Here is a 222948-nt window from a genome sequence, read left to right on the forward strand (position 1 = left end):
CGCATCGTCGAGCTCGGCGAGGGCGTCGAGATCGACCACGAGGCCGGGGAGGTGCGGATCGTCGCCGGGACGTCTCTCGCACCGCTGCGCGGGTAACGCCGGGGAGTACGTGGACATCCGACGTGAGCGAGAAGGAGGAGTCATGCCTGGCAAGAAGCACGGCCCCGGCATCAAGAACCCGGACGCCTACGAGGAGATCCGCAAGGACGGCGCCAGCAAGGAGAAGGCCGCCCGGATCTCGAACGCCATGGCCTCCGAGGGTGCCAGCAAGGTCGGCCGCCGCGGCGGCAAGGCCGGCGACTACGAGGACTGGACCGTCGACGACCTGCGCAAGCGGGCGCGCGAGCTCGACATCGACGGCCGCTCGTCGATGAAGAAGGACGAGCTGATCGACGCCCTCCGCCACCACTAGCGCGACCCGGCGCGAAGTGGCTCCTGATTCGCGCTGACCCGGCACAAAGTGGTCCGAGTTTCGCGACGACCCGGCGGATAGTGGCTCGACCCGGCGCACTTTCTGCCGGGTCGGCGGGTTTGTGCGGGCCACTTTCTGCCGGGTCGGCGGGCCCTCAGACCCAGCGCGAGAACCAGATCCGGTCCAGCCACTCGCTGTGGGTCAGCATCTGGTTGGTCCAGATCGGCCAGAACCAGGCGAAGTTCACCAGCGTCAGCACCACGAAGGCCCCACCGACCACGACCCCCACGGTCCGCCGCGCGGAGGGCGCCCGCGAGGGCCCGATCAGCGCCCCGATCGCGAGGGTGATCGCCATGACCGTGAACGGCAGGATGGCGATCGCGTAGAAGAGGAAGATCGGCCGGTCGTCGTACAGCATCCAGGGCAGCCACGTGGACAGCGCACCGACGACGGCCAGCCCGTAGCGCCAGTCCCGGGCGCCGATCCACATCACGACGGCGAACATCAGCGCCAGTACGCCGCCCCACCACAGCACCGGCGTCGGCAGCAGCAGCACCTGCTTGATGCAGTTGCTGTCCGCGGGCGCGTCGCAGCCGGGGGCGTCGGGGGAGATGTCGTTGGTGACGGCCACCCCGACCGGGCGGTTGATGAGCAGCCAGCTCGACGGCTTCGACTCGTAGAAGTGCGTCGAGCAGTTCAGGAAGTGCGTGTGGAAGGTGTAGACGTCCTGGTGGTAGTACCAGAGCGAGCGCAGGGACTGCCACGCCTCACCCAGCCCGGTCGCGTCCTTCTCGGTCGCGGTCGGCCACTTCTTCGACGTGTCGAGGTCGTCGGCGACGTAGTGCTCGTCCTTGGAGTCGCTGTCCTTCTCGCAGTGCCCCTGGCCGGTGTACTGCCGGTACTGGGTGGAGCTGAGGTGCTCCTCGTACTCCTTGGCGTGCATCAGCCAGCCGCCCCACGTGGCGATGTAGACCAGCAGCGCCACCACGACCAGCGAGAGGAAGGCGGGGATGCCGTCGGCGACCGCCCCCTTCGCCAGCGCCCACCGGATGCCGAGCGAGCGGCGGGCGCCGGCGCTCCAGATCCAGCACAGCACGCCGAGCGCCGCGAGAGGGTACGCCGCGGTCCACTTGGTGCCGGCGGCGAGCCCGAAGCAGACGCCGGCGGCCAGCAGCCACGGGCGGAACAGGACCCGCGGACCCCACCCCGTCAACGCGACCCCGTCGTCGGTACGACGTGCCCGCCTCGCCAACCGCGCGCGGTGCCAGTCGCGGTCGGCCACCAAGCAGGACACGGCGCACAGCAGGAACAGCGCCAGGAAGATGTCGAGCAGCGCCAGCCGCGAGAGCACGAAGTGCAGGCCGTCGAGCATGAGCAGGGTCCCGGCGACGCAGCCGAGCATGGTCGAGCCGGTCATCCGGCGCACCAGCCGGCACATGACGAGCACCATCAGCGCACCCGCGACGGCCGACGCGATCCGCCAGCCGAACGGGTCCATCCCGAACGCCTTCTCACCCAGCGCGATCAGCCATTTGCCGACGTCGGGGTGCACCGCGAGCGACGGGTCGCCCGTCCAGACCTTGTCGGTGTGACCGGCCAGGATGTCGGCGTTGATGTCGGTCTTGGCGTTGCCGTCCGCGTCGGTCAGGTACGTCTCGATGTAGCCGTTGTTGAGCAGCGACCAGGCGTCCTTGGCGTAGTACGTCTCGTCGAACGCGAACCGGTGGGGGTTGCCGAGGCCCACGAGCCGCAGCCCGAACGCCAGCACGGTGAGCCCGATCGGGCCCAGCCAGCCGACCAGCCGCTGGCGCGCGGACAGGCGCCGGATCGGGCTGATCGCGCGCTCCACCGCCAGCGGGACCCGGCGGCCGAGCGCGGTGCGGGAGAGGCCGACGACGGTCACGGTGGGCAACCCTACGTGGCGCATCTGCAAGGATCGTGACGTGAGTGGAGTCCTGGTGCTGGCCGGTACGCCGATCGGCCGGGTCGGCGACGCGCCGCCGCGGTTGGCCGACGAGCTGGCCGCCGCCGACGTCGTCGCCGCCGAGGACACCCGCCGGCTGCGACGGCTGGTCACCGACCTCGGCATCGAGCTGTCCGGGCGGGTCGTGTCCTACTTCGAGGGCAACGAGGCGGCCCGGACCCCGACCCTGGTCGAGGCGCTCGAGGACGGCGAGCGCGTGGTGCTCGTGACCGACGCCGGCATGCCCAGCGTGTCCGACCCGGGCTACCGGCTGGTGGCCGCCGCGGTCGAGGCCGGGATCCGGGTGACCGCCGTACCCGGGCCGTCGGCGGTGCTCACCGCCCTCGCCGTCTCCGGCCTGCCGGTCGACCGGTTCTGCTTCGAGGGCTTCTTGCCGCGCAAGGCGGGAGAGCGCGCGCGCCGGCTCGCCGACCTCGCGACCGAGCAGCGCACGATGGTGTTCTTCGAGGCGCCGCACCGCACCGCGGCCGCGCTGGAGGCGATGCGCGACGCGTTCGGCGCCGACCGGGCGGCGGCCGTGTGCCGCGAGCTGACCAAGACCCATGAAGAGGTGCGACGCGACGGCCTCGCCGCTCTCGTCGACTGGGCTGCCGAGGGGGTGCGCGGGGAGGTCACCATCGTGGTCACCGGCGCGACCCCGGGCGCCGGCATCGCGACCGATCCCGACAGCCTGCGGGCCGCGGTCGCCGGGCTCGAGGAGTCCGGCATGCGACGCAAGGAGGCCATCGCCGTGGTGGCCGGGCAGGCTGGACTACCCAAACGCGACGTCTACCAGGTGGTGCACATCGATGGCTGAACGGATCACGTCGGTCGAGCGGGACGGTCTGCAGCTCGACGTCCTCGACCAGGGGCCGCTGGAGGGCGAGGCGATCCTGCTGTTCCACGGCTTCCCCGAGACCGCCTCGTGCTGGCGGCTCGTGGTACCCATCCTGAACGAGGCGGGCTTCCGCACCCTGGCGATGACCCAGCGCGGCTACGCACCCCGCGCCCGGCCGCGCCGGCGTCGCGACTACGTGATGGCCGAGCTCCTCGGTGACGCGCGCGCGCTCGCCGAGAAGGTCGATGGCAAGGTCCACGTCGTGGGCCACGACTGGGGCGCGATCCCCTCGTGGCTGCTTGCCATGCACCACCCCGAGCTGGTCGCCAGCCTGACCGCGGTGTCCGTGCCGCACCCGCAGGCGTTCCTCACCTCGATGGTGCGCTCCACCCAGGGCCTGAAGTCCTGGTACATGCTCGCCTTCCAGGTCCCGTGGCTGCCCGAGCGCATCCTCGGCAGCAGGCGCGAGGCCGGCGCACGGCAGCTGCGGGCTGCCGGTCTCACCGCCGACGACGTCGCCCGGTTCCGTGAGGAGATCGTCGACGCCGGCGCGCTCACGACGGCTCTCAACTGGTACCGGGCCATGCCCCTCGGGGACCCGCGGCTGACCCGGGGCCGGGTCAGGGTGCCCACGACCATGGTGTGGAGCGACGAGGACATCGCGCTGGGCCGCTGGGGAGTGGAGCACACGGCGCGACTCGTCGACGCGCCGTACCGGTTCGTCGAGCTGAACGGGGTCTCGCACTGGATCCCGACCCAGGCGCCCGAGGCGCTCGCCGAGGCCATCCTCGACCGGGTCGGTGTCAGCACGTCGTGAGTGACGAGCGCCCACCCGTCCCGGAGCCGCTGCCGCACCCGGTCGTCGACAACCACTGTCACCTCGACATCGGCCGCGGCGAGGCCGCCTGGGACGCAAGGGAGGCGATCGACGCGGCGGTGGCGGTCGGCGTACGACGGATCGTTCAGATCGGCTGCGACCTGCCCGGTGCCCGATGGGCGGTTGCCGCGGCGGCGGAGCACCCGGAGCTGGTCGCCGGCGTCGCGCTGCACCCCAACGAGGCGCCCCGGATCCTCGCCGACGGCGGACGGGCCGCCCTGGAGGCGGCGTGGGACGAGATCGAGCAGCTCGCCGGCGCCCACCCGAAGGTGCGTGCGGTGGGGGAGACCGGTCTCGACGCGTTCCGGACCGGCGACGACGGGCGGGCCGTGCAGGTCGAGTCCTTCCGTCGGCACGTCGACATCGTCAAGCGGCTCGGCAGGACGCTGGTGATCCACGACCGCGAGACCCACGACGAGGTGCTCGAGGTGATCGACAGCGAGGGCGCGCCCGAGCGCTGGGTGATGCACTGCTTCTCCGGCGACGCCGCCTTCGCCCGCGCCTGCCTCGATCGCGGCGCCCACCTCTCCTTCGCCGGCACCGTCACGTTCAAGAACGCCGAGCCGCTGCGCGAGGCGTTGCGGATCACGCCCCGCGACCGGGTGCTGGTGGAGACCGACGCGCCCTACCTGACGCCGTCCCCCTACCGCGGGCGCACCAACGCGTCGTACCTCGTGCCGCTCACGGTGCGGGCCATGGCCGCCGAGCGCGGCGACGACCTCGCGGAGCTCTGCGCGGCGATCGACGCCAACACCGAGGCGGCCTTCGGGGGCGCCTGGTAGCCGCTCAGAGCCCCAGCGCGGCCTGGAGCTGCAGGACGTCCGAGCGGATGGCCATCAGCCGCGCCGGCGCCTGCGCCTCGCTCATCACGCCGTCCGACACACGGTCCAGCGCGACCCTGCGATGGTGCGGGTACAGCAGCCGGGCGGTCATCTCGTACGACGTGCGCAGCAGGGCCCCGTCGGCGCCGGAGTGCACGGCCCGCAGTGCGTCGACCATGCCGGCCGGGAAGTGCCACTGTGTCAGCGCCTCGGCGGTCAGCTGCGGTGAGCAGATCCCGTAGCGGTCGGCTTCGGCCCGGAACCGCTCGACGCCGAGCCCGGTCGTGGCGAGCAGGTCGGCGTACCCGTCCGCGTCCGCCTGGTGGAGCAGCGCGGCGCCGAGCTGGGCGAGCAGGCCGAGGGAGAGCGCATCCGCGGTGGTCACCTGGAACCGGGGCCCCAGCGCACCGGCGGCCGCGGCCAGGTGCACCGACGTGGTCCAGAAGTCGTCGGGGAGGTGCTGCCCGTCGTCGATGCCGGCCAGCGCCACGGTCGCGACCGAGCGCACGGTGTTGAACCCGACCACGGTGACGGCGAGCTGCAGACTGGTCACCCGGCCGGACAGGCCGAAGTAGGCGGAGTTGGCCAGCTTCATCACCCGGGCCGCGAGCGCCATGTCGGCGCCGAGGATCGCAGCCAGCTCGGCGGCGCCGGCGCTGTCGCTGTTGCTGGTGCTCACGACCTGGGCGGCGACCGGTCGTTGCGAGGACAGCTGGTCCAGCCCGTCGAGGACCGCGTCGACGTCGAGGACGGTGTGGTTCACAGCAGTGCTCCCCGGCCCGCGGGGAAGGAGCTCCGGCACCACTCCACGAACGAGGGCTCGGGCAGCGGCGGGCTGATCGCGAAGCCCTGCATCACCGAGCACTCCATGTCGGTGAGCATCGCTTGCTGGACCGAGGTCTCCACGCCCTCGGCGACGACTCCGATCCCGAGATTGTGGGCCAGGCTGATGACGGCCTGCGCCACGGCGGTGTGCCCGTCCTCCAGCTCGGCGACGAACGAGCGGTCCACCTTGAGATAGCTCACGGGCAACCGGCGCAGGTACGCCAGCGAGGAGTAGCCGGTGCCGAAGTCGTCGATCGCGACCTGCACCCCGTGCTCGCGCATCTGGCGCAGGATCGTGGAGGCGGTGTCCGGGTCCTTCATCAGGGCGGACTCGGTGATCTCCACGCACAGCTGCTCGGGCCGAAGCCCGCAGCGCCGTAGGGTCTGCTGGACCGTGTGGACCAGCAGGTTGTCGCTCATCTGCAGCGCCGACAGGTTGACGTTGACCCGCGCCGGCGCGAGCGCGCCCAGCTGCACCCGCCACGCCGTCAGGGCCCGGCACGCGGTCTCCAGCACCAGCTCGCCGAGCTCGCGCACCAGGCCGTGCTCCTCGGCGAGCCGCACGAAGGTGTCCGCCGGGACGTAGCCGCGGCGCGGGTGCTGCCAGCGCGCCAGGGCCTCGGCCGCGACGAGCTGGGGCCGGCTGCCGCCGTACGCGACGATCGGCTGGTAGTGCAGGGTGATCTGGCGTTCCTCGATCGCCTGGCGCAGGTCCGCGACCAGGGTGAGGGTGTCGTGGGCGGCGCTGCGGGCGCTCTCGTCGAGCACCATGATCCGGCCCTTGCCGCGCGACTTGGCCTGGTACATCGCAATGTCGCAGTCCCGGATGAGGTCGTCCGCGCTGTGGTGGTCGGGGCCGCGCATCACGACGCCGATCGAGCCCCGGGGCCGGATCTCCACGCCGTTGAGCATCACCGGCTCGCAGAGCACCCGCAGGATCCGGTCGGCGACGTCGAGCGCCCCGTCCAGGCTGGAGGTCGCGCAGGCGACCACGAACTCGTCGCCGCCGAAGCGCGCCACCAGGTCGCCCGGACGCACGGCACTCGTGAGGCGCTCGGCAACCTCGACGAGGAGCGCGTCGCCCGCGGTGTGGCCGAGGCTGTCGTTGACGACCTTGAAGTTGTCGAGGTCGAGGAACATGCACGCGAGGCCCGCGTCGGGCGTGGCCATCGTCGCGTTCACGTGGTCCCACAGCCGGGACCGGCGGGGGAGGCCGGTCAGCGAGTCATGCGTGGCCTGGTGGTTGAGCTGGTCCTCGAAGGCCCGCCGCTCGGTGATGTCCTCCAGGGTCGCGACGAAGCCGTCGCCCACGCCGGGCGTGCGCAGCGGCGTGAACCTCATGTCGGTGTGGCGGACCTCGCGCCTGTTGTCCAGGAAGCGGGCCTGCAGCTCCCGCTCCTCTCCGTCGAGTACGGCGACGACGGTGGCCGCGATCAGGTCCAGGTCCTCGTGGTGCACGTAGGACATCCACCCGGTCCCGACCAGCTTGTCGGCGGTGACGCCGAGCAGCGCGCAGAGGGCGTCGTTGACGTGCCCGAGACGCATGCCCTGCTCCGACATCAGGGTCGGCACCGGCGACCGCTCCGCCAGCACCTTGAACCGCTGCTCGTGAGCGTCGGCCGACGCCCGCAGTGCGACCTCCAGCTCGGACTGCGCCGGATCGATCCGCAGGGCCCACAGCCGCCCACCCGGTGCCGGCGTCGACCGGACCCGGCACGCCACGCTCTCGCCGACCGCGGTGCGCAGGGTCACGACGGTGGTCGTGGGTCGTTCCCGGCGGAACATCGTGACGAGCGTCTCGCCGTCGGGTGCCGACATGTGGTCGTGCAGCGGCATGCCCTGCAGGTCCGACCCGGCGAGCCCCAGCAGCTGGGTGGCACCCGTGTTGCTCCATCTCACCGCGAGCTCTCCGAGCGTGCCCAGCTCGACCACCAGCAGCGCCGTACCGGAGTCCGCGGCGGCGGCGTGCAGCACGGCGGCGACGACGTCGCCCCTGGCGCTGGTAGTCATGGGGTCCTCGCTTCGGGTGGTCCGGTCGCCTGCTCCATCGGCGGACGAGGCCCGAACCTGACCCGACGCGTCGCCGGGTGCGCCGGGCCCGGCCACCGGTGATGTGACGGGTGGGGCGGATGGGGCATTCACGGGGTGACACCGCTCACCGCGACCCGCTGGGAGAGCCCTCGCCAAGTTGCGCTTCGCGGTGGACCCCTGTTCTCGTGGATGACTGACGGCCGGGATCGGGAAGCAGTTCCTCGACCAGCTCACCACCGATCCGACCGCCACCGCAGCCGCCTCGCGCGGGTGCAACGGGGGGTTGGATCCGAGCTGGTCGCTCGAGGCCCGGGCAGTACGACGTTCGGAGAATCGTGCGACTTGCGCACCCCACCCTCGCCCAGCTCACGCGTGGCCAGGCGCTGAAGGAGACCCTCCTTCGCGTGGCCCACAGCCGCAAGGCGCTCACGGTCACCATCGCCGCCGTCCTCCTGGCGGTCTCCGCGGTGACCTGGGGCTACTCCTCGATGTCCACCGAGGTCCGGCTGTCGATCGACGGCAAGGAGCGCACCGTCTCCACGATGGGTGACACCGTCGGCGACGTGCTGCGCGACGAGGGCATCAAGGTGTCCGGCCGCGACGTCGTCCAGCCCAGCGTCGACTCGTCCGTGGAGGCGGGGGACCGGATCGCCGTGCTGTACAGCCGGCCCGTCGAGCTGACCGTCGACGGCGTCACCAGCACCCACTGGGTGACCGCGACCGACGTCGAGGGCGCGTTGCGAGAAATCGGCGCAGCGATCGGTCCTGGTTTCGATGCGGTGTACGCCGACAGCCGGCTCTCCACCAGCCGTGGCGCGGAGATCGACCGCGGTGGCGCCGAGATCGACGTCGTCACGCCCAAGCAGCTCACCTTCGTGCTTGCCGGCCAGGCCCCGGTCACCCGCGAGGTGCCCGCCCTCACCGTCGAGGACGCGCTGGCCGAGGTCGGCGTCGAGCTCGACGAGCATGACGTGGTGAAGCCCGCCCGCGGCACCGAGCTCGCCGACGGCGACAAGGTCGTGTTCACCGACATCGAGAAGCGTGAGCGCTCGGTGACCGGCGAGGCCGTGGCCGCGCCGGTGCAGAAGGTCTCCGACGACTCGATGTACCAGGGCCAGACCAAGGTCGTCACCAAGGGCGTGCCCGGCACCCGCGACGTCACCTACAAGGTGACCGTGCGCAACGGCAAGGTCGTGCGCCGCGTCGTCCTCACCGCCACCGTCACCGCCGAGGCGACCCCCGAGGTGGTCAAGGTCGGCACCAAGCCGGTCATCGAGTCCGGCAACACCGTGTGGGACCGCCTCGCCCAGTGCGAGGCCGGCGGCAACTGGCACATCAACACCGGCAACGGCTACTACGGCGGCCTGCAGTTCAACCTCGGCACCTGGCGCGCCAACGGCGGCTCCGGCTACCCGCACCAGGCCTCCCGGGAGGAGCAGATCCGGGTCGCCACCCGGGTCCGCGACGCCTCGGGCGGGTACGGCGCCTGGCCGGCCTGCGCCGCGAAGCTCGGACTCCCTCGGTAGACCGATAGCCTGACCCCATGCCTGAAACCTCCGCGCCGCGGCTGCTGGGCCCGGCGGAGGTTCGGGAGCTCGCAGCGCGGCTGGGCGTACGTCCCACCAAGCAGCGTGGCCAGAACTTCGTCATCGACGCCAACACGGTGCGCCGGATCGTCCGCGAGTCCGGCGTCACCGACGGCGAGGTGGTGCTCGAGGTCGGGCCGGGGCTGGGGTCGCTGACCCTGGCGCTGCTCGAGGTGGGCGCCGAGGTGACCGCGGTCGAGATCGACCCGCTGCTGGCCGAGGAGCTGCCGGCGACGGTCCGCACTTTCGCGCCGGACCAGGCCGAGCGGTTCCGGGTGGTGCTCGCCGACGCGCTGGGCGTCACCGAGGTCCCCGGTCCGCCGCCGCAGGCACTGGTCGCCAACCTGCCCTACAACGTGTCCGTGCCGGTGCTGCTGCACCTGATGGCGCTGCTGCCCTCCCTGCAGCACGGCCTGGTCATGGTGCAGTCCGAGGTCGCCGACCGCCTGGCCGCGCCGCCGGGGTCGAAGACCTACGGCATCCCCTCGGCGAAGGCGGCCTGGTTCGCCGACGTACGACGCGCCGGGGCGATCGGGCGCAACGTCTTCTGGCCCGCACCCAACGTCGACTCCGGCCTGGTCGCCTGGACGCACCACGCGCCGCCGACCGACGAGGTCACGCGGGACCAGGTGTTCGCCGTGATCGACGCGGCGTTCGCGCAGCGACGCAAGGCGCTCCGCGGCGCACTGCGCACCCTCGCCGGTGGCGCCGAGCAGGCGGAAGCCGCGCTGCGGACGGCGGGCGTCGACCCGCTGACCCGCGGCGAGGCACTCGGGATCGACGAGTTCGTGGCGATCACGGTCGCCCTCCACGCGACGGCCGACGGCCCGAAGGACGATCAATGACGCAAGTGACGGTCCGGGCACCCGCCAAGATCAACCTCCACCTCGGAGTCGGCGGGCTGCGACCGGACGGCAAGCACGCCCTCGCGACGGTCTACCAGGCCGTCGGGCTGTACGACGACGTCACCGTCGTCGAGGCCGAGGACTGGGCCGTCGGGCTGACCGAGCCGGTCGACGGCGTACCCCTCGACGGGGACAACATCGCCATCCGCGCCGGTCGCGCCCTCACCGCGCACCACGGCATCGACCGAGCCGCCCGGATCACCATCGCCAAGGGCATCCCGGTCATGGGCGGGATGGCCGGCGGGTCCGCCGACGCCGCGGCGACGCTGCTGGCGCTGGACCGGCTGTGGGACCTGCAGACCACCGACGAGGACCTGCTCCGCATCGCCGGGACCCTCGGGTCCGACGTACCGTTCGCGCTGCTCGGTGGCACCGCCCTCGGCACCGGCCACGGCGAGATCGTCACCCCCGTCCCGGACACCAGCTCGGTGTGGTGGGTCGTCGTGCTCTCCGACGAGGGCCTCTCGACCCCCGCCGTCTACGGCCACTTCGACGAGCTCTCGCCCGACGCCCCCGTCGAACCCCCGACCCCGGAGGCGTTGATCGAGGCGCTCGCCGGCGGCTGCCCCCAGGAGATCGGCGACCTGCTCGCCAACGACCTCTGGCCTGCCGCCCGCGACCTTCGCCCCGACCTGGTCGACGTCGAGGTCCAGCTGCGCAGCATGGCCCCCGACGGCGTCCTGCTCTCCGGCTCCGGACCGACGCTGCTGATGCTGCACGAGGACGTCGAGGAGGCGCGGACAACCGTCGCCGAGCTCACCGGCCTCGGACACCGCTGCACCCTCGCGCCCGGACCCGTCGCCGGTGCCCACGTGGTGACCTATGCCTGAGCCGCGGTCGCTGCTCAACCTCGAGCGGGTCTCCAAGTCCTACGGCATCCGCCCGCTCCTCACGGACGTCTCCCTCGGCATCGGGGCCGGGGAGCGGATCGGCATCGTCGGCCGCAACGGCGACGGCAAGACCACGCTGCTGCGGATCATGACCGGCACCGAGGAGCCCGACGAGGGCCGGGTCTCGCGGCAGCGCGGCCTGCTGGTCGGGGTCCTCGCGCAGCAGGACGACTTCGACGACACCCACACCGTGCGCGAGGTCGTGCTCCAGGGCATGGCCGACCACGAGTGGGCCGCCGACGCCCGGCTGCGCGAGATCGTCGACGTACTCCTCGCCGGGGTCGACCTCGACCGCGCCGTCCACGGCCTGTCCGGCGGCGAGCGGCGCCGCTGCGCGCTGGCCGGCCTGCTGCTCGGCGACCACGACCTGATCGTGCTCGACGAGCCCACCAACCACCTCGACGTCGAGGCCGTCGCCTGGCTCGCCGCGCACCTCGCCTCCCGCTCGTCCGCGCTCGTCGTCGTCACCCACGACCGGTGGTTCCTCGACGCCGTGTGCCAGCAGACGTGGGAGGTCCACGACGGCGTGGTCGACCTCTACGAGGGCGGGTACGCCGCGTTCGTCCTCGCCAAGGCCGAGCGTCAGCGCCAGGCCGCCGCCTCTGAGCAGCGTCGCCAGAACCTGGTCCGCAAGGAGCTCGCCTGGCTGCGCCGCGGCGCCCCCGCCCGGACCTCGAAGCCGAAGTTCCGCATCGATGCCGCGAACGCCCTCATCGAGGACGTCCCCCCGCCGCGCGACCGGCTCGAGCTGCAGCGGTTCGCGACCCAGCGGCTCGGCAAGGACGTCATCGACGTCGAGGACGTCGACTTCTCCCGCGGCACCCGCCAGCTGCTCTCGCACGCCACCTGGCGCCTGGGCCCCGGCGACCGGGTCGGCCTGGTCGGCGTCAACGGCGCCGGCAAGACCTCGGTCCTCTCACTGCTCGCCGGCGAGGCCTCGCCCTCGGTCGGCAAGGTCCGCCACGGCCGTACCGTCGCTCTCCAGCACCTGTCCCAGAACGTCGAGTTCGACGACCCCGAGGCCCGCGTGCTGGCCACCGTCGAGTCGATCCGCCGCGTCACGAAGACGGTCGACGGCGAGATCTCCGCGACCTCGATGCTCGAGCGCTTCGGGTTCACCGGCGACCGGCTCACCGCCCGCATCGGCGACCTCTCCGGTGGCGAGCGCCGCCGCTTCCAGCTGCTCCGGCTGCTGCTCACCGAGCCGAACGTGCTGCTGCTCGACGAGCCAACCAACGACCTCGACATCGAGACCCTCAACGTCCTCGAGGACTTCCTCGACGGCTGGCCCGGCACCCTGGTCGTCGTCTCCCACGACCGGTACTTCCTCGAGCGGGTCACCGACTCCGTGTGGGCCCTGCTCGGCGACGGCCAGATCTCGATGCTGCCGCGCGGGGTGGATGAGTACCTCGAGCGGCGGGCTCGGGCGATGCATCTCGCCCCGCCCTCAGATCGTTCGATCGAACGATCCGGGGGAGTTGGAGGCACGTCCACCCCCTCAGATCGTTCGATCGAACGACTCGAGGGACCGGCAGTCAAGGCCAAGGCCGGCTCGGCCGAGGAGCGGGCTGCACGCAAGACCGTCGCCCGGCTCGACAAGGTCCTCGAGCGTCTCTCCGCCCGCGAGGCCGAGCTCACCGCCGACCTCGCCGAGAACGCCACCGATCCCGAGCGGCTGACCGCGATCGGGATCGAGCTCACCGCGCTCCAGGAGGAGAAGGAGGCGGCCGAGCTGGAGTGGCTCGAGGCCGCCGACGTGCTCGAGTGAGCCGCCTCGGCCGGCAGGCGTGCCGGCGGCCGGCTGTCGAGGTCGCCGCGGATTGAACGGGCGTCAGCCCGAGAACGGCACGAGCAGCCGCCGCAACAACCCGGCGAGGTCTGCCTGGTCGTCGACCGAGAGCCCGGTCAGCAGCTCCCGCTCGGCGTCGAGCAGGGCGGCGAACGCGCCGTCGACGGCGTCCTTGCCGTCCGGGGTGAGCCGGACCAGCACCCCGCGGCGATCGGTCGGGTCGGGGTGCCGCTCGACCAGCCCGCGGGTCGTGAGCCGGTCGACCCGGTTGGTCATCGTCCCGCTCGTCACCAGCGTCTCGCGCAGCAGCCGGCCGGGGGAGAGCTCGTAGGGCTCGCCCGCGCGTCGCAGCGCCGCCAGCACGTCGAACTCCCAGGACTCGATGTCGTGCGTCGTGAACGCGTGCCGCCGGGCCCGGTCGACGTGGTGGGCCAGCCGGGAGATCCGGCTGAACACGGACACCGGGCCGAGGTCGAGGTCGCTGCGCTCGCGCGCCCACGCCTCGATCAGCTCGTCCACCTCGTCCCGCATGCGCTCACCATATCCGACGTGTCGAGAATCTTGATATCAAGATAAATCGAGCGTAGGGTCGGCCCCGTGGAATCCCGCACCGCTGACCTCGGCCCGGTCACCCTCACCAGTCTGGTCTGGGGCGACCTCGACGACCGCGGCCGGCCGCTGGCCGTCCTCCTCCACGGCTTCCCGGACACCGCCCACACCTGGCGGCACCTCGGCCCGGCGCTCGCCCGCGCCGGCTACCGCGTCCTCGCACCCTTCACCCGCGGCTACGCCCCCAGCGGCATTCCCGCCGACGGCAGCTACCACGTCCCTGCCCTCATGCACGACGCCCTCGCGCTGCACCGGCTCCACGGCGGCGACGACCGCGCCGTTCTCGTCGGCCACGACTGGGGCGCCATCACCGCCAACGGGGTCGCGGCCTCGCCGGCCAACCCGTTCGGCGCGATCGTGTCGCTGTCCGTGCCTCCTCTCTCGGTGATGAGCCCGCGCCGCGACGACCTCGGCCGCTGGCTGCGCATCCTGCCGCGCCAGGCCGGGTTGAGCTGGTACACGCTGTTCAACCAGCTGCCCCGGCTGCCCGAGGAGCGCTTCGACGCCCTCGTCGCCCACCTGTGGCGGCGCTGGTCGCCCGGCTACGACGCGACGGCCGACCTCGCGCACCTCGCGGCCGCCGTACCGGACGACGCGCACAAGGCGGCCGCGATCGGCTACTACCGCGCCCAGCGGCGGCTGCGCCAGACCCCGGCGCGGTACCAGTCGCTGGCGCACGACTGGACCCGCGAACCCCGGGTGCCGCTGCTGTACCTGCACGGAGCCGACGACGGCTGCCTCGACGTGCGCTGGGCCGGACGGATCGGCGACCGCCTGCCGGCCGGCAGTCGTGTGGCCGTCGTCGAAGGCGCCGGGCACTTCCTCCAGCTCGAGCGTCCGGACGTCGTCAACGCCCGCATCCTCGACCATCTGCGCGAAGGAGCACGCCCATGAGCCTGACCTGGAACCCCGACCGCTACCTGACCTACGCGGACGAGCGCGGGCGCCCGTTCCTCGACCTCGTCGGTCGGGTCGCAGCCGACGATCCCCACGTCGTGGTGGACCTCGGTTGTGGACCTGGCAATCTCACCTCCCTCCTCGCTGATCGCTGGCCGGCGGCGGCGATCACCGGTGTCGACTCCAGTGACGCCATGATCCGCGCGGCCTCCGACAGTTCGGCTTCGGAACGGGTGTCTTTCCACAGGGCCGACCTGCGCGACTGGTTGGCGGTCGCGGAGCCCGGGGGAGCCGACGTCCTCGTCTCCAACGCGACGCTGCAGTGGCTGCCCGAGCACCTCGACCTGATGGGGGCTCTCGTGGGGGCCGTGCGGCCCGGCGGCTGGCTCGCCTTCCAGGTTCCCGGCAACCACGACGAGCCCAGCCACACCCTGCGCGCAGAGCTGGCCGCCGAGCCGCCGTACGCCGCCCACACGGCCGGCGTCGCCGCCCCGCACGCCCATCGCGCGGAGGCCTACCTGCGCGCGCTCCAGGTGCTCGGGTGCGAGGTGGACGCGTGGGAGACGACCTACCTCCACGTGCTCCACGGCGAGGACCCGGTCTTCACCTGGGTGTCCGGGACCGGCGCCCGTCCGACGCTGCAGGCGCTGCCCGCCGAGCTGCGCGGCCGGTTCGAGGACGAGTTCAAGGCGCGTCTGCGCGCGGCGTACCCGGACGAGGGCCACGGTGTCGTGCTGCCGTTCCGCCGGATCTTCGTGGTCGCCCGCACCCCTGTCTGACCCGCACCCCTGCCTGACCCGACCCGGCCGGAGCAGCAGAAAAGGCAGCCGCCGGGATTCCCCTCCCTCCGGGGAACCCCGGCGACTGTTGCTCCCCACCGTGGTTGTGGCTGGTGCGCCGAGGCGACCGCAGTCCCTGTGTCAGGGCATCGAGCCCGCAGCACCCCCCAGATGCTTCGGACCCTCGCCGTCCCTCCCGCCCCCCAGCCGGATCGGATCGACGCTGCAGCCGCCTCGGCAGCTCAAGGGGCGGCGCGGCCGCCCGGGTATCGGTGGCGCCGGGTCGCGGGATGCGTCCGCGGCCGGGCGGCTCCGAGGTGCTGGTCGCGGCACATCTCGACGATGGTCGTGACGACTGCGGTGGCGTGCGTCGTACCGACCTGGCGAGCGAGGTCGATGATCCGGCCCGGGTACGCCGACCACGGGTCCGCGATGATCATCGCGACGTGGTGGCGCCACTCGTTGATGGTTCCGTGCGCGACGATGTCGACGAGCTCCTCGACGGAGTCGAGCATCGGCACGGTCCAGGCCCGGTCGACGCCCTGGACGAGCAACGCGTGCGCGGCACGCAGTCGCGTGTCGTCGAACGCGTCGAGGGCCGTCGTCCGCGCGTGCCTGTGGTGTCGTCGGCCGACCCCGGGCACGAGCATCCGGCGCATGGCGGCGGTGGTCACCGGGAGCCGGGAGTCGGTCTCCAGCGCGGTGCCGTAGCGGTGCTGGAGCCGGGCGAGCCGGACGTGCCCCAGCTCGTCGGCGAGCGCGGTGAGCGCGGTGTGGTCCTCGATCCCGTCGAACAGGGCGAGGCCGACCAGGTTGGCCGTGGCGGCGCACGCGGGGAGCGTGTGCGAGATGTCCTCGTGCTCCTCGACCAGTGCGATCAGGCGGGCCCATACGTCGTGGTCCTCGCTCGCGACGCCACGAGTGCGGGCCAGGGCGTCGTCGATGACGTCGAGGAACAGCTCCTCGTGGGGGACGCCGACCGCGCGTCGTACCCGCATGTGGTCCTGCAGTACGGCGGCCCGGCGGGCGAGCGAGCGCGGGCGCAGCGGGACGACCGGCGGCAGCGGACGGCTGCCGCGCGCGGCGGTCGAGCGCGTCGTGCTCATCTCTCTCCGATCGGTCGGTGCGAGTCCCTGCCGGGGCTGTCACTGAACTGGACGGAGGTCGGAGCCGAACATCACGCGGTTTTCGCGCCGAGTTAGAAAGTTTTCGGATTCGGTTGCATCATCGGAGGCGCTCGATCGTTGGACACAGGACGAGCGCGAGACAAGGCAGCGCAATGATGGCGGAGGATCGGATGGGCGAGGACGCGTCCCGCACCCCTGAGGAGGAGCTCCTCGAGCGGGTGCGCTCCGGCGACACCGGTGCGTTCGAGGAGCTGTACCGCGACCACGTCGACGGTGCCCGGCACCTCGCCCGGATCCTGGTCGGTCCCGATGCCGCCGAGGAGCTCGTCGCCGAGTCGTTCTCGCGGGTCCTGGGGCAGCTGAGCGCGGGCGGCGGCCCGACGTCGAGCTTCCGCTCCTACCTCCACGTCACCATCCGCAACGGCTACCGCGACGGCCTGCGCTCGCAGCGCGAGTCGGTCGCGTCCGACCAGCCGTGGCTCTTCGAGCAGGCCGAGACCGCCGAGGTCACCCCTGAGGAGGCCGTCGAGGGCCTCGACGAGACCGTCGCCGTCGACGCGCTCGCCACGCTGCCGGAGAGCTGGCGCAAGGTCCTGTGGCACGTCGAGGTCGAGGGCCGCAAGCCCGCCGAGGTCGCGACCCTGATGGACCTCAAGCCGCGTGCCGTCTCCTCACTCGCCCACCGCGCCCGCGAGGGCCTCAAGCGCGCCTACCTCGACCTGCACGCCGGTCCCGAGCCGGCCCGTGAGCAGTGCAGGTGGGTCCACCACCGGATGAGCCAGTACGCCCGGGGCGACCTCGGCGCCCGCGCCGAGCAGAAGTTCGGAGCCCACCTCGACGGCTGCGCCTCCTGCCAGAGTGCCTTCCTCGTCGTCGACGAGGTCAACCAGAAGCTCGCCGTCCACGTGCTGCCGATCGTGCTGCTCGCCGTGCCTGCGGGGGGCAAGGGCCTTCTCTGGCTCGCCGGCGGTACGGCGGCCGGTGGCGCCGCCGCGGGCGCCGCCTCGAGCGGCGGTGCCACCGGTGGCGCGTCGGGTGGCGCATCGGGTGGCGCGTCGGGGGGCGCGTCCGGAGTGGGCGGTCCGGCCGTGGCCGTGGCTGCTGCCGTCGCCGTGGCCGCCGTGGCGGCCGCCGCCTTCGCCGCGTTCGGTGGCGACCAGCCCGACCGCGCCCCGGCGGCCTCGCGCCCCGCGGCGGCGGTCACGCCGGAGGAGACCCCGGCCGACGCCCCGGCCGACCGGCCGGTGGCCGAGCCCGCCTCGAGCGACCCGACCCCGGCCGCACCCGCGCCCACGACCTCGTCCCCCGCCCCGGCGCCCGGGACGGCGAAGCAGGCGCCGAGCGACGACCCGAAGCCGGCGGACCCACCGGCCACGAGCGACAGCCCGTCGGCCGCACCCGCCAGCGCTCCCGGCGCCCCGCCGCCCCCGCCGGCGTCTCCCGCCACCTCGCCCACCGACACGCCGCCGACCACCAAGCCGAACCCGACCGACTGCGGCGACCGCCGGATCTGCGCCGGTCCGGTGACGATCACGCTGCCGGGCGACGGCGAGCGCGGCGTGACGGTCGAGGTCGACCTGCCTGGACTGCCGATCAAGGTCGGCGTCGGACCCGACGGTGTGATCGTGGGCACGAACCACTGACGAGGCTCGCCCCGGAGGTTACCGGCGAGTAATCTGGGTTCCATGACCCAGGTCCACAGCCTCTGGAAGACCACGACGAACCTCCCCGTGGTCGGCGGCACCCTCGGCAAGCGCGTCTTCTCGATCGCGTTCAGCCAGAAGGCGCCGTACTTCGCCACGATCCACCCGCGGGTGACCGAGCTGCGTCCCAACTACGCCTCGGTGGTCATCCCGAAGCGCCGCAGCGTGCAGAACCACATCGGCACGGTCCACGCGATCGCGCTGTGCAACGGCCTCGAGATGGCGATGGGCGGCCTCGCCGAGGCCACCATCCCCAGCACCAAGCGCTGGATCCCCAAGGGCATGACCGTGAGCTACACGGCCAAGGCCACCGGTGACGTCACGTGCATCGCCGAGACCGACCAGGAGCAGTGGGACACCGCCGAGGGCGACCTGCCCGTGCGCGTCCGAGGCGAGCTCGCCGACGGCACCGTCGTCATCGACGGCACCATCAACCTGTGGGTCACCAGCAAGAAGAAGTGACGCCCGGCGCGGTCAGGGGACCGTGCTCGCCTGGGTGGTGAGCGCGGTCATCCCGACCTCGAGCGGCTTGTGCTCGCCGACGAACTTCTTCTGGACCCACGTCGCCACGACGGTCAGCACGAGGTTGACCGAGATGTAGAGGAACGCGAGCACGACCGCGGTCTGGAAGTGGGTCCCGGGGAACTCCGTCCACATCGCCTTGCCGATGTAGGTGAGGCCCGGCGCCACGATGTAGTAGCCGAGGCTGGTGTCCTTGAGCGCCACCACGCACTGGCTGATGATCGCGGGCAGCATGATCTTCACCGCCTGCGGCAGCAGGATCAGCGTCATCACCTGGGTCTTGCGCATGCCGATGGCGTACGCCGCCTCGGCCTGCCCCTTCGGCACGGCCAGGACGCCGGCGCGGAACACCTCGGCGAGCACGGCGCCGTTGTAGAGCGTCAGGGCGAGCACCACGCTCCAGTACGGGCCGAAGCCGTCGCCGATGCCCCAGGTGTAGAAGATGAAGATCATCAGCAGCAGGACCGGCACGGCGCGGAAGAACTCCACGACGAGTGCGCAGGCCCAGCGCACCGGCCGGTGGTCGGAGAGCTTGCCGATGCCGAACACGACGCCGAAGAGCACGGCACCGATGATCGAGGAGAACGCCATCTGCAAGGTCTTCAGCAGGCCGTCGACGAGCAGTGCGCGGACGTACTTCGGCGTGACGAACTGCTCCCACTTGCTGTAGGCCAGCTGTCCCTTCGAGTCCAGGAACAGGGCCAGGCCGACGATCCCCGCGACCACGGCGACGGCGGTGAGCGCGGTGTAGAGGCGGTGCCGGGCGATCGTGCGGGGGCCGGGGGCGTCGTACAGCACGGATCCTGACATCAGCGGGCCGCCTTCCAACGCCGCTCGAGGCCGACGGCGCCGAGCGAGATCAGCTCGACGAGCACGATGTAGCCGATCGCGAAGAGCACGAAGATGAGCATGGTGTCGTCGGCGTTGCGGTTGACGAAGTAGCGCATGCGCGCGGTCGCCTCAAGCAGGCCGAACACGGCGACGACGGAGGTGTTCTTGGTCATCGCGATCAGGGTGCTCGCCAGCGGCGGGACCGAGGCCCGGAACGCCTGGGGCAGCACGACGTGGCGCATGTTCTGCCCGAAGGTCATCCCGATCGCGCGAGCCGCCTCGGCCTGTCCCAGGGGCACGGCGTTGACCCCGGAGCGCAGGGACTCGGCGACGAAGGGTGCGGTGTAGAGGCTGACCGCGATGGTGCCCTTGAGGAGGTAGGGGGTGCCGTTCAGCAGGCCGACGTTGGGGGCGGCGAAGAAGATGAAGACGCACATCAGGAGAAGCGGTGTGTTGCGGACCAGGGTCACGTACGTCGCCGCGACCCACCGCAGCACCGCGATCGGCCCGACCCGCATGGCGGCCAGCGCTGTGCCCAGGACCAGCGCCGCGACCCCGGAGAGGAAGGCGAGCTGCACGGTGAGCCAGAACGCCTTCAGCACCAGGTCGAAGTGGGAGAACACGTCCTCCACGTCGGCGACCCTCCTTCTCGTTCGAATCAGACCCGCCGTGGGCCCGGCACCGGGTGCCGGGCCCACGGGCGGACGGTGATCAGGCGCAGGGGTCCATCGCCGGCGGCTCCGGCGTGTCGACACCCGACTTGCCGAGCGTGACCTCGAACGCCTTGGCCCAGTCGCCGTCGTCCTGAGCGGCCTTGATGGTGTCCTCGATCCACTGGCACATCTCCGGGTGGTCCAGGGAGTAGCCGACGCCGTACCGCTCCTCGGAGAACGGGTCGACCACGACCTTGAGCTCGTCCGGGTGCTCCGCGGCGTAGCCGAGCAGGATCGCGCCGTCGGTCGTCATCGCGTCGACGGATCCGTTGAGGACCTGGTCGACGCACTCCGAGTAGGTGTCGAAGCCGCGCGGCGTGGCCCCCGCCTTCTCGATGTTGTCCAACGACGTGGAGCCGGTGACCGAGCACACCTCAGTGCCCTTCACGTCGTCGAGCGAGGCGATCTTGCTGTCCGACTTCACCAGCAGCTGCTGGCCGGTGACGTAGTAGGGGCCAGCCTGGCCGACGACCTGCTTGCGCTCGTCGGTGATGGAGTACGACGCGATGACCAGGTCGACCTCGCCCTTCTGCAGGAAGGACTCCCGGTTGGCCGAGATCGTCTCGACCCAGGTGATGTCCTCCGGGGCGATGCCGAGGCTCGCGGCGAGGACCTTGCCCATCTCGGGGTCGAAGCCGGCGGGGGCGTCGTCGGTGGCGCCCTTGAAGCCGATGCCGGGCTGGTCGTACTTGACGCCGATCTTGATGTTCCCGTCGTCGGCCAGCTCCCGCATCCGGGTGCCCTCGTCGAACTGCGAGGCGGCGTCGGTCTTGACGTCGACCTCGATGCCCTTGTCGTCGTCGTTGCCGGCGTCGCCGCATGCGGCGAGCGTCGACGCCACGAGAACGGCTGCCGCGGCAACCTTCAGTCTGTTCAGTCGCATGCGCTACTCCTTCTAGTGTTTGAGGATCTTGCCGAGGAAGTCCTTGGCCCGGTCGCTCTCCGGGTTCGTGAAGAAGGTCTCGGGGTCGCCCGTCTCGAGGATGCGGCCGTCCGCCATGAACACCACGTGGTTGGCGGCGGTGCGCGCGAAGCCCATCTCGTGGGTCACCACGATCATCGTCATCCCCCGCTCGGCGAGGTCGACCATGACGTCGAGGACCTCCTTGATCATCTCCGGGTCGAGGGCCGAGGTGGGCTCGTCGAAGAGCATGACCTTCGGCTCCATCGCCAGCGCCCGGGCGATCGCGACGCGCTGTTGCTGCCCACCGGACAGCTGGGCGGGGTACTTGTCGGCCTGGTGGCCCACCCCGACCCGGTCGAGGAGCTCGCGCGCGCGCTTCTCGGCCTCCGCCTTCGACTGCTTGCGCACCTTGATCGGGCCCAGCGCGACGTTCTGCAGGATCGTCTTGTGGGCGAACAGGTTGAAGCTCTGGAACACCATCCCCACGTCCGCGCGGTGCCGGGCGAGGGCCTTGCCCTCCTGCGGCAGCGGCGATCCGTCGATCAGGATCTGACCCGAGTCGATCGGCTCCAGGCGGTTGATCGCGCGGCACAGGGTCGACTTCCCGGAGCCCGAGGGGCCGATCACCACGACGACCTCGCCGCGGCCCACGCTCAGGTTGATGTCCTGGAGCACGTGCAGCCCGCCGTACCACTTCTGCACGTCGACGAGCTCGACCAGGGATTCGCCGGAGCGGGGCGCGTTGTCGCCCACGGGAACGTCGTCGGTGACGGTCATACGCGTGGACGCTAGTCCCGATGGGCCATGCTCGGCTAGTACCTCCGGCCCGGACGTCCGACAATGTTGCCGGACTGTGTCCGAACTAGAAGATGTCAGGCAGCACGCTCAGCGCCAGTCCCACGAGCAGCGCGAGCACGGCCAGCAAAGCCGCGCGGCGATGGGCCTTCGCCGAGGCTGCCCGGTCGGCGTCCGTGAGCGGGTCGAGGCCACGCTCGGCTCGCCAGGCCGTCTCCTCGGCCTCCCACTGGTCCGTCGGCGTGGCACCGCGCAGCACCGTCCCCACCCCGAGCAGCAGCAGCGTGAACGCACCACCAGCCACCGTCAGCACGGTGAGGATCGCCGAGACGCCACGGGTGCCGGTGCCGAACATCAGCCCGGCGCCCATGCCGACCGAGACCAGCAGCGCGAGGATGCTGAGGATGCTGCCGATGACCTCGTTGTTGCGGGCGACGAAGCCTGGGGGAGCGGTGTCAGCCATGCCCTGACCCTAACCAGACGCCGGCAAGACAGCGGTGAGGGATTCGGGTCGTCACCGCCGTGCGCCGTACCCTTGAGCGGTCATGAGCGCCACCGCAGAACAGCCGAGGACCTACGAGGTCCGCACCTACGGGTGCCAGATGAACGTCCACGACTCCGAGCGCCTCTCGGGACTCCTCGAGGACGCCGGCTACCGGGCTGCGCCCGATGGTGAGCAGGCCGACGTGGTCGTGTTCAACACCTGCGCGGTGCGCGAGAACGCCGACAACCGGCTCTACGGCAACCTCGGTCACCTCGCGCCGGTCAAGGCGAAGCGCCCCGGCATGCAGATCGCCGTGGGCGGCTGCATGGCGCAGAAGGACCGCGACACGGTCGTGAAGCGGGCGCCGTGGGTCGACGTCGTGTTCGGCACCCACAACATCGGCTCCCTGCCGGCGCTGCTCGACCGGGCGCGCAGCCAGCAGGAGGCGCAGGTCGAGATCCTCGAGTCGCTCGACGTCTTCCCGTCGACCCTGCCGACCAAGCGCGAGTCGGCGTACGCCGCGTGGGTGTCGGTGAGCGTCGGCTGCAACAACACCTGCACGTTCTGCATCGTGCCGAGCCTGCGCGGCAAGGAGAAGGACCGCCGCCCGGGCGAGATCCTGGCCGAGATCGAGGCTCTGGTCGCCGAGGGCGTCTCCGAGATCACGCTGCTGGGCCAGAACGTCAACGCGTACGGCGTGGAGTTCGGCGACCGGCAGGCGTTCTCCAAGCTGCTGCGCGCGTGCGGCGACATCGAGGGCCTCGAGCGGGTCCGGTTCACCAGCCCGCACCCGGCCGAGTTCACCGACGACGTCATCGAGGCGATGGCCCAGACGCCGAACGTGATGCCGAGCCTGCACATGCCGCTGCAGTCCGGCTCCTCGAAGGTCCTCAAGGACATGCGCCGCTCCTACCGCCAGGAGAGGTTCCTCGGGATCATCGAGCGGGTGCGCGCTGCGCTCCCCGACGCCGCGATCACCACCGACATCATCGTCGGCTTCCCCGGCGAGACCGAGGAGGACTTCCAGGAGACCCTCAAGGTCGTCCGGGAGGCCAGGTTCGCCGGGGCGTTCACGTTCCAATACTCCAAGCGCCCCGGCACCCCGGCCGCCACCCTGCCCGACCAGGTGGACCAGGCCGAGGTCACCGACCGCTACAACCGCCTCGTCGAGGTGGTCAACGAGATCACCTGGGACGAGAACAAGCGTCTCGTCGGCCGCGAGCTCGAGCTGATGGTCGCCGAGGGCGAGGGCCGCAAGGACGCCGAGACCCACCGGCTCTCCGGCCGCGCGCCCGACAACCGCCTGGTCCACTTCGAGGCCGACTTCTCGCAGGTCGACGGAGAGCCACGGCCCGGTGACATGGTCACCGTCGAGGTCACGTACGCCGCCCCGCACCACCTCGTCGCTGACGGCCCGGTCCGCGCGCTGCGTCGTACCCGCTCGGGTGACGCGTGGGAGCGGCGGACCGCCGCTCCTGCCGCACCCACCGGTGTCGGCCTCGGCATGCCCTCGATCGGCGTGCCGGCACCGCTGCCCGACGCGCCCGTGTGCGGGTGAGCCGTGGCTGCGGACGCTCCCACCATCGTCGCGACCTCGGGCGGGGTCGTGCCCGGCGCACGAACCAGGTGGTCGGTCGGCCCGCTGACGACGTACGCCGTCGACCTGGCCGGCGTCGAGGGCCGCGCGCCGCGCGTGTGCTTCCTCGCCACGGCCTGCGGTGACCAGCCCGCCGTGGTCCGCGACTTCTATGACATGGCGCAGGAGGCGGGCTTCCACGGCAACCACCTGTCGCTATTCACCATGCCCAACGTGGACGACGTCCGAGAGCACCTGCTCTCGCAGGACGTGATCTGGGTCTGGGGCGGCAGCGTGGCCGGACTGCTGGCGATGTGGGACCTGCACGGTGTCGGCGACGCGATGCGCGAGGCATGGGAGGCCGGCGTCGTGCTCACCGGCGTGTCCGCCGGGTCGATCTGCTGGCACAGCGGCGGCACCACCGACTCGTTCGGCCCCGACCTGCGCCCGATCACCAACGGGCTCGGGCTGGTGCCGTGGTCCAACGGCGTCCACTACGACTCCGAGGAGCAGCGCCGCCCGCTGTTCCAGCAGCTCATCGCCGACGGCACGCTGCCGTCCGGCTACGCCACCGACGACGGTGTCGGGCTGCACTACCGCGGCACCGAGCTGGTCGAGGCGCTGACCGAGAAGGCCGACAAGGCGGCGTACCTCGTCGAGCGGGGTCCCGACGGCACGGCCGTCGAGACCCGGCTCGACACCCGGCTGCTACGCGGGTGACTCGGACTCCGGCGGCACCTCGGGGTTGCCCTTGGTGGCCTCGGTGTCGGTGTCCTCGGGCGTGACGGTGTCCGCGGGCAGCTCGTCGTCGGTGGCAGGGTTGCGCCATGGGCTCGGGTCGCGTGACTCGGTGCTGTAGGCGCCGTCCCCACCGACTCCCTCGATCCGGTGCGGACCGCCCGGCGGCGGCGCCGGCGGCTCCGCCACGGGCTCGGGCCGGGGCGGCAGTTCCTGGTTCATCGCTCTCCTCTCGCTCGGGGAGCACCTGGACAGGTGGTAACCGTTGGCGAGCGGCGCAGACCTCTCAGAAGCCGTGGTTGCTCAGCGGCGGCAGGTCGCCGGTGCGCAGCCCGGCGAGGACGACCGCCTCGTGGGGCACGACGGGGTCCGGCAGGGCGGACAGCGGGAACCAGCGCAGGTCCGCGCACTTGGCGGGCTCGACGATGCGCGGCTCGCCGCTCCAGGCGCGGGCGGTGAAGAAGAAGTCGATGCGCTCGTCGATCGGCAGGTCGTGGGCCGTGCGCTGCATCGCCGTCACGAAGCTGAGGTCGAGGTCGTCGACGGCGATCTCCTCGCGCGCCTCGCGGCGGGCGGCGACCTCGGCGGTCTCGCCGCGCTCGACGTGGCCGGCCGCGGCGGCAGCCCAGAAACCGTCCATGTAGCCGGTGTTCTGCCGCAATTGCAGGAGCACCTCGGTGTCCGTGCCGCCACCGGTCCCCCGGAGGAGGAAGACGTAGGAGGCGGGGACGACGGCGAACCGGCTCTTCCCGGTCGCGGGGTCCGTCACGGTCACCGAGGCGCTCGCTTCTGCCGGTGGTCGCCGGTCAGCTGATGTCGTCGTTCTGGCCGTCGAGCGAGTCGAGGGCGTCCTTGGCCTTGTCGGCGCCCAGGTCGATCTTGTCGTCGAACTTGCCGCCGGTCTTGTCGGAGGCGAAGTCCGCGGCCTTGTCCACCGCGTCGCCGATCTTGTCGCCCTGGCTGTCGACCGCGTCGCTCAGCTTGTCCTTGGCGTCATCGAGAAAGCCCACGAGAAACCCCCATCGGTGTCAGTACGACGGCCCGACCTGGGCCACCGCCGGTCACCCTAGACGATCAGGGCGACGGCGGAGTGTCGCTGCCAGGCGGCTCGGCGTCCGGGCCGTCGCCCTCCAACTTGCCGAGCGCGTCCTTGGCCTTGCCGGTCGCGCCCTCGATCTTGTCGTGGTACTTGCCGCCGGTCTTGTCGTCCACGAAGTCCGCCGCCTTGTCGAGGCCGGACTCGATCTTGTCGCCGTGCTTGTCGACCGCCTCGCCGACCTTCTCGGTGACCGTGTCCTTGGCGCCCTTCAGCCTGTCCATGAATCCCATGCTCTGCTCCTCGCGGTCCCGGCCCGAGTGGGCCGCCGGATCTGGGTCATTGCCACACTAATCCCATGCCGGGAACGTCCACCACGCCTCCGATCGTCGCGATCGTCGGCCCGACGGCCAGCGGCAAGACCTCGCTCTCCCTCGACCTGGCCGAGGTGCTGGGCGGCGAGGTGGTGAACACCGACGCGATGCAGGTCTACCGCGGCATGGACATCGGCACGGCGAAGCTGCCGCTCGCCGAGCGCCGCGGGATCCCCCACCACCTGCTCGACACCCTCGACGTCCGCGACCCCGCCACCGTCGCGGAGTTCCAGGGCTGGGCGCGCGCGGCCATCGCCGACCTCAGGAGCCGGGGCGCCACGCCGGTCCTGGTCGGCGGGTCCGCGCTCTACACGCGGGCGATCCTCGACCGGTTCGAGTTCCCCGGCACCGATCCCGCCGTCAGGACGCGGCTCGAGGCCGAGCTCGCCGAGGTCGGCAGCCCGGTGCTCCACGCCCGGCTGCGCGGGCTCGACCCGGTCGCCGCCGAGCGGATCGAGGTCGAGAACGGCCGTCGTGTCGTGCGCGCCCTCGAGGTCATCGAGATCACCGGCGCCCCGTTCAGCGCGAACCTCCCCGTCCAGGAGTACGTCGACCCGCACACCGTCCAGCTCGGCGTCTCCATCGACCGCGAGGTCCTCGACGAGCGGATCGCCGCCCGCGTGCGGCAGATGTTCGACGACGGCCTGCTCGACGAGGTCGCCCGGCTGCTCGACGAGGGCCTCGCCGAGGGACGCACCGCCGCGCTCGCCATCGGCTACCGCCAGGCGATCGCGGTCCTCGCCGGCGAGATGTCGGTCGAGGACGCGATCGAGCGGACCGCCGTCGCCACTCGGCAGTTCGCCCGCCGCCAGCTCGCGTGGTGGCGCAACGACCCGCGGATCACCTGGCTGCCGTACGACGACCCGGAGCGGGTGGCGAAGGCGCTCGCCGTCGTACGTGCCGTCTGATCTGCCGCACCCCGTACGTATTGGTCGCGGTTCGTTGGAAATCACGACCGATACGTAGGGGGTGCGGTGGGCAGCCGCCTCAGAACAGCCCGGCGTCCAGCCCGCCGTCGAGCACCAGCCCGCTGCCACTGCAGAAGCTCGCCTCGTCGCTGGCCAGGAAGGCGACCGCGTTCGCGACCTCCTCGACCGTGCCGAACCGGCCCTGCTTCTGGGCGATGAGGCCGGCGAACCCGCCCTCGGGCAGCCCGAGGATCGACTCGAAGGACGCCACCTGGCCGGTGACCAGCGGGGTCTCGACGAAGCCGGGCAGCACGGCGTTGACGCGGACGCCGTGGTCGCGCAGCTCGGTGGCCGCGGTCTTGGTCAGGTTGACGACGCCGGCCTTGGCGGCGGCGTACGCACCGACGAGCGGGGTGCCGGCGGTGGCGGTGACCGAGGCGACGGTGACGATGCTGCCGCCGCCGCTGGCGATGATCGCGGGGGCGGCGTACCGGATCGAGAGGAAGACGCCGTCGAGGTTCACCGACGTCACGCGGCGCCACTCGGCCAGGTCCATCGCGATGATCGGCGCGACGCCCGCGACGCCGGCGTTGGGCACCATGAGGTGCAGTCCGCCGTACGTCGCCACGGCCGTGGCGACCAGCGCCTGGACCTGGTCCTCGTCGCGGACGTCGCAGGCCACGGCGGTCGCCCGGGGCAGGATGTCGGCGGCGGACTTGGCGGCCGCCTCGTCGAGGTCGGCGACGACGACGTTCGCGCCGCCCGCGGCGAGGGTGCGGGCGATGGCCAGGCCGATGCCGCCGGCGGCTCCGGTGACGATCGCGGTGCGGTCGGTGAAGCGCTGGTTCATGGGTCTTCCTCTCGGGTCGGGGTGGGTCAGGAGTGCGATTGGCGACGGTCGCCGAGGCGGCGCATCACGCCGAGCACGGGCAGGCCGGCGGCGGGTGCGGCGTCGATGCCGCGGACCAGCGCGCCGCGCCAGCGCGGGACGACGCGAAACACCTGGCGGCTGTCGAGCAGGGCGAGGCCGGCGCGGGCGACCGCGTCCGCCTCGAGCGGGCGGGGCCCGGAGAACAGCATCGCGGCGCCCGGGTCCAACGCGTGGTCGGTCACCATCGCGGTGCCGACGACGTCGGGGCACAGCGCGCGGGCGCGGATCGGGAGGCCGGCGTGCCGCAGGTCGCCCTGCAGCGAGGTCGTGTACGACAGCACTGCGGCCTTGGTGGCGGCGTACAGCGCGAGGCCGGGCACCGGCGTGAGCGCCGAGATGGAGGCGATGTTGAGGATGCCGCCGCCGGCAGGTCCCATGGTCCGTACGGCGGCGGCCGAGCCGGCCATCACGCCGCGCACGTTGACGTCGAGGATCGTGGTCAGCTCGTCGTCCGACTGCTCCCACGCGGGTCCAGCGAACAGCACGCCCGCGTTGTTGACCCAGACCGAGAGCGGGCCGAGCCCGGCCGCGGTCTTCGCGACGGCCGTGTGGGAGGCGACGTCGCGCACGTCCTGGGCGATCCCGACGGCTCCGCGCCCCACCTCCTCCGCGGCGCGTGAGGCGGCCGCGCCGTCCAGGTCGGTGAGCACCACCTGGTGTCCCGCTCGGGCGAGGTGGTGGGCGAGCGCGAGGCCGATGCCGCGCCCGGCTCCGGTGACGACTGCGGTGGTCCGGGTCATGACCTCAACCTAGGTTGAGAGTCATGTCACCCTCTTGTGGCGAGGGCCCAAAGTCCGGCGGGCCCCTTGGTGCGGTGGGGATCAGCGCAGTCGCGCGAGCGCCGCCTCGGCCGCGTGGAATCCGCCCATCCCGTGCACCCCGGCGCCGGGAGGTGTGGCCGAGGAGCACAGGTAGACCCCGGGAACCCCCAGGGCGTAGGGATCCAGCGCCGGACGCGGCCGGAACGCGATCTGCCGTGCGGTGTTCGCGCCGGCGGAGATGTCGCCCCCGACGTAGTTGGCGTCGTAGGCCTCCCACTCGGCGGGCCCGCGGGTCGCGACCGCCAGCACCCGCTCGCGGAAGCCGGGGGCGAACCGCTCGATCTGTCCGAGCACCGCCTCGGTCGCGTCGCCGGAGTAGCCGTGAGGGACGTGCGCGTAGGCGTAGACCGGGTTCGCCGAGCCCGACGAGCGCGACGGGTCGACGAGGTACTGCTGGCCGAGCAGCACGAACGGCTGGTCGGCCATCCGCCCGCGCACGGTGCCCTTCTCGATCGCGGCGACCTGCTCCGCGGTGCCGCCGAGGTGGAGGGTCCCGGCGCGACGGCAGGCCTCGTTGGTCCACGGGATGTCGCCCTCGACCGCGAGGTCGACCTTGAACGCCGCCGGCCCGTAGGAGTAGCGGGCCAGCGCGCGCCGCACCCGGGCGGGCAACCGGTCACCCACGATCTCGAGTACGCCGGCCGGTGCCGTGTCGAGCATGACCACGTCCGGCGGGGAGCCCAGGAGCTCGCGCAGCTGGTCGAGGGAGGTGACCCGGACGCAGGTCACCACGCGCCCGCCGTACGACGCCAGCTCGGCCAGCAGCGCCCGCGTGATCGACTCCGTGCCGCCCTCGGCGACCGGCCACCCGACGGCATGGGCGGTGCCGGTCAGCATCAGCCCGACTGACCCGCTCAGCGGGGTGTCGAGCCGCCCGAAGGCGTGCGCGGCGACGCCCATGAACAGCGCCCGGGCCGGGTCGTCGCGGAACCGGGCCGTGGTCCAGGTGGCCGGCAGCAGCGCCTTCGCCCCGAACCGGCCGAGGGTGACGGGGTGCCGGGGGAGGTGGACGACCGGCTGGAAGACCTCGGCGATCAGGTCGTCGAAGTGCCGCACGATGGGGCCGAAGACCCGCCGCCACCGGTCACCGTCCCCGCCCAGCGACTCCACCGACAAGGACATGTCCCGCGCCGCGATCCCGGCCCGGCCGTCGTCCAGCGGGTGGGCGAGGTCGACCTCGGGCCAGAGCCAGCGCAGGCCGTGCCGCTCCAGGCCGAGCGAGGCGAAGAACGGGGACGCGACGCCGGTGGGGTGGAAGGCGGCGCAGTCGTCGTGGAGCAGGCCCGGCAGCGTCAGCTCGCTGGTCCGGGTCCCGCCGCCCGGCCGGTCGTGCGCCTCCACCACCGTGACGGCGAGACCGGCCTGGGCCAGGCGGATCGCGGCAGCGAGCCCGTTGGGTCCGCTGCCCACGACGACGGCGGTGCTCATCGGGTGCTCATCGGCTGCTCACGACACCGCATCCTTGCGGCGATAGCCCGGGGCGGTCCAGCCGACCTGCAACGGAACCGGTCCGTTGGGCAGCCACGGCTGCTCCTTCACGCAGTCGCGCACGTCCCAGGTACCGCGCTCGACGACACCGAGGGCGGCGTCGATGACTCGGTACTCCTGCGGACGCGACGCGCGCCACGGCGTCGCCTGCGACTCGCAGTAGGCGACGACGAGGTCGCCGGGCTCCAGCCCCAGTCGCTTCTGCACGGCGGCGACCAGCCGCTCGTCGTGCAGGTGGCCGTCGCCGAAGTTCCAGCCGACCAGGATGTTGCACATGAACTCGCCCTCGCGCACGTCGCGGGTCTCGAGGTCGTCGAGGTTCTCGATCAGCACCGAGAACAGGCCGCGTCCTTGGCTGTGCATCGAGCGCCAGGCCAGAGCCTTCTGCACCGTCATCTCGGCCTCGTCGGCGGTGTAGGTCATGCCGGGCATCCGCTGCAGCTGGTCGTTCTGGGTCTCCACGAGCAGCAGCTCGTTGAGCCGCTGCTCGACTCCGGGCCTCATCGCCCAGACCGCGGAGGCCCAGTTGCCGGCGTACTGCCGCATCGACGGCAGGAAGGACACCAGGTCGGGCCGCAGGTTGCCGAGGATCGGGCCGAACAGCAGCAGCGCGAAGATCGGGAGCAGGAGCAGGGGCTCGGAGAAGTCCCAGATGTTGTACGTCGACGCGGCGAAGCCGTCGCCGAAGCCGCCCCAGAGCACGATCGCGATGTAGCCGAAGTAGACGTTCCACTCCAGCGGTACGGCGAGCGGGAACGTCGAGGTGATGAAGATGTGGAACACCAGCATGGCCACCGCACCCAGCATCGCGACCGTGTCGTTGGTGGTGAGGAGCAGGACCACCGGGATGATGATCTCGACCGTGGTGCCGCCCACGTGGGCCATGAACCACGCGAGCCGCGAGGGCCGAAGGTCGTCGGGTGCGTTGCGGTAGTGCAGCCTCTTGACGAGGTTCAGCTGTCCCGGGCTGTTGGACACCATCGGTGGGACGACGTTGATGAAGTGCTCGCCGATCTTGGAGACGCCGGCGCCGATCCACACGATGCAGATGATGATCTTGAAGGCGACGACCAGGTTGACGAAGTCGGCGCCGCTCGCGCCGTCGCGCAGCGCCAGCGCGCCGAGCGTGGCGGAGAACAGCATGATCGGCAGGTACTGCTCGGAGCGTGCGGCCAGGAACACGACCTTGTCGCGCAGGCCCATCAGCGGCATCGTCACCAGGATCGGCAGGAACGCCAGGGGCGGGACCAGCTCCTGCGGCCCGGTCCCCGCCGGCACGAACGGCACCGCGTCGGCGTGCACGACGAGCGGGTAGACGAGGCTGGCCAGCACGGCGACGTACAGGACGACGTCGAGGACAGTGCGCTCGTCACCGCCCGTGCCGGGCACGTGCCGGCCCCACGGGGCCATCCGGATCGTGCCGGGGCGCAGCCAGTAGCGGATGTTGCCGAGCATCGGCACGAAGTGGCCGCACAGCGGGCCGAACGCGCCGCCGAGGCCGATCACCTCGAGCAGCATCAGCCAGACCGCGAGCTTCTGGTAGACCACGACGTTGTCGAACCAGGTGCCCGGGTCGGAGAACGCCACGTGGTCGGTGGTCCATGACGTGATGGCAAGGCCGACGGCGAAGTAGAGGCCGAGCATCTTGAGGATGTAGACGACATGCAGCATCCGCGGGGTGTTGAAGCCCTCGGTCACCCAGTTGGTGCTGAGCACCCGGATCCGCTCCTGGAACGGCAGCGCGAGGAAGTCGGCCGGGGGCATCGGCTCCGGTGCGGGCTTGAGGAATCCCATGGTCAGGCTCCGCTCAGTCGGGACCGCAGCGCGGGCTTGTCGATCTTTCCGACGGGGTTCTTGGGAAGAGCATCCAGCACGTGGAGCGCCACCGGAACCTTGATCTTCGCCAGCTCGGACCGGCAGCGGGTGAGCAGCGCGTCCACGTCGACGGTCCGGTCGGGCTGCGCGGACACGAAGGCGACCACCACCTCGCCGTACACCGGGTCGGGGCCGCCGACCGCCGCCGCCTCGAGGACCTCGGGCGCCGCGTGGAGGACGTTCTCGATCTCCTTCGGGTAGATGTTCTCCCCGCCCCGGATGATCATGTCCTTGATCCGGTCCACGATCCGCAGGTAGCCGTCCTCGTCGAGGATCCCGACGTCGCCGGTGTGCAGCCAGCCGTCGCCGAGCGTCTCGGCCGTGGCCTCGGGCCGGTTGAGGTAGCCGCGCATCACGTTCGCGCCCTTGATCACGACCTCGCCGCGCTCGCCGTTGGGGACCAGGGTGCCGTCCGGCGCCATGATCGCGACCAGCTGACCGGGCAGCGCCGGGCCGACGGTGCCGGGCTTGCGCAGGCCGTCGACCGGGTTGCAGGTCGAGGCGCAGGTGCCCTCGGAGAGGCCGTAGCCCTCGACCAGCGGGAACCCGAACCTCTGCTCCACGGCCGCGAACAGCTCCGGCGGCGCGGGCGCCGCACCGCAGATCGCGAACCGGACCGAGCTCGTGTCGGGCTGGACCTCGGCCGGCAGGGCGACCAGGTGGGAGTAGATCGTCGGCACCGCGGAGAAGTACGTCGGCCGCAGGGTCTCGATCGCCTGGAGGAACTCGACCGGGTGGAACCGCTGTAGCACCGAGAGCTGCGCGCCCGCCGACATCGGGGTCAGGAAGCTGACGCAGATCGCGTTCACGTGGAACAGCGGCAGCACCAGCAGGCAGTGGTCCTCGGCGCCGATGCCGATCGCCTCGCCCATGCCGGTGATCATCGCCTCGACGTTGCCGTGGTCGAGCATCACGCCCTTGGGGCGCCCGGTCGAGCCGCTCGTGTAGACGAGCAGCGCCAGGTCGCCGGGTCGCGTCTCCGCGGGTGGCAGGGCACCGGTGGGCGTGGCGGGCAGGTCCGCGACGAAGTCGTCGTCGACCACCACGACGGCGCCCGAGTCGCTGACCTGGTGGTCCGCCTCGGTCGCGGTGAACGTCGGGTTGACCGGCGTCGCGGCGGCGCCGAGCCGCCAGGCGGCCATGATCGTCACCAGCAGCTCGACGCGGTTGGGGAGCATGACGGCGACGACCGAGCCACGGCCCACGCCCCGCGCGGCGAGGTGCTCGGCGGCGGCGTCCACCCGCTCGGCGAAGGCGCGGTAGGTGAGCTCGGTCCGCTCGTCGCGGACGCAGGGGCGGTCGTCGTACGCCGCCGGGCAGTGCCAGGGCAGGTGGTCCAGGGTCATGCCGGAACGCTAGGTCCGTCGTACGCCCGGGCTCTTGGTCTCCGGAACCAAACTCCGCGCACGGATTCGGGGCTGCGCGGCCAAGGCGGGCAGGCATCCCGCTCTGGCACGATGGCGTGACCGCCGTCACCGTTGGTGCGGGGGACCGAACGGGAGGCGCCATGTCGGATCCGGAGACCGAGCTCCAGGGCATCGCCGTGGTGATGGCCGGACGGCACGCCGAGCTCACCGACGAGCTCGTCAGGGCATTCGGGGAGCGCATCCCCGAGCTCCCGAAGGACCCGGCGCTCGTCGAGCTGCTGCACGGCAGCTCGGGATCCAACCTCGAGACCCTGGCCCACCTGCTGCGCGGACACATGCCCGTCAGCGAGATCCAGGCGCCGGCCGCAGCCGTGGAGTACGCCCGCAGACTGGCGCAGCGGGGCACCTCCCCGAGCGCCCTGCTGCGGGCCTACCGGCTCGGCCAGCAGCTCGTGCTCGCCTGGGCCACGGAGGAGATCGAGGCCCGCGTCGGCGACCCGCTGCTGGCCCTGCAGACCAGCAGCCTGCTGACCCAGACCTCCTTCGAGTACGTCGACGCGGTCTCCGAGAACGTCGTCGAGGCCTACCAGGAGGAGCGCGAGCGCTGGCTCGCCAACCGCAGTGCCGTCCAGCGGGAGACGCTGGAGGCGTTGCTGCGCGACGAGCGCCTCGACCTCGCCGCCGCGGAGTCCTCGCTCGGCTACCGGCTGCGCCAGCACCACCTCGCCCTCGTGCTGTGGACGGCCCCGGGGGCGGGCGACCTCGCCGCCGCCGAGCGGACCGTCGTGGCGATCGCCGAGCGCCTCGGCGCCGGTCACCCGCTGTTCGTGCCCCGCGACCGCGAGACGGCCTGGGCGTGGGTGCCGATCGGCCGCGCCGGCGAGGCCGACCTCGCCGCGGTCGACGAGCTCGTCGCGGCCAAGGGCGGCGGGGTGTCGGTCGCCGTCGGGCCGATCGGTGCGGGGGAGCCCGGCTTCAGGAGCAGCCACCTGGGTGCGGCGGCCGCCCAGGAGGTCGCCCAGCTCGGGCAGCACCCGGCCGGCCGGGTGATCCGTCACGACGACCCGACCGTGCGCGCCGCCGCCCTCCTCGCCCGCGACCTGCCCGCCACCCGCGCCCTGGTCCGCCGCGCCCTCGGCGACCTCGCCGAGGACACCGACGGCGCCGCCCGGCTGCGCGAGACGCTGCTGGCGTTCGTCGAGGAGCGGGAGAGCTACGTCGCCACGGCTGCCCGCGTGCACCTGCACAAGAACACGGTGAAGTACCGCGTCGACCGCGCGATCGAGGCCCGCGGGAAACCGCTCGGCGAGGAGCGGCTCGACCTCGAGCTGGCGCTGATCGCGTGCAAGTGGCTGGCGCCCGAGGTGCTGGTGCGGCCCGGCGGCTGACCCTTGTAACTACGTGTTACGTGCGAAATTCCATTGCAGCAACGCCCGGGTAGTGGCCGCAGCGCCCGGGTAGCTGAGACGCGACGCGTCGACGGTCGGCTCGTCGGCAGTGGCGAGTACGCGCTGCGATTCCCCCCGGGTGGTGCATCCACCCGGGTGCTGGGGCTGCTACCCGGGCGCTGTTGCACCGGTTCTCGCGACGTAACACGTAGTTACAAGGCCGCACGTTGAGCAAGAACGGTCAAGCACCACCACCCCGCGGCGCAGCACACTGGACCCATGACCGGCCGTGACCGCCTCCGCGAGCTCCTCGACGCGGTCCTCGACGAGGACCACCGCACGCTGGGTGACATGGCGGACGGGGCGTTCGCGTCGCCGTACCACTTCACCCGGGTGCTCACCCGCGACGCCGGTGAGGCGCCGGTGGCGATGCGGCGCCGGGTGATGCTCGAGCGCGCCGCGTGGCGCATCCGTCAGGGCGGAAACGTCACGGATGCCGCGTGGGAGGCGGGCTACGAGTCGCTGGAGGGGTTCAGCCGGGCGTTCGCCCGGGCCTACGGGCACCCGCCGAGCGAGGCCGGCGACGACGGCGGCAGCGTCTGGCTGCCCGCGGTCAACGGCATCCACTTCCACCCGCCCACGAGCCTGTGGGTCCACGCAGGGGAGCAGACGATGAGTCCCGTCACCGACCAGCTGGTCCGCCACGACCTCGACGACACGCGCGAGCTGATCGACCTCGCGAAGCGCCTTGCCGACGCCGACTGGCGCGCGGTCCGCGGCCCCGGGCACCAGGTGGCGGCCTGGGAGGGGCCGGAGGAGTCGATCGCGGCCGTGCTGGAGCGCACGGTGTTCGCGAAGGAGGTCTGGCTGGCGGCGGTCGAGGGCGCCGACTTCCCCGACGTCGACAGGACCCCGAGCCCCGGCGGGCTGCTGGAGCGGCACGATGCCGCGGCTGCCCGCTGGCTGGCCGCGATCCGCGACATCGACCGGCGCAACGCCTGGGACGACCGGATCGTCGACGCGCTCTGCGAGCCGCCGGAGTCGTTCGTGCTGAGCAGCATCGTGGCGCACGTGCTGACGTTCTCGGCGTACCGCCGCCAGCTCACCCGGGTCTGGCTGCGCGCCGCCGGTGTCGACGCCGACGACGGCGACCCGATCAACTGGCTGCGCCGCGAGCTCGGGGAGGACCGATGAGCACCGTCTACTACACCGCGACCACCCTGGACGGCTTCCTCGCCGACCCCGACGACTCGCTCGCCTGGCTGATGCGCCAGGACCTCGACGAGCAGGGACCCCAGAACTACGGGGAGTTCATCGCCACCGTCGGCGCGCTGGTGATGGGCTCGACGACCTACGAATGGGTGCTCGCGCACCTCGCCGAGTCCGGTGAGGCCTGGTTCTACTCCCAGCCGACGTGGGTGATGACCACGCGCGAGCTGCCCGTCCTCGACGGCGCCGACGTGCGGTTCGCGAAGGGCGACGTCACCACCGTGTACGACGACCTACGGGCCGCCGCGGGGGAGCGGGACGTGTGGGTGGTCGGCGGCGGCGACCTCGCCGGCCAGTTCGCCGACGCCGGCCTGCTCGACAGCGTCGTCGTGTCGATCGCCCCGGTGGTGCTCGGCGCCGGCCGCCCGCTGCTGCCGCGCCGCCTCGACCTGCGACTCGAGGAGACCGCCCGCAACGGGGCGTTCGTGACCGCGCGCTACACCCTCGACGGACCCCTGAAGGAGGACCGCACGGGTTGACAGCGGGGGCATGGTGGAGGGTGGAGTCCACTTGTCTCGGGAGGACATCGTGCGCCGTACCCTCGCCGTCCTGGTCGCCTCGACCGCCACCCTGCTGGCCGCCGCCCTCGGCACCGTCGTGCCGGACGCCCCGGCCGCGGCGAAGCCGGGGCCGCAGCCGCCCCCCAAGGTGCCGACCGCCACCGGGTACGGCGGCGCGGTCAGCTCGGTCGACCCCGACGCCACAGCGGTCGGGCTGGAGGTCCTGCGCAACGGCGGCAACGCGGTCGACGCCGCGGTCGCCACGGCCGCGGCGCTGGGCGTGACCGAGCCCTACAGCGCCGGGATCGGAGGCGGCGGGTACCTGGTCCACTACGACGCCGCGACCGGGCGGGTGGAGACGATCGACGGGCGCGAGACGGCGCCCGCGGCGATCCGGCCGGACGCCTTCATCGACCCGGTCACCGGGAAGCCCTACCCGTTCACGCCGGACCTGGTCACCAGCGGCGTCTCCGTCGGGGTGCCCGGCACGCCCGCGACCTGGCAGACCGCGCTCGACCGGTGGGGCACCGTGTCGCTCGCCGAGGCGTTGCGCCCGGCGGCGCGGCTGGCCCGCGACGGCTTCGTCGTCGACGACACCTTCGCGCTGCAGACGCGCGAGAACGCCGAGCGCTTCCGCACCTTCACCAGCACCGCCGACCTCTTCCTCGCCGACGGCGTGCCCGAGCCCGGCACCACCTTCCGCAACCCCGACCTCGCGCGCACCTACCGGCTCCTCGGTGCGAAGGGGACCCGCTGGCTGTACGACGGGTCCCTCGGTCGTGAGGTCGCCGCCGCCGTCCAGAGCCCGCCGGTCACCGGCGCCACGGACCTGCCCGTGCCCCCGGGCACGATGACCGCCGAGGACCTCTCCTCGTACCGCGCCCTCCTCCAGGCTCCGACCTCGGTCGGCTTCCGCGGCCACGACGTGTACGGCATGGCGCCGTCGTCGTCCGGCGGCACCACGGTGGGGGAGTCGCTCAACATCCTCGAGCAGTCCCCGCCGCAGGCGACGGTCCCGACGCTCCATCGCTACCTGGAGGCCTCCGCCCTGGCCTTCGCCGACCGCGGCCGCTACGTCGGCGACCCGGCGTTCGTCGACGTACCGACCAGTGCCCTGCTCGACGACACCTTCGCCCAGGAGCGCGCCTGCCGGCTCGACCCGGACGCGGCGGCGCCCAAGCCGGTCCCGGCCGGCGACGTCACGTCGTACGACGGTGTGTGCGACCCCGCCTCGGCGAACGGCGTCACCGACACCGACACGGAGAACCTGTCCACGACCCACCTGACCACGGCCGACCGCTGGGGCAACGTGGTCGCCTACACGCTGACCATCGAGCAGACCGGGGGCTCCGGCATCGTGGTGCCGGGCCGTGGGTTCCTGCTCAACAACGAGCTCACCGACTTCTCGACGGTCTACGACCCCGCCGACCCCAACCGGATCCAGCCGGGCAAGCGGCCACGCAGCTCGATGTCGCCGACGATCGTGCTGCGCGAGGGCCGTCCGGTGCTGGCCGTCGGCTCGCCCGGCGGCTCGACGATCATCACCACGGTGCTCCAGGTGCTGGTCAACCGGCTCGACCTCGGCATGACCCTGCCGCAGGCGGTGGCCGCGCCGCGGGCATCACAGCGCAACACCGTGAGCGTCACCGCGGAGCAGGCGTTCATCGACGCGTACTGCGACGCGCTGGCCGCGTACGGACACACCTTCGCCCTGGCCGGGCCGCCCGGGTCGAGCGCGGCCGAGATCGGTGCCGTGGCAGCCGTCGAGCTCGGGCCCGACGGGACGATGACCGCTGTGGCCGAGCCCACCCGCCGCGGGGGCGGGGCGGCGGGGGTGGTGAGACCTACGCTGGGACCGTGACCGCAGAGGACTGGACCGAGATCACCGACGACGCCGCCCTCACCGCCCTGCTCGGCGTACCCACCGACGCGGCCCGCGACAAGGAGCGGTCCGCGCTCAGCGACGTCGACCGCGACTGGCTGGCGTCCTCGCCGTTCTGCATGGTCGCGACCGCCGATGCGCAGGGGCGCTGCGACGTCTCGCCGAAGGGCGACCCGGCCGGCCGGCTGGTGCACGTCCTCGACGACACGACCGTGGCGATCGCGGAGCGGCCGGGCAACCGGCGGGCCGACGGCTACCGCAACATCCTCGCCAACCCCCAGGTCGGCCTGAACTTCCTGATCCCCGGTCGCGGCGACACGCTCCGGATCAACGGCCGGGCCCGGCTGGTCGGCGAGGCGCCGTTCTTCGACGAGATGGTGGTCAAGGGCCACCGCCCGCTGCTGGCGATCGTCGTCGACATCGAGACCGTCTTCTTCCACTGCGCCAAGGCCTTCCTGCGCTCTGGGCTGTGGCAGCCCGAGACCTGGGACCCGGAGGCGCGGGTGCCGCGCCGGGCCGTCCTCGCGCAACGGCTGGAGCGTCCCGGCGATAGCATCGAGGAGCTCGACGCCTACTACGGTCCGAGCTATGCCGAGCGCCTCTACGGCTGAGCGCCCGTCCACGAAATCTCGGAGGTTCCCATGCGTCGTACGTCGATCGCCGGCCTGGTCGCGGCCCTGGTCGCGGCCCTGGTCCTGACCATGACACCCGCAGCCGTCCAGCCCGCGACCGCTGCCAGCAGCGCCCGGCACGGCTGGAGCACGGTGCACAAGCGGGTGGGCGCGAAGATCCAGGTCTGCCAGCACAAGATCGGCCACAACTGGGGCCTCGAGATGCGCCTCGACGCCCGCAAGGCCAAGCACCGGGTGAGGGCACGCGTCCGCATCCAGTTCCTGGTGCAGGGGACGTGGCAGTCCTTCCCCGGGGCGTCGTCACCCTGGCGTCGTGACGGCATCGTCCGCCTCACCAACTTCTTCGGCAGCAAGACGCAGGTGCTGATCAGGGCCCGGATCCGGACGAAGTCCGACAAGCCGCCGCTCACCGGCTGGATCGACGTCAGCAACGTCAAGCACTGCCCCTGAGCAGGCTGAGCCTCACCCCCGCAGGAACCCCACCAGCGCGGGCTCCGGGTCCGCGACCGTCGTGACGTTGGCCAGGGCGACCACGCCGAGCAGCACGGCGGCCCCGGCGGCGGCACCCGCGGCCGCCCGGCGCCCACGGTGTCCGGCCCGCAGGGCGAGCCAGGCCAGGGCGAGGGTGGCGCCTCCGGCGAGCACGACCATCGCGAGGTGGTAGATCGCGAAGTCGCGCACCAGCGCGGAGAACGCCGGTGTTCCCGCCGATGCCAGCGCGGCGTCGGCAGCGCCCGACGACAGCATCGAGAGCAGCGACGACAGGGGAGCGACGGCGCCCTGGACGTTGGCGATGAGCACGACCGCGGCGAGGGCGGCCAGGGCCAGCAGCGGGACCCGGCCCCGCCGTACGCGACCGAGCGCGACGACCAGGGCGCCGAGCAATGCGCCGGCCAGGAGGGCCTTCACGACGTGGAAGGTAGCCCAGTAGCGGACCGCGTCGGCGAGCTCGCCGGTGACGGCCCCGTCGCCGGCGCGCCAGTGCTGCGCGAAGGCGGCCGGGAGCGCGTCGCGGAGGGCGCCGACGCCGGCGTAGTCGCCGACGAGCAGCGAGGCGAGCAGCTCGGGAGCCAGCACCACGGACGCCGTCAACGCGGCGGTGGTCAGGGTGAGGGTACGGGTCATGGCGCCGACGCTAGGCGGGTGCCGCGCCCTCCGCGTCGCCCCGTGGTCTGATCCCGCGGAGGGCGGGATCCACCCGTGGTCCCCCTATCCTTGGGGCGTGTACCCCTTCCTCAAGGGCCACGGCACCGAGAACGACTTCGTCCTGCTGCCGGACCCCGACGGCGCCGTCCACGGCGAGCTGTACGCCGCGCGCGTCCGCGCGCTCTGTGACCGCCGCGCCGGCATCGGCGGTGACGGTGTCCTCCGCGTCATCCGCACCAGGGCCGTCGGCGAGGCCGGGGCCGGCCAGGACGCGGAGTGGTTCATGGACTACCGCAACTCCGACGGCTCGATCTCGGAGATGTGCGGCAACGGCGTGCGCGTCTTCGGCCGCCACCTCGCCCAGCAGGGCCTGGTCGACCCGACCCGGCGGGTGCCCGTCGCGACCCGGGCCGGGGTCAAGGTGCTGACCTTCGCCGGCGGTGCGGCCGACGGTGAGATCACCGTCGACATGGGCATCCCGAAGGTGCTGGAGGAGACCTCGGTCGCTGTCCGAGTCGACGGTCGGGTCCGCTCCTGGCACGCCCTCCACGTCGACATGGGCAACCCGCACGCCGTCGCCTTCGTCGACGACCTCGACGACATCGGCCCGCTGCTCGAGGCACCGGCCCACGACGCCTCGGTCTACCCGGCCGGGGTCAACGTCGAGTTCGTCGTACGACGCGCGCCCGGTCACGTCGCGATGCGGGTCCACGAGCGCGGCTCCGGCGAGACCCGCTCCTGCGGCACCGGCGCCTGCGCGGTCATGGTCGCCACGGCCCTGGCCGACGGCGCGGCCCGCGACACGGCGTACCGCATCGACCTGCCGGGCGGCACCCTGCGGATCACCTGGACCGCCGACGACCGGATCCTGATGAGCGGGCCCGCCGTCGTGGTCGCCGAGGGCGTCACCGACCTCTGAGTCCTCTGAGTCTCTGACGGTGACACCGACGGTGTCACGGTCCCGGCGGGGTCCTATGCTCCCGACCATGGAACTCACCGGATCCTCCGCCATCGTCACCGGCGGCGCCTCGGGCATCGGCGCGGCCGCCGCCCGCGCGCTCGCCGCCCAGGGCGCCACCGTCGTCGTCGCCGACCTGCAGGCCGACAAGGGCGAGGCCCTTGCTGCCGAGATCAACGGCGTCTTCGCCCAGGTCGACGTCACCGACACCGAGCAGATCGCCGGCGCCGTCAAGGCCGCCGCCGAGATCGCCCCGCTGCGTGCGGTCGTCAACTCGGCCGGCATCGGCTGGGCCCAGCGCACCATCGGCCGCGACGGCCAGCTCGAGTCGGCCCACTCGCTCGAGGCCTTCACCAAGGTCGTCGCGATCAACCTGATCGGCACCTTCGACATGGTCCGCCAGGCCGCCACCGTGATGAGCCAGAACGAGGCCGACGAGGACGGCTGCCGCGGCGCGATCGTCAACCTCGCCAGCGTGGCGGCGTTCGACGGCCAGATCGGCCAGGCGTCGTACTCCGCCTCCAAGGGCGGCGTCGTCGGCATGACCCTCCCGGTCGCCCGCGACCTCGCGGCCTCGGGCATCCGCCTCAACACCGTCGCACCCGGCCTGATCGACACCCCGATCTACGGCGAGGGCGAGGCCGCGGAGGCGTTCAAGGCGAACCTCGGCCAGAACGTGCTCTTCCCCAAGCGCCTCGGCACCGGTGCCGAGCTGGCCAGCATGGTCATCGAGTGCCTGACCAACTCGTACATGAACGGCGAGGTCATCCGCGTCGACGGCGGCATCCGGATGCCCCCGAAGTAGTCCCCGAGCGGTGGGTGCGGGGGCTGTGCTCAGCCCTCGCACCACATCGCGCTGTAGGCCCCCTTGGTCGAGCGCCGCTCGGTGACCCGGCCGTCGACCGTGATCACGCAGGTCGTCGGCTGGTCGACCCGCCCCTGCTGGGCGAACACCACCGCGTAGTCCGGGTTGCCGTAGACCGTGGTGGTCAGCGACCAGGTGCTGTCGAGCACCTTCACCGCGCCGCGCTCGTTCTCCACGCTCGTCGGGACGATCCACGCCACCGTGCCCAGCTGCCCGGCCGTCGAGACCCGCACGGTCAGCGTGTGCTTCGGCAGCTGGGTGTAGTCGCCGTTGCCCTGCATCCCCGGCGGTACGCCGAGGTTGCCGGTGTGCCCGCCGAACAGGTCCGCCGCCTCGGTGGTGCCGCCGGCCGCCGCGGTCCCGGTCGGTGACGCGCTCGGCTCCGGTGGTGTCGGCACTGCCGATGACTCGTCCGGGGACCCCGCGTCGGGGTCGATCGCGCTCTCCGGCGACCCCGGGCGCAGGAACAGGAAGCTGCCGACGATGACGAGGATGATGACGGAGGCGAAGAGAACGAAGGTCCTGCTCTCGCCCCCCGGCCGTAGAGCACGCACACCACGCCAACGACGCACCCCTGCGGATCGCTATGGCCGGTTTGCCGTGTTCCGTCCCACGATGTCCTCCCGTGTTCACCGACGCGCAGCGTCCCGCTCAGGACCAGGTCGTCGCGAGGCGGTTGCCTGACGCAACGTGACGCTGCTCTGGGACGACCAGACCCGCCTGACCGACCGCCTGGGAGAGCTCCGGGTCGGGCGCCGTACGACGATCGTGGCGGGCCTGTCCGGCGCCTCGGTGCCCGCTCTCGGGCTGCTCGGCCGCTCACCCGCCTTCGTCGAGCGGCGCCGCGACCTGACCTCCGGCGTCCGCAGCGGCGAGGTCACCACGAGCTCCGCGGTCGTCTGGTCGCGGGCCGTGGTGCCGAGCCGGCTGATGGTCCGGCTGCGCAGCGACGGCCGGCAGCGGCGGCTGGTGCGCGGGCCGTGGACCGACGAGCGGGCGGACTTCACCGCCCGGGTGCACCTCACCGGGCTGGCGCCCGGCCGTCCGTACGACGCCGAGGTCTGGTTCGAGAGCCCCGACGGCGAGCGCAGCGCCCCGCAGCACCTCACCTTCGCGACCGCGCCGATCCACGCCGCCGCACAGTCGATCGTGTGGTCGGGCGACACCTGTGGCCAGGGGTGGGGGATCGACCGCGCCCGCGGCGGGCTGACGACGTACCGCACCATGCTCGGGCTGCGCCCCGACCTGTTCGTCCACGTCGGCGACACGATCTACGCCGACGAGCCGATGGACGAGACCGTGCTGCTGCCCGACGGCACCACCTGGACCAACGAGCTCACCGAGGACGTCATGGTCGTCTCCGAGACGCTCGACCAGCTCCGCGGCCGGCACCGGTACGCGCTGCGCGACGACAACGTCCGGGCCTTCCACGCCTCCGTCCCGACCGTCTCGATGTGGGACGACCACGAGACCTGCAACAACTGGTGGCCCGGCGAGACCATCGACGACGAGCGGTACGGCGAGCGCCGGGCCGACGTGCTGGCCCTGCGGGGGCGGCGAGCCTGGCAGGAGTACCAGCCGGTCCCGGTCAAGCGCCTGGTCCCCGCCGGCGGGGACGGGTTCGTCGGGCGGCGGCTCTACCGCCGGGTCCCGCGCGGCCAGCACCTCGACCTGTTCTGCCTCGACATGCGCAGCTGGCGCGGTCCCAACCCCGACACCGACCCGGCCGTCGCCGCCGACCGCCCGCAGGCCGGGCTGCTCGGCCCGCAGCAGGAGGAGTGGCTGATCCACAGCCTGCGCTCCTCGACCGCGACCTGGAAGGCGATCTGCGCGGACATGCCCCTCTCGGCGCCCACGAACCGGGTCACCGACCTCGACGGCTACGCCAACAAGGACGGCGGCCCGCCCCTGGGCCGCGAGCCCGAGCTGGCCCGCATCCTGTCGGCGATCAAGCGCCACGGCGTCCGCAACGTCATCTGGCTCACCGGCGACGTCCACTACACCGCCGCCTACCGCTACACCCCCGAGAAGGCCGCCTTCACCGACTTCGAGCCGTTCTGGGAGTTCATCTCCGGCCCGATCGCTTCCTCGCCGTTCTGGCACAAGGACGACGAGCTCGACCGGACCTTCGGCCCCGAGGTCGTCTTCTCGAAGGGTGAGTCCGAGGTCGGCAGGCTCGACGTCGCGCCGCAGCCCACCAACCAGTACTTCGGCCAGCTCGACCTCGCCGCCTCCGGCCTGCTCACCGTGCGGTTGTACGACGGCGCGGGCAGCGTGCTGTGGGAGCGGGCGCTCGAGCCGGAGCGGTAATCGGGAAGCATCTCGGCACTCTCGTCGTTACGCTGGATACGCCTATGACGAACCGTGCTGAAGACTTCTCCCTCGCCGCCGCGCTGCGCGCCACCGAGGGCTGGGACGACCCCGACACCGAATTCGACGACTTCGAGTCCGGGTACGCCGACGAGCCCGACCCCGAGGACCTGACCACCGGCGCCCTCGACCTGGTCGAGCGCCATGAGCTGCGCCGCGTCGCCGGTCTGCGCACCGAGCTCGAGGACATCACCGAGGTCGAGTACCGCCAGCTCCGGCTGGAGCGCGTGGTCCTCGTCGGCGTCTGGACCGGCGGTGCCATCTCCGAGATCGAGAACGCGATGGCCGAGCTGGCGCTGCTCGCCGAGACCGCGGGCTCGGAGGTGCTCGACGCGATCTACCAGCGCCGCACCTCGCCCGACCCGGCGACGTACATCGGACGCGGCAAGGTCGAGGCGCTGCGCGAGATCGTGCAGGCCACCGGCGCCGACACCGTCATCTGCGACGGCGAGCTCGCGCCCTCCCAGCTGCGCAACCTGGAGGACCGGGTCAAGGTCAAGGTGGTCGACCGGACCGCGCTGATCCTCGACATCTTCGCGCAGCACGCGAAGTCGAAGGAGGGCCAGGCGCAGGTCGAGCTCGCGCAGCTCAACTACATGAAGCAGCGTCTGCGCGGGTGGGGCGGCAATCTCTCCCGCCAGGCCGGTGGCCGGGTCGGCGCCGACGGTGGCGGCATCGGTGGTCGTGGTCCCGGTGAGACCAAGATCGAGACCGACCGCCGCCGGATCAACGACAAGATCGCCAAGCTGCGCCGCGAGCTCAAGGCGATGAAGGGGACGCGCGACACCAAGCGCCAGGAGCGCCGCCGCAACGAGATCCCCTCCGTCGCGATCGCCGGCTACACCAACGCCGGCAAGTCCTCGCTGCTCAACCGCCTCACAGGCGCCGGCGTGCTCGTCGAGGACGCCCTGTTCGCCACGCTCGACCCGACGACTCGTCGTACGGCGACCGCGGACGGCCGGGTCTACACGATGAGCGACACCGTCGGCTTCGTCCGGCACCTGCCGCACCAGCTGGTCGAGGCGTTCCGCTCGACCCTGGAGGAGGTCGCCGACGCCGACCTGATCGTCCACGTCGTCGACGGCTCGCACCCCGACCCCGAGGGCCAGCTGGCCGCGGTGCGCGAGGTGCTCGCCGAGATCGGCGCGACCGAGGTCCCCGAGCTGGTCGTGGTCAACAAGGTCGACGCGGCCGACCCGGTCGTGGTCGACCGGGTACTGCGTCGCGAGCCCCACTCGGTCGCGGTCTCCGCCCGCACCGGCGAGGGCATCGCGGCCGCGATCGCCGCCGTGGAGGCCGAGCTCCCGCGCCCGCGCGTCGAGTTCACCGCGCTGGTGCCCTACGCCCGCGGCGACCTGATCGACCGGATCCACAAGGACGGCGAGATCGGCACCCTCGAGCACACCGCCGACGGCACCCGGGTCACCGGCCGCGCCACCGAGGCGCTCGCGGGCGACCTGGCGGCCTACGCCGTCTGAGTCTCCTCGTCGCACCCGGCAATTCGGTTCCGATTTCCCGAATTCGGCAACCTGATCGCCGGGTACGACGGATGATCCCGGCGTGACTCGGCACCGACTCCTGCTCGGCCTGCTCGCGCTCGTCCTCGCCACGGTGGCGAGCCCGACGCTGCTGGCCCGTGCCGGCGCGCGCCCGGACCCGTGCGCGACGAAGGGGGAGCGGGCCGGGGAGAGGGGAGCGCTGGTGACCGGATCGGGCGCCCGGGTGCTGGTGATCGGCGACTCCTACTCGGTCGGCGCCGGCGTGCGCCCCGACCAGTCGTGGCCGGTGCGGCTGCCGGGCCGGGTCCGGGTCGACGGCTTCTCCGGAAGCGGGTTCAGCGTCGGTGCGAGTCCGTGCGGCGACGTCTCCTACGCCACCCGCGCCGCGCACCGCAGGCTCGCCGGCGTCGACCTGGTCGTGATCGAGGGCGGGCTCAACGACGCCGACCAGTCGCCGGCCGACCTGTCGGCCGGGTACGCCCGCCTCGTGGAGGCGCTCGGCGACCGCCCGGTGCTGGTGGTCGGACCGCCGCCCGCACCCCTGCTGCCGTACGACGCCGTCGCGGCCGTCGACGCCCGCCTGGCCGCGCTGGCGGCGAGCCGCGGGACGCCGTACCTGTCGATGCTGGACGCGGAGCTGACCTACCAGCCCGACCGGCTGCATCCCGACCCCGCCGGGCACCGCGTGTTCGGCGATCGCGTCGCCGAGCGGGTCGAGACGCTGCTCACCCAGCGCACCCGCCCGCGTCCCTGACCTCCTGCGCGATCCGGGTCGCGAGGGCGATCACCTCGGCGGCCAGCGGCGAGAGGCTGCCGCGAGTGAGCGCGTAGACCCGGCGTGGCGGTAGTGCGGGTGCGAGCGGGTGCAGCGCGACGCCGCGCGGCCGCTCCGGCCAGCCGAGGGAGAGCACCGGCATCACCGCGCAGCCCAGGCCGGCGCGGACCATGGAGGTGACCGCCTGGTTGTCGGCGGTGCGGAACACGACGTGCGGTGCGATGCCGCGCCCGGCCAGGTGGTCCTCGACCTCGCGCTGGTCGCAGATCGACGGGAGCGCGACCATGGGCGCCTCGTGCAGCAGGTCCAGCGCCACCGGACCGCCGGGGAAGGCGTCCGGCGGTGCGACGAGGACGTGCTCGTCCTCGAGCAGCAGCGTGCTGTCGACGTCGTCGGGTCCGGGCCGGTCGAAGAACAGGACGTCGAGATCGCCGAGGTCGGGCACGGCCGCCTCGTCCTCGACCAGCCGGATGTCGCAGCCGGGGTGGGCCGCCCGCAGCCGCTGCACGAGCGGCGGGAGCAGCACGTTGGTGACCGCCTGGAAGGTGCCGATGTCGACCCGGCCGTCGCCGGCATGGAAGCGGCTGACCGACTCCTCGGCCTCGCCCACGACCCCGAGCACCTCGCGTGCCGAGGCGAGCACCACCCGCCCGAGCGGGGTCAGCCGCACGGGCCGCGGGCCGCCGGGCCGGTCGAACACCGCGCCGCCGACCGACCGCTCGAGCGCCGCGACCTGCTGGCTCAGGGTGGACTGGGTGTAGCCGAGCCGCTGGGCGGCGCGGGCGAAGGTCACCTCGACCGCGATCGCGTCGAGGGCCCGCAGGTGCCGTAGCTCGTACACGCGATCATCGTAAGCAACGATCATCTCGATCGAAAAGCATCGCTTTTCGCGATGATGTGGCGCGCCTAGCGTCACTGTCATGACCGAGACCACGCACCACTGCAACGGCATCACTCTCGTCGCCGAGACCTTCGGCGACCCGGCCGACCCGGCCGTCCTGCTCGTCCACGGCGCCTGCGCCTCGATGCTGTGGTGGGAGGACGCGCTGTGCCGGCGGATCGCCGCCGCGGGCCGCTACGTCATCCGCTACGACCAGCGAGACACCGGCCGCTCCACCAGCTTCCCCGCCGGCGAGCCCGGCTACGGCCTGCGCGACCTGGCCGCCGACGCCGTCGCCCTCCTCGACGCCCTCGGCATCGAGCAGGCCCATGTCGTCGGACGCTCGATGTCCGGCGGGGTGGTCCTCGTCCTCGGCGTCGACCACCCGGACCGGGTCCGCTCGCTGACCCTGGTCAGCACCACCACCGGCGAGCTGCCGATGGGCTCCGCGGACTTCCCGCCGGACCCCGACCCTGGCGACCCCGCCGCCGTCGTGGCCTACCTCGTCGAGGCGTTCCGCGCGTACGCCGGCGGCTCACCGCACTTCGACGCCGATGCGACCCGGGCCCTCGCCACCGCCGACGTCGCCCGCACCCGGGACCTGCGCGCCACCCTGGTCAACCACTTCGCGATGGACTTCGCCGGACCGCGTGGCGGCGGGTGGAGCGACCTGCGGGTCCCGACCCTCGTCGTCCAGGGCGAGCTCGACCCGGTCTTCCCACCCGCCCACGGCGAGGCCCTGCGCGACGAGATCCCCGGCGCCCGGCTGGTCGTGCTGCCCGGCTCCGGGCACGACGTCCTCGAGCCCACCTGGGACCGGTTCGTCGCCGAGCTGGTGGAGCACACGTCGTGACCGCGCTGCGCTCGGCGGTGTGGCTGCCGCTCTTCGACGACCTCGCGGACCCGGCGGCCGTCGTACGGCTGGCGGTGGCGGCCGAGGAGCACGGCTGGGACGGCTTCTTCGTCTGGGACCACGTGCGCTGGCAGGAGCCGGTGCAAGCGGTCGCCGACCCGTGGACGACGCTGGCCGCCGTCGCCGCGGCGACCACCAGGCTGCGGCTCGGCCCGATGGTCACCCCGCTCTCGCGACGCCGGCCGCAGGTCGTGGCGCGGCAGACCGCCACCCTCGACCGGCTCAGCGGCGGCCGGCTGGTCCTCGGCGCCGGCCTCGGGAGCGACCGGTTCGGCGAGGAGTTCTCGCGCTTCGGGGAGGAGGCCGACGACCGCCGCCGCGCCGTCCTGCTCGACGACGCGCTCGGCGTCCTGCGGCAGGCGTGGAGCGGGGAGGAGGTCCACCACCACGGCCCGGGCGGCACCATCGACGGTGTCCGGTTCCTCCCGCGGCCGGTCCACGGCACGGTCCCGGTCTGGACGGCCGGCTTCCCCGGCAACAGGCGCCCGCTGGTCCGCGCCGCGCGCCACGACGGGTTCGTCCCGGTCAACCTCGAGCACCCCGACCAGCTCGCTGGTGCCGTCGACCGGATCCGGGAGCTGCGGACCGAGGCCGGCACCGTCGCGGCGCCGTACGACGTCGCGGTGGCGCTGCCCGCCTCGGCCGACCTGGCCGCCTTCGAGGCGGCCGGCGCGACCTGGTGGCTGGCCGACGCCGACCCGCACGGCAACACCGTCGACGCGGTCCTCGGGGTGATCCGCGACGGACCGTTCCGATGACCGCGGGCGAGCTGTGGAGGGGCGCGCGGGAACGTCGGCCCCACCCTCTAGGGTTCTCCGGTGACCACCACCGCTGCCGACCGGACCTCGCCGGTCCGCGACCTGCTCGCGACGGCGGTGGCCGCGCTCGGCGGCCAGGAGCGTGAGGGCCAGGTCGCCATGGCCGAGGCCGTCGCCGACGCGTTCGCCGACAGGGAGCACCTCCTCGTCCAGGCCGGCACCGGCACCGGCAAGTCCCTCGGCTACCTCGTCCCCGCTCTTCTCCACGACCAGCGGGTCGTGATCGCGACCGCCACCCTCGCGCTGCAGCACCAGCTCGTCGAGCGCGACCTGCCGCGCCTGGTGAAGGCCGTCGGCACGGTTCCGGGCGTCGACGCGTCGTACGCCGTGCTCAAGGGGCGCTCCAACTACGCCTGCCTGCACCGCGTGCGCGAGGGCGCGCCCGACGACCAGGGCCAGCTGATCCAGGCCGAGGACGCCATGGGCGCGATGGGCCGCAAGGTCCTCGAGCTGCGCGAGTGGGCCGAGAAGGCCGCCGAGGACCGCAAGACCGGGGAGCGCGACGACGCGCCGCGCCACACGGACAAGGAGTGGCGCCAGGTCAGCGTCTCCGCGCGTGAGTGCGTCGGCGCCGCCAAGTGCCCGTTCGGCGAGGAGTGCTTCGCCGAGCGCGCCAAGGAGAAGGCGCAGAAGTCGCACCTCATCGTCACCAACCACTCGCTGCTCGCCATCGACGCCGTCGAGGGGATCCCGATGATCCCGGACTACGACGCCGTCGTGATCGACGAGGCCCACGAGCTCGCCGCGCGGGTCACCCAGGCCGCCACCGACGAGCTGTGGGCCGCCGAGGTCGAGCGGGCGGCGCGGCGCAGCATCCGCCACGTCGAGGGGGAGGAGGCCGAGGACCTCGCCGACGCCGCCGATGCGCTGCGCGCCGCGGTCACCGACGCCCCTGCCGGTCGCTTCGAGCAGGTCCCCGAGGCGCTCGCCGACGCGCTGGTGCTGGTCCGCGACGCCGCCCGCGCCTGCGTGGGCGCCTTCCCGAAGGCGGAGTCCGGCAGTGAGCCCGACGCCGCGATGACCCAGGCCAAGGGCATGGTCCAGGAAGTCCTCACGACCGCCGAGCGGATGGCCGCCAACTCCGAGGCCGACGTGCTGTGGCGCACCGAGGGCACCGACCGGATCCCGCCGATCCTCTGCATCGCGCCGCTCCAGGTCTGGGCCCAGATGCGCGACAAGCTGCTCTCCGACAACACCGTCGTGCTCACCTCGGCGACCCTCATGCTCGGCGGCGACTTCGCGACGGTCGCCGGCTCGGTCGGCCTCAAGCCGTCCGAGCGGGTCGCGCCCGAGGCGCCGCGCCAGGAGTGGCCCGACGACGCCCAGCCGTGGCGCGGCCTCGACGTCGGCAGCCCGTTCGACTACGCCAAGCAGGGCATCCTGTACGTCGCCCGCCACCTGCCCCCGCCCGGCCGCGACGGCCTCGGGCCGGCCCAGCTCGACGAGATCACCGAGCTCGTCGACCAGGCCGACGGCCGCACCCTCGGGCTGTTCTCCAGCCGCCGGGCCGCGGAGGCCGCTGCCGAGCACGTCCGCAAGGCGCTCCCGCACCTGACCACCCTCGCCCAGGGAGAGGCACAGCTGCCCGAGCTGGCCCGCCAGTTCCTGGAGGACCCGCACACCTGCCTGTTCGGCACCCTCGGCCTGTGGCAGGGCCTCGACGTCCCCGGCGACACCTGCCAGCTGGTGATCATCGACCGGATCCCGTTCCCGCGGCCCGACGACCCGCTGATGAGCGCGCGGCAGAAGGCCGCCGACCAGGCGGGCGGCAACGGCTTCATGCAGGTCGCCGCGACCCACGCCGCGCTGCTGCTCGCGCAGGGCGCCGGGCGCCTGATCCGCACGACGAGCGACCGTGGCGTGGTCGCCGTACTCGATCCGCGGCTGGCGACCGCCCGCTACGGCTCGTTCCTCAAGGCCAGCCTGCCCCCGATGTGGCCCACGAACGACCCGAAGGTCGTGCGCCAGGCCCTGGGCCGCCTCAGCGGCCGGGCCTGACCCACAACCTTCGTGGTGTCAGCGGGGCGTCAGCGCGCGGTGGCGCTGACCTTCGCCGTCGCGTCCTTCTTGCCGGCGTTGGCGAAGGTGATCTCGATCCACTGCACCTTCTTGCCGAACTCGTAGCGCTTGGTCTTGTCGCCCTTGCGGTTGATCTTGACCATCTTGGTGAGCGGCGCCTGGCCCTTCTTCTTGATCGTGACCAGGACGTAGCCGCCCTTCTTGCGCTTGGGGCCGTCCACGTGGACGCGCAGGTGGGCCTTGCCGCGGAACTTCGACTTGAAGCGGATGGTCCGCGAGGCGAGGTGCCGCAGCTCGACCGAGTCGGAGACCGAGCGCCGCGAGCCGGACAGCTTCACGCCGCGCCACAGCCTGGCCCGCGGGTAGGCCCCACCCTCGGCGTAGTTCAGCGCCGGGCGGCGGTTGGCCGCCGTGAACCAGCCGAACTGGGTGCGCAGGTCGGTGCCGCGCGCCGCTAGTGCGGCGTTGATCGCCTGCCGCGAGTTGGCCGGGCCGGCCGCCAGGTCCCAGATGTCGCGCACGATGGTCGGCATGCCGCCGGGGCCGTTGACGGCCGGGAAGTGCTCGCTGAGGTACTTGAAGAAGATCCACGCGCCGTAGGGAGCCAGGCCCTTGCGGTGGTCCAGCGGCTGTGCCGGCTGACCCAGGGGACCGCCCTTGAGGTACTGCAGGTTGTCGTTGATCGCCGGGTAGACCTCGTCCTCGGCCCAGGTCGCGGTCGCCTCGAGCAGCCAGGTGTCCTCGTTGACGTCATAGGCGAACTGGACGGCGTGGAAGTACTCGTGCGCCGCGGTCACCTGCAGGTTGCCGAGGGGGCCGGGCACCGGGCCGAACTCGGCGTAGTCGTTGTCGAGGACGCAGTACGCGGCCGCCGTCACGTGGCCCCCGACCCGCTGGTCGGTCGTGCAGTAGCCGTAGAGGCCGCGCTTGCCGAGGTCGGCGAGGTAGACGTCGAACTCGTTGCCGTCGCTGACCGGCGTGCGGTAGCCCGAGGCGACGTAGCGGCTCGCGACGTTCTTCATCACGTTGAGCACGGCCGCGGGGTAGTTGGGCGCGGGGGCGTCCGAGCCCGTGCTCGGCGAGTAGGCGCCCTGGACGTAGTGGACGCAGATGCCGCTGCCGCAGGTCGGCGCCGCCTCGGGCGCGGTGTAGCAGGGCAGCCCCGAGCCGTTGGTGCACTCGATGCCGCCGGAGCCCGGCGGCGGCCGGTAGCCGGTGCCGGGGCGGGCGAGCAGCCGCGCGGCGTCGTCCTGCAGGCTCGTCGGCAGGTCGTCGCGGGTGAGCGCGAGGTCGCGCAGCGCCATGGTCAGGTCGGCGCCGGTCGTGGCGTCGGTCGGCGCGGCGTTCGGGGCGGCCTCGACGATGTCCTGCACCGTCTCGAGCGCCTGCTCCGCGGTCGCTTGGGCGACGTCGTCGTCGATGTCGACCGGGACGGCGGCGCCCGGCGCAGCCGGATCAGCGGCCGGATCGGTGTCGTCCGCCCGTGCGGTGCCGCCGAGGACGGACACGGTGAGCAGGGCTGCGAGCAGCGCGGACAGCAGCCCGAGGAAGGGGAAGTGGCTGCGACGAGACATCAGGACCGGCCTTCGGAGATGGCGACAGGACATGCAGACCCTATGTCACCGCCCGGTCAGGCAAACCTCACACCCGCCGGAGAACCGCCGTCACCTTGCCGAGGATGGTCGCGTTGGTGCCGTCGATCGGCTCGAACGCGGGGTTGTGGGGGAGCAGCCAGACCTGGCCGCCCTTGCGCTGGAACGTCTTGACCGTGGCCTCGCCGTCGATCATGGCCGCCACGATCTCGCCGTTCTCAGCGGTGGGCTGCTGGCGGATCACGACGTAGTCGCCGTCGCAGATCGCGGCCTCGATCATCGACTCGCCGCTGACCTCGAGCAGGAACAGCTGTCCGTCGCCGACGAGCTGACGAGGCAGCGGGAAGACGTCCTCGACCCGCTCCTCGGCGAGGATCGGGCCACCGGCCGCGATCCGGCCCACGACCGGGACGTTGGCCGGCACCGGCGCGGCGTCGCCGATCCCGGTCTCGTCGTACGTCGTCTCCTCGGCGGTGCCCATCGCGCGTCGCGCCGCCATCACCTCGGGCAGGAACACCTCGAGGGCGCGGGGCCGGTTGGGGTCGCGCTTCAGGAAGCCCTTCTCCTCCAGGGTGCGCAGCTGGTGGGCGACGCTGGAGGTGCTGGTGAGGCCGACCGCCTGGCCGATCTCGCGCATGCTCGGCGGGTAGCCGCGCTTCTCGATGCTGTCCTTGATGTGGGCCAGGACCCGCTGCTGGCGCGGGGTCAGCCCGGTCGCGTCGGCCGGTCCGTCGGGCAGCTCGGTGACGCTGCTCGCCTTGCCGTCGCCCTTGCGCTGGGTGCCCTTGCGCTCAGCCATGGTCGCCCTCCAGATCAGATCGCGTGGTGTGGTCCGGATCGACCGGGCCCGTGTGACGACGCTAACCGAATCCGGCCCCCGGTTTCAAACATCTGTTCGAACCGCGTGTCGCGACACGCCGGTCGAACGAACTTTCGAACGGTGCTGGAAATCTTCGAACACCTGATCTAATCTCGTACACATGTTCGATCGAACGCCTGATCGAACACCTTCCGTCGGACCCCCTCGATACAACTGGGGCCGTCCACTTCCCCCGGAGGTCAATCCCATGAGCACCATCACCCTTGCGCCGCGTGTCGCCCCGGCTCGCGCCACCACGCGTCCCGCCCCCCGTCCGGCCACCCGTCCGGCCACCCGTCCGGCCACCCGTCCGGCCGCCCGCGGCCAGGTCCGGTTGACCCGACGCGGCCGCGCGGTCGTCTTCCTGCTTGCCCTGACCGCCGTCGTCCTCGCGGCGGTCTGGCTGGCCGCCGGCTCGGCCGCAACCCGCCAGGACGGCGGCGCGCCGCAGGTCGAGCTCGTGACCGTCGGCCCCGGCGACACCCTGTGGGACATCGCCAGCGACGCCGCCGCGACCTCGGGCGACGACGTGCGCGACATGATGGAGACCATCCAGCAGCTCAACACGCTCGACGGCAGCATGGTCTACGTCGGCCAGGAGCTGCGCGTGCCGACGCACTAGTCGCACCACCAGACTTCTTCGCTGCCTCGACCCCAGCGGAGATGGGGCCTGTATTGGCCTGGGGAATGAGAAGGGCGGGATCCGACCGAACCGGATCCCGCCCTTCGCGCGTGCGTGGGTCGCGCGCTCAGCGAGCCGCGCGCTTGCCGCCCTTGGGCGTGGCGGGGTCGCGCTTGGGGCGCGGCTCGTGGTGGTGCGAGCTCATGCCGAGGGCGCGCGAGAGGCGGATGGCCAGCATGAAGGTGAGGAACAGGCAGAGCATGGCGCCCAGCGAGGCCACGGCCATGAACGCCCACGCGCTGGCCTTGCCGTCGTGGCGCGCGGTGGCGCCGAAGTCGATGGCGGCGACCACGAGGTACCCCCAGGCCACGATCGAGACGGTGCCGCCGGCAGCGATCAGCAGCAGGGCGGGACGGAACTTCGCCTTCGCCCGATCGCCAGCCCGCTTGCCACCCGTCACGGCGGTCATTCTTGCTGATGGGTGGGTGGAATGCTCAGCCAACGCGCCCTCCACCGCTTCCGGGAGGTCCCGGCGGGCGGTCGGGCGGCCGCGAAACGCCGGTCCGGAGGTCCTCGTCCGGAGGCCTTTGTGGGCGGTGACCTGCGCAAACGTCGTCCGGGTCGACCCGCTCGCGAACTCGCGGCGACCCGCGCTTGCATCGCTGGTGGCCGAGGCGTACGGTTACCACTACATCTAGTAGTTACAACGATGTAGTTCTCCACATCTAGTCCACAGGGCGACCCATCGTCACCCACAGGACCGGAGCGGAAACGCACAGTTCGCCCCACCTTTTCCACAGGCGGGGGAGTTGTCCACAGCTCGTAGCCTCGGGAGGAGGGGGACCCATGCACTGTCCGTATTGCAAGCACCACGACACCAAGGTCCTCGACTCCCGCGTCTCCGACGACGGCTGCTCGATCCGGCGCCGCCGGGTCTGCCAGTCGCCGAGCTGTGAGAAGCGGTTCACGACCGTCGAGGCCATGCAGCTGACCGTGCTCAAGCGCTCCGGCGCGACCGAGCCGTTCACCCGCCAGAAGGCCGTCGCCGGCGTCCGCAAGGCCTGCAAGGGTCGCCCGGTGGACGAGGACGACCTGGCCCGGCTGGGCCAGGAGGTCGAGGACCAGCTCCGGCTGGCCGGCAGTCCGGAGATCGCGGCCCACGAGGTGGGCCTGGCGATCCTCCCGCCGCTGCGTCGTCTCGACGAGGTCGCCTATCTCCGCTTCGCCTCCGTCTACCGCGGCTTCGACTCGGCCGCCGACTTCGAGAACGAGATCTCCCTGATGCGGGCCGAGCGCCAGCTGCAGTCCGAGGGAGCCCGGCCCGTCGCGACGGGCTGACCACAGACGCCCGGCAGGTAGTGGGGAAGCTGCCTGCCGGGCCACCCCCTCCCCTTTCCCCTTCGCACGTCCCGTTGTCCGCAGGAGCCCGCCGCTCCTGCCGCATTGCCGACGCCCCCGCTTGACACCCGCACCGCACGCCGACAGAGGAGACCAGGAGAGCCATGACCGAGACGGCCCGCAGCCAGACGCCCAGTGAGACGGCCCGCTACGCCAAGAACGGACTCAAGATCCAGCGGATCTTCAGCACCGAGGGCGTGCACCCGTACGACGAGATCACCTGGGAGCGGCGCGACGTCGTCCAGACCAACTGGAAGACCGGCGAGACCGTCTTCGAGCAGCTCGGTGTCGAGTTCCCCGACTTCTGGTCGCTCAACGCCTCCACCATCGTCACCACCAAGTACTTCCGCGGCGCCGTCGGCACGCCTGAGCGGGAGCGCGGCCTCAAGCAGCTCATCGACCGGGTCGTGTCGACGTACGTCAAGGCGGGGCGGGAGCACGGCTACTTCGCGAGCGCGGCGGACGCGGAGGTCTTCGAGCACGAGCTGACCTGGCTGCTGGCCAACCAGTACTTCTCCTTCAACTCCCCGGTCTGGTTCAACGTCGGCACGACCGCTCCCCAGCAGGTCTCGGCCTGCTTCATCCTCTCGGTCGACGACTCGATGGACTCGATCCTCAACTGGTACAAGGAGGAGGGCTTCATCTTCAAGGGCGGCTCCGGCGCCGGCCTGAACCTTTCCCGGATCCGCTCCTCCAAGGAGCTCCTCAGCAGCGGCGGCACCGCGTCCGGCCCGGTCTCCTTCATGCGCGGCGCCGACGCCTCGGCCGGCACCATCAAGTCGGGCGGCGCCACGCGCCGTGCGGCCAAGATGGTCGTGCTCGACGTCGACCACCCCGACATCGAGGAGTTCGTCGAGACCAAGTGGCGCGAGGAGGACAAGATCCGCGCCCTGCGCGACGCCGGCTACGACATGGACCTCGGCGGCAAGGACATCACCTCGGTCCAGTACCAGAACGCCAACAACTCGGTGCGCGTCAACGACGAGTTCATGCGTGCGGTCGAGAACGGTGGCGAGTTCGGCCTGCGCTCGCGGATGACCGGCGAGGTCATCGAGACCGTCGACGCGCGCAGCCTGTTCCGCAAGATCAGCGAGGCCGCCTGGGCCTGCGCCGACCCGGGCCTGCAGTACGACGACACGATCAACGACTGGCACACCAACCCCGAGACCGGCCGGATCACCGCGTCCAACCCGTGCTCGGAGTACATGTCGCTCGACAACTCCTCGTGCAACCTGGCCTCGCTCAACCTGCTCAAGTTCCTGCGCGAGGACGACACCTTCGACGCGGCGCTGTTCGCCCAGGCCGTCGAGCTGATCATCACCGCGATGGACATCTCGATCTGCTTCGCGGACTTCCCGACCGAGCCGATCGGCGAGACCACCCGCAACTACCGCCAGCTCGGCATCGGCTACGCCAACCTCGGCGCGCTGCTCATGGCGATGGGCCTCGGCTACGACTCCGAGGGCGGTCGCGCGATGGCGGCCACCGTCACCTCGCTGATGACCGGTACGTCGTACCGCCGCTCGGCCGAGCTCGCCGCGATCGTCGGCCCCTACAACGGCTACGCCCGCAACGCCGAGGCCCACCAGCGCGTGATGCGCAAGCACCAGGCCGCCAACGACGACGTGCGCACCCTGCACATCGCCGACGCCGAGGTCCACAAGCTGGCCACCGAGGAGTGGGCCAAGGTCGTCGAGCTCGGCAAGTCCAACGGCTTCCGCAACGCGCAGGCCTCGGTCCTCGCGCCCACCGGCACCATCGGCTTCATGATGGACTGCGACACCACCGGCATCGAGCCCGACTTCTCCCTGGTGAAGTTCAAGAAGCTCGTCGGCGGCGGCTCGCTGCAGATCGTCAACCAGACCATCCCGCGGGCGCTGAAGAAGCTCGGCTACGACGAGGAGAAGATCGAGGCGATCGTCGCCTACATCGGCGAGCACGGCCACGTCGTCGACGCCCCCGGCCTCAAGCCGGAGCACTACGAGGTCTTCGACACCGCCATGGGCGAGCGCGCGCTCAAGCCCATGGGCCACGTCCTGATGATGGCCGCCTGCCAGCCGTTCCTCTCGGGCGCCATCTCGAAGACGGTCAACCTGCCCGAGTCGGCCTCCATCGAGGACATCGAGCAGATCTACCTGGAGTCGTGGAAGCTCGGCCTCAAGGCCACCGCGATCTACCGCGACAACTGCAAGGTCGGCCAGCCCCTGGCCGACGGTGGCGGCAAGGCCAAGAAGGACGCCGCCGAGGCTGCCGAGGCCGACGCCAAGGTCGTGGAGAAGGTCGTCGAGAAGGTCGTCTACGCCCCGACCCGCAAGCGCCTCCCGAAGTCGCGCCAGGCCCGGACCACCTCCTTCACCGTCGCCGGCGCCGAGGGCTACATGACCTCGGGCGCCCACGACGACAACAGCCTCGGTGAGATCTTCCTCAAGCTCGGCAAGCAGGGCTCGACGCTCGCCGGCGTGATGGACGCCTTCTCGATCGCCGTCTCGATCGGCCTGCAGTACGGCGTCCCGCTCGAGACCTACGTCTCGAAGTTCACCAACCTGCGCTTCGAGCCCGCCGGCCTCACCGACGACCCCGACGTCCGCATGGCCCAGTCGATCATGGACTACGTCTTCCGCCGCCTGGCGCTGGACTACCTGTCCTTCGACGAGCGCTCCGCCCTCGGCATCTACTCCGCCGACGAGCGCCAGCGCCACCTCGAGACCGGCTCCTACGAGCCCGTCGAGGAGACCGGCAACGCCTCCGAGCTCGTCGAGACCGCCCCCGCCGCCAGGGGTGCCTCGGTCGTCGAGGCCGAGGTCGTCGAGGTCGAGGACCCCCTCGCCGGCGCCCCCGAGGTCAAGGTCGCCAAGACCACCGCCGAGCTCCTCGAGCAGATCACCGGCCACGCCGTCGACTCGCCGCTGTGCATGACGTGCGGCACGAAGATGCGTCCGGCTGGCTCCTGCTACGTGTGTGAGGGCTGCGGCAGCACCTCCGGCTGCAGCTGACGGCGAACGCCGGGTGAGCCTTCGGCTCCTCGGTTGACCTGCAGAAGGGCCCTCCCCGTCGGGGAGGGCCCTTCTGCGTGCAGTGCGCGCGTGGCAGAGTGCGGCGCATGGACACCTCCACGGACGGCGCCGTCGGGTCGGAGTCCGGTCTGTCAGACGACGCGTTCGCTCCCCGATGGGCGGACGACGACCGGCCGCGCATCCCGCGTGTGGCCGGAGAGCGCGAGGCGCTCGCGGCCTACCTGGACTACTACCGGGCGACGGTGGAGATGAAGTGTCGCGGCCTGGCGGCCGATCAGGCGCGGGCGAGGTCCATGCCGCCGTCGACGCTCTCGCTCCACGGTCTGGTCCGCCACCTCGCGGGATGCGAACGGTGGTGGTTCCAGCAGAACTTCGAGCGACGCGACGTACCGTTCCTGTTCTTCGCCGACGACAATCCCGACCTCGACTTCGACCTGCCCGCCGACGCTGACTTCGTCGCCGACCTGGCGACCTGGCGAGCCGAGTGCGCCGTCTCCCGCGAGATCGTCGCCGCTCACGATCTCGACGAGACCGCCCGACCGCTGGACTGGTACGAAGATGTCGATCTGCGCTGGGTGGTGCTCCGCATGATCACCGAGTACGCCCAGCACTGCGGACACGCCGACCTGCTCCGCGAGGGGATCGACGGGAGGACGGGCGTCTAGCGTCAGTGCGCGACCGTGATCCCGCGGGCGGCGAACGCGTCCTCGATGACCGCCGCGGCGTCGGCACCGTCGCGGGTCAGCGCCTTGTCGTAGATCGCCGTCGCCGCCGCGTCGAAGGACGTGTCGGGGGCGAAGTCGAACTGGGCGTCGATGACGGTGGTGTCGAATTCGCGCGAGGTCAGGCCGAGCGCCTCGTAGCCCGAGCGGGCGTCCCACAGCGCGCCGCTCCAGATCTGGCCGTCGAAGTGCACCTCGCCCTCGCGGTCGGCGACGGTCAGGTCGGTGTCGAGGCGGCGCAGGCAGTGCACCGGCCCGGCGGTGTACGACGTCGAGTCCCAGTCCATCACGCACGCCTCGGGCGCCGCCACCGGCCAGCCGTACTGCTGCGCGGCGTCCAGGCCGACCGACACGGCGAGGTAGTCGCCCCACGCCTCGCCGATCGAGCCGGCGTCGAGCGACGCGCCGTAGCCGGGCACCTGCGAGGCGTGCACGGCGTGGCCGTACTCGTGCACGATCACCTCGGCGTCCTCGGCGTCGTCCACTCCGCCCTTGCCCAGGCGGATCCGGTACGGCTTGTCGGTCTGGTAGCTGTTGTCGCCGCCGTACTGGTCGATCTTCACGCTGAACGCCTGCTTGACGACCGGGCGCAGCGTGGAGCCGAAGCCGAGCGACTGGATGTACTCCTGTGCCTGGTTCACCCAGAAGTACGCCATCACCTGCTCGAACTGGTCGTCCTTGCGGTTGTAGTCGAAGACGCCGTTGGCCGAGTACGCCGGCGTACCGGTCGCCGACTCGACGGTGACCCATCGGCCGCGCAGGTAGCCGGAGCCGTCCAGGTTGCGCAGCGGGACGCTCGCGTACTCGCTCGCCGGGACGGCCGTGGCCGAGTCCTTGGCGTCGACGAGCGACTCGTCGCCGCTGGACTGCACCGGGTTGACCTTGAAGACCAGTCCGCTGCCGGTCGTGATGCCCGGTGCGGGCTTCGCGCCGGCCGGCGCGGCGATGGCTGCGAACGGAAGGACGACGGCGAGAGCGGCGATGGCCGGGCGAAGTTTCACGTTCGGGACACTAATGCCGGAGGAAGCACGTGTGAAGAGGCTTGACCTCGGCTCGAACAAGTGTTCTAATAGGGGGTAGGTCGGAGCAATACTCCTCGTGTGGCTGATGGTTCCGTCCCGGCTCGCTTCTGTGGCGGGTCGCCTCCCTCACAGGTGCCTGCCCACGAGACGTGAGGACCCGTTGTCACGATGCCGGGTCCGCGCGCCCGGGGAGGTTTCTCGGATGTCTGTCGCCACGCTTGCTCCGCCGCACCCGGTGGTGGCTTGTGCCGCGCGGGTGGGCGCTGCGTTGGCAGCGGTCGCGGACGTGCAGCCGGTGTTCATGTCGGTGGCGGAGAAGGAGGCTGCGCTGGTCGAGCTGGCCCGGACGGAGGCCGGGCTCGCCGAGCTGAAGGCGCGGATCCTGGCCGCCGGCGACGACATCGCCGCCGAGCATGGTGCGCGGGACGTGGCGGCGTGGTTTGCGCATGCGACGCAGGCCGATCCTCGTGCTGCGCGGGCGGAGCTGCATCTCGCGATGGCGTTGGAGCGGCGCGCGGTGGTGGCCAGAGGGATGCGGTCCGGGGCGGTGTCGGCGGCCCAGGCGCGGGTGATCGTGGAGGCGGTCGAGGAGCTGCCGGCTGAGCTCGGACCGGTGCTGGCGGCGGAGGCCGAGCAGACGCTGGTCGGCTACGCCGCACACCATCCGCCGCGGGAGCTGAAGCGGCTGGGGCGGCGGATCTTGGAGGTCGTGGCGCCGGAGGTCGCGGAGGCCGAGGAGGGGCGGCGGCTGGAGGAGGAGGAGCGGCGGGCGCGGGAGAAGGCGTCGTTGCGGTTCCGCGACCTGGGGGAGGGGCGGACTCGGATCACGGGGGTGTTGCCGACCTCGGTGGCGGAGCGGTGGAAGCACTACCTGCAGGCCTTCACCTCGCCGCGACAGCGCGGGGGTGACGCGGCGCGCGAGGAGAGGGTGCCGCAGCATCGGGCGTACGCGCAGGCGTTCGCTGCTCTGCTGGAGCTGCTTGATCCCGCGCGGCTGCCGGAGCACGGTGGGGATGCGACCACGGTGATCGTGACGATCGGAGTTGCCCAGCTGTGCAGTGATCTGGGGGCCGCAGGAGTGATCGCGGGGGACGGGGAGGAGGCGATCTCGGCGAGCGAGGCGCGGCGGCTGGCGTGTCAGGCGCAGATCATCCCGGCCGTGCTGGGTGGGAAGGGTGAGGTGCTCGACCTCGGGCGGCGGATGAGGTTGTTCTCGAAGGCGCAGCGGCGGGCGTTGCGTCTGCGGGACAGGCGCTGCCGGGCGGAGGGGTGCACGATCCCGGCAGCCTGGACCGAGGCGCATCATCTACGGCCGTGGTCGGCAGGCGGGCCCACCGACCTGGCGAATGCCGTCAGCCTGTGTTCGCACCACCACCATCGCGTCCACGAGCGCGCCTACCGCCCCGAGTTGCTGGCCGACGGTGACGTCCGCTTCGCCCGGCGGACGTGAGCGGTCGTGGCCGACCTGTCTCCGCCTGGGCGCTGGAGCAGGGCTATGGTGCCTCGCCCAGGGGACGGATCCCTGCGGAGATCCGCACTGCCTGGGCTGCGACCAGCTCGACAGCAGGTACGTCGGCCGGAGCCCAGGCGAGCTCGACGAGCCGATCTGCCGGCAGCCACCGGATCGCTGCGTGCTCGGTGGGCACGGGAACGCCCGACACCACCCGGCACCAGTACGTCGACAGGACGACGACGACCGAAGCCCCGACGTGGCGCGTGGTGGTGACCGGGGCGCCGACCTCGACGACGCAGCCGATCTCCTCGTGGATCTCCCGCGCCAACGCATCGGCCGGGGACTCGCCCGGCTCGACCTTGCCGCCGGGGAACTCCCACATCCCGCCGGCCTCGCCGCCGGGGCCGCGCTGGGCGCACAGGACGAGGCCGCCGTGCACGATGACGGCGCCGACGACCTCGATCTCCACGGGCCGATCGTGGCAGGTCGGTGGTAGCAATGGGCGCATGGTCTCCCTGAAGTACGCGGTGGTGGAGCGTGAGCGGCGGTTCCTCGTGGCTGCGGTGCCGGACGGCGTACGCGAGGTGTGGGAGATCGAGGACCGGTACGTCGACGGGGCGCGGCTTCGGCTGCGGGAGGTGCGCAAGCCGGACGGGTCGGTGCAGCGCAAGCTCGGGCACAAGGTCCGCCTGCATGACGACCCGAGCGAGGTCGCGTGCACGTCGCTCTACCTCGACGACGCGGAGTGGGCGCTCCTCACCGACCGACTCCCCGCGAGGACGCTGCGCAAGAAGAGGCACCACGTGCACCGCGACGGAGTGCACGTGGTGGTCGACGAGCTCGAGGATGGCACGTTGCTGGCCGAGATCGACGACGGCGAGGCGCCAGCAGGCCCGGTCCCGGCCTGGCTCGACGTCGTCGCGGAGGTCAGCGGCGACGAGACCTGGACCGGGGCCGCGCTGGCCGCGAAGCACGCATGAGCGCGCAGCAACGCGCCGATGTCGTACGACGCGCGCGGGCCCTTCTCGACCGGACGATCGTCGGCCACGGGGTGACCGTGCGGATCACCGAGGTGGAGGCGTACGGCGGCCGCGAGGACCCGGCGTCGCACGCGTTCACGCGCACGCCGCGCTCGGAGATCATGTACGGGCCTGCGTACCGGCTCTATGTCTACCGCTCCTACGGGATCCATCTCTGCGCGAACGTCGTGACGGGGCCGACCGAGATCGGGGCGGCGGTGCTGCTGCGGGCCGGTGAGGTGGTCGAGGGGCACGAGCTGGCGCGGTTCCGGCGCGGTGAGACGCCGCCCGAGCGCGACCACAACCTCGCGCGCGGGCCGGGCAACCTCGCGCAGGCCCTCGGCATCACGCTCGACGACCTCGGCACCGACCTGTTGGCCGAGCGCGGTGAGCACGACACGAGCGTGCACCTCGGCCCCGAGACCCGCACCCGCAAGCCGACGAGCGCCGGCCCGCGGGTCGGCGTCTCCAAGGCCGCCGACGTCCCCTGGAGGTTCTGGCTGACGGGCGACCCGACCGTGTCGGCGTACAAGCGAAGCCCGAGGGCCCCGGAAGCACCGGGGATCCCGGAGGATTGAGGGACCCGACCGGCCACGCACACGGGACGTGACCGGCCGGGCCGATCGTGGGGGAGGGCTCAGCGCACGGCGGCGAGGAACTCCCGGGTGCGCGGGTGCTGCGGATCGGTGATCACCTGGGCGGCGGGCCCGACCTCGACGATCCGGCCGCCGTCGAAGAAGGCCACCCGGTCCGCGACGTCGCGGGCGAAGCCGATCTCGTGGGTGACCACGATCATCGTCATGCCGGTCTCCGCGAGGTTGCGCATGACGGCGAGCACGTCGCCGACGAGCTCGGGGTCCAGCGCCGAGGTGGGCTCGTCGAACAGCATCAGGCTCGGCTGCATGCACAGCGCCCGGGCGATGGCGACCCGCTGCTGCTGGCCGCCGGACAGGCTGCGCGGGTAGGACATCGCCTTCTCGGCGAGGCCGACCTGCTCCAGCAGTCGCAGCGCTCGCTCGCGCCCCTCGCGCTTGGGCTGGCGTAGCACCCGGACCGGCGCCTCCATCAGGTTCTCCAGCACGGTCATGTGCGGGAACAGGTTAAAGTGCTGGAACACCATGCCGACCTCGGTGCGCTGCCGGCAGATCTCCTTGTCGCTGAGCTCGTACAGCCTGGTGCCACGCTGCTCGTAGCCGACGGTCGTGTCGCCGACCCAGAGCCGGCCGCCGTCGATCGCCTCGAGGTGGTTCACGCAGCGCAGGAAGGTCGACTTGCCCGAGCCCGACGGCCCGATCAGGCAGAGCACCTCGCCCTGCTCGACGGTGAGGTCGATGCCCTTGAGCACCTCGAGGTTGCCGTACGACTTTCGCACGCCGCGCGCTCGGACCTTCGGCGTACCCACTGCGGTCGCAGTCATCGGGCGCTCCTCTCGACGGGTGCGTGTGTGCGGAGGAACTTCCTCAGCTGCTGCAGCGGGGTGGGCGGCAGGTTGCGGTTGCCCCGGGCGTAGCGGCGCTCCAGGTAGTACTGGCCGATGCCGAGGACCGTGGTGACCGCGATATACCAGATGCTCGCGACGATGAGCAGCGGGATGGTCTCGAAGTTCTTCGCATAGATGATCTGCGCCGAGAACAGCAGCTCGTGCACCGCGAGGACCGACACCAGCGAGGTGGTCTTGAGCATGCCGATCACCTCGTTCCCGGTCGGCGGCACGATCACCCGCATCGCCTGGGGCAGCACGATCCGGCGCAGGGTCTGGCCACGGGTCAGGCCGAGGGCGGAGGCGGCCTCGTTCTGCCCGTGGTCGACCGACAGGATGCCGGCGCGCACGATCTCGGACATGTACGCCGCCTCGTTCAGCCCGAGCCCGAGCACGGCCGCGATGAACGGCGTGATCAGGGTGTTCGCGTCGAGGTGGACGCCGGGGATCCCGAAGCTGATGACCGGGTACAGCGCCGCCAGGTTGAACCAGAACAGCAGCTGCACCAGGACCGGAGTGCCGCGGAAGAACGAGACGTAGCTGAACGCGAAGGTCCGAACGACCGGGTTCGGGCTGAGCCGCATCACCGCGAGCAGGACGGCCAGCGCGATGCCGATCGCCATGCAGACCACGGTGAGGACCAGCGTGGTCACCAGACCGTGGAAGATCGAGACGTCGCGCAGGTAGAGGTTGACGACGTCCCACCCGAACCGCGGGTTGGTGAACACGTCGGCCAGCAGGTAGGCGCCCAGGCCGACGAGCACGACCGCGCTGACCCAGCGCATGGGGTGGCGGCGCGGGACCGTCGTGAGCTCGACGTACTCCTCGGTCGCCGGAGGCACGGACAGGGTGGTCATCTCAGGCCCCGGGGGTGGGGGAGAGGTTGGAGTCCGGGATGTCCCACTTGGCGGTGAGCTTGTTGACCGTGCCGTCGTCGTAGAGCGACTTCACGGCGGCGCTGACCGCGGCCCTCAGGGGCGAGCCCTTGGGCAGCGCGATGCCGGTGGGCCGGGCCTCGTAGATCTCGCCGGGGGCGAGCTCGAACTTCCCGCCGGACAGCGCTCCCTGGTAAGAGACGGCGGTGCTGTCGGCCATCATGCCGTCGACCCTGCCGCTGTTGAGGGCGAGGATCGCGTCGTTCTGCGACGGGAAGAGCTCAGGCTGGACGGCGGGCTTGCCGGCGTCGGTGCACAGCTTCGCGATGGCGGGCAGCTGCTCGATCGCCTGGGTGGTGCCCTTCTGGGCGGCGATCTTGTGGCCGCACAGGACCATCGGGTCCATCGACAGGTCCTTCGGGTTGCCCGGCGTGACCGCGATGCCCGCGCCACCTTGCAGGTAGTCGACGAAGTCGACGCTCTGCTGCCGCTCGGGGGTGACCGAGAAGCTGGACTCGGCCATGTCGTAGCGGCCGGCGGACAGACCGGGGAGGATCGAGTCGAAGCCGGCGTTGACCAGCTCGACATCGAGGCCGAGGCGCTCGCCGACGGCGGTCGCGAACTCGGCGTCGAAGCCGATGATCGTCTTGTTGTCCTCGGCGAACATCTGGAACGGCGGGTACGACGCGTCCATCGCGACCGAGATCGTGCCCTTGTCGGCGATGTCGGCCGGGACCAGGGCCGCGGCGGCCTGGTCGGTCTCGACCGCGACCTTCTCCGACGCGTCGGGGACGTCGACCTTGCTCGTGGCGCCGCTGTCGGTGGAGGCGTTGGTGCACGCGCTGAGGCCGAGGGCCAGGACGGCGGCAGCAGCCGCGCCCGTGACGAGGTTCTTCATGGTGGTTCTCCAGTGGTGAGGGTGGTGCGGTGAGGGTGAGGGTGGGTGCTGCTCAGGCCGCCACGAGCTGGCCGTCGCGGGCGACGACCCGGCCGTTCTTGATGACGAGTGATCGGGTGGGACGGGACACGACGGCCTCGGCCGGCGTACGGGAGGGGACGACGACGAGGTCGGCCGGGGCACCGGGGACCAGGCCGTAGGACTCGAGGCCCAGGAGCCGGGCGGCGCCGTGGGTCGCGCAGTCGAGGGCGAGCTCGATGTCCTCGTCGCGTCGTACGCCGTTGCGGTAGGCGATGTGCATCGCCCGCTCGATCATGTCGCCGTTGCCGTAGGGGCCCCACAGGTCGCGGATGCCGTCGCTGCCGGCGGCGAGGGTCACGCCGCGCTCGGCGAGCTCGAGCACCGAGGGGACCGGCACGTCGTAGACGGCGGCGGTGACCAGCGCGACGCCGGACTCGGCGAGCAGGTCGATCAGGCGCAGCCGCTCGGCGTCGGGCACGGTGCCGAGGGCGTCGGCGTGGCTGAGCGCGACCTTGCCCTGCAGGCCGTAGGCGATGGTGCGCTGGGTGACCAGGCCGAACTGCCAGGCGCCGAGGCTGCCCGTGTCGTGCAGGTGGATGTCGATCGAGGCGCCGCGGCGGGCGGCGATCTCGAAGAGCGCGTCGAGCTGGCCCAGCGGGTCGTCGTCGACGCCGGCCGGGTCGATGCCGCCGAGGGTGGTGGCACCCGCGTCGAGCGCGGCCTCGAGCAGCTCGACGGTGCCGGGGCGGCGGATCACGCCGTCCTGGGGGAAGGCGACCTGCTCGACGTCGATCAGGCCCTCGACCGACGCGGCAGCCTTGGCGACGGCCTCGATGCCGGCCACGCCGAGGCCGGGGTCGACGTCGGTGTGGGTCCGGACCCGCGTGGTGCCGAGGGTGGCAATGTGGCGCAGCAGCGCGGCGGAGTACTCCGGCGACGGCAGCCCCAGGTCGGTACGACGGCCGCGCTCGTTGGCGATCCGGTCGACCAGACGTGGGCCGGCGCTGTGCGGGACCCAGGGGCCGCTCCACAGCGTCTTGTCGACATGGCAGTGGGCGTCGATCAGGCCGGGGAGCACCAGCCGGCCCTCGACGTCGACCACCTCGTCGCTGCCGGCGGCGGGCTCGGGCAGGTGGGTGCCCGTGGCGGCGAGGGCGGCGATCCGTCCGTCGCGGATCACCACGTCCTGGAGTTCGGCGCGGCCGGGGACCCGGGCCTTGCGGACGAGGAGGTCAGTCATGATGCTCCCTGGTTGATGGTATGTGGTATACCAACGATGGTAGACCGTAGGATGTTTCGCGCACCACACTGGCCCAGGCGGAGTCGATCCGAAAGGGCCGTCCAGATAGGTTGCGTCTCGCATCCGAGACTGTGGAGAAGGCTCGACAGGAGTGACGATGAGTCCAGCAACAGGAGGCGACACCCTCGGCGCCCGGCATCGCTCGCTGCGCGACCTCGTGACCGACGAGCTGCGCGACCGGATCATCGAGCGCGATCTCGCCCCCGGGGAACGCCTCGTCGAGCGCGACCTCGCCGACGTCCTCGATGTCTCCCGGATCGTGGTGCGCGAGGCGATCCAGCAGCTCGCGGCCGAGGGGATGGTGACGATCGTGCCGCGCCGGGGTGCACAGGTCGCGCCGCTCGACCCCACCTCGGTGCTCAACCTGTTCGAGGTCCGGATCGGGCTCGAGTCGCTGGCGGCCGGTGCGGCCGCGACCCGTCGTACCGACGCGGACCTGGTCCGCTTCGACCGGCTGATGGAGCAGGCCCAGGCCGCGACCGCCGCCGGTGACGGCAAGCTCGCCGCCCGCCTCAACATGGACTTCCACCAGGCCGTCGTCGACGCCGCGGGCAACCCGTTGCTCGGCTCGATCTTCCGCTCGATCTACGGGCGCGCGCTCCAGCTGTTCCGGATCGGCCAGGAGGTCGACGCCCACGGACTGCACCACGAGCACGTCGACCTGGTCACCGCGCTGCGCGAGCAGGACGCCGAGCGGGCCAGGGAGCTGATGGCCGGCCACATCGCGAGCACGCAGGACAGCACGCTGGAGCGGGTGCGCGCGCTGGAGGCCGAGGCGGACTGAGCACCCGCGGGTTTGTGTCGCACCCCGCTCCTAGCCTCGGCGAGGTCCGGAAGGGAGGGACATGGACTTCTACGAGACCACCACCTGGTCGGCGGTCCTGCTGACGCTCCTGCTCGCCCTGCTCGTGTTCGGCGTTGCCGGCGTGGTTCGCGCGTGGACCGTCCAGGGTTCGGTTGCACGCTACCGATGGGCGAGCATCGAACGGGCGACGATGTACCCGGGGCTGGTGGGACTGCTCCTCCGAAGCACCGAGGCGCTCGCTCGACACGACTACGTCGGCCTCGGCTTATGGGGGTCCCTCGCGGGCGTCACCGCCTGGAACATCTCGCGGATCCGGAACGATGACGATGACCACTGGTTCAAGGACCTGGGTCGTCGTCTGGGGAGGCTCGCGCACTACGCTGCCCCTCCGTGACCAGTGAGCACCCGACGTACGAGAACGTCACCCTCGACCCGCAGGCCAACGTCTACTTCGACGGCGCCTGCGTCAGCCACACCTTCTTCCTCGCCGACGGCACCCGGAAGTCCGCCGGTGTGATCTTCCCGGCCAGCCTGAACTTCGGCACCGCCGCGCCCGAGGTCATGGAGCTCAATGCCGGGCGGTGCCGGATCCGGCTGGCCGGCGCGCAGGAGTGGCAGGAGTACGGCGCGGGCGAGTCGTTCAGCGTGCCGGGCGACTCGTCGTTCGACATCGAGGTCACCGAGACGCTCGGGTACGTCTGCCACTACGGCTGATCGGGGAGCATGCAACCCGGGGACGTCCACCGCACGTGTAGGGAGCATGAGACCGAAGGCCCGCGACGCCGAGTTCGAGGATTTCGTACGACGCCGCCGCTCGCACCTGCTCGGCACCGCCGTGGTGCTCACCGCCGGTGACCACCACCTCGCCGAGGACCTGGTCCAGGGCGTGCTGGTGCGGCTGTACCTCGCCTGGGGACGCGCCACCCGCCGTGGCGGCGTCGACGCGTACGCCCGCCGGGCGCTCGTCAACGCCTTCATCGACCACCGCCGCCGTCCGTCGGTGGCCCGGGAGACGGTGACCGACACGGTCCCGGACCGGGCCGCCGCGACGTCGTACCTGGCCGCGGAGCCGGTCGACGCCGAGCTGCTCGCGGCGCTGAGGGCGCTGCCCGAGCGGATGCGGGCGGCGGTCGTGCTGCGGCACGTCGCCGACCTCAGCGTCGAGGACGCCGCGGACGCGCTCGGGTGCAGCCCGGGCACGGTCAAGAGCCAGACGGCTCGCGGTCTCGCCAAGCTGCGGGAGCTCCTCCCGCAGGCCGCACCGATCCCGGCCGCCCCCTACGAAGGAGACCCGTCATGACCGACCTCCCCGAGCTCCCCGACCTCACCGCCCGGCTGCACCGCCTCGTCGGCGACGGCCCCGCCCCCACCGACGAGACCGTCCGCCGCGACCTGGCCCGCGGCCGCGGCGCCTCGAGGCGCCGTGCGTTCCGCGCCGGCACCGCAGGACTGACGCTGGTCGCCGTCGCCGGCATCGGCACGGCGATCGCGGTCAACGCCGAGCGCACCCCGCCCGCGTCCCCCTCGATCGCGGCGCCGAGCAGCCCGAGCAGCCCGAGTGACGTGAGCGAGCCGGGTGGCGTCCAGCTGGTCGCCTACACCGGCGAGCAGCAGCCCGGCTTCGTCGTCGCCAAGGTCCCGGCCGGCTTCGTGCTGGAGGGTGCGACGCCGTTCAACCTGAACGTCGCCCGCGCCGACGACCACAGCGGCCTCGACGTGTTCGAGGACAAGCTCGTCGTGATGCTCGAGTCGCAGTCGGTCACCGGCAAGCCCGAGGGCGCCCCGGTGAAGGTCGGCGACCTCGACGGCTGGATGCGCACCGTCGAGGACGGCACCCAGGTCCTGACGTACGACGACGGCGAGCACCGCGTCGTCGTCCAGGCGTGGAAGTCGCTGGGACTCAGCGACCAGCAGGTCATCGAGTTCGCGGAGGGCGTCACCGTCACCGCCGAGGCGCAGGCGGGCGTCGGCTGATCGCCAGGCCTTGACGTGGATAGTGTTTGTCCGAGTAATCTCGGACAAACACTATCCACGTTTGGAGGCATGCCATGAGGATCGTCATCTTCGGAGCCGGGCTGATCGGTGGTCAGCTGTGGGACCGGCTGCAGGAGCAGGGTCACGACGTCGTCGCGCTCGGCCGCGAGGCCGGCATCGACACCACCACGGGCGAGGGCGTCGCGGCGGCCGTCGCCGGCGCCGATGTCGTCGTCGACCTGACCAACTCGCCGTCGTGGGCCGACGACGACGTGCTCGCGTTCTTCCGCGACTCGACCCGCCACCTGGTCGAGGCCGGCGCCGAGGCGGGTGTCGGGCACCACGTCATCTTGTCCATCGTCGGCGCCGACCGGCTCACCGACGCCGGCTACATGCGGGCCAAGCTCGCCCAGGAGCAGGGCGTCGTCGACGGTGCGGTGCCGTTCACGATCGTGCGCTCCACGCAGTTCTTCGAGTTCGTGCCCGGCATCGCCGACGCCGGGACCGACGGCGACACCGTGCGCGCCACGCCCGCCCGCCTGCAGCCGATCGCCTCGGCCGACGTCGTGCGGCACCTGGCCGAGGTCGTGACCGCGCCGCCGGTCAAGGGCACCATCGAGATCGCCGGTCCCGAGCCGCTGGGCATCGACGAGCTGGTCCGGCGGTGGTTCGCGGCGACCGGCGATCGTCGTACCGTCGTCCCGGACCCGACGGCCGGCTACTTCGGCGCGATCCTCGACGACGCCGCGCTGACGCCGACGCCCGGCGCGGGCGCCTGGCTCGCGCCCACGACGTACGACGAGTGGCTGGCCGCGCGCGGCTGAGGTCGGGGGCCGGCGCCGACACTAGGGTGGGCGCGTGAAGCTGTCGGCCGGTGTGGAGTGGGCGATCCACTGCTGCGTGGTGCTGAGCCTGGCCGACCGGCCGCTGCCCGGAGCCCGGCTCGCCGAGCTGCACGGGGTGTCGAAGACCTACCTGGCCAAGCACCTCCAGGCGCTCGCGCGGGCCGGGATCGTCCAGCCGAGCGAGGGGCGCGACGGCGGGTACGCGCTGACCCGCGATCCGGCCGGCATCACCGTGCTCGACGTGGTGCGCGCCATCGACGGCCCGGAGCCCGCCTTCCGCTGCACCGAGATCCGCCAGCAGGGCGAGCTCGCGGCGCCGCCGGAGCAGTGCCGGCAGATGTGCGGGGTCGCCCAGGTGATGGCCGAAGCGGAGCAGGCCTGGCGCACCTCGCTGTCCGGCCGGACGATCGCCGACCTCGCCTCGACGGTCGACGGCGCCACGGTCCGCGCGACGATCTGAGGGCGGGGCGACGGCTCGCGCCACTCACGGACGGATGGCGCGCTCCTCGCTGGCGTGCCCGGGCTCGAGACCCGCGGCGTCGGAGACCCGCAGCGGACGGAAGGATCCGTCGGTCCAGCTGTCCAGGACGAGCGAGGTGAGGCACACGTGGTCGCTGCCGTCGTCGAGCAGGGTGATCCGTTCGACGAGCATCCGGTTCGGGCAGGAGCGGAGGAGTGGGATGTCGTCGTGGAGGTCGACCTCGAGGCCGGCGAACTTGTCGACGTCCTCGCCGCTGCGGGTCCCGAACCGCTCGGCGAGGGCCAGGTCGTCGCTCGTGAGGAAGTGCACGCCGAACCGGTGGGCGCGCAGCGCGACCCGGTAGGTGTGGTTCGCCTTCGAGAGCCACACGCAGTAGTGCTCCGGCGTGATGCTGGACTGACTGTGGAAGCCGACCAGGCAGCCGGCCCGGTGGTTCTGCGCCGAGGTGGTGACCACCACCAGCGCCGGGTCGGCCGATGCCATCAGCAGGCTGAAGGGGTCCTCACTCATGGTGGCCTCCGGCGCGCTCGTAGCGCAGGAACAGCGCGTCGTCCTCGACCATGGCGTGTCCGAGTCGGAACCGACGCAGCTCGGCGCCGGGCGGGTTGACGCAGACCGGTAGCGGGTCACCGCCGATCACCGGTGACACCGACAGCAGCAGCTCGTCGAGGCGGTCGGCCGCGACCATCTCTCCGAGCCACTGCGGGCCGCCCTCGCAGAGCACCACCCGGTGCCCGAGTGCGGCCAGCGCGCGCAGGGCGCAGGCAGGGTCGACCCGCTCCTCGCCGGCGACCACGACGCTCGCCACCTGCCCGGCCGCCGCCACCCGCTCGGGATCGGCGGCGGAGCAGGTGATGACGTAGGTGCGGGAGTCGGCCTCGGCGAACACGCGAGCGTCCCAGTCCAGGTCGAGGGACCGGCTGACCACCGCGACCGGAGGGACCGGCTGCTGCCCGAGGAGGACCCGGGCCGCCTGGGCCTCCTCGGCCAGCCGGACCGGGCCGTAGCCCTCGCGGCGTACCGTCTGCGCCCCGACCAGGACCACGTCGGCGATCTGGCGCATCCGGCGGAACAGGACCTGGTCCGCGTCGGTCGACATCGCGCCCACCCGCCCCGCCCGCGCCGCGGTGCCGTCGAGGCCGGCCACCATGTGGCCGGTCACCCAGCACTCGTGGCGGGGGCGGGACCGGTCGACCGCGAGGTACGGCGTCAGGGGGTCGTCGGTCTCGGGGCCGCTCTCGAGGATGCGCACCCTGTGACGGTAGCCGTCAGGCCGCGCCCGCGAGCTCGGCGTCGACCTCGGTGACCGGCTCGTCGGCCAGGGAACGACGGCCGGAACGCCGCTCGAGCACCAGTCCGCCGACCGCGACGAGCGCGCCCGCGGCACTGACCGCGGTGGCGAACACCAGGCCCGGCCGGAACCCGTCGAGCACCGCGGCCGGCGACGTCGTACCGCTCGCGTTGGAGGCGATGATCGCGGTCGTGACGGCGAGGACGATGGCCGCGCCGACCTGCATCGAGGTCTGCAGCACGCCGGCGGCCAGGCCCTGCTCGTCGTCGTCGATCCCGCTCGTGGCCAAGATGTTGATGGCCGGGAAGCCGACCCAGCCGATGCCGATCAGGATCAGCGTGGGCAGCAGCATGCCGAGGTACGACGGCGTGGTGTCGAGACCGAGCGTGAAGAGCAGGTAGCCCACCGCCATCACGGTCATGGTCACCGCGATGATCGGCCCGGTGCCGAACCGGTCGACGAGCTTGTCGGAGAAGACCGCCGACAGGGTGACCATCAGGCCGATCGGCAGCAGGGCGAGCGCCAGCCGCAGAGGCGACCAGCCGAGGCCGTCCTGCAGGAACAGCGTGACGATGAACTGCCAGCTGAAGTACGAGCCGCCGACCGCGACGATCGCCAGGCTGGCGCGGACCAGGGTGGCCTTGCGCAGGATGCCGAGCCGCACCAGCGGGTGGGCGATCCGGCGCTCGATCGTCAGGAAGGCGGCGAACAGGGCGGCCACCCCGATGAACGAGAGCACGGTGCGGGCCGAGCCCCAGCCGACCTCGGGTGCGGAGACCACGGTGTAGACGAGCAGCAGCATCGCGGCGCCGGAGGTCAGGGCGCCGAGCAGGTCGTGCCCGCCCTCCTCGACCGGCTCGTCGCGGGGCACCAGCACCCAGGCGGCGGCCAGCGCGAGCAGCGCGATCGGCACGGGCAGCAGGAAGGTCCAGCGCCAGCCGACGCCGGTCATCAGGCCACCGAAGAGCAGGCCGGAGGAGTAGCCGCCGGCGCCGAAGACGGTGTAGATCGACAGCGCCTTGTTGCGGGCGGGGCCCTCGGCGAAGTTCGTCGTGATGATGGACAGGCCGGTCGGGGCCGTGAACGCGGCGGCCAGGCCCTTGATGAACCGGGTCGCGATGAGCAGCGGGCCGGAGCTGACGAGCCCGCCGAGCAGGGACGCCGCGGCGAAGACCGCCAGCGCGATCAGGAAGACCCGGCGCCGGCCGAGCAGGTCGGCGGTGCGGCCACCGACGAGCAGCAGGCCGCCGTACCCGAGGACGTAGCCGCTGATCAGCCACTGCAGCGACGAGGTCGACAGGTCGAGCTCGGCGCCGATGGAGGGCAGGGCCACGCCGATCATGGAGACGTCGAGGCCGTCGAGGAACAGGACCACGCACAGGGTCATGAGCAGGCCCCAGGTACGCCGGGTCCAGCGGATCGCGCCGGTCGCGGGTGAGTGGAGGGAGGGGGACGTCGAGGACATGGGGATCACACTTCCATGCACGTGCATTCAATGCAAGCGCAAATAATGCGTTTGCATGAAGTTCATCCGATGGCTAGGATGCAGGCGTGCCGAAGGCCCCTGTCGCGAGTCCGCTGGTCGCCGAGTGGCGCCAGCTGCTGGACCGCCACGCGGCGGTGAGCTGTGCGCTCGAGAAGGCGCTGCAGGACCAGCACGGCATCGGTCTGAGCGAGTTCGAGACCCTCGACCGGGTCGTCGACGCCAATTGCGGCAAGTACCGCATGGCCGATCTCGCCGGCGACATCCACCTCAGCCAGAGCGCCCTCTCGCGCGCGATCACCCGCCTCGAGAAGGACGGTCTCGTCGAGCGCTCGGCCTGCGAGCAGGACCGGCGCAGCGTCTTCGTCTGCCTCACCGACGCCGGCCGGAGGCTCTACGACGAGGCGCTGCCCACGCACCGCGCGGTGCTCGAGGGCAGCTGGGACTGCTAGTCCAGCCCGCTCAGGTCGTCCGGTACGTCGACCGCGTGCTCGCGCAGCGCCTCGATCGGGATCAGGCGCAGCGCCCGGGCGTTCGTCGAGGCGAGCACGACGGGGGCGGCGACCCCGTCGGCGTACGCCTGGAGCCAGCGCCCCGCCACCACGCACCACCGGTCGCCGGGGTGCAGGCCGGGGAAGTGCCACTCGGGCCGCGGCGTCGAGAGGTCGTTGCCGACCGCCTGCTGGTGGGCCAGGAACTCCTCGGTCATCACCGCGCACACGGCGTGCACGCCGACGTCCTGTGGGCCGCACGAGCAGGTCCCGTCGCGGTAGAAGCCGGTCATCGGGTCGGTGCCGCAGGGCTGGAGCGCCTCGCCCAGCACGTTGCGCTCGGGCAGTCCGCCGGGCTCGCTCACGTGGTCAATCCTCGCCCCGCGCCAGCCGGTGTGTCGACCGGGTGCGGTTGGCCGCGGTGTTGGTGACCAGGATGACGAGCAGGCCCAGGCCGGCGTAGATGCCGAGGACCACGAAGGCCGGGACCGTCGATGCGTCGGGGAAGTACATCGCGTCACGGGCGAGTGTCGCGCCGGCGCCCGGCGGGAGCAGCTGGCCGATGGCGTTGCCGGCGCGCGGCAGCATCTCGGGCGCGATCGAGGAGCCGGAGATGATCAGGCCGAGCGTGAAGTAGAGGCCGCCGACCAGCGAGCCGGCCGGACCGAAGAGCGCCACGAAGGCAGCGGTCGAGGCGGTCACGGCCAGCGAGATGAGGGCCAGGCCGCCGAACAGGGTGAGGTGGTGGGCGTCCTTGCCGACCCCGAACAGCGACATGGCGATCAGTGCGACGCCCGCCGAGGCGAGCGCGTAGACGACGAGCAGGGCCGCGTGCCCCAGGCCGCGCGCGGTCGAGCGCTGGGTCAGCCCGCGCAGCCGGCCGAGCGCGAGGGACGCGATCGAGCCGCCGAGGCACAGAGCCTGGATGACGAAGCCGAGGGAGCTGCCGGCGCTGTCCGCCTTCGGCAGCGGTACGACGTCGGTCACCGGCGGCGCCGAGGCGAGCAGCGCGACGGTCTCGGCCGGCACCGGCCGGCCGGCGGCGACGAGCTGGTCCACCTGCGTCTGGACCTGGTCCTGGTGGGCCTTCGAGAACGAGGACCTGAACAGGTTGGCCACCGACGGCGAGGCGGCCGTGGCGACGTACAGCGTCGGCTGCTGGCCGGCGAACGCGACGCCGCCGTACGCCCTGCGCTCGCGGATCGCCTGCTGCAGGCCGGCCGCGTCGTCGTACTCCTCGACCTTGAAGTCGCCGCCCTCCTCGAGCGCGGTGGTGAGCTGGGCGCGCTGCTGGGCGGTCCCGACGATGCCGACCGGCAGGTCGTCGGGCGCGGGGGAGTGCGCCATGGCGAGGTAGTAGACGCCGAGCACGAGCTGGATCAGCGCGCCGACGACGGCGATCGCGAGGCCCAGCTTCGACAGCTTGCGGAGTCCGACCGGAGCAGGTGCGTCGCTCATGGTCAGAGCATCGCGGAATTCCCTAGCCGCAGTTGTCGCACACGCCCGTGGCGGGCAGTGCCATGAAACACGTGGGGCACACGGCGATCACCGGCTCGGGCCTGGCCGGCTTGGCGGGCGCCTTCGGCTTGCTCGCGCGCGGGGCGCGGGCGGCCTTCTCGGTCGCGGCCGGGACCCGGCTCTCGCGGACCGCCGGCACCGGCGGCGCCTCGACGACGGGCGGGATCCAGCCCGGGGGCGGCGGCTCGGTGATGCCGAACCGGCCGAGCACCTCCCGCGCCGCCTCGGTGGGCTGGTGCTTGGGGCGGGTGACGATGTCGAACGGCGACGACGCGCCCTCGAGGAAGGTCTGCGCGTCGGGGCGCAGGGTGGCCGGCGGGCGGCGGTGCCGCCAGCGCTGCGGGGTCGCGCCCTTCTGGGTGATGGTCACCAGCTCGGGGCGGTCCCAGGCGACCAGGGCCCAGTCGTCGTGGTGGCTGGTCGCCCACACGGCGAGCGGGACGTCGCCCGCGTCGGCCGCAGCGCGCAGCGCGATCCGCTCGGGGTTCGAGAACCGGCCCTTGACGTGGAGGACGCCGGGCAACGGCTCGGAGACGTCGTACTCCTCGCCCTGCAGGTGGGTGATCAGCTTCGCGAGGTCAGGCGTGGTCTCCATCGCCTCCGAGGATAGTCGAGGACGCCGGGTCCGACACGACCGCGTCGGTCGCCTCCGAGATGATCGTCTCCATCGCTGCCCGGGCCGCGACGGCGTCGCCGGCCCGGACCGCCCGGGCGACCTCGACATGCAGGTCGATCGCCTCGTCCTTGGGCTTGGCCGGCATCAGGTGGTGGTGGGTGCGACCGGCGAGAACCTCGGCGACCACCTCGTCGAGCGCGGCCAGCATCTCGTTGCCGGAGGCCTCCAGCAGCACCCGGTGGAAGACGATGTCGGCGGCCAGGAACGCCTCGAGGTCGCCGGCGCGCCCGTGCACCACCATGTCGCCGACCGCGGTGGTCAGCGCGCCGCACTGCTCCGGCGTGGCCCGTACGGCGGCCAGCGCGGCCGCGACCGGCTCGAACCCGCTGCGCAGCTCGCCCAACGAGCGCAGTTGCGCGGCCCGGTCCTCGGAGTCGAGGCGCCAGCGGATCAGCCGCGGGTCGAAGACCTGCCAGCCGGTGCGCGGCTGCACGGTCAGCCCGACCCGGCGGCGCGAGGCGACCATGCCCATCGAGGCCAGCACCCGGACCGCCTCGCGCGACACCGAGCGGCTCACGTCGTACTCGGTGTCGATGTCGTCGAGCGTCAGCACCGTGCCCGGGGCCAGGTCGCCGCTGACGATGCGGCGGCCGAGGGCGTCGAGGACGTCGTCGTGCAGCGCGGCCACGGGCTCACCTCCAGAAAAGATCAGATTTATTTTGGGACGGATCTTGTTAAAAGCAGATTAATCGCTGCACACTGTGACGGCCAGCACATCACCGGGAGGTTCCCATGAGCAGCACCCGCACCGACGGTAGGCCGACCGCACTCCTCGTCGTCATGGGGGTCTCCGGCTCGGGCAAGTCGACCGTGGGCGCGGCCATCGCGCAACGGCTCGGCGTCCCGTTCGGCGACGCCGACGACTTCCACCCGCCCGCCAACATCGCCAAGATGACCGCCGGCGTCCCGCTCGACGACGACGACCGGATCCCGTGGCTCGAGGCCATCGGCCGGTGGCTCGACGAGCACGACGACCGGGGCGGCGTGATCAGCTGCTCGGCACTCAAGGTGGCCTACCGCGACCGGCTGCGCGCCCACGCCCCGCGGGTCACCTTCGTCCACCTGCACGGCACCCGCGAGGTCATCGCGCGGCGCCAGGCCAGTCGTCCTGGCCACTTCATGCCGGCCTCGTTGCTGGACTCGCAGTTCGACACGCTCGAGCCGCTGGGTCCCGACGAGGCCGGCCTCGTCATCGACGTCGACCAGTCGGTCGACGCCATCGTCCACGAGTACGTCGTCCGGTCCGGCCGGGCCGACGGCACCCCCGACAGCACGTCCGGCAGCACGCCCGACAGCACGCCCGACAGCCAGGCCTGAGGAGTCCCGCATGTCCGTCCCGCTCATCGCCGCCGCCGGCACCGACCTCGTCGAACCGGTCGCCTCCGAGGGCCGCCTGGTCCTCGCCGCCCTGCTCGGCATCGGCGTCATCGTCGTCCTCATCATCGCCGCGAAGGTGCACCCGTTCCTCGCCCTCACCGGCGGTGCGCTGACCGTCGGCGTGGTCGCCGGCGTCGACGTCGAGACCGCGATCGCCAGCTACACCACGGGATTCGGTGCGACGGCCGCCGGTGTCGGCATCCTGATCGCGCTCGGCGCGATGTTCGGGAAGCTGCTCGCCGACAGCGGCGGCGCCGACCAGATCGTCGACACGATCATCGGCCGCTCCTCGCCGCGCGCACTGCCGTGGGCGATGGCCGTGGTCGGCGCGATCATCGGCCTGCCGATGTTCTTCGAGATCGGCCTGGTGCTGCTGATGCCGGTCATCTACCTCGTCGCGCGCCGCTCCGGGCAGTCCCTGGTCACCATCGGCATCCCGGCGCTCGCCGGCCTCTCCGCCATGCACGGACTGGTGCCGCCGCACCCCGGCCCGCTCACCGCCATCGACTACCTGCACGCCGACCTCGGCACCACCCTCGCCCTCGGCGTCGCGGTCGCGATCCCGACGGTGATCATCGCCGGGCCGGTCTTCGGCCTCGTCGGCCGCTACGTCGACGTACCGGTCCCGCACCGCTTCGAGGGGAAGGCCGACGAGGAGTACGCCACCCGGCCGTCCTTCGCCATCACCATCGCCTCGGTGCTGCTGCCCGTCGTGCTGATGATGGGCAAGGCGCTGGCGGACATCTTCATCGACGACGCGACCGACCCGCTGCGCCGCACCCTCGACGTGCTGGGCACCCCGCTCATCGCGCTGGGCATCGCCGTGGTCGTCGCGATGTTCACGCTCGGCGGCCGAATGGGCCGCGACGGCGTCTCGAAGTCGCTCGAGTCCTCGCTGCCCGGCGTGGCCGGCATCCTGCTCATCGTCGCCGCCGGCGGCGGCTTCAAGCAGTCCCTGGTCGACACCGGCATCGGCACGATCGTCGCCGAGCGGGTCGCCGACTCCAACATCTCCGTGCTCGTGCTCGCCTGGTTCGTCGCGGTCCTGATCCGCCTCGCCACCGGCTCCGCCACCGTCGCCACGGTCACCGCGTCCGGCCTGCTCGCCCCGCTGACCGCCCAGCTCTCCAACGGCGAGGTGTCGCTGATGGTGCTCGCGATCGGCGCCGGCTCGGTGTTCTTCTCTCACGTCAACGACGCCGGGTTCTGGCTGGTCAAGGAGTACTTCGGGATGAGCGTCGGGCAGACCCTCAAGACCTGGTCGGCCATGGAGACGCTGCTCTCGGTCTGCGGCCTGGTGTTCGTGATGGCCCTCAACCTGGTGATCTGACCTGCTGGGTCAGCAGTGGCCGAGCATGTCCTCCAGTGCCGCCACTTCGCTCGGGTCGACGGTGAGGCCCCACCGGGCCTTCACCGCGATCCAGCGCCGGGCGTAGGCGCACTGGAAGCCCTTGCGCGGGCGCCAGGCCGCCGGGTCGTCGGCACCCTTGGCCGCATTGGCCGGGCCGTCGACCGCGAGCAGCCCGTCGAGGTCGTTGGCGTACGCCGCCCGCCGCTCGTCGTCCCAACCGGCAGCCCCCGACACCCAGGCCTCGGCGAGCGGGACGACGTGGTCGATCTGGACCGCCTGCGCCTGGTGGAGGTCCTTGAGGTCGTCGAGGACCAGCGCCTTGCCGGTGTAGGGATCGCGCCAGGTGCCGGCCAGCACGTCGTGGTCGCACCTGCCCTGCCGGGCGGTGCGCACCGTCCCGGGCTCGGCGTCGCGGAGCAGCACGTCGTCGCGCTGGTTGCAGCCGTTGTGGTCGACGTCGGACCACGGGCTGCCGAAGGCGTCGCGGTGGTAGTCCTTCGGCGGGCGCGGCCGGTCGGTGACGGCCAGGGCGGCGAGGGCGAGTGCGGCGTCGGCCGGCACCGCGCCCGGTCCCGGGGCGCGGGACGCCGGCGTCGGCGCGGGGGCCGCGGTCGTCGTCGCGCAGGCAGCGAGCAGCAGGCCCGCCACCAGCACCCACCACCGCGTCACGGCGCCACCGTAGGGCCGAGGTCCGGCAGAAGTGGGTCGATCCACGAGGTCTGCGCTGTCAGACTCGTGCTCGTGAACGCACCGGCCCCCGAGCCCGCCGCCTCGCCCGTCATCCTGCTGGTCTCCGGCGACCACCTCGACGTCCTGTCCGAGCAGTTCCACCGCTACGAGCGTGAGTACGACGTCCGTCCCGTCACCAGCGCCGCCGCGGCGAACGCCGTGCTCAAGGAGGCCCGCCGCTCCGGGCAGCCGGTCGCGCTCATCGTCACCGAGTCGCGGCTGCCCGACGAGCAGATGCTGATGGCGATGCACGACTGGCGCGCGCTCGTGCCGACCGCGCGGCGCCTGGTCGTGATCCCGATCAGCAGGTTCGCCGAGGAGACCACGGCGCTGCGGCCCTACCTGCAGAAGGGCAAGTTCGACACCTACCTCGTGCTGCCCCAGGGCCGGCGCGACGAGGAGTTCCACTACGCGGTCACCGAGATGCTCAGCGACTGGGGCGCGACCGTCGCCACCTCCGAGGTCGACTCGGTCCGGATCATCACGCCCGAGGGACTCCCGCTGGCTCTGGCGATCCGCGACTTCCTCGACCGGCAGGGCATGCCGCACCGCAGCTACCTCCCCGACAGCCCGCAGGGACAGGAGGCGCTCGCGCGGCTCGACGCGGCGCCGGCGTACCCGCTCGTGCACATGACCTCCGGCGTCTTCGCCGACCGCCCGGTGCTGATGCCGACCTCGACCCGCGAGCTCGGCGCGATGATCTACGGCCGTCCCTCCGACATCGAGGTCGACACGGTGGTCGACCTCGCCGTCGTCGGCGCCGGCCCGGCCGGTCTCGCCGCCGCGGTGTACGGCGCCTCCGAGGGCCTGTCGACCGTCGTGATCGAGTCCGAGGTGATCGGCGGCCAGGCCGGCACCAGCTCGATGATCCGCAACTACCTGGGCTTCCCGCGCGGGATCTCCGGGCAGCGCCTCGGCCAGCGGGCCCGGACCCAGGCGATCCGCTTCGGCGCCCGCTTCTTCACCGGCTGGCCGGTCCTCGACCTGGTGCCCGGCGTCGACGGCGAGCCGCACACACTGGTCACCGACGGCGGCGACGTCCGCGCCCGCTCGGTGCTGGTCGCGGCCGGCGTCGCCTACCGCCGCCTCGGCATCGCCCCGCTCGAGGACCTCGTCGGTGCCGGCGTCAACTACGGCGCCGCGATGACCGCGGCCCGCGAGATGGAGGACCGCGACGTGTACGTCGTCGGCGGCGGCAACTCCGCCGGCCAGGCGGCCGTCCACCTCTCCCGGTTCGCGCGGTCGGTGACCATCCTGATCCGGCGCGAGGACCTGGCCGCGACGATGTCGAAGTACCTCATCGACGAGATCGCGTGGAACCCGCGCATCGACGTACGTCCCTGCACCGAGATCATCGACGGTGGCGCCGACGACAGCGGTCAGCTCGGTTGGCTGCAGCTGTGCGATGTCCGCACCCGCGAGGAGGAGCGCGTCACCGCCGGCGGACTGTTCCTCCTCATCGGTGCCGCGCCCCACTGCGACTGGCTGCCGGCCGACGTGCAGCGCGACCAGCACGGCTTCGTGCTGACCGGCCGCGACGTCCCCACCGAGTGCTGGATCGACGGCCTGCCGCCCGAGAACCTCGGCACCTGCGTGCCCGGCATCTTCGCCGCCGGTGACATCCGCTCGGGCTCGATGAAGCGGGTCGCCTCGGCGAGCGGCGAGGGTGCGTCGGCGGTGTCGCTGGTGCACGGATACCTCGAGGGGCTGCGGGTACCGCCCGCGCCATGACCTCCGGAATCGACCTGGGCCGCCCCGCGTCGGGCGACGTCATCGACCTGATCAGCGACGACCACCGACGCTTCGAGCAGCTGCTCTCGCAGATGCGCCTCGGCACCGTCGACCGCGACGCCGTCCGGCGCGCCTTCGCCGACGTCCTCGTCGCGCACGGGGAGGCGGAGGAGGAGATCGTCTACCCGGTGCTGCGCAAGGCGGCCTCCGACGTCGACGTGCACGACGTCGAGCACGGCCGCGAGGAGCACGCAGAGGGCAACGACGCCCTCTTGGTGCTGCTCGAGCTCAGGGGCACCGACACCCAGGCCTTCTCCGACGCCGTCGAGGAGCTGAGCAACCTCGTCGCCCACCACATCGCCGAGGAGGAGCTGAGCATCCTCGAGCCGGCGCGAACCGAGATCTCGACCAAGGTCCGCTGGGACCTCGGCAGCAAGTGGGCCCGGCGCCGCAACGCGCTGATCGACGAGGGCTGCGGCTCGGTCGAGAACGTACGGCGGGTCGTGGCCGCCGCCCAGCGCGAGGGCCTGCTGCAGGACGCGTGATCCGGCCCCTGGCCGGTCGGGACCCTGCGTCAGGTCGCGGCGCGACCCACCGCCGTCGCGGTGACGAGCCCGCAGCCGAGGACCGCCCAGCCGATCGCCAGCGGCACCGCCAGCACGCCGGTCGCTGCCAGCACCACTCCGAGGAGCCCCACCCCGAGGCCGGTACGACGTGAGCGGGTCGCCGCGCGCGCGGCGCTGCGCGTGAGGGCGAGCGCGGTCGCGACCCGCCCGACGTCGAGGTCGGCGAGCCGGATCCCGCGGGTGGAGTCGGCGGCGTCGGTCAGCAGCAGGTCGGCCTCCCGGTCCGCCGACGGTCCGGCGACCGCGACGACGTGCCCGGTCCGGCGCCGCTCGTCGACCAGCGCGCCGCGGGTGTCGGCCGGGCGGTCGGCGTACCACTGCGCGATGCCGCAGGCCTCGGCCAGGCCGCGGGTGTTGCGCTCGGAGTCCTCGGAGACCAGGACCGGCTCGACGCCGTCGGCGCGCAGCCGGGCGACGTCCTCGTGGGCGTGGGGGCGCACGTCGTCGGCGACGGTGATGTAGCCGATCGGGCGGGAGTCGACCTGCACGCCGAGGGTGACCCCGGCGTCGTCGCGGGCCGCCATGCCCAACCAGTCGGGGCGGCCCAGGCGGACCGGGTGCCGGTCGACGGAGCCGCTGATGCCGCGACTGCCGTGCTGCTCGACCTGGCTGAGCTTGCCGCGCGAGGAGAGCCGGGCGATGGCCTGGCTCACCGGGTCCTCGGCGGCGTGGCCGAGGGCGCCGGCGAACCAGCGCAGGTTGCGCTCGTGGTCGGGCTCGACGGGGTCGACCGCCACGACCCGCAGCTGGCCGGTCGTGACCGTGCCCCAGCGGTCGAGGAGCACCGTGTCGACGCGCGGACCGACGGCCAGGGCCGTGCGGTCGTCGAGGAAGACGCCCGCCGCACGACCGCGCGCACGAGCCACCCACCGGGCCACGGGTACGGCGTAGGCGAACACCGCCGGCAGCGCTGCGAGGAGCACGCAGGCGACCAGGGCTGGGGTCATCCGGTCTCCTCCTGCTCCCGGAACCGCCGGAAGTCGCTCTGGTCGCCGGCGACCCACAGCGGGACGCTGGCCTTGAGCAGCAAGGTCAGCTGGACGACGTAGTCGGGGTCGTGCAGCGAGTCGCCGAACAGCTCGTTGATCCGCTTCCAGCGGTAGCGCACCGTCTGCGGGTGGACGCCCAGGCGGGCTGCGATCGCGGGCGCGCTGTCGCGGGTCTCGAGCCAGACGAGCAGGGTCTCGGAGAGGATCTCGCGGGAGTTCTCGGTCTCGTTGAACAGCGGCTGCAGCAGCTCCTGGGCGAGCTGGCGACGCAGCACCGGCTCGGCGTGCAGCCAGATCTCGGTGCGGAACCGGACGCACTCGATGACCGGCCGCGCCGGGATCACCCGGGCCTCGACCAGGGACAGGGCGCGGGTCGCCCAGGTCCACGCGGCGCTCGCGTCGCCGCGGGGGACCGGCCAGCACACCGACGCCCGCGCCTGGGGTGCACTGCGGCGGATCGCGGCGACCACCTCCTCAGCGTCGGCGGTCGCGCACACCACGGGCTGGGGGGTGCGCCCGGTGCGGGTGAGCGCCTTCGGGCCGAGGGCATCGCCGCGCACGGCCTGGTCGCCGGCCTCGACGGCGATCACGGTGACCTGGTCGGGCAGCTCCCAGCCGGCGATCGCGGCCTGGGTCTCCACCTCGTCCTCGTCGGTGCCGGCGAGCAGCGCGGTCAGCAGCCGGGCGCGGGCCAGCCCGCTGTCGGTGCTGCGGGCCTGGGCGCCTGCGCGGTAGCCCACCGCGATCTGCTCGGTGAGCTGGCCGACGAACGTGGTGATCGCGTCGTTGATGGCGTTGAGGGCGCCGGCCGACAGCTCGTTCTCGGCGGCACTGACCCGCAGCTCGTCGGAGATCACCCCGACCGCGATGGCCATGCCCTGGTCGATCGTGTCGAGGTCGCGCCCGCGCAGGGCGACCCGGTAGCCGACCTTGCGGAACATGTCCTCGACCGGCAGGTAGGACACCTCGCGGCCGAGCGACTCGTCGACGAAGACCCGCATCGCGTTGTGCACCGCGGTGAAGACGAGGTCGAGCAGGCGCGCGTCGGCGGGGTCCGCGAGGCCGGGTACGCCGGAGCGCACCTGGTCGGTCACCTGCTCGGCGACCTCGCGGACCCGCCCCTCCAGGCTGCTGATCATCCACTGGGCCGAGCCGGGCAGCGCGGCCCGCGGGGGCGCCGCCCTCATCGACTCCCGCCCTGCCTCATCGCCGGACTCCCGCTCCTTGCGGCTCACCAGCCCGCGGTCGTCGCCGACGCGCGACCCGAGTTGTTCGCGTGCATGTCGTGTCCCTCCCCACCGGCCCCACCGGTGTGTCGTGGAACATACCTCCGCCCGCCGGCGCACGGGGGAATTTGTCACCCGCGTGACAAGTCTCGGGCTGCTGTGGCCGCGGGCGTCGTACCGCTGGGGGAAGGGTGGCAGGACCGGGCCGGTCCAGCTGTGACCGTTGTCACCCGCCTGACAAGGAAAAGGCCCGGCGAGGCAGGAGGACCGATCGACCCTTGCCGCCGTCGAGCGGGCTGTGGCTGGCTCGTACCGCGGCCCACCCCCGGATGCCGCAGGAGGGAGCGGACGTGATCGGGAGCGCGATCCGCCAGTGGGGGGGTGTCGCCGACGGCGACGCCCTGGTGGCCGTGCTGTGCCACGACCTGGACACGCCGGATCGTCCACTCCCTCCTGCGGTCGCCCACTCGGTGATGATCGCGACCCGGGCGTTCGTCGGCGCCGAGGGGCGGTTCGAGGACGCCGTCAGGCAGGTCGGGCCGACCCTCATGCAGATCGGCCGCCGGGCCGCGGTCCGCGGCCACAGCGCGGAGCGGCTCAGCCGGGACCTGCGCCAGGTCGTCGAGGACCGCACCCGCCGCGCCGACCAGGTGATCGCCCGGGTCCATCCGCGCGAGGAGCGTGAGGCCCTGCGCGGCGGACTGGAGCGCTTCCTCGACCAGCTGCACCGCGCCGCGCTGGCCGGGCACCGGCAGGTCCGCACGATGATGGCGCTGGCCCCGGACGCACGGCGCGACATGGTCGCGCGCGCGGTCTTCGCCTCCGCCGCGGTGCCCGCGGAGCTGCTCGTCCTGGCCGGCATCGACCCGGCGACGCCGTACCTTCCCGTCGTCTGGGTGTCCGGTACGGCGGCCCTCCCGCCCGGCGAGCGTCCCGACGTCCTCGTCGACCCGGCCGGCGGCGCCCTACTCGTCCCGGACGGCCGGCTCCCCGGGCTCGAGCCGGGGGAGCGGGTGGTCACCGGCCCCGCCCGGCCGGCAGCCGACCTCGCCGAGTCGATCCAGCTCGCACGCCAGGCGGCCGCCGCGATCCGGGCCGGGGTGATCCTCAGCGACCGTGCCGTCACGTCGTGCGCCGACGTCGCCGCGGAGCTGGTCGTCGCCGGGCGCCCCGCGCTCACCGAGCTCCTGGTCGACAAGTACCTCGCCCAGCTGCAGGCGCTCAAGCCCGTGCGCCGCGTCGAGGTCGCGGAGGTGCTGCTGACCTGGCTGGAGACCCGCGGTTCTCTCGCCGACGTGGCGTCCGTGCACCACATCGCGCGCCAGACCGCCCACGACCGGCTCCGCATCGGCCGCGAACTGCTGGGAGCGGCGATCGAGGAGCCGGTCGCCCATGCGGCGATCGTGCTCGCTCTGCACGCCGCCGTGCCGCGGTGGCGCGAGGAGGTGGCCGCTCGTGCGGAGCGTCGCTGACGGCCTAGGACACGGCCTCGATCCCCTGGTTCACCGGACGTGTGTCCGGACTTCGGGCCCCGATGCGCCCGACCCGTTGACCGTGACAGCCGCAGGCTCGCACGGTTCCAGTGCGCACTCCCCGGAGTGCTGATCCAACCCCCGCAACACCCCGCAACACCCCCCCGCAACACCCAGGAAACAGAGAAATGGAGATCATCCCCATGCGACTCAAGAGTTCCCTCAACGGCCTCGCCGTCGTGGCCGCCAGCGCCGCCGCCGTCCTGGCCATCCCGGTCGGCCCGGCCTCCGCCCTCGTCGACTACACCGTCACCTCCGGCGGCGGCACCAACGCCGTCACTGCGACCAACGTGGGCAACCTGGTCTTCGAGGACACCTACCTCGGGCCGTTCGGCACGCCGGGCAACCCCAGCATGACCTGTACCACGCTCAGCGCCGACGGCTCGGTCAACCCGGGCGGGCACGCCTTCACCCCCACCTCACCCGATCCGGTGACCGTCACCGATGCCGCGGGACAGGTCACCCCGGTGTCCGGCGATCTGTCCGGCTGCACCAACGCGGTGGTCGGACCGGTCACGCTGACCCCGTCCGGCACCTGGAAGCTGGGGCTGTCGTCCAAGTCCGGCAACGGTGGCACGGGCTACCTGTCCGGCGTCCAGGTCCACCTCTACGGTGAGGCGGGTGGCGAGACCTGCCAGGCCGACGCGATCGGCACCCTCAAGGGCGCCTACGACGGCACCACCGGCCGGTTGACGATCGACGCGAGCTACGAGGGACTGGTGCTCAAGAACGTCACGAGCTCCAACCCGAGCGCCCCCAGCCCGCTGTGCAACGTGGTCGGCATCTACGAGGACGACCCGGCCACGGGCTCGGGCATCGTCCAGCTCACTCCGGCCCCCAGCATCAGCTGACCCCTCCTCGAGTGCGCGAGGGCCGGCCCACGCCGGGCCGGTCCTCGCTGCTCACCGGACCGATGAGAACACGGAGCAAGAGATGAGAAAGCACACCTCCTTGGCCCGCGCGGCCTCCGCACTGACCGTGCTGCTCGGTCTGAGCATGCTCGCCGCCCCTGCGCCGACCGCTCACGCCGAGGACACCGGCACCACCCTGACCACCCTCTACGACGCGCAGGGTACCTCCACGATCGGCAGTATCGGCTCCTCGCTGCCGATCGGCCCGACCGTGCTCACCGAGACCCTGGACATCCCGACCTCGAACATCATCGACGGCACGTTGCCGATCCCGAGCCAGCAGGTCCAGTTCAACGCCCTCGGCTTCATCCCGATCCGTGCGACCGTCTCGTTGGTCCAGGTCGGACCGATCACCGGGACCCTGCGCCCCGGCACGGTGCCGCGGAGCAACGCGGTCACCGCGAACGTGCACTACACGATCCGGCTGAGCAACGTGAAGGCGCTGATCTTCGGCATCTGGACGCCAATGTTCGTCGGGGACAACTGCCGGACCGCGGCTCCCGTCGACATCACGGTCAAGACGCCCGACGGCCAGACGTTCAACGTGTTCAGCGGCGGCCCGGTGGCCGGCACCTACACGATCGGCGACTTCACTGGGTGCAGCGCCTTCTTCATCCCGGGTGTCGGCTCACTCGCCATCAACGCGATGGTGCCCGGCAGCAACAACACCATCGCACTGCAGCTGTCCAACGGTCGCTACCCGGCCTAGGTTGGCGTGACTGGATGTTCCGTACTCGCGCGGCTTGCCCACACGACCTGTGGGCGAGCCGCGCAGGCGCTGACATTGACCCCTACGTCCCTCGAGCGAGGAGCCGATCTCCGATGAGCCACTCGATTTCGCACCACTGGAAGGCGCGTCGGATCCCGATCCTGGTCGCGTGGATTTGTCTCATGGCCTTCGTCGGCACCCCCGGCGCCTACTCGGACGACGGCGGGGTGGGTTCAGGTCACGAGCTGCCGCCCGTCGGGAGTCCTCAGGACGGTGCGGGAGGAAGCGGACCGGTCGGTGCCAGCCAGAACACGCTCATCGAGCGCAGCAAACTCATCATCAGGCTGCCCAACCTGCTCGGCTGGCTGATGATCAAGCCTCCCTATCGGGACCCCAACGCCGGACTGCCGCGGCCGAGGCCAAGCCCGGTTCCTGCTGAGTGGCAGTCGGACGTTCCTGGATGTGTGGTGACGGCCCTCGCGCTCGTGAACGACATCTACGCCATCGGACCCTCTCCCGGCGGACGGCCGGTGGGTGCTCTGCCGCCGACCACGGTCAGGACGGTGGCCTTCGGATCGATCCCCGTCAGCGCCACGTTGCAGCTGAGCCAGGTGATCGACGGCGAGCTGGAGCCGTTCCGTGCCGACATCTGGCCGATCGGCGATGCCGCGCGGATCCCCTGCGACCCCGAATGGCGTCGCAAGAATCCCGAGAATCCGGCCTATGTGCGCGGCCGGTTGAGTCTGACCGTGTCCGAGATCGCCATCGACGGCGTGCCGGTCGACGTGGGCAACCGCTGTCGCACCGTCGCCCCTCTGGACATCAACCTGTGGGCAGCGGATGCAGGCAGCTCGACGTCCCCAGACCCTTGGTACCCGGTTCTCGGAGGTCGTCTCTTCCAGCGCAAGGACACGTCCCGGGCCGCTGTGCCTGGTGGCAATCTTTTGCACCCCGCATCCAGCGACCTGACGATTCCGGCCTTCACGGGCTGCCGCTCGGCCAGCGGCGACGACGTCAGTCGCCTGCTCACCGCCGCCATCGCGGGACCTGGCAACGAGCTCTCCGTCCGCCAGGACCCGGCGGCTTCGTATTCCGGTGATCGCAACGATCCGACGGCCTGCGGGGTGCAGAGCGGGAAGGTCGTCTGCCCGCTCGATCCGCCGCCGCCGCCCGCCATCCCCGTCCCTGCGGACTGAGCGAGGCTGGGCGGAGCAGGAGCACTGGGCCGACAAGCCCCCCACAACAGCGGCCGGCGTGACCTCGGGTCACGCCGGCCGCTGTCGTCGTACCCCGTGCCGAGACGCGGCGTTGTCACCCGGATGACAACGCCTCCGAGTCCGACAGCTGTGGCCGTCGGGAGGCCGGGACCGGGCCCGCGGTCGGCACCGTGCGGGCGCCGATCGGGGCCGGATCTTGTCACCCGCATGACAACATCCGGCCCGCATACGCAGATGGTGCGCCGTTGCTCTGGCGTTCTCGTCGCGTCGGTCCTTGACTGGCGACCGGTTCCACCATGTGATGACACTCACTCGGGAAGGGGAGCGCAGTGGACGCAGGGTCCCGGCGTGGCTCGCGGCGGCGCAGGATCGCCATCGCGGTGCTCGGAGTGCTGCTGGCGGCCGTCGGCATCGCCGGCGGTACGGCGCAGGTGCTGCGCATGGCCGCGGATCCCGCGCCGCCCGCGCCCCGCGAGCCGGCCGCCACGACGAAGGCGGCTGCACCCCTCACCGACGTGGCGCCGGCCGTCGCGGTGGACCCCACGGCCGCGGTACGACGCCCGCGGGTCGGGGAACCGAGCGACTTCCCGGGGTCGCTCGGCTCCACCCCGCCCGAGGCGCTCGCCGCCTACCAGCGGGCGGCGGCGGTGCTCGACGCCGCCGGCGCCTGTGGGCTCGACTGGACGGTGCTGGTGGCGATCGGCCGGGTCGAGTCCGACCACGGCCGCGGACCCGCCGTGGGCAGGCCGTTCGACGGCACCGGCCGGCGCGGCGAGGTCACCGACACCGACGGCGGCGTCCTGGACGGCGATCCTGTGTGGGACGCCCCGGTCGGCCCGTTCCGGCTGCTGCCCACCACCTGGACCAGCGTCGCCGTGGACGCCGACGCCGACGGGGTCCGCGACCCGCGCGACATCGACGACGCGGCGCTGGCCGCGGCCGTGCGCCTGTGCGCCGGACAGGACCTGAGCACCCGGCGCGGGCTGCGGGCCTCGCTGGCGGCCTACCACCCGGCACCGGGCTTCGTGCGCACCGTGCTGCGCCTCGCGCACCGCTACGCGCGGCAGTCCGCCCAGGTGCCCGTCGTACCGCTCCCGTCGCCGCTGCCGCTGCTGCCCGAGGACTGCGCCTGCACCCAGGCCCGGCTCCTCGCCGAACCGCGCGACGCGCTCGCCACGACGGCTGCCTCGCCGACCAGCAAGACACCGACGCCGAGCGGAGAGCCGTCGGACGACCCGACCAGCGAGCCGACCGGCGGGCCCGGCGAGCCGACGTCCGAGCCCACGTCCGAGCCGACAACCGAGTCGACAACCGAGCCGACGAGCCCATCCACCGACCCCACCACCACGACCACCCCCGAGCAGCCATGACTCCCCGCGAGCAGCGCACCGACAGGCAGGAGACCCGCCATGGGCGGCACCGTTGAGGTCACCGGACTCACCAAGAGCTTCGGTTCCCAGAACATCTGGAGCGACGTCACCCTGACCCTCCCGCCGGGTGAGATCACCGCGCTGCTGGGGCCCTCGGGCACCGGCAAGTCGGTGTTCCTCAAGTCGCTGATGGGCCTGTTGCGGCCCGAGGCCGGGCGCTGCCTGGTCAACGGCGTCGACATGGTCACCGCCAAGGAGTCGCACCGCCTCGAGCTGCGCAAGAGGTTCGGCGTGCTGTTCCAGGACGGCGCGCTGTTCGGCTCGATGAGCGTCTACGACAACGTCGCCTTCCCGCTGCGCGCCCACACCCGCATGAACGAGACGCAGGTGCGCGAGATCGCCATGACGAAGCTCGACATGGTGGGCCTGCTCGGCCAGGAGCACAAGCTGCCCGGCGAGATCTCCGGCGGCATGCGCAAGCGCGCCGGCCTGGCCCGCTCGCTGGTGACCGAGCCCGAGATCATCCTGTGCGACGAGCCCGACTCCGGCCTCGACCCGGTCCGTACGGCGAACCTCGCCCAGCTGCTGCTCGACGTCAACGCCCAGACCGACGCCACGATGCTCGTGGTCACCCACAACATCGAGCTCGCGCGCACCCTGCCCGACAACCTCGGCATGCTCTACCGCCGCCAGCTGGTGATGTACGGACCGCGCGAGCAGTTCCTGCTCACCGACCACCCTGTCGTGTCGCAGTTCATGGCCGGCGACCCGGTCGGCCCGATCGGGATGAGCGAGGAGGTCGACCACTCCAGCAACGCGCCCCTGCTCGACGACTACGGCTATCCGGTCGACGGTCCGGCCGGCGCGCCCACGATGGTGCGTGCCGGCGCCCGCGCGATCGAGGTGCTGCCCCGCCAGCTGCTGCCTGCCAGCGGCCGGCCGCGGCCCGCGACGGAGCGACACGCCCGCCGGGTCGCGACCGGCGACGCGAGCCTGTACGTCGCCGACGACGAGGAGGCAGACCGACCCCCTGCCGTCGTCCGTCCGGACCCGGTGACCCGGGCCCTCGACCAGACCGGCGCGTTCTTCGCGCTCGGCCTCGACACGGTCCGGTCCACCTTCCGCCGGCCCTTCTCGGCGCGCGCTCTGCTCGACCAGTTCTGGTTCGTCACCAGCGTCTCGTGGATCCCCGCGATGCTGATCGCGATCCCGTTCGGTGCGGTGATCGCGCTCCAGCTCGGCACCCTGACCGTCCAGGTCGGCGCGCAGTCCTTCACCGGCGCGGCCTCCGTGCTCGCCGTCGTGCAGCAGGCGGCGCCGATCGTGACCACGCTGGTCATCGCCGGAGCCGGAGGTGCCGCCATCTGTGCGGACCTCGGCTCGCGGACCATCCGCGACGAGATCGACGCGATGCGGGTGATCGGCGTCGACCCGGTCCAGCAGCTCGTCGTACCCCGGGTCCTGGCGTGTGTCATCGCGGCGGTCCTCCTCAACGGCCTGGTCTCGGTCGTCGGCGTCCTCGGCGGCTACTTCTTCAACGTCGTGGTCCAGGGCGGTACGCCGGGTGCCTACCTCGCCAGCTTCACCGCCCTGGCCCAGATCCCCGACCTGGTCGTCGGCGAGATCAAGGCCGTCATCTTCGGCTTCCTCGCCGGTGTGGTCGCCGCCTACCGCGGACTCAACACCCGCCCCGGCCCGAAGGGCGTGGGGGAGTCGGTCAACCAGTCGGTGGTCGTCACCTTCCTGCTGCTGTTCTTCGTCAACTTCGTCGTCACCACGCTCTACCTCGAGCTGGTGCCCGGGAAGGGAGCCTGATGAGCACCGTCGCCGTCGCGAAACGTCCCTGGTGGGACCGCCGCCTCGACCGGATCGTCCAGTCGGGGCGCGACATCCGCTTCTACGGCCGCGCCATCGCCGGCATCCCGAAGGCGGTCCGGCTCTATCCGAAGGAGATCTGGCGCCTGCTGTCCGAAGTCAGCTTCGGCACCGGTGCGCTCGCCGTCATCGGCGGCACCGTCGGCGTGATGACCGGCATCAGCATCTTCGTCGGCACGGTGGTCGGGCTGCAGGGCTACTCCGCCCTCGACCAGATCGGCACCTCCGCGCTCAGCGGATTCATCTCCGCCTACTTCAACACCCGCGAGATCGCGCCGCTGGTCGCGGCCCTCGCCATGTCGGCGACGGTCGGCGCGGGCTTCACCGCGCAGCTCGGCGCGATGCGGATCAGCGAGGAGATCGACGCCGTCAAGGTGATCGGGCTCGACGCCGTGCCCTTCCTGGTGTCCACGCGGCTGGTCGCCGGGTTCGTCGCGATCATCCCGCTCTACGTGATCGGACTGCTGACGTCGTACGCCGGGAGCCGGCTGGTCACCGTCCAGTTCCGCGGGCAGTCGGCCGGCACCTACGACCACTACTTCCAGCTCTTCTTGCCACCCGTCGACATCCTGCTGTCGTTCGGCAAGGTGCTGGTCTTCGCCGTGCTGGTCATCCTGATCCACTGCCGCCTCGGCTTCTTCGCCCGCGGTGGCCCGGCCGGCGTCGGGATGGCCGTGGGTCGCTCGGTGCGTCGCACCCTCGTGGTGGTCGCCGTGCTGGACCTCGCGCTGTCGATGGCGATGTGGGGCACCACCACGACGGTGAGGATCGCTGGATGAGCGCGGTGATGAGCGCCGCGCGGATCCGCGACCTGCTCCTCGGCGTCGGCTACGGCGTGGTGGTGCTCGCGGTCGCCGCCGGCACCTGGCTGGCCTACAACCAGGTGTTCGTCGAGCGCAGCGAGATCACCCTGACCACCCGCACCGTCGGCAGCGCGCTGCAGAAGGGATCGGACGTGAAGCTCAACGGCGTACCGGTCGGCAAGGTCACCTCCATCGAGCCCCGCGACGGCGGCGCGACCCTGACCCTCGCCCTCGAGCCCGACGTCCTCGGCGACCTGCCGGTCGGCACCACGGCACGGTTGCTGCCCAAGACCCTCTTCGGTGAGCGGTACGTCGCCCTGGTGCGCCCCGGGCAGGGCGGCGCCACCCTCGAGGCGGGCGACACCATCGAGCAGGACTCGTCCAGCGCCGCGGTCGAGGTCGAGGAGCTCTTCGACGAGCTGCTGCCCGTCCTCCAGGCCATCCAGCCCGACAAGCTGTCCGCGACCCTCGGCGAGCTCGCGGCGATGCTGCGGGGCCAGGGCGGCACGATCGGCGAGACCGTCGTCGCGTGGGGCAAGTACCTCGAGAAGCTCAACCCGCTCACCCCGCAGCTGGCCGACGACCTCGCTGCGTTCGGCCGGGTCGCCGAGACCTACGCGGACGCGGCCCCCGACCTGGTCGACGCACTCGACTCGATGACGACCACCTCGCGCACCCTCGTCGAGGAGCGGGCCTCGATGACCAAGCTGTTCGCCTCGGTGATCGTCGCGGCCGACGACACCAACGGCTGGATGGTGGCCAACTCCGGCTCGATCATCACGCTGTCGAAGGAGAGCCGGAAGGCCCTGGAGGCGATGGCGCCGTACGCCGTGCAGTTCCCGTGCCTGTTCAAGTCGCTGCGTGCCTTCATCCCGGTGATGGACAAGACCCTCGGCAAGGGCACCGACGAGCCGGGCATCCACGTCGTGCTCAACGTGACGCCCGACCGGGGGCGCTACGTGCTCGGCAAGGACGACCCGACGTACCTCGCGAAGGGCGCACCACGCTGTCCCTACCAGGACGGCAGCGTGAAGCCCGTCGCCTCGCGCGGCACGGACGGCGCACCCGCGCAGATCCTGCCGCCGCCGAGCGACCGCGTGCAGAAGGTGTTCGCCGAGGCCGCCGGGCTGGGCGAGGCGAACTCGCCCGCCGAGAACCGGCTGATCGCCGAGCTGATGGCCCCGGAGGCGGGCGTCAGCCCGGCCGACTACCCGACCTGGAGCAGCCTGCTGGTCGGGCCGCTGCTGCGCGGCGCGGAGGTGGAGGTCCGATGACCCGGAAGAGCGGTCCCCGCAGCGGGTTGATCCCGACACTGACCAAGTCCCTCGTGTTCGCCGTGGTCACGGTCCTCGCGACGCTGGCACTGGCCGGCACCATCCGCAACAGTGCGGCCGGTCCGTCCAACGAGTACGTCGCGATGTTCAGCGACGCCACCAGCCTCAACAAGGGCGACGACGTGCGGATGGCCGGCGTCAAGGTCGGCACCGTCACGAGCGTCGAGGTCAGCGGCGACCGGGTCGCCCGGGTGCGCTTCACGGTCGCCGACAACGCTCCGCTCGGCGCCGGCGCCCGCGCCATGCTGCGCTTCCGCAACCTCGTCGGTCAGCGCTACGTCGCCCTCGAACCGGGCGACGTCAACGGCAAGCGGCTCGCGCCCGGCCACGTGTTCGGGCTCGACGCGACGCAGCCGGCGCTCGACCTCACCGTGCTGTTCAACGGCTTCCAGCCCCTGTTCCGGCTGCTCGACCCCGACGACGTCAACAACCTCAGCGCCCAGGTGATCGCCGTCTTCCAGGGCGAGGGGCCGACGGTCGAGGGCCTGCTGAAGAGCACCGCCAGCCTCACCTCGACGCTCGCGGACCGCGACCAGGTGATCGGCCAGCTGATCACCAACCTGTCCTCGGTCCTCGGGGTCGTCGAGGAGCGCTCCGGACAGCTCGACACCACGCTGGTCACCCTCCAGCAGCTGGTCAGCGGCCTGGCCGCGGACCGCAAGACGATCGGCTCGACCATCGACGGGATGGGCGACCTGTCCGAGAGCGTGGCCGACCTGCTCCAGGAGGGACGGGCCCCTCTCAAGCGCTCCATCAAGGCGCTGGGCGACCTGTCGGGGGTGCTCGCCAACAACGAGGACGTGATCGACAAGGCGCTCGCGACGCTGCCGACGAAGGTCCAGCGGCTCGCGAAGATCGCCAGCTACGGCTCCTGGGTCAACTTCTACATCTGCTCGATCAAGGGCCGGATCCCCCTGCCCGAGGGCTACTACGGCGACCTCGGCGTGCAGCCGGTCGCGGGGAGGTGCCGCTGATGGCCGCGCGCACGCAGCGACGGTTCCCGACCGCGTTCGCCGAGCGGAACCGGGTGGTGATCGCCGTCATCGGCATCGCAGCCCTGGTCGCCACCTTCTTCGCCACCTTCTACGCCGAGGACCTGCCGGTCGTCGGCGGCGGGACCGAGCACCAGGCCTTCCTCGCCGAGGCCGCCGGCCTGCGGGCCGGCGACGAGGTCCGGGTGGCCGGGGTCAAGGTCGGCAAGGTGACCGGCGTCGACCTGGTCGGCGACAAGGTCCTGGTCAGCTTCCGGTCCAAGGGCGTCGAGATCGGCGACGAGTCGACCGCGGCGGTGAAGATCAAGACCCTGCTCGGCCAGAAGTACCTCTCCGTCGACCCCCTCGGCACCGAGGCGCTCGACGAGCCGATCCCGCTCGAGCACACGACCACGCCGTACGACGTCAACGCGGCCTTCTCCGACCTGTCCTCGACGATCGGCGAGATCGACACCACCCAGCTCGAGCAGAGCATGACCACCCTGTCCCAGATCTTCGCGAACACGCCGGAGTCGGTACGCGGCATGGTCGACGGGCTGACCCGCCTCTCGCACACGATCTCCAGCCGCGACCAGGAGCTGGCCAGGCTGTTCCGCTCGACCTCGAGCGTCACCGACACCCTCGCCGCCCGCAACGGCGAGATCGGCAAGCTCGTCGACGACGGCAACCTGCTGCTCACCGAGCTGGCCAACCGGCGTGAGTCGATCCGGCAGCTGCTGCAGTCGACGGTGACGCTGGGGCGGGAGCTGGCGGGCGTCGTACGTGACAACCAGAAGCAGCTCAAGCCGGCGCTCGACAAGCTCGACCAGGTCGCCGCGATGCTGCGCCGCAACCAGAAGCACCTGGGCGACGCGCTCGAGGTGCTCGGTCCCTACTACCGGATGCTCACCGCCGCGATGGGCAACGGCCGCTGGCTCGACTCCTACATCTGCGGCCTGTTCGACGCGCAGGGCGCGCCGGTCCTCGAGAACGACGTGGTCCGCGACTGCCGACCCGGAGGTGGCTCATGAAGTCCCGTTCCCTGCGCTGGACGGCGGTCGCCGCCGGCCTGGTGCTGCTCGTCGCCGCGGCCGTGGTGGGGGTGCGGATGCTGCGCCCCGGCACCGAGCTGACGGCCGACTTCGACTCCGCGGTCGGCCTCTACCCGGGCTCCGACGTCCAGGTGCTCGGCGTCCCGGTCGGCACGGTCACCAAGGTCCACCCCGTGGGTGGGAAGGTCCGGGTCACGATGCGCCTCGACGAGGGCCGCAAGGCCGCCCGTGGCACTGGCGCCGTGATCGTCGCGCCGACCCTGGTCAGCGACCGCTACGTCCAGCTCACCACGCCGTGGGTCCGCGGCCCGGCGCTGAAGAACGGCGCCCGGATCACGAAGACGGCGGTGCCGGTCGAGATCGACGCGCTCTACAAGAGCCTCGCCGACGTGGGGGAGGCGCTCGGACCCAACGGCGCCAACCGCAACGGCGCGCTCTCCGACCTGCTGAACGCGGTCGCCGAGAACCTCGACGGCCAGGGGGCATCGATCAACACCATGCTGCGCGACTTCTCTAAGGCCTCGGCGACGGTCTCCGGCGTCGACGACGACTTCTTCGCCACCGTCGAGAACCTCGACACCCTCAACCAGACCCTGCTCGACCACGACCAGGGTGTGGCCGGCGCCAACCAGCAGCTCGCCGTGGTCGCGCAGTACCTCTCCGAGGACCGCGAGAACCTCACCTCGGCGATCACCGAGCTGGGCAAGGCGCTGGCGCTGCTCGAGGGCTTCGTGAAGGAGAACCGCGGCGCACTCAAGCGCAGCGTCGACGGGCTGCGCGGGCCGAGCCAGGTGCTGGTCAACCAGCAGAAGTCGCTCGCCGAGGCGGTGCGCACCATCCCGCTCGCCCTGCAGAACTTCATCAACACCTACGACCCCACGTCGAACACCCTGCAGGGCCGCGGCAACCTCAACGAGCTCACCCTGTGGAGCGACGACGGCAAGTCCGCCCGCACCTCCCAGGAGGCACCTCCGTTGCTGCTGCCCGGCCTGGACGGGGGTGAGTGAGGTGAGCACCCGACGCCGCCGCACCCCGGCCGCACTCGTCGCCGCCCTCGGGATCAGCCTCGGCCTGACCGGGTGCGGGATCCTGGGTGGAGGCGTCTACGACGCCCCGCTGCCCGGCGGAGCCGACCTCGGCAAGGACCCCATCACAGTGACCGCCGAGTTCGCCGACGTCCTCGACCTGGTGCCGCAGTCGAGCGTCAAGGTCGACAACGTCGCGGTCGGCCGGGTCACCGACATCGACCTCGGTGACGACGGGCGCACGGCCGTGGTCACCATGCAGGTGCGGCGTGACGTCGACCTGCCGTCGGCGACCACCGCCAGGCTGCAGCAGACCTCCCTGCTGGGGGAGAAGTACGTCGCCCTGGTCCGTCCCGAGGGCGGCGGCGAGACCATGCCCGCCTCGGGCCGGCTCGCCGACCGTGCCGTCCTCACCACTGCCGACACCGATGCCGCGGCCACCGCGGAGCAGGTGCTCGGAGCGCTGTCGCTGGTCCTCAACGGTGGCGGCGTCGGTCAGTTCCAGGAGATCTCCCGAGAGCTGCAGAAGGTCGGCGACGGGCAGACCGCCGAGGTCCGCGACTTCCTCGACCAGCTCGGCCGGTTCGTCGGCGTACTCGACCAGCGCAAGGACGCCATCACCGGCGCCCTGGACGGTCTGGCCCGCCTCTCGACCGTGCTCGACGGCGATCGCAAGCAGATCGCGACCGTCCTCGACGACCTGTCGCCGGGCATGAAGGTGCTCGTCGAGCAGCGACCCCAGCTGACCAAGATGCTGCAGTCGCTCGACCGGCTCTCGAAGGTCACCGTCCGCACGCTGAACGCCTCGCAGAAGGACATGGTCCGCGACCTGAGGGCGCTCGACCCGATCCTCTCCGAGCTCGCGAAGTCCGGCGCCGACCTCCCGTACTCGCTGGAGATCCTGCTGACCTACCCGTTCCCCGACTCGGTGCTCGGCGCGATCCGCGGCGACTACCTGAACGTCTTCATGACCACCAACTTCCGCACCCTTCCTGCGGGCTGTGCGGCGGTTGGCTGCTCGTGGCCCCAACCCACGGCAGGTGGCGGGTCGGCGTCGCGTTCTCGCAACCTCTCCCTCCCCGGGGACGCGCCGCCGACCATGCTGCCGTCCACCGACAGCGCGACCCCCACGACCGGCACACCCACGGTGCCCGGACCGTCGATCCTGCCGAGCGCACCGTCCTCGTCCGGGTCCTCGAGCGGCTCCTCGAGCGGCTCAACGAGCGGCTCAACGAGCGGTTCGGCGACCAGCGGTTCCCCGAGCGGCTCGGCCAGCGACTCCGCGAGCGGGTCGCCCAGCGGATCGTCGAGCGGCTCGGCCAGCAGCGAAGGAGGCGAGTGACGTGCAGCAGCTCACCCGCGGAGTCCACGTCAAGCTCGGCCTGTTCGTGCTGGTCGCGCTCCTCGGCACCAGCTACCTCGGGGCGTCGTACGTCGGCTTCACGCCGTTCTCCGACGGCTACCGGGTCACCGTGTCGCTGCCCGAGGGTGGCGGCCTGTTCGTCCACTCCGAGGTCACCTACCGCGGCGTCCAGGTCGGCAAGGTGACCGCGATGGACCCGACCGACGACGGCGTTGAGGTGACCGCCGAGATCGAGCCGGGCGCACCGGACATCCCGGCCGACTCGACGGCGCACGTGCGCAGCCGGTCCGCCATCGGCGAGCAGTACCTCGACCTGGAGGGCACGACGTCCAAGGACCTGCTCGCCGACGGCGACCACCTGACCGCGGGCCGCGACGCGTTGCCCGAGGACCTCTCCGAGGTGCTGCGGGCCAGTCGCGACCTGGTCGCGTCGGTGCCCTCGGACTCGCTGAACACGGTCGTCGACGAGAGCTACCTGATCTCCCAGGGGCTCAGCCAGGACTTCGGCCGGCTCCTGGAGACCTCGCGGGAGTTCCAGCAGGCGGCCGACGACAACTTCCTGGTCAGCGCCTCGCTGATCCGCAACGCCGACCGGGTGCTGGCCACCCAGGAGGACTCCAGCACCGCGATCGGCTCCTACAGCAAGGACCTCGCGTTGTTCGCCCAGGCGCTCGCCGACTCCGACACCGACCTGCGCACCCTGATCGCGGCGACGCCCGGAGCGGCCGAGCAGCTGAGCCTGCTGATCCGGGACGTCGGCCAGCCGTTGTCGAACCTGATGGACAACCTGATCCCGACCGCCACCGTCTTCGGGGCCAACGCCACCGCGGTGCGCGACGCCCTCATCCGGCTCCCGGAGGCAGTGAGCATCGGCTGGGCCACCACGAGCGGCCGCGGCGTCAACCTCGGCATGGTGCCGACCTTCTTCAACCCGCTGCCGTGCGTCACTGGCTACAGTGGCACGACCCTGCGCCGGGGCACCGACGCGACCGAGGGGCCGCCGCTCAACCGCAAGGCAGGGTGCACCGCGCCGCGCGGCGAGGGCAACGTGCGCGGTCCGCAGGCCGTGGCCGGTGGCACCGGCGACGGGACCGCCCACCGACCGGCCGACGTCGACCTCGTCGAGGACCTCGACGACCTGCTGGGAGGTGGCCGGTGATGACCACAGGATTCGGGTACGACGTGGAGGAGCTCGACATCGACGACGAGGACGCGACGCAGACGCCCGAGCCTTCGGAGCCTTCGGAGCCTTCGGAGCCTTCGGAGCCTTCCGAGCGGTCCGGGCGCCGCGCGATCGAGCTGGGCCTGCTGGTGCTGGCGGTGGTCGCGCTGGTCGCCGGCGTGGTGACCTGGCAGCGCGCCGGCGACCACGACGAGGCGGCCCTCGAGCGGGCCGAGCTGCGCGACACGGTGCTGATCACCGCCCGCAGTCACATCGAGACGATGAACACCCTCGACCACGACGACGTCGACGGCGGTCTCGAGAAGTGGCTGGACGTCACGACCGGCACGCTCAAGGACCAGATCGCGGCCACCGACGCCGAGACTCGCAAGCTGATGGCCGACCAGCAGATGGTCTCCACCGGCAAGGTCATCGACGCCGCCGTCCTCGACCTCACCGCCAGCACCGCCACGGTGATCGCGTCGGTCGAGGTGACGGTTCGCAACGACGCCGACCCGTCGGCCGCCCCGAGCGTGAAGCGCAACCGGTTCGCCGCCGATCTGGTCAAGGTCGGCGGCCGGTGGCTCCTCGAGGGCCTCGACCAGGTGGCGGTGGAGATCAAGTGAGCACCGTGCTGACCGTCGTACGCAGGCACGGGGTGCTCGTGCTCACCGTGCTCCTCCTCGCCGCGGCCGCCGTGGCCTTCTGGCAGGCCGGCGTCGCCCGCGACAAGGACAACGTCGGCAACCACGCCGTCGTCGACGCCCCGGCCACGACCGAGGTCCAGTCAGCCGTGGCCTCCGCGCTGGTCCGGGTCTTCAGCTACGACTACAACAACCCGGGCCCGACCCAGCAGGCCGCCGACGACCTGCTCGACGGCAAGGCGCGCGAGCAGTACGACCTGCTGTTCGCCGCGCTGGAGGAGAAGGCACCCGGACAGCAGCTCGTGCTCACCGCCCAGGTGCAGGTCGCCGCGGTCAAGGAGCTCACCGGCCGATCCGCGACCCTGCTGGTGTTCCTCGACCAGGCCTCGCAGCGGGCGACCGACAAGGAGTCCGCCGTCTCCGCGGCCCAGCTCGCGGTGCGCGCCACGAGGACGGGGGACACCTGGAAGGTCACCGGCATCGAGCCGCTGTGACCTGCGCCGTCAGATGACCCCGGCCGCCACCGCCACCTCGCGGTAGGCAGCTGCCAGCGAGGCGACGGTCTCGTGGGCGTTGAGCCCGCTCGGGTTGGGCACCACCCACAGCTCTGCCCCCGACCACAGGTCGTCGATCGTGTCCGGCTGGCGGCCGGGGACGGCCTTGGGGAGCCCGAAGGCGGTGCGGTACGCCGTGATCCCGGCGATCGCCACGACCTTCGGCCGTTCGCGGGCCACCAGCTCGACCAGCTGCTGCCCGCCGGCCCTGAGCTCCTCGGCGCTCAGCTCGGAGGCCTTCGCGGTCGCGCGGTGCACGACGTTGCTGATCCCGATGCCGCGCTCGCGCATCATGGTCCGCTCGGAGTCGCTCATCCCGTCGGCCGGGTCGACCGGCTCGGTGATCACCCCGCCCAGCAGCAGCGCCGGGTAGAAGCGGTTGCCCGGGTGCGCGAAGTGGGTCTGGGTCGCCGCGGTCCACAGCCCGGGGTTGATGCCGACGAACAGCAGTCGGAGCACCTGGCCGGGTGCGTTCGGGAGCAGGTCGGGGACCACGGCGTCGCGGTAGGACTCGAGCTCGGCCCGGGAGAAGGTACGGCGCGCCCTGTCGTTCATGGGGCCGAGCCTGTCACGACGCCTGCGACAATCCGTTGGTGCCCAACGAGCCGGGACCGTGGAACACCTTCGTCGAGGGCGACAACCTCGACGTCCTCGCGGCGCTGCCCTCGGCGTCGTACGACCTCATCTACCTCGACCCGCCCTACAACACCGGCAACGACTTCGCCTACCACGACGACTTCCGCGGTGAGCGGGGCGCGGGCGCGGCCGGCCGGCACGCCGCCTGGGTGGCCTACCTGCGGCCGCGGATCGAGGCCGGCCACCGGGTGCTCGCCGAGACCGGGGCGCTCTTCGTCAGCATCGACGACCACGAGGTCGCGCACCTGCGGCTGCTCCTCGACGAGGTCTACGGCGAGGCCAACTTCCTTGCGCAGGTGGTGGTCAACCTCAACCCGAAGGGCCGTCAGCTGGGGAAGGGGTTCGCGACCTCGCACGAGTACCTGCTCGTCTACGCCAAGGACGTCGCCCGCTGCGTGCTCGACGCGACGTCGACGACGACCGTGGTCGAGGCGGACTTCCCGCTCAAGGCACCCGACGGGCGCCGCTACCGGCGGCTGCCGCTGCGCAACACCAACAAGAAGTTCAACCCGCTCTCGGCGCCGACCCTGCACTTCCCGGTCTGGGGGGACCCGGCGACGGGCCGGGTCGCCACGACGCCGTTCCCGGGCGGCGAGGAGATCAAGCCCGTGTTCGGGGACGGTACGCCGGCCGTGTGGCGCTGGTCCCGGCCCCGGATCGACGAGCGGCCCGACGACCTCGAGTGCCGCGTCGTGCGCGGCACCCGGGGCGACCGGGTCGACGTCTACCAGCGCGACTGGCGCCACCCCGCCGGCGGGCGCCGCAAGAAACTGCCGACCATCTGGCTCGCCGAGGAGGTCGGATCCACCGACACCGCGGTCGCCGAGCTCAAGGACCTGGTCGGCCACGTCTTCGAGTCGCCCAAGCCGACCGGCCTCCTGCTGCGCGTCATCGGCACCATGCCCGACGACGCCCGGGTCCTCGACTACTTCGCCGGCAGCGGCACCACCGGGCACGCCGTCGCCCTCGCGAACGCGGCCGACGGCGGGCGTCGTACCTGTCTCTCGGTCAACTCAGCCGAGCCCACCCGCCCCGGCTCCAACGCCGAGCGCGCCGGCCACCCGACCGTCTCGTCGGTGACCCGCGCCCGGCTCCGGGCGGTCGCCGAGCGCGTCGGCGGCGGGTACGCCGAGCTCAGCTGACGCCAGCGGCCTTCTCCAGCGCGGCGAGCTCGTCGTCGAGGAAGGTCAGCAGGCGCTGCAGGTGCGGCACGGTACGGCGGCAACCGGTGAGGCCGAAGCCCATGTTGCCGGCGTACGACGTGCAGGTGATGTTGAGTGCCATGCCGTTGATCGGGATGGAGACGGGGTAGTTGCCGACCAGCTGCGCGCCGTTCCAGTAGTGCGGCACCCGCGGCCCGGGCACGTTGCTGATGATCAGGTTGTACGGCGGCCGCACGATGCCCTGCATCTTCAGCATCGGCACCACGATCGAGGGCGCCATCCCGATCGCGCTCATCGCCACGATCTGGTTGGGCGTCATCGAGGAGAGCGCCTCCTTGCCGTCCTTCATCGACTGGCTGATGGTGCGCAGCCGGTCGGCCGGGTCGGCCTTGTCGGTGGCCAGGCGCACCATCACCGAGCCGATCGCGTTGCCGCCGTCAGCAGACGCCGTGCCGGCCTGCTTGGCCTTGAGGCCGATCGGGACCATCGAGACCATCGACTGCTCGGGCAGCGCGTCCAGCTCGGTGAGGTAGGTCCGCATCGCGCCGCTGCACATGGCGAGCACGACGTCGTTGATCGTCGTACCGGTGGCCTTGCCGACGCCGCGGATCCGCTCCACCGGCCAGTCCTGGGCGGCGAAGCGGCGGGCGCCGGTGATCGACTGGTTGAAGATCGTGCGCGGCGCCGCGAGCGAGACGGCCGAGGTCTCGTTCTTGAGGCCCTTGCGCAAGGTCTTCACCAGCGCCATCGGCATCCCGGCCGCGTCGGCGCTGATCGACAGGGCCGTGCGTACGGCGTCGCCGGGCAGGTCGGCGAGGGTGCGGGCGGCCGTGGTGGCGGCGCCGACCGCGGCGGCGGGAAGCGAGTCGGCGCTCTCGGGCTCCGGCTTCCGCCTGCGCGCCGCGCCCTCGGCGAAGGGGGCGGGCATGGAGCGGCGCTCGGCGTCGGAGGAGAGCGTGCTGGCCATCAGCCGCATCGCGGAGATGCCGTCGACGAGGGCGTGGTGGAGCTTGGTGTACATCGCGACCCGGCCGTCGGCGAGGCCCTCGATCACGTGGGTCTCCCACAGCGGCCGCTCCCACGCCAGCCGCGTGGAGTGCAGCCGGCCGACCAGCTCGAGCAGCTCGCGGACCCGGCCCGGCTGGGGGAGCGCGCTGTGCCGCACGTGGTGCTCGATGTCGAACTGCTCGTCGTCGCGCCAGACCAGCGTGCCGCCGGTCTTGACCGAGCGGTAGGGGTGCTTGAGGAACAGGGGCGCGATCCGCTCCGTGTCCCGCATCGACTCGAACATCTCCCGCACGTAGTCCGGCCCCGCGTCCGCGGGCGGCTCGAAGAGCTGGAGCCCGCCGACGTGCATCGGCATGTTGCGGTTCTCCGCGAGCAGGAACGCCGCGGAGGTCGGGTCGATCAAACGGTTGCCGGGAACGGAGACCACGGAGCAGCCCCTTTCGTCGCAGGTGGCCCCGATCCTTGCGCGTCGTGACGGTCGCCACAAGCGAATCGGGGAGCGCGGCGAGGCGTGACCTGCTCCTGCATGGGGTAGGAAGGGCCCGGCTGTACGCGAACGGATGGGATCAGGCCTTGAGCAACATCACCCCTCCCGGCTGGTACCCGGACGGTGACGGCATGGAGCGCCGCTGGGACGGCTCGGGCTGGACCGCCGAGCGGCGACCGATGACCCGGTTCGCGCCGGCCGACGAGTCGACCCGGGCCCGCCCGGAGCCGGAGACCCCACCGCCCGCCGCTCCGCCGCCTGCATCTCCGCCCGCCGGCTACGGTCACATCCCCTCGCTCGGGTACGGCGGCCCGCAGCCGCCGTACACTCCGATGCCGGCCCCGATGCCCGCCTCGATGCCCGCCTCGATGCCGTCCCCGCCCCGGCGCAACCGCCTCGGCCTGTGGATCGCGCTCGCCGTCGTCCTGGTCCTGCTGGCCGGTGCGGCCGGCACCCTGGCCGCGTTGCGCCCGTGGGAGGACGACACGAGTGCCGGCGGTGGCGGCGGCGACGGGGGCGACGACGGCAAGGACCACCCCGCGGCGATCCAGGGCGACATCGACGGCGACGGCCACGGCGACGCGGTCTTCTACTTCTCCCCGGACTACGAGAGCACGCGCCGGGTCACCGCGAGCAGCAACGGCACCGTGTTCACGACCAGCGAGCTCGCGGTCGAGGAGTCCCGGGAGCCGGACGAGCTCTACCTCGACTGGGACGACGACGGCACCAACGAGCAGCTCGCCTGGTCCTTCGTCGACGACGCCAACCAGCTGACCCTGTCGTCCACCGACAAGGAGTTCCCCGGCGACCAGACCTTCCGGCTCGCCCTGTCCTCGCTCGAGGAGTACGGCACCCGCATCCAGGTGCAGGCCGGCGACTTCGACGGCGACGGCAGCGCCGACCTCGCCCTCATCGGTCCCAACGACCGCAGCGTCGAGGTGCAGGTGCTCCTCGGCGACGGGAGCGGCGGCTTCGCCGACCCGGTCCGGTGGGCCGCGCTGACCAACGCGACGATCGACTCGACCGAGATCCGGGCCGGCGACTTCGACCACGACGGCTTGGCCGACCTGTGGACCCGGCTGCCGGCCGAGAAGGTGAAGGACGAGGACTACACCGGCTACTACTCCGGCAAGCGGGGCTACGCGCTGCTCTCCTCGACCGGCAAGGAGTTCGAGGTCGGCGCGGTCGCCGAGGACGACCTGTACGCCGACGCCTACCTCGTCGGCGACGTCACCGGTGACGGCACCACCAGCCTGGTCGCCGTCCAGGCCAGCTCGTACGACGAGGAGGTCGAGGTCACCGTCTACGACCTCGCGGACGGCCGCCCCCGCGCCGTCGCCGGCTTCACCGGCACCTCCACGATCGGCCAGCGCACCCTCCAGGGGGCGACCCTGAGCGACGTCGACGGCGACGGCGACGGCGACGTGGTGTTCGTCGTCAAGGCCTCCCAGGAGGCGAAGTTCACCGGCGTGCAGGTGATGAAGTCGACCGGCACCGTCTTCGAGAAGGCCACGGTGTGGGCCGAGACCCCGGCGTGCGAGAACTCCGACTGCCGCATCGAGTTCCCCGAGTCCTGAGGAGCTAGAGTCCGGCCTTCAGCTCGGTGACGACCGAGTCGACGACCGCGACCAGGTCGTTGCCGGTCCGCTCGGCGACCGCCCGCTGGCGCACGTACGACGGCCCGCGGGTCGCGATGTCGAGCACCGAGGCGAGCTCGGCCTCGCAGCCCAGCCGGGCGGCGACCGGCTCCAGCCGGGGGACCAGCTCGGCCAGGTCGTCGGTGACGAGCCGCTCGTCGGACGCGGCGTCGAGGATCACGATCGCGTCGACGCCGTACCGCGCCGCCCGCCACTTGTTCTCCTGCACGTGCCACGGCGGCATCGTGGTCAGCGTCTCGCCGGCCGCGACCCGCTCGTCGAGCCAGACGACAAGGCAGTGCATGAGGGCGACCAGGCCCTGCATGTCGGCAAGGGTGGAGACGCCGTCGCAGATCCGGTTCTCGAGCGTGCCGTGCTTCATGGCGGGGCGCAGGTCCCAGCGGATCTCGCTGAGCTCGTCGATCACCCCGGTCGTGAGCTGGTCGTGCGCGAAGTGCTCGAACTCCTCCCAGCGCTCGAACTGGAACGGCAGTCCCGCGGTCGGCAGCTGCTGGAACATCAGCGCGCGGTTGGACGCGTAGCCGGTGTCGACACCCATCCAGATGGGCGAGGACGCCGAGAGCGCCTGCAGGTGGGGGTAGTAGGTGAGCAGGCCGTTGAGGACCGGCAGCACGCGATCCTTCGCCGGGAGCCCGACGTGGACGTGCACGCCCCAGATCAGCATCTGCCGGCCCCACCACTGCGTGCGGTTGATCAGCTCGGCGTACCGGTGGCCCTCGGTCAGCTGCTGCCCGGTCCAGTCCGCGAAGGGGTGCGTGCCCGCGGCGTACAGGTCCAGGTCGAGGTCGTCGGCGGCACTCGCGACGTACTGCAGCGTGTCGCGCAGGTCCGCCATTGCCTCGCCGACCGTGCCGCACACGCCGGTGACCACCTCGACGGTGTTCTTCAGCAGCTCCTTGTGGAGCTTGCCCGGCGCGGGCATCCGGGGCTTGGCCCGGGCGAAGAGGTGGGCGGCGTCGTTGCGGAGGTCGCGGGTGCGGCGGTCGACCAGCGCGAACTCCCACTCCACCCCCAGCGTCGGCTCGGCCGAGCCGTGGAAGTCGATGCGCACGCGATCAGCGTAGAGGTGCCGCGCGGCCACCTGACAGAGTTGGGGCATGGACGACCTGCGGACCCTCCACCGCACGCTCGACCTGTGCCTCAAGGTCGGGGAGGTGCTGCTGTCCTCGGGCGCCGGCGCGCCCGACGTGGTGGCGACGATGCGGGCCCTGGCCCGGGCGCTCGGCGTACGCCACACGCAGGTGGACGTCACCTTCACCTCGCTGGCGATGAGCGTCCAGCAGGGACCCGACGAGCCGCCCGTGGTCCAGCTGCGCGCGGTCACCCAGCGCGAGATCGACTACGAGGACCTGACCCGGGTCGACCACATGGTGCGTGACGTCGTCGCGGGGGAGACCGACCTCGAGGGTGCCCGCACCGAGCTCGCGCAGATCGTGTCGTCGGGGCACTCGCGGCCGCGCTGGGCCGCGACCCTGGGGTGGGGCGCGATGTGCGGTGGCGTCGGGCTGCAGCTCGGTGGCAACCTGGTCGTCGTACTCGTGGCGACGCTGGCCGCGATCTGCATCGACCGGCTCCAGCTGCTGATGACCCGGCGCCGGCTGCCCGGCTTCTACCAGCAGGTCGCCGGCGGCGTGGTCGCCACCGTGCTCGCCGCGCTCGGCACCCGGCTCGCCGAGCCGTGGGTGCACCTCAACGCGTCGCTCGTCGTGACCGCCAACATCATCATGCTGCTCGCCGGCATCGGCTTCATGGGCGCGGTCCAGGACGCGCTCTCCGGCTTCTTCGTGACCGGCGGCGCGCGGATCCTCGAGGCGGTGCTCGCGACCGCCGGCATCATCACCGGGGTCAGCGGCGGGCTGTCGCTGTGCGCTGCGGTCGGCCTGGAGATCCCGCGGCTGACGTTGCCCAGGCTCGACCTGGTCGGGGTGTCGGCCGTCGCCGTGGGCGGCGCGATCGGCGCCGCGGCGTTCGCCTTCGCGTCGTACGCACCCCTGCGCACCCTGCTCCCCGTCGGCCTGCTCGGCGGCTTCGCGATCGCCGCCACCGAGGCGATGTCCGAGATCGGCGCCGGGCGCACCTTCGCGGTCGGCCTGTCCGCCTTCGTGATCGGCCTGTTCGGCTACACGGTGGGCCGCCGGTTCCGGGTCCCGCCCCTGGTCGTGGTGGTCTCGGCCGTCGTACCCATGCTGCCCGGACTCTCGATCTACCGCGGCCTGTTCCTGCTCGGGCAGGAGGGCAGCCAGCAGGCCGCCCAGGGCCTGCTCGCCATGGTCACCGCCGCCTCGGTCGCCATCGCGCTGGCCTCCGGCGTGATCCTCGGCGAGTACGTCGCCCAGCCGGTCATGCGCGAGGCCCGCCGGGTCGAGGCCCGCCTGGCCGGTCCCCGCCTGGTCGGCGTCACCCGGGCCCGCCGGCGCGGCAGGTCCTCCCGCCGCACCTGATCGTCAGGGGAGGGTGTCGACGAGGGCCGGGAGCGAGGTGGTGATCACCTGCAGCAGGTCGTCGCGGGAGAGGCCCGCGGGGGAGTCGCACCAGGTGAGGACGAGGTCCTCGACCATGGCCTGCCAGGCGTGGATGAGCAGGCGTACGGCGGGTGTGTCGGGGATGACCAGGCCGCCGGGGTCGGCGGTGAAGAACCGCTCGGCGAGCGCCGCGAAGGTGGTCTCGTAGATCGCGCGGAGGCTGTCGTTGCCGGCGGTCGCGCCCTTGACCAGCGAGCGGTAGCCCGCGTGGTTGGCGACGACGTAGTCGACGTACCCGGTCAGCGAGGCGAGCAGGCGCTCCATCGGCTCGCCCTCCTCGGGGGGCGCGGTGCGGGCGTAGAGGTCGTCGGCGGCGTGCTGGACGACGGCCTCGTAGAAGCCCTGCTTGCCCCCGAAGTAGTGGTACATCAGCCCGCGCGAGATGCCTGCCTCCTCGGCGAGGAGGTCGATGGAGAGCTCGTCGAGGGAGCGGGTGGCGAGCAGCCGGACACCGAGGTCGAGCAGCTGGGTACGCCGTTGCGCCGGCGAGAGCCGGGTGCGCGGGGCGGGGGAGGGCGTGGCGGGCGTCACGCCGGGCATTCTATTGACAGATGTTCAATAACGCCAATAGCGTCGTGCCATGAGCTCCAGCAGCGCGGGTCGCACCCAGGTCGACCACCTCATCGTCGGCGCCGGCTTCGCCGGGCTCGCCGCAGCCATCAAGCTCGACGAGGCCGCCGAGCGCGACTTCGTCGTCATCGAGAAGGACAGCGACGTCGGTGGCACCTGGCACATCAACACCTATCCCGGTGCCGAGTGCGACGTGCCGAGCCAGCTCTACTCCTACTCCTTCGCGCTGAACCCCGACTGGTCGAAGGTGTACTCGCCGCAGCAGGAGATCTGGGAGTACACCCGCAAGGTCGCCGAGAGGTCCGGCACGCTCGACCGCTTCGTGTTCGACACCGCCGTCCTCGACGCGGCGTGGGACGAGCAGGCGCAGCGCTGGATCGTGCGCACCGAGGGCCCCGCCGGCGTCAAGGAGTACGCCGCCCGCACCCTCATCGCCGGCGCCGGCGGGCTCTCCGAGCCCCGCCTGCCCGAGATCGAGGGCATCGACTCGTTCCAGGGCGAGATCTTCCACTCGGCTCGCTGGAACCACGACGTCGACCTCGCCGGCAAGCGGGTCGCCGTGATCGGCACCGGCGCCTCGGCCATCCAGCTCGTGCCCGAGCTGCAGAAGGTGCTAGCCGAGTCGGGTGGCCACCTCGACGTCTACCAGCGCACGCCGAACTGGGTGATCCCGCGCAACGAGCGCTCCTTCAGCTCCTTCGAGAAGGCCGTGTTCAAGCGGGTCCCCGGCGCCCAGCGCGCGCTGCGCGCCCTCGTCTACGGCACCCTCGAGTCCCGTGTCCCGGCGTTCGCGAAGTTCCCGCAGGCGATGCGCGCGGTCGAGATGCAGGGGAAGAGGAACATCGCCAAGGGCATCACCGACCCCGAGCTGCGCCGCAAGGTCACCCCCGCCTACCGGGCCGGCTGCAAGCGGATCCTGATCTCCAACAAGTGGTACCCCGCGCTCGATGCCGACAACGTCGACCTGGTCACCTCTCCCGTAGCCAAGGTCACCGGCAACGCCATCGTCACCGCCGACGGCGTCGAGCGGCCGATCGACGTGCTCGTCGTGGCCACCGGCTTCTATGTCACCGAGCCCCCGATCGCCCGCCACATCACCGGCCGTGCCGGCGTCACGCTGGGCGAGCTGTGGGACGAGAGCGGCATGGCGGCCTACAAGGGGACCACCTTCCACGGCTTCCCCAACCTGTTCCAGATCGTCGGTCCCAACACCGCGCTGGGCCACTCCAGCATGATCTTCATCATCGAGTCGCAGGTGAAGTACGTCGTCGAGGCGGCCCGGGCGATGCGCCGCGAGGGCCTCGCCGCGGTCGAGCCGACCCAGGCCGCGCAGGACGAGTGGACCGCCGAGATCCGTCGCAGGATGAAGCCCACCGTGTGGCAGACCGGCGGCTGCGCCAGCTGGTACCTCGACAAGTTCGGCAACAACACGACCCTGTGGCCGGGTCAGACGTTCACCTTCCGGCAGCACCTGAGCAAGTTCGACCTCGACCGGTACGACGTCGAGGTGTCCCACCAGCGAGAGGCAGTCAGCGCGTGAAGAACCTCAACAACAAGGTCGTCGTCATCACGGGTGCGGGATCGGGCATCGGCCGCGCCCTGGCCGTGAACCTGGCCGGCAAGGGCGCGCGGCTCGCGCTGTCCGACGTCAACGAGGCCGGCCTGGCCGAGACCGCCGAGCTGGCCTCCGGGGCGGGCTCGCCCGACGTGCAGACCGCCCGGCTCGACGTCGCCGACCGCGAGGCGTTCGCGTCGTACGCCGCTGCCGTGGCCGACCACTTCGGTCAGGTCAACGTGGTCATCAACAACGCCGGCGTCGCGCTGGCCGGTGACGTGGTCGACCTCGAGTACAAGGACATGGACTGGATCGTCGGCATCAACTTCTGGGGCGTCGTGCACGGCACCAAGGAGTTCCTGCCGCACCTGATCGCCTCCGGCGAGGGCCACGTGGTCAACCTGTCGTCCCTGTTCGGCCTGCTCGCGATGCCCGGCCAGAGCGCCTACAACGCGACCAAGTTCGCCGTGCGCGGCTTCACCGAGGCGCTGCGCGAGGAGATGCTCATCGCCGGCCACAACGTCGGCGTGACCTCGGTCCACCCCGGCGGCATCAAGACCGCGATCGCCCGCAACGCCCGGGTCTCCGACAAGGAGGACCAGGCCGCCACGGCGAAGCTGTTCGACGAGAAGCTCGCCCGGATGACCCCCGAGCGGGCCGCCGAGATCATCGTCAAGGGCATCGTGAAGAACCAGGCCCGGGTCCTCGTCGGCCTCGACGCCCACGCCCTGCACAACTTCCAGAAGTTCACCGGCTCGCGCTACGAGGACGTCGTCGCGCTGCTCTCCAAGAGGGTCCTTCCGGCCAAGGCCGTCTGACGCCGGAAGCCCACTAGGGTTGCCGTGTGGAGGCGGTGACCGACGGAGTCCTGGACCGGATGTGGTCGCGCAGCCGCCTGTCGCTGCGCGGCCGCTTCGACCGGTGGCGCGAGAAGCTGTGGGTCGTCGGGCAGTGCTCGATCGCGGCCGGCCTGGCCTGGTTCGTCGCGCACGACCTGCTCGACCACACCCTGCCGTTCTTCGCGCCGATCGCAGCGGTGCTGTGCCTCGGCACGTCGTACGGCCAGCGGCTCCGGCGCGTCGTCGAGGTCACCCTCGGCGTCGCGATCGGCGTTTTCATGGCCGACGTCCTGGTCTCGGGCATCGGCTCGGGCGCCTGGCAGCTGGCGCTGATCGTGTTCCTCTCGATGTCGATCGCGCTCTTCCTCGACGCCGGGATCATGTTCGTCTCCCAGGCCGCCGTCCAGTCGATCGTGGTCACGGTCCTGCTGCCCGGCGCCGAGGGCTCGTTCCTGCGCTGGACCGACGCCGTCATCGGCGGTTGCGTGGCACTGCTCGCCGCGATGGCGGTCCCGGCCGCGCCGCTGCGCCGGCCCCGCGAGCAGGCCTCCGCCGTCGCCCGCAAGATCGCCCAGCTGCTGCGTGCCGCCTCCGACGTGATGGTCGACGGCGAGGTCACGCCGGCGCTCGAGCTGCTCGCCGACGCCCGGACCACCGACCGGCTGATCCGCGAGCTGCAGGCCGCGGCCGAGGAGGGGATGGCCGTCGTCAGCTCCTCGCCGTTCCGGATCCGGCACCGCGAGCCGCTGCGGCGGATGGTCGAGCTGGTCGACCCGCTCGACCGCGCTCTACGCAGCACCCGCGTGCTCGTGCGGCAGACCACGATCATCGCCTACCGCCGCCTGCCCGTGCCGTCGTCGTACATCGGGCTCACTGCGGACCTCGCCTCGGCCGCGGACGCCATCGCCCGCGAGCTGCACGCCGACCGGGTCGCGATCGCGGCCCGCGACGAGGTGCTGGCCGTCGGGGCGGCGACCGGGCAGGTCGAGCGCAGCGACATCCTCACCGCCGAGGCGATCCTGGCCCAGCTGCGCGCGATCGTCGCCGACCTGCTCATGGTCACCGGCATGGGCCAGCTCGAGGCGACCGACGCGCTGCCCCCTCCCCGCTGAACCTGTGACGGCGTGTCACACTTCCGCGGTGAGCAACGTGGTGGAGCAGAGCGTCGAGATCGCGGCGCCGATCAGCAAGGTGTTCGCGTACGTCGACGACTTCAGCACCACGAAGGACTGGATGTACGGCCTCAGCAAGATCGAGCCGGTCACCGACCAGCTCCACGGCGTCGGTGCCCAGTACGACGGCGTGATGAAGGTCGGCGTACCGCTCAAGGCGCGCATCGAGTGCACCGCGTGGGAGCGGGACCGGCTGCTCGAGCTGACCTCGGTCAAGGGCGTGGAGACCACGCAGCGCTGGAGCTTCACCGACCTCGGCGACGACCGCACCCGGGTCGATGCCTGGATCTCCTTCACCCTGCCCGGCGGCCCGGCCGGCAAGGCGATCGCCGGCGCGGTCAAGCCCGTCGTCGGCATCGCGGTCAAGCACTCCAGCGAGGCGCTGGTGCGCAACGTGGAGTCGCTCTGAGGCGGGAGTCGGGTGGGTGAGAGTGACCTCTGGATCACTCTCACCCACCCAACCCCGGCAATAATGGGCGCGCTGTGAAGATCTCCTACCCGCCCGACCTCCCGGTCAGCGCCCGACGCGACGACATCGCGACCGCGATCCGCGACCACCAGGTCGTGATCGTCGCCGGCGAGACCGGCTCCGGCAAGACCACCCAGCTGCCGAAGATCTGCCTCGAGCTGGGACGCGGCACACCGGGCGAGGACGGGCGTCCGCGGATGATCGGGCACACCCAGCCGCGCAGGATCGCGGCCCGCTCGGTGGCCGAGCGGATCGCCTCCGAGCTCGGGACCGATCTCGGTGACCTGGTCGGCTACCAGGTCCGGTTCACCGACAAGACGTCGAAGCAGAGCCGGGTCAAGCTGATGACCGACGGCATCCTGCTGGCCGAGCTGCAGCGTGACCGGCTGCTGCGCCGCTACGACACGATCATCATCGACGAGGCCCACGAGCGCAGCCTCAACATCGACTTCCTGCTCGGCTACCTGCGCCAGCTGCTCCCCAAGCGCCCCGACCTCAAGCTGGTCATCACCTCGGCGACCATCGACGTCGAGCGGTTCGCGAAGCACTTTGACGCTCCCGTGGTCGAGGTCTCGGGGCGCACGTACCCGGTCGAGGTGCGCTACCGCCCGCTCATGGACCTGCCCGAGGACGACGAGGACGGCGAGCCGATCGTCCGGGACCAGACCGAGGCGATCGTCGACGCGGTCAAGGAGCTCTCCGCCGAGGGGCCGGGCGACATCTTGGTGTTCCTCCCCGGCGAGCGCGAGATCCGCGACACCGCCGAGGCGCTCGCGCCGCTCGGGAACGGCATCCGCGGCGTCGACGTACTGCCCCTCTTCTCGCGCCTCTCCGCCGCCGAGCAGCACCGCGTCTTCGCCCCCGCCAAGGGCTCCCGGCGCCGCGTCGTCCTGGCCACCAACGTCGCCGAGACCTCGCTGACCGTCCCCGGCATCCGCTACGTCATCGACACCGGCGTCGCCCGCATCTCCCGCTACTCCGCGCGCACCAAGGTCCAGCGCCTGCCGATCGAGCCGATCAGCCAGGCCTCCGCCAACCAGCGCTCGGGCCGCTGCGGTCGCGTCGCGGCCGGCATCGCGATCCGGCTGTACGCCGAGGAGGACTTCGAGGCCCGCCCCGAGTTCACCGACCCGGAGATCCTGCGCACCAACCTCGCCTCCGTCATCCTCCAGATGACCTCGCTGGGCCTCGGCGACATCGAGCGGTTCCCGTTCGTCGAGCCGCCCGACCGGCGCAACGTCCAGGCCGGCACCCAGCTGCTCGAGGAGCTCGGCGCGGTCACCTCCGGCGCCCGCCAGGGCGAGCTGACCAAGGTCGGCCGCCGCCTCGCCCGGCTGCCGATCGACCCGCGCCTGGGCCGGATGCTGCTCGAGGCCGAGCGCCTCGGCTGCGTGCGCGACGTCCTCGTCATCGTCGCCGCCCTCTCGCTGCAGGACCCGCGCGAGCGGCCCGGAGCCGACCACCCGACCGAGCGCGCGCAGGCCGACCAGCTGCACGCCCGCTTCAAGGCCGAGGGCTCCGACTTCCTCTCCTGGCTCAACCTGTGGCGCCACCTGCGCGAACAGCAGCGCGAGCTGTCGAGCAGCGCGTTCCGCCGGATGTGCAGGCGCGAGTACCTCAACTACCTGCGGGTGCGCGAGTGGCAGGAGTTCGTCGCCCAGCTGCGGCAGGTCACCAAGGAGATGGGGGTCCGGCTCGAGGCGCCAGCCCCGGTGGTTGAGGTGCGAGGAGCGCCAGCGACGAGCCTCGAAACCCCCGACGCCGACGGCATCCACCAGGCCCTGCTCTCCGGGCTGCTCTCCCACATCGGCGTGCTCGAGGAGCGCGAGAAGCCGGCCCGGTCGGGGCCGGGCGCCCGGAAGGACAACCGGCGCCCCGGCCCACGCGAGTACCTCGGCGCCCGCGGCGCGAAGTTCGCGATCTTCCCCGGCTCCGGCCTCGCCCGGAAGAACCCGCCCTTCGTGATGGCCGGCGAGCTCGTCGAGACCGGCCGGCTCTGGGCGCGCCAGAACGCCGCGATCGACCCACGGTGGGCCGAGCGGCTCGGCGCCCACCTGGTCAAGCGGACCTACTCCGAGCCGGCCTGGTCCCGCAAGCGGCAGGCCGTGATGGCCCGCGAGCGGGTCACGCTGTACGGCGTACCGCTGGCCGCCGACCGGGCCGTCTCCTACGGCAAGGTCGACCCCGACCTGTCGCGCGAGATCTTCATCCGGCACGCGCTCGTGTACGGCGAGTGGGACACCCGGCACCGCTTCTTCCAGCAGAACCGCCGGCTGCTCGCCGAGGCCGAGGAGCTCGAGCACCGCGCCCGTCGACGTGACCTGGTCGTCGACGAGCACACGCTCTTCGACTTCTACGACGCCCGCGTCCCCGAGGGGATCGTCAGTGGCGCGCACTTCGACCGCTGGTGGAAGGACGCCCGGCGCGCCCAGCCCGAGCTGCTCACCTTCGACCCGGCGATGCTCACCCACGACACGGCCGAGGAGGTCCGCGAGGCGGACTACCCGGAGTCGTGGTCGGTGACGGGGGGACTGACCTTCCCGATCAGCTACCACTTCGAGCCGGGCGCGAAGGACGACGGGCTGACCATCGACATCCCGGTCGCCACCCTCAACCGGGTCGACGACGACGACTTCTCCTGGATCGTCCCGGGACTGCGCGAGGAGCTGGTCACCGAGCTGATCCGCAGTCTCCCGAAGGCGCTACGGGTCAGCTTCGTCCCGGCGCCGAACACGGCGCGCGAGTTCCTGGCCGCCGTACCCGCGGGGGAGGAGGCGCTGCTCACCGCCCTCGAGCGCTACCTGCGCTCGACCACCGGCGTGCACGTCCCGCGCTCGGCCTGGGACCTCGCCTCGCTGCCCGCGCACCTCACGCCGAGCTACCGCGTCGTCGATGAGCGGGGAGCGGTTCAGGGCCGCGGCAAGTCGCTCGCCGAGCTCAAGGCCCCGCTGCAACCGCAGTTCGAGCGCGCGATGGCCGCGGTCGCCTCCGACACCGGCGTCGCCCGCACCGGCGAGACCGACTGGGTCTTCGACGAGATCCCCGTCACCGCCACCTGGACCCGCGCCGGCCACGAGGTCGAGGCGTTCCCCGGCCTGGTCGACGAGGGCAGCACCGTCGGCCTCCAGGTCTTCGGCTCCGCCGACGAGCGCGACGCCCGGCACCGGCTCGGCGTGGTCCGCCTGGCCCTGCTCGCCCTGGGCTCGGCACCCCTCGCCGGCGTGCTCGATAGCCTCGGCAACGCCGAGAAGCTCGGCCTCGCCGGGACGCCGTACGCCGGCGTGCCCGCGATCCTCGACGACTGCCTGCGCGCCGTCGTGGTCGACGCCGTCGACGCCCGGCCCGCCGTGCGGAGCCGTGCGGCGTACGACGACCTGCTGGCCGCCGTGCGCGCGTCCGCCGCCGCGGGGGTGCGCGAGGTGCTCGGCGAGCTGCTCCGCGTCCTCGCGACCTGGCGCGAGGTCGACCGCCTGCTCAGCGGTCGCGCCGACCTGCCGATGCTGCCCGCGCTGACCGACCTGCAGGGCCAGCTCGCCCGTCTCGTCCATGACGGCTTCGTCGGTGAGGCCGGGCTCGTCCGGCTGCGGCGCTACCGCACCTGGCTGGCGGCGATGCGCGAGCGTCGTACCGCCCTCGAGACCGGCGGCCCGGCCGTCCTCGCGAAGGACCGGCAGCGCATGGACGTCCTCCAGCCGCTCCAGGACGCCTATCTCGCCCGGGTCGGCGCCCTGCCCGACGAGCGCCCCGCCGGCGCCGGCCTGCGCGCGATCCGGTGGATGCTCGAGGAGTACCGGGTCTCCCTGTGGGCCCAGCAGCTCGGCACCGACGGCCCGATCTCTGACGTGCGGATCCGCAAGGCCCTCGACGCGCTCTGACCGCGACCCGGCGCGAAGTGGCTCTGCAATCGGGCCGACCCGGCAGAAAGTCGCGTCGAAAACCCGCCGACCCGGCAGAAAGTGGCTCGACCGGGCGTCACCTTCTGCCGGGTCGACGCGCTCTCCGGGCAACTTCGCGCCGGGTCGGCCCGATTGCAGAGCCACTTTCTGCCGGGTCGGCGGGAGAGGTCGAGCACGCCGGACCGGGAGCGCCTCACGGCGCAGGGCCGCTCGTAGCGGCTGAATTTGGGACCCGGGGCTGCCGCGGCCCGGCGTGCTCGATTGCCTATTCTACGGCCTCGGAACCAGTGCTCAGGCCAACCGGCGCGCGAGCTCCAGGTGTCCGGCCGCCTCGAGCTGCTCGCCGAGCACGAGCATCCGCCGGACGTCGGCGTCGGGTACGTCGTGCAGCGTGGCGCGGCCCGCCGCGACGACGCGGGCGAAGGCGGCGGCCCGGAGCAGCACGTCGGCGAACTCGCCAGCGGCGATCCCGCGGAGCACCTCGTCGACCATGGCCCGCAGCTCGTCGGGCCCGGGCGGGTCGGCGACCCCGGCGACGACGCGGGCGAACTCGGCGCGGCTGCGGCCGGCCTCGAACTGCCGGGCGACCCCGGCCGGGTCGGCGTACACCCACGCGCGGAGCAGGTAGAGCCGCCACAGGCAGCCGGCCAGGGAGTCGGCGGCGGCGTGGGACCAGACCTCGGCGATCGCCTCGATGCCCTCGGTGTCGGCGAGGTGGACCAGTCGTTCGGCGACCCCGGCGTCGTCGCTGGTGCGAGCGCCGCGGATCAGGAGCACCGCGGCTCTCTCGGCGGCCTCGGCGAGCAGCGCGGGATCGGCGGCGCCGACGTACTCGTCGAAGAAGGCGGCCTCCCGCGGTGCGGGGCGGTGGTGACGCCGGTGCTCGGACACCCACTCACTCTAGAACCACGCGCCGCAGGGAGCCCTGTGACCGGCCGGTAGGGTTGCGGCCGTGGGTCGGTTCACGTGGCGGACGGGTGCAGTCGTTGTCGGGGTCGCTCTGGTGGTCCTCGTGGGCATGATCGCCCTCGCGAGCGGCACCGAGCAGAAGCAGCGCCCGCACCGGCCGCAGCCGACGGCGCAGACGATGACCGAGCTGCAGCTCGCGGTGTGGGGCACTGCGCCCGAGATCGCGGCGTACCAGACGGTCGTCGACGACTACAACGCCAGCAGCAAGGACACCAACGTCTCCATCGTGTCCTGGCCCGACGCCGACGCGATGCTCGACGCGATCCGCAGCGGCGGCGCCAAGCCCGACCTCTACCTGCTCCCGCGCGGCGACCTGGCGCAGACGGTCGCCGAGAAGCGGAACGTGCCGCTGCTCGACCTGGTCAACGAGCGCGAGATCCCGATCGGCGACGACTGGGCCCGCGACGCGGTGTCGGCGTTCTCGGTCGACGACGACCTGCAGTGCATGCCGTACGCCGCCTCGCCGATGGTCATCTACTACAACACCGACCTCGTCGACTTCGCGGCGATGGAGGCCGAGGGCCTGCCGGTACCGCGTGAGGGCCACACCAGCTGGAACTTCGCGGAGTTCCGCGCGGCCGCCGAGTTCGGCAGCCGGCCGCGACGCAACACCCGCGGCATCTACATCGAGCCCACCCTGCGCGGCCTGGCGCCGTTCATCTACTCCGGCGGCGGCGAGCTCTTCGACGACGACAACGACCCGACCGCGCTCGCGCTCGGCGACGACGGCTCGACCGACGCGCTGCGTCGTACCCTGGAGCTGCTGCGCGACCCCCGGCTCACCCTGAGTGCCAAGCAGCTCGGGCAGCGCTCGGCCGTCGACTGGTTCAAGCGCGGCAAGCTCGCCATGATCGCCGGCTTCCGCGGGCTGACCCCCGAGCTGCGCGGCGTCGAGGGCCTCAACTTCGACGTGATCCCGATGCCCTCGCTCGGGTCGGCCAAGACCATCGCCGACCTCAACGGCATCTGCCTGGCGCCTGCCCGGCCCGCGCGCAACGAGGCCGCGGCCAACGTGCTCAGCTACCTGGTCAGCGACGAGGCCCTGGCCCGGGTGGCCGAGACCGGCTACGTCCAGCCCGCGAAGCTCACCGTGGCCTTCTCCGCCGACTTCCTCCAGCCGGGCCAGGCGCCCGAGCACGCCTCGATCTTCAACTCGGTGATGCGCACGATCGTGCTGCCGCCGCTGATGACCCAGGGCCGCGAGCTGCGCCAGCTGGTCGATCCCGACATCGAGACGCTGTTGACCACGCCGGACATCGCCGACCTCCAGGAGTCGCTGAAGGCGATCGACGAGAAGTCGCGCAGCCTGCTCGACCCGGACTACGTGGAGCCGTCGGAGACGCCGTCGGGCTCCCCGTCGGGCTCGCCCTCGGGGGAGGCGTCGGAGACGCCGTCCGGCTCCGCGACGCCCTGACGCTTCTTCTTCGGCCGGCTCGCGGGCGTCGCCTCGGCGTCGAGGACCGCGCGGCTGAGCGCGGGAGCGGTGAGCCCGATCTGCCAGCTGCGCGCGCCGAGCGCCCGGAGCTGGTCGATGACCGCCTCGAGCAGGTCGACGGGGTCACGGGTGCCCGGCGGCGTCCACATCACCCGGCGCAGGGTGTCGGGCGTGAGCAGGTTCTCGAGCGGGATGGAGTGCTCCTCGGCCAGCGCCGAGACCGCCGCGCGGGCGAGCTCGAGCCGGCGGGCGGCGACCGGGTCCTTGTCGGCCCAGGTGCGCGGCGCCGGGGGACCGTCGCCGTGGGTGACCCGCGTGGGCAGGTCGTTCTCCGGCAGGTCGGCGGCCGACTGCAGCGCGGCGAGCCACTCCTTGGCGTGGCGGGCGGCGCCGCGGCCGTGGAAGCCCGAGGTGCCGAGCAGCGCGCCGCGGGTGGTCGGCATCGCGGTCGCGGCGGCGACGATGGCGGTGTCGGGGATCAACCGGCCCGGGGTCACGTCGCGCTCGCGGGCGATCGCGTCGCGGGCCTCCCACAGCGCCCGCACGGCGCCGAGGGTACGACGGCCGCGCACCTTGTGGAGGCCGGAGGTACGACGCCACGCGTCGACCCGCACCGCCGGCTCGAACCCACGCACGTGCTCGAACTCCTGCCGGGCCCAGTCGGCCTTCCCGGCCTCCTCGAGCTGGGCGGCCAGCAGGTCGCGCAGCTCGACGAGCACCTCGACGTCGAGGGCGGCGTACTCCAGCCACGGCTCGGGCAGCGGCCGCGTCGACCAGTCGACGGCGGAGTGCTCCTTGCGCAGGTGTCGTCCGAGGAGGGTCTCGACCAGGGTGGCGAGCCCGACCCGGGGGTAGTTGAGGAGCCGGCCGGCGAGCTCGGTGTCGAAGAGGGCGACCGGGCGCAGCCCGACCTCGGCCAGGCAGGGCAGGTCCTGGGTGGCGGCGTGCAGGATCCACTCCGCGTCGCCGATCGCGTCGGCGAGGGGTGTCAGGTCGCCGAACGGGATCGGGTCGATCAGGCCGATGCCGGCCCCGGCGCGCTTGACCTGGATCAGGTACGCACGGTTGGAGTAGCGGTAGCCGGACGCCCGCTCGGCATCGATCGCCACCGGCCCGCTGCCCGCGGCGAGCAGGCCGCAGTAGGCGGCGAGCGCCTCCGGCGTGTCGATCACCGGCGGCAGGCCGTCGGCGAGGGTCAGCAGCTCGACCGGCTGCTGGTCCTCCTCGGGCGTCTCGTCAGGTGCCTGGTCGGCCATCAGCCGCCCCGCTGGCCGCGCCGCGACGGCATGACCGCGATCCCGTCGGGCACCGGCTCCAGCCCGCCGGCGGTGCACATGAGCTCGCCCCACGCCTCGGCGTGGGTGGCGATGTCGCCGGGATCGACGGGCGTCCACGACGCCCGGATCTCCAGCTGGGCGCTGCCCGGCTCGTCGGCCATCGAGCCGTAGGACTCGGTGACCACCTTGGTCACGGTCCCGGACACCGCGACGTGCTCGGCGCCGTGGGCCTCGAGCGCGTCGCTCAACCAGGTCCAGCCGACGTCGGTGAGCATCGGGTCGGTCGCGAGGTCGTGGTCGATCTCGGCCCGGCAGTACGCCACGCAGCGGAAGGTGCCCTGCCACGCCTCGTTGCCGGCGGGGTCGTGGAGCAGGACGAGCCGCCCGGTGGCGACCTCCTCGTCGTCCACCGTGACGTCGGCCGACAGCGCGGCGGCGTACGGCGCGATCCGCTGCGGCGCCGGCATCTCCTCGCAGAAGACCTCCGGGCGGAACGTGGCCGCGCGCAGGCCCGCGACGGCAGCGGTGAACTCGGGGGGAGTGCCGGCCGCGCCGGACCCCTGGTTCATCTCCTGGCGGGCGACCATGGGGCCACCCTAGGACCCCCGGGCCGGATCGGCGTGCGTCCCACGCCGGGACGGTCCGCGCCCGTCTCCAGCGGGACGCCAGTGCGGCTCCAGCGCGCCCGCCGACGATCGGCGTGACATCCCGCGTCGTCCGAAGGAGAACCATGTCCCGCCTGCTCGCCCTTGCTCTGCTGGCCGGGGGCGCTCTCGTCGCCGCTCCGGTCGCGGCGCCCACGCCCGCTGCTGCCGCCGCTCCGGGCGGCACACTCGTCTACATCAAGGACCACAACGTGTGGATCGCCGCCGGCGACGGATCCGGCCAGCGTGCGCTGACCCGGGACGGGACCGCGACGCTCCCCTACGGCTCGCCGACCCAGTCCGACGGGGGCGTCGTGGTGGCCACCCAGGGGCCCCTTCTGGTCCGGATGGACCAGCAGGGCAGGGTTCTCAACAAGATGGATCCGCCGTCCCTGCCGACGTCGGTCGGCTCGAACGTCGACGGCAACATCACCAGCGCCGCGATCTCACCTGACGGTCAGCGCATCGCCTACAGCATCACGAACTACGTGAGCCCGTTCGGCTACCGCTCCGCCACCGGCTACACGGCCGCCGACCACCTCACGGATCCGGCGGCGCTGGGCACCACCTTCTTCTGGGACCCGTCGTGGATCGGCAACGGCCGCACCCTGCAGTCCGGCGGCTACCACTCGCAGACCCAGCTGCACGACCTGGGCCAGGAGTCGCAGTACTGGTTCGACGACGAGGACGTGTACGGCGAGGGATCGACCGACCTCGGGAACGCCGAGCTGAGCCCGGACGGCAGGCTGCTGGCCGCCGTACGCGGGTTCGACGACAACCGTTGGATCATCTGGTACGACGTGAGCGGCAATGCGGTCTCCGGACCGCCGCCCGCCGTTCCCTCGCCGCTGTGCCAGATCGGCCCGACCGTCATCGACCATCCGACCTGGGCGCCCGACAGCGACGCGCTGGCGTGGCAGGAGGGCGACGGCGTCTGGACCCGCTCCGGTGCCCACGACTGCGGCGTGCCCTCGACGCTGCTGCTGCCCGGCGGGTCCGAGCCGGACTGGTCGCCGGCGCCGCTGAGCGCTCCGGCACAGGACGGCCAGCAGAACGGGAACGGGACCGGGACCGGAGAGCCGCGGATCAAGGGCAAGGCGCGGGTCGGCAAGGTGCTGCGCGCCGACGTCAGCGGGCTGGCAGCGACAGGCAAGGTCACCGTCACCTGGCTGCGTGACGGCAAGAAGGTCGGCAAGGGTCGCAAGCACAAGGTCGTCGCCGCAGACCGCGGGCACCGGCTGCGGATCAGGGTCGTCGTCAAGGCGCCGGGCAAGCCGGCCGTGAAGGTCACGAGCAAGTCGGTCCGGGTGCGCCGATGAGCATCGGCAGGACCCTCCGAGTCCTCTGACACCAGCGAGCTCGGGGACGACCTCGCTGTTCTTCGAGACCTCGCGGATCAGCGCGCACGTCGAGCTCGCCTGCCAGCCCCAGCCAGTTCCAGCCAGTTCCAGCCAGTCCCCAGCGGCGCTCCAGTGCGCCCGCGGAGTCTGGCCACCTCACTCGATGCGAAGGAATCCCATGTCTGAAGCCCTCCCCGTGTTCAACCTCGCCCACGCCCACGCCCCGCGTGAGGTGGTCGAGCCCCGCACCGCCGAGGAGGTGGCCGGCATCGTCCGCGCTGCCGCCGCTCAGGGTGAGCGGGTCCACCCCGTCGGCACCGGCCACGGCTGGACCCACGCCATCGAGGGCGGTGTCGCACTACTGACACGTCGCCTGGACGCAGTGGTCGTCGACCCCGGGCTGCAGGCCGCGCGCATCGGCGCCGGCGCCACCTGGGCCGACGTCCTGGCTGCCGCGGCCCCGCACGGGCTGGCGCCGCTGGCCGGCTCCGCGCCCGGCGTCGGCGCGGTCGGCTACCTGCTCGGCGGCGGGCTCAGCCCGCTCGGCCGAAGCTACGGGTGGGCGAGCGACTTCGTGCGCTCCGCCGAGATCGTGACGGGCGCAGGCGAGCTCCTCACCGTCTCCGCGACGAGTCATCCTGACCTGTTCGCCGCGCTGCTCGGCGGAAAGCACCTGCCGGGGGTGGTCACCTCGGTCGAGCTCGGCCTGGTCGAGCTGACCACGGTGTACGGCGGCGGCCTGTTCTTCGACGCCGCCGATGCCGAGCGGGTGCTGACCGAGTGGGCCGTGTGGTCGGCGCTCGCGCCGGACCAGGTGAACACCTCGGTGGCCGTGCTGCGCCTGCCGGACCTCGACGCCGTCCCCGCGCCGCTGCGAGGCCGGTTCGTCGTACACCTGCGCGTCGCGGTCGTGGCCGACGCGGAGGAGGGTGCCGCCCTGGTCGAGCCGCTGCGCAAGCTGGCCGACCCGATCGTCGACACCGTCGCCGAGCTGCCGGTGACCGCGCTCGGCGCCATCCACACCGACCCTGACCAGCCGATGCCCGTGCTGGAAGCGGGAGCCCTGCTGCGCGACTTCGACCCGGCGGCGGCGGGAGCGCTCCTCGCGGCGGCCGGGCCGGGGACCGACGTCCCGTTGGCCGTGGTCGAGGTACGACGCCTCGGCGGCCGCCTGGCCCAGGCGCCGCAGCGGCCGGACTCGGTCGTGGGCCGCGACGCGGCGTACGGGCTCTTCGTGGTCAGCGCGCCCGTGCCCGAGCTGTTCGCCGGGCCGGTGCCGGCCGCCGTCGGCGGGCTCGCCAAGGCGATGGCGCCGTGGGCGAGTGGCGGCTTCCAGCCCAACTTCGTCGGCTCCTTGAACCAGCCGGGCGCGCTCGAGACGGCATGGCCTGCCGAGATGCGCGAGCGGCTGGAGCGCGTTCGGGAGCACCACGACCCGGCCGGCGTCATCGGCCACTGACCGACAGAACCTGACCGACCCCGACAGCCAAGGAGAACCCATGTCCCTCGTCACCACCGCGCGCCGGGCGCTGGCCGGCACCGCCGTCGCCGGCGTGCTCGCCGGCCTGGCCAGCATCGTCCCGCTTCCGGAGGCGAGTGCCGTCTCGGCTCCCGGCGCCATCGTCTACATCAAGGACCACAACGTCTGGCTCGCCGACGGCGCGGGCGGCCAGGCCCGGCAGGTCACCACCGGCGGCACGCCCGGCGACCCGTGGCAGTCACCGACCCAGTCCGACGCGGGGGTCGTGGTCGCGCACCACAGCGGGCTGATCTACCGGATGAACCAGCGCGGCGAGGTCTTCAACGTCATCGACCCGCCGGACCTGGTCGACGTGGAGAACAACGTCCTGCAGGGACGCGACCTGACCGAGACCGCGATCTCGCCCGACGGGACCAAGATCGCCTACACCTACGCCAAGGTCTGGTACGGCATCAAGCACTGGGCCACGGGCTACACCGCCGCCGGCTACGCGAGCGATCCGGCGTACTGGGGGGTCTCCTTCCAGGACAAGCCCTCCTGGGTCACCAACAACCGGGTCATCCTCAGCGTGTGGAACCGGCTCGACAACCACCTCTACGACCTGGGCCAGCGCGACATCCGGTGGTTCGACGAGCGCGTCTACCGCGCCGACGCCAAGGAGCTCAGCGACTTCGAGGTCTCGCGCAACGGCGCTTGGACCGTGGCGACCCGCGGCGACGTGGGAGACGAGAGCATCGTCGTGCTGCGCAACCACGGAGACGTGCTGACCTCGCCCGACCCGGCCAATCCGACCTTGGTCTGCGAGCCGGTGGGAGACGGCGCGCTGCACGAGCCGACGATCGCCCCCGACTCCGCAAGCGTGGCGTGGGCCGAGCCGGACGGCATCTGGCGGATGAGCATCCAGGACTGTGTCGACGACAACCCCGTCTTCGACCTCATCATCCCCGGCGGATCGGACCCGACCTGGTCCGCCGCCACCGTCGGTGTCACTCCGGACGTGCCGCAGGGCGGACAGAACGGCGCCTTCACCGCCACCACCGCGCCCAAGGTCAAGGGCCAGGCGAAGGTCGGCAAGGTGCTCAAGGCCAAGGCCGGCGCATGGTCGCCGGCGCCCACCGCGGTCTCCTACCAGTGGCTGCGCAACGGCAAGCCGATCAAGAAGGCCAAGAAGGCCTCCTACCGCGTGACGCGCAAGGACCGCGGCAAGCGGATCTCCGTGCGGCTGACGATCAGCAGGCCCGGCCTGGCCAGCACGACCTGGACCAGCGCACCCAAGAAGGTGAAGCGATGAGGACGTTGCTCCATGCCGCCGCGGCCGGCGTGATCGCCCTGAGCGCCGTGGCCGCGGGTGCCACCACGGCCACCGCCGTGGACAGCCCGGACCTGCCGGGCACCCTGCTCTACGTCAAGGGGTACGACGTGTACGCGGCGCACCCCGACGGCACCGGGGAGCGCCGGCTCACCACCGACGGCACCGCGACATCGCCGTACCGCTCGCCGACGGGTGACGACCACGGCCGGGTCGTCGCCGTGCGCGGTCCCCTGATCCACCGGATGACCATCACCGGCAGCCCGCTCAACACCATCGACCCGCCGAACCTCTTCGACGTGTGGGGCAACCCGCTCGGCCCCGACCTGGACACGGCGGCCGTCTCGCCCGACGGCACCAAGATCGCCTATTCCTACGAGGGCACCGTCTGCCAGTGGGTCTGTGGTCCGGTCTGGGCCACCGCGATCACCGCTGCCGACCATCTCAGCGCACCGAGCGACAACAGCCAGGCCAGCGAGGACAACCCGAGCTGGGTGACCGACTCCCGGCTGATCCTCAACGACAGCGGCGAGCTCGGTGTCGACCTCCTGGACCTGGGCAAGAAGCCGGCGAGGGACTGGTTCCACGAGGGGACCAGCCCTACGGCCGTGCAGCTCAGCGAGCCGGTCACCTCCCGCGACGGCACCATGCTGGCGCTGGTGCGCGGCGGGGGCGCCGGGGCACATGTCGCGACGTACCGGCTCGGGGGTGACATCCGCACGGACACGACGCCGGTGGAGCCGACGCGGGTGTGCGTCAACGATCCGGTCGCGGGTCAGGGCAGTCCCGCCTTCGCGCCCGACGGCAGCGCGCTGGCGTGGTCGCAGCCCGACGGCGTCTGGGTCGAGCCGGACCCGCTGGACTGCGCGGCCGAGGCGACCCGGGTCGTCGCCGGTGGCACCCAGGTCTCCTGGACCACGGCGGAGCTGCCCGCCGCGCCCGACCAGCAGCAGGATCCGGGCGGCACGACACCCGTCACCGGGCTCGCGCTGCAGACCGCACCCCACCTGGTCGGCAAGGCGCGTGTCGGCAAGGTGCTCAAGGTCAAGGGCGGCGCCTGGTCACCCGCGCCGAGCGTGCTCACCTACCAGTGGCTGCGCAACGGCAAGCCGATCAAGAAGGCCGCCAAGGCGTCGTACCGGATCACCCGCAAGGACCGCGGCACCCGGATCTCGGTCCGCGTCACCGCCAGCAGCTCCGGCCTCACGAGCATGTCGTGGACCAGCCCGAAGGCCAAGGTCAGGCGTTGAGCCTGGACGCGCTGCCGGTGTCGGTGACGCCTCCGGTGTCCCCGATACCGGCGTACGGCGACGCGGAACTAGGTAGCGTCGCTCCGATGAGGATGCGCGTGCTGGGCCCGGTGGAGGTCGAGGTCGACGGTCGCCCGCTCGACCTCGGTGCCCCGAAGCCCCGCCGGCTGCTGGCGGTGCTGGCCCTGCACCGGGGGCGGCCGGTCAGCCCGGAGACGATCGCGGAGGCGCTGTGGGGCGACGAGCCGCCGGCCAGCCATGCGGTCACGATCCAGGGGTATGTGTCCGGCCTGCGCAAGATCCTCGAGCCCGAGCGGGCCCCGCGCGGGGCCAGCACGGTGATCCAGACCTCGGCCCTGGGCTACGCCCTGAGGTTGCCTCTCGACGACATCGACGCCGCCCGGCTCGAGGCAGCGGTCAGGTCTGCCGGTGCCACAGCGCGCACCGACCGCGACCGGCCCTGGCTGCTCGCGGGCAGTCCGGACCCCGCGGACCTCGCCGCAGCGGCCGAGCTGCTCGACGAGGCACTGGAGGCCTGGCGCGGGGAGCCGTACGCCGACCTCGTGGACGACCCGGTCATCGCGGTCGAGCGCTCCCGGTTGCACGAGGTGCGTACCGCCGCGGTGGAGATCCGCGAGCTGATCCGGATGCAGCGCGGCGACGCCGCCGCGGCGGCCCGCCGGCTCGAGGCCGAGGCCGCCGGGCAGCCGCACCGCGAGCGACTCTGGCTCCTGTACGCCGCCGCCCTGGTCCGCGCCGAGCGCCAGGTCGACGCGCTCGCCGCGCTGCGCCGGCTGCGCGACGCGCTGCGCGACGAGCTCGGCGTGGACGCCAGTCCCGCCGTCGGCGCCCTCGAGACGGCGATCCTGCAGCAGCGGGTCGCCCCCGGCGCCGCGGCGGAGCCGACGCCGGCGCTGCGCGTCGCGGTCGTCGACGACCACCCGATGTTCCGGATGGGCATGACCGGCCTGCTCGGCTCGCTGGACGGGCTGGAGCTGGTCGGCGCCGCCGGCGAGTCGGCCACCGCCCGCAAGCTGGTGTCCCGCGGCGTCGACGTCGTGCTGATGGACCTCGACCTGGCGGGGGAGTCCGGCATCGAGCTCACCCGGGAGCTGATGCGCGAGCACCCCGATCTCAAGGTCCTGGTGATGACCATGCACGAGGACGACGACCACGTCGCCGGGGCGCTGCACGCCGGCGCGGCGGGCTACCTGCTGAAGTCGGCCGAGGCAGACGACGTGCTGCGGGCGATCCGCGGTGTCGCTCGCGGTGAGCTGATCATCGGCTCGGCCGTCGCCGGCGCCGCCCGCTCCCGCCTGGCCGGGCCGGGCGACCCGCGATGAGTCAGCCCCGCGGGGTGCCCCGGACGGTCGTGGCGTGGCTGGTCGCCGGCGTCGGCTGGCTGATCGCCGCGCTGGCGGTCGTGCTGGTCGTGGTCACCCGACACCGGCCCGAACCGCTCGCGGACTGGGTGATGGACCTGGTCGTGGCCGTGGTCTACGGAATCGTGGTCGCGACCATGCTGCCCCGCACCCGCCACCCGGTGGTGTGGATCCTCGCGGCGGCCGCGTGGGGCTGCGCCCTGGCCGGCTTCGCCGAGGGCTACGGCGCGCTGACGGGCGACTGGCCCGCGCAGGGGCTGGTCTTCTACTCCGCCTTCTGGGTGTGGATCCCGGGCGTCTACGCGACCGTCGCCGTCGTACCGCTGCTCGTCGTTCCGGGCTGGTCGCGCCGGCGCCTGCCGGTCCTGGTGGCGGCGCTCGTCGCGACCGCCCTGTCGACCCTGCCCGGCCTGACGCTGGTGGCGCCGGGCCTGCCCGACAACCCGCTCGGGATCGATCAGGCGGGCTGGCAGTCCTTCCTGCGCGACCTCGCGTCCTGGCCGGACCGGACGGTCGCGGCGATCGGCGCCGCCGAGCTGGTCTGGCTGCTGGTGCGGATCCGGGGCTCGTCGCGCGTCGAGCGCCGCGGCCTCGGCTGGCTGGCGGCCGGCCACGGCGCCATGGTGCTCGCGCTCGCCATGTTCCTCACCCCGGTCCCGGACGCCTGGGCGGCCGCGGCCCCCGAGGTCAGCGGCACCGTGCTGCTTCTGGCGCAGGTCTTCTTGCCGGCCGCCCTGCTCGTGCTGGTCCTCGGGCGCCAGCTCTGGGGCGTCGACGTGACCGTAAACCGGGCGACGCTGTGGACCGTGATGACAGTGACGATCGCGCTGCTCTACCTGCTCCTGGTCGCGGTGAGCACCCGCGTCGTGCCCGGCGAGTCCGACATCGCCCTCGCCTTCGCCGTCGGACTGGTCGGCCTCGGCTCGGCCCCGCTGCGCCACCTGGTGCAGCGACGGGTCGACCGGCTGGTCTACGGCACCGGCGCCGACCCGGCCAGTCTGGTGTCCAGCATGGAGGACTGGAACGGACGCGACATCGAGGGACTGGCCGCCGCGCTGTGCGGCAGCCTGCGGCTGGCGGACGTGCGGATCGTGGCCGAGCCGGGTGGCGAGGAACCGGCGGCACCCGTCGTCCGCGACCACGACGCCGTCATCGCGCTCACCAGCCGGGGGCGCCGAGTCGGCCTGCTGGTGGCCAGCCCACGCCCCGGGGAGCGGCTCGACCGCCGTACCCTCGGGATGCTGACCGAGGTCGCCGGACTGGTCGGCATGACGATCGACCTGATGCAGTCCGTCCAGGCGCTCACCGCCGCGCGGCGTCGGATGACGAGCATTCGGCACGAGGAGCGCCGGATGCTGCGCCGCGATCTGCACGACGGCCTCGGCCCGGCGCTGGCCGGGATCCGGCTCGGGCTGATCGCGGCCCGCGGCATGCGCGACCCCGACGCGTCGGAGGAGATGCTCGACGCCCTGGAGCGCGAGCTGACCCAGCAGGGCGAGGAGGTACGCCGGCTCAGCCGCTCGCTGGTGCCGCTGGCTCTCGACGACGGCGACCTGGCGACCGCGCTGGGTGCACTTGCCGACCGCTTCACGGCCGACGGGCTGGTGGTCCGGGTGGCGGTCGACGGCGACGTGACGCTGGAGCCCCCGGTCCAGGTCGCGGTCTACCAGATGGCGAGCGAGGCGCTGCTCAACGTGCGTCGCCACGCGAGGGCCACGCGCTGCGACGTCGTGCTACGCCGGCGGGCCGACGGAGACATCGTCTTCTCCGTCGCCGACGACGGCATCGGCATGGGGCAGGGCACGGTCGACGGGATCGGCCTGCGCTCCATGCGCGAGCGAGCCCAGGAGCTCGGCGGGGTGCTCCGGCTGACGTCTGGCTCGGGGACGGGATCGGGGACCGGCAGCCGGATCGAGCTGCGGCTGCCGGCCCCCGCGGCCGAGGCGGCCCCGGACTCGGGCTCAGCCGAAGATCTCAGCTTCTCGCCGCGCGAAGCCACGGCGCGAGCTGGCCAGCAGTAGCCTCATCGGCGGTCCGCCGATCGCGGCGACCCGGGCGGCCGCGCTCTCGTCGAGGTCCTTGAAGATCCACGGCAGGAACCGACGAGCGTGACCGACCGACGGCCGGCCGCGGAACCGGTCACGCTCGATCACCTCCCACTCCTCGCCCGGCACATAGCGCTGCAGGATCGGCACCGCCGCGGACTCCTCGTGGCCCAGGTGCTCGTCGAGGGCCCGTTCCAGGTCGGCGAGGTCGGCGAGCAGGTCGGAGCGCAGGTCGCCCAGGCGGTCGGCCCCGCCGTCGCGCGACAGCGCCGAGAAGCCCGCATCGCAGGAGGTCAGCAGCGGATCGAGCGTGGTGTGCTCGTTCTCCATCTCGTCGAGCACCCGCAGGCTGTCGACGTCGTCGTCGGCCCGCGCGCGCTCGGCGAGCAGCGGCCAGAGGATCTCGTCCTCCTTGGTGTGGTGGGCGTGGAGCTCGGCGGTGAACAGGCGCCACCGCTCCGCCAGCCGCCGCCAGGCGGCCCGATCCTCGACCGGAACGCGGGGCGCGACCTCGCGGAAGTCACGGAGGTCGCGGCGAAAGGCGTGGTGCAGCACGTACATCATCGTCATGTCGGCGGGGCCGGGTGGGGCGGCGGCCTGGCCGGGCAGCAGGATCTGGTCGGTCATCGGCGTCCTCTTTCACAGCGGTCTCACGTGGCACGTTCGTGCGTGGCACCCACTCTCGGGCCGGTGGCTTGAGCGCCGCTGGCGACCGACTGGACCCCGCCACCCGACGGAAGGGCGCGCTCCGGTGTGCCTCGATGGCGCCCTCGGACCGCACGTCTGAGACCCTGACCCCGTGACCGCCCCTCTGCACGACAGCGCACTCCTCAAGGCAGCCCGCGGCGAGAAGGTGCCGCACACCCCGGTCTGGTTCATGCGCCAGGCCGGCCGCTCGCTGCCGGAGTACCTCAAGGTGCGCGAGGGCGTCGCCATGCTCGACTCCTGCATGAACGCGGAGCTGATCACCGAGATCACGCTGCAGCCCGTGCGGCGGTACGGCGTGGACGCGGCCATCTTCTTCTCCGACATCGTGCTGCCGCTCAAGGCCGTCGGCGTCGACCTCGACATCGTGCCCGGCGTCGGCCCGGTCGTCGCCGCGCCGGTGCGCACGCTTGCCGATGTGGAGTCGATCCCGGACCTCACGCCCGAGCAGATCCCCTACGTCACGCAGGCCGTCCAGAACCTCGTCGCCGAGCTGGCCTCGGTCAACGGGGGCACCCCGCTGATCGGGTTCGCGGGCGCGCCGTTCACCGTGGCGTCGTACCTCGTCGAGGGCGGGCCCTCCAAGGAGCACGCCAAGACCAAGGCGCTCATGTTCGGCGCCCCCGACGTGTGGGACGCGCTGATGCGCAAGATCGCCGACGTCTCCGCGGTCTTCCTCGAGACCCAGGTCGCGGCGGGCGCCTCGGCGGTCCAGCTGTTCGACTCCTGGGCCGGTGCACTGACGCCCGACGACTACGTCCGGTTCGTGCAGCCCCACTCCGCCCGCGTGCTCGAGCGGGTCGGTGAGCTCGGTGTGCCCCGCATCCACTTCGGCGTCGGTACGACGAACCTGCTCGACCTGATGGGCGAGGCCGGTGCCGACGTGGTCGGCGTCGACTGGCGCACCCCGCTCGACCGGGCGATCCCCGTCGTCGGCGACCGCTCGGTGCAGGGCAACCTCGACCCGACGCTGGTGTTCGCGCCGACCGAGGTGATGACCGAGCGCGCCGCCGCCGTCATCGAGGCCGGCCGCGCCGCCCGCGGCCACATCTTCAACCTCGGCCACGGCGTCATCCCCAGCACCGACCCCGACCAGCTCGCGCGGCTCACGGAGTTCGTGCAGTCCTACCCGCTGGCCTGAGCAGGCTGAGCCTGCTGCGCTTCACAGGGAGCGCACAGACCGGGGACAGGCGGCACCCACGACGCGGCCGAACACTGGTGGTCACCGACGACCTCCGGAGGACCCCGTGACCGAGCAGAACCTCGCGCCCCGCGCCACCTTGCCGCCGGTCGCGGCCCGCCCCGCTGCGGCGGCACGCGCCGAGACCGTCCGGGTCGGCGCGGCTGGGGCCCTCGCGGCGGGCCTCGCACTGCCGGCGTACTGGTGGCTGCGCGACGGCGGCCCGAGCATGATCGTCGGCCCGGGCTCCGCGCTCACCGCGCTCGGTCAGCTCAGCGGCTTGGCCGGCTCGGTGCTGCTTCTCGCCCAGGTGCTGCTGATGGCCCGGCTGCCCGTGCTGGAGCGTGCGTTCGGCCAGGACCGGCTGGCCGGGCTGCACCGGATCGTCGGCTTCACGTCCTTCTCGCTGGTGCTGGTGCACGTCCTCACCGTGACGTGGGGGTACGCCGCCGGCTCGCTCTCCGCGACGCCGGGGATGCTCTGGACGCTGACCTGGGACTACCCGGGCATGCTGCTCGCCGCGGCCGGCACCCTGTGCCTGGTCATGGTCGTCGTGACCAGCATCCGCGCCGCGCGCCGCCGGCTGCGCTACGAGTCCTGGCACCTGCTGCACCTCTACGCCTACCTCGGCGTGGGCCTCGCGCTGCCCCACCAGCTGTGGACCGGGCAACAGCTCACCACGTCACCCGCCCGCACCGTCTTCTGGTGGACCGCATGGGGCGCGGCGGCCGGCGCCGTCCTCGTCTGGCGGGTCCTGCTCCCGCTCGCAGTCAACCTGCGGCACCGGGTCCGGGTGGCCTCGGTGGTCCCCGAGGCGCCCGGCGTCTGGTCGGTGCACCTGACCGGGCGGCGCCTCGACCTGCTCCGCGCCGAGCCCGGCCAGTTCCTGCTGTGGCGCTTCCTCGACGCCCCCGGCCGGTCCCGCGCCCACCCCTACTCCCTCTCCGCAGTCCCGGACGGCCGCAGCCTTCGGATCACCGTCGCCGCGGCCGGCGACGACAGCGGTCGGGTCGCGATGCTGCGCCCGGGCAGCCGGGTCCTCCTCGAGGGCCCGTACGGGCGGCTCACCCCTCGCGCCCGCGAGGCCCGCAAGGTCGCGTTCATCGGAGCGGGAGTCGGCATGGCGCCGCTGCGTGCGCTCGCCGAGGGGATGGCGTTCGCCCCGGGTGAGGCGGTGTACGTCGAGCGGTACCGCACAGCGCCGCTGTTCGCGGCCGAGGTCGACCGGCTCGCCCGGGAGCGCGGACTGCAGCTGCTGCGCCTGCCGGGCGCCCGCCGTGCCTCGGACTCCTGGTTGCCCGTCCTGTCCCGGCCGGTCGACGACGTGTCCGCGCTGCGGGGCTGGGTGCCGGACATCCACGAGCGCGACGTCTACGTCTGCGGGCCGCCGGGATGGTCCGAGCTCGTCCGGGCGACGCTCGTCGCCGCCGGGGTGCCGGACCGGCACCTCCACGTCGAGGAGTTCGGGTGGTGAGCGGCATGCGACGCATCGCGCTGTGGTTCGCGGGGACCGTGTCGGTCGTCGTCCTGCTGTTCAGCCACCAGACCTCGACCGGTGGCGGTGCGGCCCTCGTCACCGGAAGCAGCACCATCACCGGCACCATCACCGGCAGCGGCTCCGGCAGCACCGTCACCGGCGACGTCGCCCAGACCCGCTGGGGACCGGTCCAGGTCGCGCTCTCCGTCGACGGCGGGACGATCACCGCCGTCCAGGTGCCGCAGTACCCCGACGGCAATGGTCACGACCAGGAGATCAACAGCCGGGCCCTGCCGGTCCTCGTCCGGGAGACCCTCGCCGCGCAGAGCGCCTCGATCGACATGGTCAGCGGCGCCACGGTGACGAGCACCGGCTACCGGCAGTCGCTGCAGAGTGCGCTCGACAAGGCCGGGCTGTGAGCGGCCCGTCGATGGTCCACCGCCGCGCGTTCGAGGTGATGGGCACCGTGGTCAGCCTCGCGCTGCGCGGCCGGCACGCCGAGGGCCCCGAGGCCGAGGCGGCCTGGGCCGAGGTGATGGCCAGCCTGCGCCACGTGGACGCGGTGTTCAGCACCTACCGCCCCGACTCCGTCGTCAACCGCTGGGGCCGTGGCGAACTGGCCCTCGTCGACGCACCGCCGGAGCTGAGCGAGGTGCTCACCCTCGCCGACGTCGCACGGGAGGCGAGCGGCGGCGCCTTCGACATCGGTGCCGTCCGATCGCCGTACGGCGGCGGGCCGGACCCCTCCGGCGTCGTGAAGGGCTGGGCGGTGCAGCGTGCGAGCGTCGCCCTCGAGCGGCTCCCCGCGACCGACTACTGCCTCTCGGCCGGCGGCGACATGGTCTGCCGGACCCGGGTGCCCGGCGCCCCCGCCTGGCGGATCGGCATCGAGGATCCCGCCGACCCGCATCGCCTGGTCGCCGTGCTCCCTGTCGCCGACGGCGCGGTCGCGACGTCGGGCACCGCGCACCGTGGTGCCCACATCCGCGACCCGCGCTCCGGCACCGCGCCCGACGGGCTGGGGCAGGTCACCGTCGTCGCGCCCGACCTGGTCGCCGCCGACGTCGAGGCCACGACCGCCTTCGTGCTGGGGGAGCGAGGCGTGCCCTGGCTGCTGGCCCGTGGGCGGGCCGGCGTGGTGGTCGCCGCCGACGGAACCGTCTCGACGTACGGCGACGAGCCGGTCAGGCGCCGGTGGCCTTCTTCGCCGCCGTCTTCTTGGCCGGAGCCCTCCTCGCGGCTGGCTTCGCCTGCGTGACCTGTCCCTTGAGCCCGACCCGCTGCCGCTCCTTGTCGACGACGAGGAACGGCTGGGCCTCGACCAGCGGAAGCAGGGTGTCGAACCCGTAGCGCTTGGGCTCGAAGGCGCTGAACAGGCGCCGCAGGTTGGCTCCGAGGGAGCTCAGGTTGGCCCATCCGTCCTCGCCCGCCGCGTTGTTGACCGCGCGGGTCAGCAGGCTCTGGAGGTTGGGGAGGTCCGGCGCCGCCTCGGGCTCGCCGGGCTCGTCGGGCTCGTCCGCGGCCGTCGTGGTCGCCGGGTCGACCGTGCCGAGCAGCTCGAGCAGGAGGAACTGGTCGCAGGCCTCCTGCAGCGCCCGCGGTGTCCGCTCCCGGCCGACCCCGTAGACGGTCTTGCCCGACTCCCGCAGCCGGCTCGCCAGCCGGGTGAAGTCGCTGTCGCTCGACACGATCGCGAACCCGTCGACGTTGCCCGAGTAGAGCAGGTCCATCGCGTCGATGATCAGCGCCGAGTCCGTCGAGTTCTTCCCACGGGTGTAGGCGAAGGTGTGCTCGGGCGAGATCGCGTGCTTGTTGAGCTTGTCCTTCCAGCCCTTCATGTTCTCGCCCGACCAGTCGCCGTACGCACGCTTCACCGTCGTCCGGCCGAACTTCGCCAGCTCCTCGAGCAGCGGGCCGGCGTACTGGTGCGAGACGTTGTCGGCGTCGATCAGGACGGCGATGCGCAGGTCGGCCATCCACCCATCATGGCCGAGGCGGGTGTCCGAGCTCAGGAGGCCGCGCTCGAGCTCGCGCCGGACGCCCGGTACTCCGCTGCCCGGGCGGTCAGCGCAGCCTGCAGCTCACGCACGGGCAGCGGCTGCTGGAGCGCCTTGCGCTGGCGCAGCTGGAGGGTGAGGAAGGTCTGGTCGCCGGCGATCGGGCGTGCCTCGATCATGCCGACGCGGTGCAGCGGGTCGCCGATCACCGCGTAGTCCGGCAGCACGGTGACGCCCACGCCCTCGGCCACCAGCGCCTTTCCCATCTCCGCGCCGTCGGTGCTGTGCGCGGCCGGCGGGACCTCGGGACCGAACGCGCGGTGCACGTAGCGGTGCATCACGTAGCCGGGCCGCATCATCACGAACCGCTCCTGGCGCAGCTCGTCGATGCTCACCTGCGGGCGGGCGGCGAGCGGGTGCCCGGCCGGCAGCACGGCGACCGGCCGGCCGTGCAGCAGGTCGATCCCGTCGAGGCCGACGGGCGCGTCGTCGCCGTCGAGGACGTTGACCAGGCCCAGGTCGAGGGTGGCCTCGGCGAGCCCCTCGTCGATCTGGGACTGCTGGAGGGTGAGCACCTCGACCGTCGTACCGGGGTGGCGCTCCTGGAACGCGCGGACCGCCGGGATGAGCAGGGTCGAGGTGGCGGCGTGCACGGTGCCGACGCGGATCACCCGGGCGTCGGTACGACGATCGCCGGCCGCGTTGCGCAGCCGCTCGACCGCGGTCAGCACGTCCGACATGTAGGGCAGCAGCTCGCGGCCCTCGCGGCTGATCCGGGCGCCCGAGCGGCGCCGGTCGAGCAGGGTCACCCGCAGCTCGCGCTCGAGCTTGGTGAGCGCCTCGCTGAGTGCGGGCTGGGACAGGTGCAGCTTCTCGCTGGCCCGGCGCAGGGAGCCGTGCTGCGTCACGGCGGTGAGGTACTCCAGCTGTTCGATGCGCATGGGTCCGGCCTTTCACGTCCATCGGTGACGCCGTGGCTCGGGGACCTTGCCCGGGCATCAAATACAAGTAAGTCTGTAGACAAACAGTATCACGAGGGGGACGTGGGCTCCGGACCCGGCTCACGCAGTGCGGGCCGGACCCCGCGTCCGGCGCCGCAGCAGCAGCCGGGCGGGCACCGCCAACAGGGCGAGCAGGACGAGCCACGGCACCAGGAAGCCGACCACGACCAGCACGGAGCCGGCGCCCTCGACGAACGCGTCCCAGCCCCGGCTCAGCCCGCCGAGGAAGCCGTCGGCGTCGTCGTCCTCGCGCTCGTGGCGCACCGTGGGCTGCTCGATGTAGACGGTGATCGTCGACATGCTGGTCTGGTCGGCCAGCCACTGCTGCCGCGACTCGAGCGCGTCGAGATCGGCCTGGCGGCTCGCGAGCTGCGACTCGATCGCGACGATCTGCTCGATCGACTCGGCCCGGGCGAGCAGCGCCTCGATCCGGCTGACGCTCTTGCGCTGGGCCCGGATCCGGGCGGCGACGTCGACCACCTCGGCGCTGACGTCCTGGCCGTTCGTGGTCGTGCCGGTCGGTGTCGCGACCTCCTCCAGCGCCGTGACCACGTCGTCGAACGCCTCGCTCGGCACCCGCAGCACGAGCCGCGCCGTGCTCAGCACGCCCTTGTCGCCCGTCGTCGTCTCCTGCTCGCCCACCGTGCCCTGGTGGGCGTCGGCGACCTTGCGCACGCCCAGCCGGGCCTTGGCGACGTCCTTCGCCTCGAGCGAGACGGTCCCGGTGGAGATCACCGCCGGCTGCTCTGCGGTCGAGACCGGCGCGTTCCGGGCGGCGTCGTCGGCGACCGGGGCGGCCGCACCCCCGCCGTCCTGGGCGGCCGAGGCCTCGGGAGCCGGCTCCTGCGCCATCGACGCCTTCGCGCCGCTGGCGTCCCCGGCCTCGTCGGAGCCGCTGCACGCGGTCAGGGTCAGCGCCGTGATGAGGCCGGCGAGGAGGAGAGCGGTTCGGCGGGGTCTGGTGTCCATGGCACTCCGACGCTGCGCACGCCTCGGTGGTTCCGGCATTCGCGACGACGGGACCGGGCCCGCGCTACAGGAGCCCCTGCGCCTTCAGCGCGAGATAGTGGTCGGCCAGTGCCGGCGGCAGCTCGCCCGCGTCGGCGTCGACGACGTCGACACCGAGGCGCACCAGCATCGCCCGGGTCCGCTCGCGGCGGTCCAGCTCGTGGGAGGCGGCCGCGGCGGCGTAGACGTCGTCGGCGGTGGGCGGCGTGGGACCGGCCTCGTCGGCGAGCGCGGCCATCCGGGTCAGCTCGGGATCGCGGACCGACGCGATCACCACGCGGTGGTGGCGCGTCAGGACCGGCAGCACGGGCAGCAGTCCGTCGGCGATCGCGGACGGCTCGAGCGCGGTCAGCAGGACGACGAGCGCGCGCTGCCGGCCGAAGCCCTGGACCGCGCCCGCGAGCAGGTCCCAGTCGGCCTCGACGAGGACCGGGTCGAGTTCGGCCATCTGCTCCTGGAGCCGCATCGCCACGTCGCGGGCGCCGTGCACCCGCTGCCGGGCACGGACCCGACGGTCGCCGGCCACGAAGTCGATCCGGTCGCCGGCCCGGGAGGCGAGCGCGGCGAGCAGCAGGGCGGAGTCCATCGCGGCGTCCAGCCGCGGCATGCCGTCGGTCTCGGGCTCGTCGACGGTGCGGGCGACCCGCCCGGCCGACGTACGCGACGTGTCGAGGACCAGCACCACCCGGCGGTCCCGCTCGGGCTGCCAGGTGCGGACCACGACGTGGGTGTTGCGGGCCGAGGCGCGCCAGTCGATCGAGCGCACGTCGTCGCCGCGGACGTACTCGCGCAGCGAGTCGAACTCGGTGCCCTGCCCCCGCACGCGTACGGCGGCCCGCCCGTCGAGGTCGCGCAGCCGGGCCAGCCGGGAGGGCAGGTGCTTGCGGGACTCGAACGGCGGCAGCGCGCGGACCGAGCCGGGGACGTCGTACGTGCGCTGTCGGGCGACCAGGCCGAGCGGCCCCCACGACCGGACCGTGACGCCGGCGGCGCGCAGGTCGCCGCGGCGCCGGGGGAGCAGGGGTGTGGTCAGCCGCCGCTGGTCGCCGGCGGCCAGGCGCAGACGGTACCGGTTGTCGCGGGCCCCGGCCGAGGGCTGCCAGGCGTCGCGGACGTCGAGGTGCAGGCGGCGGCCGGTCGCGGCGACGACGAGGTCGGACGACGCCGGGTCGCCGAGCCGGACCGAGCCGGGCTGGCGGCGGGTGATCGTGGCGAGAGCGGGGGAGGGGGTGAGCAGGCGGTCCAGGCCGACCAGCAGCAGCACGCCGAGCAGCCACAGCCAGACCGTGCCGGCCTGCGGGCGCAGCACGACCGCCACCAGCCCCAGGAGGAGCAGCAGCGGGACCCGGCCGGAGATCGCCATGACGTCGGACGGACTAGCGCGGGACCGGGACGGACGCGATCGCCGACGCCAGCACCTGGGCGACGTCGACGCCCTCGAGCTCGGCCTCGGCCCGCACCCCGAGCCGGTGGGCGAGCGACGCCTGGGCGAGCGCCTTCACGTCGTCGGGCGTCACGAAGTCGCGGCCCGACAGCCACGCCCACGCCCGCGCCGCCCGCAGCAGCGCGGTCGCGCCGCGCGGGCTCACGCCGAGCGACAGCGAGGGGGACTGGCGGGTGGCCCGCGCGATGTCGACGATGTACGACGCCACCTCGGGCGAGACCTGCACCTGCTTCACCGCCGCCTGCCCGGCCTCGAGGTCGGCCGCGCCCGCCACGGGCCGCACGCCCGCACCGGCCACGTCGCGCGGGTCGAAGCCCTCGGCGTGGCGGGTGAGGATGGTGATCTCGTCCTCGCGCGGCGGCACCGGCAGCACGACCTTGAGGAGGAACCGGTCCAGCTGGGCCTCGGGCAGCGGGTAGGTGCCCTCGAACTCGACCGGGTTCTGGGTGGCGGCGACCAGGAACGGGCGCGGCAGCGGCCGGGTCACGCCGTCGGCCGAGACCTGGCCCTCCTCCATCGCCTCCAGCAGCGCCGACTGCGTCTTCGGGGGCGTCCGGTTGATCTCGTCGGCGAGCAGCAGGTTGGTGAAGATCGGCCCCTCGCGGAAGCTGAGCTCGCCGCCGCCCGCGGAGTCGATGACCAGGGAGCCGGTGATGTCGCCCGGCATCAGGTCGGGGGTGAACTGCACCCGGCGGGTCTGTACGTCGAGGCTCTGGGCCAGGGTCCGCACGAGCAGCGTCTTCGCCGTCCCGGGCACCCCCTCCATCAGCACGTGGCCGCCGCAGAGCAGGGCGACGAGCAGACCGGACACGGCCGCGTCCTGTCCGACCACGGCCTTGGCGACCTCCTGGCGCACGGCCATCAGCCGCTCGCGCACGCCGGCCTCGTGGGTGGTCTGGGTCATGAGCGTCGTACCTCTCTCCTCAGTCGGGCCAGGTCCTGCGCGAGCCGGACCAGGTCCTGGTCGGTCGCGGGCGGCATGCGGTCGTCGTCGAGCAGGGCGGCCACGGCCTCGACCGGAGCACCGAGGTGCCGCGCGGCCGCCTCGGTGACCACCGGGGCCGGGGTGCCGCGGTCGAGCCGCAACCGGCGCGCGATGTCGGCGCGGGCGGCGCGGCGCAGGGCGCGGGCGGCATGGGTGCGGTCGCCGCTGCGGCGGTACATCCGCCCGCGACTGCGTGCGGTCTCGACCGCGCGGACCACGACCGGCAGCGGCTCGGTCGACAGCGGACCGAGCCGGCGTACCCGCCACAGCAGCAGGGCGAGCCCGGCCAGCGCCACGATCCACAGAGCCGGCCCGATCCAGTCGGGCAGCAGGGTGCCGATCGTGACGGCGTCGTCGGACACGGCGTCGGTGGCGTCGGGGACGTACCAGACCAGGCGGGGGTCGTGCCCGAGCAGCCGCAGGCCCACGGCCGCGTTGTCGGCACGGGTCACCTGGTCGTTGGTCAGCGCCTGCCCGGCGCCGAACAGCACCAGCCCGTCGACGCCGCGCACCAGGGCGCGATCGCTGACGGGGAAGCACCCCTGCCCTGTGTACGACGTCGCGCGGTCCACCGCGACGCGCAGCCCGTCGAGGTCGACGCCGGCGATCCCGTCGGGACACCGGGCGGGGAGGCCGTCGTCCTCTCCGGCGGGCCCGGTCAGCAGCCCGAGATCGGGGTCGATCTGGTTGAGGATCGCGAAGTCCGGCTCGACGAGGACGATCCGGGCGGCCGCCGAGGCGTGCTCGCGCATCCGGCGCAGGGTGCTCGGCGCCAGCTGCTCGGTGCTGCTCACCACGACGGTGGTGGCGTCGTCGACCGTCGCCTCGTCGAAGGCCTCGGCCGAGCGGGCGACGGTGACGTCGACGCCCTGGTCGGCGAGCACCTTCGCCAGCGCCTGCGCGCCGTCGGGTCCCGGGTTGCGGGGGTCGGCGGCACCGGGGTACTTCTCCGAGCCGCGGGTGGTCCACACGGCCACCACCAGCGCGAGCACCACCGCCGCTGCGACCACCAGCTGCGTCCGCGTCACGCGCGTCCGCGGCCGGGTCGGCGCCGCTGTCGTCGTCATCGGCGCACCGCCCGCCCGGCGAGGGTGTCGTCGAGCGCCAGCAGCTCGGCCGCCTGCGCGCTCGTGGCCGGCCGCTCGCCGTAGAGGACGCCGTCGAAGAGGTCCGCGCCGTGCAGAACCGCCGCGCGGTGCTCCGGGAACACCGCCACCAGCGCGCCGGCCAGCTCGTGCGCGGTGGCCTGGGGGAGGTCCTCGATCCGGCCGCGCTCGACCTGGCGCACCGCCGCGGCCCGGAAGGCGTCGACGAGCGCCGCCGCCGCGTCCCCGGCGCGCAGTGCGGCCTCGGCACGGGCCCGCAGCTGGTCGGCGCTCACCACCTCGTCGGTGAGGGCGGGGCTGCTCGCGGCCCGCCCGGTCGCCGTACGACGGGCCCGGCTGGCCAGGAACAGCACGCCGCCGAGGATGAGCAGCACGACCAGGATCGCGGCTGCGGTCGTCAGGCCCGAGGAGCCCGACGCGGCGTCGACCGTGCCGGAGATCAACCGGTCCAGCCAGCGGGTCAGCCGGCCGATGACGTCGTCCTCGTAGTACTCCGGGCGCACCAGCTCGCGGCGCAGCTGGCGACGCGCCTCGTCACCACTCGGGTCGAGCGGCGGGTCGAGGCGGACGAGGGCGAGCGCCGGGATCATGCCGGGACGATCCCCGCCTCCCGCATCAGCTCGACGTCGAAGGCCTCCTTGCGCATGCGGAGGTCGACGTACTGCACCGACGTGACGGCGGCGAGGAAGGGAGCGACGAAGGCGTTCTGGATGACCAGCGCGACGGCCTGGGTGAGGATCAGCGCGAGCACGGCATAGTCGGGCACGGCCAGCGCCACGACGTTGCCGATGATGCTGACCGGGAAGGACAGGATCCCGCCTGCGAACTGGGCGATGATCACGGTCAGCAGACCGATGCCGAAGGTGCGCCAGAACTGCCGGGCGCTCAGCTGCCAGCCGCGGCCGATCGCCGCGAAGACGCCGACCGGCTCGAGCATCAGCGCCGGCACCGGCAGGTAGTAGAAGCGGATCCACAGCCAGCAGCACAGCGCGATGAACGCCGGCACGCTCACCACGCCCCACACGACCACCGGCCAGGGGCCGTCGCTGAGCTGGACGACCAGCACCCACAGCAGCACGTAGACGACGAGCAGGACCAGGAAGGCCAGGTTGAGGACGAGGGTCAGGCCGAGCAGGCGCCAGCGTTTGCCCCGCGTCGCCGCCCACGCCTCGGCCAGTCCCAGCCGGCGTCCGACCGCGGCCGCCCGGGTCACGTGGGCGACCATGCCGGTCACGAACACGACGCCGACCTGGGCCACGACCAGCGACAGCAGCAGTGAGCCGTACGCCGCCAGCGCACCGACCAGCTCGGCGACCGACGCGTCGGGGTCGACCTCACCGGAGGCGTCGGCCGCGATCCCGATGGTGAGGGTGAGCACCAGCGTCACCACGACCGGGACCAGCATCGCGACGGCGGTGACCATCACCGCCGCGCCGACCGTGGCCTTGGGGTTGAACCGGATGATCCGGAACGCGCCGTCGTAGATGTTGCCGAGGTTGAGGGGGCGCAGCGGGAGCGCGCCGGGCTTGTGCGCCGCACCGAGTGCCAGGCCGGCGGGGGGACGCGGCCCCGCGGCGCTCGGGTACGCCGCCCAGCCTCCCGGCACCGGTCCGGGAGCAGCTCCCGGCGGCGGGAACGGGGGCCCGGCTGGCCCGGGCGGGACCGGCTCGGCAGGCGCGGGCGCACCCGGGGGCGGGTACTGCTGCGAGGGGCCGTCGGTCATGCGGCTCATCCTTGCATCCGGCCCCTGCCGAACCCCGGGAGCCGCGGTCGGGAATGGAGCGCCCTCCGCAATTTGGTGCCCCCCGCGAACTCTGCCAAGATGTTCCGGTTGCCCCGGACAGGACGTCGGGGTGCGCGCCAATCTTGACTACTGAATCGTGTCTCCCCTGCGGAGTGGTCGGCCCTGCCGATCCGGGCCGCGTGGAGCGTGTGCAGGTCGTCGACATCAGCTCGCACCGCACGCCCGGGAGGCCCGAGGCAGCCAAGAACAACAGCTCGACTTCCCCAGGGAAGACGTGCGCGCCCTCAACAAGGTGCGACACGCCCGACCGCGGGGGTCGGAGCTGAAGGACCCAGAGTCGTACGACGAGTAAGGACGAGAGAGACCTATGGCGGGACAGAAGATCCGCATCAGGCTCAAGGCCTATGACCACGAGGTGATCGACACCTCGGCGCGCAAGATCGTGGACACGGTCACCCGGACGGGTGCGAAGGTCGCCGGCCCGGTGCCGCTGCCGACCGAGAAGAACGTCTTCTGTGTCATCCGCTCGCCGCACAAGTACAAGGACTCGCGCGAGCACTTCGAGATGCGCACCCACAAGCGGCTCATCGACATCATCGACCCCACGCCGAAGACCGTCGACAGCCTCATGCGCCTCGACCTGCCGGCCGGTGTCGACATCGAGATCAAGCTCTGAGGTTCGAGACATGACTATTGAGCGCAACGTGAAGGGCCTGCTGGGCACCAAGCTCGGCATGACCCAGCTCTGGGACGAGAACAACCGGGTCATCCCGGTGACCGTGGTCGCCGCCGGCACCAACGTCGTCACCCAGGTCCGCCAGCCCGAGCCGGACGGCTACAACGCCATCCAGATCGGCTTCGGCGAGATCGAGGGCCGCAAGGTCAACAAGCCGCAGGCGGGTCACTTCGCCAAGGCCGGCACCACGCCGCGCCGCCACGTGGTCGAGATCCGCACCGCTGACGCCAGCGAGTACACCGTCGGCCAGGAGCTGCCCGTCGACACGTTCGAGGCCGGCCAGGTCATCGACGTGACCGGCACCAGCAAGGGCAAGGGCTTCGCCGGTGTCATGAAGCGTCACGGCTTCGCCGGCGTGAGCGCCTCCCACGGCGCCCACCGCAACCACCGCAAGCCGGGCTCGATCGGCGCCTGCGCCACCCCCGGCCGCGTGTTCAAGGGCCTGCGGATGGCCGGTCGCATGGGTACCGACACCGTCACCACCCAGAACGTCACCGTCCACGCCGTCGACGTCGAGAAGGGCATCGTCCTGATCAAGGGCGCCGTTCCCGGCCCCAAGGGCGGTCTCGTCGTTCTCCGCACGGCTGCGAAGAAGGGCTGATCACCATGGCCAAGACCGTTTCCGTCGACTTCCCCGCCGAGATCTTCGGCGTCGAGGTCAACATCCCGCTGATCCACCAGGTCGTCGTCGCCCAGCAGGCCGCTGCGCGTCAGGGCACCCACGCCACCAAGCGTCGCGGCGAGGTCCGCGGCGGTGGCAAGAAGCCCTACAAGCAGAAGGGCACCGGCCGTGCCCGCCAGGGCTCGACCCGCGCGCCGCAGTTCGCCGGCGGTGGCATCGTCCACGGCCCGCAGCCGCGTGACTACAGCCAGCGCACCCCCAAGAAGATGAAGGCCGCCGCCCTGCGCAGCGCCCTCTCCGACCGGGCCCGCAACGAGCGGATCCACGTCGTCGAGGGCCTCGTCACGGGCGACAAGCCGTCGACCAAGGCCGCGCTCGCCTCGCTCTTCGAGCTGACCACCCGCCGCAAGTTCCTCGTCGTGCTCGAGCGCGCCGACAGCCTCACCTGGCTCTCGCTGCGCAACGCGCCCGAGGTCCACATCGTGGCGGTCGACCAGCTCAACACCCGCGACGTCCTCGTGAGCGACGACGTGGTGTTCAGCAAGGCCGCGTTCGACCGCCTCGTCGGTGGCAACGCCGAGGAGGAGACCAACTGATGAGCACCCTGCACAAGGACCACCGCGACGTCCTGATCGCGCCCGTGGTGTCGGAGAAGAGCTACAGCCTCCTCGACGCCAACAAGTACACCTTCCTGGTGCACCCGGACGCCAACAAGACCGAGATCAAGATCGCCGTGGAGAAGGTCTTCGGCGTCAAGGTCACCTCGGTGAACACGCTCAACCGTCCGGGCAAGGTCCGCCGCACCCGCAACGGCCTCGGCAAGCGCAAGGACACCAAGCGCGCCATCGTGAGCCTGGCCGACGGTCACCGCATCGACATCTTCGGAGGTCCGGTCTCCTGACCGGGCTAGGTAGAGGAATCTGACATGGCTATCCGCAAGTACAAGCCGACCACCCCGGGCCGTCGTGGCTCCTCGGTGGCCGACTTCGCCGAGATCACCCGGACCACGCCCGAGAAGTCGCTGACCCGCCCGCTGCCCAAGAAGGGCGGCCGCAACAACCAGGGCCGGATCACCACGCGGCACCACGGTGGCGGTCACAAGCGCGCCTACCGGATCATCGACTTCCGTCGCTACGACAAGGACGGCGTGCCGGCCAAGGTCGCGCACATCGAGTACGACCCCAACCGCACCGCGCGCATCGCGCTGCTGCACTACGCCGACGGCGAGAAGCGCTACATCGTGGCGCCGAAGGACCTGACGCAGGGCATGCGGGTGGAGTCGGGCGTCGGTGCCGACATCAAGCCGGGCAACAACCTGCCGCTGCGCAACATCCCCGTCGGTACGACGATCCACTGCGTGGAGCTCCGTCCCGGAGGCGGCGCCAAGCTGGCCCGCTCGGCCGGCAACAGCGCGCAGCTCGTCGCCCGTGAGGGCTCGCGTGCCACCCTGCGTCTGCCCTCGGGCGAGATGCGCTACGTCGACGTGCGCTGCCGCGCCACGATCGGCGAGGTCGGCAACGCCGAGCAGTCGAACATCAACTGGGGCAAGGCCGGCCGCATGCGCTGGAAGGGCAAGCGCCCGACCGTCCGTGGTGTGGTCATGAACCCGGTCGACCACCCGCACGGTGGTGGTGAGGGCAAGACGTCCGGTGGTCGCCACCCCGTCTCGCCGTGGGGCAAGCCCGAGGGCCGTACGCGCAAGCGCAAGGCCAGCGACTCCCAGATCATCCGACGCCGCAAGTCCGGCAAGAACAAGCGCTGAAGGAACTGAGAGATGCCTCGCAGCCTGAAGAAGGGCCCCTTCGTCGACGGCCACCTGCTCAAGAAGGTGGACGCCGAGAACGAGAAGGGCACCCACAACGTCATCAAGACCTGGTCGCGCCGGTCCATGATCATCCCCTCGATGATCGGCCACACGATCGCGGTCCACGACGGTCGCAAGCACGTCCCGGTCTTCGTGTCCGACTCCATGGTCGGCCACAAGCTCGGTGAGTTCGCGCCGACCCGCACCTACCGCGGCCACGTCAAGGAAGACCGGAAGGGACGCCGTCGATGAGCACCACTGAGCGCAACCGCGTCAGCGCGCGCCGCGAGTCCCTCCTGGGCGACGAGCCCGGCGCGTTCGCGACCGCCCGCTTCGTGCGGATCACCCCGATGAAGGCGCGCCGCGTCATCGACCTGGTCCGCGGCCTGCCCGCCGACGAGGCGCTGACCCTGCTGCAGTTCGCGCCGCAGTCGGCCTCCGAGACCGTCTACAAGGTGCTGCAGAGCGCCGTCGCGAACGCCGCGACCACCGAGGGCCTCGCCACCGGCGACCTGGTCGTCTCGGTCGCGCGCGTCGACGAGGGTCCGACGATGAAGCGGTGGCGTCCGCGTGCGCAGGGCCGGGCCACCCGGATCAACAAGCGCACCAGCCACATCACCATCGCGGTCCAGCCGGCCGATGTCGTCGCGAAGAAGGGCAAGAAGTAATGGGTCAGAAGATCAACCCGAACGGCTTCCGCCTCGGCATCTCGACCGACCACAAGTCGCGTTGGTACGCCGACAAGCTGTACAAGTCCTACGTCGGCGAGGACGTCGCGATCCGCAAGCTGCTCAGCAAGGGCATGGAGCGGGCCGGCATCGCCAAGGTCGAGATCGAGCGCACCCGTGACCGGGTCCGCGTCGACATCCACACCGCGCGTCCGGGCATCGTCATCGGTCGCCGCGGCGCCGAGGCCGACCGCATCCGTGGCGAGCTCGAGAAGCTCACCGGCAAGCAGGTCCAGCTGAACATCCTCGAGGTGAAGAACCCCGAGATCGACGCGCAGCTGGTCGCCCAGGGTGTCGCCGAGCAGCTGTCGGGTCGCGTCCAGTTCCGCCGCGCGATGCGCAAGGCCATGCAGACGTCGATGCGTTCCGGTGCCAAGGGCATCCGGATCCAGTGCTCGGGCCGCCTCAACGGCGCCGAGATGTCGCGCACCGAGTTCTACCGCGAGGGCCGCGTCCCGCTGCACACGCTGCGTGCCGACATCGACTACGGCTTCTATGAGGCCCGCACGACCTTCGGCCGCATCGGTGTGAAGGTCTGGATCTACAAGGGCGAGGTCGCCGGCACCCGTGCCGAGCGCCAGGCCCAGGCTGCTGCCCGCGCCGGCGTCCCCGGCCGCGGTGGCCGCCCCAGCCGTGGTGGCGACCGTCCGACCCGTGGGTCGCGCGGGGACCGCCCGAACCGCTCCGACCGCAACGCGGACGCGCCGGCCGAGTCCGCCGCGCCCGAGGCTGCCGCCGCGGAGCCGACCACCGGAACGGAGTCCTGACCCATGTTGATGCCGCGTCGCGTCAAGCACCGCAAGCAGCACCACCCCAAGCGGTCGGGTGCTGCCAAGGGCGGTACGTCGCTCGCGTTCGGTGACTTCGGTATCCAGGCGTTGGAGGGTGCGTACGTCACCAACCGGCAGATCGAGTCGGCCCGTATCGCGATGACCCGCCACATCAAGCGTGGCGGAAAGGTCTGGATCAACATCTACCCGGACCGCCCGCTCACCAAGAAGCCTGCCGAGACCCGCATGGGTTCCGGTAAGGGCTCCCCGGAGTGGTGGGTCGCCAACGTCAAGCCCGGCCGCGTCATGTTCGAGCTCTCCGGCGTCCCGGAGGACATCGCTCGCGAGGCCATGCGTCGTGCGATCCACAAGCTGCCCATGAAGGCCCGTTTCATCACGCGAGAGGCTGGTGAGTTCTGATGGCGAACGTCATCCGCGCCCACGAGCTGGACGAGCTCAACGACGTCGACCTGGAGGCCAAGCTCCGCGAGGCCAAGGAGGAGCTGTTCAACCTCCGCTTCCAGGCGGCCACCGGCCAGCTGGAGAGCCACGGTCGGCTCCGCACGGTCAAGAAGGACATCGCCCGGATCTACACCGTGGTGCGTGAGCGCGAGCTCGGCATCCGGACCGCCCCGGGTACCGAGGAGGGGAACTGATGAGCGAGTCTGCCGAGACGACTCAGCGCCACGCCCGCAAGACCCGTGAGGGTCTCGTGGTGAGCGACAAGATGGACAAGACCGTGGTCGTGTCCGTCGAGGACCGTGTCAAGCACGCCCTGTACGGCAAGGTCCTGCGCCGCAACACGCGGCTCAAGGCCCACGACGAGCAGAACGACTGCGGCGTCGGCGACCGCGTCCTCATCATGGAGACCCGCCCGCTGTCGGCCACCAAGCGCTGGCGCGTGGTGGAGATCCTCGAGCGCGCGAAGTAAATCCGTTCGGCCAGGCTCACCGCCCGTGAGGCGATGAGAACCGGCACGACAACCAGGAGAAATCGATGATTCAGCAGGAGTCGCGACTCAAGGTCGCCGACAACACCGGTGCCAAGGAGATCCTTTGCATCCGCGTGCTCGGCGGCTCCGGTCGTCGCTACGCCGGGATCGGTGACGTCATCGTCGCCACTGTCAAGGACGCCATTCCCGGTGGCAACGTCAAGAAGGGCGAGGTCGTCAAGGCCGTCGTCGTGCGCACCGTCAAGGAGCGCCGCCGCCCCGACGGTTCGTACATCCGCTTCGACGAGAACGCGGCGGTGATCCTCAAGAACGACGGCGAGCCCCGCGGTACCCGCATCTTCGGCCCCGTCGGCCGCGAGCTGCGTGAGAAGAAGTTCATGAAGATCATCTCGCTGGCTCCGGAGGTGCTGTGATGGCTGCCCGCAAGAAGTCCGAGCAGGTTCGCAAGAAGCCCAACCTGCGCGTCAAGAAGGGCGACACCGTCAAGGTCATCGCCGGCAAGGACAAGGGCGCCGAGGGCAAGATCATCAAGGTCCTCCGTGAGGAGGAGCGCGTGATCGTCGAGGGTGTCAACCGGATCAAGAAGCACACCAAGGTCGTCGACCAGGGTGGGCGCGCCGGCAACACCGGCGGCATCATCACCACCGAGGCCCCCATCCACGTGTCCAACGTGATGCTGGTCGAGGGTGACGGCGTCACCAAGGTCGGCTACAAGCGGGTCGACGTGACCAAGCGTCGCCCCGATGGTTCCGAGTACCCCTCGACGCGCAGCGTGCGCATCTCCCGCAAGACCGGGAAGGAGATCTGAGATGAGCGAGACCACCATCGAGAAGGTCACCCCTCGGCTCAAGACCAAGTACCGCGAGGAGATCCTCCCGGCGCTCAAGGACGAGTTCGAGATCGCCAACGTCATGCAGGTCCCCGGTCTGGTGAAGATCGTGGTCAACATGGGTGTCGGCGAGGCCGCCCGCGACTCGAAGCTGATCGAGGGCGCGATCCGCGACCTCACCGCGATCACGGGCCAGAAGCCGGCCGTGACCAAGGCGCGCAAGTCCATCGCCCAGTTCAAGCTGCGCGAGGGCATGCCGATCGGCACGCACGTCACCCTGCGGGGCGACCGGATGTGGGAGTTCCTCGACCGCCTGCTGGCGCTCGCCCTCCCGCGAATCCGTGACTTCCGTGGCCTGTCGCCGAAGCAGTTCGACGGCCGCGGCAACTACACGTTCGGCCTGACCGAGCAGGTCATGTTCCACGAGATCGACCAGGACAAGGTCGACCGCCAGCGGGGCATGGACATCACCATCGTCACCACGGCGACCAACGACGAGCAGGGGCGCGCGCTGCTGAAGCAGCTCGGCTTCCCGTTCAAGGAGAACTGACATGGCGAAGACTGCGCTCAAGGTCAAGGCGGCCCGCAAGCCCAAGTTCGCGGTGCGCGGCTACACCCGCTGCCAGCGGTGCGGCCGGCCCAAGGCGGTCTACCGCAAGTTCGGCCTGTGCCGGATCTGCCTGCGGGAGATGGCCCACCGCGGCGAGCTGCCCGGCGTCACCAAGTCGAGCTGGTAACACCCAACCGTTGAAGGTCCCTCTGCCGTGCGCGGAGGGAAACCACAGCAGAAAGAACACACATCATGACGATGACTGACCCGATCGCAGACATGCTCACGCGTCTGCGCAACGCCAACCAGGCGTACCACGACGCGGTGACCATGCCGTACAGCAAGCTCAAGGAAGGCGTCGCGGAGATCCTCAAGCAGGAGGGTTACATCACCTCCTACGCGGTCGCCGACAACGAGAACGGCGTCGGCAAGCTGCTGACCGTGACCCTCAAGTACGGCCGCAACCGTGAGCGCTCGCTCGCCGGTGTGCGCCGCATCAGCAAGCCCGGTCTGCGGGTGTACGCCAAGCACACCGGTCTGCCGAGGGTTCTCGGCGGCCTGGGCGTGGCGATCATCTCGACCAGCCAGGGTCTGCTGACCGACCGCCAGGCCAACCAGAAGGGCGTGGGTGGGGAAGTCCTCGCCTACGTCTGGTGACAAGGGAAGGAGAGAGAAGAACATGTCGCGCATCGGCAAGCTCCCCGTCCCGGTCCCCGCGGGCGTCGACGTCCAGCTGGACGGCCCCGTCGTCACGGTGAAGGGCCCCAAGGGCACCCTGAGCCACACCGTGGTCGCTCCGATCACGGTCGAGAAGGGCGATGGCGTCCTCGACGTCAAGCGTCCCGACGACGAGCGCCTGTCCAAGGCCTACCACGGCCTGTCCCGGACGCTCATCAACAACATGGTCGTCGGTGTCACCGAGGGCTACGAGAAGAAGCTCGAGATCGTGGGCGTGGGCTACCGCGTCCTGTCCAAGGGCCCGACCCAGCTGGAGTTCCAGCTCGGCTACTCGCACCCGATCATCTTCGACGCTCCCGAGGGCATCACCTTCACGGTGGAGGGCCCGACGAAGCTCGGAGTCCTCGGCATCGACAAGCAGCTGGTCGGCGAGGTCGCCGCCAACATCCGCAAGCTTCGCAAGCCCGAGCCGTACAAGGGCAAGGGCGTTCGGTACGCCGGCGAGCATGTCCGTCGCAAGGTCGGAAAGGCTGGTAAGTGACCATGGCGATCACCCTCAAGCACCAGCGGAACCTCTCGGCTCGCGCCAGCTCCAAGCTGCGCCGCCAGATCCGCGGTCGCAAGAAGATCTCCGGTACCTCCGAGCGTCCGCGCCTGGTGGTCACCCGGTCGAGCAAGCACATCACCGCGCAGGTCGTCGACGACCTCGTCGGCAAGACCCTCGTGTCGGCCTCGACCCTCGAGGGCGACCTGCGCGCCTTCGACGGCGACAAGACCGCCAAGGCGAAGAAGGTCGGCGAGCTCGTTGCCGCCCGCGCCAAGGAGCAGGGCGTCGAGTCGGTCGTCTTCGACCGGTCGGGCAACAAGTATCACGGTCGCATCGCGGCCCTGGCAGATGGCGCCCGCGAGGGCGGCCTGACCTTCTGACCGCGAACAGGACTGAGGAGAGATCATGAGCGGACCCCAGCGCGGACAGCGTTCGGGCGGCGACCGTGGCGGCCGTGGTGGCCGTGACGGCGGTCGCGGTGGCGCCGAGAAGAGCCAGTACGTCGAGCGTGTCGTCGCGATCAACCGCGTCGCCAAGGTCGTGAAGGGTGGTCGACGCTTCAGCTTCACCGCCCTGGTGATCGTCGGTGACGGCGACGGCCTGGTGGGCGTCGGCTACGGCAAGGCCAAGGAAGTTCCCGCGGCGATCGCCAAGGGCGTCGAGGAGGCGAAGAAGAACTTCTTCCGCGTCCCCCGCGTCCAGGGCACCATCCCGCACCCGGTCCAGGGCGAGAAGGCCGCCGGCGTGGTGTTCCTGCGCCCGGCCGCTCCCGGTACCGGTGTGATCGCGGGTGGCCCGGTGCGTGCGGTTCTCGAGTGCGCCGGCATCCATGACGTGCTCAGCAAGTCGCTGGGCTCGTCCAACCAGATCAACATCGTGCACGCGACCGTCGCGGCGCTCCAGATGCTGGAGCAGCCCGAGTCGGTGGCCGCGCGTCGTGGTCTGCCCGTCGAGCACGTCGCCCCGGCGGCGCTGCTCAAGGCCAAGGCCGAGGGCGAGGCCGCTGCGGCCGCCGCCAAGGCGTCGGCCCCTGAGGCGGTGTCCATCTGATGGCACAGCTGAAGGTCCAGCAGACCAAGTCGAAGATCGGTGCCAAGGCCAACCAGCGTGAGACGCTGCGCAGCCTCGGCCTCAAGCGGATCGGCGACGTCGTGATCAAGGAGGACCGTCCCGAGATCCGGGGCATGGTCCACACCGTCCGTCACATGGTGACGGTCGAGGTCGTCGGAGGCGAGTGACAATGACGCTCAAGCTGCACCACCTGCGCCCCGCGCCGGGCGCCAAGACCGCCAAGACCCGCGTGGGTCGTGGTGAGGGCTCCAAGGGCAAGACCGCCGGTCGTGGTACGAAGGGCACCAAGGCCCGCTACCAGGTCCCGGTCGCGTTCGAGGGTGGCCAGATGCCGCTGCACATGCGGCTCCCGAAGCTCAAGGGCTTCAAGAACCCCTTCAAGGTGACCTTCCAGGTCGTCAACCTCGACCGGATCAGCGCGCTGTTCCCCGAGGGCGGCGACGTCACCCCGGAGACGCTGGTCGCCAAGGGCGCCGTCCGCAAGGGCGAGCTCGTCAAGGTGCTCGGCCAGGGTGACCTGACGGTCAAGGTGTCGGTGAGCGCGAACGCGTTCTCGGCGTCGGCCAAGGAGAAGATCGAGGGCGCCGGCGGGACCATCACGGTCCTGTGACGGCGCTGCGAGGGGCGCGTCGGCCCCGGGTGTTGCCCGGGGCCCGCCGCGCCCCTCGTGTCATCTCCGCACCTGCTCCTCGGCAGGCTCGGCGTACCCCGTCAGGCGGCTGTGTGCCCCCTGTTAGGCTTCCCGCTGGCCACAAGGCCAGCGATGAGAGAAGAGGACCCGCGTGCTCACCGCGTTCGTGAACGCCTTCCGGACCCCGGACCTGCGGCGCAAGCTGCTGTTCGTCCTGTTGATCATCGTCATCTTCAGGGCCGGGTCGCAGATCCCGGCACCTGGCGTGCATGTCTCCAACGTGGAGAAGTGCATCAAGGTGGTCGAGGAAGGCAGCAACGCCAGTCTCTACAGCCTGGTCAACCTGTTCTCCGGTGGAGCTCTCCTCCAGCTGACGATCTTCGCGCTCGGCATCATGCCGTACATCACCGCGAGCATCATCCTGCAGCTGCTCGTCGTGGTGATCCCGCGACTCGAGGCCCTCAAGAAGGAGGGTCAGGCCGGCCAGACGAAGATCACGCAGTACACGCGCTACCTCACGCTGGGCCTCGCGCTCCTGCAGGCCACCGGCATCGTCGCGCTCGCGCGCTCCGGCAACCTGCTGCAGGGCTGTGACAGCACGCAGTACCCGTTGCTGCACAGCAACGACACCAAGACCTTCCTCGTCATGGTCGTGACCATGACGGCCGGCACCGCCGTCATCATGTGGCTCGGTGAGCTCATCACCGAGCGCGGCGTCGGCAACGGCATGTCCATCCTGATCTTCACCCAGGTCGTCGCGACCTTCCCGATCGCCCTGTGGCAGGTCAAGATCAGCCAGGGTTGGTGGACCTTCGGCATCGTCGTCATCATCGGCCTCGTCCTCGTGGCCGCGGTCATCTTCATCGAGCAGGCGCAGCGCCGGATCCCGGTGCAGTACGCCCGCCGCATGGTGGGCCGCAAGATGTTCGGCGGCAGCTCGACGTACATCCCGCTCAAGGTCAACCAGGCCGGCATCATCCCGGTCATCTTCGCCTCGTCGCTGCTCTACCTGCCGGCGATGGCGGTCCAGTTCAACCAGGAGAACCCCAACAGGTTCATCCGGTGGGTCAACGAGTACCTCGTCGACCAGGGCCACCCGGTGCACATGGCGGCCTACTTCCTGTTGATCATCTTCTTCACCTACTTCTACGTGTCGATCACCTTCAACCCGCAAGAGGTGGCCGACAACATGAAGAAGTACGGCGGCTTCATCCCCGGGATCCGGGCGGGCAAGCCGACCCAGGACTACCTGTCCTACGTCCTGTCCCGCATCACGTTGCCGGGCGCTCTCTACCTGGGTCTGATCTCGCTCGTACCGCTGATCGCGTTCGTGCTGATCAATGCCAACCAGAACTTCCCGTTCGGTGGCACGTCCATCCTGATCATGGTCGGCGTCGCGCTCGACACGGTGAAGCAGATCGAGAGCCAGCTCCAGCAGCGCAACTACGAAGGATTCCTGCGTTGAGGCTTCTGATCATGGGCCCTCCGGGTGCCGGCAAGGGCACCCAGGCGAAGGCCGTCGCCGACCACTTCGGCGTCCCGGCCATCTCCACCGGCGACATCTTCCGCGCGAACGTCGGCCAGGGCACCCCGCTCGGTATCGAGGCGAAGCGCTACATGGACGCCGGCGAGTACGTGCCCGACGAGGTCACCAACAACATGGTGCGCGACCGGATCGCCGAGCCGGACGCCGAGAAGGGCTTCCTGCTCGACGGCTACCCGCGCACGCTGGCGCAGGTCACCGAGCTCGACAGCATGATCGACGCGACCGGGCACCGGCTCGACGCCGTGCTCTGCCTGACCGTCGACCAGGAGGCCGTCGTCGGTCGCCTGCTCAAGCGGGCCGAGATCGAGGGTCGCGCCGACGACACCGAGGACGTCATCCGGCGCCGCCTCGAGGTCTACGCCGAGGAGACCGAGCCGCTCATCGCGGTCTACGCCGAGCGCGGGCTGGTCGTCTCGGTCGACGGCATGGGCGAGATCGACGACGTCCAGCAGCGGATCTTCGACGCGCTCGACGACATCCCGCAGAGCTGATCTCCCCACTTGTTCTTCGACCAGCACCGGATCGAGATCAAGACGCCGGAGCAGGTACGCGTGATGCGTGCGGCCGGCCTCGTTGTCGGCCGCACGCTCGCGCGTCTGCGTGACGCGGTCCGGCCCGGCGTCACCACCGCCGAGCTCGACGCACTCGCCGAGCGGAGCATCCGCGAGCAGGGCGCCGTCCCGTCCTTCCTCGGGTACGGCGAGCCGCCGTTCCCCGCCAGCATCTGCGCCTCGGTGAACGACGAGGTCGTCCACGGCATCCCCGGTCCCCGGGTGCTCGCCGAGGGCGACGCGATCTCGATCGACTGCGGCGCCATCGTCTTCGACGACTCCGGCCAGGGCTGGCACGGCGACGCCGCGATCACCGTCGCCGTCGGCGCCGTGCGCGAGGAGGTCGCCGAGCTGATGCGGGTCACCGAGGAGTCCCTGTGGCGCGGCCTGGCCGCAGCGCGCGCCGGTGGCCGGGTCGGTGACATCTCGCACGCCGTGGCGTCGTACGTCCGCAGCCAGGGGGACTACGGCATCGTCGACGGCTACACCGGCCACGGCATCGGCACCGCCATGCACATGGAGCCCGATGTCCCCAACGAGGGACGCCCCGGACGCGGTCCGCGTCTGCGCCAGGGCACCGCGCTGGCCGTCGAGCCGATGGTCAGCCTCGGCACCCACGACAGCGACGTGGCCGCCGACGAGTGGACCGTCGTCACGACCGACGGCAGCTGGGCCGCTCACTACGAGCACAGCTTCGCCCTCACCGAGAACGGCGTGTGGGTGCTGACGGCCGAGGACGGTGGCCGAGCGCGGCTGGAGGCCCTCGGCGTTCCGTATGGCGGCGAGGACTAGTCTGAACGCCATGGCGCGGGACCCGATCACACCAGCGGCTCTCGCGGCCAGGCCGATGCTGTTCGCCTCCGGCGAGCAGGCGTACGTCGCCGGCGCGGTGCGGCGCACCTCCGAGGTGCCCGACGGCGCCGATCCCGCCTGGGCCGACGAGGTCGTCGCCGAGCTGGAGCCGGGGGAGCGGGCCCTGTGCGCGCTGTCCTTCGCCGCCGGCGCGCCGGGCCTGGCGCACTTCGTCACCGGTGCCGAGCACGCGCTGCGGCGCCCCGTCGCCGACATGGACGTCGAGCGGACCTACGAGGTCACGGAGTTCCCGACGCCCGACGAGTACGCCGCGATGGTGTCGTCCGCGCTCGAGAAGATCGCGAGCGGCGACCTGCACAAGGTGGTGCTCGGCCGCTGCCTCGACGTCGTGAGCACCCCGCCACTCGTGCCGGCCGAGATCATCGACCGGCTGCTGACCACCCGTCCTGGCCGCTATGTCTTCAGCGTGCCGCTCGGCTGCTCGACCGACGGCGAGGGCCCGATCCTGGTCGGCGCCAGCCCCGAGCTGCTCGTGCGGCGCGAGGGCGCGGTCATCTCGTGCACGCCGCTGGCCGGCTCGGTGCCGCGCTCCAGCGACCCCGCCGAGGACGCGCGCCGGGCCGGTGAGCTGCAGCACTCGGCCAAGGACCTCGCCGAGCACGCGTTCGTGGTCGAGGCGATCGTGCACGCGCTCAAGGACGTGTGCGTCGAGATCGAGTACCCCGCCACGCCGGAGCTGCTCTCCACCGACACGGTGTGGCACCTGGCGACCCCGATCCACGCCCGCCTCGCCGACCCGGTCGACGGGCCGAGCGCGCTGCGCCTGGCCCAGCTGCTGCACCCGACCCCGGCCGTGGGCGGCGTACCCACCGCGGCGGCGAACGCCGTCATCGCGGACCTCGAGGGCGACCTGCGCGACTGGTTCGCCGGGTGCGTCGGATGGGTCGACCGGCACGGCGACGGCGAGTTCGCGATCACCATCAGGGCCGCCGTCATGGACGGTCCGCGGCTGCGGCTGTTCGCCGGCGCGGGGATCGTCGCGGGATCCGACCCCGCCTCCGAGGTGCGCGAGACCGGCGCCAAGCTGGCGACCATGGCGCGGGTCACCGGCCTGCCCTGATTGGACCCGCCTCCTGCCCGCGTGCGAGGATCCGGGCACCAGGGGGGAGTACTCCTTCGCTGCGGGCTCGTCATCACGAGCGGTCGAAGTCGCCCGCTCCGGTCCCGTAGGCTGCAACGACGGCGCCAGTCGTCGGCAGCGGAAGAGACCTCGGGCGATCTGTCGACGCATCCGCCCCTGAAGGGACACCCCTATGGACGTGACCACTCTCGAATGGACGATCACCATCGCGGTGACCGTCGGAGTCCTCCTCTTCGACGTCGTCGTCATCGCACGCGACCCGCACGAGCCGTCGATGAAGGAGTGCGCGATCGCGCTCTGCTTCTACGTCGGCGCGGCGCTCGCGTTCGGTGCGTTCATCCTCGTGCACCACGGGCACGACTACGGCATCGAGTTCTACACCGGCTGGTTGACGGAGTACTCGCTGTCGATCGACAACCTGTTCGTCTTCATCATCTTGATGTCGGCGCTCAAGGTGCCCCGCAAGTACCAGCAGGAGGCGCTGCTCGTCGGCATCGTCCTGGCGCTGGTGTTCCGCGGCATCTTCATCGCCCTCGGCTACGCGCTCATCGAGAACTTCAGCTGGGTCTTCTACCTCTTCGGCGCCTTCCTGGTCTACACCGCCGTCAAGCTCGTGAAGTCCTACGGCAGCCACGACGACGAGCACCCCGAGGACAACGCGATCGTCGCCTTCGCCCGCCGGCGGATGCGCGTCGGTGAGGCCTACCACGGCCTCAAGCTCTGGTACGTCGAGAACGGCGTCCGCTTCGTCTCGCCGATCGTCATCGTGATCATCGCGCTCGGCGTCACCGACATCCTGTTCGCGCTGGACTCGATCCCCGCGATCTTCGGCATCACCCAGGAGCCGTACCTCGTCTTCACCGCGAACGTGTTCGCGCTGATGGGCCTGCGCCAGCTGTACTTCCTGCTCGGCGGGCTGCTGCAGAAGCTGGTCTACCTCTCGCTGGGCCTGGCCTTCATCCTCGCCTTCATCGGCGTCAAGCTGGTCCTGCACGCCCTGCACGAGAACGAGCTGCCGTTCATCAACGGCGGTCACGGCGTGCACGGTGCTCCGGAGATCTCCTCGCTGTTCAGCCTGGGCGTCATCATCGTGACCCTCGTCGTCACCGCGGTGGCCAGCCTGATGAAGTCCTCGCACGGCGGCGACGACCACGTCCCGGACCACGCGGTGGCCCCGCGGGACGGTGCCGACGTCGACGACACCTCCGGCCCCGACTGGCGGTGACTGTCCTCCTGCCCGGCCTGTTCACCTAGGGTGTCGGTCGTGGATCGACTCCAGGTGCAGTGGGCCGGGCAGACGCGGACCTTCGACGGACCCCGTGTCGTCGTCGGGCGCGAGCTGGACTGCGACGTGCCGGTCACCGACGCCAAGGCGTCGCGGCACCACGCGATCCTGCAGGTCGAGGACGGCGGCTGGGTCGCGGTCGACGCGAGCAGCAACGGCACCTTCGTCTCCGGCCAGCGGATCACCCGGCTCCCGCTGACCGGCGCGCCGGTCAGCCTCCACCTCGGCGGCCCGACCGGTGAGCCGGTCGTCGTCAGCGTGCTGGCGTCCGCGGTGGCGCCGCCGCCCCCGCCGCCCCCGGCCGCCCAGCAGGCACCCCGGCCGACGTCGCAGCCGGCACCCCGGCCGACACCTGCCGTCGAGCCGACGCCGGCCCCCGCCCCGGCCGGTGAGTTCTGGAAGAACCTGCCGCCGCCGCAGGTCCCCGCGATCGGCGGCCCGGTCGACGCGTGGCGCCCGGCCGGCGTACTGCCTCCGGGACAGCTGCCGCACGGCCATTCCGTGGTCCTCCCCCAGCAGGTCCAGACGGGCCGCTCGCTGACCATCGGTCGCGAGCAGAGCAACGACGTGGTGCTGGCCGACCCGCTGGTGAGCCGGCACCACGCCCGCCTCGACCCGGCGTCGCCGACCACGCCGGCGGTGCTGCACGACCTCGGCTCGTTCAACGGCACCTTCGTCAACGGCCAGCGGGTGCAGGGTGCGGTCCAGCTCCCGGTCGGGTCCGAGGTCATCTTCGGCAACCAGACCTTCCGCTGGGACGGCCACCAGCTGATCGCCTCGGCCACGGCCCACGAGTTCACGCTCTACGCCGACGGGCTCACCCAGGTCGTCGGCGGGGGCAAGCGGCTGATCGAGAACATCTCGTTCAAGCTCGAGCCGCGCAGCCTCACCGCCGTCATCGGCCCCTCGGGCTCCGGTAAGTCGACCATGCTCGGCGCGCTCACCGGCCTCAAGCCCGCCAGCCACGGCCGGGTGATCTGGCAGGGTCACGACCTCTACCAGCACTACGACCAGCTGCGCTTCCAGATCGGACTGGTCCCGCAGCAGGACATCCTGCACCCGCAGCTGAAGGTCCGGCAGGGCCTGCGCTTCGCGGCCCAGCTCCGGCTGCCGCCCGACACGACGGCGCAGGAGTGGGACCACCGCGTGCAGACGGTGGCGCAGCAGATGCAGCTCACCGAGCGCCTCGACAACCGGATCGGCACCCAGCTCTCCGGCGGTCAGCGCAAGCGCGTCTCCATCGCCACCGAGCTGCTCACCGCGCCGCCGCTGCTGTTCCTCGACGAGCCGACCTCCGGCCTCGACCCGGGCCTGGACCTGGAGGTGATGCGCCAGCTGCGCAGCCTCGCCGACGACGGGCGCGTCGTCATGGTCGTCACCCACTCGGTTCTCGCGCTCGACGTGTGCGACAACGTGCTCGTCCTGGCCCCCGGCGGCCGGGTCGCCTACTTCGGGCCTCCCGAGGGCGTGCTCGCCCACTTCGGGAAGACGAACTATCCCGAGGTCTTCGACCTGCTCGACGACGCCGACCTGTGGCAGCGCATCCCCGCGCCGCAGCACGCCGTCGACACCTCGGCGATGCCGCAGCCGTCGTACGGCGGCGCCGTACCCGCCCCGCCGCGGCAGTCCGCATCCCGCCAGCTGACCACGCTGGTCAAGCGCAACCTCGCGGTCGTGCTCGCCGACCGGCTGCTGCTCGGCATGCTCGTGCTGCTCCCGCTCATCCTCGGCGGGCTGAGCCGGGTGGTGCCCGGCAACGACGGCATCTCGATCGCGGAGGCCGGTGGCAAGGTCGGCGAGGCCCAGCAGCGCCTGACCGTGCTGATCGTGGCCGCCTGCCTGATGGGCACGGCCCTCGCCATCCGCGAGCTGGTGGGGGAGCGGCCGATCTTCAAGCGGGAGTACGCCGTCGGCCTCTCGCCCGGCATCTACTTCACCAGCAAGGTGCTCGTCCTCGGCACCGCCGCGTTCGTGCAGGGCCTGGTCGTCACGTTCCTGGCGACCGTCGGCCTGCCCGGCGCCGACGGCGGCGCCGGCACCTTCCGGGTCGCGATCGCGATCGCGGTCCTGTCCTCCGTCATGGTGGTCATCGGCCTCGCCCTGTCCGCCCTGGTCACCAGCAGCGAGCAGACCATGCCCGCCCTGGTCGGCCTGGTCATGCTCCAGCTCGTGCTCTCCGGCGCCCTCTTCGAGATCGCCGGCCGGGTCCTGCTCGAGCAGATCGCCTGGCTCTCGCCGTCGCGGTGGGGGTACGCCGCCTCGGCCTCCGCGATCCAGCTGGTCGACCGGTTCGAGGGGACCGACCGCTCCGACTGGATCGCCCAGAGCGGTGCCGGGCACTACCTGATGGACCTGTTCATGCTCGCCCTGCTGGGCGCCGCGGCGTTCGGGGCGGGACTGCTGCTCGTCCGACGCAGTGCTGTGTCTGACTAGGGGAGACCGCTCAGGGCTGGTGCGCTGCGCGAGCGGATCACGGTGTTGGTTTGGCGCTCGCTTCGCTCGCGCATGTCGCGCGCGCTTTGACGCGTTGCCTTCCTCCGCTGCGCTCGCTTGCGCTCGCTCCGCTCCGTCCAGGCAACGCGGCGCGCGCGACGGGTTCGGCTGAATGTCTTGCGCGCACGGACGTCGTTCGGCTGAATCTCGTCGGGCGCCCCGCGTGATCTGGACTGAGTGGAGCGAGCGACCGAGCGCCAGCGAGGAAGCGAGCGCAGCGAGGGAAGATCACGCGCAAAAGGGCGCGCGACATGCGCGAGCGCAGCGAGCGCCAAAACAAACACCGTGAGTCGGTCACGAGACGCATCAACCCCGCGCCCACCCCGCGCCCATCCCGACCCACAATCGGGAATGACCGAGGGCCGAAAAGCCTTGTCAGGGGTGATGTCTCTCGCGCTCTCCGTCCTCGACCTCGTCCCCGTCCGCAGCGACCAGTCCACCGGCGACGCCCTCGCGGCGACCCTGGACCTGGCCCGCGCGGCCGACGGGCTCGGCTACCGCCGCTTCTGGCTCGCCGAGCACCACAACATGCCGGCCGTCGCGGCGACCAACCCGCCGGTCGTCATCGGCCTGGTCGCGTCTGCGACCGAGCGGATCCGCGTCGGCTCGGGCGGCGTGATGCTGCCCAACCACGCACCGCTGGTGGTCGCCGAGCAGTTCGCGCTGCTCGAGGCGGCCTTCCCGGGCCGGATCGACCTCGGCATCGGCCGCGCGCCCGGCACCGACCCGGTGACCAGCTGGGCGCTGCGCCACGGCGCGGGCGGGGTCAGCGACGAGGCGGTCACCCACTTCCCGGAGTACGTCGACAACGTGCTCGCCATGATGGAGCCGGCCGGGGTCGGGCTGGCCCTGCGCGGCTCACAGCACGTCCTCAGGGCGACGCCGGCGGCGCAGTCGGTCCCGCAGATCTGGCTGCTCGGCTCCTCCGACTACTCCGCGCGCCTGGCTGCCGCCAAGGGCATGCCGTACGTGTTCGCCCACCACTTCTCCGGTTCCGGCACCGCGGAGGCGCTCGAGCTCTACCGCTCGACCTTCCAGCCCTCGCCGGAGCTGGCGGAGCCGCGCACCTTCCTCACCGTCAACGCGTCGGTCGCCGACACCGCCGAGGACGCGCAGCGGCTGGCGCTGCCCCAGCTGCTGCAGATGCTCGCCCTGCGCACCGGCCAGCCGCTGGTCGCCCAGCGCACCGTCGAGGACGCCGAGACCATCGTCGAGGCAGGACTGCCCGAGGCCCACGAGGGCCTGGTCGACGCCATGCGCCAGCGCTGGGTGATCGGCGACGCCGCTGGCGCCCGGGCCGAGCTGGCCGACCTCGCGGCGTCGTACGGCGTCGACGAGGTGATGGTGAACCCGGTCGCCGGCGCCCGCCGCGGTACCGACCCGCGGACCTCGCCGGCCCGGGTGCGTACCCTCGAGCTCCTGGGGGCCACTGCCGGGGTTTGAACCGGGCTCTCGCGGTCACGCTGGTCCTCGGACGACATCGACTCGGGCAGGAGCGGAACATGGGGGGCGGGAAGACACCCGCGGAGATCGGCGTCATGTGGATCAAGTGGGAGCTCATGCAGCGCCTGCTGACCGACATGGACACGGTCGGCGGTCAGATCGAGGACGTCGCGACGTACGCGACCGACGAGGTGTTCAACTCGACGGCGTTCGAGTACGAGATCCCGCTGACCGGCGTCAGCGTGCTCAAGCCGATCTCCGACGCGCTCAAGGAGTGCAGCGGCGTCATCGACGACGTGAAGACCGGCTTCCAGGAGCGGTGGAAGAGCCTGACGGCGGCGGTCGCCCTGTCGGCCAAGGACTACGAGACCGCCGACGGCCAGCAGCTGCACGCGTTCTTGCAGGCCTACCTCGACCTGGTGGACTCGAAATGACCTGGAAGACGATCGAGGAGGAGCTCCCGCTCGACGCGCCGGCCGAGCAGAGCCGCGGCAAGGGCCACGACCCGGCGTTCATCACCGCCTCGGAGACGTTCGACACCGTGCGCGACGCGTGCAACTCGGCGATCGACTGGGTCAACGGTGTGGCTGACAGCGTCGGCCTGGGCCGGCCGATCCCGTCCCTGCCGACCACGAGCCTCGACCAGTACGTCGTCTACCCCCTCTCCGGGGACTACCTGCGGATCAAGCAGAACGCCGAGGCCTGCCAGACCTTCGGCACGGCGATGAAGACCTGGGGGCACAACTTCGGCGTGATCGGCCTCAACCAGGCGCTCACGATCGGTGGCGAGGTCGGCGTCACGATGGGTGCGCAGCTCGGCCTGTACGACCTCGCGGTGCGGGGCATGGGCGGGGTGGTGTCCAAGGGCTCGGTCGTCTTCGACTACGTCGCCCGGATCTCCGAGAAGATCGCGATCCGGGTCGAGAAGGCGCTGGTCGAGCTCGGCGAGCGGCTGCTCCGGCTCTCCACCAAGCTGGCGCGCTGGGGTCGCGGCTGGTGGGGCGCCCTGTCGCTCGCCCAGGACCTCATCGACAAGGGGCTGGGCGCGATCACCGAGGTCATCGACGACGTGGAGTACGTCATCAACACGATCAACGCCTGCTTCGACCTCAAGGACGCCGTCGAGGAGTGGTGCCGCACCCAGGGCGAGCGGATCAAGGCGTTCAAGGAGATCCTCGACTTCGTCCAGGCCCTCCCGTCGGTCGACCTCGGCACGCCGCTGGGCGGGGCCCCCGACATCGACCCGGCGAAGATCCGGGAGAAGATCGAGGACATCCTTCCCGACTTCGGCAAGGACGGCGGCGCGGCCGAGGAGAACCTCGACTCCGCGTCCGGAGACCTGGTCGAGGACTCCGACTACACCGAGCCCTACTACGACCCGGACTGCGACCCGACCAACAACGGGCCGGGGCAGGGGCGGCCGCCCGGCTGGACTCCCGAGAACGGCGCCCCGGGCTGGATGATCACCACGACCACCAACGACGACCCCCTGCCGAGCCGATGACCGGGCACTACGACGCCTCTGCGCCGCCGCCCGACGAGCGCGGCGCGAGCCTGCTCGACCTCGCGTCGGTCGACGTCGACCGGCGCCTCACCGAGGTCCTCGACGTCGTCGACGACCTCGCCGCCGAGGGTGAGGAGCGCCGCCTCGCCGAGGGCATCGACCCGACGACCGTCGCGCTCTTCGAAGCGATCGCCGGTGCCGAGGACGCGCCGCTGGTGCTGCGCTCCCTGCACCGCCGGGTGCACGAGGGCCGACTGACCTGGACCGACGTGTGGGTCCGCCCGTCGGACCACGACGGCGGGACCCGGTTGCTGTTCACGGCGATGGCCGCGCAGGGCCGGGGCCTGGCCGCCGAGGTGGCCCGGCTGGCCGCCGACGACGGTGACGACGGGGCCGGTCGTGCGCGCTGAGGCCAGTCTCGCCGCCGCCCTCGCGTTCGCGGTCCTCGGCGTTACAGGCTGCTCCGCCGACGACGAGCCGCCGTCGCGGCCCTCGGCCACACCGACGCCGACGGCCTCGCCGACCGCCGCCTTCGGCTGCGAGCGGGTGAGCGACGCCGACCTGGGGGAGTGGCTCGGCGTACCCCTGCAGGTCGAGGCGGACCCCACCGACGACGGCGGTACGTCGTGCTCGGCCACCGACCTCGGCGACACCCTCCTCGTGGTGGAGTGGGCGCCGCTGACCGGCGCCGACGGCGACCTCGACGTCGCGGCCAACCAGGTGTTCGCGGACCGCGACCCGGCGCCGACGGTCGAGGAGACCGCGCTGCCCGGCGGTGCCCCGGCCCGGATGGTCGTCACGGAGGACCCCGGGACCCAGGTGCAGGTCGACCTGGTCTCCCTCACCGGCGACGACGGCCTGCACGTCCTCGTCTCGGCCGGCGCCACCGGGGGCGGGCTCACACTCGACCGGGCGCGACTGGTCGACACCGCCGCCCGGATCGCCGACGCCTACGCCGTCCCGACCGGCTGAGCCGCGTCAATTGGGAGTTCGTTGTCGCCAGCACATAGACTGGCGTGTCGGTCCAACGTGGGTTCTGTGTGTGGTGCACGGCCCACGAGGTCCACTCGGTCGCCCGAGGGCGGACGAGAGGTTCCCGGACCACCGGTAGACACAACATCCCCGAGCAGATTGTGAGACATGGCGAAGAAAGAAGGCGTCATCGAGATGGAGGGCTCCGTCGTGGAGGCCCTTCCGAACGCCATGTTCCGCGTCGAGCTGAGCAACGGCCACAAGGTCCTGGCTCACATCAGCGGCAAGATGCGCCAGCACTACATCCGGATCCTCCCTGAGGACCGCGTGGTGGTGGAGCTCTCGCCGTACGACCTCTCGCGCGGCCGGATCGTCTACCGCTACAAGTGAGCCACCGCTCACCTGTTCCGCCACTAGCAAGAAAGGGCTGACATGAAGGTCAACCCGAGCGTGAAGCCGATCTGTGACAAGTGCAAGGTGATCCGTCGCCACGGCCGCGTCATGGTGATCTGCGAGAACCCGCGCCACAAGCAGCGCCAGGGCTGAGCCCGGCTGGTTGTCGAGGAGGTCGCGCAGCGACCGTCTCGAGACACAACTGAATAACTCATCAACGTGATCGCTTAGCCGTCGCACGACGGCGAACCACCTCCGGTGCGGATGGCCGGAGCTGGGTGCAACGAACGAACCGCCCGGACGCATCACGACCACACCACCGCAACTGTTCGAAAGGAGCCGTCATGGCTCGCCTCGTCGGAGTGGACCTGCCGCGCGACAAGCGCATCGAGGTCGCTCTCACCTACATCTACGGCATCGGCCGTACCCGCGCCCAGCAGCTGCTGGAGGCCACCGGCGTCAGCCCGGACCTCCGCGTGCACGAGCTGGGTGACGAGGAGCTGGTCAAGCTCCGCGACGAGATCGAGGCGAACTTCAAGATCGAGGGTGACCTCCGTCGCGAGGTTCAGGCCGACATCCGCCGCAAGATCGAGATCGGCAGCTACCAGGGTCGCCGTCACCGTATGGGCCTTCCGGTCCGCGGTCAGCGCACCAAGACCAACGCTCGCACCCGCAAGGGCCCGAAGCGCACGGTTGCCGGCAAGAAGAAGGCCAAGTGATCTGAGCCTCCGGCTCGACACTGCCTCACGACCAGCTTTCTCAAGGAGATAACGCATGCCTCCCAAGGCTCGCGCGGGCGCCAAGAAGGTGCGCCGCAAGGAGAAGAAGAACGTCGCTCAGGGCGAGGCCCACATCAAGAGCACGTTCAACAACACGATCGTCACGATCACCGACCCGACCGGTGCGGTGATCTCGTGGGCCTCTGCCGGCACCGTCGGCTTCAAGGGCTCCCGCAAGTCCACCCCGTACGCCGCTCAGATGGCCGCCGAGGCCGCTGGCCGTCGGGCGATGGAGCACGGCATGAAGAAGATCGACGTCTTCGTCAAGGGCCCGGGCTCGGGCCGCGAGACGGCGATCCGTTCGCTGGGTGCGATCGGCCTCGAGGTCGGCACCATCCAGGACGTGACCCCCGCCCCGCACAACGGCTGCCGCCCGCCGAAGCGCCGTCGCGTCTGAGGGTTTCGAGACGGTCGCTGCGCGACCTCCTCAACCACCGGAAAAGACTTAAAGGAGAACTTCAATGGCCCGTTACACCGGACCCCTGACCAAGAAGTCGCGCCGTCTCGGCGTCGACCTCGTCGGCGGCGACGCTGCCTTCGAGAAGCGCCCCTACCCCCCGGGCCAGCACGGCCGCGCGCGGGTCAAGGAGAGCGAGTACCGCAACCAGCTGCAGGAGAAGCAGAAGGCCCGCTTCACCTACGGCGTGCTGGAGAAGCAGTTCCACCGCTACTACGAGGAGGCTGCGCGTCGCCAGGGCAAGACCGGCGACAACCTGCTCCAGCTCCTCGAGTGCCGTCTCGACAACGTGGTCTACCGTGCCGGCTTCGCCCGCACGCGCCGCCACGCCCGCCAGCTGGTGACCCACGGTCACTTCCTGGTCAACGGCAAGAAGGTCGACATCCCGTCGTTCCAGGTCACCCAGTACGACATCATCGACGTGCGCGAGAAGTCGCTCGAGATGACCCCGTTCATCGTGGCTCGCGAGACCCACGGCGAGCGGATCGTGCCGGCCTGGCTCGAGGCGCTCCCGAACCGCATGCGCGTCCTGGTCCACCAGGTCCCCGTGCGCGAGCAGATCGACATGCCGATCCAGGAGCAGCTCATCGTGGAGTACTACTCCAAGAAGTGATCGCGAGCCCGTCCCGGTCCACCTTCACCACGTGAGGAGCCGGGGCGGGCACGCGTCATCCCGCAGACCCTCTTCTCCATCCGCACCACGTCTGGGTCCTCATATAGCGGTCGGCCCGGAAAGGAACGAAACAAGTGCTCATCGCACAGCGCCCCACCCTGTCGGAGGAGACCGTCGACCAGTTCCGGTCGCGCTTCGTCATCGAGCCCCTCGAGCCCGGCTTCGGCTACACGCTCGGCAACTCGCTGCGTCGTACCCTCCTCTCCTCGATCCCCGGTGCCTCGGTCACGAGCATCAAGATCGACGGCGTCCTCCACGAGTTCTCGACCATCGAGGGCGTCAAGGAAGACGTCACCGAGATCATCCTCAACCTCAAGGGCCTCGTCGTCTCCTCCGAGCACGACGAGCCGGTCACCATGTACCTGCGCAAGTCGGGTGCCGGTGACGTCACGGGTGCCGACATCGCGCCGCCGGCCGGCGTCGAGGTCCACAACCCCGACCTGAAGATCGCCACCCTCTCCGACAACGGCAAGCTCGAGCTCGAGCTCGTCGTGGAGCGGGGCCGCGGCTACGTCTCGGCCGTCCAGAACAAGGGCGCCGACAACGAGATCGGCCGGATCCCGGTCGACTCGATCTACAGCCCGGTCCTCAAGGTGACCTACAAGGTCGAGGCCACCCGTGTCGAGCAGCGCACCGACTTCGACAAGCTCGTCATCGACGTCGAGACCAAGCCGTCGATCCTGCCCCGCGACGCCATCGCGTCGGCCGGCAAGACGCTGGTCGAGCTCTTCGGCCTGGCCCGCGAGCTCAACGTCGAGGCCGAGGGCATCGACATCGGCCCCTCGCCCGTCGACGAGCAGCTCGCCGCGGACCTCGCCCTCCCGGTCGAGGACCTCCAGCTGACCGTGCGGTCCTACAACTGCCTCAAGCGCGAGGGCATCCACACCGTGGGTGAGCTCATCAGCCGCTCGGAGCAGGACCTGCTGGACATCCGCAACTTCGGTGCGAAGTCCATCGACGAGGTCAAGGCCAAGCTCCACGAGATGGGTCTGTCCCTCAAGGACAGTGCCCCGGGCTTCGACCCGTCGGCCGCCCTGGCCAACTACTCGGACGACGAGGACGACGACGAGTCGTTCATCGAGTCCGAGGAGTTCTGATCTGATCCGTCCCGTCCGGGACACACCTACCCCGGTACCTGACACGGCCGGGGAGAATCGAGAGAAGCAATGCCCAAGCCCAAGAAGGGCCCCCGCCTCGGCGGTAGCGCCGCGCACCAGCGCCTCATCCTGTCGAACCTGGCCACCTCGCTCTTCGAGCACGGCCGGATCACGACCACCGAGGCCAAGGCGCGCACGCTGCGTCCCTACGCCGAGAAGCTGATCACCAAGGCGAAGAAGGCCCACGCCGGCGAGAACCCGCTGCACCAGCGCCGCGAGGTCCTCAAGGACATCCGCGACAAGGGTGTCGTGCACACGCTGTTCGCGGACATCGCGCCGACCTTCGCCGACCGTCCGGGTGGCTACACCCGGATCACCAAGATCGGCAACCGTGCGGGCGACAACGCCCCCATGGCGGTCATCGAGCTGGTCACCGAGGCGTTCACGCCGGCCGCTCCCAAGACTGCCAAGGCTGCTCCGGCCGCTCCGGTCGAGGAGGCCCCCGAGGCCGAGGTGACCGAGGTCGAGGAGACCGAGGCCGCTGAGGTCGAGGCCCCCGAGGCCGAGGCCGAGGCCGAGGTCACCGAGGAGGTCACCGAGGAGGCTGCCGAGGAGGCGCCCGCCGAGGAGTCCGCCGAGGACGCCGACAAGGCCTGAGCCCAGGCTCTCCGACGGCCCGTCACCCGCGAGGGTGGCGGGCCGTCGTGCTTTTCCCGTCGTCGGCGCGGCCTCCGTAGACTGGGGGCCATGACGATCGACCTGGGAACGCCGCGCCGGCTCGAGGACAGCGAGCGCGAGGTGCTGCTCGCGGCGCCCCGCGGCTACTGCGCCGGCGTCGACCGCGCGGTCGTCACCGTCGAGCAGGCGCTGGACCTCTACGGCTCCCCCGTCTACGTCCGCAAGCAGATCGTCCACAACAAGCACGTCGTGGCCAACCTCGAGGCCCGCGGCGCGATCTTCGTCGAGGAGCTCGAGGAGGTCCCGGCGGGGGCCCGGGTGGTGTTCTCCGCCCACGGTGTCTCCCCGGCCGTCGTGAGCGAGGCCGCCGAGCGCGACCTGAAGACCATCGACGCGACCTGCCCGCTGGTGACCAAGGTGCACCGCGAGGCGGTCCGCTTCGCCGCCGACGGCTACACCATCCTGCTCATCGGGCATGCTGGCCACGAGGAGGTCGAGGGCACTGCGGGCGAGGCGCCCGAGCAGACCGTCCTGGTCGAGCACCCCGACGACGTCGCGAAGCTGGAGTTCCCCGCCGACGCGAAGCTCGCCTGGCTCTCGCAGACCACGCTGAGCGTCGACGAGACCATGGAGACCGTACGCCGCCTCCGGGCCAAGTTCCCGCAGCTCGAGGACCCGCCCAGCGACGACATCTGCTACGCCACCCAGAACCGCCAGGTCGCGGTCAAGGAGATCGGCGCGGCCGCCGACCTGGTGATCGTGGTCGGCTCGGCCAACTCCTCCAACTCGGTGCGCCTGGTCGAGGTCGCGCTCGAGGCCGGCGCCAAGGCGTCGTACCGCATCGACGACGTGTCCGAGCTGGACGAGTCCTGGCTCGACGGCGCCGCGACGGTCAGCGTCACCTCGGGCGCCTCGGTCCCCGACCACCTCGTCACCGAGGTCCTGGCCCATCTCGCCGAGCGCGGCTACCCGGATGCCCGCGCGGTGCAGACGGCCGAGGAGACCCTCGCCTTCTCGCTCCCCAAGGAGCTGCACCGCGACCTCAAGGCCGCCGGGCGCAGCACCAAGACCGCGGTCCGGCTCTGAGCATGGCCCGCTACCTCGACGTCCACCCGGACAACCCGCAGCCGCGCACTCTGCAGCAGATCGTCGCCGCGCTGCAGGACGACGCGCTGATCGCGTACCCGACCGACTCCGGCTACGCGCTGGGCTGCCGGATCGGAAACCGCGAGGGCCGCGACCGGATCCTCAAGATCCGCGGCCTCGACGACAAGCACCACTTCACCCTGATGTGCCGCGACTTCTCGCAGCTCGGCCAGCTGGTCCACGTCGACAACTCCGCGTTCCGGGCGATCCGATCGGCGACCCCGGGGCCCTACACGTTCATCCTGACCGCGATGCCCGAGGTGCCGAAGCGGCTGCTGCACCCGAAGAAGAAGACCGTCGGCGTACGCATCCCCGAGAACACCTTCGTGCAGGCACTGCTCGAGGAGCTCGGTGAGCCGCTGCTCAGCTCCACGCTGATCCTGCCCGGCGAGACCGAGCCGCGGACCATGGGCTGGGAGATCAAGGAGGACCTCGACCACGAGGTCGACATCGTCGTCGAGGCCGGCGAGGTCAAGCCCGAGCCGACCACCGTCGTCGACTGGTCCGAGGGCTACCCCGAGGTGATCCGGCGCGGCGCGGGGGACCCGGACCGGTTCTGACCGGCGCTCAGCCTGCATTCACCGATTTCCAGCGGCGGAGCGCCCCCACATGGGCGCGCTGGCTGCGTTGCCGACGCTCGACAGACGCCCAGTCTGGCTTCGCGCCGGACGCCTTGCCATCACACCCATCTGGTGACGCTCCGCTCGCCGCAAATCGGTGCATGCAGGCTCAGCGTGGGTGCCGCTCGACGAACGAGCGGCGCAGCGCGAGCAGGCCCAGGCAGGCGGCATAGCCGAGCGCGAGGGCGATGCCGTGGCGCGAGAGCCCGGCCAGCACGGCCTGGACCAGACCGTCGTCGGCGCGGGCGATGCTGTCGCGGTCGCTGATGGCGAGCAGCAGCACGACCAAGGCCATCGCCAGCGGCGGCAGCACGCCGACCAGGAAGAAGTCGAGCGGTCGGACGGCGAGCGCGGCGCCCACGCACAGCGACACGAACGCCAGGTCGAAGAACAGCCCGAGTCCCTCGGAGAGCACCAGGTCGAGCACGGTCGCGCTGAGCAGGAGAGCGACCACCAGCGAGGCCACCTCCCGGCCGGGACGATGGCCCTCCTCCCACAGGGTCCGGTGCTGCTGGCGCGTCGCGCTGCTCACCCCTCCACGCTAGGACATCCCTCCGACGGAATCAGGGACTGAGGCGTCGTCCGCTGACCGTGTCGAAGACGTGCGCCGCGCCCGCGGGGACCGCGACGTGGAGCACGTCGTCGGGCCCGACGTGCCCGCGCGAGGGGAGTCGTACGGCGAGGTCGGCGGTGCCGTCGCCGAGGTCGGCGGTGCCGTGGGCGAAGCCGTCCGAGCCGAGCTCCTCGACCAGGCTGACCCGGACCGGGATGCCCGCGCCGGGCTCGACGAGCTGCCAGGCCTCGGGACGCACGCCGACGGTCACCTCGGGGGTGAGGGCGGCGCGGGTGCGCGGGTCGAGGGGGACGGCGTACCCGCCGATCGTGAGGCCGTCGTCACCGCCGGGCTTGGCGCTCATCAGGTTCATCTGCGGCGAGCCGATGAAGCCGGCGACGAACAGGTTGGCGGGACGGTCGTAGAGCGCGAGGGGTGCGTCGACCTGCTGGATCTCGCCTCCGTCCATCACGGCCACCCGGTCGCCCATGGTCATCGCCTCGACCTGGTCGTGGGTGACGTAGACGGTGGTGACGCCGAGCTCGCGCTGCAGCCGGGCGATGTCGCTGCGGGTCTGCACCCGCATCTTGGCGTCGAGGTTGGACAGCGGCTCGTCCATGCAGAACACCTGGGGGGAGCGGACGATCGCGCGGCCCATCGCCACCCGCTGCCGCTGGCCGCCGGAGAGCTGCTTGGGCTTGCGGTCGAGCAGGTCGGTGAGGCCGAGCAGGGCGGCCGCGTCGGCGACCCGGCGCTCGCGCTCCGCGCGCTCGACCTTGGCGATCTTGAGCGCGAAGCCGAGGTTCTCGCGCACCGTCTTGTGGGGGTAGAGCGCATAGCTCTGGAAGACCATCGCGATGTCGCGGTCCTTGGGAGCGAGCCGGGTGACGTCGCGCTCGCCGATCAGGATCCGGCCCGCGTCGACCTCCTCGAGGCCCGCGAGCATCCGTAGGGTGGTGGTCTTGCCGCAGCCCGAGGGCCCGACCAGGACGAGGAACTCGCCGCCCTCGACCACGAGGTCGATGCCGGGTACGGCGGGGGCGTCCGCGCCGGCGTACCACCGCTGCGCGCCCTCGAAGGTGATGCTGGCCATCGCTGCTCCTCGACTGGGTCCGTGCGAATCACTGTGACCTGGATCGCATTCTGCCCTTGCGAGGGTATATGTAAGTGTGCTGAACTAACAAACATGTCCTGGCGCAGCCCGACCTCCCGGTCGCCCCGAGAGCGGATCAAGCTCGACCGTGCCGACTCCCGTCGCCACCACCGCTCGATGCTGCTCCAGGAGCTGTTCGCGGCCGGCCCGGCCAGTCGTGCGGACCTGGCCCGCAGCAGCGGTCTGACCCGGGTCACGGTGTCCGACCTGGTCGCCGAGCTGCTGGGTGAGGGCCTGGTCGAGGAGCTCGGTACGCCGAGCGAGAGCCGCGTGGGCAAGCCGCCGACACTGGTCGGGCTGGTCGCCGACGCCAAGCACGTGGTCGCCATCGACCTGTCCGTCGACGACCAGGTGGCCGGCGCGGTCCTCACCCTCGAGGGCCAGGTCGTGCTCCGCGACGCCCGGCCGCGTGAGGGGCGCACCGGTGCCGACGCGGTGGCGCTGGTGCGGGAGTTCGCCGCCGACCTGATCGCGCGGAGCAGCCGCCCGCTGCTCGGGGTCGCGGTCGCGACGCCCGGCGTGGTCACGCCCGAGGGCGTCGTCCTCGACGCGCCCAACCTCGGCTGGCACGACCTGCACCTGGCCGACGACCTGGCAGCCAGGCTGGACCTGCCGGTCTACGTCGCCAACGACGCGAACACCGCCGTGATGGGGGAGTTCGTGTTCGGCAGTCGCGGCGAGGGCGGACTGCTGCTCCTCCGGCTCAGCACCGGTCTCGGTGCCGGCCTGGTGATCAACGGCGCTCTGCTGCACGGGCAGGGCGGGGCCGCCGGCGAGATCGGCCACGTCCAGGTCGACCCGGACGGCCCGCTGTGCGGCTGCGGCCGGCCGGGCTGCCTGGAGACCTACCTCGCCGTACCCCGGCTGCGGCGCGAGCTCGCCGCCGCCTCTGCCGCGGGTACCGGTGTCGACGCGGTGCTCGCCGACGCGGGCGCCCGCCTCGGCCAGGCGCTCGCGCCGGTCGTGGCCACGCTCAACCTCGGCGAGGTGGTGCTCAGCGGACCGGCCGACCTGGTCGAGCCGCTGGCCCGCGTGGCCGAGCAAGCGGTCCGGGACCGGGTGATGCCGGTGTCGGCCCAGCAGTTCGTCGTCCGTACGTCGTCCCTCGGCGACGACGGCGTGCTCGCCGGAGCCACGGGCGTGGTGCTCGCCGGCGAGCTGGGGGTGTCCTGAACCATGAGGAAGATCGAAGGGAAACTAGCGGTGCGACTCAACAAGACCCTGGCCACGAAGAGCGTGGCCGTCGCAGCCATCACCGCCCTGCTGGGCGTGACCAGTGCCTGCGGCTCCGACAAGGAGGACGCCGGCGGCGGCCCCGACAAGGCCGAGATCACGGTGTGGCTCAACGGCGCCGACACCCCGGACTCCGCCCGGACGTGGCTCAAGGAGACCTTCGAGAAGGAGCACCCCGGCTCCACCCTCACGATCGAGCAGCAGGAGTGGGAGGGCCTCGTCGAGCGGCTCACCACCGCGCTCACCTCCGCCGACCAGACCCCCGACGTGGTCGAGGTCGGCAACACCCAGGCCGCCACGTTCACCACCGTGGGCGCGTTCAGCGACCTCAGCGGCGACCTCCCCGATCTCGGCGGCGACGACCTGCTGCCCGGCTTCGTCGAGGCCGGATCGGTCGACGGCAAGACCTATGCGGTGCCCTACTACGCGGGCTCGACGTACGTCTTCTACCGCAAGGACCTCTTCGAGAAGGCCGGCATCACCGAGGTCCCGGCGACGATGGCCGACTTCATCGCCGCTGCGAAGAAGCTCAAGCAGGACAGCGGACAGGCCGACTTCTCGGGCTACTGGCTGCCCGGCAAGGACTGGCGCGACGGCGCGGCGTTCCTGTGGGACGCCGGCGGCGACTTCGCCGAGCCCGACGGGGACGGCTGGAAGGCGACGCTGTCCACGCCGGACTCGATCAAGGGCCTGGAGACCTTCCAGGACCTCTACGCTTCGGCCTCCGGTGCTCCTGCCGACGCCAACGAGTCCGACCCGGTCACTCCCTTCTGCGCCGGCAAGATCGGCATGATGTCGCGCCCCGGCTGGGTCGAGGGGATGCTCACCGATCCCGAGAGCGGCTGCCCCGACCTCGCCGAGCAGGTCGGCGTCTTCGCCCTCCCGGGCAGTGACGGCGAGCCCGCTCCGGTGCTCCTGGGCGGCTCCAACATCGCGATCTCCGCGAAGTCGCCCAACCAGGACCTCTCGCGCGACGTCGTCTCGCTGATGCTGAGCGAGGACTACCAGACGATCCTCGCCGAGGCCGGCCTCACTCCGGCCCGGGAGTCGTACGCCGCCAAGCTCGGCGACGACGAGTTCGCCCAGGCCACCATCGCGGCCGCGTCGAACGCCAAGCTCACCCCGCCGGCCGCCAACTGGGCCACCGTCGAGGGCAAGTTCGTGCTCGAGGACCTCTACAGCAAGATCGCGCAGGGCGGCGACGTGAAGAAGCTAGCGGCCGCCGCTGACGAGCAGATCGACGCCGAGCTCAACTGAGCGACATGATCGACGGTGTCCGGCCGGCCCCCAGTCGGCCGGACACCGTGCCGTCCGCCCCTGCCCCCGAGAGGAATGTCGTGCCCCGCCCCGCCGCTCGTCGTACCAGCCTCCCGCTGGGCCTCGTGCTTCCCGCGGCCACGCTGCTGGCCCTCGCGCTCGGCTACCCGCTGGTGCGCCAGGTGGTGCTGTCGCTGCAGGAGTTCGGGCTGGCCCAGCAGTTCGGCCGGCCGCCGGCCTGGAACGGCCTGGACAACTATGTCGACCTGCTGACCGACAGCCAGCTGTGGGTCGTCGTGCTCCGCACGATCGCGTTCTGCTTCGTAAACGCCGGCCTCACCTTCGCGATCGGGCTGGGCCTGGCGCTGCTGATGGCGCGGATGAGCCGGTCGGTGCGGATCCTCGCCCAGTGCGGGCTCCTGCTGGCGTGGGCGATGCCGGTCGTGGCGGCGATGACCGTGTGGCAGTTCCTGTTCGACACCGAGTACGGCGTCGTCAACTGGCTGCTCACCAAGGCGGGCGGCGACTTCGAGGGCCACGGCTGGCTGCTCGACCCGTGGTCGTTCTTCCTGGTCGCCACGATCATCGTCGTCTGGATGAGCGTGCCTTTCGTCGTGTTCACGCTGTACGCCGCGCTGACCCAGGTCCCCGAGGACGTGGTCGAGGCCGCCGAGATCGACGGCGCCACGCCGTGGCAGCGGTTCGTCCACGTCGTGCTTCCGGCGATCCGGCCGGTGCTGCTGGTCGTCGTCCTGCTGCAGGTGATCTGGGACCTGCGGGTGTTCACCCAGATCTACACCCTCCAGAAGGCCGGCGGGGTCAGCACCGACACCAACCTGCTGGGCACCTACATCTACACGCTCGGCATCAAGGGTGGGGACTTCGGCACGGCCGCGGCCGCAGCGATGTTCATGCTCGTGCTGACGGTCGTGCTGACCGCGCCGTACGTCCGGCTGATGATCAAGCAGGAGGACGACTGATGGCTCGCCGTACGCCCATAGCGGTGCGGATCGGCGCCGACCTGGTCGGCATCCTGGTCCTGCTCGCCTGCGTGTTCCCGGTCTACTGGATGGTCAGTCGCTCGTTCCTGCCGCGCAACCGAATCAAGGGCGAGGACCCGGTGCTGTTCCCGTGGCACGGGACCCTCGCCAACTATCGCAAGGTCCTCGGGAACGACGGCTTCGGCGACGCGATGGTGACCAGCCTCAGCGTCACCCTGCTGACCGTGGTCGTGGCGATCCTGTTCGCCTTCCTGGCGGCGGTCGCCGTGAGCAGGTTCCGGTTCCGCGGGCGGCGTACCTTCATCCTCACGCTGCTGCTCATCCAGATGATCCCGGCCGAGGCGCTGTTCATCAGCCAGTACAAGATGCTCGACGGGATGGGCCTGCTCAACTCGGTGGTCGGCCTGACGCTGGTGTACGTCGCGGGCGTGCTGCCGTTCACCGTGTGGACCCTGCGCGGGTTCGTCGACGGGGTGCCGCGCGAGCTCGAGGAGGCCGCCATGATGGACGGCTGCTCGCGCACGGGGGCGTTCTTCCGGGTGACCCTGCCGCTGCTCGCGCCGGGCCTGGTGGCCACCGGCGTCTTCGGCTTCATCCAGGCCTGGAACGAGTTCACGCTCGCCGTGGTCGTGATGACCGACCCGGGCAGCAAGACGCTGCCGGTGTGGCTGGTGGCGTTCACCGACGCGCGCAGCCGCGGCGTCGACTGGGGCGCGATCATGGCCTCGTCGACGCTGATCACGATCCCGGTCATCGTGTTCTTCCTGCTGGTCCAGCGCCGGATGGTGACCGGCCTGACCGCGGGCGCGGTGAAGGGATGAATGCCGGTGTCGAGCGCCTCGCGCTCGAGGTGCAGCTGGCGTCCTTCGCGGGCCCGGCGCTCACCGAGGAGTGGGCGCGGCTGCTGGAGGAGGGTCTCGGCGGGACCTGCCTGTTCGGCTCCAACCTGACCGGCACCCTCGACTCCGTCGCCGAGCTGGTGCGGGAGATCCGGGGCTGCCGGCCGTCGGCGCTGGTCGCCACGGACGAGGAGGGCGGCGACGTCACCCGCCTGCACACGCGCACGGCGAGCCCGGTGCCCGGCGCGGCGGTGCTGGGCGCCGTGGACTCGGTGGCGTTGACCCGGTCGGTCGGCCTCGCGGTCGGCGCGGAGCTCGCGTCCGTCGGGATCGACCTCGCCCTCGGCCCGGTCGCCGACGTCAACAGCAACCCCGACAACCCGGTGATCGGCACCCGCAGCTTCGGTGCTGACCCGGTGCTGGTGGCGCGGCACGTGGTCGCGTGGGTGTCGGGGCTGCAGGAGGCCGGTGTCGCGGCCTGCGTGAAGCACTTCCCCGGGCACGGCGACACCGGTCAGGACAGTCACCTGACCCTGCCGGTCCTCCCTGCTGAGGCATCGCTGGTGCGGGGGCGGGAGCTGGTGCCCTTCGCGGCCGCGGTCGAGGCCGGTGCGGCATCCGTGATGACCTCGCACATCCTCTTCCCGGCGGTGGATGCCGACCTCCCGGCGACGTTGTCTGCGCCGGTGCTGTCGTTGCTGCGCGACGACCTGGGCTACGACGGCGCGATCGTCAGCGACGCGCTCGACATGGCGGGGGCCTCTGCCGGCCGCGGGATCCCCGAGGCGGCGGTGCGCGCGCTCGCCGCCGGCTGCGACCTGCTCTGCATCGGTCCCGACAAGCCCGCGTCCCTGGTGCGCGAGGTCCAGGCGGCGGTCGTGGCCGCGGTCGAGTCCGGGCGGCTGCCCGCCGCCCGGTTGGTCGAGGCCGCGGCGCGGGCGGGGCGGATCCGGCGTGCCGGCGGCGTGCCCGGGGTGCTGCCGGAGCCCGAGGCCCTGGTGGCGGCGGCCCGGCAGGCGTGCGAGATCGAGGGTCAGCTGCCGGACCTGGCCGGCGCTCGCGTCGTGAGCGTGGAGACCGAGGCGAACATCGCGGTCGGTGCGGGGCGATGGGGACTGTCGCCCGACGTGGTCGTCGACGCCGGGGCGGCGCTGCCGTCCGGGCCGGTCGTCGTACAGGTCAGGGATGCGCACCGGCGACCCGAGGTGGCGGCCGCGCTGGCCGCGCACCCGGGGCCGCTGGTCGTGGTCGAGTGGGGCTGGCCCGGCCCCCGGATCGGGTGGGAGGACGCGTCGCACGCGCGGATCTGCACCCGCGGCAACGGGCAGCCGTCGATCGCGGCGGTGGGGGGACTTCTTCGAGAGGCGGGTTGGAGCAGGTGAGCGGCGTGCTCATGGGTCTGGACATCGGGGCCACCAAGATCCTCGGGGTCGTGGCGTCGGCGGAGGGCGAGGTGCTCGCGTCCGTGCGGGTCACCAGCCCGACCGGCGGCGACCAGGTGGTCGCTACGGCGACCGAGGTGGTCGAGAAGCTGCGGGCGGCCGCCGGCGGGCTCGGGACGGGCGTGGTCGGGGTCGGGATCCCTGGCCTGGTGGACGTCGGGCACGGCACCGTGCGGCACGCGGTGAACCTCGGCGTGGTCGACGGGTACCCCTTCGGCGAACGGCTCGCCGCGGCCACCGGCGCCCGGATCGTGCTCGACAACGACGCCAACGCCGCCGCCCTCGGCGCCGCGGCGCTACTGGGGGAGACCGACCTCGGGTACCTCAGCCTCGGCACCGGCCTCGCCGCGGCCCTGGTCCTCGACGGCGCACTGCGGCGGGGATCGCGCAACGCGGCCGGCGAGATCGGACACATCCCCGTCGACCCGGCGGGCCCGCGCTGTGAGTGCGGTCAGGTCGGCTGCCTCGAGACGGTCGCCTCCGGCTCGGCGATCGCCGCCCTGTGGCCGGGCCACGGGCAGCCCGCGGCGCAGGCACTGTTCGACGCCGCGGCTGCCGGCTCGGTGGAGGCCGCGGTGGTGCGGGACCGGTTCGCGGCCCGGGTCGCGGACGCCGTACGCCTGGTCGCGTTGACCGTCGACCCCGCGGTCGTCGTGCTCGGTGGCGGGGTCGCGCAGGTGGGCGAGCGGCTGCGGGTCGCGGTCGCGGTCGCGCTGGCCGAGCAGGCCGCGGCGTCGCCCTTCCTGCGCTCGCTCGACCTCGCCGGGCGGCTGCGGCTGGCGCCGCTCGACCGGCCGGTGGCCGCCCTCGGCGCCGCTCTGCTGGGGGCGTCGTGACCGGCTCGCTGCGGGTGGTCGGGGGATCGGTCGCGGTGACGATCGTGGACGGCGTGATGGCGTCCGGGCCCGCGGACGGGCCGGCGTACGACGCCAGTGGACTGCACGTCCTGCCCGGGCTCATCGACCTCCAGGTCAACGGCGCGGCCGGCATCGACCTCACCCTCGAGCCGACGCGGCTGTGGGAGGTGGCGGCGGCGCTGCCGAGGTACGGCGTGACCGCGTTCCTGCCGACGATCATCACCTCCTCGCCCGCTGCCCGGTCGGTGGCGCTGGAGACGCTCGCCGCGGGGCCGCCCGAGGGCTGGACGGGAGCGTGGCCGCTCGGCCTGCACTTCGAGGGGCCGATGATCGCGCCGGCCCGCAAGGGCGCGCACCCGGCTGCCTGGCTGGTCCCGCCGTCCCCGGAGGTCGTGGCGGACTGGTCGCGCTCGGCGGGCGTGACGATGGTGACCATCGCGCCCGAGCTGCGGGGCGCGCTCGACGTGATCTCGACGCTGGTCTCGGCCGGTGTGCTGGTCGCGGTCGGGCACACCGAGGCGAGTGCCGAGCAGGTGGCCGCGGCCGTCGAGCGCGGCGCCCGGTCGCTGACGCACCTCGGCAACGCGATGCCCGCGATGGCCAGCCGCGCGCCGGGGCCGGTGGGAGCCGGCCTGGCGGACCCACGGCTGGTGGCGGGCGTGATCGCCGACGGCCACCACCTGCACCCGACCACCCTCGCCGCCTGGGCCCGCGCGCTCGGCCCGTCGCGGCTGCTGGCCGTCACGGACTGCACGGCCGCGCTCGGCATGCCGGAGGGGCCGTCCCGGCTCGGGGACCAGGCGGTCGTCGTACGGAAGGGGACGGTGCGGCTCGAGGACGGCACCCTCGCCGGCTCGGCCGCCTCGCTGCCGGAGTGCCTGCGGGTGCTGCGATCGGCAACCGGGTGGTCGCTGGCCGACGTCGTCGGGTGCTGCACGACCGTCGCCGCCGACCTGGTCGGCGACGCCTCGCGCGGGCGGCTGCACACCAGTGCGCGCGGCGACCTGACCCTCGTCGACGACGACCTGGAGGTGGTCGCCACCATCGTGGGCGGCCGGCTGCTGCACGGATCGCTGGGAGTGCTGGAGGGAGAGGGCTGATGGAGGTCGTGCCGCTGGCCTCGGCCGACGAGGTCGCCGCGCTGGGCGCGGACGTGGTCGAGGCGGCGGTCCGCGCGGGCGGTGCCGTGCTCGGGCTGGCGACGGGGTCGACCCCGCTGCCGACGTACCGGGAGCTGATCCGCCGGTACGACGCGGGCCTCGGGCCGTCGTACGACGGAGTGCGGTGCTTCACCCTCGACGAGTACGTCGGCCTCCCGGCCGGGCACCCCGAGAGCTACCGCGCCACCATCGCCCGCGAGCTCACCGACCCGCTCGGCATCCCGGCCGACCGCGTGCAGGGGCCCTCGCCCGAGCTGGCCGGGCTGCCGACCGCTGGTGCTCGCTACGAGGAGGCGCTGGTCGCCGCGGGCGGCGTCGACGTACAGATCCTCGGCATCGGCTCCGACGGCCACCTGGCCTTCAACGAGCCCGGCTCCTCGCTCGCCTCGCTGACCCGCCTCAAGACGCTGACCGAGGAGACCCGGCGCGACAACGCCCGCTTCTTCGGCTCGATCGACGAGGTCCCGCGCCACGTGCTCACCCAGGGCCTCGGCACCATCCTGCGCGCCCGCCACCTGCTGCTCCTCGCCACCGGCGCCGCCAAGGCGGCCGCGCTCGCCGCCGCCGTCGAGGGCCCGGTCTCCGCCTCGTGCCCCGCCTCGGTGCTGCAGCTGCACCCGCACGTCACGGTGTTGTGCGACGGTCCTGCAGAGACGGGGCTGACTCGGCGGGACCACTACCGCGAGGTGTACGACGCCAAGCCGGCCTGGCAGGGGCTGTAGCCCTTGTAACTAAGGGTTACTGCGCGAATTCCGGTGCAACAACGCCCGGGTGGTAGCCACAGCACCCGGGTGGATGATCGCGTCACACGTTCGTGGTGTTGCTGACGCCGCGAACCCCATCGATTCAGCTACCCGGGTGCTGTGGCTACTACCGGGGTGCTCTGACCCCCGAAATCGTGACGTAACCCTTAGTTACAAGCGGCCGACCCGCGCTCAGTCCGCCAGGTCGACGACCACCGGCGCGTGGTCGGAGGGGGCACCCGGGAAGACGGCGGGGTCGCGCTCCTCGCGGTCGATGAACGCACCGGTGACCCGCTCGGCGAGGGACGCGGAGCCGAGGACGAAGTCGATCTTGAGGCCGCGGTCGCGCTCGAAGCGCTGACGGTAGTAGTCCCAGTAGGTGTAGCCGGGGGCGTAGGAGCGGGTGACCTCGGACCAGCCGCCGTCGAGGAAGGCCTGGAAGGCGGTGCGCTCGGCGGGCGTGACGTGGGTGGAGTTCTTGAACTGGGTGACGTCGAAGACGTCATCGTCGGTGGGGCAGATGTTCCAGTCGCCGACCAGGGCGGTCGGCGTGTCCAGCCATGACTCCGACGCAGCGCGCAGCCGGGAGAGCCAGTCCAGCTTGTAGACGTAGTGCGGGTCGTCGGGCTTGCGGCCGTTGGGGACGTACAGGCTCCACACCCGTACGCCGCCGCAGGTCGCGCCGAGCGCCCGGGCCTCGACCTCCAGCGCCTCGCCGAAGCCGGGCTGCTCGGGGAAGCCGACCGTGATGTCGTCGAGGCCGACCCGGCTCAGGATCGCGACGCCGTTCCACTGGTTGAGGCCGTGGGCGGCGATCTCGTAGCCTCGCGCCTGCAGGCCCATCAGCGGCAGCTGCTCCTCGCGGGCCTTGGTCTCCTGGACGGCGAGCACGTCGATGTCGTGGCGGTCGAGGAAGGCTTCCACGCGGTCGATCCGCGTGCGCAGGGAGTTGACGTTCCAGGTGGCCAGTCGCACCGGGCAACCCTAGTCTGCAGGCATGGACCGCGTACGGCGGGGAGCCGGGCCGGCGCGCATCGCCGGGGTGGTCCTCCCCCCGCGCGCATTGAACCGACCGGACCGCCTCGTCGTATCCCCGGCCGGGAGGTGCGGATGACCGAGGACCGGGCCACAGCCATGCGGCTGCTGTACGACGACCACGCGGCGGCCCTGTGGGGCTTCTGCCTGCACCTGACCGGCAACGACCGGGCCCGGGCGGAGGACGTCGCGCAGGAGACGATGCTGCGCGCCTGGCGCAACGCCGCGGTGCTGACCGAGTCCCGCGGGTCGGTGCGCTCGTGGCTGTTCACGGTCGCCCGCAACATCGTGATCGACGAGTGGCGGTCGCGGCGCGGCGCCCGGGAGTTCGCGACGGCCGAGCCGCCGCTCGCCGAGGTGACCGACGACCGGACCGACGAGCTGCTGTTGTCGTGGGTCGTCGCCGACGCCCTGCGCCAGCTGTCCGACGACCACCGCGCCGTGCTCGTCGAGTGCTACTACCGGGGCCGGTCGGTGGCCGAGGCCGCCCGCCGCCTCGAGATCCCGGAAGGAACCGTGAAGTCACGCACCCACTACGCCCTGCGCGCGCTGCGGCTGATCCTCGAGGAGACGGGGGTGGCGTCATGACCCACCCCGGCACGACCTGCGAGTTCGCCCACCTCGACGGCGTCTACGTCCTCGGCGCGCTGGCGGCGGGGGAGCGGGCGGCCTACGAGCGGCACCTGCCCGGCTGCGCCGAGTGCACCCGCGCCCTGCGCGACCTGGCCGGGATCCCCGGCCTGCTGGGGCGCGTCCAGCTGGAGACTGTCGAGCAGCTGCAGCCGGCCGAGCCGGTGCCCGCGACCCTGCTGCCGGCGATGGCGGCGGAGGTACGCCGGGTCAGGGGCCGGCGCCGCGTCGCCGTCGGCTCGTTCGTGGCCGCGGCCGCCGTGCTGCTGGTGCTGCTCGCGGTCGGGATCGGCACCACCCTGGGCGAGGACCCCCCGCCCCAGCAGCAGGTCGCCGCCGCCCAGCGGATGGAGGCACTCGGCACGCCGTCCTCCGGCTGGGTCTCTCTGACCCAGCGCCGGTGGGGCACGCAGATCGACCTGACCTGCACCTACGAGGGGCCGGTGTCCGGCCCGGCGACGTACGTCCTCGTGGTGACCGCGACCGACGGACGGACCGAGCAGGTCGGCACCTGGCGCACGGCAGACGGCCAGGAGGTGCACGTCACCATGGCGACGGACGTGCCTCCCGGCGACATCGCGTCGGTCGAGGTCCGTACGGCGTCGGGCTACTCAGTCCTTCGCCTGGCGCGGTGATCGCAGCGAGCTGAACCAGCCCTCCGCCGACGCCGCGGCGAGCGCCACCACGACCGCCAGGATCTCGGAGATCGCGGCCAGCCACGCGTACCAGGTGTCCCACGTCGTGTGGATGCCGAACAGCCCGCTGGTCGTGGCGATGACGAACGCCAGCAGGGTCGTGGCGCCGAGGCCGGCCAGCAGGAGCAGCGGGACCCAGCTGCGCCAGGCGACCACGAGCACCGCGATCACCGCGCCCGCCACCACGTTCACCACGAACAGCTGCCCGACCGTGCCCTGGTCACGCACGCCGTCGAACCACAGGTACAGGTGCACCGCCGCGGTCACCACGGCCGCCAATGCACCGATCACTCGGATGCCCATCGCGCGCTCCTCACGCTCGTTTGAGGGGAACACGCTGGAGAAGGGCATCCGGTTCACTCGGCGTACGCCGACAGGAACCTGTCGCGCACCGTGTCCATCCGCCACACCGGCGCGCCGGGGGAGGGCAGGATGCCGGGCTGCCAGCCCCAGCCGTCGATCCGCGCGATGGCAGCCGGGTCCTGCGCGAGCACGGTGATCGGCACGTCGTGCCCGGGGTCGCGACCGCTGACGTACGAGTGCGGCTGGTGGTCGCCGACGATGACGACCACCCGGTCCGGGTCGGGATAGGTGGTCAGGAACGAGATCAGGGTGCGCCACGTGTAGCGGACCGTCGCGGCGTAGTCCGACTGTGCCGTACGCGGGTGCTGCCGGCCGTCGACGCCGTCGCGGCCGCGCGCCGGCATGCCGTCGTACACCGATCCGTCGCCGACCTCGGACCACGGGACCTGCTCCGGCACCGGCGCCCACGGGTGGTGGCTGGAGATCAGGTCCACCTCGGCGAACACCGGCTTCCGCGTCCCGGGCGTGAGCTCCACGCGGCGGAGGTGGTCGAGCGTGTACTGGTCGGGCATCGGCGCGTACCCGAACTCCGGCCCGCGGTAGCCGACATTGCGCGAGTCGTAGAGCTCGTCGAAGCCGTAGTACGCCGCGCCCTCGGGCCAGTCGCGGGTGTTGGCCGGTACATCGAACACCGTGCGCCAGCCAGCCGAGCCGAAGGCCCGGGTGAGGCTGAGCCGGTCACTGCTCAGGAGCTGGCCGTAGCGGCGCTCGCTGTCCGTCCACGCGCCCGACTGCAGGGTCGCGTGCGCCAGCCAGCTGCCGGCGCCGAAGGTCGGCGAGGTGAGGAACGCGCTGCGGGAGTGGTAGCCGGCGGCGGCCAGGTCACGGTTGCCCTGCGCGAGGACCTCGACGACGGAGGGGGCGAACCAGCTGCCCTCCAGCGCGATCCGGCCGTAGCTCTCGAACCAGACCAGCAGCACGTCCTTGCCCTGCAGACCCCGCAGCAGCCGGTCGCCAGGCGTGGCGGCGTACGCGTCGGTCGCGAGCTCACGGGCGAAGACCTCGGTGTCGTGGCGGTCGGCGCGGACCTGGTCGACGGTGTCGACGACCAGCCCGGCGGACCCCGCGGCGGCGACATGGTCGACCGGGGAGCCGAAGGCGGCGCAGACCACCCACACCGTGCCGAGCGCGGCCACCGAGCGCCACGTCCGGCGCGGGTGCGCGGCCGAGGCCCGGGCGACCCGGCCGACGGACCAGGTCAGTACGACCGCCAGTACCGCCACCAGCGCCAGCACGCCCGCGAGCGTGAGCGTCGCGAGCAGTCCGCCCCGGGTGTTGCGGACGACCTCGTACCCCTTGGGCAGGTAGGACCAGTCGCCGAGCACGTGGAACGGGCGGCCGAGGTAGGCGTCGAAGCCGAGGCCCAGCCCGCGGAGCACGGCGAGCGCGGTGACCACGAGCCCGAGCGCCACGACGAGCACGTGCCGGCCCCGGGTCGGCAGCACGACGGCGAGCGCCGCCAGCACCAGGCCCTCGACCGGGATCCGGGCGAAGTCGGCCGGGCCGATCCCGTCGGCGACGTGGGGCGGCGCGAGCGCGAGCCAGACGGCGAGGGCGGCGGTCGCGGTGACCAGTCCTGCCGGTGGCGGGGCGACGGGCGCGGGATCGTGGCGATGCCGCCACTGCCACACCACGTCGTGGCCGAAGGACTCCACGAGCAGCGCGAGGGCGGCGCCGACGGCCAGGAGGACCACCGGATCGGGCAGCAGCGTGGACGCCGCGGCAGTCAGCACGACGCCCTGGATCGCGGCGACCACCTTCGCCCAGTACCGCGGCGGGGTCGGGCGGCGCAGCCACGGCAGCACCCATCCGGCGAGGACGTACGCGTAGCGCATCGCGCCGATAGCGAGCACCCACCAGCCGACCTGGGGGGCCACGTGCACGCTGAGCACGGCGATCAGGAAGGCGTCGGTCTCCATGTCGAAACGGGCGCCGAACGCGCTCGCCGTACCGGTGCGGCGGGCGACGTACCCGTCGACGGCATCGAGCGCCAGGGCCACCGCGCTGAGCGCCACCAGCGCCGCCGTGAGGTGCCCGGACAGCGGGTCGGCGAGGCCGCGGACGGTGAGCGCGGCGACGCCGACCGCGAGAGCCGCGCGCACCGCGGTCACCCGGTTCGCCGGTCCGAGCTGAACCCGATCCATCGCACCTCCGTGTCCTAGGTTGTACCTCCGGGTACGACGAGCACAGGGGGCCGGTTCAACGAGAGGAGTCCCCGGGTGGTGGACGAGGCGCTGGCGTACTGGGTGGTCGAGCCGGGGCACGGGGAGATCCGGCCGGTCGCGCTCCGCGAGCCCGGCGCCGACGAGGTCCTGGTCCGCACGCTGCGCTCCGCGATCAGCCGCGGCACCGAGACCCTGGTGTTCGCCGGCCGGGTGCCGCCCGGTCAGCACGCGGCGATGCGGGCGCCCTTCCAGGAGGGGGAGTTCCCGGGACCGGTGAAGTACGGCTACCTCAGCGTCGGCGTCGTCGAGCTTGGGCCCGGCGAGCTGGTGGGGCGCACCGTCTTCTGCCTGCACCCCCACCAGACGTCGTACGTCGTCCCGGCCGCCGCCGTCGTGCCCGTGCCCGACGGTGTCCCCGCGGAGCGCGCGGTGCTGGCCGGCACCGTCGAGACCGCCCTCAACGCGCTGTGGGACGCGCCGCCGTTGCTCGGCGACCACGTCACCGTCGTCGGGGCGGGGCTGGTCGGCTGCTGCGTCGCCCGCCTGGCGGTGGGAGTGCCGGGGGTGCGGGTCACCCTCGTCGACACCGACCCGAGGCGTGCGGAGGTGGCCGCGGCGCTGGGCGTGGGCTTCGCCGGCGCCACGGACGAGGTGGGCCGCAGCGACCTGGTCGTGCACACCAGCGCCACCGAGGCCGGGCTGCGGCGGGCCCTCGAGCTGGTCGCGCCGGAGGGGACCGTCCTCGACCTGTCCTGGTACGGCGACCGGCCGGTCAGCCTGCCGCTGGGCGAGGCGTTCCACTCCTCCCGGCTCACCCTGCGCAGCAGCCAGGTCGGCGCGGTCGCGCCCGCGCGGCGGGACTCGCGCAGCCACCGCGACCGGCTGGCGCTCGCGCTCGAGCTGCTCCGGGACCCGGGCTTCGACGTACTGCTGACCGACTGCTCGCCGTTCCGCGAGCTGCCCGCGGTGCTGGCGAAGATCGCCGCCGGCTCGATGCCGGGGCTGTGCCACTCGATCGACTACTCCCACGAGAACCCCGACCCCGAGGAGGCCTGATGTTCCGGGTGACCGTTCGCGACCACATCATGATCGCGCACAGCCTGCGCGGTGAGGTGTTCGGACCGGCGCAGCGGCTGCACGGCGCGACGTACGTCATCGACGCGACGTTCGCCGGCACCGACCTCGACGCCGACGGGATCCTGGTCGACATCGGCCGCGCCACCGAGGTCGTGCGCGAGGTGCTCGGGCGGCTGCACTACCGCAACCTCGACGACGACGAGGTGCACGACGAGGTGGGGCTCGCCGGGCAGAACAGCTCGACCGAGGTGCTTGCCCGCTGGGTCGCCGACCGGCTGGCCGAGTGCGCGTCCGCCGGCGACCTCGGCCCGGGCGGCCGCACCCTCGCGACCATCGCGGTGACGCTGCACGAGTCGCACGTCGCGTGGGCGAGCTACGAGCGGGCGTTGTGACCCTGCACGTCCTGGTGCCCGACGGCATCGACGATCCGCGGCGGCCGAGCGGCGGGAACCTCTACGACCGCCGTTTGGTGGCGGGCCTGGCCGCACGCGGGCGTGAGGTGCGCGAGCACCGGGTCGGCGTCGTCGGCCTCGACCGGGTGCTGGCCGGGATCCCCGACGGCGCGGTGGTCCTGGTCGACGGGCTGGTCGCCTCGACCACGACGGCGCTGGTCGCGGAGGCCCGCCGGCTGCGGGTGGCCGTGCTGCTGCACATGCCGGGGTCCGGGCCGGCCGAGTCGTCGGTGCTGCGCTCGGTCGCGGCCGTCGTGACGACCAGCGCCTGGAGCCGGGACTGGGTCGTCGACGAGGTCGGGGTGCCCGCCGACCGGGTGCACGTCGCCCTTCCCGGCGCCGACCCCGGCCCGCTCGTCGCCGGATCGGCTGCCGGCACGCACCTGCTCTGCGTCGGCCCGGTCACCCCCGCCAAGGGGTACGACGACCTGCTCGCCGCCCTGGCCGAGGTCCGCGACCTCGACTGGACCTGCCGGTGCGTCGGGGCGCTCGACCTGGCGCCCGCCTTCGTGACCGCCTTCCGGGTGGCGGCGCGACGACAGGGGATCGCCGACCGGATCGAGCTGGTCGGCCCGCTCACCCCGGCCGCGCTGGACGGGCTCCGCTCGACCAGCGACCTGGTGCTGGCGCCGTCCCACCGGGAGTCGTACGGGATGGCGCTCGCCGAGGGCGTCGCCCGCGGACTCCCCGCGATCGCGACCGACGTCGGCGGCCAGCCCGAGGCGCTGGGCGAGGCCGGCACGCTCGTTCCCGTCGGTGACCCGGCCGCGCTGGCGGGTGCGCTGCGGGCCTGGCTGAGCGATGCCGGCCTGCGGGCCCGGTGGCGTGCCGCGGCGGCGGGTCGACGCGGACAGCTGGGGGCCTGGGCCGGGACCGTGGCCGAGGTGGCCGGGGTGCTGAACCGGATCGCGCCGGCCGTCGTACTCACGGGCGAGGGGAGGACGTAGCCATCGACAGGACGACGCCAGGCCTAGGGCCACGGCTCCGGCTGGCGGCCGGGGTCGCGATCCTGGTCGTGCTGGTGGCCCGGCTGGGCGCGCAGCCGTTCCTCGACGGGCTGGCGCGCACCGATCCCCGCGCGCTCGTCGTCGCGCTGGTCGTCACCGCCGCGACGACGGCCTGCTGTGCCCGGCGGTGGAGCCTGCTGGCGACCGGGCTCGGGGTGGCGGTCCCGTTCCGCGGCGCCTACCGCAGCTGCTACCGCGCCCAGCTGCTCAACGCGAGCCTTCCCGGCGGCGTGCTCGGCGACCTGCACCGCGGCTACCGGCACGGGCAGGACGCGGGTGCGCTCGGCCGCGGGCTGCGGTCGGTGGTCTGGGACCGGGTGAGCGGCCAGGCGGCGCAGGCCGCGCTGGCGGTGGCCGCCGTACCGCTGCTGCCGCCGGCGATTCGGGGCTGGGCGCTGGCGGTGCTGGTCGTGCTGGTCGTCGTCGGCCTGGCGGTGCTCGCGGCCGCGCCGGTCCGGCGCGAGCTCGCTTCCGGCCTGCGTGGCGTCTGGCCGCAGGTGCTGCTGCTCTCCGTGCTCGCGGCGTGCGGGCACGTCCTGGTGTTCCTCGTCGCGGCCCGCACCGCCGGCCTCACCGAGTCCACGCCCCGGCTCGCGGCGCTCGCGCTCCTGGTCCTGCTGGCCTCGGCCGTCCCGGTGAGCATCGCCGGCTGGGGCCCGCGGGAGGGCGCGGCCGCCTGGGTGTTCGGCGCGGCCGGGCTCGGTGCTGCCGCCGGAGTGGAGGTCGCGGTCGTGTACGGCGTGATGTCGCTGGTCGCGACGCTGCCCGGTCTCCTGACCCTGGAAGGAGGCCCCGCATGGGTGAGCGGCCGTACGTCCTCCTGAGCTGCTGCATCTCCCTCGACGGCTACCTCGACAGTGCCGGCGCGGAGCGGCTGCTGCTGTCGAACGACGCCGACTTCGACCGGGTCGACGGCGTGCGCGCGGGCTGCGACGCGATCCTCGTGGGCGCGACGACGGTCCGCAACGACGACCCGCGCCTGCTGATCCGCTCGCAGGAGCGGCGGCGCAGCCGGGTCGCGGCGGGACTCCCGGCCGGCCCGGTCAAGGTGACCCTGACCTGTCGGGGGGACCTCGACCCGGCCGCCCGGTTCTTCACGGCAGGTGACGGCGAGAAGCTCGTCTACTGCCCGGACCCGACGGTTCCCATGGTGGAGAGCCGGGTCGGCGCGGAGGCCAAGGTGGTCGGGCTCGGGGACCGGGTGCGGATGGAGGCCCTGGTGGCCGACCTGGGCTCGCGCGGCGTACGACGGCTGATGGTCGAGGGCGGCGGGTCCGTGCACACCCAGTTCCTCACCGCCGGGCTCGCCGACGAGCTCCAGCTCGTCGTCGCGCCGTTCTTCGTGGGCGACGCGCGGGCGCGCAGGTTCGTCGGCGACGGAGTGTTCCCGTGGCATGCCGGGAGCCGCGCCGAGCTCGTCGAGACCCGCGCGATCGGCGACGTGGCGCTGCTGCGCTACGCGTTGTCGGAGCGGTTCGAGCACTGACGAGAGCGCGTGCCCCGTTTGACAATCAGCGGCTTCGTGTAAAGATTCATGAATCTACACGACTGTAGCAATCAGATGAGGAGTGCCGCGATGTTCGGTGTCCAGACCCGCAAGCAGATGCTCGCGAAGTACGAGCCGATGGCCGACTACGGCTTCCTCGGGCCGGACTCGGTGTCGTGGAAGGTGTGGTCGCACCCCACGTCGTACGTCCTCGGGTTCGCGCGGGCGGTCACCATCGAGCACTTCGACCCCAACCTCGCGGCCGCGGTCGTGCAGTCGGGCGGCGTGAAGTACCGGCCCTCGACCCGCTACGGCCGCACCCTGCGCTACTTCGCGATGCAGCTGTTCGGCGGCGCCGAGCAGACCGCGAGGGCGGCCGACGTGCTGGTCAAGGTGCACTCGAAGGCGGTCGGCCACGATCCCGTCACCGGCAGCACGTACGACGCCAACAGCTCCGCCTCGCAGCTGTGGATCCACGTCACCGCCTGGCACTCGATCCTCAAGTGCTACGAGATGTTCGGCCCCGGCAGGCTGAGTGAGGCCGAGGAGAACCGGTTCTGGGCCGAGTGCGCCGAGATCGCGAAGCTGCAGACCATCGACCCGGCCGAGGTGCCGGCCACACGCGCCGAGGTGCACCGCTACTTCGAGGAGTGGCGCCCGAGGCTGGCCGCCTCCGAGGCCGCGCAGGACATGATCCACTTCATCATGCCGCTCGCCGTCGCGCTGCCACCGAGCATGCCGGGCTGGCAGAAGAAGGCCGTCGCGCCGGCCATGTGGATCATGAGCAAGGGCGTGATCTCGACGTACCCGAGGTACATGCGCGACATGGCCAACCTGCGCCAGGGACGCGTGATCGACCTCGTCGCGCTGGTCGGCAACAAGGTGCTCCACAAGCTCTTCGAGCGTTCGATGAACGCCCGCCTGGCCCTGTTCGAGCTGCTCGCGCCCCAGGCCGTCGAGATCGCCGCGCCCGCCATCCTCGGGATCCCGCCGAGGAGCGACCGGGTCTGGGGCGTGCGCGAGGCCCAAGCGCACTTCGGCTTCGACGTCCCCGCCGAGGCGCACCACGACGTACGCGAGAAGCAGCGTGACCGGGTCTTCAACCAGGGCGTCAAGCCCTCCGACGAGGGCTTGGTCGAGTCGGAGCGGCACATCGGGGCGATGGACCCGGCTCACATTCCTGCAGCGACGGGCGCTGCCGGTTTCTGAGTCTTGTCGGTGGTGGGGTGGCGGCGATTCGATGAGCGCCGATCCACCCCATCCATCGAAAGGTTCTTGCATGTTGTCTTCCCGGATCCACAAGATCTCCGCCGGAGTCGCGTGCCTGGTCGCAGCCTTCGCGGGCGCGACCCTGTCGACCGCCGCCGATGCCGACAGCACCGCCGACGTGCCGACCTTCAAGGAGTTCGAGGCCTCGACGTACGTCGACGTCGACGGTGCCTACGTCGTCAACGGTGACGAGGCGATCAGCACCAGGTCCGACCTCCGCAAGTTCTACGACAGCATGGTCGAGTCCGGGAGGACGCCGGACAACGGCCTCGTCGTGAACACCGTCAACGGTGCCGACGACAAGTGGAGCGCCACGCAGGTCGCCAACCTGACCTACTGCGTGAGCACCAAGTTCGGCACCCGCCACGACGACATCGTCGCCGCGATGAGCGCCGGCGCCGGCCTCTGGGAGGCCGCGTCGTCGAAGATCAACTTCGTCTACGTCCCCGCCCAGGACGGCAAGTGCACGACCCGCAACAACTCCGTGCTGTTCTCGGTCGAGCCGGTCTCGACGTCGCAGTACATCGCGCGGGCGTTCTTCCCGAGCACCCCGAAGCGCCAGCGAAACGTCCTCGTCGACGACTCGATCTGGACCTCCGGCACCTGGGAGCCCGGCGACATCCTCGGACACGAGCTCGGCCACACGCTCGGCTTCCGTCACGAGCACACCCGGCCCGAGGCCGGCACCTGCTTCGAGGACAACAACTGGCGGCCGCTGACGCCGTACGACTCCTCGTCGATCATGCACTACCCCCAGTGCAACGGCGGCTCGGCCGACCTGGAGTTCCAAGCCTCCGACGCCGAGGGCGCGCGGGCGCTGTACGGCTCCTGATCCGGTGAGGGGGCCCGGCCGCTGATTCGGGCCCCCTCGTCGTACCGCCCTAGAATCCGGCCGTGGCACTCACCATCGGCATCGTCGGTCTCCCCAACGCGGGCAAGTCGACGCTCTTCAACGCGCTGACCAAGAACGACGTCCTCGCGGCGAACTACCCGTTCGCCACCATCGAGCCCAACGTGGGCGTGGTGGGCGTGCCCGACCCGCGCCTGGCCCAGCTCGCCGAGATCTTCGGCTCCGAGCGCCAGCTGCCCGCGACCGTCGAGTTCGTCGACATCGCCGGCATCGTCCGCGGCGCCTCGCAGGGCGAGGGCCTCGGCAACAAGTTCCTCGCCCACATCCGCGAGTCCGCCGCCATCTGCCAGGTGACCCGCGTGTTCCGCGACGAGGACGTCACCCACGTCGACGGCGAGGTCAACCCCGGCAACGACATCTCCACGATCCAGACCGAGCTGATCCTCGCCGACCTCGAGACGGTGGAGAAGTCCGTCGTACGGCTGGAGAAGGAGGCGCGCAAGGTCAAGGAGCTCGCCGCCAACCTCGAGGCCGCGCGTGAGGCCAAGGAGGCGCTCGAGGCCGGCACCCCGATCATCGCGACCTCGATCGACCGCTCGCTGCTGCGCGAGCTCTCGCTGCTCACCGCCAAGCCGTTCATCTACGTCTTCAACTGCGACGCCGACGAGCTCCAGGACGACGAGCTGAAGGCCAGGATGAGCGAGCTTGTCGCCCCCGCCGAGGCGATCTTCCTGGACGCGAAGTTCGAGTCCGAGCTGATCGAGCTCGACGACGAGGAGGCCGCCGAGTTCCTTGCCGAGGCCGGCGTCACCGAGCCCGGCCTGGAGGTGCTGGCCCGGGTCGGTTTCGACACCCTCGGCCTGCAGACCTACCTCACCGCGGGCCCCAAGGAGTCCCGCGCGTGGACCATCCCCAAGGGCGCCACCGCCCCCGAGGCCGCCGGTGTCATCCACACCGACTTCCAGAAGGGCTTCATCAAGGCCGAGGTCGTGTCCTTCGAGGACCTGCTCGCTGCCGGGTCGATGAACAAGGCCAAGGAAGCCGGCAAGGTCCGGATGGAGGGCAAGGACTACGTCATGGCCGATGGCGACGTGGTGGAGTTCCGCTTCAACGTCTGACAGAGGCAGGGGCGCATTCGTCCGTCCCAACCTGTCGAACCGGGCGACCCCTGTTCGTTGTCGAGGTGAGAGGCGCTCCGAGCGGCGCCACCACGACCACCGAAGGAGCGCAGATGACCCATCCGCAGGGAAAGGTCCGCCGCCTGTTCGAGCTGATCGAACCGATCGCCACCGTCAGCTTCTCCGAGGACGTCGACCGCGCGTTCCGGGAGGTCGGCATGCGCAACTTCTGGGACGGCTACTTCGCCGGCCGCGCGGCGCCCCTGGGACTCGCGCCCGCCGAGGTCGTCCACGCCGCGTTCTACAACTTCGCGGACGGCGAGGTGGCTCGTCACATCCCGTGGGTGTGGACGCGCATCAGCCCCGAAGAGGCGATCTCGCTGCGGGAGCGGGCCAGCGCCGCCGCACTGCGTCGGAAGCTCGGCGACATCGCCGAGGATGCCGGCCTGCAACGGATCGCCGACCTCGCCACCCGGGCGGCGGTCAGCGCCCCGACCGAGGGGCGGGCTCTGTACGCCGGCCTCCGGGCGCTCGCCGTACCCGAGGACCCTGTCGCACGCCTGTGGCATGCGACCACGCTGCTTCGCGAGCACCGTGGGGACGGCCACATCGCCGCCCTGTTGGCCCACGGCATCGGCGGGATCGAGGGACATGCCCTCCTGGCGGCGTCCTTCGGCCTGACGCTCGAGACCTTCGGCCGGACCCACCACCTGCCCGGGGCCGAGCTGGCAACGGTCGCCGCCGGCCTGCGCAGCCGCGGGCTGCTGGACGGCGACGGCGCGCTGACGGATGCCGGCCGCACCACCAAGCAGCGGATCGAGGACCTCACCGACACGCTCGCGACCGCCCCCTACCTGGCCTTGGACGCCGAGGAGCTCGACGAGCTGATCGCAGGACTCGGGCCGGTGTTCGCCGCGGCGTACGAACACGTTCCGCTCGACTCGTGACGTTCCTCCTGGCGAGCTTCCGGTACGACGGCGCGCTGCTCCTCGCGGCGTCGAGGAACTGCCAGTCTGCGTCGACCCGCTGCCAATCGACGCCGCAGCGCAATATCGCGTGGCGCGCGGGCTGTTGTCCTCGTCAGGATCGGTGGTGACCAGGCAGGCAGGAGTCCGATGAACAGGCAGGCTCGTCTCGGCATGGTCGCGACCGCCCTCGCGATCGTGTACGTCGTGTGGGGCTCGACGTACCTCGGCATCCGGGTGGTCGTCGAGGACGTGCCACCGCTGACGGGGATGGGTGCGCGGTTCATCGCGGCCGGGCTGCTCCTCGGTGTGGTGTTGCGGCTGCGCGGCGTCTCGGTGCGGGTCGGTCGCGGGGAGCTCCTCGGTGCAGCCCTGCTCGGGCTGATGCTGCCGCTGCTGGGCAACGGCCTGGTGGCGGTCGGCGAGAGCAAGGGCGCGCCGAGCGGGGTCGCGGCGCTGCTCGTCGCGGCAGTGCCGCTGTGGGTGGTGGCCTACCGGTTCGCGGGCGGCGACCGGCCGCGGGGGTGGTCGGTGCTGGGCGTGGTGCTGGGATTCGTCGGTCTCGCGTGGCTCGTGCTGGGCGGGCGCGGCCAGGGCGAGGTTCCGCTCGTCGGCGCGGCGTTCGTGCTGGCGGCCAGCGGGTTCTGGGCGTTCGGCTCGTGGGTGCAACCCCGCCTCACCCTCCCGAAGGACCCGTTCGTGCTCGCGGTCCACGAGATGTGGACCGGCGGGGTGATGATGGTGGCGCTGGGTCTCGCCGTGGGGGAGTCGCCCACCCCGTTCGCGTACGACGCCCGGACCTGGCTCGCGTGGCTGTACCTCGTCGTGATCGGGTCGATGGTCGGGTTCAGCGCGTACGTGTGGTTGCTCGCCAATGCGCCGATCGGCCTCGTCGCCACCTACGCGTACGTCAATCCGGTCGTCGCGGTCCTCCTCGGCCGGGCCCTGCTCGACGAGCCGATCACGAGTGCCGTGCTCGTCGGGGGCCTGGTGATCGTCGCGGCCGTCGCCGTCGTGATCACCGTCGAGCGACCACCCCGGCCGGCGGAGGACCCGGTGCTCGACCCGGCCTGAGCGTGGCGCGCCCTACCGACGGAACGTCAGGTGGACCGTGCCGCTCTCCGCGGTCTCGGTGACGACGTCGTAGCCGTCCTCCAGGCCACGCAGGTCGTCCCAGAGCCGGATGCCGCGGCCGAGCAGGATCGGCGCGATCGCGACGTGGAGCCGGTCGACGAGGCCGGCCGCGAGGAAGTCGCGGACCACGCGGGCGCCGCCGCCGATCCGGACGTCCTTGCCGTCGGCGACCGCGAGGGCGCGGTCGAGGGCCTCGCGGGGGGTGGCGGAGAGGAAGTGGAAGGTGGTGCCACCGGCCATCTCGATCGGGGGTCGTGGGGCGCCGTGGGACAGCACGAACACGGGGATCCGGAACGGCGGCTCGTCACCCCACCAGCCGCGCCAGTCGGGGTCGTCGGGGAAGTCGTGCAGGCCGAACATCCCGGCGCCCATGATCTCCGCGCCGAGCTCGGCGAAGTACGCCTCGGCGTACCTGTCGTCGACACCGGTGGTGCCCGCGCCCGAGGTGTCGTGCAGCACCCGCTCGCGGAAGGTCCGGGTCGCGGTGTAGGCGCCGGTCAGGCGCGGCCAGTCGTCACCGAAGGGGTTCTCGGGCGTCTGGTCGGTCGTCGTCGCGAATCCGTCCAGCGAGATGTTGAGGTCGACCCGGACTGCCATCGCGCCAGCCTACTGGCGACGGTGGCAGGCCGGGGCGACGGCTAGGGTCGGCCCGTGACCGTCGCCCTCGCCGACCTGCTCGTCGCCGACCCGCCGGAGGCGTGGCGGGAGGCCGGGTTCGCCGTGGACGACGACGGGACCTGCCGGGTCGGAGCGGTGCGGATCCGGCTCGTCGGGCGCGAGCACGGGACGGGCATCGTCGGGTGGGCGCTCGGCAATGTGCCCGAGGGCACCACCGACCTCGACGGCGTCCCGACCACCGTGTCCGCGGCCGCTCCGGCGCAGGGCGCCACCCATCCCAACGGGGTGACCCACCTCGACCACGTCGTCCTCCTCTCGCCCGACCTCGCGCGGACCACCGCCGCGCTGGCGGCGGTGGGGCTCGACGTACGGCGGGAGCGGGACGGCGCACTCGCAGGGGCGCCGATGCGGCAGGTGTTCTACCGCCTGGGCGCGGTGATCCTCGAGGTGGTCGGGGCGCCGGGCGTCGCCGGCGAGGGACCTGCCGGCCTGTGGGGACTGACCCACACCGTCGCGGACATCGACGCGGCGGCGGCGCTGCTCGGGGAGCGCACCAGCCCGGTGAAGGACGCGGTCCAGCCGGGGCGGCGGATCACCACGCTGCGGCATCGCGACCTCGGGATGTCGGTGCGGACGGCCCTGATCTCCCCCCCACATCCGCGCCCAGGGCTGACAATGTCTCGATGAAGTCACGCATCGGGGCAGTGCTCATCCTTCTCGCGGCGCTCGCGCTCGCCGGCTGCGGAGGCGACGACGAGCCGCGCGGCGCAGCCTCGCCGACGCCGACCCCCACGCCCAGCGCCTCGACGCCCAGCGCCACCCAGGCGCCGTGGCAGGCCCTCGACGGCCCGCTCGGCCGCTGCGGCCCCCAGCCCGCGGACGTCGCGGACACCGGGTTCGCGCCGACGGTCATCGAGGACGCCGAGGTCGGGAAGGTCAGCGCGGTGACCGCCGGGACCGGGCCGACGGTCGCGGTGCTGCTGCACCAGACCGACGGCAACGGTCTGTGCGGCTGGCTGCCGTACGCCGCCGACCTGGTCGCGCAGGGCGTGCAGGTGCTGGCGATCGACCTGTGCGGGTACGGCGAGTCGAAGTGTCGCGGCGATCGCAAGGGACCGCACCAGGTGGATGCCGTCGGCGTGGCCGTGCGCGAGGCGCGGACCCGGTTGGGCGCGACCAGGGTCGTGGTCGTCGGCGCCTCGATGGGTGGCAGCGTGGCGCTGATGACGGCTGCCACCGTCCCGGACGTGGACGCCGCCGTGGACCTGTCCGGGCCGGTCGACTGGGAGGGGATGGAGGTCGTCGACGGCGGGCGCGCGCTGAAGGTGCCGGTGCTGGTCGCGATGGCCGACGGCGAGGGCGAGGACCAGGTCACCGGAGCGCAGGCGATCGTCGACCAGGCGCCGGAGGGCAGCCGGTTCGAGGCCGCCGAGTCCGGTCACGGCTACGACCTGCTCCTCGACGCGGACGCCCAGCCGCTGCCGCTCGCGGAGACCGTCGCGACCTGGATCCGCGGCTGAGCCGCAGAGTCAGGGACGGCGCTGCAGGACCACCCAGCCGAGCGCCACGCCGAACCCGGCGACGATCGGGCCGATGAGCGAGAAGGTGTTGGACGTCTCGTCGCCGATGACGCCCCAGGACAGCAGGGTCCAGTAGCCGCCGACGAGCAGCAGCGCGATCGCCGGCGGCAGGCCGAACAGCAGCCGCTGCCAGCGCGGGCGGACGCCGTACCGGTCCTGGTCCATGCCCCGAGGCTACTGGGACCCGTCTTGGAGCAGTCTCCAACCCGCCTTGGACCGACTCACATGGTCAGGGCGGTGTGACGGGTGCCACGCTGCAGGAGGCCACCCGTTGTGGCGCTGCATGGGGCGGCGCCGGCCTCGGACGAACGGGAGACGTTCCGTCATGTCGCACGACCAGACGACCGACCAGGGGGACCGGCAGCCGACCGGTCGTCTCACCCGCCGCTCCTTCGTCGGCTACGTGATGGGTGGCACCGGCCTCGTCGTCGCGGCCGACCTCGCGCTCGGCGCCGCGCCCGCGCAGGCGGCCGGGCTGCCGATCCCGTCGGTGCCGCAGATCCCCGAGCTCTACGACCTCAACGACTTCCTCACCCACTGCACCCTGCCGACCTCGAACCTGATCGCGATCCACGTCGACGACCAGGGCGACGCCCACTTCGCGCTGCCGCGGATGGAGGTCGGGCAGGGCATCACCACCTCGACGGCGATGATCATCGCCGAGGAGCTCGACCTGCCCGTCGAGCGTGTGCACGTGACGCTCGCGCCGGCCCGCAGGGAGCTGCTGTTCAACCAGCTCACCGGCGGTTCCAACACCACCATCTCGACGTACACCCCGATCCGGGTCGCCGCCGCCGTCGCCCGCAAGGCGCTTCTCGACGCCGCCGCGATCCAGCTCGGTGCGCTCGTCACCACACTCAGCGTCAAGGGCGGCGTGATCTACGACCTGCTCGGCAACGCGCTCCCGTACGGCGAGGCGGCGGCCCTGGCCGCGCCGGCGACCACGAAGCAGGTGAAGGTCGAGCTCAAGACGCTCAGCGAGCACAAGGTCGTCGGCACGCCGCAGCGCCGCCTCGACGCCCGCGACGCGGTGACCGGGCGCAAGCAGTTCGCGATGGACCTCGACGTCCCCGGTGCGCTGCCGACCATGGTCTGCCGCGCCCCCGACCTCAACGGCACGGCCACGGCGATCCGCAACCAGGCCGCCGTCGAGGCGATGCCCGGCGTCACCCACGTCGCGATCATCCCGACCGGAGTCGCGGTGCGCGCGAAGACCTTCGGGCAGTGCATCGACGCGGTCCGAGCGCTGGACGTGGCGTGGAAGGGCGGCACCGTCGCGGGGAAGTCGTCGGCCGACATCCTCAAGGAGCTGCGCTCGGCGCAGCTGCCGCTCGCCGTGCCGAAGCTCGGCGCGACCACCGTCGAGGGCGACTTCGTCTTCCACTTCCGCAGCGGCTCGGCGCTCGAGCCCAACTGCGCGGTCGCGGACGTCAAGGACGGGACCGCCACGATCTGGGGCGGCCTGAAGTCGCCGGTCGACGCGCAGTCCAAGGTCGCGAAGGCCCTCGGGCTCGCGCCGGACGAGGTCACCGTCAACGTCGTGCAGGGTGGCGGCTCCTTCGGCCGCAAGCTGTTCAGCGATGCCGCCATCGAGGCCGCTCACGCGTCGAAGGCGTTCGGGGCGCCGGTGAAGCTGATGTGGCACCGCGCCGACGAGCCGCGACAGGGGCGCGTGCACCCGATGGCGACCTCGCGGGTGCGGGCCACGGTGCTGCTCGGCAGCGTGGTCAGCTTCGAGCAGCGGCACACCTCGGTGTCGACCGACTTCACCCACGGACTGGGGGAGCGGCTCACCGCCGAGGTCGCGGCCCTGCCGACCGGCCTGGCCAACCTCGGCTTCTCCGAGACGATCTTCCTCCTCAGCCAGGAGCTCCCCTACAACTTCGGGGTCGTCACCCAGCTGCTCAACGAGTCCAACCGTGACTTCGACCGGTTCAACACCAGCTCGGTGCGCAACATCTACTCGCCCGACGTACGCACCGCCAACGAGCTGATCGTCGACCAGCTGGCCGCGAAGCTGAACCTGGACCCGGTCGCGTTCCGGTTGAAGTACCTCAAGAGCGGCATCGTCAAGAACGTGCTGCGCAGGGCCGCCGAGCTCGGCGAGTGGGGCAAGCAGATGCCCAAGGGCACGGCGCAGGGCATCGCGATCCACAAGGAGTACAAGGGCGCCACGGCCGTCGTCGTCGAGATCGACTGCCGCCCCGAGACCGTCAACCGCAAGGTCCGCGACGCCGTCACCGGGCCGCGGGTCACCAGGGCGACGGTCGTCGTCGACTGCGGCCTCGCGATCAACCCGCTCGGCGTGCAGGCGCAGATGATGGGCGGATTCTCCGACGGCATGGCCCAGGCGCTGAGCTACAGCAACCACCTCGTCGACGGGCACTTCCTCGAGGCCAGCTGGGACAACTCGGCCTACACCCGGCAGTGGAACACGCCGTTGGAGTTCCACTGCGAGGTGATCGACTCCGACCGCCAGGAGCCCGGCGGGATCGGGGAGGCCGGCGTGGCCGCGTCGATGGCTGCGGTCGCGTGTGCCTACGCCCGGGCCACCGGGTCGATGCCGACCGAGTTCCCGATCAACTTCAACGCCCCGCTGCACTTCGAGCCGAAGTCGTTCGTCCCGTCCGTCCCCGAGTCGCCGACCAACGGCCTCGACTACGTCTCCTGAGGACCCCGCCATGCCGAAGCACACCTTCCAGCTCAACGGTGAGACCGTGACGGTCGACGTCGAGGACGACGTCCGCATCCTGTGGGTCCTGCGCGACGTCCTCGGCGTCACCGGCCCGAAGTACGGCTGCGGGATCAACGTCTGCAAGGCCTGCACGTCGCACATCAACGGCAAGGCCTTCAACCCCTGCTCGGTGCCTATCGACGCGATCGGCCCCGACGACGAGATCACCACCATCGAGGGGCTCGCCGACACCGCACCCGGGGACGGCCTGCACCCGATGCAGGACGCCTGGCTCGACCACGACGTCGCCCAGTGTGGCTACTGCCAGCCCGGGCAGATCATGGCCGCGGTCGCGCTGGTCAACCGGGTCCGCGCGGAGAACCGCAAGATCACCGAGGACGACCTCGACTCGATCCGCAACGTGTGCCGCTGCGGCACCTACCCCCGCATTCGCGAGGCGATCAAGGCCGGCGCCGACGGCATGTAGGTCCGGCGCTCACGGCAGCCGCACCGCGCGTACGGCGACCAGCAGCTCGACGACGTCCTCGAACCGGTGCAGGTCGGCGCCGGTCTTGAGCGCGATCCGCTCCAGCCGGTAGTAGACCGTGTTGACGTGCACGTGCAGCGCCCGCGCGGCCTCCTTCGCGTTGAGGTCGTGGGCGACGTAGGCCTCCAGCGAGTCGGCGTACACGCCGTCGGCGGCGAGGTCGTCGGTGAAGAAGCCGAGGATCTCGGGGCGGACCAGCTTGCGCACCGTCGGGTCGGGGCGGCGCACCAGGTAGCTCAGCGGCGAGATCGCCCCGAATGCCAGCAGCCCGGGGCGGCCCTCGAGGGTGTCGTGCGCGAGCAGTGCCTCGCGGTAGGCGTCCGGCGCGGCGTCGTACCCGCTGTGCGGGAGGCTGGTGCCGATCACCGCGTCGACCCCGGTCGCGGCCAGCTCCTTCGCGACCCGCTCGACGTCGGCGTCCAGGGGAACCAGCCCGACCAGCTCGTGGTGGCGTACGACGACCATGCCCGGTGCGTGCGCGGCGAAGGCCGGCCGGGCAGCCGCCCCCGGCGTCGCCACGATCGCGACATACCCCGGGGCGACGCCGCCGAGGCCGACGTGGGCGAGTGTCGTGCGGTGCTGGTCGAGCAGCGGCTGGCCGTCGAGCAGCCGCTCCAGCGTGTCGCGCTGGGTCCGCTCGAGGTCGGCGATCTGGTACTGCTGCGCCTGGTGGTACGCCGCCGCGGCGGCCGAGCTGCCGACCTCGATCGTGCGCATCACGTGGGACACCAGGGTGATCAGCACCGCCTCCCGCTCGGCTCCCTCCGCGGGATAGGCCTGCAGGGTCTCCCACATCGACAGCTGTCCGATCCGGAACGCCTTGAGGAAGTCCGCGAGCGGTACGCCGACCTCGACCCGCTTCTGCGCATGCCCCGTCGTCTGCGGGAAGTCCGCCAGGTCGGGGTCGCGGCCCTCGCGGACCGTGCGCGCGAAGACCGCGAAGATCTGGCGGCAGTGGGTCATGACCTCCTCCTCGAGCCCGCTGGTGCGGTACGCCGGCACCGCCGCCCAGATCGCGCGGGTGGCGTCGGTCGCGAGATCGTCGAGGCGGGCCTCGAACCACTCGGCGAGGCGCAGGCGGTCGAACTCGGGGGTCGTGAGCAGGTCCGAGAGGGGTGGATCCGGGAGCATCTCTCGACGGTAGCCGCGACAGGCTGGTCCTGCGTTGGTGCCTGCGCTCGGTCTCAGCCCAGGGCGAGCTTGACCGCGACCAGGATCATCGTGGCCGCGATGCACAGCTCGAGCACCTGCCAGGACCGCGGCCGGGCCAGCAGCGGGGCGAGGAGTCGCGCCCCGAAGCCCAGACCGCAGAACCAGAGCAGGCTCGCCAGCGCCGCGCCGACGCCGAACCACCAGCGGCCGGCGGGCTCGCCGCCGTCGTGGGCGGTGGCGATCGAGCCGATGAGGAGCAGCGTGTCGAGGTAGACGTGCGGGTTGAGCCAGGTCAGCAGGACGACCCGGGTGACCACGCTGCGCCGGGTCTCGGCCGCCGCGTTCGCGGTGCCGTTGGCGGCCGCCAGCGACTCGGGGCGGGTGGCGCGGCGCAGCGAGCCGACGGCGTACCAGAGCAGGAAGGCGACGCCCAGCCACCGCACGACCCTCAGCGCCCAGCCGGTCTCGTCGACGAGCGCGCCGACGCCGGCGATGCCCGCGGCGATCAGCACCGCGTCGGAGACCGCGCAGATGAGCACCACCACGCCGACATGGGAGCGGAGCAGGCCCTGCCGCAGGACGTAGGCGTTCTGGGCGCCGATCGCGACGATGAGGGAGGCCGTGGTCAGCAGACCGGCGAGGGCAGGGGCGAGCACGCACTCGAACCTAGGGGTCCCTGGTGGTGAAGGACAGCGAATGTTCCTTCATGAACATGAGCGTTGCTTAACATGAGTCATGCGCTTCGACCCCACCCAGCTGGAGACCCTCGTCGCCATCACCGAGGAGGGCACCTTCGAGGCAGCCGCCCGCCGGCTGCACGTCACCGCGAGCGCGGTGAGCCAGCGGGTGCGTGCCCTCGAGCAGGCGGCGGGCCAGGTCCTCGTCCGCCGTACGACGCCCGCCACCGTCACGCCGGCGGGGGAGCCGCTCGTCCGGCTCGGCCGGCAGCTGCGCCTCCTCGGCACCGAGGCCGCCGTCAGCCTCGGCAGCGACGAGGTCGTCGACCTCGCGGTCGCGGTCAACGCGGACTCGCTGGCGACCTGGTTCCGGCCGGTGCTCGCCGCGGTCGCCGCCCGCCCCGGGACCGCGCTGCGGCTGCATGTCGAGGACCAGGCCTACTCCGACGACCTGCTGCGCCGCGGCGAGGTGCTGGCCGCCGTCACCGACGAGCCGCACCCCGTGCAGGGCTGCGTGGTCGAGCGGCTCGGCGGGATCAGATACACGCCGGCGGCCGCACCCTGGCTCGTCGACCAGCACCGGCGCGGCCGCGGCATCGACTGGGCGGCGATGCCACTCGTCGTCTACAACGAGAAGGACCACCTGCAGGACGACCTGCTCGCCGCCCACCACGCCGGCCGGCCGCCCGTCGTGCACCGGGTGCCCAGCACCGCCGACTTCCACGAGGCGATCCGGGCCGGGCTCGGCTGGGGGATGCTGCTCGACCCGCAGCTGTCCGCCAGCCTGGCCGCCGAGGAGGTGGTCCGGCTCCCGGGGGCCCGGCCGGTCGTCGTACCGCTCTTCTGGCAGCGGTGGCGCCTCGACAGCCCGGCGCTGGCCGCGCTGAGCGATGACGTCCGCCGGGCGGCGCGGGTGTTGTCGGTGGCACGGGCTACGAAGGTGTCATGACCGACGTGTGGCCGTTCGTCCGCCAGGAGCGCCTCGCCCTGCTCGCCGACCTCGAGTCCCTGACCGCGGAGCAGTGGGACGTCCCGTCGCTGTGCGCGGGGTGGAGTGTGCACGACGTGGTGGCCCACCTCGTCGACGTCGCGAAGACGTCGGTGCCGCGGTTCGTGCTGACCATGGCGCGGGCCCGCTTCGACTTCGACCGGCAGAACCAGGACGGCGTCGAACGGGAACGAGGCCGCACGCCCGCCGAGACCGTGGCCCGTTGGCGCGCCGCCGTCGACCTGCGCAGGTCGCCGCCGGCCCCGCGAGTGACCCGCCTGGTCGAGGAGATCGTCCACGGCGAGGACGTCCGCCGCCCGCTCGGCATCGCCCGGGCGTACGACGACGGCGCGGTCGCCGACGCCTTCGGGTGGCAGGTCCGCACCTCCGAGGCGATGGGTGGCACGCGGCGCACCCTCGCCGGGCTGACTCTGGCGGCGACCGACGCCGGCCTCGTCCACGGCGACGGGCCGCGTGTCGAGGGGCGCGCCATCGACCTGCTGCTCGTCTCGGCCGGACGCACGGTCGTCCTCGACGACCTCAGCGGGCCCGGGGTGGCGACGCTGCGCGAGCGGTTCGCGTGAGGCTCAGGCCTCCGCCGTCGCCTTGATCCCGGTCAGCGTCTGCCGCATCCCGTCGCGCAGCGACGCGGTGAACACGTCCATCCCGCCCAGGAACCCCTCGGTCAGCTCGCGGGACAGCTCGGAGATGCCGTCGGGCGTGGACCGGCGTTGGGTGAGCACGGTGCCGGCGCCGTCGGGCGCGAGGTGGAAGGACCACACGGCCCAGTTCTCCTCGACCCGGAACGCGATCTCCTGTTCCGGCTCGAACCGCAGGATCCGTGCGTGGGTGGTCCACTCCAGCTCGCCGTGCTGGTTGCGGTTGGTGAACGCGACGCCCTCGCCGGGCTCGCCGCCGTCCTTGATCCGGGTGGAGGTGACCTGCGGGCTCCACTCGGCCATCCGGCGTACGTCACTGACGAGTGCCCACACCGTGCCGGGCGGGGCGTCGATCCCGATCGAGTCCTCGAGCTGGTCCATGCCTTCGGACGGTAGCCGCGATCAATCTTTACGTCCAGTCGGACGTATAGTTTTCCCATGACCTACGACGGACGACGGGCCCGGGGCGACGCGACCCGGCGACGGGCGGCGCGGTGCGCGGCCGACATCGCCACGACGCACGGCCTCGACTCGATCTCCGTCGGCGGCCTCGCGTCCGCGACCGGGCTGAGCAAGAGCGGCATCCTCACCGTCTTCGGCACCCGCGAGGCGATCCAGGTCGCCGCCGTCGCCGAGGCCCGCCGGGTGTACGTCGACACGGTGATCGCGCCCGTCTGGGGAGCCGCGCCCGGGCGGGACCGGCTGGCCGCGCTGCTCGACGCCTGGGTCGACTACCAGCGCGCCGGCGTCTTCCCCGGCGGGTGCTTCGTGGCGGCGACCTCAGCGGAGTACGGACACCGCGACGGTCCGGTCGCCGCCGCCGTGCGCGCCCTCAAGCGGGAGTGGCTCGAGCTGCTCGAGGGCGAGCTCCGGGCCGCGGGTGTCGCGGACCCGGCCGAAGGAGCGTTCCGGATCGACGCCTACCTGGTCGCCGCCAACACCCGGCGCCAGCTCTTCGGCGACGACACCGCGCTCGCGACCGCGCGTCGGCTCGCCCTGGCGGTGGTCGGGTCAGGCTGAGCGCGACGAGCCCTCGTGGGCCCGTCGTACCAGCTCGACCACGGAGACGCCGCGCTCCACCGGCGAGGTCCGCTCCTGCCGGTCCAGCCACATCGCGGCGTCGAGCGCATCGGTGGCGAGCCGGCGCAGCGCGTCGGCGCCGAGCTCGCCGTCATCCTCGTCCGGCTCGGCGATCGTGGCGGTGAACGAGCTCGTCACGCCCTCCAGCCACCAGGTGCGCAGCAGGCCGAAGGTCGGGCCCTCGTGCAGCAGCGTGCCCGGGTCGTCCTCGGCGTGCTCGCCCGGCGTCGTCACGCACCACGCCGGGCAGTCCGGCCGCTCGTCCGCCTCCATCTCCCTGCCATCGGCGCACCGGCCGTCCGAATGAGGAATCGGCTCGCGCGGAGGCCGGTCGCGGACGGATACTTCCGTCATGCCGTCGACCAGTCAGCTCGCCGCCTTCGCGATCGCCTCGTTCCTGTTCATCCAGGTCCCGGGCCCGAGCCTGCTGTTCACCATCGGCCGCGCGCTGACGGTCGGTCGCCGCGACGCGCTCCTGTCGGTGGTGGGCAACGCCCTCGGCCTGCTGGCGCAGGTCGTGCTCGTCGCGGTGGGCCTCGGTGCTGTGGTGGCGGCCTCGGCGACGGCGTTCACGCTGCTCAAGCTCGCCGGTGCGGCGTACGTCGTCTACCTCGGCGTGCGCGCGATCCTCCACCGCGCCGACGCCCGCGCCGCCCTCGAGGCGGTCGGCCTGGGCGCGGAGGCGGCGCCGAGCAGTGGGTTCGCGTCGGTGCGGACCGGCTTCGTCGTCGGCGCGACCAACCCCAAGACGATCGTGTTCTTCGTGGCCTTCCTGCCGCAGTTCATCGACGGCGGGGCGGCGGCCGCGCCGCAGCTGGTGCTGCTCGGCCTGCTGTTCGGCGTGATGGCGGTCTGCTCCGACGGTTGCTGGGCGCTGCTGGCCGCCCGGGCCAGGGACTGGTTCGCCCGCAAGCCGAAGCGCCTCGACTCCCTCGGCGCCGCCGGCGGCGTGATGATGGTCGGCCTCGGGATCACCCTCGCGACCGCCGAGAGTCACTAGGACGGCGGTCGGCCGGCGGGCTCAGGCGGCGTAGTCGTCGGCGGGGACGATCGCGTCCTGGGCGTGGAGCTGGTACTCGGCTCGGGTGATCGCGGTGGTGCCGCCGCCGGTGACGAGGCGGTAGAGGCCGTGGGGGGTGCCCCAGATCCACTTGTCGGGTCCGAGCTGCATCACCGTGTAGCCGGGCACGTGGGTCTTGGCTCGGTGGTGGTGCCGGGTGAGTGGGGTGTCGTTGTGATCGCCGGTCTGGCCGGGTGGGCCGTGCTTGTCGTACGGCGTGGTGTGGTCGTGGTCGGGTGTCCGGCCGTTTCTGTTGAAGAGGCCGGTGGCGTGGGGGAACACGTCCCCGACTGTGCGGAGCTGGGTGCGGTGCTTGACGTCGGTGGGGTGTTCGTAGCCGTTGACCGAGCGTCCGGTGTGGAGGTCGATGACGGGCTGCACGGTGATGGTGGCGTGCCGGTGCAGGAGGTTGCGGACCTGGGTGAGGAGCCTGGGGCCGAGGTTCTCGATGCGGGCGAGGGGACCGAGGGCGCCGGTGTCGGTGAGGGAGATGTGGACGATGAGTTCGGCGGTCGGGTTGCGGGGGTCTCGTGACGGTTGCTGCGCAACCTCCTCGACCTCCGAGGTGCCCGGGGTGTCGTTGATGCCGTTCAGGAACGCGAGGACGGCTGCGGGGTCGGCGAGCATCGCGAACGCCTCGGCCCGCCAGTGGTCCATCGACAGTGGTTCGGCACTGTCGGGGACGTCGGCGTGCTCGGCGAGGGCGGCAGCGAGGTCGTCGACCGTGTGCTGGTGGGCGAGGGTGTCGGCCTCGTCGAGCCGCGCGAACACCGTTCCCACGCCGGCAGTGTTGACCGCATCGTTGTCGTCGACCTGGGAGCCCGGCCGGGGCTTGGGGTACCAGACACCCTTGTCCTGCTGGTTCTTCTCGACCCGGGCCTGGTGGGCGGCGGGGTCGGCCTCGATCACCTTGGCCTCCGCGATGGCCAGGATCCGCGACGGCGACTCGTCCAACGCGGCAGCGACAGCCTCATCGACGATCCTGATCTGGTGGCGGTCGAGGGTGCGGGACATCCGTGCAACCCGCCGCACCACCCACACCTCGCACCGTCCCTCACGGACGCCGGCCCAGGTCTGCGGGAGGCGGTGGCGCAGGTCGAACGCGTCGGCCAGGGCGCCGCGGGTCGAGAGCACGTGCTCGTGCCGGGCGATCGCCATCTCGACCAGTGCGAGGTCGGCGACCTCCGGGGTCCCGTCCCCGCCCAGGGTGATGAGCCGCGGTCCGCCGTACCGGACCGGGACGGCGTCGGGCTCGGTCTGCGGGTCACCGGAGTGGAGGTCGGCCCAGGCGAGCAGCAGCTCCAGCTTGCGGACCTCGAGAAGCCTGGCCTCCCGGACACTGTCCTCGGCCGCGTGGAGCAGCTGCTCCGGCGTGGCATCCGAGAGGTCCGAGATCATGCACCCATTCTACTCGCACATATGTTCGAATCCTATGGTCCGCGAGGAGTTTCTCCTTGTTTCTAGGGGGTTTTCGACCACGCGTGAACCGTCACCCGACCGCGGAACCCAGCCACCTCGCCACCGTCCTCGTCGCTGCCTTTCGGAAGGCAACCATCTACGCACCCGAAGCCCGCGAACAGTCGGCGAAGAAAGACGCACCTCAACCGGCGGGAGTCGCGCCTCGCGAACCCGCACCCTTGCGGTGGCTCCATGACCTAACGTTGGCAGTGATGAGCACGGATCCGGCTCCAGGGCCGGGCGCAGCCGTCACGGTCAACGGAGCCGCCCGGGCGCTCCTCGGCGCCCAGCCGCCGCTCACCGCGCTCGACTGGCTGCGCGGCCAGGGGCTCACCGGTGCCAAGGAGGGGTGCGCCGAGGGGGAGTGTGGCGCCTGCGCCGTCCTGCTCGCGAAGCCCGGGATCGACGCGCCGACCGAGTGGACCGCGATCAACGCCTGCCTGGTGCCGGCCGCCGCGCTCGCCGGGCAGGAGGTCGTCACCGCCGAGGGCCTCGGTACGCCGGACGCGCTGCACCCCGTCCAGCACGAGATGGCCGTCCGGGGCGGCTCGCAGTGCGGCTACTGCACGCCGGGATTCGTGTGCAGCATGGCCGCCGAGTACTACCGGCCGGGCCGCGCCTCCTTCGACCACCACGCCCTGTCCGGCAACCTGTGCCGCTGCACCGGCTACCGCCCGATCGTCGACGCCGCGGAGGCTCTGGGCGCCCCGGCGGCCGACGACCCCCTCGCTGTCCGAACGACGACCGCGCCACCACCCGTCCCACAGCACCGCGTCGCGGGCTGGGGCCGCCCCGCGACCCTCGACGAGGCACTGAGCCTCCTCGCCGAGCCCGGCGCGGTCGCCGTCGCGGGCTCGACCGACCTCGGCGTCGAGGCCAACCTCCGCGGCTCCCGCCCGGGCCTGCTGGTCGCCATCGACCGGCTCGACGAGCTGCGCGGCCTGAGCGTCGCCGATGGCGTGGTCGAGATCGGCTCGGCCCTCACGCTCAGCGAGGCCGAGCGCCGGCTGGAGGGCCGGATTCCCCTGCTGGACGCGGTGTTCCCGCAGTTCGCGTCCCGGCTGATCCGCAACGGCGCGACCATCGGCGGCAACCTCGGCACCGGCTCACCCATCGGCGACCTGCCGCCCGCGCTGCTCGCCCTCGACGCCGATCTCGTGATGGTCGGCCGCGACGGGGAGCGCACGGTCCCGCTCACCGACTTCTTCACCGGCTACCGCCGGTCGGTGCGGCAGCCCGGGGAGCTGATCGCCCGGATCCGGGTGCCGCTCCCGCTCGCCACGACCACCGCCTTCCACAAGATCGCCAAGCGCCGCTTCGACGACATCTCCTCGGTGGCCGTGGCCTTCGCGCTCGACATCGAGGCGGGCACCGTGCGCAGGGCGGCGATCGGGCTCGGCGGAGTGGCGGCCACCCCGATCCGCGCGACCGCTGCCGAGCGGGCCCTCGTCGGCCGCGCCTGGACTCCCGACGGCATCGCCCCGGCCGCGACAGCGCTGGCCGAGGCCGGCACGCCGCTCGACGACCACCGCGCGAGTGCCGCCTACCGCACGGCGATGCTCGGCCAGGCGCTCCCGCGACTGCTCGCCGAGACGACCGAGGGGGTGCGGTCATGAGCGTCGGCGAGGCGCGCCCCCACGAGGCCGCGGCCCTCCACGTCACCGGCCGCGCGCTCTACACCGACGACCTCGCCCTGCGCGCGCCCGGCGTCCTGCACGCCCACCCGGTCCAGGCGCCCCACGCGCACGCCCGGATCACGCACCTCGACCCGCGGCCGGCGTACCGGATCCCCGGTGTGGTGCGGGTCCTGACCGCGGCCGACGTCCCCGGCGTCAACGACTCCGGCACCAAGCACGACGAGCCGCTGTTCCCCGACGAGGTGATGTTCCACGGCCAGGCGGTCGCGTGGGTGCTCGGCGAGACGCTCGAGGCCGCCCGCCTCGGCGCGGAGTCCGTCGACGTGTCGTACGACGACCTGCCGTCCCTCGTCACGCTCGCCGACGCCATCGCCGCCGGCTCGTTCCAGGGCGCGCGGCCGACCATGGAGCGCGGCGACGTCGAGGCCGGACTCGCTGCCAGCACGCGGGTCTTCGAGGGCGTGACCGAGCTCGCCGGCCAGGAGCACTTCTACCTCGAGACACATGCGTCCTTCGCCCAGGTCGACGACGACGGCCAGGTGTTCGTGCAAGCCAGCACCCAGCACCCCACCGAGACCCAGGAGATCGTCGCCCACGTGCTCGGCCTGGCCAGCCACCAGGTGACCGTGCAGTGCCTGCGGATGGGCGGCGGGTTCGGCGGCAAGGAGATGCAACCCCACGGGTACGCCGCCGTCGCGGCCCTCGGCGCCACCCTCACCGGCCGCCCGGTGCGGGTGCGGCTCACCCGCCAGCAGGACATGACCATGAGCGGCAAGAGGCACGGCTTCCACGCCACGTGGAGGGTCGGCTTCGACGACGACGGCCGGCTGCAGGCGCTCGACGCGACGCTCACCTCCGACGGCGGCTGGAGCCTCGACCTCTCCGAGCCCGTGCTCTCGCGGGCGCTGTGCCACATCGACAACGCGTACTGGGTCCCGCACGTCCGGGTCGCCGGCCGGATCGCCCGCACCCACACCACCTCCCAGACCGCGTTCCGCGGCTTCGGCGGCCCCCAGGGGATGCTCGTCATCGAGGACGTCCTCGGTCGGTGCGCGCCCCTGCTCGGCCTGGCGCCCGAGGAGCTGCGCCGCCGCAACTTCTACGTCGAGGGCCAGGCCACCCCGTACGGACAGCCGGTGCGGCACGCCGAGCGCCTCGACCGCGCCTGGCAGCAGGTCCTCGACACCAGTGAGTACGCCGTGCGACGCAAGGAGGTCGAGCGTCACAACGCCGGGAGCCCCCATTCCAAGCGGGGTCTGGCGATCACGCCGGTGAAGTTCGGCATCTCGTTCAACTTCACGTCCTTCAACCAGGCGGGCGCCCTCGTGCACGTCTACAAGGACGGCTCGGTGCTGATCAACCACGGCGGCACCGAGATGGGCCAAGGGCTCCACACGAAGATGCTGCAGGTCGCCGCCACCGCGCTCGGCCTGCCGGTCGAGCGCGTCCGGCTCGCACCGACCCGCACCGACAAGGTGCCCAACACCTCGGCCACCGCCGCCAGCTCCGGCGCGGACCTCAACGGCGCCGCGGTCAAGGACGCCTGCCACCAGATCCTGGCGCGGATCGCTCCCGTGCGGGCCCGCCTCGGCGAGGACGCGTCCTGGCAGGACGTCGTGCGGACGGCCTACCTCGACCGGGTCCAGCTCTGGGCCGCCGGCTTCTACCGCACCGAGGGCCTGTCCTGGGACGCGACCACGATGACCGGTCACCCGTTCAAGTACTTCGCCTACGGTGTCGCCGCCGCCGAGGTCGAGGTCGACGGATTCACCGGTGCGTACGCCGTGCGCCGGGTCGACATCGTCCACGACGTCGGCGACAGCCTCTCCCCGCTGGTCGACCTCGGCCAGGTCGAGGGCGGGTTCCTGCAGGGCGTGGGCTGGCTGACCCTCGAGGACCTGCGCTGGGACAGCTCGGACGGCCCCCATCGGGGGAGGCTCGCGACGCAGTCCGCGTCGACGTACAAGCTGCCGAGCCTGTCCGAGCTCCCTGCCGACCTGCGGGTCGCGCTGCTCGAGCGGGCCACCGAGGACGGCGTGGTCTACGGCTCCAAGGCCGTCGGTGAGCCGCCGCTGATGCTCGCCTTCTCCGTGCGCGAGGCGCTGCGCGACGCGGTCGCCGCCTTCGGGGTTTCGACAGGCTCAACCAGCAGGTCGGTCGAGCTGGCCTCCCCGGCGACACCCGAGGCGGTCTGGTGGGCGATCGAGCGGGTCAGGAGCTGAGCATGGACTGGCTGCGCGCGCTCCAGCACCTCCGCGCCACGCGGACCCCGGGCGTGATCGTGACGATCGCGGAGGTCCGCGGCCACGCCCCGCGCGCGGCCGGCGCCAAGCTGGTCGTGGCGGCCGACCGGACGTGGGGGAGCATCGGCGGCGGGAACCTCGAGGAGACCGCCGTACGACGGGCGCGGGTGCTGCTGCGCGACGCTGCCACCTGCGCGACCACACAGACGCACGACCTCTCCGACCGGGCGCCGACGGAGCACGGCGTGCAGTGCTGCGGCGGGCAGGTGAGGCTCCTCTACGAGCCCGTGCCGGTCCGGAGATCGGTCGCGGTCTTCGGGATGGGCCACGTCGGGCTCGAGCTGGCCCTGCTGCTCAGCCGCCACGACCTCGAGCTGCACCTCGTCGACTCCCGCGCCGACCAGCTCGCCGACGACCGCCTGGCCCCCGTGCTCACCGGGCCGGCCGACGTACGGGTGCACCGGGTGCCCGTGCTGCCCGAGCTCGTCGTCGCTGACCTGCCCGTCGGCACCGATGTCCTCGTCCTCACCCACGACCACGCGGAGGACCTCGCCCTGCTCGACGCGCTGCTCCGCTCCGACGTACCCGGCTCGATCGGGCTGATCGGCTCCAGCGCCAAGTGGACCCGCTTCCGGGCCCGGCTCGCCGGGCTCGGCCACGACGCGACCGCCATCGCCCGCGTGCACACGCCGATCGGCGACCCGGCGGTGAGCGGCAAGGAGCCGGCCCGGATCGCGCTGGCGGTTGCTGTGGAGTTGCTCACGACCAGCGGCGCCGCGCGTTTGGAGGCGTGAGCGACAGGTTAGGTTCAACAGCGTTGAGATGGCTTGCTGAGAACGCGGGCCGCCCCGTCGCGCGTAAGGACCCGGCCTCGCCATGAGCTACCCCCCGCCGCCCCCGCCCCCGCATGCCCAGACCTGGGCGGCGCCGTCCGGCCCCCCGCCGAAGCGCAGCCGCACCGGACTGACCATCGCGCTGCTGGCGGTCGGGCTGGTGCTGGTCCTGGGCGTGATCGGCATCGTCGCCCTCGTCGTCCGCGGTGACGACTCCGACGGCTCGGGCGACTCGGCCGGCGACGCCGGTGGCGCGCACGAGGCGTCGTGCGAGGTCTACACGGACGTGGTGCTGAGCAGCGAGATCTGGGCGGCCACCGAGTTCGACCCCGACAAGGTGCAGGAGCTGTACGACGCGGCGCTCGCCGACATCACCGACGACGACGTCGCGGCGCTGGTGGAGCAGGAGGCCACCGTCAAGGTCTCCTACTACCGGGCGCTTCGGGAGTGGAAGCAGGCCGCCGAGGATGCGCTGAGCCGGGGCGAGTACCCCGAGACCACCCTGCCGGACGATCTCACGGCCCAGCACACCGAGATCCAGGACGCGCAGCGCGCTGTTCTCGAGGAGTGCCAGGACACCTTCCCCGACCGGGGGAACCAGCCGGTACCGAAGATCACGGCGCCGACCCTCAACACGCCCAGCTGGATGGACGAGGAGTGATGGAGTGATGTCGGCTCCCCACCCGCCGGGCTGGCCCGCCCCGGCTCCGCGACGTCGCTTCCCCTGGCTTGCCGTCCTCGGCTCGCTCGGTCTCGTGATCGTCCTGGTCGTCGGTCTCACCGTGGTGCTGGTGCTCGGCGACGACGGCGAGGAGCGGGAGGACCGGAAGAGCCGGTCGGAGGCGCTGCGGGAGCGGCTGCTCGAGGACTCCCGTGCCGAGCTCCCGACGACCGCCGACGTCGAAAGTGCGGTACCGGGCTACGACTACTCGACGGCCGTCACCGGTGTCGGCACCGATGCCGACCTGAGCATCGCGGCGACCTACGACGCCGACGCCAAGGATCCCTGGCAGGGCGACCCCGGCAAGATCGAGGTGTACGCCGACGCGGCGCTGACCAAGCCGGTGCCGGTCATGATCCTGCCGGACGTGACCTCCCCCGACGACGACCCGCACCTGGCCATCTCACCGGTGCGCCTTCAGCGGTCCCACATCACGCGCCGGGACGGCGAAGTGAAGGGCACGCTGGCCGACCTCGGCACGTTCTGGAACCTCAACCCGCACGTGTACGTCGTGCAGTACCTCACGCCCGACGGCACGAAGCGGCCGCGACCGCTCGTCACGCAGGTCGACTTCGTCTCCGAGACCACCGCGCCGGCGCAGGTCACCTCGACGGTGACCCCCGACGGCGACGCGCTGCTGGAGTGGACCCCGGTCGAGGGCGCGAGCGAGTACCTCGTCGTCCTGGAGCAGCGGCGTGCCGACCTCGACGACACCGTGCAGGTGCTCGGCCGCACGACCGAGGCGACGTGGTCGTCGGCCACGACGAAGAAGTGCCTCCACGGCTGCACCCAGAACGACGTACTGAAGCTGACCACGGTCGACGGGTCGACCCAGGCGTCCCTGCCACAGCTGGTCCCCGAGAAGATCGACGCCAGGCTCGGTGTCGTCGCGGTCGTCGACCGCAAGCCGTCGGTCGCGACACCGATCGACTTCAACGGCCTCGAGACCCTTCCGGTCCGGTCGGACCGGAAGTGGGACCAGGGAGCCGACCTCGCCGGGCAGGGCCTCGCGGCGCTGCCGAGCCGGTTCCTGTTCGTCTCCATCGACGGCTCGACCCGGGCGACCGGTGCGAGCGTCGACCGGGCCGAGGTGACCCGCGACGGGGACGACTGGGTGGTCCCGCTGCGGGGCCGGGGGACCCGGCTGGTGGATCCGGTCCGCATCCCCGTCGCTGCCGTCGACGACATCGACGCCGCCGTCGCGACGTTCAACGAGCGCGCGCAGCGCGACTACCCGCTCGCCGGACTGGACGAGGCGGGCATCGTGATCCGCGCCGACCTGCCCAAGAAGCCGGCCCCCGAGCTGCCCCCGCCGGACTACCCGGTGTTCGGCAGCAACGAGCTCACGAAGTTCATCGCCGGGCAGCTGATCGCGGGCTCCACGGCCATCGACATCTCCGAGTTCGCCGACCAGCCGGGCCTGCCCGACGTCCAGGACGCGTTGAGCGAGGCGGTCTACCAGAACCCCTACGCCCTGGCGTACTTCGACACGTTCTCGTTCGACGGCACCGTGATCCAGGTCGAGGCGGCGTACTCCGTGGCGGAGCTGCAGTCGCGGCAGAAGAAGATCGCCGACCGGGCCGAGGAGGTCGTGAAGAGCCAGATCTCCGCCGGGATGAGCGTGTCCGACAAGGTGGCGGCCATCAACCGCTACCTCGTGGACAACGCCGACTACGACCACGCCGCGATCGACGCGTCGCCGGGCAAGTACCGCTCCGACACCCCGGCGAACTTCCGCTACGCCTGGGAGACCGACGGGATCCTGGTCAGCGGCACCGGCGTGTGCATGAGCTACGCCTACGCCTTCCAGACCCTCGCCGAGGAGGCGGGCATCGAGTCGGTCGTCGTCTCGGGCGAGCTGGCCGACGGCGGCGGGCACGCGTGGAACAAGGTCAAGGTCGGCGACAGCTGGCGCGCGGTCGACGTCACCTGGAACGACCCGCGCGGAGGGTGGAACCCCCAGTGGGGCACCAAGTACCTGCTGATCCGCGACGCGCAGTTCACCGGCGACGCCCTGCGCACCGAGCGCGACACCTGGATGTCAGACGCCTACCTCAGCCAGTACGCCACCCGATGAACGCCGCCTACCCGCAGCCCCGTGCCGCCTTCCAGGGCCACTGGATGGCACCCGGCACGTTCGGCGGCGTGCCGGCCTGGCTGGTCGTCGAGGACGGCCGGGTCGCGCTGCTCGCACCGGGCCAGAGCCCGACGGGCTTCGTCGACGTCTTCCGGGTCCCGGTCCGGCAGGCGCGGATCTCCTCCGCCGCGCAGCGGATCACCGTCACGGTCGCCGGGACGGCGTACCCGGTGCTCGCCCGGCCGCACGGCCCGGTCGTCGGGTCCGGCCTGGCGGCCACCGGATCCGTCGCCGGCCTCGCGGGGGCGGAGGTCGTCCACGGCACCAGCACGGCGGCCCGGGCCGGCAACGTCGCCGCGGATGCCGCCGCCTTCGCCCGCCAGGGAGGTCCCCAGTTCCTGGCGACACTGCGGCAGCAGGGTGGGCAGGTACGTCGGGTCGGCTACGGCGTCCTGCTGAGCGTCGGCTTCGTGGCCGGCCTGCTCCTCGCGCTCCTCGTGACCGTCATCACCGTCGCCGTGCTCGCCTGACCCCACGGTGAGTTCGCGGCAGGTCAACGGGTCAGTAGGCCGTGCGCGCCTCGTTGGCCAGCCAGGCGTCGAAGGGCGCGGCGGCGTCGGGGGTCGCGACGCGGGACACGGTCATCGTCCACTCCGAGCGCGGCCGGTCGAACAGCTCGTAGAACGCCCGGTCGTCGAACCCTCCGCGGGCGGCGTCGTCGCGGTCGGCGGCGTACACCACCCGGTCGAGGCGCGCCCACAGCGACGCGGACACGCACAACGGGCACGGCTCGCACGAGGTGTAGAGCGTGCAGCCGGTCAGCTCGAAGGTCGCCAGTGACGTGCATGCCGCGCGGATCGCGGTCACCTCGGCGTGGGCGGTGGGGTCGAGGTCGCGGGTGACCCGGTTCTGGCCCTCGGCGACGAGGACGCCGTCCCGCACGATCACCGCGCCGAAGGGCCCGCCGCCGGCGGCGACGTTCGCGGTCGCCAGCTCGACGGCACGCGCCAACCAGGCCCCACCGTTGTCCGGACTGAGATCCATGACGTCATTCAACCCTGCGAGGCCACGAGCCGCTCCATCACGCGGCGCAGCGCCTGCACGACGTGCTGTGCCGAGCGGCGGCGCAGCGTCTCCGGCCGAGCGAGCACGTCGATGGTGCGGCTGGTGCTCAGTCCGTGGAGCGGGCGGAGCACGACGTCGTCGTACGGATGGGCGGAGGTGTAGCGCGGGAGCAGGCCGATCCCGGAGCCGGCGGCCACGAGGGCGGCGACGGCGCCGTAGTCGTTGACCCGGTGGACCACCTCGGCGTTGCGGCGGGTGAGCGCGGCGACGGCGATCAGGACGTCGTCGGGGGAGTAGCCGACCCGGCTGGTCACCCAGCGCTCGCCGACGACGTCGCGCGGGCGGAGCCGATCGCGGGCGGCGAGCGGGTGGTCGGCGGGCAGGGCGACGTCGAGGGGCTCGCGGGCCAGGGTGACGACGTGCAGGTCGTCGGTGGGCCACGGCGGGCTGTGCTCCATCCGGTGGGCGAGCACGAGGTCGTACTGCGCGGTCAGCGCCGGGAAGTCGCGCTGAGCGACGTCCTCGTCGGTCAGCCGCAGCTCGGGGGCGTCGGGGTCGCGGCCGAGCTCGCGCAGCAGGGGGCCGAACACGGCCTGGCCGGCGCTGTGGAAGCTGCTCAACGTCACCGTGCCGCCCGGCGCGGCCTCGAACTCCTCGACCGCGCCGCGCGCGGCCGCCATCGCGTCGATGACGTCGGCACCGGCCCGGGCGAGGACCCGCCCGGCGTCGGTCAGGGTGAGCACCCGCCCGTCGCGGCGCGTGAGCGGCGTACCGAACTGGCGCTGGAGCGCGGCCAGGTGCTGCGACACGGCCGACGGCGAGACGTGGAGCGACTCGGCCACGGCGGTGACGCTGCCGAGGGCGCCGAGCTCGCGCAGGATGGTGAGCTGGTGGATCTCCACGGGGCCCAGCCTACGGTGAAGCGTTTGCTTAAGGGACGGTGCAGGAAGTGGCCGTTGCTCTGCACGGTCTCCCGGCGATGCAATGGACCCATGAAGGCGCTCTACAAGGCCGAGGCGGCCCCAGGGCTCGAGCTCGTCGACCGCCCGGACCCCACGTGCGGTCCGGCCGAGGTGATCATCAAGGTGCTCCGCACCGGCATCTGCGGCACCGACCTCCACATCCTGCGCTGGGACGAGTGGGCCGCGGGTGCGGTCAGGGCGCCGCTCACTCCCGGCCACGAGTTCTACGGCGAGGTGGTCGAGGTCGGCCCGCTCGTCACCGACGTCGCGGTGGGCGACCGGGTGTCCGGCGAGGGCCACATCGTGTGCGGTACCTGCCGCAACTGCCGCGCCGGCCGGCGCCAGATGTGCATCCGGACGATCGGCCTGGGCGTGCAGCGCGACGGCGCGTTCGCGCAGTACCTCAGCCTCCCCGCCAGCAACGTGTGGGTGCACCACCCCGACGTCGACCCCGACCTCGGCGCGATCTTCGACCCGCTCGGCAACGCCGTGCACACCGCGCTCGCGTTCCCGCTCGTCGGCGAGGACGTGCTCGTCACGGGCTGCGGCCCGATCGGGCTGATGGCCATCGCGATCGCCCGCCACGTCGGCGCGCGGTACGTCGTCGGCACCGACGTCAGCCCCGCCCGCCTCGAGCTGGCCCGGGGCATGGGCGCGGACGCGGTCGTCGACGTGTCGACCGGGTCCGTGGCCGACGTACAGCAGGCCCTGCACATGCGTGAGGGCTTCGACATCGGCTTCGAGATGAGTGGCGCCCCGTCGGCGCTGCCGCAGATGATCGACAACATGAACCACGGTGGCCGGATCGCCATGCTCGGCCTGCCCAGTGCGCCGTTCGCGATCGACTGGGGCAAGGTCGTCACCCACATGCTGACCCTCAAGGGGATCTACGGTCGCGAGATGTTCGAGACCTGGAACGCCATGGGGGCGATGCTGCAGTCGAGCAGCACGCTGCGTACGGCGATCGGGTCGGTCATCTCCGACCGCCTGCCCGCGCGGGACTGGGAGCGGGGATTCGAGATCGCGGCGTCCGCCGGGGTCGGCAAGGTCGTGCTGGACTGGACGGAGCTGTGATGTACGGGAACTTCAGGAACCACCTCACCGCCGAGCTCGACGAGATCGAGCAGGCCGGGCTGACCAAGCGCGAGCGCGGCATCCGCGGGCCGCAGAAGGCCGAGATCGTCGCTGACGGCGCCGAGGTGCTCAACTTCTGCGCCAACAACTACCTGGGCCTCGCCGACGACCCGCGGCTGCTCGAGGCGGCGCGCGGCGCGCTCGACGAGTGGGGCTACGGCCTGGCCAGCGTCCGCTTCATCTGCGGCACGCAGGAGCAGCACCTCGAGCTCGAGCGCCGGATCGCCGCATTCCTCGGCACCGAGGACACGATCCTCTACTCGTCGTGCTTCGACGCCAACGGCGGCGTCTTCGAGACCCTCTTCGGGGCCGAGGACGCGATCATCTCCGACGCCCTCAACCACGCCTCGATCATCGACGGCATCCGGCTCTCCAAGGCCCGCCGCCTGCGGTACGCCAACCGCGACATGGCCGACCTCGAGGCCCAGCTGCAGTCCGCGGCCGACGCCCGGTTCCGGGTGGTCGTCACCGACGGGGTCTTCTCGATGGACGGCTACATCGCGCCGCTGCGCGAGATCTGCGACCTCGCCGACAGATACGACGCCCTCGTGCTCGTCGACGACTCCCACGCCGTCGGCTTCATCGGCGCCGGCGGTCGCGGCACCCCCGAGCTGTGCGGCGTGGCCGACCGGGTCGACATCTACACCGGCACCTTCGGCAAGGCCCTCGGCGGCGCGTCCGGCGGCTACGTCTCCTCGCGCCGCGAGATCGTCGCCCTGCTGCGCCAGCGCTCGCGTCCGTACCTGTTCTCCAACACCCTCGCTCCGGCCATCGTCGCCGGCACGCTGCGCGCGCTCGACCTGGTCGAGGGCTCGGGCGAGCTGCGTGAGCGGCTGCAGGCCAACGCGCGGCTGTTCCGCGAGCTGATGGAGGCCGAGGGCTTCGACCTGCTCCCCGGCGAGCACCCGATCGTCCCGGTGATGTTCGGCGACGCAGCCCTCACCGCCCGGGTGGCCGACGAGATGCAGAAGCACGGCGTGTACGTGACCGCGTTCAGCTTCCCCGTGGTCCCCCGCGGCGAGGCCCGGATCCGGGTCCAGCTGTCCGCCGCGCACACCGAGGAGCAGGTACGACGCTGCGTGGAGGCGTTCATTGCAGGACGAGAGGCGGCGCAGGCTTGATCGAACAGGAAGATCTCCTGTTCAATAGGTCTCATGACGGACGTTCTCTCGCTCGCTGACCGCATCGACACCGGTGATGACGCCGTGGTGGCGGATCCGTCCTGGCACGCGCTGAAGGGCGCCGTCGAGCAGGTCCGCACCTGGCAGCTCGCCGACGGCTCCGTCGACCTCGCCGCCGACAGCGCCCCGTCCCGCGAGACCGTCGCCGCCGCGGTGACCCGCGTCGTGGAGGCCGTCGAGGCGCTCTCGCCGCTGCTGCCGCACGACGCGGCCTACCACCGTGCACTCGTCGCCGACCTGCGCCGCTGGGCCGACGCGGGCTTCGGCGTACCGGACTTCCTCGACTCGCTGCTGGCCTTCCAGCCCGCCGCCGAGCGGGTCGACGGCCGCCAGCACCTCGTCGTGTTCCCGATGTACACCCAGAACGGCAACCCGAACCGCAACCTCGAGGCCGTCGTCTTCCGGATGGTGTGGCCCGAGTGGCTCGCCGACCTCGAGGCCACCCGCTACGACAACCCGCTGTTCTGCGGCATCGCGTTCGAGGACTTCACCAGCGGCTACGACACCAACTCGGCGGTGCTCTTCCCCGAGACCGTCGCAGTGCGCGAGGTGCCCGAGCGGTTCAGCTGGGGCGGCATCTTCTGCGACCGCGAGGCCGCCCGCTTCCGCCGTGTCGGCACCGCCGCCGTCGACCTGCTCGGCGTCGAGCTCCCCGACGAGGTCCGCGGCCTGCTCGAGGACCAGCAGCGCAGCCAGGACGCCTTCGTGCTCTGGGACATGATCCACGACCGCGCGCACAGCCACGGCGACCTGCCGTTCGACCCGTTCATGATCAAGCAGCGCCAGCCGTTCTGGATGTACGGCCTGGAGGAGCTGCGCTGCGACCTGACCGCGTTCAAGGCGGCCGTCGAGCTCGAGGCGGAGGGCAACGAGGTCGCCGCCGACGCGCAGCACGCGATCCTGCTCGACCGGATGTTCCGGTTCCCGGTCACCGGCGAGCGCACCCGCAACTACGACGGCCTCGGCGGCCAGCTGCTGTTCGCCTACCTGCACAAGCACGACGCGATCCGCTGGACCGACAACAAGCTGCGCATCGACTGGGACCTCGCGCCCCAGGTCACCAACGCGCTGTGCGCCGAGATCGAGCAGCTCTACCGCGACGGCATCGACCGCCCGAAGATCGTGCACTGGCAGGCCGCCTACGAGCTGGTCAGCCGCTACCTCGCGCCGCACCCGGCCTCCAAGTGGGCCCGCGGCGCCGACGCGCTCGACTTCTCCAAGCAGCCGCGCGAGCTGGTCGACGACGTGCTGGCCGACGAGTTCCCGCTGAGCATGTTCTTCGAGGCCCTGGCCAAGAAGCTCAAGAACGTGATCGCGGAGACCCGCGGCATCACCGCCGCCGCATGACCCGCGTCATCGCGGTCGCCGGTGCCGGCGGCCCGGCCGGTCGCGCCGTCGTACGCCGGCTCGCGGCCGACGGCGTCCTCGTCGCTGCTGCCGACGCCGACCCGACCCGTCTCGACGGCCTGGAGGCCGAGGCCAGCGTGGTCGACCTGCTCGACCCGGACGCGACCCGGTCCTGGATCGACGACGTCGTGGCCGTCCACGGCCGGCTCGACGGCGTCGTGCACCTCGTCGGCGGCTGGCGCGGCGGCAAGGGCCTGACGGCCGAGGCGCTGGACCACTGGGCGGTGCTCGAGCCGCTCCTGGTCCGCACCCTGCAGCACACCTCCCTGGCGGCGCAGGAGGCGCTGGTGGAGTCGGGAGGCCGGTTCGTGGTGGTCAGCGCCGCCGGCGCCGGGCAGCCGACCGCGGGCAACGCGTCGTACGCCGCCGCCAAGGCTGCCGCCGAGGCCTGGACCCTCGCCCTGGGCCACGCCTTCGCCCGGGCCGACGGGGACGCCGCCGCTACGATCCTGGTGGTCAAGGCCCTCCTCGACGACGCGATGCGCGCCGCCCGCCCGGACGCCGCGTTCGCCGGCTTCACCCACGTCGACGACCTGGCCGAGACGATCGCCGGTCTGTGGGACCGGCCGAGCGCCGAGCTGAACGGAGAGCGACTGTGGCTGACGCCGCGACCCTGACCACCTCGACGGCTGCGCACCGGCGACACGACCCCGAGGCCCGCCAGTTCGCCAGCGACAACTACGCGGGCGTGCACCCCGAGGTGCTGGCCGCGATCGCGCTGGCCAACGGCGGCCACCAGGTGTCGTACGGCGAGGACGCCTACACCGAGCACCTGCAGGTGATCATGGCGGGGCTGTTCGGCGACGGCGTCGAGGCGTACCCCGTCTTCAACGGCACCGGCGCCAATGTCGTCGGTCTCCAGGCGCTCACCGACCGCTGGGGCGCGGTGATCTGCGCCGAGACCGCCCACATCAACGTCGACGAGGGCGGCGCCCCCGAGCGGATGGGCGGCCTCAAGCTGCACCCCGTCGCCACCCCCGACGGCAAGCTCACCCCCGCGCTGGTCGACAAGCACGCCTGGGGCTTCGACGACGAGCACCGGGCCATGCCGCAGGTCGTCTCGATCACCCAGTCAACCGAGCTCGGCACGCTCTACACGCCCGACGAGGTGCGCGCGCTCGCCGAGCACGCCCACGGACTCGGGATGCGCCTGCACCTGGACGGCGCGCGGCTCGCGAACGCCGCGGCCGCGCTCGACGTACCGCTGCGGTCGTTCACCTCCGACGCCGGCGTCGACGTGCTCTCCTTCGGCGCCACCAAGAACGGTGCCCTCGCCGGCGAGGCCGTCGTCATCCTCAACCCCGACGGCGTGAGCCACCTCAAGCACCTGCGCAAGCTGTCGATGCAGCTGGCCAGCAAGATGCGCTTCGTCTCCGTGCAGTTCGAGGCGCTGCTCGCCGACGGGCTCTGGTTGCGCCTGGCCGGCCACGCCAACGCCATGGCGCAGCGCCTCGCGGCCGGTGTGCGCGAGATCGACGGGGTCGAGCTGCTCTACCCGGTGCAGGCCAACGGCGTCTTCGCCCGGCTGCCCCACGACGTCAGCCGCCGGCTGATGGAGCGCCACCGCTTCTACTTCTGGGACGAGGCCGCCGGCGACGTGCGCTGGATGTGCTCGTTCGACACGACCGAGGACGACGTCGACGCATTCCTCGGTGCCTTGCGCGAGGAGATGGGCCGGGCCTGACGGGCTGTCAGTCCCGGACCCTCACCTTCACCACCGGCGAGGTGCT

At 72.0% G+C, this 222948-nt stretch carries 235 protein-coding genes and 1 pseudogene (2 of these 236 cut by a window edge); 164 read left to right on the forward strand and 72 right to left on the reverse strand.

Annotated features, from left to right (window positions below; translation table 11 throughout):
* Nucleotides 1-96: the final stretch of a hypothetical protein gene (locus FBY23_RS06800; protein WP_141797452.1), read on the forward strand. 603 nt of this gene lie to the left of the window's left edge; the window shows 96 of its 699 coding nt (coding positions 604-699); its start codon lies beyond the left edge, outside the window; it ends in the stop codon at nucleotides 94-96.
* Nucleotides 97-142: 46 nt separating this feature from the next.
* Nucleotides 143-412: a Rho termination factor N-terminal domain-containing protein gene (locus FBY23_RS06805; RefSeq protein ID WP_141797453.1), complete on the forward strand. Its 270-nt coding sequence runs from the start codon at nucleotides 143-145 to the stop codon at nucleotides 410-412.
* A 154-nt stretch (nucleotides 413-566) separates the two neighbouring features.
* Here the strand turns inward: FBY23_RS06805 and FBY23_RS06810 are convergent, their stop codons facing one another.
* Nucleotides 567-2315 carry a dolichyl-phosphate-mannose--protein mannosyltransferase gene (locus tag FBY23_RS06810; RefSeq protein ID WP_260805797.1) on the reverse strand — a complete coding sequence of 583 codons (1749 nt, stop codon included), beginning with the start codon at nucleotides 2313-2315 and terminating at the stop codon, nucleotides 567-569.
* A gap of 40 nt (nucleotides 2316-2355) precedes the next feature.
* Here FBY23_RS06810 and rsmI point away from each other — a divergent pair, with 40 nt between their 5' ends.
* From rsmI to FBY23_RS06825, 3 genes are read left to right on the forward strand one after another with little or no spacing between them, the layout of a single operon-like run.
* Nucleotides 2356-3192, forward strand: coding sequence for a 16S rRNA (cytidine(1402)-2'-O)-methyltransferase (rsmI, locus tag FBY23_RS06815; protein ID WP_141797455.1), 837 nt, complete (start codon nucleotides 2356-2358; stop codon nucleotides 3190-3192).
* Nucleotides 3185-4030 carry an alpha/beta fold hydrolase gene (locus FBY23_RS06820; protein ID WP_141797456.1) on the forward strand — a complete coding sequence of 282 codons (846 nt, stop codon included), beginning with the start codon at nucleotides 3185-3187 and terminating at the stop codon, nucleotides 4028-4030. Before rsmI ends, FBY23_RS06820 begins: the two co-directional genes overlap by 8 nt.
* Nucleotides 4027-4872, forward strand: a complete 846-nt coding sequence (locus FBY23_RS06825; RefSeq protein WP_141797457.1) for a TatD family hydrolase — start codon at nucleotides 4027-4029, stop codon at nucleotides 4870-4872. Before FBY23_RS06820 ends, FBY23_RS06825 begins: the two co-directional genes overlap by 4 nt.
* A gap of 4 nt (nucleotides 4873-4876) precedes the next feature.
* Here FBY23_RS06825 and FBY23_RS06830 read toward each other — a convergent pair whose 3' ends face one another.
* Together FBY23_RS06830 and FBY23_RS06835 are read right to left on the reverse strand one after the other, a co-directional pair.
* Complete coding sequence (locus FBY23_RS06830; RefSeq protein WP_141797458.1) at nucleotides 4877-5674, reverse strand: HDOD domain-containing protein; 798 nt, start codon at nucleotides 5672-5674, stop codon at nucleotides 4877-4879.
* Nucleotides 5671-7746: a bifunctional diguanylate cyclase/phosphodiesterase gene (locus tag FBY23_RS06835; protein WP_141797459.1), complete on the reverse strand. Its 2076-nt coding sequence runs from the start codon at nucleotides 7744-7746 to the stop codon at nucleotides 5671-5673. The genes FBY23_RS06830 and FBY23_RS06835 overlap by 4 nt, the downstream gene beginning before the upstream one ends.
* Nucleotides 7747-8171: 425 nt before the next feature.
* Between FBY23_RS06835 and FBY23_RS06840 the strand changes: the two genes are divergently transcribed.
* From FBY23_RS06840 to FBY23_RS06855, 4 genes are read left to right on the forward strand one after another with little or no spacing between them, the layout of a single operon-like run.
* Entirely contained in the window at nucleotides 8172-9293 is a 1122-nt protein-coding gene (locus FBY23_RS06840) for a transglycosylase family protein (RefSeq protein WP_313901091.1), read from the forward strand.
* A gap of 17 nt (nucleotides 9294-9310) precedes the next feature.
* Complete coding sequence (rsmA, locus tag FBY23_RS06845) at nucleotides 9311-10198, forward strand: 16S rRNA (adenine(1518)-N(6)/adenine(1519)-N(6))-dimethyltransferase RsmA (protein WP_141797460.1); 888 nt, start codon at nucleotides 9311-9313, stop codon at nucleotides 10196-10198.
* A complete protein-coding gene (locus tag FBY23_RS06850; protein WP_141797461.1) occupies nucleotides 10195-11088 on the forward strand; it encodes a 4-(cytidine 5'-diphospho)-2-C-methyl-D-erythritol kinase in 894 nt (297 codons plus the stop codon). Before rsmA ends, FBY23_RS06850 begins: the two co-directional genes overlap by 4 nt.
* Nucleotides 11081-12916, forward strand: coding sequence for an ABC-F family ATP-binding cassette domain-containing protein (locus FBY23_RS06855; protein WP_141797462.1), 1836 nt, complete (start codon nucleotides 11081-11083; stop codon nucleotides 12914-12916). The genes FBY23_RS06850 and FBY23_RS06855 overlap by 8 nt, the downstream gene beginning before the upstream one ends.
* Nucleotides 12917-12979: 63 nt before the next feature.
* Here the strand turns inward: FBY23_RS06855 and FBY23_RS06860 are convergent, their stop codons facing one another.
* Nucleotides 12980-13468, reverse strand: coding sequence for a MarR family winged helix-turn-helix transcriptional regulator (locus FBY23_RS06860; protein ID WP_141797463.1), 489 nt, complete (start codon nucleotides 13466-13468; stop codon nucleotides 12980-12982).
* A 66-nt stretch (nucleotides 13469-13534) separates the two neighbouring features.
* Between FBY23_RS06860 and FBY23_RS06865 the strand changes: the two genes are divergently transcribed.
* Nucleotides 13535-14440 (forward strand): alpha/beta fold hydrolase, encoded by a 906-nt coding sequence (locus FBY23_RS06865; RefSeq protein ID WP_141797464.1) that lies wholly within the window; start codon nucleotides 13535-13537, stop codon nucleotides 14438-14440.
* Complete coding sequence (locus FBY23_RS06870) at nucleotides 14437-15222, forward strand: methyltransferase domain-containing protein (RefSeq protein WP_141797465.1); 786 nt, start codon at nucleotides 14437-14439, stop codon at nucleotides 15220-15222. Before FBY23_RS06865 ends, FBY23_RS06870 begins: the two co-directional genes overlap by 4 nt.
* A gap of 242 nt (nucleotides 15223-15464) precedes the next feature.
* Here FBY23_RS06870 and FBY23_RS06875 read toward each other — a convergent pair whose 3' ends face one another.
* On the reverse strand, nucleotides 15465-16328 hold the full coding sequence (locus FBY23_RS06875) for a hypothetical protein (protein ID WP_141797466.1): 864 nt from the start codon (nucleotides 16326-16328) through the stop codon (nucleotides 15465-15467).
* A gap of 176 nt (nucleotides 16329-16504) precedes the next feature.
* Between FBY23_RS06875 and FBY23_RS06880 the strand changes: the two genes are divergently transcribed.
* Nucleotides 16505-17992 carry a sigma-70 family RNA polymerase sigma factor gene (locus FBY23_RS06880; protein ID WP_160158183.1) on the forward strand — a complete coding sequence of 496 codons (1488 nt, stop codon included), beginning with the start codon at nucleotides 16505-16507 and terminating at the stop codon, nucleotides 17990-17992.
* A gap of 42 nt (nucleotides 17993-18034) precedes the next feature.
* Nucleotides 18035-18514, forward strand: a complete 480-nt coding sequence (locus FBY23_RS06885) for a hotdog fold domain-containing protein (protein WP_141797468.1) — start codon at nucleotides 18035-18037, stop codon at nucleotides 18512-18514.
* Between the two features lie 12 nt (nucleotides 18515-18526).
* Here the strand turns inward: FBY23_RS06885 and FBY23_RS06890 are convergent, their stop codons facing one another.
* The 5 genes from FBY23_RS06890 to FBY23_RS06910 all read right to left on the reverse strand — a co-directional run bounded on the left by FBY23_RS06890 (nucleotide 18527) and on the right by FBY23_RS06910 (nucleotide 22280).
* Nucleotides 18527-19384: an amino acid ABC transporter permease gene (locus tag FBY23_RS06890; RefSeq protein ID WP_141797469.1), complete on the reverse strand. Its 858-nt coding sequence runs from the start codon at nucleotides 19382-19384 to the stop codon at nucleotides 18527-18529.
* Nucleotides 19384-20037, reverse strand: a complete 654-nt coding sequence (locus FBY23_RS06895; RefSeq protein ID WP_141797470.1) for an amino acid ABC transporter permease — start codon at nucleotides 20035-20037, stop codon at nucleotides 19384-19386. The genes FBY23_RS06890 and FBY23_RS06895 overlap by 1 nt, the downstream gene beginning before the upstream one ends.
* 79 nt (nucleotides 20038-20116) lie before the next feature.
* The gene (locus tag FBY23_RS06900; protein WP_141797471.1) at nucleotides 20117-21001 is read right to left on the reverse strand and encodes a glutamate ABC transporter substrate-binding protein; all 885 of its coding nucleotides are present in this window, start codon (nucleotides 20999-21001) and stop codon (nucleotides 20117-20119) included.
* Between the two features lie 12 nt (nucleotides 21002-21013).
* The gene (locus FBY23_RS06905; protein ID WP_141797472.1) at nucleotides 21014-21799 is read right to left on the reverse strand and encodes an amino acid ABC transporter ATP-binding protein; all 786 of its coding nucleotides are present in this window, start codon (nucleotides 21797-21799) and stop codon (nucleotides 21014-21016) included.
* A gap of 85 nt (nucleotides 21800-21884) precedes the next feature.
* The gene (locus FBY23_RS06910; protein ID WP_141797473.1) at nucleotides 21885-22280 is read right to left on the reverse strand and encodes a hypothetical protein; all 396 of its coding nucleotides are present in this window, start codon (nucleotides 22278-22280) and stop codon (nucleotides 21885-21887) included.
* Nucleotides 22281-22362: 82 nt separating this feature from the next.
* Here FBY23_RS06910 and miaB point away from each other — a divergent pair, with 82 nt between their 5' ends.
* The gene (gene miaB / locus FBY23_RS06915) at nucleotides 22363-23859 is read left to right on the forward strand and encodes a tRNA (N6-isopentenyl adenosine(37)-C2)-methylthiotransferase MiaB (RefSeq protein WP_141797474.1); all 1497 of its coding nucleotides are present in this window, start codon (nucleotides 22363-22365) and stop codon (nucleotides 23857-23859) included.
* A 3-nt stretch (nucleotides 23860-23862) separates the two neighbouring features.
* Nucleotides 23863-24597 carry a peptidase E gene (locus FBY23_RS06920; protein ID WP_141797475.1) on the forward strand — a complete coding sequence of 245 codons (735 nt, stop codon included), beginning with the start codon at nucleotides 23863-23865 and terminating at the stop codon, nucleotides 24595-24597.
* Here FBY23_RS06920 and FBY23_RS06925 read toward each other — a convergent pair.
* From FBY23_RS06925 to FBY23_RS06940, 4 genes are all read right to left on the reverse strand, one after another.
* Nucleotides 24586-24837: a hypothetical protein gene (locus FBY23_RS06925; protein ID WP_141797476.1), complete on the reverse strand. Its 252-nt coding sequence runs from the start codon at nucleotides 24835-24837 to the stop codon at nucleotides 24586-24588. The genes FBY23_RS06920 and FBY23_RS06925 overlap by 12 nt on opposite strands.
* Nucleotides 24838-24901: 64 nt before the next feature.
* Nucleotides 24902-25390 carry an NUDIX domain-containing protein gene (locus tag FBY23_RS06930; RefSeq protein ID WP_260805798.1) on the reverse strand — a complete coding sequence of 163 codons (489 nt, stop codon included), beginning with the start codon at nucleotides 25388-25390 and terminating at the stop codon, nucleotides 24902-24904.
* Between the two features lie 31 nt (nucleotides 25391-25421).
* On the reverse strand, nucleotides 25422-25625 hold the full coding sequence (locus tag FBY23_RS06935; RefSeq protein ID WP_141797477.1) for an antitoxin: 204 nt from the start codon (nucleotides 25623-25625) through the stop codon (nucleotides 25422-25424).
* Nucleotides 25626-25689: 64 nt separating this feature from the next.
* Nucleotides 25690-25935 carry an antitoxin gene (locus FBY23_RS06940; protein WP_260805799.1) on the reverse strand — a complete coding sequence of 82 codons (246 nt, stop codon included), beginning with the start codon at nucleotides 25933-25935 and terminating at the stop codon, nucleotides 25690-25692.
* 74 nt (nucleotides 25936-26009) lie between these two features.
* On the opposite strand from FBY23_RS06940, the gene miaA reads away from it, so the two are divergent.
* Nucleotides 26010-26933, forward strand: a complete 924-nt coding sequence (gene miaA / locus FBY23_RS06945; RefSeq protein ID WP_141797479.1) for a tRNA (adenosine(37)-N6)-dimethylallyltransferase MiaA — start codon at nucleotides 26010-26012, stop codon at nucleotides 26931-26933.
* A 79-nt stretch (nucleotides 26934-27012) separates the two neighbouring features.
* Here the strand turns inward: miaA and FBY23_RS06950 are convergent, their stop codons facing one another.
* The 5 genes from FBY23_RS06950 to FBY23_RS06970 form a co-directional block, all read right to left on the reverse strand.
* Nucleotides 27013-27783, reverse strand: a complete 771-nt coding sequence (locus FBY23_RS06950; protein WP_141797480.1) for an SDR family NAD(P)-dependent oxidoreductase — start codon at nucleotides 27781-27783, stop codon at nucleotides 27013-27015.
* A gap of 26 nt (nucleotides 27784-27809) precedes the next feature.
* Nucleotides 27810-28604, reverse strand: coding sequence for an SDR family oxidoreductase (locus FBY23_RS06955; protein WP_141797481.1), 795 nt, complete (start codon nucleotides 28602-28604; stop codon nucleotides 27810-27812).
* A gap of 81 nt (nucleotides 28605-28685) precedes the next feature.
* Nucleotides 28686-30113: an NAD(P)/FAD-dependent oxidoreductase gene (locus FBY23_RS06960; RefSeq protein ID WP_141797482.1), complete on the reverse strand. Its 1428-nt coding sequence runs from the start codon at nucleotides 30111-30113 to the stop codon at nucleotides 28686-28688.
* An 18-nt stretch (nucleotides 30114-30131) separates the two neighbouring features.
* Complete coding sequence (locus tag FBY23_RS06965; protein ID WP_141797483.1) at nucleotides 30132-31967, reverse strand: DUF3556 domain-containing protein; 1836 nt, start codon at nucleotides 31965-31967, stop codon at nucleotides 30132-30134.
* A 2-nt stretch (nucleotides 31968-31969) separates the two neighbouring features.
* Complete coding sequence (locus tag FBY23_RS06970) at nucleotides 31970-33394, reverse strand: class I adenylate-forming enzyme family protein (RefSeq protein ID WP_141797484.1); 1425 nt, start codon at nucleotides 33392-33394, stop codon at nucleotides 31970-31972.
* A gap of 161 nt (nucleotides 33395-33555) precedes the next feature.
* Between FBY23_RS06970 and FBY23_RS06975 the strand changes: the two genes are divergently transcribed.
* The 6 genes from FBY23_RS06975 (at nucleotide 33556) to FBY23_RS07000 (ending at nucleotide 39536) form a co-directional block, all read left to right on the forward strand.
* Nucleotides 33556-34803, forward strand: coding sequence for a CdaR family transcriptional regulator (locus FBY23_RS06975; RefSeq protein WP_260805800.1), 1248 nt, complete (start codon nucleotides 33556-33558; stop codon nucleotides 34801-34803).
* A 279-nt stretch (nucleotides 34804-35082) separates the two neighbouring features.
* Complete coding sequence (locus FBY23_RS06980) at nucleotides 35083-35997, forward strand: helix-turn-helix transcriptional regulator (RefSeq protein ID WP_141797485.1); 915 nt, start codon at nucleotides 35083-35085, stop codon at nucleotides 35995-35997.
* Nucleotides 35994-36551 carry a dihydrofolate reductase family protein gene (locus FBY23_RS06985; RefSeq protein WP_141797486.1) on the forward strand — a complete coding sequence of 186 codons (558 nt, stop codon included), beginning with the start codon at nucleotides 35994-35996 and terminating at the stop codon, nucleotides 36549-36551. The genes FBY23_RS06980 and FBY23_RS06985 overlap by 4 nt, the downstream gene beginning before the upstream one ends.
* Before the next feature lie 49 nt (nucleotides 36552-36600).
* Nucleotides 36601-38433, forward strand: coding sequence for a gamma-glutamyltransferase (gene ggt / locus FBY23_RS06990; RefSeq protein WP_260805801.1), 1833 nt, complete (start codon nucleotides 36601-36603; stop codon nucleotides 38431-38433).
* Nucleotides 38430-39065, forward strand: a complete 636-nt coding sequence (locus FBY23_RS06995) for a pyridoxamine 5'-phosphate oxidase family protein (protein WP_141797488.1) — start codon at nucleotides 38430-38432, stop codon at nucleotides 39063-39065. Before ggt ends, FBY23_RS06995 begins: the two co-directional genes overlap by 4 nt.
* A 30-nt stretch (nucleotides 39066-39095) precedes the next feature.
* Entirely contained in the window at nucleotides 39096-39536 is a 441-nt protein-coding gene (locus FBY23_RS07000; RefSeq protein WP_141797489.1) for a hypothetical protein, read from the forward strand.
* A 12-nt stretch (nucleotides 39537-39548) separates the two neighbouring features.
* On the opposite strand, the gene FBY23_RS07005 is transcribed toward FBY23_RS07000, so the two are convergent.
* On the reverse strand, nucleotides 39549-40211 hold the full coding sequence (locus FBY23_RS07005) for a hypothetical protein (RefSeq protein ID WP_141797490.1): 663 nt from the start codon (nucleotides 40209-40211) through the stop codon (nucleotides 39549-39551).
* A gap of 97 nt (nucleotides 40212-40308) precedes the next feature.
* Between FBY23_RS07005 and dapF the strand changes: the two genes are divergently transcribed.
* On the forward strand, nucleotides 40309-41151 hold the full coding sequence (gene dapF / locus FBY23_RS07010; protein ID WP_260805802.1) for a diaminopimelate epimerase: 843 nt from the start codon (nucleotides 40309-40311) through the stop codon (nucleotides 41149-41151).
* Between the two features lie 67 nt (nucleotides 41152-41218).
* Entirely contained in the window at nucleotides 41219-41995 is a 777-nt protein-coding gene (locus FBY23_RS07015; protein ID WP_141797492.1) for an SDR family NAD(P)-dependent oxidoreductase, read from the forward strand.
* A gap of 29 nt (nucleotides 41996-42024) precedes the next feature.
* On the opposite strand, the gene FBY23_RS07020 is transcribed toward FBY23_RS07015, so the two are convergent.
* Nucleotides 42025-42609, reverse strand: coding sequence for a hypothetical protein (locus FBY23_RS07020; protein ID WP_141797493.1), 585 nt, complete (start codon nucleotides 42607-42609; stop codon nucleotides 42025-42027).
* 136 nt (nucleotides 42610-42745) lie between these two features.
* On the opposite strand from FBY23_RS07020, the gene FBY23_RS07025 reads away from it, so the two are divergent.
* From FBY23_RS07025 to FBY23_RS07035, 3 genes are all read left to right on the forward strand, one after another.
* A complete protein-coding gene (locus FBY23_RS07025) occupies nucleotides 42746-44365 on the forward strand; it encodes an alkaline phosphatase (RefSeq protein WP_141797494.1) in 1620 nt (539 codons plus the stop codon).
* 44 nt (nucleotides 44366-44409) lie between these two features.
* On the forward strand, nucleotides 44410-45903 hold the full coding sequence (hflX, locus tag FBY23_RS07030; RefSeq protein WP_141797495.1) for a GTPase HflX: 1494 nt from the start codon (nucleotides 44410-44412) through the stop codon (nucleotides 45901-45903).
* 82 nt (nucleotides 45904-45985) lie between these two features.
* Nucleotides 45986-46678, forward strand: coding sequence for an SGNH/GDSL hydrolase family protein (locus FBY23_RS07035; RefSeq protein WP_141797496.1), 693 nt, complete (start codon nucleotides 45986-45988; stop codon nucleotides 46676-46678).
* Here FBY23_RS07035 and FBY23_RS07040 read toward each other — a convergent pair.
* Nucleotides 46650-47540, reverse strand: a complete 891-nt coding sequence (locus tag FBY23_RS07040; protein WP_222117762.1) for a LysR family transcriptional regulator — start codon at nucleotides 47538-47540, stop codon at nucleotides 46650-46652. The two genes, FBY23_RS07035 and FBY23_RS07040, sit on opposite strands and share 29 nt — an antisense overlap.
* A gap of 79 nt (nucleotides 47541-47619) precedes the next feature.
* Here FBY23_RS07040 and FBY23_RS07045 point away from each other — a divergent pair, with 79 nt between their 5' ends.
* From FBY23_RS07045 to FBY23_RS07055, 3 genes are read left to right on the forward strand one after another with little or no spacing between them, the layout of a single operon-like run.
* Nucleotides 47620-48432 (forward strand): alpha/beta fold hydrolase, encoded by an 813-nt coding sequence (locus FBY23_RS07045; protein ID WP_141797498.1) that lies wholly within the window; start codon nucleotides 47620-47622, stop codon nucleotides 48430-48432.
* Nucleotides 48429-49250: an LLM class flavin-dependent oxidoreductase gene (locus FBY23_RS07050; RefSeq protein WP_141797499.1), complete on the forward strand. Its 822-nt coding sequence runs from the start codon at nucleotides 48429-48431 to the stop codon at nucleotides 49248-49250. The genes FBY23_RS07045 and FBY23_RS07050 overlap by 4 nt, the downstream gene beginning before the upstream one ends.
* A gap of 60 nt (nucleotides 49251-49310) precedes the next feature.
* Nucleotides 49311-51308 carry an ATP-dependent DNA helicase gene (locus FBY23_RS07055; protein WP_396954448.1) on the forward strand — a complete coding sequence of 666 codons (1998 nt, stop codon included), beginning with the start codon at nucleotides 49311-49313 and terminating at the stop codon, nucleotides 51306-51308.
* A gap of 29 nt (nucleotides 51309-51337) precedes the next feature.
* On the opposite strand, the gene FBY23_RS07060 is transcribed toward FBY23_RS07055, so the two are convergent.
* A complete protein-coding gene (locus tag FBY23_RS07060; protein ID WP_141797500.1) occupies nucleotides 51338-52903 on the reverse strand; it encodes an MXAN_6640 family putative metalloprotease in 1566 nt (521 codons plus the stop codon).
* A 67-nt stretch (nucleotides 52904-52970) separates the two neighbouring features.
* The gene (gene lexA / locus FBY23_RS07065; RefSeq protein ID WP_141797501.1) at nucleotides 52971-53720 is read right to left on the reverse strand and encodes a transcriptional repressor LexA; all 750 of its coding nucleotides are present in this window, start codon (nucleotides 53718-53720) and stop codon (nucleotides 52971-52973) included.
* A 268-nt stretch (nucleotides 53721-53988) separates the two neighbouring features.
* On the opposite strand from lexA, the gene FBY23_RS07070 reads away from it, so the two are divergent.
* Entirely contained in the window at nucleotides 53989-54402 is a 414-nt protein-coding gene (locus FBY23_RS07070; protein WP_141797502.1) for a LysM peptidoglycan-binding domain-containing protein, read from the forward strand.
* 127 nt (nucleotides 54403-54529) lie between these two features.
* On the opposite strand, the gene FBY23_RS07075 is transcribed toward FBY23_RS07070, so the two are convergent.
* The gene (locus FBY23_RS07075; RefSeq protein ID WP_141797503.1) at nucleotides 54530-54871 is read right to left on the reverse strand and encodes a hypothetical protein; all 342 of its coding nucleotides are present in this window, start codon (nucleotides 54869-54871) and stop codon (nucleotides 54530-54532) included.
* Nucleotides 54872-55248: 377 nt separating this feature from the next.
* Here FBY23_RS07075 and nrdR point away from each other — a divergent pair, with 377 nt between their 5' ends.
* The 3 genes from nrdR to FBY23_RS07090 all read left to right on the forward strand — a co-directional run bounded on the left by nrdR (nucleotide 55249) and on the right by FBY23_RS07090 (nucleotide 59479).
* Nucleotides 55249-55740, forward strand: coding sequence for a transcriptional regulator NrdR (gene nrdR / locus FBY23_RS07080; protein WP_141797504.1), 492 nt, complete (start codon nucleotides 55249-55251; stop codon nucleotides 55738-55740).
* A gap of 164 nt (nucleotides 55741-55904) precedes the next feature.
* Complete coding sequence (locus FBY23_RS07085) at nucleotides 55905-58793, forward strand: vitamin B12-dependent ribonucleotide reductase (protein WP_141797505.1); 2889 nt, start codon at nucleotides 55905-55907, stop codon at nucleotides 58791-58793.
* A 107-nt stretch (nucleotides 58794-58900) separates the two neighbouring features.
* Nucleotides 58901-59479 carry a DinB family protein gene (locus tag FBY23_RS07090; protein WP_141797506.1) on the forward strand — a complete coding sequence of 193 codons (579 nt, stop codon included), beginning with the start codon at nucleotides 58901-58903 and terminating at the stop codon, nucleotides 59477-59479.
* A 2-nt stretch (nucleotides 59480-59481) separates the two neighbouring features.
* Here the strand turns inward: FBY23_RS07090 and FBY23_RS07095 are convergent, their stop codons facing one another.
* Complete coding sequence (locus FBY23_RS07095) at nucleotides 59482-60537, reverse strand: M36 family metallopeptidase (RefSeq protein WP_174245187.1); 1056 nt, start codon at nucleotides 60535-60537, stop codon at nucleotides 59482-59484.
* Nucleotides 60538-60760: 223 nt separating this feature from the next.
* Here FBY23_RS07095 and FBY23_RS07100 point away from each other — a divergent pair, with 223 nt between their 5' ends.
* Entirely contained in the window at nucleotides 60761-62008 is a 1248-nt protein-coding gene (locus FBY23_RS07100) for an HNH endonuclease signature motif containing protein (RefSeq protein WP_160158184.1), read from the forward strand.
* A gap of 43 nt (nucleotides 62009-62051) precedes the next feature.
* Here FBY23_RS07100 and FBY23_RS07105 read toward each other — a convergent pair whose 3' ends face one another.
* Nucleotides 62052-62480, reverse strand: a complete 429-nt coding sequence (locus FBY23_RS07105; RefSeq protein ID WP_260805803.1) for a (deoxy)nucleoside triphosphate pyrophosphohydrolase — start codon at nucleotides 62478-62480, stop codon at nucleotides 62052-62054.
* A 37-nt stretch (nucleotides 62481-62517) separates the two neighbouring features.
* Between FBY23_RS07105 and FBY23_RS07110 the strand changes: the two genes are divergently transcribed.
* Nucleotides 62518-62991, forward strand: coding sequence for a hypothetical protein (locus FBY23_RS07110; RefSeq protein ID WP_141797509.1), 474 nt, complete (start codon nucleotides 62518-62520; stop codon nucleotides 62989-62991).
* The gene (locus FBY23_RS07115) at nucleotides 62988-63608 is read left to right on the forward strand and encodes a DNA-3-methyladenine glycosylase (RefSeq protein ID WP_141797510.1); all 621 of its coding nucleotides are present in this window, start codon (nucleotides 62988-62990) and stop codon (nucleotides 63606-63608) included. Before FBY23_RS07110 ends, FBY23_RS07115 begins: the two co-directional genes overlap by 4 nt.
* 59 nt (nucleotides 63609-63667) lie before the next feature.
* Here FBY23_RS07115 and FBY23_RS07120 read toward each other — a convergent pair whose 3' ends face one another.
* The 4 genes from FBY23_RS07120 to FBY23_RS07135 are packed head-to-tail and all read right to left on the reverse strand — an operon-like array spanning nucleotide 63668 to nucleotide 67544.
* On the reverse strand, nucleotides 63668-64447 hold the full coding sequence (locus tag FBY23_RS07120) for an amino acid ABC transporter ATP-binding protein (protein ID WP_141797511.1): 780 nt from the start codon (nucleotides 64445-64447) through the stop codon (nucleotides 63668-63670).
* On the reverse strand, nucleotides 64444-65367 hold the full coding sequence (locus FBY23_RS07125; RefSeq protein ID WP_141797512.1) for an amino acid ABC transporter permease: 924 nt from the start codon (nucleotides 65365-65367) through the stop codon (nucleotides 64444-64446). The genes FBY23_RS07120 and FBY23_RS07125 overlap by 4 nt, the downstream gene beginning before the upstream one ends.
* Nucleotide 65368: 1 nt before the next feature.
* Nucleotides 65369-66283: an ABC transporter substrate-binding protein gene (locus tag FBY23_RS07130; RefSeq protein WP_141797513.1), complete on the reverse strand. Its 915-nt coding sequence runs from the start codon at nucleotides 66281-66283 to the stop codon at nucleotides 65369-65371.
* Between the two features lie 52 nt (nucleotides 66284-66335).
* Entirely contained in the window at nucleotides 66336-67544 is a 1209-nt protein-coding gene (locus FBY23_RS07135; RefSeq protein ID WP_141797514.1) for an amidohydrolase, read from the reverse strand.
* Nucleotides 67545-67701: 157 nt separating this feature from the next.
* Here FBY23_RS07135 and FBY23_RS07140 point away from each other — a divergent pair, with 157 nt between their 5' ends.
* From FBY23_RS07140 to FBY23_RS07170, 7 genes are all read left to right on the forward strand, one after another.
* Nucleotides 67702-68388 carry a GntR family transcriptional regulator gene (locus tag FBY23_RS07140; RefSeq protein WP_141797515.1) on the forward strand — a complete coding sequence of 229 codons (687 nt, stop codon included), beginning with the start codon at nucleotides 67702-67704 and terminating at the stop codon, nucleotides 68386-68388.
* 61 nt (nucleotides 68389-68449) lie between these two features.
* Nucleotides 68450-68803, forward strand: coding sequence for a hypothetical protein (locus FBY23_RS07145; RefSeq protein ID WP_141797516.1), 354 nt, complete (start codon nucleotides 68450-68452; stop codon nucleotides 68801-68803).
* Complete coding sequence (locus tag FBY23_RS07150) at nucleotides 68800-69123, forward strand: pyrimidine/purine nucleoside phosphorylase (protein WP_141797517.1); 324 nt, start codon at nucleotides 68800-68802, stop codon at nucleotides 69121-69123. Before FBY23_RS07145 ends, FBY23_RS07150 begins: the two co-directional genes overlap by 4 nt.
* A 46-nt stretch (nucleotides 69124-69169) precedes the next feature.
* Nucleotides 69170-69709 carry a SigE family RNA polymerase sigma factor gene (locus tag FBY23_RS07155; protein WP_141797518.1) on the forward strand — a complete coding sequence of 180 codons (540 nt, stop codon included), beginning with the start codon at nucleotides 69170-69172 and terminating at the stop codon, nucleotides 69707-69709.
* Nucleotides 69706-70383 carry a hypothetical protein gene (locus FBY23_RS07160; RefSeq protein ID WP_141797519.1) on the forward strand — a complete coding sequence of 226 codons (678 nt, stop codon included), beginning with the start codon at nucleotides 69706-69708 and terminating at the stop codon, nucleotides 70381-70383. Before FBY23_RS07155 ends, FBY23_RS07160 begins: the two co-directional genes overlap by 4 nt.
* A gap of 74 nt (nucleotides 70384-70457) precedes the next feature.
* Complete coding sequence (locus FBY23_RS07165; RefSeq protein ID WP_141797520.1) at nucleotides 70458-71207, forward strand: SDR family oxidoreductase; 750 nt, start codon at nucleotides 70458-70460, stop codon at nucleotides 71205-71207.
* A 34-nt stretch (nucleotides 71208-71241) separates the two neighbouring features.
* Nucleotides 71242-71688, forward strand: a complete 447-nt coding sequence (locus tag FBY23_RS07170) for an Rrf2 family transcriptional regulator (RefSeq protein WP_141797521.1) — start codon at nucleotides 71242-71244, stop codon at nucleotides 71686-71688.
* 24 nt (nucleotides 71689-71712) lie between these two features.
* Here FBY23_RS07170 and FBY23_RS07175 read toward each other — a convergent pair whose 3' ends face one another.
* Genes FBY23_RS07175 through FBY23_RS07185 form a run of 3 tightly spaced genes read right to left on the reverse strand, consistent with a single transcriptional unit; the run spans nucleotide 71713 to nucleotide 74465 of the window.
* On the reverse strand, nucleotides 71713-72219 hold the full coding sequence (locus FBY23_RS07175) for a flavin reductase family protein (protein WP_141797522.1): 507 nt from the start codon (nucleotides 72217-72219) through the stop codon (nucleotides 71713-71715).
* Nucleotides 72212-72961 carry a pyrimidine reductase family protein gene (locus FBY23_RS07180; protein ID WP_222117763.1) on the reverse strand — a complete coding sequence of 250 codons (750 nt, stop codon included), beginning with the start codon at nucleotides 72959-72961 and terminating at the stop codon, nucleotides 72212-72214. Before FBY23_RS07180 ends, FBY23_RS07175 begins: the two co-directional genes overlap by 8 nt.
* A gap of 16 nt (nucleotides 72962-72977) precedes the next feature.
* Nucleotides 72978-74465 carry an MFS transporter gene (locus tag FBY23_RS07185; RefSeq protein ID WP_141797523.1) on the reverse strand — a complete coding sequence of 496 codons (1488 nt, stop codon included), beginning with the start codon at nucleotides 74463-74465 and terminating at the stop codon, nucleotides 72978-72980.
* Between the two features lie 86 nt (nucleotides 74466-74551).
* Between FBY23_RS07185 and FBY23_RS07190 the strand changes: the two genes are divergently transcribed.
* Complete coding sequence (locus FBY23_RS07190) at nucleotides 74552-74935, forward strand: MarR family winged helix-turn-helix transcriptional regulator (protein ID WP_141797524.1); 384 nt, start codon at nucleotides 74552-74554, stop codon at nucleotides 74933-74935.
* Here the strand turns inward: FBY23_RS07190 and FBY23_RS07195 are convergent.
* From FBY23_RS07195 to FBY23_RS07210, 4 genes are read right to left on the reverse strand one after another with little or no spacing between them, the layout of a single operon-like run.
* Nucleotides 74932-75339 (reverse strand): DUF2237 family protein, encoded by a 408-nt coding sequence (locus FBY23_RS07195; protein WP_260805804.1) that lies wholly within the window; start codon nucleotides 75337-75339, stop codon nucleotides 74932-74934. The two genes, FBY23_RS07190 and FBY23_RS07195, sit on opposite strands and share 4 nt — an antisense overlap.
* Before the next feature lie 4 nt (nucleotides 75340-75343).
* Complete coding sequence (locus tag FBY23_RS07200; protein WP_141797525.1) at nucleotides 75344-76432, reverse strand: ABC transporter permease; 1089 nt, start codon at nucleotides 76430-76432, stop codon at nucleotides 75344-75346.
* A gap of 22 nt (nucleotides 76433-76454) precedes the next feature.
* Nucleotides 76455-77087 (reverse strand): hypothetical protein, encoded by a 633-nt coding sequence (locus tag FBY23_RS07205; RefSeq protein WP_141797526.1) that lies wholly within the window; start codon nucleotides 77085-77087, stop codon nucleotides 76455-76457.
* Entirely contained in the window at nucleotides 77071-77796 is a 726-nt protein-coding gene (locus tag FBY23_RS07210; RefSeq protein ID WP_222117764.1) for a FadR/GntR family transcriptional regulator, read from the reverse strand. Before FBY23_RS07210 ends, FBY23_RS07205 begins: the two co-directional genes overlap by 17 nt.
* Nucleotides 77797-77900: 104 nt before the next feature.
* Between FBY23_RS07210 and FBY23_RS07215 the strand changes: the two genes are divergently transcribed.
* Nucleotides 77901-78485, forward strand: a complete 585-nt coding sequence (locus FBY23_RS07215; RefSeq protein ID WP_260805805.1) for a gluconokinase — start codon at nucleotides 77901-77903, stop codon at nucleotides 78483-78485.
* A gap of 10 nt (nucleotides 78486-78495) precedes the next feature.
* Nucleotides 78496-79875, forward strand: coding sequence for a GntP family permease (locus FBY23_RS07220; RefSeq protein ID WP_141797527.1), 1380 nt, complete (start codon nucleotides 78496-78498; stop codon nucleotides 79873-79875).
* Between the two features lie 9 nt (nucleotides 79876-79884).
* Here FBY23_RS07220 and FBY23_RS07225 read toward each other — a convergent pair whose 3' ends face one another.
* A complete protein-coding gene (locus tag FBY23_RS07225) occupies nucleotides 79885-80565 on the reverse strand; it encodes an HNH endonuclease family protein (protein ID WP_160158185.1) in 681 nt (226 codons plus the stop codon).
* A 72-nt stretch (nucleotides 80566-80637) separates the two neighbouring features.
* Between FBY23_RS07225 and FBY23_RS07230 the strand changes: the two genes are divergently transcribed.
* Nucleotides 80638-82356 (forward strand): FAD-dependent oxidoreductase, encoded by a 1719-nt coding sequence (locus FBY23_RS07230; protein ID WP_222117765.1) that lies wholly within the window; start codon nucleotides 80638-80640, stop codon nucleotides 82354-82356.
* Nucleotides 82353-82901, forward strand: a complete 549-nt coding sequence (locus FBY23_RS07235) for a hemerythrin domain-containing protein (RefSeq protein ID WP_141797529.1) — start codon at nucleotides 82353-82355, stop codon at nucleotides 82899-82901. Before FBY23_RS07230 ends, FBY23_RS07235 begins: the two co-directional genes overlap by 4 nt.
* A gap of 29 nt (nucleotides 82902-82930) precedes the next feature.
* Here the strand turns inward: FBY23_RS07235 and FBY23_RS07240 are convergent, their stop codons facing one another.
* Together FBY23_RS07240 and FBY23_RS07245 are read right to left on the reverse strand one after the other, a co-directional pair.
* Nucleotides 82931-83929, reverse strand: coding sequence for an HAD family hydrolase (locus FBY23_RS07240; RefSeq protein WP_141797530.1), 999 nt, complete (start codon nucleotides 83927-83929; stop codon nucleotides 82931-82933).
* The gene (locus tag FBY23_RS07245) at nucleotides 83926-85206 is read right to left on the reverse strand and encodes a helix-turn-helix domain-containing protein (protein WP_141797531.1); all 1281 of its coding nucleotides are present in this window, start codon (nucleotides 85204-85206) and stop codon (nucleotides 83926-83928) included. Before FBY23_RS07245 ends, FBY23_RS07240 begins: the two co-directional genes overlap by 4 nt.
* Nucleotides 85207-85547: 341 nt before the next feature.
* Between FBY23_RS07245 and FBY23_RS07250 the strand changes: the two genes are divergently transcribed.
* From FBY23_RS07250 to FBY23_RS07320, 16 genes and pseudogenes are all read left to right on the forward strand, one after another.
* Nucleotides 85548-86669: a helix-turn-helix domain-containing protein gene (locus tag FBY23_RS07250; protein ID WP_160158186.1), complete on the forward strand. Its 1122-nt coding sequence runs from the start codon at nucleotides 85548-85550 to the stop codon at nucleotides 86667-86669.
* Nucleotides 86670-86857: 188 nt separating this feature from the next.
* On the forward strand, nucleotides 86858-87580 hold the full coding sequence (locus tag FBY23_RS07255; RefSeq protein WP_141797533.1) for a hypothetical protein: 723 nt from the start codon (nucleotides 86858-86860) through the stop codon (nucleotides 87578-87580).
* A gap of 82 nt (nucleotides 87581-87662) precedes the next feature.
* A complete protein-coding gene (locus FBY23_RS07260; protein ID WP_141797534.1) occupies nucleotides 87663-88349 on the forward strand; it encodes a hypothetical protein in 687 nt (228 codons plus the stop codon).
* A 113-nt stretch (nucleotides 88350-88462) separates the two neighbouring features.
* A complete protein-coding gene (locus tag FBY23_RS07265) occupies nucleotides 88463-89545 on the forward strand; it encodes a hypothetical protein (protein ID WP_141797535.1) in 1083 nt (360 codons plus the stop codon).
* A gap of 350 nt (nucleotides 89546-89895) precedes the next feature.
* On the forward strand, nucleotides 89896-90936 hold the full coding sequence (locus FBY23_RS07270) for a lytic transglycosylase domain-containing protein (RefSeq protein ID WP_141797536.1): 1041 nt from the start codon (nucleotides 89896-89898) through the stop codon (nucleotides 90934-90936).
* 39 nt (nucleotides 90937-90975) lie between these two features.
* Nucleotides 90976-91467 (forward strand): annotated as a pseudogene (locus FBY23_RS26825) (ABC transporter ATP-binding protein); the annotation flags it as partial.
* 522 nt (nucleotides 91468-91989) lie between these two features.
* The gene (locus FBY23_RS26400) at nucleotides 91990-92751 is read left to right on the forward strand and encodes an ABC transporter permease (RefSeq protein WP_260806568.1); all 762 of its coding nucleotides are present in this window, start codon (nucleotides 91990-91992) and stop codon (nucleotides 92749-92751) included.
* Entirely contained in the window at nucleotides 92751-93590 is an 840-nt protein-coding gene (locus tag FBY23_RS07280; RefSeq protein WP_141797538.1) for an ABC transporter permease, read from the forward strand. Before FBY23_RS26400 ends, FBY23_RS07280 begins: the two co-directional genes overlap by 1 nt.
* A complete protein-coding gene (locus FBY23_RS07285) occupies nucleotides 93587-94888 on the forward strand; it encodes an MCE family protein (RefSeq protein ID WP_141797539.1) in 1302 nt (433 codons plus the stop codon). The genes FBY23_RS07280 and FBY23_RS07285 overlap by 4 nt, the downstream gene beginning before the upstream one ends.
* Nucleotides 94885-95922, forward strand: coding sequence for an MCE family protein (locus tag FBY23_RS07290; protein WP_141797540.1), 1038 nt, complete (start codon nucleotides 94885-94887; stop codon nucleotides 95920-95922). The genes FBY23_RS07285 and FBY23_RS07290 overlap by 4 nt, the downstream gene beginning before the upstream one ends.
* Complete coding sequence (locus tag FBY23_RS07295) at nucleotides 95922-96950, forward strand: MCE family protein (RefSeq protein WP_141797541.1); 1029 nt, start codon at nucleotides 95922-95924, stop codon at nucleotides 96948-96950. Before FBY23_RS07290 ends, FBY23_RS07295 begins: the two co-directional genes overlap by 1 nt.
* The gene (locus FBY23_RS07300; protein ID WP_141797542.1) at nucleotides 96947-97978 is read left to right on the forward strand and encodes an MCE family protein; all 1032 of its coding nucleotides are present in this window, start codon (nucleotides 96947-96949) and stop codon (nucleotides 97976-97978) included. The genes FBY23_RS07295 and FBY23_RS07300 overlap by 4 nt, the downstream gene beginning before the upstream one ends.
* Before the next feature lies 1 nt (nucleotide 97979).
* Entirely contained in the window at nucleotides 97980-99338 is a 1359-nt protein-coding gene (locus FBY23_RS07305; RefSeq protein WP_222117766.1) for an MCE family protein, read from the forward strand.
* A gap of 1 nt (nucleotide 99339) precedes the next feature.
* Complete coding sequence (locus tag FBY23_RS07310; protein WP_141797543.1) at nucleotides 99340-100518, forward strand: MlaD family protein; 1179 nt, start codon at nucleotides 99340-99342, stop codon at nucleotides 100516-100518.
* On the forward strand, nucleotides 100518-101147 hold the full coding sequence (locus FBY23_RS07315; RefSeq protein ID WP_141797544.1) for a hypothetical protein: 630 nt from the start codon (nucleotides 100518-100520) through the stop codon (nucleotides 101145-101147). Before FBY23_RS07310 ends, FBY23_RS07315 begins: the two co-directional genes overlap by 1 nt.
* Entirely contained in the window at nucleotides 101144-101659 is a 516-nt protein-coding gene (locus FBY23_RS07320; protein WP_141797545.1) for a hypothetical protein, read from the forward strand. Before FBY23_RS07315 ends, FBY23_RS07320 begins: the two co-directional genes overlap by 4 nt.
* A gap of 9 nt (nucleotides 101660-101668) precedes the next feature.
* Here the strand turns inward: FBY23_RS07320 and FBY23_RS07325 are convergent, their stop codons facing one another.
* A complete protein-coding gene (locus FBY23_RS07325) occupies nucleotides 101669-102274 on the reverse strand; it encodes a mismatch-specific DNA-glycosylase (protein WP_141797546.1) in 606 nt (201 codons plus the stop codon).
* Between the two features lie 38 nt (nucleotides 102275-102312).
* On the opposite strand from FBY23_RS07325, the gene FBY23_RS07330 reads away from it, so the two are divergent.
* Nucleotides 102313-103497 carry a site-specific DNA-methyltransferase gene (locus tag FBY23_RS07330; protein WP_141797547.1) on the forward strand — a complete coding sequence of 395 codons (1185 nt, stop codon included), beginning with the start codon at nucleotides 102313-102315 and terminating at the stop codon, nucleotides 103495-103497.
* On the opposite strand, the gene FBY23_RS07335 is transcribed toward FBY23_RS07330, so the two are convergent.
* Nucleotides 103490-104953 carry a wax ester/triacylglycerol synthase family O-acyltransferase gene (locus FBY23_RS07335; RefSeq protein ID WP_260805807.1) on the reverse strand — a complete coding sequence of 488 codons (1464 nt, stop codon included), beginning with the start codon at nucleotides 104951-104953 and terminating at the stop codon, nucleotides 103490-103492. The two genes, FBY23_RS07330 and FBY23_RS07335, sit on opposite strands and share 8 nt — an antisense overlap.
* A 146-nt stretch (nucleotides 104954-105099) precedes the next feature.
* Between FBY23_RS07335 and FBY23_RS07340 the strand changes: the two genes are divergently transcribed.
* Complete coding sequence (locus tag FBY23_RS07340) at nucleotides 105100-106590, forward strand: FG-GAP-like repeat-containing protein (RefSeq protein ID WP_141797548.1); 1491 nt, start codon at nucleotides 105100-105102, stop codon at nucleotides 106588-106590.
* A 4-nt stretch (nucleotides 106591-106594) separates the two neighbouring features.
* Here the strand turns inward: FBY23_RS07340 and FBY23_RS07345 are convergent, their stop codons facing one another.
* Nucleotides 106595-107722: a glutamate--cysteine ligase gene (locus FBY23_RS07345; RefSeq protein WP_141797549.1), complete on the reverse strand. Its 1128-nt coding sequence runs from the start codon at nucleotides 107720-107722 to the stop codon at nucleotides 106595-106597.
* Between the two features lie 46 nt (nucleotides 107723-107768).
* Between FBY23_RS07345 and FBY23_RS07350 the strand changes: the two genes are divergently transcribed.
* Nucleotides 107769-109112 carry a threonine/serine exporter ThrE family protein gene (locus tag FBY23_RS07350; protein WP_141797550.1) on the forward strand — a complete coding sequence of 448 codons (1344 nt, stop codon included), beginning with the start codon at nucleotides 107769-107771 and terminating at the stop codon, nucleotides 109110-109112.
* A 3-nt stretch (nucleotides 109113-109115) separates the two neighbouring features.
* On the opposite strand, the gene FBY23_RS07355 is transcribed toward FBY23_RS07350, so the two are convergent.
* Complete coding sequence (locus FBY23_RS07355) at nucleotides 109116-109733, reverse strand: TetR/AcrR family transcriptional regulator (RefSeq protein ID WP_141797551.1); 618 nt, start codon at nucleotides 109731-109733, stop codon at nucleotides 109116-109118.
* A gap of 40 nt (nucleotides 109734-109773) precedes the next feature.
* Between FBY23_RS07355 and FBY23_RS07360 the strand changes: the two genes are divergently transcribed.
* From FBY23_RS07360 to hrpA, 5 genes are all read left to right on the forward strand, one after another.
* Nucleotides 109774-111303 (forward strand): NAD(P)/FAD-dependent oxidoreductase, encoded by a 1530-nt coding sequence (locus FBY23_RS07360; protein WP_141797552.1) that lies wholly within the window; start codon nucleotides 109774-109776, stop codon nucleotides 111301-111303.
* On the forward strand, nucleotides 111300-112136 hold the full coding sequence (locus FBY23_RS07365; RefSeq protein ID WP_141797553.1) for an SDR family oxidoreductase: 837 nt from the start codon (nucleotides 111300-111302) through the stop codon (nucleotides 112134-112136). The genes FBY23_RS07360 and FBY23_RS07365 overlap by 4 nt, the downstream gene beginning before the upstream one ends.
* 26 nt (nucleotides 112137-112162) lie before the next feature.
* The gene (locus FBY23_RS07370) at nucleotides 112163-113269 is read left to right on the forward strand and encodes an aromatic acid exporter family protein (RefSeq protein ID WP_260805809.1); all 1107 of its coding nucleotides are present in this window, start codon (nucleotides 112163-112165) and stop codon (nucleotides 113267-113269) included.
* 28 nt (nucleotides 113270-113297) lie between these two features.
* Complete coding sequence (locus FBY23_RS07375; RefSeq protein ID WP_160158187.1) at nucleotides 113298-113738, forward strand: SRPBCC family protein; 441 nt, start codon at nucleotides 113298-113300, stop codon at nucleotides 113736-113738.
* Between the two features lie 74 nt (nucleotides 113739-113812).
* Entirely contained in the window at nucleotides 113813-117673 is a 3861-nt protein-coding gene (hrpA, locus tag FBY23_RS07380) for an ATP-dependent RNA helicase HrpA (RefSeq protein WP_141797555.1), read from the forward strand.
* Nucleotides 117674-117985: 312 nt separating this feature from the next.
* Here the strand turns inward: hrpA and FBY23_RS07385 are convergent, their stop codons facing one another.
* Nucleotides 117986-118585, reverse strand: a complete 600-nt coding sequence (locus FBY23_RS07385; RefSeq protein ID WP_141797556.1) for a hypothetical protein — start codon at nucleotides 118583-118585, stop codon at nucleotides 117986-117988.
* A 127-nt stretch (nucleotides 118586-118712) separates the two neighbouring features.
* On the opposite strand from FBY23_RS07385, the gene FBY23_RS07390 reads away from it, so the two are divergent.
* Entirely contained in the window at nucleotides 118713-120077 is a 1365-nt protein-coding gene (locus tag FBY23_RS07390) for an extracellular solute-binding protein (protein ID WP_260806569.1), read from the forward strand.
* On the opposite strand, the gene FBY23_RS07395 is transcribed toward FBY23_RS07390, so the two are convergent.
* The gene (locus FBY23_RS07395) at nucleotides 119984-121354 is read right to left on the reverse strand and encodes a ribonuclease D (protein ID WP_141797558.1); all 1371 of its coding nucleotides are present in this window, start codon (nucleotides 121352-121354) and stop codon (nucleotides 119984-119986) included. The two genes, FBY23_RS07390 and FBY23_RS07395, sit on opposite strands and share 94 nt — an antisense overlap.
* The gene (locus FBY23_RS07400) at nucleotides 121354-121962 is read right to left on the reverse strand and encodes a DUF3000 domain-containing protein (protein ID WP_141797559.1); all 609 of its coding nucleotides are present in this window, start codon (nucleotides 121960-121962) and stop codon (nucleotides 121354-121356) included. The genes FBY23_RS07395 and FBY23_RS07400 overlap by 1 nt, the downstream gene beginning before the upstream one ends.
* A gap of 143 nt (nucleotides 121963-122105) precedes the next feature.
* Here FBY23_RS07400 and FBY23_RS07405 point away from each other — a divergent pair, with 143 nt between their 5' ends.
* The 6 genes from FBY23_RS07405 to FBY23_RS07430 all read left to right on the forward strand — a co-directional run bounded on the left by FBY23_RS07405 (nucleotide 122106) and on the right by FBY23_RS07430 (nucleotide 130801).
* Nucleotides 122106-123338 (forward strand): PD40 domain-containing protein, encoded by a 1233-nt coding sequence (locus FBY23_RS07405; protein WP_141797560.1) that lies wholly within the window; start codon nucleotides 122106-122108, stop codon nucleotides 123336-123338.
* Between the two features lie 199 nt (nucleotides 123339-123537).
* On the forward strand, nucleotides 123538-124818 hold the full coding sequence (locus FBY23_RS07410) for an FAD-binding oxidoreductase (protein ID WP_160158188.1): 1281 nt from the start codon (nucleotides 123538-123540) through the stop codon (nucleotides 124816-124818).
* Nucleotides 124819-124858: 40 nt separating this feature from the next.
* On the forward strand, nucleotides 124859-126130 hold the full coding sequence (locus FBY23_RS07415; RefSeq protein WP_141797562.1) for a hypothetical protein: 1272 nt from the start codon (nucleotides 124859-124861) through the stop codon (nucleotides 126128-126130).
* Nucleotides 126127-127398, forward strand: a complete 1272-nt coding sequence (locus tag FBY23_RS07420) for a PD40 domain-containing protein (RefSeq protein ID WP_141797563.1) — start codon at nucleotides 126127-126129, stop codon at nucleotides 127396-127398. Before FBY23_RS07415 ends, FBY23_RS07420 begins: the two co-directional genes overlap by 4 nt.
* Nucleotides 127399-127484: 86 nt before the next feature.
* On the forward strand, nucleotides 127485-128741 hold the full coding sequence (locus FBY23_RS07425) for a BTAD domain-containing putative transcriptional regulator (RefSeq protein ID WP_141797564.1): 1257 nt from the start codon (nucleotides 127485-127487) through the stop codon (nucleotides 128739-128741).
* Entirely contained in the window at nucleotides 128738-130801 is a 2064-nt protein-coding gene (locus FBY23_RS07430) for a sensor histidine kinase (protein ID WP_141797565.1), read from the forward strand. Before FBY23_RS07425 ends, FBY23_RS07430 begins: the two co-directional genes overlap by 4 nt.
* Here the strand turns inward: FBY23_RS07430 and FBY23_RS07435 are convergent.
* Nucleotides 130742-131452 (reverse strand): hemerythrin domain-containing protein, encoded by a 711-nt coding sequence (locus tag FBY23_RS07435; RefSeq protein ID WP_141797566.1) that lies wholly within the window; start codon nucleotides 131450-131452, stop codon nucleotides 130742-130744. The two genes, FBY23_RS07430 and FBY23_RS07435, sit on opposite strands and share 60 nt — an antisense overlap.
* Nucleotides 131453-131624: 172 nt before the next feature.
* On the opposite strand from FBY23_RS07435, the gene hemE reads away from it, so the two are divergent.
* From hemE to FBY23_RS07455, 4 genes are all read left to right on the forward strand, one after another.
* The gene (gene hemE / locus FBY23_RS07440; RefSeq protein ID WP_141797567.1) at nucleotides 131625-132671 is read left to right on the forward strand and encodes a uroporphyrinogen decarboxylase; all 1047 of its coding nucleotides are present in this window, start codon (nucleotides 131625-131627) and stop codon (nucleotides 132669-132671) included.
* A 106-nt stretch (nucleotides 132672-132777) separates the two neighbouring features.
* Complete coding sequence (locus FBY23_RS07445; protein ID WP_260805810.1) at nucleotides 132778-134184, forward strand: ferredoxin reductase family protein; 1407 nt, start codon at nucleotides 132778-132780, stop codon at nucleotides 134182-134184.
* Nucleotides 134185-134189: 5 nt separating this feature from the next.
* The gene (locus tag FBY23_RS07450; protein ID WP_141800918.1) at nucleotides 134190-134606 is read left to right on the forward strand and encodes an FMN-binding protein; all 417 of its coding nucleotides are present in this window, start codon (nucleotides 134190-134192) and stop codon (nucleotides 134604-134606) included.
* The gene (locus tag FBY23_RS07455; protein ID WP_260805811.1) at nucleotides 134603-135445 is read left to right on the forward strand and encodes an FAD:protein FMN transferase; all 843 of its coding nucleotides are present in this window, start codon (nucleotides 134603-134605) and stop codon (nucleotides 135443-135445) included. Before FBY23_RS07450 ends, FBY23_RS07455 begins: the two co-directional genes overlap by 4 nt.
* Here FBY23_RS07455 and FBY23_RS07460 read toward each other — a convergent pair.
* From FBY23_RS07460 to FBY23_RS07495, 8 genes are all read right to left on the reverse strand, one after another.
* Nucleotides 135372-136163, reverse strand: a complete 792-nt coding sequence (locus tag FBY23_RS07460; protein WP_141797568.1) for an NYN domain-containing protein — start codon at nucleotides 136161-136163, stop codon at nucleotides 135372-135374. The genes FBY23_RS07455 and FBY23_RS07460 overlap by 74 nt on opposite strands.
* A 32-nt stretch (nucleotides 136164-136195) precedes the next feature.
* Nucleotides 136196-137125 carry a LysR family transcriptional regulator gene (locus FBY23_RS07465; RefSeq protein ID WP_141797569.1) on the reverse strand — a complete coding sequence of 310 codons (930 nt, stop codon included), beginning with the start codon at nucleotides 137123-137125 and terminating at the stop codon, nucleotides 136196-136198.
* A 120-nt stretch (nucleotides 137126-137245) separates the two neighbouring features.
* On the reverse strand, nucleotides 137246-138154 hold the full coding sequence (locus FBY23_RS07470) for a DUF4349 domain-containing protein (RefSeq protein ID WP_160158189.1): 909 nt from the start codon (nucleotides 138152-138154) through the stop codon (nucleotides 137246-137248).
* A 64-nt stretch (nucleotides 138155-138218) separates the two neighbouring features.
* The gene (locus FBY23_RS07475; RefSeq protein WP_141797571.1) at nucleotides 138219-139556 is read right to left on the reverse strand and encodes a DUF58 domain-containing protein; all 1338 of its coding nucleotides are present in this window, start codon (nucleotides 139554-139556) and stop codon (nucleotides 138219-138221) included.
* Between the two features lie 13 nt (nucleotides 139557-139569).
* A complete protein-coding gene (locus FBY23_RS07480) occupies nucleotides 139570-140541 on the reverse strand; it encodes a MoxR family ATPase (protein ID WP_141797572.1) in 972 nt (323 codons plus the stop codon).
* Complete coding sequence (locus tag FBY23_RS07485; protein ID WP_160158190.1) at nucleotides 140538-141650, reverse strand: DUF4350 domain-containing protein; 1113 nt, start codon at nucleotides 141648-141650, stop codon at nucleotides 140538-140540. Before FBY23_RS07485 ends, FBY23_RS07480 begins: the two co-directional genes overlap by 4 nt.
* Before the next feature lie 35 nt (nucleotides 141651-141685).
* Nucleotides 141686-142318 (reverse strand): DUF4129 domain-containing protein, encoded by a 633-nt coding sequence (locus FBY23_RS07490; RefSeq protein ID WP_141797574.1) that lies wholly within the window; start codon nucleotides 142316-142318, stop codon nucleotides 141686-141688.
* Complete coding sequence (locus tag FBY23_RS07495; RefSeq protein ID WP_141797575.1) at nucleotides 142315-143451, reverse strand: hypothetical protein; 1137 nt, start codon at nucleotides 143449-143451, stop codon at nucleotides 142315-142317. Before FBY23_RS07495 ends, FBY23_RS07490 begins: the two co-directional genes overlap by 4 nt.
* A gap of 388 nt (nucleotides 143452-143839) precedes the next feature.
* Here FBY23_RS07495 and rpsJ point away from each other — a divergent pair, with 388 nt between their 5' ends.
* The 41 genes from rpsJ to FBY23_RS07700 all read left to right on the forward strand — a co-directional run bounded on the left by rpsJ (nucleotide 143840) and on the right by FBY23_RS07700 (nucleotide 170921).
* Nucleotides 143840-144148, forward strand: coding sequence for a 30S ribosomal protein S10 (gene rpsJ / locus FBY23_RS07500; RefSeq protein WP_007078637.1), 309 nt, complete (start codon nucleotides 143840-143842; stop codon nucleotides 144146-144148).
* A gap of 10 nt (nucleotides 144149-144158) precedes the next feature.
* Entirely contained in the window at nucleotides 144159-144809 is a 651-nt protein-coding gene (rplC, locus tag FBY23_RS07505; RefSeq protein ID WP_141797576.1) for a 50S ribosomal protein L3, read from the forward strand.
* Nucleotides 144810-144814: 5 nt separating this feature from the next.
* The gene (gene rplD / locus FBY23_RS07510) at nucleotides 144815-145426 is read left to right on the forward strand and encodes a 50S ribosomal protein L4 (RefSeq protein ID WP_141797577.1); all 612 of its coding nucleotides are present in this window, start codon (nucleotides 144815-144817) and stop codon (nucleotides 145424-145426) included.
* Nucleotides 145426-145731, forward strand: a complete 306-nt coding sequence (gene rplW / locus FBY23_RS07515; RefSeq protein WP_141797578.1) for a 50S ribosomal protein L23 — start codon at nucleotides 145426-145428, stop codon at nucleotides 145729-145731. Before rplD ends, rplW begins: the two co-directional genes overlap by 1 nt.
* A 24-nt stretch (nucleotides 145732-145755) precedes the next feature.
* Nucleotides 145756-146592, forward strand: a complete 837-nt coding sequence (gene rplB / locus FBY23_RS07520) for a 50S ribosomal protein L2 (RefSeq protein ID WP_141797579.1) — start codon at nucleotides 145756-145758, stop codon at nucleotides 146590-146592.
* A gap of 12 nt (nucleotides 146593-146604) precedes the next feature.
* Nucleotides 146605-146886 (forward strand): 30S ribosomal protein S19, encoded by a 282-nt coding sequence (gene rpsS / locus FBY23_RS07525; protein WP_139621517.1) that lies wholly within the window; start codon nucleotides 146605-146607, stop codon nucleotides 146884-146886.
* Complete coding sequence (gene rplV / locus FBY23_RS07530) at nucleotides 146883-147302, forward strand: 50S ribosomal protein L22 (protein WP_141797580.1); 420 nt, start codon at nucleotides 146883-146885, stop codon at nucleotides 147300-147302. Before rpsS ends, rplV begins: the two co-directional genes overlap by 4 nt.
* Nucleotides 147302-148129, forward strand: a complete 828-nt coding sequence (gene rpsC / locus FBY23_RS07535; protein ID WP_141797581.1) for a 30S ribosomal protein S3 — start codon at nucleotides 147302-147304, stop codon at nucleotides 148127-148129. The genes rplV and rpsC overlap by 1 nt, the downstream gene beginning before the upstream one ends.
* A gap of 3 nt (nucleotides 148130-148132) precedes the next feature.
* Entirely contained in the window at nucleotides 148133-148552 is a 420-nt protein-coding gene (rplP, locus tag FBY23_RS07540; protein ID WP_139621514.1) for a 50S ribosomal protein L16, read from the forward strand.
* A complete protein-coding gene (gene rpmC / locus FBY23_RS07545; protein ID WP_141797582.1) occupies nucleotides 148552-148788 on the forward strand; it encodes a 50S ribosomal protein L29 in 237 nt (78 codons plus the stop codon). The genes rplP and rpmC overlap by 1 nt, the downstream gene beginning before the upstream one ends.
* A complete protein-coding gene (rpsQ, locus tag FBY23_RS07550) occupies nucleotides 148788-149063 on the forward strand; it encodes a 30S ribosomal protein S17 (RefSeq protein WP_141797583.1) in 276 nt (91 codons plus the stop codon). Before rpmC ends, rpsQ begins: the two co-directional genes overlap by 1 nt.
* Before the next feature lie 65 nt (nucleotides 149064-149128).
* On the forward strand, nucleotides 149129-149497 hold the full coding sequence (rplN, locus tag FBY23_RS07555) for a 50S ribosomal protein L14 (RefSeq protein ID WP_141797584.1): 369 nt from the start codon (nucleotides 149129-149131) through the stop codon (nucleotides 149495-149497).
* The gene (rplX, locus tag FBY23_RS07560) at nucleotides 149497-149892 is read left to right on the forward strand and encodes a 50S ribosomal protein L24 (RefSeq protein ID WP_218865757.1); all 396 of its coding nucleotides are present in this window, start codon (nucleotides 149497-149499) and stop codon (nucleotides 149890-149892) included. Before rplN ends, rplX begins: the two co-directional genes overlap by 1 nt.
* Nucleotide 149893: 1 nt before the next feature.
* Nucleotides 149894-150463: a 50S ribosomal protein L5 gene (rplE, locus tag FBY23_RS07565; protein WP_141797585.1), complete on the forward strand. Its 570-nt coding sequence runs from the start codon at nucleotides 149894-149896 to the stop codon at nucleotides 150461-150463.
* Between the two features lies 1 nt (nucleotide 150464).
* Entirely contained in the window at nucleotides 150465-150650 is a 186-nt protein-coding gene (locus tag FBY23_RS07570; RefSeq protein WP_011757321.1) for a type Z 30S ribosomal protein S14, read from the forward strand.
* A 65-nt stretch (nucleotides 150651-150715) separates the two neighbouring features.
* A complete protein-coding gene (gene rpsH / locus FBY23_RS07575; protein WP_141797586.1) occupies nucleotides 150716-151120 on the forward strand; it encodes a 30S ribosomal protein S8 in 405 nt (134 codons plus the stop codon).
* Between the two features lie 22 nt (nucleotides 151121-151142).
* Nucleotides 151143-151682 carry a 50S ribosomal protein L6 gene (rplF, locus tag FBY23_RS07580; RefSeq protein ID WP_141797587.1) on the forward strand — a complete coding sequence of 180 codons (540 nt, stop codon included), beginning with the start codon at nucleotides 151143-151145 and terminating at the stop codon, nucleotides 151680-151682.
* 2 nt (nucleotides 151683-151684) lie between these two features.
* Complete coding sequence (rplR, locus tag FBY23_RS07585) at nucleotides 151685-152068, forward strand: 50S ribosomal protein L18 (RefSeq protein WP_141797588.1); 384 nt, start codon at nucleotides 151685-151687, stop codon at nucleotides 152066-152068.
* Between the two features lie 25 nt (nucleotides 152069-152093).
* Nucleotides 152094-152738 (forward strand): 30S ribosomal protein S5, encoded by a 645-nt coding sequence (rpsE, locus tag FBY23_RS07590; protein WP_141797589.1) that lies wholly within the window; start codon nucleotides 152094-152096, stop codon nucleotides 152736-152738.
* The gene (gene rpmD / locus FBY23_RS07595) at nucleotides 152738-152926 is read left to right on the forward strand and encodes a 50S ribosomal protein L30 (protein WP_139621508.1); all 189 of its coding nucleotides are present in this window, start codon (nucleotides 152738-152740) and stop codon (nucleotides 152924-152926) included. Before rpsE ends, rpmD begins: the two co-directional genes overlap by 1 nt.
* 2 nt (nucleotides 152927-152928) lie before the next feature.
* Nucleotides 152929-153369, forward strand: coding sequence for a 50S ribosomal protein L15 (gene rplO, locus FBY23_RS07600; RefSeq protein WP_141797590.1), 441 nt, complete (start codon nucleotides 152929-152931; stop codon nucleotides 153367-153369).
* A 172-nt stretch (nucleotides 153370-153541) separates the two neighbouring features.
* A complete protein-coding gene (gene secY, locus FBY23_RS07605) occupies nucleotides 153542-154855 on the forward strand; it encodes a preprotein translocase subunit SecY (protein ID WP_141797591.1) in 1314 nt (437 codons plus the stop codon).
* A complete protein-coding gene (locus tag FBY23_RS07610) occupies nucleotides 154852-155427 on the forward strand; it encodes an adenylate kinase (RefSeq protein WP_174245189.1) in 576 nt (191 codons plus the stop codon). The genes secY and FBY23_RS07610 overlap by 4 nt, the downstream gene beginning before the upstream one ends.
* A gap of 9 nt (nucleotides 155428-155436) precedes the next feature.
* Complete coding sequence (gene map, locus FBY23_RS07615) at nucleotides 155437-156279, forward strand: type I methionyl aminopeptidase (protein WP_141797592.1); 843 nt, start codon at nucleotides 155437-155439, stop codon at nucleotides 156277-156279.
* 10 nt (nucleotides 156280-156289) lie between these two features.
* Complete coding sequence (locus FBY23_RS07620; protein WP_141797593.1) at nucleotides 156290-157420, forward strand: isochorismate synthase MenF; 1131 nt, start codon at nucleotides 156290-156292, stop codon at nucleotides 157418-157420.
* 193 nt (nucleotides 157421-157613) lie between these two features.
* On the forward strand, nucleotides 157614-158666 hold the full coding sequence (locus FBY23_RS07625; protein WP_141797594.1) for a TerC family protein: 1053 nt from the start codon (nucleotides 157614-157616) through the stop codon (nucleotides 158664-158666).
* Between the two features lie 39 nt (nucleotides 158667-158705).
* Nucleotides 158706-161159 carry an FHA domain-containing protein gene (locus FBY23_RS07630; protein ID WP_141797595.1) on the forward strand — a complete coding sequence of 818 codons (2454 nt, stop codon included), beginning with the start codon at nucleotides 158706-158708 and terminating at the stop codon, nucleotides 161157-161159.
* Between the two features lie 444 nt (nucleotides 161160-161603).
* Nucleotides 161604-162662, forward strand: coding sequence for an LLM class flavin-dependent oxidoreductase (locus FBY23_RS07635; protein WP_141797596.1), 1059 nt, complete (start codon nucleotides 161604-161606; stop codon nucleotides 162660-162662).
* Between the two features lie 59 nt (nucleotides 162663-162721).
* A complete protein-coding gene (locus FBY23_RS07640) occupies nucleotides 162722-163096 on the forward strand; it encodes a hypothetical protein (RefSeq protein WP_141797597.1) in 375 nt (124 codons plus the stop codon).
* On the forward strand, nucleotides 163093-164166 hold the full coding sequence (locus FBY23_RS07645) for a hypothetical protein (RefSeq protein WP_141797598.1): 1074 nt from the start codon (nucleotides 163093-163095) through the stop codon (nucleotides 164164-164166). The genes FBY23_RS07640 and FBY23_RS07645 overlap by 4 nt, the downstream gene beginning before the upstream one ends.
* Nucleotides 164163-164576 (forward strand): hypothetical protein, encoded by a 414-nt coding sequence (locus FBY23_RS07650; RefSeq protein WP_141797599.1) that lies wholly within the window; start codon nucleotides 164163-164165, stop codon nucleotides 164574-164576. Before FBY23_RS07645 ends, FBY23_RS07650 begins: the two co-directional genes overlap by 4 nt.
* The gene (locus FBY23_RS07655; protein ID WP_141797600.1) at nucleotides 164566-165138 is read left to right on the forward strand and encodes a hypothetical protein; all 573 of its coding nucleotides are present in this window, start codon (nucleotides 164566-164568) and stop codon (nucleotides 165136-165138) included. The genes FBY23_RS07650 and FBY23_RS07655 overlap by 11 nt, the downstream gene beginning before the upstream one ends.
* 168 nt (nucleotides 165139-165306) lie before the next feature.
* Complete coding sequence (gene infA, locus FBY23_RS07660; protein WP_028656368.1) at nucleotides 165307-165528, forward strand: translation initiation factor IF-1; 222 nt, start codon at nucleotides 165307-165309, stop codon at nucleotides 165526-165528.
* A gap of 42 nt (nucleotides 165529-165570) precedes the next feature.
* The gene (gene rpmJ, locus FBY23_RS07665) at nucleotides 165571-165684 is read left to right on the forward strand and encodes a 50S ribosomal protein L36 (RefSeq protein WP_004008316.1); all 114 of its coding nucleotides are present in this window, start codon (nucleotides 165571-165573) and stop codon (nucleotides 165682-165684) included.
* Nucleotides 165685-165875: 191 nt separating this feature from the next.
* On the forward strand, nucleotides 165876-166250 hold the full coding sequence (rpsM, locus tag FBY23_RS07670; RefSeq protein WP_036547929.1) for a 30S ribosomal protein S13: 375 nt from the start codon (nucleotides 165876-165878) through the stop codon (nucleotides 166248-166250).
* Between the two features lie 55 nt (nucleotides 166251-166305).
* Nucleotides 166306-166707: a 30S ribosomal protein S11 gene (gene rpsK, locus FBY23_RS07675; protein WP_038681087.1), complete on the forward strand. Its 402-nt coding sequence runs from the start codon at nucleotides 166306-166308 to the stop codon at nucleotides 166705-166707.
* A 64-nt stretch (nucleotides 166708-166771) separates the two neighbouring features.
* Nucleotides 166772-167380, forward strand: coding sequence for a 30S ribosomal protein S4 (rpsD, locus tag FBY23_RS07680; protein ID WP_141797601.1), 609 nt, complete (start codon nucleotides 166772-166774; stop codon nucleotides 167378-167380).
* 134 nt (nucleotides 167381-167514) lie between these two features.
* Nucleotides 167515-168537, forward strand: coding sequence for a DNA-directed RNA polymerase subunit alpha (locus FBY23_RS07685; RefSeq protein ID WP_141797602.1), 1023 nt, complete (start codon nucleotides 167515-167517; stop codon nucleotides 168535-168537).
* 69 nt (nucleotides 168538-168606) lie between these two features.
* Entirely contained in the window at nucleotides 168607-169194 is a 588-nt protein-coding gene (rplQ, locus tag FBY23_RS07690) for a 50S ribosomal protein L17 (RefSeq protein WP_141797603.1), read from the forward strand.
* Between the two features lie 90 nt (nucleotides 169195-169284).
* Nucleotides 169285-170301: a 4-hydroxy-3-methylbut-2-enyl diphosphate reductase gene (locus tag FBY23_RS07695; RefSeq protein ID WP_141797604.1), complete on the forward strand. Its 1017-nt coding sequence runs from the start codon at nucleotides 169285-169287 to the stop codon at nucleotides 170299-170301.
* 2 nt (nucleotides 170302-170303) lie between these two features.
* Nucleotides 170304-170921, forward strand: a complete 618-nt coding sequence (locus FBY23_RS07700; protein ID WP_141797605.1) for an L-threonylcarbamoyladenylate synthase — start codon at nucleotides 170304-170306, stop codon at nucleotides 170919-170921.
* 169 nt (nucleotides 170922-171090) lie between these two features.
* On the opposite strand, the gene FBY23_RS07705 is transcribed toward FBY23_RS07700, so the two are convergent.
* On the reverse strand, nucleotides 171091-171513 hold the full coding sequence (locus tag FBY23_RS07705) for a DUF6542 domain-containing protein (RefSeq protein WP_141797606.1): 423 nt from the start codon (nucleotides 171511-171513) through the stop codon (nucleotides 171091-171093).
* A 31-nt stretch (nucleotides 171514-171544) separates the two neighbouring features.
* Nucleotides 171545-172627, reverse strand: a complete 1083-nt coding sequence (locus FBY23_RS07710) for an ABC transporter ATP-binding protein (RefSeq protein ID WP_141797607.1) — start codon at nucleotides 172625-172627, stop codon at nucleotides 171545-171547.
* Nucleotides 172628-172720: 93 nt separating this feature from the next.
* Here FBY23_RS07710 and FBY23_RS07715 point away from each other — a divergent pair, with 93 nt between their 5' ends.
* The 8 genes from FBY23_RS07715 (at nucleotide 172721) to FBY23_RS07750 (ending at nucleotide 181198) form a co-directional block, all read left to right on the forward strand.
* A complete protein-coding gene (locus tag FBY23_RS07715; protein WP_141797608.1) occupies nucleotides 172721-173860 on the forward strand; it encodes an ROK family transcriptional regulator in 1140 nt (379 codons plus the stop codon).
* A gap of 3 nt (nucleotides 173861-173863) precedes the next feature.
* Entirely contained in the window at nucleotides 173864-175177 is a 1314-nt protein-coding gene (locus FBY23_RS07720) for an extracellular solute-binding protein (protein WP_141797609.1), read from the forward strand.
* 80 nt (nucleotides 175178-175257) lie between these two features.
* Complete coding sequence (locus tag FBY23_RS07725) at nucleotides 175258-176157, forward strand: carbohydrate ABC transporter permease (RefSeq protein ID WP_222117767.1); 900 nt, start codon at nucleotides 175258-175260, stop codon at nucleotides 176155-176157.
* Complete coding sequence (locus FBY23_RS07730) at nucleotides 176157-176999, forward strand: carbohydrate ABC transporter permease (protein WP_141797611.1); 843 nt, start codon at nucleotides 176157-176159, stop codon at nucleotides 176997-176999. Before FBY23_RS07725 ends, FBY23_RS07730 begins: the two co-directional genes overlap by 1 nt.
* Nucleotides 176996-178399: a glycoside hydrolase family 3 N-terminal domain-containing protein gene (locus FBY23_RS07735; RefSeq protein ID WP_141797612.1), complete on the forward strand. Its 1404-nt coding sequence runs from the start codon at nucleotides 176996-176998 to the stop codon at nucleotides 178397-178399. Before FBY23_RS07730 ends, FBY23_RS07735 begins: the two co-directional genes overlap by 4 nt.
* A complete protein-coding gene (locus FBY23_RS07740) occupies nucleotides 178396-179295 on the forward strand; it encodes an ROK family protein (protein ID WP_260805816.1) in 900 nt (299 codons plus the stop codon). Before FBY23_RS07735 ends, FBY23_RS07740 begins: the two co-directional genes overlap by 4 nt.
* Complete coding sequence (gene nagA / locus FBY23_RS07745) at nucleotides 179292-180416, forward strand: N-acetylglucosamine-6-phosphate deacetylase (protein WP_260805817.1); 1125 nt, start codon at nucleotides 179292-179294, stop codon at nucleotides 180414-180416. The genes FBY23_RS07740 and nagA overlap by 4 nt, the downstream gene beginning before the upstream one ends.
* On the forward strand, nucleotides 180416-181198 hold the full coding sequence (locus FBY23_RS07750; protein WP_141797613.1) for a glucosamine-6-phosphate deaminase: 783 nt from the start codon (nucleotides 180416-180418) through the stop codon (nucleotides 181196-181198). Before nagA ends, FBY23_RS07750 begins: the two co-directional genes overlap by 1 nt.
* 213 nt (nucleotides 181199-181411) lie before the next feature.
* Here FBY23_RS07750 and FBY23_RS07755 read toward each other — a convergent pair whose 3' ends face one another.
* Nucleotides 181412-182194, reverse strand: coding sequence for an exodeoxyribonuclease III (locus tag FBY23_RS07755; RefSeq protein ID WP_141797614.1), 783 nt, complete (start codon nucleotides 182192-182194; stop codon nucleotides 181412-181414).
* A 135-nt stretch (nucleotides 182195-182329) separates the two neighbouring features.
* Here FBY23_RS07755 and FBY23_RS07760 point away from each other — a divergent pair, with 135 nt between their 5' ends.
* Nucleotides 182330-182842 carry a sigma-70 family RNA polymerase sigma factor gene (locus tag FBY23_RS07760; RefSeq protein WP_141797615.1) on the forward strand — a complete coding sequence of 171 codons (513 nt, stop codon included), beginning with the start codon at nucleotides 182330-182332 and terminating at the stop codon, nucleotides 182840-182842.
* Nucleotides 182839-183519, forward strand: a complete 681-nt coding sequence (locus FBY23_RS07765; RefSeq protein ID WP_141797616.1) for an anti-sigma factor — start codon at nucleotides 182839-182841, stop codon at nucleotides 183517-183519. Before FBY23_RS07760 ends, FBY23_RS07765 begins: the two co-directional genes overlap by 4 nt.
* On the opposite strand, the gene FBY23_RS07770 is transcribed toward FBY23_RS07765, so the two are convergent.
* Complete coding sequence (locus tag FBY23_RS07770; RefSeq protein ID WP_141797617.1) at nucleotides 183496-183882, reverse strand: hypothetical protein; 387 nt, start codon at nucleotides 183880-183882, stop codon at nucleotides 183496-183498. The two genes, FBY23_RS07765 and FBY23_RS07770, sit on opposite strands and share 24 nt — an antisense overlap.
* A 53-nt stretch (nucleotides 183883-183935) precedes the next feature.
* Entirely contained in the window at nucleotides 183936-186086 is a 2151-nt protein-coding gene (locus tag FBY23_RS07775; protein WP_141797618.1) for a CDP-alcohol phosphatidyltransferase family protein, read from the reverse strand.
* Between the two features lie 75 nt (nucleotides 186087-186161).
* On the opposite strand from FBY23_RS07775, the gene FBY23_RS07780 reads away from it, so the two are divergent.
* The 10 genes from FBY23_RS07780 (at nucleotide 186162) to FBY23_RS07825 (ending at nucleotide 195405) form a co-directional block, all read left to right on the forward strand.
* A complete protein-coding gene (locus FBY23_RS07780; RefSeq protein ID WP_141797619.1) occupies nucleotides 186162-187163 on the forward strand; it encodes a zinc-binding alcohol dehydrogenase in 1002 nt (333 codons plus the stop codon).
* Entirely contained in the window at nucleotides 187163-187576 is a 414-nt protein-coding gene (locus FBY23_RS07785) for a 6-carboxytetrahydropterin synthase (RefSeq protein ID WP_141797620.1), read from the forward strand. The genes FBY23_RS07780 and FBY23_RS07785 overlap by 1 nt, the downstream gene beginning before the upstream one ends.
* Complete coding sequence (locus tag FBY23_RS07790) at nucleotides 187573-188583, forward strand: glycosyltransferase family 4 protein (RefSeq protein ID WP_222117768.1); 1011 nt, start codon at nucleotides 187573-187575, stop codon at nucleotides 188581-188583. The genes FBY23_RS07785 and FBY23_RS07790 overlap by 4 nt, the downstream gene beginning before the upstream one ends.
* A gap of 41 nt (nucleotides 188584-188624) precedes the next feature.
* Complete coding sequence (locus FBY23_RS07795; RefSeq protein WP_222117969.1) at nucleotides 188625-189467, forward strand: lysylphosphatidylglycerol synthase domain-containing protein; 843 nt, start codon at nucleotides 188625-188627, stop codon at nucleotides 189465-189467.
* Nucleotides 189440-190129, forward strand: coding sequence for a dihydrofolate reductase family protein (locus tag FBY23_RS07800; RefSeq protein WP_141797622.1), 690 nt, complete (start codon nucleotides 189440-189442; stop codon nucleotides 190127-190129). The genes FBY23_RS07795 and FBY23_RS07800 overlap by 28 nt, the downstream gene beginning before the upstream one ends.
* A gap of 90 nt (nucleotides 190130-190219) precedes the next feature.
* Entirely contained in the window at nucleotides 190220-191338 is a 1119-nt protein-coding gene (locus FBY23_RS07805) for an oxygenase MpaB family protein (RefSeq protein WP_141797623.1), read from the forward strand.
* Nucleotides 191339-191408: 70 nt separating this feature from the next.
* On the forward strand, nucleotides 191409-192230 hold the full coding sequence (locus FBY23_RS07810) for a M57 family metalloprotease (RefSeq protein WP_141797624.1): 822 nt from the start codon (nucleotides 191409-191411) through the stop codon (nucleotides 192228-192230).
* Between the two features lie 62 nt (nucleotides 192231-192292).
* Nucleotides 192293-193366: a redox-regulated ATPase YchF gene (gene ychF / locus FBY23_RS07815; protein ID WP_141797625.1), complete on the forward strand. Its 1074-nt coding sequence runs from the start codon at nucleotides 192293-192295 to the stop codon at nucleotides 193364-193366.
* Between the two features lie 113 nt (nucleotides 193367-193479).
* A complete protein-coding gene (locus FBY23_RS07820) occupies nucleotides 193480-194313 on the forward strand; it encodes an SCO6745 family protein (RefSeq protein ID WP_141797626.1) in 834 nt (277 codons plus the stop codon).
* Between the two features lie 168 nt (nucleotides 194314-194481).
* Entirely contained in the window at nucleotides 194482-195405 is a 924-nt protein-coding gene (locus FBY23_RS07825) for an EamA family transporter (RefSeq protein WP_174245190.1), read from the forward strand.
* Between the two features lie 12 nt (nucleotides 195406-195417).
* Here FBY23_RS07825 and FBY23_RS07830 read toward each other — a convergent pair whose 3' ends face one another.
* Nucleotides 195418-196062, reverse strand: a complete 645-nt coding sequence (locus FBY23_RS07830; protein ID WP_141797627.1) for a dihydrofolate reductase family protein — start codon at nucleotides 196060-196062, stop codon at nucleotides 195418-195420.
* Between the two features lie 54 nt (nucleotides 196063-196116).
* Here FBY23_RS07830 and FBY23_RS07835 point away from each other — a divergent pair, with 54 nt between their 5' ends.
* Nucleotides 196117-196770 carry a glyoxalase gene (locus tag FBY23_RS07835; protein ID WP_141797628.1) on the forward strand — a complete coding sequence of 218 codons (654 nt, stop codon included), beginning with the start codon at nucleotides 196117-196119 and terminating at the stop codon, nucleotides 196768-196770.
* Entirely contained in the window at nucleotides 196767-197603 is an 837-nt protein-coding gene (locus FBY23_RS07840) for an alpha/beta hydrolase (RefSeq protein WP_141797629.1), read from the forward strand. Before FBY23_RS07835 ends, FBY23_RS07840 begins: the two co-directional genes overlap by 4 nt.
* 9 nt (nucleotides 197604-197612) lie before the next feature.
* Here FBY23_RS07840 and FBY23_RS07845 read toward each other — a convergent pair whose 3' ends face one another.
* The gene (locus tag FBY23_RS07845; protein WP_141797630.1) at nucleotides 197613-197828 is read right to left on the reverse strand and encodes a hypothetical protein; all 216 of its coding nucleotides are present in this window, start codon (nucleotides 197826-197828) and stop codon (nucleotides 197613-197615) included.
* A gap of 160 nt (nucleotides 197829-197988) precedes the next feature.
* Here FBY23_RS07845 and FBY23_RS07850 point away from each other — a divergent pair, with 160 nt between their 5' ends.
* Nucleotides 197989-200334, forward strand: a complete 2346-nt coding sequence (locus FBY23_RS07850; protein ID WP_141797631.1) for a molybdopterin cofactor-binding domain-containing protein — start codon at nucleotides 197989-197991, stop codon at nucleotides 200332-200334.
* Nucleotides 200335-200344: 10 nt separating this feature from the next.
* Nucleotides 200345-200824, forward strand: a complete 480-nt coding sequence (locus FBY23_RS07855; RefSeq protein ID WP_141797632.1) for a (2Fe-2S)-binding protein — start codon at nucleotides 200345-200347, stop codon at nucleotides 200822-200824.
* 9 nt (nucleotides 200825-200833) lie between these two features.
* On the opposite strand, the gene FBY23_RS07860 is transcribed toward FBY23_RS07855, so the two are convergent.
* Together FBY23_RS07860 and FBY23_RS07865 are read right to left on the reverse strand one after the other, a co-directional pair.
* Nucleotides 200834-202015: a CdaR family transcriptional regulator gene (locus tag FBY23_RS07860; RefSeq protein WP_141797633.1), complete on the reverse strand. Its 1182-nt coding sequence runs from the start codon at nucleotides 202013-202015 to the stop codon at nucleotides 200834-200836.
* A gap of 53 nt (nucleotides 202016-202068) precedes the next feature.
* Nucleotides 202069-202692: a LysE/ArgO family amino acid transporter gene (locus tag FBY23_RS07865; RefSeq protein ID WP_141797634.1), complete on the reverse strand. Its 624-nt coding sequence runs from the start codon at nucleotides 202690-202692 to the stop codon at nucleotides 202069-202071.
* A gap of 79 nt (nucleotides 202693-202771) precedes the next feature.
* Between FBY23_RS07865 and FBY23_RS07870 the strand changes: the two genes are divergently transcribed.
* On the forward strand, nucleotides 202772-203662 hold the full coding sequence (locus FBY23_RS07870; protein ID WP_141797635.1) for an ArgP/LysG family DNA-binding transcriptional regulator: 891 nt from the start codon (nucleotides 202772-202774) through the stop codon (nucleotides 203660-203662).
* Nucleotides 203659-204285 carry a maleylpyruvate isomerase family mycothiol-dependent enzyme gene (locus FBY23_RS07875; protein WP_141797636.1) on the forward strand — a complete coding sequence of 209 codons (627 nt, stop codon included), beginning with the start codon at nucleotides 203659-203661 and terminating at the stop codon, nucleotides 204283-204285. Before FBY23_RS07870 ends, FBY23_RS07875 begins: the two co-directional genes overlap by 4 nt.
* A gap of 3 nt (nucleotides 204286-204288) precedes the next feature.
* Here the strand turns inward: FBY23_RS07875 and FBY23_RS07880 are convergent, their stop codons facing one another.
* On the reverse strand, nucleotides 204289-204741 hold the full coding sequence (locus tag FBY23_RS07880) for an SRPBCC family protein (RefSeq protein ID WP_141797637.1): 453 nt from the start codon (nucleotides 204739-204741) through the stop codon (nucleotides 204289-204291).
* Nucleotides 204742-204798: 57 nt separating this feature from the next.
* Between FBY23_RS07880 and FBY23_RS07885 the strand changes: the two genes are divergently transcribed.
* Entirely contained in the window at nucleotides 204799-205380 is a 582-nt protein-coding gene (locus FBY23_RS07885) for a TetR/AcrR family transcriptional regulator (protein ID WP_141797638.1), read from the forward strand.
* On the opposite strand, the gene FBY23_RS07890 is transcribed toward FBY23_RS07885, so the two are convergent.
* Nucleotides 205372-205713 (reverse strand): hypothetical protein, encoded by a 342-nt coding sequence (locus tag FBY23_RS07890; RefSeq protein WP_141797639.1) that lies wholly within the window; start codon nucleotides 205711-205713, stop codon nucleotides 205372-205374. The two genes, FBY23_RS07885 and FBY23_RS07890, sit on opposite strands and share 9 nt — an antisense overlap.
* A 79-nt stretch (nucleotides 205714-205792) precedes the next feature.
* Between FBY23_RS07890 and FBY23_RS07895 the strand changes: the two genes are divergently transcribed.
* On the forward strand, nucleotides 205793-206440 hold the full coding sequence (locus FBY23_RS07895) for a LysE family translocator (protein WP_141797640.1): 648 nt from the start codon (nucleotides 205793-205795) through the stop codon (nucleotides 206438-206440).
* 21 nt (nucleotides 206441-206461) lie between these two features.
* On the opposite strand, the gene FBY23_RS07900 is transcribed toward FBY23_RS07895, so the two are convergent.
* Nucleotides 206462-207898, reverse strand: coding sequence for a DUF222 domain-containing protein (locus tag FBY23_RS07900; protein ID WP_141797641.1), 1437 nt, complete (start codon nucleotides 207896-207898; stop codon nucleotides 206462-206464).
* 272 nt (nucleotides 207899-208170) lie between these two features.
* Here FBY23_RS07900 and FBY23_RS07905 point away from each other — a divergent pair, with 272 nt between their 5' ends.
* From FBY23_RS07905 to FBY23_RS07930, 6 genes are all read left to right on the forward strand, one after another.
* On the forward strand, nucleotides 208171-209574 hold the full coding sequence (locus FBY23_RS07905; RefSeq protein ID WP_141797642.1) for a xanthine dehydrogenase small subunit: 1404 nt from the start codon (nucleotides 208171-208173) through the stop codon (nucleotides 209572-209574).
* On the forward strand, nucleotides 209571-211817 hold the full coding sequence (xdhB, locus tag FBY23_RS07910) for a xanthine dehydrogenase molybdopterin binding subunit (RefSeq protein WP_141797643.1): 2247 nt from the start codon (nucleotides 209571-209573) through the stop codon (nucleotides 211815-211817). The genes FBY23_RS07905 and xdhB overlap by 4 nt, the downstream gene beginning before the upstream one ends.
* A gap of 2 nt (nucleotides 211818-211819) precedes the next feature.
* Nucleotides 211820-212632 (forward strand): xanthine dehydrogenase accessory protein XdhC, encoded by an 813-nt coding sequence (gene xdhC, locus FBY23_RS07915; RefSeq protein WP_141797644.1) that lies wholly within the window; start codon nucleotides 211820-211822, stop codon nucleotides 212630-212632.
* Nucleotides 212633-212714: 82 nt separating this feature from the next.
* Entirely contained in the window at nucleotides 212715-213332 is a 618-nt protein-coding gene (locus tag FBY23_RS07920) for a hypothetical protein (RefSeq protein ID WP_141797645.1), read from the forward strand.
* Between the two features lie 7 nt (nucleotides 213333-213339).
* On the forward strand, nucleotides 213340-215469 hold the full coding sequence (locus tag FBY23_RS07925; RefSeq protein WP_260806570.1) for a transglutaminase domain-containing protein: 2130 nt from the start codon (nucleotides 213340-213342) through the stop codon (nucleotides 215467-215469).
* Nucleotides 215466-215999: a hypothetical protein gene (locus FBY23_RS07930; protein WP_141797647.1), complete on the forward strand. Its 534-nt coding sequence runs from the start codon at nucleotides 215466-215468 to the stop codon at nucleotides 215997-215999. Before FBY23_RS07925 ends, FBY23_RS07930 begins: the two co-directional genes overlap by 4 nt.
* A gap of 31 nt (nucleotides 216000-216030) precedes the next feature.
* Here the strand turns inward: FBY23_RS07930 and FBY23_RS07935 are convergent, their stop codons facing one another.
* A complete protein-coding gene (locus FBY23_RS07935) occupies nucleotides 216031-216513 on the reverse strand; it encodes a nucleoside deaminase (protein ID WP_141797648.1) in 483 nt (160 codons plus the stop codon).
* Nucleotides 216514-216521: 8 nt separating this feature from the next.
* Nucleotides 216522-217436, reverse strand: a complete 915-nt coding sequence (locus FBY23_RS07940; RefSeq protein WP_141797649.1) for a LysR family transcriptional regulator — start codon at nucleotides 217434-217436, stop codon at nucleotides 216522-216524.
* A gap of 90 nt (nucleotides 217437-217526) precedes the next feature.
* Between FBY23_RS07940 and tdh the strand changes: the two genes are divergently transcribed.
* From tdh to FBY23_RS07965, 5 genes are read left to right on the forward strand one after another with little or no spacing between them, the layout of a single operon-like run.
* Entirely contained in the window at nucleotides 217527-218570 is a 1044-nt protein-coding gene (gene tdh / locus FBY23_RS07945; protein WP_141797650.1) for an L-threonine 3-dehydrogenase, read from the forward strand.
* Nucleotides 218570-219751: a glycine C-acetyltransferase gene (locus FBY23_RS07950; protein ID WP_141797651.1), complete on the forward strand. Its 1182-nt coding sequence runs from the start codon at nucleotides 218570-218572 to the stop codon at nucleotides 219749-219751. Before tdh ends, FBY23_RS07950 begins: the two co-directional genes overlap by 1 nt.
* Before the next feature lie 33 nt (nucleotides 219752-219784).
* Nucleotides 219785-221158, forward strand: a complete 1374-nt coding sequence (locus FBY23_RS07955) for a DUF6421 family protein (protein WP_141797652.1) — start codon at nucleotides 219785-219787, stop codon at nucleotides 221156-221158.
* A complete protein-coding gene (locus FBY23_RS07960) occupies nucleotides 221155-221835 on the forward strand; it encodes an SDR family oxidoreductase (protein ID WP_141797653.1) in 681 nt (226 codons plus the stop codon). Before FBY23_RS07955 ends, FBY23_RS07960 begins: the two co-directional genes overlap by 4 nt.
* A complete protein-coding gene (locus FBY23_RS07965; protein ID WP_141797654.1) occupies nucleotides 221814-222902 on the forward strand; it encodes a low specificity L-threonine aldolase in 1089 nt (362 codons plus the stop codon). Before FBY23_RS07960 ends, FBY23_RS07965 begins: the two co-directional genes overlap by 22 nt.
* Before the next feature lie 7 nt (nucleotides 222903-222909).
* Here FBY23_RS07965 and FBY23_RS07970 read toward each other — a convergent pair whose 3' ends face one another.
* On the reverse strand, nucleotides 222910-222948 hold the 3' end of the coding sequence (locus tag FBY23_RS07970; RefSeq protein WP_141797655.1) for a fibronectin type III domain-containing protein. It continues 1299 nt past the right edge of the window; the window shows 39 of its 1338 coding nt (coding positions 1300-1338); its start codon lies off the right edge, out of view; it ends in the stop codon at nucleotides 222910-222912.

This window comes from Nocardioides sp. SLBN-35 (assembly GCF_006715725.1).
Taxonomy (GTDB): Bacteria; Actinomycetota; Actinomycetes; order Propionibacteriales; family Nocardioidaceae; genus Nocardioides.

Coding starts and splice junctions, on each gene's coding strand:
- FBY23_RS06805 (WP_141797453.1), top strand. CDS start 143: ATGCCTGGCAAGAAGCACGGCCCCGGCATCAAGAACCCGGACGCCTAC.
- FBY23_RS06820 (WP_141797456.1), top strand. CDS start 3,185: ATGGCTGAACGGATCACGTCGGTCGAGCGGGACGGTCTGCAGCTCGAC.
- FBY23_RS06835 (WP_141797459.1), bottom strand. CDS start 7,746: ATGACTACCAGCGCCAGGGGCGACGTCGTCGCCGCCGTGCTGCACGCC.
- rsmA (WP_141797460.1), top strand. CDS start 9,311: ATGCCTGAAACCTCCGCGCCGCGGCTGCTGGGCCCGGCGGAGGTTCGG.
- FBY23_RS06850 (WP_141797461.1), top strand. CDS start 10,195: ATGACGCAAGTGACGGTCCGGGCACCCGCCAAGATCAACCTCCACCTC.
- FBY23_RS06855 (WP_141797462.1), top strand. CDS start 11,081: ATGCCTGAGCCGCGGTCGCTGCTCAACCTCGAGCGGGTCTCCAAGTCC.
- FBY23_RS06860 (WP_141797463.1), bottom strand. CDS start 13,468: ATGCGGGACGAGGTGGACGAGCTGATCGAGGCGTGGGCGCGCGAGCGC.
- FBY23_RS06870 (WP_141797465.1), top strand. CDS start 14,437: ATGAGCCTGACCTGGAACCCCGACCGCTACCTGACCTACGCGGACGAG.
- FBY23_RS06875 (WP_141797466.1), bottom strand. CDS start 16,328: ATGAGCACGACGCGCTCGACCGCCGCGCGCGGCAGCCGTCCGCTGCCG.
- FBY23_RS06880 (WP_160158183.1), top strand. CDS start 16,505: ATGGCGGAGGATCGGATGGGCGAGGACGCGTCCCGCACCCCTGAGGAG.
- FBY23_RS06885 (WP_141797468.1), top strand. CDS start 18,035: ATGACCCAGGTCCACAGCCTCTGGAAGACCACGACGAACCTCCCCGTG.
- FBY23_RS06890 (WP_141797469.1), bottom strand. CDS start 19,384: ATGTCAGGATCCGTGCTGTACGACGCCCCCGGCCCCCGCACGATCGCC.
- FBY23_RS06900 (WP_141797471.1), bottom strand. CDS start 21,001: ATGCGACTGAACAGACTGAAGGTTGCCGCGGCAGCCGTTCTCGTGGCG.
- FBY23_RS06905 (WP_141797472.1), bottom strand. CDS start 21,799: ATGACCGTCACCGACGACGTTCCCGTGGGCGACAACGCGCCCCGCTCC.
- FBY23_RS06910 (WP_141797473.1), bottom strand. CDS start 22,280: ATGGCTGACACCGCTCCCCCAGGCTTCGTCGCCCGCAACAACGAGGTC.
- miaB (WP_141797474.1), top strand. CDS start 22,363: ATGAGCGCCACCGCAGAACAGCCGAGGACCTACGAGGTCCGCACCTAC.
- FBY23_RS06925 (WP_141797476.1), bottom strand. CDS start 24,837: ATGAACCAGGAACTGCCGCCCCGGCCCGAGCCCGTGGCGGAGCCGCCG.
- FBY23_RS06940 (WP_260805799.1), bottom strand. CDS start 25,935: ATGGACAGGCTGAAGGGCGCCAAGGACACGGTCACCGAGAAGGTCGGC.
- miaA (WP_141797479.1), top strand. CDS start 26,010: ATGCCGGGAACGTCCACCACGCCTCCGATCGTCGCGATCGTCGGCCCG.
- FBY23_RS06950 (WP_141797480.1), bottom strand. CDS start 27,783: ATGAACCAGCGCTTCACCGACCGCACCGCGATCGTCACCGGAGCCGCC.
- FBY23_RS06955 (WP_141797481.1), bottom strand. CDS start 28,604: ATGACCCGGACCACCGCAGTCGTCACCGGAGCCGGGCGCGGCATCGGC.
- FBY23_RS06960 (WP_141797482.1), bottom strand. CDS start 30,113: ATGAGCACCGCCGTCGTCGTGGGCAGCGGACCCAACGGGCTCGCTGCC.
- FBY23_RS06965 (WP_141797483.1), bottom strand. CDS start 31,967: ATGGGATTCCTCAAGCCCGCACCGGAGCCGATGCCCCCGGCCGACTTC.
- FBY23_RS06970 (WP_141797484.1), bottom strand. CDS start 33,394: ATGACCCTGGACCACCTGCCCTGGCACTGCCCGGCGGCGTACGACGAC.
- FBY23_RS06975 (WP_260805800.1), top strand. CDS start 33,556: ATGTCGGATCCGGAGACCGAGCTCCAGGGCATCGCCGTGGTGATGGCC.
- FBY23_RS06980 (WP_141797485.1), top strand. CDS start 35,083: ATGACCGGCCGTGACCGCCTCCGCGAGCTCCTCGACGCGGTCCTCGAC.
- FBY23_RS06985 (WP_141797486.1), top strand. CDS start 35,994: ATGAGCACCGTCTACTACACCGCGACCACCCTGGACGGCTTCCTCGCC.
- FBY23_RS07000 (WP_141797489.1), top strand. CDS start 39,096: ATGCGTCGTACGTCGATCGCCGGCCTGGTCGCGGCCCTGGTCGCGGCC.
- FBY23_RS07005 (WP_141797490.1), bottom strand. CDS start 40,211: ATGACCCGTACCCTCACCCTGACCACCGCCGCGTTGACGGCGTCCGTG.
- FBY23_RS07015 (WP_141797492.1), top strand. CDS start 41,219: ATGGAACTCACCGGATCCTCCGCCATCGTCACCGGCGGCGCCTCGGGC.
- hflX (WP_141797495.1), top strand. CDS start 44,410: ATGACGAACCGTGCTGAAGACTTCTCCCTCGCCGCCGCGCTGCGCGCC.
- FBY23_RS07045 (WP_141797498.1), top strand. CDS start 47,620: ATGACCGAGACCACGCACCACTGCAACGGCATCACTCTCGTCGCCGAG.
- FBY23_RS07060 (WP_141797500.1), bottom strand. CDS start 52,903: ATGTCTCGTCGCAGCCACTTCCCCTTCCTCGGGCTGCTGTCCGCGCTG.
- lexA (WP_141797501.1), bottom strand. CDS start 53,720: ATGGCTGAGCGCAAGGGCACCCAGCGCAAGGGCGACGGCAAGGCGAGC.
- FBY23_RS07070 (WP_141797502.1), top strand. CDS start 53,989: ATGAGCACCATCACCCTTGCGCCGCGTGTCGCCCCGGCTCGCGCCACC.
- FBY23_RS07075 (WP_141797503.1), bottom strand. CDS start 54,871: ATGACCGCCGTGACGGGTGGCAAGCGGGCTGGCGATCGGGCGAAGGCG.
- nrdR (WP_141797504.1), top strand. CDS start 55,249: ATGCACTGTCCGTATTGCAAGCACCACGACACCAAGGTCCTCGACTCC.
- FBY23_RS07085 (WP_141797505.1), top strand. CDS start 55,905: ATGACCGAGACGGCCCGCAGCCAGACGCCCAGTGAGACGGCCCGCTAC.
- FBY23_RS07090 (WP_141797506.1), top strand. CDS start 58,901: ATGGACACCTCCACGGACGGCGCCGTCGGGTCGGAGTCCGGTCTGTCA.
- FBY23_RS07100 (WP_160158184.1), top strand. CDS start 60,761: ATGTCTGTCGCCACGCTTGCTCCGCCGCACCCGGTGGTGGCTTGTGCC.
- FBY23_RS07110 (WP_141797509.1), top strand. CDS start 62,518: ATGGTCTCCCTGAAGTACGCGGTGGTGGAGCGTGAGCGGCGGTTCCTC.
- FBY23_RS07115 (WP_141797510.1), top strand. CDS start 62,988: ATGAGCGCGCAGCAACGCGCCGATGTCGTACGACGCGCGCGGGCCCTT.
- FBY23_RS07120 (WP_141797511.1), bottom strand. CDS start 64,447: ATGACTGCGACCGCAGTGGGTACGCCGAAGGTCCGAGCGCGCGGCGTG.
- FBY23_RS07125 (WP_141797512.1), bottom strand. CDS start 65,367: ATGACCACCCTGTCCGTGCCTCCGGCGACCGAGGAGTACGTCGAGCTC.
- FBY23_RS07130 (WP_141797513.1), bottom strand. CDS start 66,283: ATGAAGAACCTCGTCACGGGCGCGGCTGCTGCCGCCGTCCTGGCCCTC.
- FBY23_RS07135 (WP_141797514.1), bottom strand. CDS start 67,544: ATGACTGACCTCCTCGTCCGCAAGGCCCGGGTCCCCGGCCGCGCCGAA.
- FBY23_RS07140 (WP_141797515.1), top strand. CDS start 67,702: ATGAGTCCAGCAACAGGAGGCGACACCCTCGGCGCCCGGCATCGCTCG.
- FBY23_RS07145 (WP_141797516.1), top strand. CDS start 68,450: ATGGACTTCTACGAGACCACCACCTGGTCGGCGGTCCTGCTGACGCTC.
- FBY23_RS07155 (WP_141797518.1), top strand. CDS start 69,170: ATGAGACCGAAGGCCCGCGACGCCGAGTTCGAGGATTTCGTACGACGC.
- FBY23_RS07160 (WP_141797519.1), top strand. CDS start 69,706: ATGACCGACCTCCCCGAGCTCCCCGACCTCACCGCCCGGCTGCACCGC.
- FBY23_RS07165 (WP_141797520.1), top strand. CDS start 70,458: ATGAGGATCGTCATCTTCGGAGCCGGGCTGATCGGTGGTCAGCTGTGG.
- FBY23_RS07175 (WP_141797522.1), bottom strand. CDS start 72,219: ATGAGTGAGGACCCCTTCAGCCTGCTGATGGCATCGGCCGACCCGGCG.
- FBY23_RS07185 (WP_141797523.1), bottom strand. CDS start 74,465: ATGTCCTCGACGTCCCCCTCCCTCCACTCACCCGCGACCGGCGCGATC.
- FBY23_RS07200 (WP_141797525.1), bottom strand. CDS start 76,432: ATGAGCGACGCACCTGCTCCGGTCGGACTCCGCAAGCTGTCGAAGCTG.
- FBY23_RS07205 (WP_141797526.1), bottom strand. CDS start 77,087: ATGGAGACCACGCCTGACCTCGCGAAGCTGATCACCCACCTGCAGGGC.
- FBY23_RS07215 (WP_260805805.1), top strand. CDS start 77,901: ATGAGCAGCACCCGCACCGACGGTAGGCCGACCGCACTCCTCGTCGTC.
- FBY23_RS07220 (WP_141797527.1), top strand. CDS start 78,496: ATGTCCGTCCCGCTCATCGCCGCCGCCGGCACCGACCTCGTCGAACCG.
- FBY23_RS07235 (WP_141797529.1), top strand. CDS start 82,353: ATGACCTCCGGAATCGACCTGGGCCGCCCCGCGTCGGGCGACGTCATC.
- FBY23_RS07240 (WP_141797530.1), bottom strand. CDS start 83,929: ATGACCCCAGCCCTGGTCGCCTGCGTGCTCCTCGCAGCGCTGCCGGCG.
- FBY23_RS07255 (WP_141797533.1), top strand. CDS start 86,858: ATGGAGATCATCCCCATGCGACTCAAGAGTTCCCTCAACGGCCTCGCC.
- FBY23_RS07260 (WP_141797534.1), top strand. CDS start 87,663: ATGAGAAAGCACACCTCCTTGGCCCGCGCGGCCTCCGCACTGACCGTG.
- FBY23_RS07265 (WP_141797535.1), top strand. CDS start 88,463: ATGAGCCACTCGATTTCGCACCACTGGAAGGCGCGTCGGATCCCGATC.
- FBY23_RS07280 (WP_141797538.1), top strand. CDS start 92,751: ATGAGCACCGTCGCCGTCGCGAAACGTCCCTGGTGGGACCGCCGCCTC.
- FBY23_RS07285 (WP_141797539.1), top strand. CDS start 93,587: ATGAGCGCGGTGATGAGCGCCGCGCGGATCCGCGACCTGCTCCTCGGC.
- FBY23_RS07290 (WP_141797540.1), top strand. CDS start 94,885: ATGACCCGGAAGAGCGGTCCCCGCAGCGGGTTGATCCCGACACTGACC.
- FBY23_RS07295 (WP_141797541.1), top strand. CDS start 95,922: ATGGCCGCGCGCACGCAGCGACGGTTCCCGACCGCGTTCGCCGAGCGG.
- FBY23_RS07300 (WP_141797542.1), top strand. CDS start 96,947: ATGAAGTCCCGTTCCCTGCGCTGGACGGCGGTCGCCGCCGGCCTGGTG.
- FBY23_RS07315 (WP_141797544.1), top strand. CDS start 100,518: ATGACCACAGGATTCGGGTACGACGTGGAGGAGCTCGACATCGACGAC.
- FBY23_RS07325 (WP_141797546.1), bottom strand. CDS start 102,274: ATGAACGACAGGGCGCGCCGTACCTTCTCCCGGGCCGAGCTCGAGTCC.
- FBY23_RS07350 (WP_141797550.1), top strand. CDS start 107,769: ATGGACGACCTGCGGACCCTCCACCGCACGCTCGACCTGTGCCTCAAG.
- FBY23_RS07355 (WP_141797551.1), bottom strand. CDS start 109,733: ATGCCCGGCGTGACGCCCGCCACGCCCTCCCCCGCCCCGCGCACCCGG.
- FBY23_RS07360 (WP_141797552.1), top strand. CDS start 109,774: ATGAGCTCCAGCAGCGCGGGTCGCACCCAGGTCGACCACCTCATCGTC.
- FBY23_RS07390 (WP_260806569.1), top strand. CDS start 118,713: ATGATCGCCCTCGCGAGCGGCACCGAGCAGAAGCAGCGCCCGCACCGG.
- FBY23_RS07395 (WP_141797558.1), bottom strand. CDS start 121,354: ATGGCCGACCAGGCACCTGACGAGACGCCCGAGGAGGACCAGCAGCCG.
- FBY23_RS07400 (WP_141797559.1), bottom strand. CDS start 121,962: ATGGTCGCCCGCCAGGAGATGAACCAGGGGTCCGGCGCGGCCGGCACT.
- FBY23_RS07405 (WP_141797560.1), top strand. CDS start 122,106: ATGTCCCGCCTGCTCGCCCTTGCTCTGCTGGCCGGGGGCGCTCTCGTC.
- FBY23_RS07410 (WP_160158188.1), top strand. CDS start 123,538: ATGTCTGAAGCCCTCCCCGTGTTCAACCTCGCCCACGCCCACGCCCCG.
- FBY23_RS07415 (WP_141797562.1), top strand. CDS start 124,859: ATGTCCCTCGTCACCACCGCGCGCCGGGCGCTGGCCGGCACCGCCGTC.
- FBY23_RS07420 (WP_141797563.1), top strand. CDS start 126,127: ATGAGGACGTTGCTCCATGCCGCCGCGGCCGGCGTGATCGCCCTGAGC.
- FBY23_RS07425 (WP_141797564.1), top strand. CDS start 127,485: ATGAGGATGCGCGTGCTGGGCCCGGTGGAGGTCGAGGTCGACGGTCGC.
- FBY23_RS07430 (WP_141797565.1), top strand. CDS start 128,738: ATGAGTCAGCCCCGCGGGGTGCCCCGGACGGTCGTGGCGTGGCTGGTC.
- FBY23_RS07435 (WP_141797566.1), bottom strand. CDS start 131,452: ATGACCGACCAGATCCTGCTGCCCGGCCAGGCCGCCGCCCCACCCGGC.
- FBY23_RS07450 (WP_141800918.1), top strand. CDS start 134,190: ATGCGACGCATCGCGCTGTGGTTCGCGGGGACCGTGTCGGTCGTCGTC.
- FBY23_RS07460 (WP_141797568.1), bottom strand. CDS start 136,163: ATGGCCGACCTGCGCATCGCCGTCCTGATCGACGCCGACAACGTCTCG.
- FBY23_RS07465 (WP_141797569.1), bottom strand. CDS start 137,125: ATGCGCATCGAACAGCTGGAGTACCTCACCGCCGTGACGCAGCACGGC.
- FBY23_RS07470 (WP_160158189.1), bottom strand. CDS start 138,154: ATGGACACCAGACCCCGCCGAACCGCTCTCCTCCTCGCCGGCCTCATC.
- FBY23_RS07475 (WP_141797571.1), bottom strand. CDS start 139,556: ATGGCGATCTCCGGCCGGGTCCCGCTGCTGCTCCTCCTGGGGCTGGTG.
- FBY23_RS07480 (WP_141797572.1), bottom strand. CDS start 140,541: ATGACCCAGACCACCCACGAGGCCGGCGTGCGCGAGCGGCTGATGGCC.
- FBY23_RS07490 (WP_141797574.1), bottom strand. CDS start 142,318: ATGATCCCGGCGCTCGCCCTCGTCCGCCTCGACCCGCCGCTCGACCCG.
- FBY23_RS07495 (WP_141797575.1), bottom strand. CDS start 143,451: ATGACCGACGGCCCCTCGCAGCAGTACCCGCCCCCGGGTGCGCCCGCG.
- rpsJ (WP_007078637.1), top strand. CDS start 143,840: ATGGCGGGACAGAAGATCCGCATCAGGCTCAAGGCCTATGACCACGAG.
- rplC (WP_141797576.1), top strand. CDS start 144,159: ATGACTATTGAGCGCAACGTGAAGGGCCTGCTGGGCACCAAGCTCGGC.
- rplD (WP_141797577.1), top strand. CDS start 144,815: ATGGCCAAGACCGTTTCCGTCGACTTCCCCGCCGAGATCTTCGGCGTC.
- rplW (WP_141797578.1), top strand. CDS start 145,426: ATGAGCACCCTGCACAAGGACCACCGCGACGTCCTGATCGCGCCCGTG.
- rplB (WP_141797579.1), top strand. CDS start 145,756: ATGGCTATCCGCAAGTACAAGCCGACCACCCCGGGCCGTCGTGGCTCC.
- rpsS (WP_139621517.1), top strand. CDS start 146,605: ATGCCTCGCAGCCTGAAGAAGGGCCCCTTCGTCGACGGCCACCTGCTC.
- rplV (WP_141797580.1), top strand. CDS start 146,883: ATGAGCACCACTGAGCGCAACCGCGTCAGCGCGCGCCGCGAGTCCCTC.
- rpsC (WP_141797581.1), top strand. CDS start 147,302: ATGGGTCAGAAGATCAACCCGAACGGCTTCCGCCTCGGCATCTCGACC.
- rplP (WP_139621514.1), top strand. CDS start 148,133: ATGTTGATGCCGCGTCGCGTCAAGCACCGCAAGCAGCACCACCCCAAG.
- rpmC (WP_141797582.1), top strand. CDS start 148,552: ATGGCGAACGTCATCCGCGCCCACGAGCTGGACGAGCTCAACGACGTC.
- rpsQ (WP_141797583.1), top strand. CDS start 148,788: ATGAGCGAGTCTGCCGAGACGACTCAGCGCCACGCCCGCAAGACCCGT.
- rplN (WP_141797584.1), top strand. CDS start 149,129: ATGATTCAGCAGGAGTCGCGACTCAAGGTCGCCGACAACACCGGTGCC.
- rplX (WP_218865757.1), top strand. CDS start 149,497: ATGGCTGCCCGCAAGAAGTCCGAGCAGGTTCGCAAGAAGCCCAACCTG.
- rplE (WP_141797585.1), top strand. CDS start 149,894: ATGAGCGAGACCACCATCGAGAAGGTCACCCCTCGGCTCAAGACCAAG.
- FBY23_RS07570 (WP_011757321.1), top strand. CDS start 150,465: ATGGCGAAGACTGCGCTCAAGGTCAAGGCGGCCCGCAAGCCCAAGTTC.
- rpsH (WP_141797586.1), top strand. CDS start 150,716: ATGACGATGACTGACCCGATCGCAGACATGCTCACGCGTCTGCGCAAC.
- rplF (WP_141797587.1), top strand. CDS start 151,143: ATGTCGCGCATCGGCAAGCTCCCCGTCCCGGTCCCCGCGGGCGTCGAC.
- rplR (WP_141797588.1), top strand. CDS start 151,685: ATGGCGATCACCCTCAAGCACCAGCGGAACCTCTCGGCTCGCGCCAGC.
- rpsE (WP_141797589.1), top strand. CDS start 152,094: ATGAGCGGACCCCAGCGCGGACAGCGTTCGGGCGGCGACCGTGGCGGC.
- rpmD (WP_139621508.1), top strand. CDS start 152,738: ATGGCACAGCTGAAGGTCCAGCAGACCAAGTCGAAGATCGGTGCCAAG.
- rplO (WP_141797590.1), top strand. CDS start 152,929: ATGACGCTCAAGCTGCACCACCTGCGCCCCGCGCCGGGCGCCAAGACC.
- FBY23_RS07620 (WP_141797593.1), top strand. CDS start 156,290: ATGGCGCGGGACCCGATCACACCAGCGGCTCTCGCGGCCAGGCCGATG.
- FBY23_RS07625 (WP_141797594.1), top strand. CDS start 157,614: ATGGACGTGACCACTCTCGAATGGACGATCACCATCGCGGTGACCGTC.
- FBY23_RS07635 (WP_141797596.1), top strand. CDS start 161,604: ATGTCTCTCGCGCTCTCCGTCCTCGACCTCGTCCCCGTCCGCAGCGAC.
- FBY23_RS07640 (WP_141797597.1), top strand. CDS start 162,722: ATGGGGGGCGGGAAGACACCCGCGGAGATCGGCGTCATGTGGATCAAG.
- FBY23_RS07645 (WP_141797598.1), top strand. CDS start 163,093: ATGACCTGGAAGACGATCGAGGAGGAGCTCCCGCTCGACGCGCCGGCC.
- FBY23_RS07650 (WP_141797599.1), top strand. CDS start 164,163: ATGACCGGGCACTACGACGCCTCTGCGCCGCCGCCCGACGAGCGCGGC.
- infA (WP_028656368.1), top strand. CDS start 165,307: ATGGCGAAGAAAGAAGGCGTCATCGAGATGGAGGGCTCCGTCGTGGAG.
- rpmJ (WP_004008316.1), top strand. CDS start 165,571: ATGAAGGTCAACCCGAGCGTGAAGCCGATCTGTGACAAGTGCAAGGTG.
- rpsM (WP_036547929.1), top strand. CDS start 165,876: ATGGCTCGCCTCGTCGGAGTGGACCTGCCGCGCGACAAGCGCATCGAG.
- rpsK (WP_038681087.1), top strand. CDS start 166,306: ATGCCTCCCAAGGCTCGCGCGGGCGCCAAGAAGGTGCGCCGCAAGGAG.
- rpsD (WP_141797601.1), top strand. CDS start 166,772: ATGGCCCGTTACACCGGACCCCTGACCAAGAAGTCGCGCCGTCTCGGC.
- rplQ (WP_141797603.1), top strand. CDS start 168,607: ATGCCCAAGCCCAAGAAGGGCCCCCGCCTCGGCGGTAGCGCCGCGCAC.
- FBY23_RS07695 (WP_141797604.1), top strand. CDS start 169,285: ATGACGATCGACCTGGGAACGCCGCGCCGGCTCGAGGACAGCGAGCGC.
- FBY23_RS07700 (WP_141797605.1), top strand. CDS start 170,304: ATGGCCCGCTACCTCGACGTCCACCCGGACAACCCGCAGCCGCGCACT.
- FBY23_RS07710 (WP_141797607.1), bottom strand. CDS start 172,627: ATGGCCAGCATCACCTTCGAGGGCGCGCAGCGGTGGTACGCCGGCGCG.
- FBY23_RS07715 (WP_141797608.1), top strand. CDS start 172,721: ATGTCCTGGCGCAGCCCGACCTCCCGGTCGCCCCGAGAGCGGATCAAG.
- FBY23_RS07720 (WP_141797609.1), top strand. CDS start 173,864: ATGAGGAAGATCGAAGGGAAACTAGCGGTGCGACTCAACAAGACCCTG.
- FBY23_RS07730 (WP_141797611.1), top strand. CDS start 176,157: ATGGCTCGCCGTACGCCCATAGCGGTGCGGATCGGCGCCGACCTGGTC.
- FBY23_RS07735 (WP_141797612.1), top strand. CDS start 176,996: ATGAATGCCGGTGTCGAGCGCCTCGCGCTCGAGGTGCAGCTGGCGTCC.
- FBY23_RS07750 (WP_141797613.1), top strand. CDS start 180,416: ATGGAGGTCGTGCCGCTGGCCTCGGCCGACGAGGTCGCCGCGCTGGGC.
- FBY23_RS07760 (WP_141797615.1), top strand. CDS start 182,330: ATGACCGAGGACCGGGCCACAGCCATGCGGCTGCTGTACGACGACCAC.
- FBY23_RS07765 (WP_141797616.1), top strand. CDS start 182,839: ATGACCCACCCCGGCACGACCTGCGAGTTCGCCCACCTCGACGGCGTC.
- FBY23_RS07770 (WP_141797617.1), bottom strand. CDS start 183,882: ATGGGCATCCGAGTGATCGGTGCATTGGCGGCCGTGGTGACCGCGGCG.
- FBY23_RS07775 (WP_141797618.1), bottom strand. CDS start 186,086: ATGGATCGGGTTCAGCTCGGACCGGCGAACCGGGTGACCGCGGTGCGC.
- FBY23_RS07785 (WP_141797620.1), top strand. CDS start 187,163: ATGTTCCGGGTGACCGTTCGCGACCACATCATGATCGCGCACAGCCTG.
- FBY23_RS07800 (WP_141797622.1), top strand. CDS start 189,440: ATGGGTGAGCGGCCGTACGTCCTCCTGAGCTGCTGCATCTCCCTCGAC.
- FBY23_RS07805 (WP_141797623.1), top strand. CDS start 190,220: ATGTTCGGTGTCCAGACCCGCAAGCAGATGCTCGCGAAGTACGAGCCG.
- FBY23_RS07810 (WP_141797624.1), top strand. CDS start 191,409: ATGTTGTCTTCCCGGATCCACAAGATCTCCGCCGGAGTCGCGTGCCTG.
- FBY23_RS07820 (WP_141797626.1), top strand. CDS start 193,480: ATGACCCATCCGCAGGGAAAGGTCCGCCGCCTGTTCGAGCTGATCGAA.
- FBY23_RS07825 (WP_174245190.1), top strand. CDS start 194,482: ATGAACAGGCAGGCTCGTCTCGGCATGGTCGCGACCGCCCTCGCGATC.
- FBY23_RS07830 (WP_141797627.1), bottom strand. CDS start 196,062: ATGGCAGTCCGGGTCGACCTCAACATCTCGCTGGACGGATTCGCGACG.
- FBY23_RS07840 (WP_141797629.1), top strand. CDS start 196,767: ATGAAGTCACGCATCGGGGCAGTGCTCATCCTTCTCGCGGCGCTCGCG.
- FBY23_RS07845 (WP_141797630.1), bottom strand. CDS start 197,828: ATGGACCAGGACCGGTACGGCGTCCGCCCGCGCTGGCAGCGGCTGCTG.
- FBY23_RS07850 (WP_141797631.1), top strand. CDS start 197,989: ATGTCGCACGACCAGACGACCGACCAGGGGGACCGGCAGCCGACCGGT.
- FBY23_RS07855 (WP_141797632.1), top strand. CDS start 200,345: ATGCCGAAGCACACCTTCCAGCTCAACGGTGAGACCGTGACGGTCGAC.
- FBY23_RS07860 (WP_141797633.1), bottom strand. CDS start 202,015: ATGCTCCCGGATCCACCCCTCTCGGACCTGCTCACGACCCCCGAGTTC.
- FBY23_RS07870 (WP_141797635.1), top strand. CDS start 202,772: ATGCGCTTCGACCCCACCCAGCTGGAGACCCTCGTCGCCATCACCGAG.
- FBY23_RS07875 (WP_141797636.1), top strand. CDS start 203,659: ATGACCGACGTGTGGCCGTTCGTCCGCCAGGAGCGCCTCGCCCTGCTC.
- FBY23_RS07880 (WP_141797637.1), bottom strand. CDS start 204,741: ATGGACCAGCTCGAGGACTCGATCGGGATCGACGCCCCGCCCGGCACG.
- FBY23_RS07885 (WP_141797638.1), top strand. CDS start 204,799: ATGACCTACGACGGACGACGGGCCCGGGGCGACGCGACCCGGCGACGG.
- FBY23_RS07890 (WP_141797639.1), bottom strand. CDS start 205,713: ATGGAGGCGGACGAGCGGCCGGACTGCCCGGCGTGGTGCGTGACGACG.
- FBY23_RS07895 (WP_141797640.1), top strand. CDS start 205,793: ATGCCGTCGACCAGTCAGCTCGCCGCCTTCGCGATCGCCTCGTTCCTG.
- FBY23_RS07900 (WP_141797641.1), bottom strand. CDS start 207,898: ATGATCTCGGACCTCTCGGATGCCACGCCGGAGCAGCTGCTCCACGCG.
- FBY23_RS07905 (WP_141797642.1), top strand. CDS start 208,171: ATGAGCACGGATCCGGCTCCAGGGCCGGGCGCAGCCGTCACGGTCAAC.
- xdhB (WP_141797643.1), top strand. CDS start 209,571: ATGAGCGTCGGCGAGGCGCGCCCCCACGAGGCCGCGGCCCTCCACGTC.
- xdhC (WP_141797644.1), top strand. CDS start 211,820: ATGGACTGGCTGCGCGCGCTCCAGCACCTCCGCGCCACGCGGACCCCG.
- FBY23_RS07920 (WP_141797645.1), top strand. CDS start 212,715: ATGAGCTACCCCCCGCCGCCCCCGCCCCCGCATGCCCAGACCTGGGCG.
- FBY23_RS07925 (WP_260806570.1), top strand. CDS start 213,340: ATGTCGGCTCCCCACCCGCCGGGCTGGCCCGCCCCGGCTCCGCGACGT.
- FBY23_RS07930 (WP_141797647.1), top strand. CDS start 215,466: ATGAACGCCGCCTACCCGCAGCCCCGTGCCGCCTTCCAGGGCCACTGG.
- FBY23_RS07935 (WP_141797648.1), bottom strand. CDS start 216,513: ATGGATCTCAGTCCGGACAACGGTGGGGCCTGGTTGGCGCGTGCCGTC.
- tdh (WP_141797650.1), top strand. CDS start 217,527: ATGAAGGCGCTCTACAAGGCCGAGGCGGCCCCAGGGCTCGAGCTCGTC.
- FBY23_RS07950 (WP_141797651.1), top strand. CDS start 218,570: ATGTACGGGAACTTCAGGAACCACCTCACCGCCGAGCTCGACGAGATC.
- FBY23_RS07955 (WP_141797652.1), top strand. CDS start 219,785: ATGACGGACGTTCTCTCGCTCGCTGACCGCATCGACACCGGTGATGAC.
- FBY23_RS07960 (WP_141797653.1), top strand. CDS start 221,155: ATGACCCGCGTCATCGCGGTCGCCGGTGCCGGCGGCCCGGCCGGTCGC.